Raw genomic sequence first — 229,116 nt, 5'->3', positions numbered from 1 at the left:
AGGTGAAGGTCGCGTCGCCGTAGACCAGGTGCTCGTAGATCTCGTCGGTGAGCACCCACAGGCCGTGCTCCAGCGCCCAGCGGCCGATCGCCTCGGCCTCGGCCTCGGTGTACACCGCGCCGGTCGGGTTGGACGGCGAGACGAACAGCACGACCTTGGTGTTCGCGGTGCGGGCGGCCTCCAGCTGCTCGACCGAGACCTTGTAGCCGGTGGTCTCGTCCGAGACGACCTCGACGGGGGTGCCGCCGGCCAGCTTCACGGCCTCCGGGTAGGTGGTCCAGTACGGGGCCGGGATGATCACCTCGTCGCCCGGGTCGAGGATCGCGGCGAAGGCGTTGTAGATCGCCTGCTTGCCGCCGTTGGTCACCAGCACCTGCGAGGCGTCCACCTGGTAGCCGGAGTCGCGCAGCGTCTTGGCGGCGATCGCGGCCTTCAGCTCCGGCAGGCCGCCGGCCGGGGTGTAGCGGTGGTTCGCCGGGTCCTGGCAGGCGGCGACTGCGGCGTCCACGATGTAGCCGGGGGTCGGGAAGTCGGGCTCGCCGGCGCCGAAGCCGATGACCGGGCGCCCGGCGGCCTTCAGGGCCTTGGCCTTGGCGTCGACGGCCAGCGTGGCGGACTCGGCGATGGCGCCGACCCGGGCGGAGACCCGGCGGGCGGCGGGGGAGACGTTCTCGGGGGTGGGTGCGCTCATGGGGTGAATGCTCCCAGACCGCACGGGCGGCGGGCATCGCGGTTCTCCGGTCTCCGTCAGACCGCTCCGGCGTCCGCCGCGCGCTCCCGGACGATCTCGGGCGGACGGTGATCGGAGCCGGAGGATCTCGGGCGGAGGGCGTCGAAAGTCGACGAATGTGGATCTCGGTGAATGAGGTTCGACCAATCGGCGAAGAACCCGTACACTCACTGCTCGATGGCTCCCGAAGTGCGGATCCTTCGACCGGGTACACCACACGGTCGGGCGGATGCGGTAGGTTGGGGGACACGCCGGAGCCGTGAGGCTCCGAAGGGCACTAGCTCAATTGGTAGAGCACCGGTCTCCAAAACCGGCGGTTGGGGGTTCGAGTCCCTCGTGCCCTGCTGCTCGATCCGTTCCAAGCCCGTTCGCTCCGAAGAGCGAGCGGGCTTGATGCGGAGAGGGCCCCACCCCACAGCTTTCGCCGGATCGCCCGTGCAGCAGGCACGGACCTCCGCAGGACCGGGATTCAGGTGAGGACGAGTGACGGAGACCACGGGCTCCACCGCAACGCCTGAGAGCGGCAACCCCGAGGGGGCCGAAGGCGCCGCGGACGAGACCACCAGCACCGAGGACGGCAAGAAGTCCCGGCGCGAGCGTCGGCGCGCCAACAAGGCGGCCGGTGGCGAGGGCGGCAAGAAGTCCGGCAAGCGGGCCAAGAAGGGCCTGTTCGCCCGGATCGCGATCTTCTACCGCCAGATCATCGCGGAACTCCGCAAGGTGGTCTGGCCCACCCGCAGTCAGCTGATCCAGTACACCACCGTCGTCGTGGTCTTCGTGATCGTGATGATGCTGGTGGTCGCCGGTCTCGACTGGGTCTTCGCGAAGGGTGCCTTCTGGATCTTCGGCTGACGCCCGATCCGGCAAAACCCCGCAGGGATCCCCGCAGGTCCCGCACCGAATACTCCACCCCGACCCGGGCCGAATCCTTCGGCCCGGGTCGAGCTGTCGGTGCGAAGGGCAACGGGCGACTACCGTTGAGTCGGTACTGTTGAGGTATCCGTTCCACAACCAGGAAAGAAGCAGCGACCGTGTCTGAGTCCCCCCTGAACGACGCCGACGAGACCGTCCGCGAGGCGGATGTCGCCGCCGAGCCGGACGCGGCCGAGGCTGCCGACGTCGAGTCTCTCGCCGAGATCGTGGACGAGGCGGACGCCGAGGAGGACGAGGTCGAGGCCGCCGACGAGCTGGAGGCGGGCGAGCCCGCCGAGGCCGCCGCCGTGCACGAGGTGGACGACGCCGAGGCCGAGGCGGAGGAGGTCTTCGACGAGGAGGCCGCCGCCGGCGCCGAGGACGCCGAGGACGCTGACGTCGAGGCCGCCGAGGCCGAGGCCGAGGCCGACCAGGCCGCCGAGCCGGCCGAGGAGGTCGAGAGCGACCCGGTCGCCGAGTTCCGCGAGCAGCTGCGCCGCGCCCCCGGCGAGTGGTACGTCATCCACACCTACGCCGGCTACGAGAACCGGGTGAAGCAGAACCTGGAGCAGCGCTCCGTCTCGCTGAACGTCGAGGACTACATCTTCGAGTCCCAGGTTCCGCAGGAGGAGGTCGTCCAGATCAAGAACGGCGACCGCAAGACCATCCGGCAGAACAAGCTCCCCGGCTACGTGCTGGTCCGGATGGACCTCACCCCGGAGTCCTGGGGCGTCGTGCGCAACACCCCCGGCGTCACCGGCTTCGTCGGCAACGCCTACGACCCGTACCCGCTGACCCTGGACGAGGTCGTCAAGATGCTCGCCCCCGACGTGGAGCGCGCCGCCGCCAAGGAGGCCGGCAAGGCCTCGCCGGTGCGCCCGGTCGAGGTGCAGGTGCTGGACTTCGAGGTCGGCGACTCGGTCACCGTCACCGACGGCCCGTTCGCGACCCTGCAGGCGACCATCAACGAGATCAACCCGGACTCGAAGAAGGTCAAGGGCCTGGTGGAGATCTTCGGCCGGGAGACCCCGGTCGAGCTCTCCTTCGACCAGATCCAGAAGAACTGACCCGAAGGTCTCCGGTGCCGGGGCGGGGCGAGAGCCTCCGCCCCGGCACCGTTTTGGTCCAGCGACACCTGACCGGTTAGCCTGGTCCGATGTGTGTCCTGGCGGCCGGGTTTCGCCCCGGGGCCGGGCACATCAGCAATCACCTCTCGGAAGGACCCGGAGAGACATGCCTCCCAAGAAGAAGAAGATCACGGGGCTTATCAAGCTCCAGATCAACGCCGGTGCGGCCAACCCGGCCCCCCCGGTCGGCCCCGCGCTCGGTCAGCACGGTGTCAACATCATGGAGTTCTGCAAGGCGTACAACGCGGCCACCGAGTCGCAGCGCGGCATGATCGTGCCGGTGGAGATCACGGTCTACGACGACCGCTCCTTCACCTTCGTCACGAAGACCCCGCCGGCCGCTCGCCTCATCCTGAAGGCCGCGGGCATCGACAAGGGCTCCAAGGAGCCGCACAAGACCAAGGTCGCCAAGCTGACCTCGGCCCAGGTGCGCGAGATCGCCACCACCAAGATGCCCGACCTGAACGCCAACGACCTGGACGCGGCGGAGAAGATCATCGCCGGCACCGCCCGGTCGATGGGCATCACCGTCGAGGGCTGACCAAGCCCCCGCACGTCCTTCCGTGGTAGGGCCCGCGCGGCCCGTTCCCACGAACTCCATTAACCACCAGGAGCAGCAGTGAAGCGCAGCAAGGCCCTCAAGGCCGCGGACGCCCAGGTCGACCGCGCCCGGATCTACGCCCCCCTGGAGGCGGTCCGCCTCGCCAAGGCGACCTCCACCACCAAGTTCGACGGCACCGTCGAGGTCGCCATGCGTCTGGGCGTCGACCCGCGCAAGGCCGACCAGATGGTCCGCAGCACCGTCATCCTCCCGCACGGCACCGGTAAGACCGCCCGGGTCCTGGTCTTCGCGAACGGTGAGCGTGCCGAGGCCGCGCGTGCCGCGGGTGCCGACATCGTCGGCTCGGACGAGCTGATCGACGAGGTCGCCAAGGGCCGTCTGGACTTCGACGCCGTCGTCGCCACCCCGGACCTCATGGGCAAGGTCGGCCGCCTGGGCCGCGTGCTCGGTCCCCGTGGCCTGATGCCGAACCCGAAGACCGGCACCGTCACCCCGGACGTCGCCAAGGCCGTCAACGACATCAAGGGCGGCAAGATCGAGTTCCGCGTCGACAAGCACTCGAACCTGCACCTGATCATCGGCAAGACCTCGTTCTCCGACGAGCAGCTGGTCGAGAACTACGCCGCCGCGCTCGACGAGGTCCTCCGGGCCAAGCCGTCCGCCGCCAAGGGCCGCTACATCAAGAAGATCGCCTTCTCCACCACGATCGGCCCCGGCATCCAGGTGGACCCGAACCGCACCCGCAACCTCCTCGTCGAGGAGGACCCGGCGGCGGTCTGACCCCGAGTCAGCCCCTCCGCGCGGTCATCGCGTCTCACCGGGCCCGCACCCCTTGGGGGTGCGGGCCCGGTGGCGTTCGGAAAGGGTTTGCGCAGCGTGCGGGGTGGTTCGGTAGAGTCCGGCCCGGACCGGGCTGAGAATCCGATGAGATGGGCCGGCCGCCGGGGCGGGGCGGTGCGCATGGCATCGTGAGGGGGACCGGACGGCGGCGAGGCGGGAAGCGGAGTGATGGCGATGGCGGCACCGGCGCGATGGGCCGCGGCCCTGCTGGCGGCCGTCCTGCTGGGCGGCGCGGCCACCGGCTGCACCGGCTCGGCGAAGACCCCCGACCGGACCGCCACCCCGGCCGGCCCGTCCCCGTCCACCGCGCAGCCCAGCCCGACCGACCGCTCCCCGCACGGGGTGATCCTCTCCGCCCAGCTGGCGCTGCACGACGCCCGGCGGGCCCAGTACACGGCGGTGCTGGCCGGCGAGACCGCCGGGGGCGCGCTGTTCTGGGCGCCCAAGACGGTGCTGAAGTACCAGGCCGCCCCGGACGGCCCGACGCTGATCGTCCTGGACACCTCGGCCTACCTGGGCGGCGACCGGGAGACCGGCGTGCGGCTGGGCGGCCCGCGCTGGCAGAAGTTCTCCAACGGCCGGATCCCGTACGGCGACCTGATCGACCGGCTCAGTCCGGTGGTCGCGGTCGCCGCCGCGGCGGCCGCCGAGGAGCCCCGGCTGATCGGCGAGGAGAAGCTGCTCGACACCACCGTCGAGCACTACCGGGCCACCGTCACCGCGGCCCGGTACGCGGCCGCGCAGACCCAGCTCGACCCGGCCAGGCGGGAGGCGCTGGAGAAGGCGCTGGGCGCCGGCGACGTGGTGCTCGACCTCTGGCTCGACGAGCACGACCAGCTGGTCCGGCTGCGCCGGGCCGCGGCCGAGGTGGACACCGTGGACTACACCGAGTTCGGCGGCTCCGCGATCTCCGTCCAGGCCCCGGCCGAGGCCGACAGCGCCCCCGGGTCCAGCCCGCCGGCGCTGCCCTGAACCGGATTTGGTCAAACCCGGCGGATCCGGTTAGGCTGGCCGAGCCAAAGACCGCTGGTTGTCGCCGCGCTCCCGAGAGGGTGGGCGGTACCGAAGGGTCCGCACTCGTGCGGGCCGCCCGCGCAGGTTGTGGAGCAGAGTGGAGATCTCCGGGCCGTTCACGGTCCGTCGAGGTCATTGCCAGCCCCGGTGCCTGCGCGCCGGGGCTCTCGAGTTTTCCGGGGTTCGCTTCCTGGGGTCCGCGGCGTTGGATGGTCGACTTCTCGAAGGTCGGCCCGACTTCGACATCACGGAAGGAGGCGTAAGCCTATGGCCAGGCCCGACAAGGCTGCCGACGTCGCCGAGATCACGGACAAGTTCCGTGCCTCCAGCGCCGCCGTTCTGACCGAGTACCGCGGTCTCACGGTGAAGCAGCTGAAGACGCTTCGTCGCTCGCTCGGCGGCAACGCCGATTACGCCGTGGTGAAGAACACGCTGACCAAGATCGCGGCCAACGAGGCCGGGATCTCCGAGCTGGACGACCTGTTCGCCGGTCCGACGGCTGTCGCCTTCGTCACCGGTGACCCGGTGGAGTCGGCGAAGGCTCTGCGTGACTTCGCCAAGGAGAACCCTGCTCTCATCATCAAGGGCGGTGTCCTTGACGGTAAGGCGCTGTCCGCCGATGAGATCAAGAAGCTCGCGGACCTCGAGTCCCGCGAGGTGCTGCTCGCCAAGCTGGCGGGCGCCCTGAAGGCCAAGCCCTCGCAGGCTGCCGCCGTCTTCCAGGCGCTCCCGTCCAAGCTCGTTCGCACCGTCGAGGCGCTGCGCGAGAAGGTCGAGCAGGGCGGTGCCGGTACTCCGGCTCCCGCCGAGGACGCGGAGTAACCACTCCCGTCCCAGCGGGCCCGTAAGCACGCCCGCCAACCCGTACATCCGGCACCTGCCGATTTAGTGGAAGGACGCCAATCATGGCGAAGCTCAGCACCGAGGACCTGCTCGAGCAGTTCGAGGGCATGACCCTGATCGAGCTCTCCGAGTTCGTCAAGGCCTTCGAGGAGAAGTTCGACGTCACCGCCGCCGCCCCGGTCGCCGTCGCCGCCGCCGGCGCCCCGGCTGCCGCCGAGGCCGTCGAGGAGCAGGACGAGTTCGACGTCATCCTCGATGGCGCCGGCGACAAGAAGATCCAGGTCATCAAGGAGGTGCGCGCCCTCACCTCCCTCGGCCTGAAGGAGGCCAAGGACCTCGTCGACACCGCCGGTGCGAAGGTTCTGGAGAAGGTCGCCAAGGACGTCGCCGAGAAGGCGAAGGCCCAGCTCGAGGGCGCTGGCGCCAAGGTCACCGTCAAGTGACTTGTCCCTCTCTCTGAGAGGTGCTCTTCCGGCCGGGCCGGCCACCCTTCGGGGTGGCCGGCCCGGCCTGCTTGCGTCCGGGGCGGCTCCCGGGCGCGCCCCCGGGGGACACGCCGGGCGTTGCTCCCGATGGCCCACGCCGGACTCGGCTCCTGTCGGTGCCCGGGGGTAGGGTGATCGCTGTCCGTCGGCCCCCGGGCGCAGGCAGCGTGTAACGCGGGGCGCGGTCCGGACGATGGGCAGTACGAGGTCCACACCCTGGTGCGGGCCTTGACGAACAGCACGCGGCGCGCGATTCTCAAGGCGCGTGCCCAAGCGGAACCGACTCCGATGCATATTCGGGGGCGGCACTGGGAAGGTTCCCGGTGACGCAGAAGTGGGTGCGACGGCCCGGCCGGTGAGGGATCACTGCCCGGGTTGTCGGTTGTACGGGAGGAGCGTCCGATTCGGTCTCCGAATCAGGGCTTGCTAGCAGTGTCGCCTTTGGCTACACTGTCCCTTTGCGCTGCCTGTTAGCTGCTCCGTGACTCGTCGCCCGGAGTGGTCCCTGTCCTGACCTGGGGTTTTCCGCCTCGGCCAAGGCCCGGCCGGTATGCGCGTAGTGAGCTCCGAGCCCTCGGAAGGACCCCCCTCTTGGCCGCGCCGCGCAACGCCTCGAACAATTCCGCATCCACCGCCCCGCTCCGCGTCTCGTTCGCGAAGATCAAGGAGCCCCTCGAGGTCCCGAACCTCCTGGCCCTGCAGACCGAGAGCTTTGACTGGCTGCTCGGGAACGCGGCCTGGAAGTCCCGGGTCGAGGCTGCCCTGGAGAGCGGTCAGGACGTCCCCACCAAGTCCGGTCTGGAGGAGATCTTCGAAGAGATCTCCCCGATCGAGGACTTCAGCGGGTCGATGTCCCTGACCTTCCGGGACCACCGTTTCGAGCCGCCGAAGAACTCCATCGACGAGTGCAAGGACCGCGACTTCACCTTCGCGGCCCCGCTCTTCGTCACCGCGGAGTTCACCAACAACGAGACCGGTGAGATCAAGTCCCAGACCGTGTTCATGGGCGACTTCCCGCTCATGACCAACAAGGGCACGTTCATCATCAACGGCACCGAGCGTGTCGTCGTGTCCCAGCTGGTGCGTTCTCCCGGCGTCTACTTCGACTCCACCCTGGACAAGGTCTCCGACAAGGACATCTTCTCCGCCAAGATCATCCCCTCCCGCGGTGCCTGGCTGGAGATGGAGATCGACAAGCGCGACATGGTCGGTGTCCGCATCGACCGCAAGCGCAAGCAGTCGGTCACCGTGCTCCTCAAGGCCCTCGGCTGGACCACCGAGATGATCCTGGAGGAGTTCGGCGAGTACGAGTCGATGCGCGCCACCCTGGAGAAGGACCACACCCAGGGCCAGGACGACGCGCTGCTCGACATCTACCGCAAGCTGCGCCCGGGCGAGCCGCCGACCCGCGAGGCCGCGCAGACGCTGTTGGAGAACCTGTACTTCAACCCGAAGCGCTACGACCTCGCCAAGGTCGGCCGGTACAAGGTGAACCGCAAGCTGGGCAACGCCGAGTCGCTCGACTCCGGCGTGCTCACCGAGCCGGACATCATCAACACCATCAAGTACCTGGTCAAGCTGCACGCCGGCGAGACCGAGTGGCGCGATGACGAGGGCCGCGACATCGTCATCGAGGTCGACGACATCGACCACTTCGGCAACCGCCGCCTGCGCAACGTCGGCGAGCTCATCCAGAACCAGGTCCGCACCGGCCTGGCCCGGATGGAGCGCGTCGTCCGCGAGCGGATGACCACCCAGGACGTCGAGGCGATCACGCCGCAGACCCTGATCAACATCCGGCCGGTCGTCGCCTCCATCAAGGAGTTCTTCGGCACCAGCCAGCTGTCGCAGTTCATGGACCAGACGAACCCGCTGTCGGGCCTGACCCACAAGCGCCGTCTGTCCGCGCTCGGCCCCGGTGGTCTGTCCCGCGAGCGGGCCGGCTTCGAGGTCCGTGACGTGCACCCCTCGCACTACGGCCGGATGTGTCCGATCGAGACCCCCGAAGGCCCGAACATCGGTCTGATCGGCTCGCTGGCCTCGTACGGCCGGGTCAACGCGTTCGGCTTCATCGAGACCCCGTACCGCAAGGTCGTCGACGGCGTGGTCACCGAGTCGGTGGACTACCTGACCGCCGACGAGGAGGACCGCTACGTCATCGCGCAGGCCAACGCCCCGCTCACCGCGGAGCTGACCTTCGCCGAGCCCCGCGTCCTGGTCCGCCGCCGCGGCGGCGAGATCGACTACATCCCCGGCACCGAGATCGACTACATGGACGTCTCGCCGCGCCAGATGGTGTCGGTCGCGACCGCCATGATCCCCTTCCTCGAGCACGACGACGCCAACCGCGCGCTGATGGGCTCGAACATGATGCGCCAGGCCGTCCCGCTGCTGCGCAGCGAGGCGCCGCTGGTCGGCACCGGCATGGAGTACCGCTGCGCCGTCGACGCCGCGGACGTCATCACCGCCGACAAGGCCGGCGTGGTGCAGGAGGTCTCGGCCGACTACGTCACCGTCGCCAACGACGACGGCACGTACAACACCTACCGGGCCGCCAAGTTCACCCGCTCCAACCAGGGCACCGCCTTCAACCAGAAGGTGCTCGTGGACGAGGGCCAGCGGGTCGAGGTCAACCAGGTGCTGGCCGACGGCCCGTGCACCGACGAGGGCGAGATGGCCCTCGGCAAGAACCTCCTCGTGGCGTTCATGTCGTGGGAGGGCCACAACTACGAGGACGCGATCATCCTGTCGCAGCGCCTCGTCCAGGACGACGTCCTCTCCTCGATCCACATCGAGGAGCACGAGGTCGACGCCCGTGACACCAAGCTGGGCCCCGAGGAGATCACCCGGGACATCCCGAACGTCTCCGAGGAGGTCCTCGCCGACCTCGACGAGCGCGGCATCATCCGGATCGGCGCCGACGTCGTCACCGGCGACATCCTGGTCGGCAAGGTCACCCCGAAGGGCGAGACCGAGCTGACCCCGGAGGAGCGCCTGCTCCGCGCGATCTTCGGCGAGAAGGCGCGCGAGGTCCGCGACACCTCGCTGAAGGTGCCGCACGGCGAGTCCGGCAAGGTCATCGGCGTCCGCGTCTTCGACCGCGAGGAGGGGGACGAGCTTCCCCCGGGCGTGAACCAGCTGGTCCGCGTCTACGTCGCGCAGAAGCGCAAGATCACCAACGGTGACAAGCTGGCCGGCCGCCACGGCAACAAGGGCGTCATCTCCAAGATCCTGCCGGTCGAGGACATGCCGTTCCTGGAGGACGGCACCCCGGTCGACATCATCCTGAACCCGCTGGGCGTCCCGTCCCGGATGAACCCGGGACAGGTCCTGGAGATCCACCTCGGCTGGCTCGCCATGCAGGGCTGGGACGTCTCCGGCCTCGCCGACGAGTGGGCCCAGCGCCTCCAGGCGATCGGCGCCGACACGGTCGAGGGCGGCACCAACCTCGCCACCCCGGTCTTCGACGGCGCCCGCGAGGACGAGATCACCGGCCTGCTGGACAACACCACCCTCACCCGTGACGGTGAGCGCCTGGTGAACTCCACCGGCAAGGCCCGGCTGTTCGACGGCCGCTCCGGCGAGCCGTTCCCGATGCCGGTCTCGGTCGGCTACATGTACATCCTCAAGCTGCACCACCTGGTCGACGACAAGCTGCACGCCCGTTCGACCGGCCCGTACTCGATGATCACCCAGCAGCCGCTCGGTGGTAAGGCGCAGTTCGGTGGTCAGCGCTTCGGTGAGATGGAGGTGTGGGCCCTCGAGGCGTACGGCGCGGCCTACGCGCTGCAGGAGCTGCTCACCATCAAGTCCGACGACGTCCTGGGCCGCGTGAAGGTCTACGAGGCGATCGTCAAGGGCGAGAACATCCCCGAGCCCGGCATTCCCGAGTCCTTCAAGGTCCTCATCAAGGAAATGCAGTCGCTCTGCCTCAACGTGGAGGTGCTGTCCTCGGACGGCCAGTCCATCGAGATGCGCGACAGCGACGAGGACGTGTTCCGCGCCGCCGAGGAGCTCGGCATTGACCTGTCCCGGCGCGAGCCGAGCAGCGTCGAAGAGGTCTGACGGAGGCCGGGCCGGCCCGGTGTGGAACACCGGGCCGGCCCAGCCCCCAGGCCCCCCTCAGACCAACAGACAGACTCTCGAATCACGAAAGAGGGCTTGACGACCAGTGCTTGACGTCAACTTCTTCGACGAGCTCCGCATCGGACTGGCCACCGCCGACGACATCCGCCAGTGGTCGCACGGCGAGGTGAAGAAGCCGGAGACCATCAACTACCGCACGCTGAAGCCGGAAAAGGACGGCCTCTTCTGCGAGAAGATCTTCGGTCCCACCCGGGACTGGGAGTGCTACTGCGGCAAGTACAAGCGCGTCCGCTTCAAGGGCATCATCTGTGAGCGCTGCGGCGTCGAGGTGACCCGCGCCAAGGTGCGCCGCGAGCGGATGGGCCACATCGAGCTGGCCGCCCCGGTCACCCACATCTGGTACTTCAAGGGTGTCCCGTCCCGCCTGGGCTACCTGCTGGACCTGGCGCCGAAGGACCTCGAGAAGGTCATCTACTTCGCCGCCTACATGATCACCTGGGTCGACGACGAGCGCCGCCAGCGCGACCTGCCGTCCCTGGAGGCGCACGTCTCGGTCGAGCGGCAGCAGATCGAGAACCGCCGCGACTCCGACCTGGAGGCCCGGGCCAAGAAGGCCGAGTCCGACCTGGCCGAGCTGGAGGCCGAGGGCGCCAAGGCCGACGTGCGCCGCAAGGTGCGCGAGGGCGCCGAGCGCGAGATGAAGCAGCTGCGCGACCGCACGCAGCGCGAGATCGACCGCCTCGACGAGGTCTGGAGCCGGTTCAAGAACCTCAAGGTCCAGGACCTGGAGGGCGACGAGCTGCTCTACCGCGAGCTGCGCGACCGCTTCGGCACCTACTTCTCCGGCTCGATGGGCGCCGCGGCCCTCAAGGACCGCCTGGAGTCCTTCGACCTGGGCGAGGAGGCCGAGCGCCTCCGCGAGATCATCCGCACCGGCAAGGGCCAGAAGAAGACCCGCGCGCTCAAGCGCCTCAAGGTCGTCTCCGCCTTCCTGCAGACCAGCAACAAGCCCAAGGGCATGGTGCTCGACTGCGTCCCGGTGATCCCGCCGGACCTGCGCCCGATGGTCCAGCTCGACGGTGGCCGCTTCGCCACCTCCGACCTGAACGACCTGTACCGCCGCGTCATCAACCGCAACAACCGCCTGAAGCGGCTTCTCGACCTCGGCGCGCCCGAGATCATCGTGAACAACGAGAAGCGCATGCTCCAGGAGGCCGTCGACGCGCTCTTCGACAACGGCCGCCGCGGCCGCCCGGTCACGGGCCCCGGCAACCGTCCGCTGAAGTCGCTGTCCGACATGCTCAAGGGCAAGCAGGGCCGCTTCCGCCAGAACCTGCTCGGCAAGCGCGTCGACTACTCGGCCCGTTCGGTCATCGTCGTCGGCCCGCAGCTCAAGCTGCACCAGTGCGGCCTGCCGAAGGCCATGGCGCTGGAGCTCTTCAAGCCGTTCGTGATGAAGCGCCTGGTCGACCTGAACCACGCGCAGAACATCAAGTCGGCCAAGCGCATGGTCGAGCGCGCCCGCCCCGTGGTGTGGGACGTCCTCGAAGAGGTCATCGCCGAGCACCCGGTGCTGCTGAACCGCGCGCCCACCCTGCACCGCCTCGGCATCCAGGCCTTCGAGCCGCAGCTGGTCGAGGGCAAGGCCATCCAGATCCACCCGCTCGTCTGCACCGCGTTCAACGCGGACTTCGACGGCGACCAGATGGCCGTCCACCTGCCGCTCTCCGCGGAGGCGCAGGCCGAGGCCCGCATCCTGATGCTGTCCTCGAACAACATCCTGAAGCCGGCCGACGGTCGCCCCGTCACCATGCCGACCCAGGACATGGTGCTGGGCCTGTTCTTCCTCACCTCGGACCGCGAGGAGGTCAAGGGCAAGGGCCGCTCCTTCTCCTCGACCGCCGAGGCGATCATGGCCTTCGACGCCCGCGAGCTGGACGTCCAGGCCACCATCGACCTGCGCCTGGCCGCCGGCACCGTCCCGCCCCGCGGCTGGACCCCGCCGGTGGACGAGGACGGGCAGCCGACCTGGCACGAGGGCGAGCCGTTCCGGATCACCACCACGCTGGGGCGCGCGCTCTTCAACGAGCTGCTGCCCGAGGACTACCCGTTCGTCGACTACGAGGTCGGCAAGAAGCAGCTCTCGGCGATCGTCAACGACCTCGCCGAGCGCTACCCGAAGGTCGTCGTCGCCGCGGCGCTCGACAACCTGAAGGCGGCCGGCTTCCACTGGTCGACCCGTTCGGGCGTCACCGTCTCGATCTCGGACGTCATCGTCCCGCCGAGCAAGCCCGCCATCCTGGAGGGCTACGAGGCGCAGGCGGAGAAGGTCCAGCGCCAGTACGAGCGCGGTCTGATCACCGACAACGAGCGCAAGTCCGAGCTCATCGGCATCTGGACCCGCGCGACCAACGAGGTCGCCGACGCGATGGCCGCGAACTTCCCGAAGACGAACCCCATCTTCATGATGGTCGACTCGGGCGCCCGCGGAAACATGATGCAGATGCGTCAGATCGCCGGTATGCGTGGCCTCGTGTCGAACGCGAAGAACGAGACCATCGCCCGTCCGATCAAGGCCTCGTTCCGTGAGGGCCTGTCCGTGCTGGAGTACTTCATCTCCACCCACGGTGCCCGCAAGGGTCTGGCCGACACCGCGCTGCGCACCGCCGACTCGGGTTACCTGACCCGTCGTCTGGTGGACGTCTCGCAGGACGTGATCATCCGCGAGGAGGACTGCGGCACCGAGCGCGGCCTCAAGCTGACGATCGGCTCGGTCGGCGCGGACGGCGTGCTGCGCAAGGCCGACGACGTCGAGACCAGCGTCTACGCCCGCATGCTCGCCGAGGACATCACCGTCGACGGCAAGCTGATCGCCACCGCCAACACCGACCTCGGCGACGTCCTGATGGACGAGCTGATCCGGCACGGCGTGAGCTCGGTCAAGGTCCGCTCGATCCTGACCTGCGAGTCCGCGGTCGGCACCTGTGCCTTCTGCTACGGCCGCTCGCTGGCCACCGGCAAGCTGGTCGACATCGGTGAGGCGGTCGGCATCATCGCCGCCCAGTCCATCGGTGAGCCCGGCACCCAGCTGACCATGCGCACCTTCCACACCGGTGGTGTGGCCGGTGACGACATCACCCAGGGTCTGCCGCGTGTCGTCGAGCTCTTCGAGGCCCGCACCCCCAAGGGTGTGGCCCCGATCTCGGAGGCGCAGGGCCGCGTCCGGATCGAGGACACCGAGAAGACCCGCAAGGTCGTCGTCACCCCCGACGACGGCTCGGACGAGATCGCCTACCCGGTCTCCAAGCGCGTCAAGCTGCTGGTCAGCGAGGGCGAGGCGGTCGAGGTCGGCCAGAAGCTGACCGTCGGCGCGACCAACCCGCACGACGTGCTGCGCATCATGGGCCAGCGGGCCGTCCAGATCCACCTGGTCGCCGAGGTCCAGAAGGTCTACAACTCGCAGGGCGTGTCGATCCACGACAAGCACATCGAGATCATCATCCGGCAGATGCTCCGCCGCGTGACGATCATCGAGTCGGGCGACGCCGAGCTGCTCCCGGGCGAGCTCGTCGAGCGCGGCCGCTTCGAGCAGGAGAACCGTCGCGTGGTCTCCGAGGGCGGCCACCCCGCCTCCGGCCGTCCGCAGCTGATGGGTATCACCAAGGCCTCGCTGGCCACCGAGTCCTGGCTGTCGGCCGCCTCCTTCCAGGAGACGACCCGGGTCCTCACCGACGCGGCGATCCACGCCAAGTCGGACCCGCTGCTGGGCCTCAAGGAGAACGTCATCCTCGGCAAGCTCATCCCGGCCGGTACGGGTCTGCCCCGCTACCGCAACATCCGGGTCGAGCCGACCGAGGAGGCCAAGGCCGCGATGTACTCGGCCGTCGGCTACGACGACTACGACCTGTCGCCGTTCGGCGCGGGCTCCGGTCAGGCCGTCCCGCTGGACGACTACGACTACGGCCCGTACACCGGCTGATCGGCCACCGGCTGTACCGCAGGGCGGCCACCCCACTCGGGGTGGCCGCCCTGCGGCGTTCCCACTAGGGGATCCCCCTGGGGGCGGAGGTGCCGGGACCACTCTCGGGAGGGAGGCGGGGAGCGGGCCCCGGAGGGGAGACTCGGGGGGTCGAAAGGGGGCCGCGGTGAAGCGGTGGGCGGGAGCGGTGGCCGTCGTCGGGCTGCTGGCGGTCGGGGCGGTCGGCTGCGGGCCGTGGGAGTCGGAGCAGCACCGGACGGTGTCGTACGAGGTGACCGGACCGGTCACCGAGCTGCGGGTGGACGGCGACACCGGGGGGATCCGGGTGACGGCCGGGGACGGGCCGGCCCAGGTGGTGGAGAAGCGCAGCTGGCGGGAGCGGGAGCCGCAGGCCGTGCACACGCTCGCGGACGGGGTGCTGCAGCTGACGTACTCCTGCTCGGACTGCGGGGTGGACTACCAGGTGCGGGTGCCGGCCGGGACGAAGCTGCGGCTGGTCACCGACACCGGGGACGTCCGGGTGCGGGACGTCACCGGGGACGTCGAGGTGAAGGTGGACACCGGCGGGATCGACGCGCAGGGGCTGGGCGGCGGGAGCGTCCGGCTGCGGTCCGGCACCGGCGACGTGTCGGCCGGCTTCACGGCCGCGCCCACCGCCGCCGAGGTGCGCTCCGACACGGGCAGCGTCGGGCTGACGGTGCCCGCCGGGCAGCCCTATGCGGTGGACGCGCACACCGACACCGGCGACTCCCGGGTGTCCGTCCCGACCCAGGCCGGCGCCGCCCGGACGCTGGTCGCGCGGACCGGCACCGGGAACGTCCGGGTCAGTACCGGTTGACCGCGGGCGGGCGGGCCTGCCGTGGCCGGCGGCGGTCGGCCGGCCGATCGCCAACTGTCGGCGCCAGGGCATAGGTTGGGCGTTGTCGGCAGGTGGCGAGGGCCCCGCCGGCACCCCCCCCGAACTCTGTGCCCGAAAGGGGCGTCGGCCATGTCTGCCACCGTTTCCGCGGACCCGCAGGTGACCTACCTGGAACTCTCCGAGGACGAGGGGAGTGCCCACAAGTTCTACGAAGTCACGGTCAAGGAAGCCGAGTTGACGATCCGCTACGGCCGGATCGGCGAACCGGGCACCACCAAGACCACGGTCTGCGCGAGTCCCGAGAAGGCCGCCGCGCAGGCGGCGAAGAAGATCGGCGAGAAGGTCCGCAAGGGCTACGCCCCGGCCGTCCGGGGCGTGCGCCAGCGCCGCTCGGTGACCCGCCGGCAGATCACCTCCACCCGCTCGACCGCCACCCAGGCGCCGCTGCTGTGGCGCTTCCGCTCCGGCTCGCCCGCGTTCGGCGTGTACGTCGGCGAGGAGCACGCCTGGGTCGGCAACGAGCAGGGCGACGTCTACACGCTGACCACCGACGGGCGGGTCACCGGCCGGTTCGGGCTGCCCGACGGCGTCAAGTGCATCGTCGCCGACGACTGGTGGATCTACGCGGGCTGCGACGACGGCAAGGTGTACGACCTCGGCGGCAAGGTGCCCCGGGTGGCGTACGAGATCGCCCAGGACGTCGACATCTACTGGCTGGACATCCACGACGGCGTGCTCGGCGTCGCCGACGAGCGCGGCGGCCTGACCACCGTCGACCACGAGGACGAGTTCCAGTGGCGGCGCAACGCCCAGGGCTCGTCCGGCTGGATGGTGCGCTGCGACGCCGAGTCGGTCTACCACGGCTGGTCGGCGGGCGTCGCCCGGTACGCCAAGCGCGGCGGCGACCAGCTCTGGCACACCCGGACCAAGGGCTCGGTGCTGTTCGGCTGGCAGGAGCGGGACGAGGTGTTCGCCGGCACCTCGCAGGGCTGGGTGCACCGGCTGCGCAAGGCCGACGGCTCGGAGGCCGCCGCGTACAAGTGCGACGCCGCGGTGTTCTCCTGCGCGGCCTCCCCCGACGGGGAGTTCGTGTTCGCCGGCGACAACCACTCGTCCGTCTACTGCTTCGCCGCCGACGGCACCCGGCTGTGGAAGCTCGGCACCGGCTGCGGCTCGGCGTACAGCATGCAGTACCGCGACGGGCGGCTCTACCTGGTCACCACCGACGGCTCGCTGGCCTGCCTGGACGCCTCGCAGGGCGCCGTGCTGGCCGCTGAGCAGGGCACCCTGCCGACCACCGCCGAGGTGAGCGGCGCGGGCGTCGAGCGGGTCGCCGCGGGCGCCGAGCTGGAGACGGTCAGCGTCGACGCGGCGGCGAGCGGCGGCGGCGTCGAGGTGGAGTGCGTCGCCGAGGGCGGCCGGCTGCGGGTGCGGGTGGTCACCCCCGGCTACGACGCGACGATGCGGGTGCAGTTCCCGAAGGACGTCCGGGTCGCCGGGGCGCGCTACCTGGTCGCCGAGGTGCGGCGCTCCGAGTCCGGCGGGTTCTACCGGGCCCGCGGCGAGATCAAGCGGCTGCTGTGACGCCCTGACCGTCGGGCAGGGGGCGCTCCCGGTCGGGGGCGCCCCCGCGCGCGTGCGGGAGGGGCCCGCGGCGGCCGACCGACGATGCGAGAGGATGCCCGGCATGGGGACGTGGGGGAGAACGGCGCGGGACGAGCCGGACCTGCGGGGGCGAGGCCGGGGCTGGGGCCGGTGGCGGCGGGCGGACGGGCTGCTGGCCTGGTGCCGGGCCCGGCCCTGGGCGCTCGACGGGCCGCTGGTGGCGCTCGCCGTCGGCGTCTCGCTCTGGGGCGTCCACGACGACCCGTACGACGCCGAACGGCAGTGGTGGGCCTACGCGCTGGCACTCGCCGGCTCGCTGCCGCTGTGCCTGCGCCGGCGCGCGCCCTGGCCGGTGCTGCTGGCCTGCGCGGTGCCCACCGCGCTGCTCTCGGTGGTCGCGCACTTCGCGATGCCGCAGATCCAGGTCGCGATGGCGGTCGCCGTCTACACCGTCGCCGACCGCGGCCGGGACTGGCAGCGCGCCGTGCTGCTGGCCAGCACGGTGCTCGGCAACGTGTTCGGCACCCGTTCCTTCGGCGGCATGCTGTTCAGCCTGGTGGTGTCCGTCGGCAGCTTCGCGCTCGGCTCGCTGGTGCGGGAGCTGCGGCGGCTGGCCGGCGTCGAGGCCGAGCGGGCCCGGCAGGCCGGGCTGCGGGCCGCCAGCGACGCCGCCCGCGCGGTCGCCGAGGAGCGGGCCCGGATCGCCCGCGAGATGCACGACATCCTGGCCCACGCGGTCTCCCTGATGGTGATCCAGGCCGAGGCCGGGCCGCTGGTGGTGCGCGGCGACCCGGACCGGGCGATCCGGGCGTTCGACGCGATCGCCGACTCCGGGCGCGACGCGATGGTCCAACTCCGGCGGGTGCTCGGCGTCCTGAAGGAACAGGGCGCCGCGCCCGCGCTCGCCCCGCAGCCCCGGCTGGCGGAACTCGCGGACGTGCTGCAGCGGGTGCGCGACTCCGGCATCGCCGTGGACGCCGAGATCGAGGAGGCCGGGCCCGCCGAGGTCCAGGCGGCGGCCTTCCGGATCGTCCAGGAGGCCCTCACCAACGTGGTCAAGCACGCCGGCGCCCGGCACGTCAGCGTCCGGGTCGCCGTCCGGGGCGGTGGGCCGGGAGCCGGGCCGGGCGGGGCGCGGCTCACCGTCGAGGTCGCCGACGACGGCACCGGACCGGCGCCCGTCCCGGTCGGCGCGGGCGTCGACGGGCGCTCCGGCGGGCGCGGCCTGCTCTCCATCCGGGAACGCGCGGCGGCCTGCGGCGGCAGCGCCGAGACCGGCCCGCGGACCGACCGGCCCGGCTACCGGGTGGCCGCCGTGCTGCCGCTCGGCGCCTGACCGCTCGGTGCCTGACCGCTCGACGCCCGACCGAACCGCGACCACAGCCGAATCCGCGAGAGGGGAAGAAGAGTTGACCATCCGAGTGGTGATCGCCGACGACCAGGAGCTGGTCCGGGCCGGCTTCGGCATGATCCTCGACGCCCAGCCCGACATCGAGGTCGTCGCCGAGGCGGGCGACGGGCGGCAGGCGGTCGACGCCGTCCGCGAGCACGCCCCGGACGTCCTGCTGCTGGACGTCCGGATGCCCGTCATGGACGGCCTGGAGGCCGCGCGCCGGGTCTGCGCCGAGCACCCCGCCTGCAAGGTGATCATGCTCACCACCTTCGACGTCGACGACTACGTCTTCGACGCGCTGTACGCCGGGGCCAGCGGCTTCCTGCTCAAGGACGTCCGCCGCGACGACCTCGTCCACGCCGTCCGGGTCGTCGACTCCGGCGAGGCGCTGCTCGCCCCGTCCGTCACCCGCCGGGTCATCGGCGAGGTCACCGCCCGCAAGGCGGCCGGCGCGGCGGCCGTGCCCCGGCCGCTCGGCCGGCTGCTGGAGTCGCTCACCGGGCGGGAGGCGGAGACGTTGAAGCTGGTCGCCCGCGGCATGTCCAACGCGGAGATCGCGGCCGAACTGGTGGTCAGCGAGCACACCGTCAAGACGCACGTCAGCAACCTGCTGCAGAAGCTGGGGCTGCGCGACCGGGTGCACGCGGTGGTGTTCGCGTACGAGGCGGGGGCGGTGACGGCGGGGGAGTGGCCGCAGCCCTGACCGGACCCCGACGGCACCCCCGACGGCACCCCCGACCCGGCCCTTACTCCCCGGGAGGGAGGCCCGGTTCTCACCGGCGCGGGGGAGGTGCGGCGCGCCCCGGCCCGACAGGGTGGAGGACGTCGGGAAGGCAACTCCCAGGAGGGGACGGGCAGATGGTGACGGGACGTCGGGCGCTGGGTTGGTCGGCGGGGCTGATGGCGGTGTACGGAGTGGTGCGGCTGCTGCCGGGCTCGCGCGGCGTGGGCGCCGGGTGGACGGTGGGGCACCTGGCGCTGGGCGCCGCGCTGGCGCTGCTGGCCGCGGGGCTGCGGGAGCTGTGGCGGCTGGGCGGCCGCCGCCCGGTGTGGGGGCGGGTCTGGCTGGCGGCGGGCTGGGCCGGCGCCGGGGCGGGGCTGGCGCAGACCGGCATCGACCTGTACGCGAACGCCGTCGCCGCGGACCGGGAGGCCCGCTCGGCGGTGTTCGACCGGGTGCAGGCGGTGCCCGGGGTGCTGCCGCTGGTGTACACGGTGGTGCCGCTGCTGCTGTACGTCGGCCTGCTCGGGCTGCTGACCCGGCTGGCGGTGCGCCGGGCGGTGCCGTGGTGGAGTCCGGTGCTGGTGCTGGCGGGCACGCTGGTGACGGGGGCGGCGCTGGACTACCTGGCGGTCGGCGCCGGGCTGTACCTGGCGGCCTTCCTGCCGGTGATAACCGGTGGCCGCGCGCGGCCGCGGGCCGTACCGTCCGGGGCATGACTGGGAAGCGGCCGCTGGTGGCGGTCTTGACGGGCGCGGGCATCTCCACGGACTCGGGAATCCCCGACTACCGCGGCCCGCGCGGACTCTGGCAGCGCGACCCGAGCGCGCAGGAGCTGGTGACCATCGGCCCCTACCTGGCCGACCCCGACGTCCGCCGCCGGGCCTGGCTGATGCGGCGGGACGCCGGCGCGATCGGCGCCGAGCCCAACGCGGGCCACCGGGCGCTCGCCGAACTGGAGCGCTCCGGCGTCCCGATGCGGGTGCTCACCCAGAACGTCGACGGGCTGCACCAGGCCGCCGGGCTCCCGGCGCGCAAGGTGATCGAACTGCACGGCACCGCCACCGAGGTGCAGTGCGCGGACTGCGCGGCGCCCGGCCCGATGGCGGCCGCCCTGGACCGGGTCGCCGCCGGCGAGGACGACCCGGACTGCGAGCACTGCGGCGGCGTGCTGCGCCCGCGCACCGTGATGTTCGGCGAGGGGCTCGACCCGTGGGTGCTGGAGCAGGCCGACGCGATCGCCAAGAACTGCCAGGTCTTCCTGGCCGTCGGCAGCTCGCTCCAGGTGCACCCCGCCGCGCTGCTGCCGCGCATCGCGCTGGAGCACGGCGCCCGGCTGATCGTCGTCAACGGCGAGCCCACGGCGTACGACGAGGCCGCGCACGAGGTGATCCGGACCCCGATCTCGCGGGCGCTCCCCGAGCTGGTGGCCCGCCTGGTCGACGGCGACCTCGCCGCGCGCTGACCCGCCGGGCCCCCTCGAACCCGCCGCCAGCCGGTTCGAGGGGGCCCGGCGGCCCGGCTCACTGCCAGGCGACCAGCCGCAGGACGCTCTTCTCGCTCGCCGACGGCGTGCTGGCGGGGATGTCCGCGACCTTGGCCGGCTGGGCGCCCGGCGTCGTCAGGTCGAGCCGGTAGAGCGAGCCGACGGTGCCCTGGAAGGACAGGAACGCGAGCGACTTGCGGTCCGGGGAGAGCACCACGTCGCGGTTCTTCCGGTCGGTCTCCGGCACCAGGGTGTCGACGCCGGCCACCTGCTCCAGATCGGGCGAGAACCTGACCCGCAGCAGCGACGTGGTGGTGAGGCAGAGCAGCGACGAGTCGTCGGACCACACCTGCGGGGCGCAGCGGTGCGGGGTGGCGGGGTCCTTGAAGGTGCTGTCCGGCAGCCGCACCTCGTGCGGGCTGTTCAGGTAGTCCAGGCCCTCCTTCACCTCCTCCGGGCGCCAGAGCAGCAGGGTGGTGCTGTAGCGAGAGCCGCTGACCGCGACGGTGCCGGACGGGTTGACCGCCGTCGCGTCGTCGCCCACGGTGGCGGGCAGGACCGTCCACGGGCGGTCCCCGGCGAGGACGAACGGCGACCGGCCGGCCGTCGCCCGCTTGACCGGGTCGGCCTCGGACTTCGCCGCGTCCAGCGTCACGACCTGCTTGTCGACGGTGCTGAACCACAGCGTCGAGGTGCCCGGTTGGAAGAGCGGGTGGGTGTCCTTCGGCGCCGAGGCGTACCCGCTGTCCTGCTTGCGCGGCAGCGGCCCGTCGGGGCCCTTGAACGCGGTGGCGACCGTGCCGGTGCCGCCCGGGCCCGGCACGGTGCCGGCCAGCAGGCTGAAGTCCCGGTTGAAGGACTGCCGCATGGTGTCGGTGGCCATGTCGTCGATGCCCGCGAGCACGGGGTCGGCGTTGCGGCAGACCCCGGCGGACTCGGCCTTGGACGGCAGCAGGAACACCCGGTGGTCGAGGTTGGCGCCGCCCTGCATCGCGTACGAGCCCACGGTGACGGTCTGCGTGTAATCGCCGTACCCGCCCTTGTCGTCCTTGCGCCGGTCGCACCAGACGACCACCGCCGCGTCGCCGGTCTTCAACCCCGCCCCGGACGCCTCCGGCGGCGCACCGTTCTGCGTCCCGCCCTGCGTCGCACCCTGCGCGCCGCCCGGGGTGCCGGACGCCTGGCCCGGCGCGGGCGAGCCGGCCAGGGTGTCGAGCGGCCCCGGCGAGGAACTGCACGCGGCGAGCGCCAGCGCGAGCGCGGCGACGGCGGCGACTCTCCGTCCGTGCACGGTGGTTGAAGACATGTCAGGCCCCCCTGAAAGACGATCGGAAACGGCCGCCGGAAGTGATCACCGGACGACCGCGACGAAGGTAGCAGTGGCCGTCCCCGTCGTGCGCGGGTTCTTCGGGTGCGGAACTGTGGCGCCCGCCACGGCGGCCCGGTCCTGCCCGGCCCGCCCGGCGCGACCCGGACGCGCGGCGAGCGGGGAGGGGCCGGCGCCGGAAACCACTTCTGCCCGGGCGCCCCGCTCGTCAGAATGGGAACCGACCGAGTCCTGTGGCGCACCGCCCCGCGAGGCCCCGGGCCGGCGCCGCCGCGCGAACCCGGCCGGCTGCCCCGCAGGTCGAGGTCCGAGAAGCCGGAAGAAGCTCCGGGGGACCGCCGAGGAGGGAGCGCGCGATGCGACGGGCGACAGGGGCGATGCTGGGGCTGGCGATCGGCGACGCGATCGGCAAGCGCACCGAGTTCCTCACCATGGCGGAGATCGGACTGCTCAGCCCCGACTGGCGGCAGCTCCCGCTCCCGAAGAAGGCCCAGGTCACCGACGACACCCAGATGACCCTGGCCCTCGCCCGCGCCCTGCGCGACGCCCTCGCCGACGGCCCGCTCGTCCCGCTGCGCCTCGAACTCCCTTTGCGCGCCGAGTTCGTGGACTGGTGGCGCTCGCCGGACAACAACCGAGCCCCCGGCATGACCTGCCTGCGCTCCTGCTTCCGGCTCTCCACCGGCGGGCCCTGGCAGGACGCCAGCGACATCGGCTCCAAGGGCTGCGGCGCCAACATGCGGGTCGCCCCGCTCGGCCTGGTCCGCGAGCTGACCGAACGCCAGGTGGCCGGCGCCGCCCAGCTGCAGTCCGGCCTCACCCACGGCCACCCCACCGCGCTCGCCGCCAGCGAGCTCACCGCCTTCACCGTCCGCTGGCTCGCCCAGGGCGTCGACCCCGCCGAACTCCCCGCCCGGCTGCGCGCCCACGCGCACGAACAGCGCACCCGCTACGACGAGTCCTGGCTCGGCGACCTCTCCTCCCGGGACCACTTCGGCTCCCCGGAGGAGTTCATCGCCCGCGGCTGGGACGAGAGCCTGCGCGCCCTCGACCGGCTCGACGCCGCCCTCGCCGCCGCCGACCCCGAGGCCGACCCGTGCGAACGCACCGGCGCCGGCTGGGTCGCCGAGGAAGCCTTCGCCAGTGCGCTGCTCTGCTTCCTGCTGATGCCCGACGACCCGGTCGCCGCGGTCCGCCGCGCGGCGGTCTCCTCCGGCGACTCCGACTCGCTCGCCTGCCTGGCCGGCGCCTTCGCCGGCGCCCACCGGGGCGCCGACGCCTGGCCCCGGGAGTGGACGGAGCGGATCGAGTACCGGAAGGAGCTGCTGGCCTTCGGGGCGCTCTGGGACTGACCCGGGCCCGGCGGCCGCCGGGCCCGGGTCAGTCGCGCTGGCGGAAGCGGGTGCGCCCGCCCGGGTCGGTCGGCGCGGGCGCGGAGGCCCGGCGCGGAGTCGGCGCGGGCGCGGGTTCGGGGGCGAGGACGGGCGCGGGCGCCGGGGCGGCGGGCAGCGGGGCGCCCGGCAGCGGGTAGCGGTCGGCCAGGGCGGCGCGGTCGCCGTGGGCGAAGGCGACCAGGTCGTCGGCGACCTGGAGGGTGGTCTCGCGGCCCTCGACCAGCGCGCACCAGTCGGCGGGCAGGCCCGCCAGGCCGTACAGCGCGCCGACCAGGTTGCCGCAGACCGCGCCGGTGGAGTCGCTGTCGCCGGAGTGGTTCACCGAGAGCACCAGGGCCGCGCGGGCGTCCGCCCCGGCCAGCGCCGCGTAGACGGCGACGGCCAGGCACTCCTCGGCGATCCAGCCGAGGCCGACCCGCTCGACGGCCTCCGCCGAGGCCGGCTCGGTCTCGGCGGTCCGGACCGCCCGGCGCAGCGCGTGCGCGGTCTCCAGCCCGGCCGGCTCCGCGTCGAGTCGGACGAGCACCGCGTCGAGGGCGGCGCGCAGCGGGGCGCCGGCGGTGACGCGGGCGATCAGTTCGGCGAAGGCACCGGCCGCCAGGTAGCCGGTGGGGTGGCCGTGGGTGAGCTGGGCGGCGACCGCCGCCTGCCGGAACGCCTCCGCCGGGGCGAGCCCGATCAGGCCGAACGGGGCCGAGCGCATCACCGTCCCGCAGCCCTTGGAGTGCGGGTTGACCGGGCCGTCCGCGCCGAACGCCGCGGCCGGCCGGTAGCTCTGCGCCACGCCGCTGGTGCACGCGTTGCCCGGGGCCCGCGAGGCGTACAGGAACGGGTGGCCGGACAGCCAGCCGTCCGGGTTCCGGACCGGCCCGGGCAGCCGCTGGGTGGCGAACCAGCGCCGGTAGGCGGCGTGCAGGTCCTCCGGGGTGCCGCCGCGCAGCAGGCCCTCCGCGGTGAACAGGGTCATCTGGGTGTCGTCGGTGACCTGCCCGCCGCGGCCGGCGTCCGCCAGGTCGGTCAGGCCGTCCGGCCCGTACTCGATCCGGATCCGGTCCAGGCGCTGGAACTCGATCGGCCAGCCCAGCGCGTCGCCCAGCGCCCCGCCGAGCAGCGCGCCCCGCACCCGGTCGGTGAGTCGTGCGAGATCCATCGGTCGTCCCCCTGTCTCCGGGGTGCCGCCGGGGCCGGTCAGCGCGCGATCCGCCCCGTGCCCCGGTGCAGGGAGGCGCGGTCGGCGGCGGCCCGGCCCTCGGCCCAGCCCTCGCCGTCGCTCACCCGCACCCGCTGCGACACCAGTTTGGGGAACATCTTGCCCACCGCGTCGTCGACGGCCTCCGCCCGGGCCGCCAGGACCGGCAGCAGGCCCCCGGCGGGGACGAGCGGCGCGCCCTCCCGACCCGGTCCGGCACCGGGGCCGGCCTCCTGGGCGGTGTCGTGCGCGCGGCCCGCCGCGGCGTCCTCGGTGGCCCGCTCGGTGGCCTCCGCCAGCCGCTCCCGGATCCGGGCCGCGTACGCCACCAGGAAGGACTGCCGGAACGCCTTGGTCCGGGCCGCGCCGTCCTTGTGCTTGCGGCTGCCCGCCCGGTGCATCGCCGCCGTCGCCTGCACCAGCAGCGAGGTGTAGAGCAGTTCGACCGCGTCCAGGTCGGCGTCGAAGCCGACCACCGTGCAGAACCCGAACTCCTTCGCCCACACCACCCGGCACCGGTTCGCCGCCGCGACCGCGTCCAGCAGCATCGTCTTGGGGCCCTCGTACGGGTTGTCCACGCCGATCCGGACCGCCGCCGGGTCGTCCGCCGACCGGCCGCCGCCCGCCGCGAGCAGCGCCTCGTCGATCGAGTGCCGGGCCATCAACTCCTGGGCCTTCGCGCTCAGCGCCTCCGCCTCGTCCGGGAACTCCGTCGACTCGGCCTTCGCCAGCAGCGCCCGGATCCGCCCCAGCATCCGCGGCTCGTCCGCGCGCGGGGCGCTCGCCCGCGGCGCCGCCGACGACCCGCCCGGCGCCGGACCCACCGGCTGCACCGGCGGCAGCAGCGACCAGGCCCGCAGCAGCTCCAGCGCCGCCGTGGCCAGCGCGAACCGGTCCAGCCGGTGCCGGGCCGCGAACTCCGGCAGGTACGCCTCGTCGGACGGCCACCAGGGGTGCGCGTCCAACTCCCGCAACTGCTCCAGCCAGCGCCGCTCCAGCGCCGCCGCCGGGTACCGCCGGCCCTCCGCCGCGATCAGGTCCACCGCCAGCGCGACCTGCACCGGAGCCAGCTCCCGCCGGGCCACCCGCACCAGGTCGGCCGGCTGCCACCCCGCCGCCCAGCACCGGCCCACCGCGCGCTCCGCCGCCCCCAGCAGCGCCCGGCTCACCGCCGGCCACCGCTCCGCGGACGCCGCCAGCAGCGACGCCGCCCCGTCCACCACGTACTCCAGCCCCCCGGCCGGCGCGCCCGCCACCCGGGCCACCGCCTCCGCCACCAGCTCGTCCACGGGCTGATCGGTGCTGGCCACGGCGCTTCCTGCTTCCTGCGGGGGACGGGGGAACGGGACGGGGGAGGGGACGCCCTCCATGATGCCGGAGCGCACCGGGAGCCCGGACCGGACCGGCTGCCGCGCTGCCGCGCGGGGCGGGGCGGGGCGGGGCGGCGCTCCGCGCGGGCTGCCGACGTCGGGTCCGCTGCCGGTGCGCCGGGCTCCCGGGGTGTCCCGTCCGCAGGCGTTCGCCGTTCCTGCGGGACGCCGTCGGCCGGGGTGTCGGCCTTGCGGGGGTGCCCCGTCCGGAAGGGCTGTCGTTCCGGACGGCGCGCGGCTACCGCTCGGTGACCTTGGCGAGGACCTCCGGCACCCGGCCGATCAGCCGGCCGGAGGCGATCCGGACGCCGAGCAGGGCCAGCGCCGTCCCGTACAGCACGCCGACCGGCAGCAGGGGCCAGGACGGGTGGTGGCCGAGGAGGAGGAAGGCGAGCAGTCCGCCGACCGGCAGGCAGAGCAGCGTGACGCCGACCAGCGAGCCGAAGGCGTTGAGCATCACCGCGCCGTTCTGCCCCGGGGCGGCGTTGCGCATCGGGTTGCCGTCGGCGGGCAGCGCGAACGGGGCGAGCACGCTGAGCAGCGAGCCGACGCCGAGCGAGGTGCCGAGGGCGGCCAGCGCCAGGCCGAGGGCGGGGGCCAGGTCGCCCCAGTCGCCGTTCAGGGCGGCGGCCGGCGGGCCGAACAGCAGCAGCACCGGCACGGCGTACAGCGCGACGGCCAGCACCCGGCCGCGCAGTTCGTCCCGGGCGTCCCGGCGGGTGGCGAGGGTGGCGCCGACCATCCAGAACCCGGAGCCGTCGCCGCCGAACAGGTTGCCGGACTGCAGGCCCAGCATCAGCCCGCCGATCGCCACCACGTACACCGAGCCCCAGCCCTGCACCGCCGACAGCACCGCGAACACCGCCGTCATGCCGATGCCGGTGAACACCGCCGCCTTCGCCCGCGGCTCGCGCCAGGCGTACCGCAGCTGCCGCTGGGCGACCGCGCCGACCCGGCCCGCGGGCAGCAGCCGCCACCAGCCCTCGGCCCGGGCGGTGGCGGCCGGCGAGGACTCCAGCAGCGTCGAGGAGTCGCCGCTGACCATCAGCTCCCGCAGGCCGCGCAGCCACCAGGCCAGCAGCCCGGCCAGCACCGCCGCGGTGAGCAGCAGCTGCCCGGCCGCGAGCAGGTACGCGCCCTCCCCGGCCGAGCGCACCGCGTCCAGCGCGGCGACCGGCGGGATCCACCGGACCACCGAGGCGTACGGGTGCAGCACCGACAGGTCGACGCCCGGCCGCGAACCGTTCAACGAGCTCTGCAGGCCCAGGTTGCCCGCCTGCGCCAGCAGCGCGAACAGCAGGCCGCCGAAGACCGCCAGGTCCTTGCCGCGCCGACTGGACAGCATCCGGGCGTTGGCCGCCCCGATCGCCCGGATCAGCGCGACCAGCACCAGCAGCACCAGCGGCACCGCGAGCACCGCCACCGCCGCCGAGGCCGCGCCCCGGCCGGCCGCCACCGCGCCGCCGGTCAGCAGCAGCGCGTTGGCCAGCGGGCCGGGCCCGATCAGCCCGCCCAGCAGACTTCCGCGCAGCAGCGCGGCCGGCCGCAGCGGCAGCATGGTCAGCCGGGTCGGGTCGGCGCTCTCGTCGCTGGCGAAGAAGAACAGCGGCATCGCCGCCCAGCACACCGTCAGCCCGGCCACCAGCACCGCGGCCGCGTCGGCCGCGCCCGCCCGGCCGTGCAGCGCGGCCAGCCCGAGCGCGCCGGACAGGCCGACCAGCAGCCCGGCGCACACCCCGACCACGTACCCGACGGCCATCCCCCGGCTGCGCCGCAGCCCGTTCCGGAGCAGCCGCAGCTTCAGCCCGACCAGCGCCCGGACGGCCGCCCGGTCGGCGGCGGCCCGGTCGGCGGCGGCCCGGGTGTCAGCAGCAGCGCTCACCGGTGGCCCCCGCCCAGCCAGTCGAGCGCCGGGCCGTCGTCCGCCCGGACGCCGACCAGTCCGAGGAACGCCTGGTGCAGCGAACTGCCGCCGCGCACCTCGGCGATCGGCCCGGCGGCGACCACCTGTCCGGCGTTCACCACGGCGACCCAGTCGCACAGCGACTCGACCAGCTCCATCACGTGGCTGGAGAACACCACGGTCGAGCCGGAGGCGGCGTACCGGGTCAGCACCGCGCGGATGGTCTGCGCGGAGACCGGGTCGACGCCCTCGAACGGCTCGTCCAGGAACAGCACGTCGGGGTTGTGCAGCAACGCGGCGGCCAGGCCGATCTTCTTGCGCATGCCGGTGGAGTAGTCGGCGACCAGCCTGTCGGCGGCGCCGGCCAGGTCCAGCACGGCCAGCAGCTCCTCGGCCCGCCGGTCGGTCTCGGCGCCGGGCAGGCCGCGCGACCGGCCGTTGAAGCGCAGCAGTTCGCGCCCGTTGAGCCGCTCGAACATCCGCAGGCCCTCCGGCAGGATGCCGATCCGGGCCTTCACCGCGACCGGGTCGCGCCAGACGTCCGCGCCGTGCACCAGCACCGTCCCGCGGTCCGGCCGGAGCAGTCCGGTGACCATCGACAGCGTGGTGGTCTTGCCGGCCCCGTTCGGCCCGACCAGGCCGATGAACGAGCCGGCGGGCAGGTCCAGGCTCAGTCCGGCGACGGCGGTCCGCGCGCCGAAGCGCTTCCACAGGTCGCGGATCGAGACGGCGGGCGGCGGGGTGGTCGCCTCCATGGCGGGGGGCCTCCAAGTCGACGGCGGTCGAGGGCGGTTCGTGAACGGACGGGGTGGTGCGGGCGGGGTTCGGGGGCGACCCGGTGATCGTTCTCCCCTCCCGCACATCCCCCGTTCGGCGGTGCGCCACGCATTCCCCGCCGCTCCCGGCAACTACCCGCCCCCGCCGTTCGTCCTGCATGCTGGGAGCACGCGCAGCACGGGGAAGGGGAGGTGGCCGCGGTGGCAGGTCAATGGGGGCCGCCGGCGCCGTACGGGCAGCAGCCCTGGCAGCCGGCGCCGACGCCGCAGTCCGCGATGCGGGCGGCCAACACCGACCGCGAGCGGACCATCGACGTGCTCAAGGCCGCGTACGTCGAGGGCCGGCTGACCGCCGCCGAGTACGAGCAGCGGATGGCGGCCGCGCACCAGGCCGCGACCTACGGGCAGTTGACCGCGCTGGTGGCGGACCTGCCGGCCGGTCCGATGGTGCAGCCGCTCGCCCCGCCGCCGCCGGCCGTCGTCGCGGTGCCGGTGATGCCGGCGGTGCCGCACACCTTCCTGCCGCCCTACCCGCCCCCGCCGCCCGCCGCCCCGCAGAACGGCCTGGCGGTGGCCTCGCTGACGCTCGGCTGCCTGACCATGGTCACCGTCGGCCTGACCGGGCTGCCCGCCGTGATCACCGGCCACCTGGCCCGGAAGCGGATCCGGGCCACCGGCGAGTCCGGCGACAGCCTGGCGGTGGTGGGTCTGGCGCTGGGCTGGTTCTCGGTGGCCGGCTGGGCGTTGATGATCCTGCTCATGGTGCTGGCGGCGGCCTCGGGGAGCTGACCCGGGGCCGGCGCGCCCCGCGCGGCGGCCCGATCCCTTGCCCCGCCGGGTGGCGTGCCCGCCCGGGCGCGCTCCATTTGTTTTGACCGCCGCCTGTGCGCTAGGTACGCTCTGACCTTGTGCCTGGGGTGTGCCCGGGTCCTTGTGCGTGCCAGCAGATCGGCCGCCGTAGCGGAGACTCCACCCGCTCGGTGTGTGCCGTAGCCGCAGCTCAGCTCATGGGATTCCGTGATTCTTTCCCCGAAGAAGGCCCAACACGCCCGACCGCGTGGGTCGGAGAGTGCGGGGCCACACCGCAGGTTAGTTCCACCGAGCCTTGGCACACAGAAAACGGAGAAACGGTGCCTACGATCCAGCAGCTGGTCCGAAAGGGCCGGCAGGACAAGGTCCAGAAGACCAAGACCCCCGCGCTCGAGGCCTCGCCTCAGCGCCGCGGTGTCTGCACGCGTGTGTACACGACCACCCCGAAGAAGCCGAACTCGGCTCTCCGCAAGGTCGCCCGTGTGCGCCTCACCAGCGGGATCGAGGTCACCGCTTACATTCCGGGCGAGGGCCACAACCTGCAGGAGCACTCCATCGTGCTCGTGCGTGGCGGTCGTGTGAAGGACCTGCCGGGTGTGCGTTACAAGATCATCCGCGGCGCTCTTGACACCCAGGCTGTCAAGAACCGCAAGCAGGCCCGCAGCCGCTACGGCGCCAAGAAGGAGAAGTAAGAATGCCTCGTAAGGGCCCCGCCCCGAAGCGCCCGGTCATCATCGACCCGGTCTACGGCTCCCCGCTGGTGACCTCGCTGGTCAACAAGATCCTGCTGCACGGCAAGCGCTCCACCGCCGAGCGGATCGTCTACGGCGCCCTTGAGGGCGTCCGCGAGAAGACCAGTGCCGACCCGGTGGTCGCGCTCAAGCGCGCCCTGGAGAACGTCAAGCCGACCCTCGAGGTGAAGTCCCGCCGCGTCGGTGGCGCCACCTACCAGGTGCCGGTCGAGGTCCGTCCGGGCCGCGCCAACACCCTGGCGCTGCGCTGGCTGGTCGGTTACTCCCGCGCCCGTCGCGAGAAGACCATGACCGAGCGCCTGCTCAACGAGATCCTCGACGCCAGCAACGGCCTGGGCGCTTCCGTGAAGCGTCGCGAGGACACCCACAAGATGGCCGAGTCGAACAAGGCCTTCGCGCACTACCGCTGGTAGTCCGAACCCCGTCACTAGACAGAGAGAGAACGAGCCACCATGGCTGCAACCTCCCTTGACCTCGCCAAGGTCCGCAACATCGGGATCATGGCGCACATCGACGCGGGCAAGACCACCACCACCGAGCGGATCCTGTTCTACACGGGTGTCTCGTACAAGATCGGTGAGGTCCACGACGGCGCTGCCACGATGGACTGGATGGAGCAGGAGCAGGAGCGCGGCATCACGATCACGTCGGCCGCGACGACCTGTCACTGGACCCTCGACGGTGTCGACAACACCATCAACATCATCGACACCCCGGGCCACGTCGACTTCACCGTCGAGGTGGAGCGCTCGCTGCGCGTCCTCGACGGTGGCGTGACGGTGTTCGACGGCGTCGCCGGTGTCGAGCCCCAGTCCGAGACCGTGTGGCGTCAGGCCGACCGCTACGGCGTCCCGCGCATCTGCTTCATCAACAAGCTGGACCGCACGGGCGCCAACTTCTTCTTCTGCGTGCAGACCATCGTGGACCGCCTCGGCGCCACCCCGCTGGTCATGCAGCTGCCGATCGGCGCCGAGGGTGACTTCACCGGTGTCGTCGACCTGGTGAAGATGAAGGCCCTGGTCTACTCGGCCGACGCGCCCAAGGGCGAGATGTACGACGTCGTCGACATCCCGGCCGACCTCGCCGAGCAGGCCGCGGAGTACCGCGAGGCCCTGATCGACACCGTGTCGAACGTCAGCGACGAGGTGATGGAGCTCGCCCTGGAGGGCGAGGACATCCCCGAGGAGCTGATCGTCGCCGCGATCCGCAAGGGCACGCTGAACTCGGACTTCACCCCGATCTTCTGCGGCTCGGCGTTCAAGAACAAGGGCGTCCAGCCCCTGCTCGACGCGGTGGTCAAGTACCTGCCGTCGCCCCTCGACATCGAGGGCATCGAGGGTACGAAGCCGAACAACCCCGACGAGAAGATCGTCCGCCAGGCCTCGGACGACGAGCCGCTCGCCGCGCTCGCGTTCAAGATCATGTCGGACCCGCACCTGGGCAAGCTCACCTTCGTCCGCGTGTACTCCGGCCGCCTGGAGTCCGGCACCTCGGTGCTGAACTCCGTCAAGGGCAAGAAGGAGCGCATCGGCAAGATCTACCGCATGCACGCGAACAAGCGTGAGGAGATCGACTCGGTGGGCGCCGGCGACATCATCGCCGTCATGGGCCTCAAGCAGACCACCACCGGTGAGACGCTGTCCGACGAGAAGCAGCCGGTCATCCTGGAGTCCATGGACTTCCCGGCCCCGGTCATCCGCGTCGCGATCGAGCCCAAGTCGAAGGGCGACCAGGAGAAGCTGGGCGTCGCGATCCAGCGGCTGGCCGAGGAGGACCCGTCCTTCCAGGTCAACACCGACGAGGAGACCGGCCAGACGATCATCGCCGGCATGGGCGAGCTGCACCTCGAGGTGCTGGTCGACCGCATGCGCCGCGAGTTCAAGGTCGAGGCCAACGTCGGCAAGCCGCAGGTCGCGTACCGCGAGACGATCCGCAAGGCCGTCGAGCGCATCGACTACACGCACAAGAAGCAGACCGGTGGCTCCGGCCAGTTCGCGAAGATCCAGATCGCGATCGAGCCGCTGGAGTCCGGCGAGGGCTACGAGTTCGTGAACAAGGTCACCGGTGGCCGCGTTCCGAAGGAGTACATCCCCTCGGTCGACGCCGGCTGCCAGGAGGCCATGGAGTTCGGCGTGCTCGCCGGCTACCCGCTCCAGGGCGTCCGCGTCAGCCTGCTCGACGGTGCGTCGCACGACGTCGACTCGTCCGAGCTGGCGTTCAAGATCGCCGGTTCCATGGCGTTCAAGGAAGGTGCCAAGAAGGCGTCGCCGGCTCTGCTGGAGCCGATGATGGCCGTCGAGGTCACCACCCCCGAGGACTACATGGGCGACGTGATCGGCGACATCAACTCCCGCCGTGGCCAGATCCGGGCCATGGAGGAGCGTCACGGTGCCCGCGTCGTCAAGGCGCTGGTGCCGCTCTCCGAGATGTTCGGCTACGTCGGTGACCTGCGCAGCAAGACCTCTGGTCGCGCGAGCTACTCGATGCAGTTCGACTCGTACGCCGAGGTTCCGCGGAACGTGGCGGACGACATCATCGCCAAGGCCAAGGGCGAGTGACGTCCCCGTAATCGGGACGAATCAGACCCTTTAGGCTAGAAGGAGGGCACCCGGGCGTTTGCCCGTCCGGGTACCACCCGGGAGCCCTCCGGGCACCCCCCACCCGCGGGACGGCAACGGGGCGCGACACCAGCGCCCCGTGCCAACAACCCGATCCAGACCAACTGACGTCGTACGGCGTACAGAACTGTCCTCAGGAGGACTGCAGTGGCGAAGGCGAAGTTCGAGCGGACGAAGCCCCACGTCAACATCGGCACCATCGGTCACATCGACCACGGTAAGACCACGCTGACCGCGGCGATCACCAAGGTGCTGCACGACGCGTACCCGGAGATCAACCCCTTCACGCCGTTCGACCAGATCGACAAGGCGCCGGAAGAGCGCCAGCGTGGCATCACCATCTCCATCGCGCACGTCGAGTACCAGACCGAGGCGCGTCACTACGCCCACGTCGACTGCCCGGGTCACGCGGACTACATCAAGAACATGATCACCGGTGCGGCCCAGATGGACGGTGCGATCCTCGTCGTCGCCGCCACCGACGGCCCGATGCCGCAGACCAAGGAGCACGTGCTCCTGGCCCGCCAGGTCGGCGTCCCCTACATCGTCGTGGCCCTGAACAAGTCCGACATGGTGGACGACGAGGAGATCCTGGAGCTCGTCGAGCTCGAGGTCCGTGAGCTCCTCTCCGAGTACGAGTTCCCGGGCGACGACCTGCCGGTCGTCCGCGTCTCGGCGCTGAAGGCGCTCGAGGGCGACAAGGAGTGGGGCGAGAAGCTCCTCGGCCTCATGGCCGCCGTCGACGAGGCCATCCCGACCCCGGCCCGCCTCACCGACCAGCCGTTCCTGATGCCGATCGAGGACGTCTTCACGATCACCGGTCGTGGCACCGTCGTCACCGGCCGCATCGAGCGCGGCATCCTCAAGGTCAACGAGACCGTCGACATCATCGGCATCAAGACCACCAAGACCACCACCACGGTCACCGGTATCGAGATGTTCCGCAAGCTGCTCGACGAGGGCCAGGCCGGTGAGAACGTCGGTCTGCTGCTCCGCGGCATCAAGCGCGAGGACGTCGAGCGCGGCCAGGTCATCATCAAGCCGGGTTCGGTCACGCCGCACACCGACTTCGAGGCCCAGGCCTACATCCTGTCGAAGGACGAGGGTGGCCGTCACACCCCGTTCTTCAACAACTACCGTCCGCAGTTCTACTTCCGCACCACCGACGTGACCGGCGTCGTGACCCTCCCCGAGGGCACCGAGATGGTCATGCCGGGCGACAACACCGCCATGACCGTCGCGCTGATCCAGCCCGTCGCCATGGAGGAGGGCCTCAAGTTCGCCATCCGTGAGGGTGGCCGTACCGTCGGCGCCGGCCAGGTCACCAAGATCGTCAAGTAATTCCTTGACGGCCTAGGGCCTGCCGACACCGGAGGCAGACGGAAGGGGCTCCCGGAACCGCGAGGTTCCGGGAGCCCCTTCCGGCGTTCCCGCACGGGCTGCCGGCTGCGCCCGGCCCGCCCTGGCGCGGCGGCGGCGGGGGCGGAGACGACGGATGCCCGGACCCCCGGGGCGGGGGCCCGGGCATCCGGGCGGGGGAGGGGTCAGGCCGTCCGCGGCGGCTGCTCCTCCGGGCGCCGGGTGTGCGCCCACACCCAGGCCAGCAGGAGGGCCGCGCCGGCCACCGCGGCGAGCAGCGCGGTGGCGGAGCCGACCACGGGGTGCCAGGAGCCGGTCAGGGGGTTCAGCGCCAGCCGGTTGGGCGGCGAGTTGGGCAGGTCCGCGCCGGTCGACCAGGTCAGCCCGCGCTGCCAGCGGATCATCGTGAAGCCGAGGACCACCAGCTGCAGCGGCAGCACGATCAGGGCGGTCAGCCGGGTGAGCTGGTTCCCGCGGGCCGGGTCCAGGACCCCCCGCTCGCCGAGCAGCCAGGCGGCCAGCACCGGGAGGGCGACCAGCAGCGGCAGGACGTAGCGGCCCTGGGTGGCGAAGCCGTAGGAGTTCACGCTGAGCGCGTCCGGGACGATGGCCACGGCCACCCCGCCGAGGGCGATCGCCGCCAGCCGCCAGCGGTCGGCCCAGCGGCCGAAGGCGAGGGCCGGCAGGACCAGGGCGCCGAGGGTCAGCTCCCACAGCACGTAGACGGTGCCCGGCATCTCGGTGTCGAGCCAGGACGGCTTGCCGATCATCTGGTTCAGGTACTCGGGCAGTCGGGCCACCGCCTCGAAGCGCAGCGCCTGGACCAAGGTCAGGTGGACCGGCTGGGCGACCGGGCTCAGTTCGGCCGCCCGCATGCCGACCGTCCACAGCGCGCCGGCGGCTGCGGCGAGCAGGGTGACGAGGGCGGCCACCCGCAGCCCGCGGGAGTTCCACAGGGCCCGCAGCCGGCCCCGGACCGGGGGGACGAACAGCACGCCGACCGCCGCCGCGGCCCACAGCGGGCCGAGGGAGCGCAGGGTGACCAGGGTGGCCCCGGCGAGTCCGACCTGCACCGCCCAGGCCCGGCCCGGCAGCTTCTCCGCACCCAGCGCGGCCGGGACCAGCGCGGTGAACAGCGCCAGCGAGGCGGCGATCTCCAGGCCGTTGGGGTTCAGCGCGGCCGACAGGTGCAGCACCATCGGGGTGGCCGCGACCAGCACGCCCGCCGCCATCAGCCGGTGCCTGGACCACCGCACGCAGGCGGTCGCCGCGGCGGCCAGGAACGCGGCCGACAGCGCGCAGGACACCAGCCGGGAGAGCAGCACGCCGCTCCACGACGGCCAGAGCGCGGCGGGCCCGCCGACCAGGACGTAGTACAGCGGGTTGTAGCGGCCCGCCCGGGTGCCGACCTCGACCAGGTGGTCGTCGCCGCCGGGCGCCTTCGCGCAGTCGGCGGACACCCCGGCGCGGAACGCCCAGCAGTTGTCCCGGACCAGGCCGGCCGGGACGTGCTGGAAGGCGCCCGTCCCGTTGGCGGCCGCCGTCGGCTCCGGGGCGATCTCCCCGCGGGCCGCGCCGACCGCCCGGACCAGGTGCTGGTACTCGTCCGGGCCCGCGTCGTACGGCGCGGCCAGGGCCCAGCCGGCGGCGAGCAGGAAGAAGCCGACGAAGGCGACCGGCCAGGTCAGCAGGGAGCGGCCGGAGGTCCGTCGGCGGCTGCGGGCGGAGAGCCGCGCCCGGCGCCCGGGAGCGGCGGTCCCGCCGGTGGGAGGGGATGCAAGGGTCACCCGAGGACGATAGCCGGACCAAAGCGGGGACCGACCATCAGGTAAGCGGTTCGTCCGTATAGCATGCGCGGGTGAGTCCTACCGAGTCCCTTACCGCCGAGCCCGCGCCGCTCCGGCTCGGTGCGTCCCAACGGGCGGCCGTCTTCCTCAAGCACAGCCTGCTGCGCTTCCTGCTGGCGGGAGGGCTGAGCACCGGCGTCGACATCGCCCTGCTCTACGTCCTGCACGGCACGCTGCACGTCCAGCTCACGGTGGCCACGCTGATCTCCGTCATCGTGTCCTTCGTCGTGAACTTCACGCTGAACCGGGTCTGGTCGTTCGGCAGCGTCCAGCCGGTGGGCAGCCAGATGGTCCGCTACCTGATCCTGGCCGGCTTCAACTGGGTCTCGACCGCCCTGCTGGTGAGCGGTCTCGCCGCGATCGGCGTGTTCTACCTGCTCGCCCGCCTGATCACCATCGCGGTGAACTCGGTGATCAACTACATCGCGTACAAGCACTGGGTCTTCAAGAGCGCCTGACCGCGCCCCGGCCCGAGCGGCCGCCCGGAACGCGGTCGCGTCCCGGGCGGCGCGGTCGAGGGCTCAGACCCCGCCGAGCGAGGCCGTGAACTCCAGGCAGGCCCGGTAGTCGGGCAGCAGGCCGGAGGCCAGCGCCTCGGCGAGCGTCGGGGCCTGCTCGTCCTTCGCGGAGAGCTGCGGGACCTCCACCGGCCACTCGATGCCGAGGTCCGGGTCCAGCGGGTGCACGCCGTGCTCGCCGGTCGGGTTGTAGGTCTCGGAGCAGACGTACGACAGCGTGGCGTCGTCGGTCAGCGCGCAGAAGCCGTGGCCCAGGCCCTCCGGCAGGTACACCGAGCGGCGGTCGGTCTCGTCCAGCCGGACGAACTCCCAGCGGCCGAACGCGGGGGAGCCGACCCGCAGGTCCACCACCACGTCCAGCACCGCGCCGCGCACGCAGCTGACGTACTTGGCCTGGCCGGGCGGGACGTCGGCGAAGTGCACGCCGCGCACCACATTCTTCGCGGACACCGACAGGTTGCCCTGGGCCAGCCGCAGCGGGTGGCCGACCACCTCCGACAGCTTGTCGAAGCGGTACCACTCCATGAACAGGCCACGGGGGTCGCCGTGCTGCTGCGGGGTCACCTCGAAGGCCCCCGGGATCGACAGTTCGCGGAACCTCACCGGCCGTCCTCCTCTTCCAGCAGGCCGACCAGGTACTGGCCGTAGCCGCTCTTCAGCAGCGGCTCGGCGAGCGCGCGCAGCTGCGCGGAATCGATCAGGCCGGCCCGCCAGCAGGCCTCCTCGATGCAGCCGATCTTGAAGCCCTGGCGCTCCTCTATCACCCGGACGAACTCCGACGCCTGCACCATCGACACGTGCGTGCCGGTGTCCAGCCAGGCGGTGCCCCGGTCGAGGATGGTGACGTGCAGCTCGCCGGCCGCCAGGTACGCCTCGTTGACCGCGGTGATCTCCAACTCGCCCCGGGCGCTGGGCTTCAGGCCGCGGGCGATCTCCACGACCTGGTTGTCGTAGAAGTAGAGGCCCGGCACCGCGTACCGGGACTTCGGCTGGGCCGGCTTCTCCTCGATGGAGATCGCCTGGCCGTCCGCACCGAACTCGACCACGCCGTACGCCGTCGGGTCGGCCACCGGGTAGGCGAACACCCGGCCGCCCTTGGCGTCGGTGTGCTCGGCGAGCCGGGTGCCCAGGCCGCTGCCGTGAAAGATGTTGTCGCCGAGGATCAGCGCCACCGGCTGGTCGCCGATGAAGTCCGCACCGAGCAGGAACGCCTGGGCGATGCCCTCGGGCTTCTCCTGGACGGCGTACTCCAGCCGCAGGCCGAACTGGGAGCCGTCGCCGAGCAGCCGCTCGAACTGGGGCCGGTCCTCCGGTGTCGTGATGATCAGGACCTCGCTGATCCCGGCCATCACCAGGGTCGACAGCGGGTAGTAGATCATCGGCTTGTCGAAGACGGGGAGCAGCTGCTTCGAAACTGCCCGGGTCAGCGGCCACAGGCGTGATCCGGTGCCGCCGGCCAAAAGGATTCCACGCATGGGTGCACCCTATGCGAAGCGGCCGGGGGGCCTCGGGCCCGCCGCCGGGCTCCCGCGGCGCGGACGCTAGACTTCGCCTCACTATGCGCATCCTCGTGACCGGCGGTGCCGGCTTCATCGGTTCTGAATTCGTCCGCCAGCAGCTCGGCGCGGACCCGACGGCCCAGATCACCGTCTTCGACAAGCTGACCTACTCGGGCGTCGAGGAGAACCTGGCCCCGGTCGCGTCCCTCCCGGGCTACCGGTTCGTCCAGGGCGACATCTGCGACCCCGAGGCCGTGGACCGGGTGATGGCCGGCCACGACGTGGTGGTCCACTTCGCCGCCGAGTCGCACGTCGACCGCTCGATCGCGGGCGCCGGCCCGTTCGTGCTGACCAACGTCGTCGGCACCCAGGTGCTGCTGGACGCGGCCCGCCAGCACGGCGTCGGCCGCTTCGTCCACGTCTCCACCGACGAGGTGTACGGCTCCATCGACGAGGGCTCCTGGACGGAGGAGTGGCCGCTGCGGCCGAACTCCCCGTACTCCGCCTCGAAGGCCGGCTCCGACCTGCTCGCGCTGGCGTACCACCGCACCCACGGCATGGACGTGGTGGTCACCCGCTGCTCCAACAACTACGGGCACTACCAGTTCCCGGAGAAGGTCATCCCGCTGTTCACCACCAACCTGATCGACGGGCTGAAGGTGCCGCTGTACGGCGAGGGCGGCAACATCCGCGACTGGCTGCACGTCTCCGACCACTGCCGGGGCATCGACCTGGTGATGCGCGGCGGCCGGGCCGGCGAGGTCTACAACATCGGCGGCGGCACCGAGGTCACCAACAAGGAGCTGACCGGCCTGCTGCTGGACGCGGCCGGCGCCGGCTGGGACATGGTCGAGCACGTCGAGGACCGCAAGGGCCACGACCTGCGCTACTCCCTGGACATCTCGAAGATCCGCACCGAGCTGGGCTACGAGCCGCAGGTCCGCTTCGAGGACGGCCTGGCCGCCACCATCGCCTGGTACCGCGACAACCGCGCCTGGTGGGAGCCGCTGAAGGCGAAGGCGGCGCTGGAGAAGTGACCGCCACCCCGGACAGCCCGACCGGCCGCTGGCTGGTCACCGGCGCGGCCGGCATGCTCGGCCGGGACGTGCTCCGCGTCCTGGCCGGCGCCGGCCTCGAGGCCACCGCGCTGACCCGCGCCGAACTGGACGTCACGGACCCGGACGCCGTCCTGGCCGCCGTCCGCGGCCACGACGTGGTGGTCAACTGCGCGGCCTGGACGAACGTCGACGGCGCGGAGACCGACGAGGCCGCCGCCACCGCCGTCAACGGCACCGGCGTGCGCCACCTGGCCGCCGCCTGCGCGGCGACCGGCGCCCGGCTGGTCCACGTGTCCACCGACTACGTGTTCCCCGGCGACGGCACCGAGCCCTACGCCGAGGACGCCCCGACCGCCCCGGTCAACGCCTACGGCCGCTCCAAGCTGGCCGGCGAGCTGGCCGTCCTGGAACTGCTGCCCGAGACCGGCCACGTGGTGCGCACCGCCTGGCTGTACGGCGCCGGCGGCAACAACTTCGTCGCGACCATGCTCCGCCTCGGCGCCCAGCGCGACACCCTCGACGTGGTCGACGACCAGCACGGCCAGCCCACCTGGACGTACGCGCTGGCCGAGCGGCTGGTCGCGCTGGGCCGCAACCGGCAGGCCCCCGCGGGCGTCTACCACGGCACGGCGAGCGGCCGCACCACCTGGTGCGGACTGGCCCGGGAGGCGTACCGCCTCGGCGGACTGGACCCCGAACGGATCCGGCCCACCACCTCGGCCGCCTTCGTCCGGCCCGCCGTCCGCCCCGCCTTCAGCGTGCTCGGCCACGCCCGCTGGGCCGAGGCCGGACTGGCACCGCTGCCCGACTGGCGGGAACAGCTCGCCCAGGCGCTCACCGACCCGGTCTTCACCGAACTCGCCGCAGCCGCGGGGAAGAACTCCAGATGAGAACTCTGCTCGGCAAACTCGCCTCCGCGCTGCCTCCGGGGACCCTCGCGGTCGCCGGGGGCACCGTCGTGCTCGGCGCCGCCTCGTACGTCCACCTCGGCGTGGCCGGCCACAGCCTCGACACCGAGGCGATGGCCAACGTCTCGGTGCTGTGGACCATCGTGATGTCGGTCGGCATCGGCGTGTTCTTCCCGATCGAGCAGGAACTGACCCGGATCGTCGCCGCCCGCGCGGTGCTCGGCCACGGCGCCGCCCCCGTGCTGCGCCGGGCCGCCGTGCTGACCGCGGCGATCCTCGGCACCGTGCTGGCGGTGCTGGCCGCCGCCGCGGGCCCGCTCGCGGACGGCCTCTTCCACGGCGACCGCTCCCTGGTGGCCGCGCTCGGCGGCGCCTTCGCCGGCATGGCGGTCTGCTACCTGACCCGCGGCGTGCTGGCCGGCCTCGGCCGCTTCGGCGCCTACGGCGTCCAGCTGGGCGTCGACGGCGGCCTGCGGATCGTGCTCGCCTTCGGCTGCGCCGCGTTCGGCCTGCACTCCGCGCTGGCGTTCAGCCTGGTGCTGGCCGTCGCCCCGGTGGCCGCGATGCTGGTCACCCTCCCGCCGCTGCTGCGCGCGGTCGGCCCCGGCGAGCGGATCGGCTGGCGCGAGCTGACCTCCGGCCTCGGCCTGCTGGTCTGCTCCACCCTGCTGTCGCAGGTGGTGGTGAACGCCGCGGTGATCAGCACCAAGCTGCTCGCCCCGACCGACAGCGTGCTGATCGCCGCCCTGCTGAACGCCCTGGTGCTGGCCCGCGTCCCGCTGTTCGTCTTCGGCTCGCTCCAGGCCTCGCTGCTCAACGGCCTCTCCGCGGCCCGCGCGGCCGGCGACCGGGCGGCGTTCTCGGCGATGCTGCGCAAGATCGCGGTGGTGGTCGGCGGTCTCGGCGTGCTCGGCGGCGTGCCGGCCACCCTGCTCGGCCCGTGGCTGATCCAGGTCCTGTTCGGCGCCCAGCCCAGGCTCGGCTGCCTGGACTTCCTGCTGCTCTCGGTCGGCACCGTGGCCTACATGTTCGCGATGGTGCTGGGCCAGGCCCTGATGGTGTTCGAACGGCACAACCTGCAACTGGCCTGCTGGGCGGCGGGCACCGCCGTGCTGGTCGGCGTCACGGCGGTGCCGGGCGACGTCGCCACCCGTGTGATCCTCGCCTACACGCTTGGATCGCTCGCCACTGTGCTCGGTATGCTGGCCGCGCTCAGGGCGAGTTTCCCGAGCGCACCGGAGCACCGCCCGTCATCGCCCTCCGCGGACCCGGGCCACCTGGTCGGCCACCCCACCACGGACTGAACATGACGAGCGACCCGCCCATACCGAACCACCAGGCCGCCCAGGCCCGACTACCCGACGCTGGAGCCACTGTGTCCGACTACGACGACGTCTGGCTGGTCATCCCGGCTTACAACGAGGGCCAAGTCATCGCCGAGGTGGTGGAGGCGGCCCGCAAGACGTTCCCCAACATCGTGGTGGTCGACGACGGCAGTTCGGACACCACCGGCGAGCACGTCGAGGGGACCGGCGCCCACCTGGTCCGGCACCCCGTCAACCTCGGCCAGGGCGCGGCCCTGCAGACCGGACTGCGCTACGCTCTCGCCCAGCCCGGTGCGGAGTACTTCGCGACCTTCGACGCGGACGGCCAGCACCAGACCAAGGACGTCGAGGTGATGGTGCAGCTGCTGCGCACCGGCCAGGCCGACGTCGTGCTGGGCTCGCGCTTCATCGAGCAGAACGGCCAGGTGCCGTGGATCAAGCGGGTGGTGCTGCGCACCGCCGCCGCGGTCAGCCCCACCGCCCGCAAGCTCAAGCTCACCGACGCGCACAACGGCCTGCGGGTGCTCAACCGCGAGGCCGCCAGGCGCCTGCGGATCACCATGAACGGCATGGCCCACGCCTCCGAGATCGTCAGCTTCCTCGCGGGCTCCGACCTGCAGGTCGCCGAGGTCCCGGTGGACGTGCTCTACACCGAATACTCCCGCGCCAAGGGCCAGTCCCTGATCAACGGCGTGAACATCCTCTTCGACATCTCGCTCCGGGAGCGTGGCCGGTAATGAAGTACTTCTGGATCCAGCTGATCCTCATCCTGGGCTCGCTGTCCCTGGCGCTGATGTTCATCCGTCGCTGGGACCGGGCCAACACCCGTGCCTGGAAGCGCATCGCCTTCTCGGTCTTCGTGGTCGTCAACATCTTCGCGGTGCTCCGCCCCGGCGACGTCACCTGGCTGGCCAAGCAGATGGGCGTCGGCCGCGGCACCGACCTGGTGCTGTACGTGATGGTGCTCGGGGTCGGCTTCCTCACCCTGAACACCTTCCTGCGCTTCCGCTCGCTGGAGAAGAAGATCACCGACCTGGCCCGCACGGTCGCGATCAACGAGGGCTCGCGCGCGAACGACGAGCGCCTCGTCTCCGACGAGGACCCCAAGTCGACCGGCTCCCTCAAGGTCTGAACCAGATGCCAGGTTTCGACTTCATGCTCCCCTACTACGGGGACGTCAAGCAGATGCAGGACGCGGTCCGCAGCGTGCTCGCGCAGACCGACCCGGACTTCCGGCTGGTCGTCATCGACGACGGCCGGGAGCCGGAGGTGCCGGGCTGGTTCGAGCAGCTCGGCGACCCCCGGGTGGAGTACCAGCGCAACGAGCAGAACCTCGGCATCACCAAGAACTTCCAGAAGTGCGTCCGGCTCTCCGAGGCGGACCACGTGGTGATCATGGGCTGCGACGACCTGCTGCACCCGCACTACCTGGAGACCGTCCGCGGTATCCTCGCCGAGCACCCCGGCGTCGGCATGGTGCAGCCCGGCGTCGAGGTGATCGACGGCCGCGGCCAGCCCGTCTCCAGCCTGGTCGACCAGACCAAGCGCCGGCTGTACGCGCCCAAGGTCGAGGGCCGGCGGCTGATGGGCGGCGAGGAGCTGGCCGCCAGCGTGCTGCGCGGCAACTGGCTGTACTTCCCGTCGATCACCTGGCGGGGGGACGTGCTGCGCACGGTCAACTTCCGCGACGAGTACTCGGTGATCCAGGACCTGGCGCTGGTCGTCGACCTGCTGGAACTGGGCGAGCAGATGGTGGTGGACAGCGGCACCACGGTGTTCCAGTACCGCCGGCACGCGGTCTCCGAGTCCTCGGTGCAGGCGTTCTCCGGCACCCGGTTCGCCGAGGCCGAGCGCTACTTCGCCGCCGTCGCGGCCCGGATGGACGCCCGCGGCTGGTCCCGGGCCGCCCGGGCCGCCCGCTTCCACAGCGCCTCCCGGCTGCACGCGCTGACCATGCTGCCCGGCGCCATAAAGCGGGGGCAGTCGGACGGCGTGCGGCGGCTGGCCCGGCACGCGCTCGCCCGCGGGGCCGGGATCTCCTGACGTCCGCGGGAGGACCCGCGAACACGCCTGAGGGGCGGGGACACGAACCGTGTCCCCGCCCCTCAGGCGTTGTCCGCGCCGCGGGCGCCCCGGGAGGAACCGGGGCGCCCGCGGGACTCACTTGACCAGGGCCATCCACGGCCGCAGCGGGTACGGGTTGGTGGTCCAGCAGCCCAGCTTCCCGGTGTCGACCGGCTTCTCGATCGGCGCGTGCAGGTCCCAGGCGCTCGGGGCGCACTTGCCGTTCGGGGCGTACGGCGAGCACTTGCCGTTGTCGTTCTGCTGGCTGTGGGAGTGCCAGGCCAGCTGGCCCGCGCTGCCCCGGTCCGGGTCCTCCGGCATGTACTTGGCGGCCGTCGAGGAGCCCGCCATCCCGTACAGCAGGCCCAGCGCGCACACGGCGGCGAGCACGAACCGGCGGCCCACCAGCCACTGTCCGGCGTGCGCCGGGGCGTCCTCCTCCCGCAGACCCGCCCGGCGGGCCCGGTAGCGCTCGGCCAGCAGGTAGGCGGCCACCCCGGTCAGCACCAGCAGGCAGTACAGCATCTGCGCGCTGGTGCGCGGGTAGAGCATGACCGCCTGGTCCCGCTCCATGTGGGAGGCGAACCAGTAGCGCATCAGCATCGCGCTCGCCGCGCAGGCCCCGGCCACCCACACCACCGCGTTGCGCGCGCCCACCGCCAGGGCGACGCCCAGGCCGAGCAGCAGCAGCAGGCTGAACAGCCCGACGCCGCCGAGCTCGCCGGGCAGCGGCCAGGTGCTCATGGCGTCCGAACCGGGGAGGTCGTCGCGCCACATCACGAAGTAGGTGGGCTCGGTGTAGGTGTCGAAGTAGCAGTAGCGGTCGACCGCGGTGCCGGCCGCGGTGAGCAGCTGGTACAGGTACGCCCCCGCGACCAGCAGGAAGCCGACCAGCGTCGTGCCCAGGGTGACCAGCGAGGTCACCAGGGCCCGGACCCCGTGGCCGCGCCAGGTCCGGAACAGCACCGCGGGCACCAGCAGGCAGACGCCCAGCGCGGACCAGACGAACCAGCCCGAGTACAGCAGGAACAGCAGGCCGGTCGTGACGCCCAGCGCGCCGCCGGCCAGCGCCGCCGTCCGCCGCGGCAGCAGGGCGGAGCGCTGCAGCAGCTGGAACAGCTTGGCCAGCAGCGGCACCAGCGCGACCAGCACGATGTTGGTGTACGGCTTGTACGGCTGCATCATCGGCAGCGCCGAGGTCACGCCGATGCCCAGCGCCCACAGCGGCGGGAGCACGGTGCGCCAGCACAGGTACGCCACCGGGCCCATCCCGGCGATGAAGACCAGCTCCAGGACCTTGAGCGCCAGGCCCATCCGGCCGTCGGTGACGGTCTGGGACACCAGCGCCATCAGGTGCGGGAACAGCGGCGGGTAGGCCGGGTCCAGCGGGCGGCCGTCCACGATGGCGGTGGCCCAGGCCTGCAGCGAGCCGGCGTCGCCGGAGGAGCCGTTCAGCGGCCAGTCCGAGCCGCGCAGCGCCAGCGCGATGCCGGCCGCGGTCAGGCCGGTGGCCAGGCCGGCCAGCGCCGCGCTGACCATCCGGACGGGCAGGGCCCGCCAGCGGCGCATCAGCGGTATGGCGACCAGCAGTACCGCGCCGATCAGCAGCAGGTAGTAGAACTGCAGGCCGGCCAGTCCGCTGACCGCGCCGACCCGGGTCATCGGGTTGAGCTCGACGTTGACGGACAGGCCCAGCATCAGCAGAGCCGCCGCCATCGAGACCAGGCCCTCCCCGAGGAGGCCGACCAGGGTGGTCCCGAGCTTGCCGTCGGAGCCGGCTGAGCCCAGGAGGCGCCGGTGCCGTGGCGGCGCGGGCGGAGCTGTGCTGATGGTCACGTCGTCGTCCTTCGTCACGGAGGGGCGGACCCCTGTCTTCCCGAGATTCTGCCAGGCCCCGAAGTCCGCTCGGACTGGACGGTTCGCCCCCGACGTTGGCCCGCCGGGGCCGGGCCGTGACACACTCCTCGCACCATCGCGGGACCAGCAGGCCGGCGCGCGTACCACACAACAGGGGAGTAACAGGGTGCAACCCGTCACCGAAGAGCTCGACGCCCCGCGGGGGAACGACCGCTCCGGCAGCGGCGAGCGGTCCGGGGCCCGGTTCGACCGGGTGCTGCTGGCGGCGCGGACCCGCGGCGCCGCGCTGGTGGCGCGCCCGCGCTTCTGGACGCTGGCGGTCCTGGTCGGCTACCTGCTGCAGGTCGGCTACCGGCTGGCGCTCTCGCTGCACCACTCCTACCCGACCATCCACGCGGACGAGGCCTCCTACCTGGTGATCGGCCGGGTGCTGGCCGGCCAGCCGGTGACCGAGATGCCGGTGGGCGTGGTCATCCCCGGCGGGTACCCGCTGCTGCTGGTCCCGGCCTTCCTGCTCGGCAAGGACCCGAGCAGCGTCTACCACCTGGTGATGGCCACCAACTCGGTGGTCAACGCGCTGGTCTTCCCGCTCGCCTACCTGGCGCTGCGGCGGCTCGCCATCGGCCGCCCGCTGGCCCTGGTCACCGCGATGACCGCGGCCTTCATGCCGCCGGTGGTGTACTACGCCGAGTACGCGATGTCCGAGGCGGTCTTCCCGGTCATCCTGCTGGCCTGGCTGATCTGCATGCACGGATGGCTCACCCCCGGCGGCAGCGCGCGCCGGCGGATGCTGTTCGCCGCGGGCATGGGCCTGAGCGCCGCCTACGCGATGGCGACGCACGACCGCGGCGGCGTGGTGGTCGCGCTGACCGGCCTGGTCCTGGTCGTGGTGCTGGCCTTCGGCTGGGTGCCGCGCGCCGCCGGCGCGGTGGGCCTGGGCGCGCTGGCCGTCGGGGTGCTCGCCGGCAAGCTGATGGCGGCCTGGCTGGAGTCCCAGTTCAAGGACAGCCCGGCCAGCTCGGTGGGCGGCCAGGTCTTCAAGAACCTGCTGAACGACCACCTGCTGAGCCGGACCGTCAAGCGGATGGTCGGCCAGTGGTGGTACTTCGCCATCTCCTCCTGGGGCTTCGCCGCCGTCGCGATCGTGGTGTGCTGCGCCGCGATCGTCAGCCGGCGCTTCGCGCTCGCCGACCGGGTGGTGTCGTTCTGCGCGGTCGCCCTGGTGGCGGGCATCTCGCTGGCCTCCGCGGCCGGCCTGCCGACCGACGACCGGATCGACAACTGGATCTACGCCCGCTACCTGGCCCCGCTGGTCCCGGTGTTCTTCGTGATCGGCGTCGCGGTGCTGTACCGGTCCCGGCTGCGCCAGGTGGCCGGCCTGTACCTGGCCGGCGCCCTGTTCACGGTGCTGACCTGCGCCTTCATCGTCCGGCTGGTCGGCAAGGCGCTCTACAAGCTGGCCATCATCCCGTGGGCGATGCCGGACTCGCTGCTGCTCGCCTCCGAGTGGTCCAAGCTGCACATGGTGCGCACCACCGCGGCCGCGCTGATAGTGCTGGGCTTCTTCGTCCTGCTGCGGATGGCCGGCGGCCGGCGCGTGGTGTGGGCGCTGACCAGCGCGCTGTGCGCGTTCGCGCTCTACGCGACCACCACGCTGGACGAGAACATCGTCGACAACTCCTTCACCTACAACGGCTACATGGCCACCGGCTTCACCAAGGACGCCGGCCTCAAGCCGGGCGACAACCTGGTGATGGAGTGGGACGTCGAGTGGGGCATCCGGATGGCCCAGACCTACGAGGTCTACCCCGGCCGGGTCTGGACCAGGAGCCTGAGCTACGGCGACCCGATCCCCGAGCAGGCCAACGTGGCGCTGGTGCCGGCGGCCGCGGACGGCGACCCGGCGAAGAGCTGGCCGAAGGCGCCGGCCGGCTGGAAGGTCGACAAGGTGAACAAGCTGCACGGCTGGGTGCTCTGGCGCAAGGGCTGACGGCCCGACCGTCCCGATCGGCCCCCCGACCGCGCGAGCGGCGGGGGGCCGATTGGCGTATCGGCTCCGACCTGTGGCAGGATGTCCGGGTTGCTCGGTTGAGTACCGATGCTGCGCGCCTCCCGCCGGGAGGACCGGAAGCGAGTCCCATGTACTCGTCGTTCCCGTGAATGGCCGTTCATGTGCCCACGTGCTGTGTGTGGGTGCAGTGGTGTGTAAGCGACACCGCGGCAGCTGCGGGGCGAAAGTACGGGAATCTTCCGGGAAGCGTGTGCGGGGTACCGGCCCGGCCCACCTCAGTTCCCCGTCAGTTCGAAACCGACGAGATCGTCTTCGCCGGTTTTTTGCAGGCGCGAGGGCGACACGCCCGAGCGCGGGGGTCGGAGGAGGGACCGTGCAGCGACGTACGACACAAAGGACTACGAAGTAGCCATGGCGGGACAGAAGATCCGCATCCGGCTCAAGGCCTACGACCACGAGGTCATCGACTCTTCGGCGAAGAAGATCGTCGAGACGGTGATCCGTACTGGTGCGCAGGTCGCGGGCCCGGTGCCGCTGCCCACTGAGAAGAACGTTTACTGCGTCATCCGCTCGCCGCACAAGTACAAGGACTCGCGCGAGCACTTCGAGATGCGCACTCACAAGCGTCTGATCGACATCCTCGACCCCACGCCGAAGACGGTTGACTCGCTGATGCGTCTCGACCTGCCGGCGGGCGTCGACATCGAGATCAAGCTCTGAGAGGCGCACCGAAGATGGCTAAGCAGATTAAGGGCATCCTGGGCGAGAAGCTCGGCATGACCCAGGTCTGGGACGAGAACAACCGGGTCGTCCCGGTGACCGTCGTCAAGGCTGGGCCCAATGTCGTGACCCAGGTCCACACCGCCGACAGCCCGGCCGGCTACGACGCCGTCCAGATCGGCTTCGGCGAGATCGACCCCCGCAAGGTGAACAAGCCCCTCCAGGGCCACTTCGCCAAGGCCGGTGTCACCCCCCGCCGCCACCTGGTCGAGCTCCGTACCGCGGACGCGTCCGAGTACACCCTGGGCCAGGAGATCACCGCCGAGCTGTTCGAGGCGGGTGTCAAGGTCGACGTGACCGGCACCTCCAAGGGCAAGGGCTTCGCCGGTGTCATGAAGCGTCACAACTTCAAGGGCCTCGGCGCCGGCCACGGCACCCAGCGCAAGCACCGCTCGCCCGGCTCCATCGGTGGCTGCGCCACCCCGGGCCGTGTGTTCAAGGGCATGCGCATGGCGGGTCGGATGGGTCACGAGCGCGTGACCACCCAGAACCTGACCGTGCACGCGGTCGACGCGGAGAAGGGTCTGCTGCTCATCAAGGGCGCGATCCCGGGTCCGAACGGCGGCCTCGTCCTCGTCCGCACCGCGGCGAAGGGGCTGTGAAGGATATGAGCACCATTGACATCCTGTCGCCGGCCGGCGACAAGGCCGGCAGCCTCGAGCTGCCCGCCGAGATCTTCGACGCCAAGGTCAGCGTCCCGCTGATGCACCAGGTCGTCGTGGCGCAGCTCGCCGCGGCTCGCCAGGGCACCCACAAGGTCAAGCGTCGTGGCGAGGTCCGCGGTGGCGGCAAGAAGCCGTACCGCCAGAAGGGCACCGGCCGCGCCCGCCAGGGCTCGACCCGCGCCCCGCAGTTCGCCGGTGGTGGCGTCGTGCACGGTCCCGTGCCGCGCGACTACTCGCAGCGGACCCCGAAGAAGATGATCGCCGCCGCCCTGCGCAGCGCGCTCACCGACCGGGCTCGTCACGAGCGCATTCACGTCGTCACCGGCGTGACCGCGACCGAGGCTCCGTCGACCAAGGCCGCCAAGGTCCTGTTCGGCAAGATCTCCGAGCGCAAGAACCTCCTCCTGGTGGTCGAGCGCGAGGACGAGCTGGGCATCCTGTCCGCTCGCAACCTGCCGAACGTGCACATCCTGGACGCCGGCCAGCTGAACACCTACGACGTGCTCGTCTCCGACGATGTGGTCTTCACCCAGGCCGCCTTCGAGCGTTTCGTGGCCGGTCCGGCCGCGTCCGCCAAGGCCGTTGCTGCTGAGGGCGAGCTCGAAGGGACTGCCGCCTGATGAGCGAGATCACCTCCAAGACGTTCACGGACCCTCGTGACGTCCTGATCAAGCCGGTCATCTCGGAGAAGAGCTACTCGCTCCTCGACGAGAACAAGTACACGTTCGTCGTGTCCCCCGGTGCCAACAAGACCCAGATCAAGCAGGCCGTCGAGGCGGTCTTCTCGGTCAAGGTCGAGGCCGTGAACACGCTGAACCGTCAGGGCAAGCGCAAGCGCTCCAAGACGGGCTTCGGCAAGCGCAAGGACACCAAGCGCGCGATCGTGACGCTGGCCGAGGGCAACCGCATCGACATCTTCGGTGGTCCGGTCGCCTGACCCTCGGGTCAGGGACTGCGATCGTCGTAAAGGACGAGGACAGAAATGGGTATCCGCAAGTACAAGCCGACTACGCCGGGCCGCCGCGGCTCCAGCGTGGCCGACTTCGTCGAAATCACGCGGTCCACGCCGGAGAAGTCGCTGGTTCGCCCCCTGCACAGCAAGGGCGGCCGTAACAACGCCGGTCGTGTCACCGCTCGCCACCAGGGTGGCGGCCACAAGCGCGCCTACCGCGTGATCGACTTCCGTCGTCACGACAAGGACGGCGTGCCGGCCAAGGTCGCTCACATCGAGTACGACCCGAACCGCACCGCGCGCATCGCGCTCCTGCACTACGCGGACGGCGAGAAGCGCTACATCATCGCCCCCCGCGGCATCGCGCAGGGTGACCGGGTCGAGAACGGCGCTGGCGCCGACATCAAGCCCGGCAACAACCTGCCGCTCCGCAACATCCCGGTCGGTACCACCATCCACGCGGTGGAGCTCCGTCCCGGCGGTGGCGCCAAGCTGGCCCGTTCCGCGGGTTCCGGCATTCAGCTGCTCGCCCGTGAGGGTCGCATGGCGCACCTGCGCATGCCCTCCGGTGAGATCCGCCTGGTGGACGCGCGCTGCCGCGCGACCGTCGGCGAGGTCGGCAACGCCGAGCAGTCGAACATCAACTGGGGCAAGGCCGGCCGTATGCGCTGGAAGGGCGTCCGCCCGACCGTGCGTGGTGTGGCCATGAACCCGATCGACCACCCGCACGGTGGTGGTGAGGGTAAGACCTCCGGTGGTCGCCACCCGGTCTCGCCGTGGGGCAAGCCCGAGGGCCGGACCCGTCGCCCGAACAAGGCGTCGGACTCCCTCATCGTGCGCCGCCGCAAGACCAACAAGAAGCGCTAGGAGCAGGTCAGATGCCGCGCAGTCTCAAGAAGGGCCCCTTCATCGACGACCACCTTCAGAAGAAGGTGGACGTGCAGAACGAGGCGGGCACGCAGAACGTCATCAAGACCTGGTCCCGTCGTTCCGTGATCTCCCCGGCCATGCTCGGCCACACGATCGCGGTTCACGATGGCCGCAAGCACGTCCCGGTGTTCGTCACCGAGTCGATGGTCGGCCACAAGCTCGGCGAGTTCGCTCCCACGCGCACCTTCAAGGGGCACGTGAAGGAAGACCGCAAGTCGAAGCGTCGCTAAGTATCTGATTAGCGGCTCCGCCTTAGAGCGATTCGCTCCGCGAGCTGTAGCGCCAGAACGACAAAGTGACTTACTCCATTAAGGGGACAACCATGGAAGCCAGGGCCCAGGCGCGGTACATCCGCGTCACGCCCATGAAGGCCCGCCGCGTGGTGGACCTCATCCGTGGCCTGCCGGCCACGGAGGCCCAGGCGGTCCTGCGTTTCGCTCCGCAGGCCGCCACCGTGCCGGTCGGCAAGGTGCTCAACAGCGCCATCGCCAACGCCGCGCACAACTACAACCACTCCAACGTGGACGACCTCTACATCTCCGAGGCGTACGTTGACGAGGGTCCGACCCTGAAGCGGTTCCGTCCGCGCGCCCAGGGCCGTGCCTACCGGATCCGCAAGCGGACCAGCCACATCACCGTGGTCGTCAGCAGCAAGGAAGGGACCCGGTAATGGGCCAGAAGGTTAACCCGCACGGGTTCCGCCTCGGCATCAGCACGGACTTCAAGTCCCGCTGGTACGCCGACAAGCTGTACAAGGACTACGTCAAGGAAGACGTCGCCATCCGGCGTCTCATGACGAAGGGCATGGAGCGCGCCGGCATCTCGAAGGTGGAGATCGAGCGCACCCGTGACCGCGTCCGCGTGGACATCCACACCGCCCGTCCGGGCATCGTGATCGGCCGCCGCGGCGCGGAGGCCGACAAGATCCGGGGCAACCTGGAGAAGCTGACCGGCAAGCAGGTCCAGCTGAACATCCTCGAGGTCAAGAACCCCGAGCTGGACGCCCAGCTCGTGGCTCAGGGCGTCGCGGAGCAGCTGTCCTCCCGCGTCTCCTTCCGTCGCGCCATGCGCAAGAGCATGCAGTCGACCATGAAGGCCGGCGCCAAGGGCATCAAGGTCCAGTGCTCCGGTCGTCTCGGCGGCGCCGAGATGAGCCGTTCGGAGTTCTACCGCGAGGGCCGTGTGCCGCTGCACACCCTGCGCGCGAACGTCGACTACGGCTTCTTCGAGGCCAAGACCACCTTCGGCCGCATCGGCGTGAAGGTCTGGATCTACAAGGGCGACGTCAAGAACATCGCCGAGGTGCGCGCTGAGAACGCCGCCGCCCGCTCCGGCAACCGCCCGGCCCGTCCCGAGGGCGGTCGTCCCGCCCGCGGTGGCGAGCGCGGTGGCCGTGGTGGCGAGCGCGGCGGTCGCGGCCGTCGTCCGGCCGCTGCCGAGGCCCAGGCCCCGGCTGCCGCCGAGGCTCCGGCCGCTGCCGAGAACACCGGAACGGAGGCCTGACCGACATGCTGATCCCCCGTCGGGTCAAGCACCGCAAGCAGCACCACCCGAAGCGCCGCGGCGCTTCGAAGGGTGGCACCGAGCTGGCGTTCGGCCAGTTCGGCATCCAGGCCGTCACCCCGGCCTACGTGACGAACCGTCAGATCGAGTCCGCTCGTATCGCGATCACCCGTCACATCCGTCGTGGCGGCAAGGTCTGGATCAACATCTACCCGGACCGTCCGCTGACGAAGAAGCCGGCCGAGACCCGCATGGGTTCCGGTAAGGGTTCGCCGGAGTGGTGGATCGCGAACGTGCACCCGGGTCGGGTCATGTTCGAACTGTCGTACCCGAACGAGAAGATTGCTCGCGAGGCGCTCACCCGTGCCGCGCACAAGCTTCCGATGAAGTGCCGGATCGTTCGGCGCGAGGACGGTGAGAGCTGATGTCGGCCGCTACCAAGGCTGCTGAGCTTCGCGAACTGGACAACGAGGGTCTCGTTGCCAAGCTCCGTGAGGCCAAGGAGGAGCTGTTCAACCTCCGCTTCCAGGCGGCGACCGGGCAGCTCGACAACCACGGACGGCTCCGGCTGGTCCGTAAGGACATCGCGCGGATCTACACCCTGATGCGCGAGCGCGAGCTGGGCATCGAGACGGTGGAGAACGCCTGATGACTGAGAACACCAACGAGACGCGCGGTTTCCGCAAGACCCGTGAGGGTCTCGTCGTCAGCGACAAGATGGACAAGACCGTCGTCGTCGCCGTCGAGGACCGCGTCAAGCACGCGCTGTACGGCAAGGTCATCCGCCGTACCAACAAGCTGAAGGCGCACGACGAGCAGAACGCGTGCGGTGTCGGCGACCGTGTCCTCCTGATGGAGACCCGGCCGCTGTCCGCGACGAAGCGCTGGCGCGTCGTCGAGATCCTCGAGAAGGCCAAGTAACAAGGTTGTTCGCGGTACGGCCGTATGTGCACCAGGCCCCCAGGGGCGCGGGTGTGAGCAGCGGCCGGCCCGTCAACACTTGTTGACGATCAGGAGAAAGCTGTGATCCAGCAGGAGTCGCGACTGCGCGTCGCCGACAACACGGGTGCCAAGGAGATTCTCTGCATCCGTGTTCTCGGTGGCTCCGGTCGCCGCTACGCCGGTATCGGTGACGTCATCGTCGCCACCGTCAAGGACGCGATCCCCGGCGGTTCGGTGAAGAAGGGCGACGTCGTCAAGTGCGTCGTCGTTCGCACCGTCAAGGAGCGCCGCCGTCCGGACGGCTCGTACATCCGCTTCGACGAGAACGCGGCCGTCGTTCTCAAGAACGCCGATGGCGACCCCCGCGGTACCCGCATCTTCGGCCCGGTGGGCCGCGAGCTGCGCGACAAGAAGTTCATGAAGATCATCTCGCTGGCGCCGGAGGTGCTCTAACCCATGGCGAACAGCATGAAGATCAAGAAGGGTGACCTGGTCCAGGTCATCACCGGCAAGGACAAGGGCAAGCAGGGCAAGGTCATCCAGGCCCTCCCCGCCGAGAACAAGGTCCTGGTCGAGGGTGTCAACCGGGTCAAGAAGCACACCAAGCCGGGCCCCGGCACCCAGGGTGGCATCGTGACCGTCGAGGCCCCGGTGCACATCTCCAACGTCCAGCTGGTCGTGGAGAAGGACGGCAAGAAGGTCGTCACCCGGGTCGGTTACCGCTTTGACGACCAGGGCAACAAGATCCGCGTTGCCAAGCGGACCGGTGAGGACATCTGATGTCTGAGACGACTGTTGAGAAGGTGACCCCCCGCCTCAAGGAGAAGTACCTCTCCGAGGTCAAGGGTCAGCTGCACGAGGACTTCTCGTACGAGAACGTCATGCTGATCCCCGGCCTGGTCAAGGTCGTGGTCAACATGGGTGTCGGCGAGGCCGCCCGTGACAGCAAGCTGATCGAGGGTGCCATCAAGGACCTGACCGCGATCACCGGTCAGAAGCCGGCCGTCACCAAGGCCCGCAAGTCCATCGCGCAGTTCAAGCTGCGCGAGGGCCAGCCGATCGGCGCCCACGTCACCCTCCGCGGTGACCGCATGTGGGAGTTCGTGGACCGTCTGGTGTCGCTGGCGCTGCCGCGTATCCGTGACTTCCGCGGCCTCTCGCCCAAGCAGTTCGACGGCCGTGGAAACTACACCTTCGGTCTGACCGAGCAGGTCATGTTCCACGAGATCGACCAGGACAAGGTCGACCGTCAGCGCGGTATGGACATCACCGTCGTGACCACCGCTCAGACCGACGATGAGGGCCGGGCGCTGCTGCGCGCTCTGGGCTTCCCTTTCAAGGAGGCGTGAGCCATGGCGAAGAAGGCCCTGATCGCTAAGTCCGAGCGCAAGCCGAAGTTCGGCGTCCGGGCGTACACCCGGTGCCAGCGCTGCGGCCGTCCGCACTCGGTGTACCGCAAGTTCGGCCTGTGCCGTGTGTGCCTCCGTGAGATGGCCCACCGCGGCGAGCTGCCGGGCGTGACCAAGAGCTCCTGGTAGTCCCTACCAGCTGTTCTGACATCAGCGAGCAGTTGCCCGACCTCGACGCTTTTGGGTTCCCGCGAGGGATCCCGTAAGGTGTTGGGGTCGGGCCCCTGCTGCGGCGTCCCCTCCGGGCGACCCGCGGCCTTCCTGTGAGGGCCCGCGCACATTCAGTCTTACTACGTCGTAGGTCCCCTGCGCTTGTGCCCCTTTCGCACTCCACCGAGTGCGCGGAGGGGGACCTGGTGCGGAGAAACCACGGCGGGAGAGGCCTGAGGCCACCATGACCATGACCGACCCCATCGCAGACATGCTCACGCGTCTGCGTAACGCGAACTCGGCGTACCACGACTCCGTGGCGATGCCGGCCAGCAAGATCAAGGCGCACGTCGCCGAGATCCTGCAGCAGGAGGGGTACATCTCCTCCTACAAGGTTGAGGAGCCCACCGAGAACGAGGTCGGCAAGAAGCTGACCATCGAGCTCAAGTTCGGCCCCAACCGCGAGCGTTCCATCGCCGGCATCAAGCGCATCAGCAAGCCGGGTCTGCGTGTGTACGCAAAGTCCACCAACCTGCCGAAGGTTCTCGGCGGCCTGGGCGTGGCGATCATCTCCACGTCCTCCGGCCTCCTGACCGACAAGCAGGCCGCCAAGAAGGGCGTAGGCGGAGAAGTTCTCGCCTACGTCTGGTAATTCGGGAAACGGAGGTACAGCAATGTCGCGCATTGGACGGCTGCCCATCCAGGTTCCCGCTGGTGTGGACGTCACCATCGACGGCCAGACGGTCTCGGTGAAGGGCCCCAAGGGCTCGCTCACCCACGTCGTCGCCGCGCCGATCGAGATCGGCAAGGACGAGGACGGCACTCTGGTCGTCACTCGCCCGAACGACGAGCGTCAGTCGAAGGCCCTGCACGGCCTGTCGCGCACGCTGGTGGCGAACATGATCACCGGCGTGACCGCGGGCTACCGCAAGTCGCTGGAGATCAGCGGCGTCGGCTACCGAGTCACGGCGAAGGGCTCCGACATGGAGTTCGCGCTGGGCTACAGCCACCCGATCCTGGTCACCGCGCCGGAGGGGATCTCCTTCGTCGTCGAGACGCCCACCAAGTTCCACGTGGACGGCACCGACAAGCAGAAGGTCGGCGAGATCGCCGCCAAGATCCGCAAGCTGCGCAAGCCCGACCCGTACAAGGCCAAGGGCGTCAAGTACGCGGGCGAGGTCATCCGCCGCAAGGTCGGAAAGAGTGGTAAGTAAGCGATGAGCGTCTCTGTCAAGATCGGCAAGGGCAACGCCTACAAGAACGCCGCCCGCAAGCGCCGTGCCATTCGCGTTCGCAAGCGCGTCGTCGGCACCGAGGTGCGTCCGCGCCTCGTCGTGACGCGTTCGAACCGCCACATGGTCGCCCAGGTCATCGACGACGCCAAGGGTCACACCCTGGCGTCGGCGTCCACCCTCGACGTGTCCATCAAGGGCACCGAGGGCGACAAGACCGAGCTGGCCAAGAAGGTCGGAAGCCTGGTCGCCGAGCGCGCCAAGGCCGCCGGCGTCGAGTCGGTCGTCTTCGACCGCGCGGGCAACCGGTACGCCGGCCGCATCGCCGCCCTGGCGGACGCGGCCCGCGAGTCCGGGCTCGACTTCTAAGCCGCTCGTCGACTCTGTCGGCGGACGTAAACGAGAGAGGTAATTCCAATGGCTGGACCCCAGCGCCGCGGTAGCGGCGCCGGCGGCGGCACCGGTGGCGAGCGGCGCGACCGTAAGCGTGACGACCGGGGCGGCGCCCCCGTCGCCGAGAAGACCGCTTACGTCGAGCGCGTGGTCGCGATCAACCGTGTCGCCAAGGTTGTCAAGGGTGGTCGTCGCTTCAGCTTCACCGCGCTGGTCGTGGTGGGCGACGGTGACGGCACCGTGGGTGTCGGTTACGGCAAGGCGAAGGAGGTTCCGGCCGCCATCGCCAAGGGCGTTGAGGAGGCCAAGAAGAACTTCTTCAAGGTCCCCCGTATCCAGGGCACCATCCCGCACCCCATCCAGGGCGAGAAGGCCGCCGGCGTCGTGCTGCTGAAGCCGGCGTCCCCCGGTACCGGTGTTATCGCCGGTGGCCCGGTGCGTGCCGTCCTGGAGTGCGCCGGCGTTCACGACATCCTGTCGAAGTCGCTCGGCTCGGACAACGCGATCAACATCGTGCACGCCACCGTGGCCGCTCTGAAGGGCCTCGTGCGCCCCGAGGAGATCGCCGCCCGTCGTGGCCTGCCCCTGGAGGACGTGGCCCCGGCCGCGCTGCTCCGGGCCCGTGCGGCTGGGGTGAGCGCCTGATGGCTCGCCTGAAGGTCACCCAGACCAAGTCGTACATCGGTAGCAAGCAGAACCACCGTGACACCCTGCGCTCGCTCGGCCTCAAGCGGCTGAACGACACCGTGGTGAAGGAGGACCGCCCGGAGATCCGCGGCATGGTCCACACCGTTCGCCACCTGGTCACGGTCGAGGAGGTGGACTGATCATGTCGGACTCGCCGATCAAGCTCCACAACCTGAAGCCCGCCCCGGGTGCCAAGAAGGACAAGATCCGCGTTGGTCGCGGTGAGGGCTCCAAGGGTAAGACTGCAGGTCGTGGCACCAAGGGCACCAAGGCCCGCTACCAGGTTCCGCAGCGCTTCGAGGGTGGCCAGATGCCCCTCCACATGCGCCTGCCGAAGCTGAAGGGCTTCAAGAACCCGGCCCACAAGCAGTTCCAGGTCGTGAACCTGGACAAGCTGGCCGAGCTCTACCCGAACGGTGGCGAGGTCACCGTGGCCGGTCTGGTCGAGAAGGGCGCCGTTCGCAAGAACGAGCTCGTCAAGGTCCTCGGCCAGGGCGACATCGCGGTGGCGCTGCAGGTGACGGTCGACGCCGTCTCCGGCTCGGCCACCGAGAAGATCACCGCGGCCGGCGGTTCGGTCACCGAACTGCTCTGACGCGCGCGACACCGGGGCCCCGGTCCTCCCGAACGGGAGGGCCGGGGCCTTCGCCGTGCCCGCGCGCCGCTGTCGTGCCCGCGCCGTGTCCGCCCCCGCGCGCCGCTGTCGTGCCCGCGCCCGTGCTGTGTCCGGGAGCACACCGGGAGCCGGTGTGCCGGGCCTGGACGGACGACTAGGATGGGCGGCCGTTGCCCGGGGTCCGCCCGGCTCGTCCGATGGAGCTGTGACCGTGCTGGGTGCTGTCGTTCCCGGGGCACCCCTGCGCGAGCGGGTTGCGGCGCCCGGCTCGTCCGTGGACGCACCGTCCGGTTCCGGCCCGTTGGGGCCGGACTGGGAACGGCACCCGGACAGCCCCGAGACCGCCTACACCCGGCCCGCGCTGACCCCGCTGGACGGCCGCGAGGCCAACCACCGGGCGGTCACCGCGCTGCTGGACGCCGCCGGCGTCGAACACTTCACCGTGCCGGGCATCGACGACCGCAGCTCCGCGGTCGGCGTCCCGGAGCACCGCCGGGCCGCCGCGCTGGCCGCCCTCGCCACCGGGGCCGCGGCCTCCGGCGCCCGGATCACCGCCGTCCGCCCCGGCCGGCCCGCCGAGCGCCCCCGCCCCGCCGACCCGGTCGACCGGGACCGGCTGGCCGACACCCCGGTGCTCCAGCTGTCCTGGCCGCTGCTCGACCCGACCGGCGCCCTGGCGCTCGGGCACGAGTACGGCTGCGCGGTCGAGTTCTGGACGGCCGACGGCCCCTGGCTGCGCGCCCCCCGGCCCAACCGGATCACCGGGCGGATAGCCGCCGACGGCCCGCCGGTCGAGCTGCCCGCCCACCTGTTCACCCGGCTGCTGTCCCCGCACGGCACCGACCCGGTCAACCGCCGGCCGGTGCGCAGCCGCGCCGAGTTCGACCGCACCGGCATCGACGCGATCACCTTCCCGGTGGACCTCGTCTACACCTGGGTGGACGGCACCGACCCGGCCTGGCGGCGGCGCAAGGCCGAGACCTCCGGCGCGGTCTACCACGCCGAGTCCGCGAGCGACGCCCGCTTCCTCAGCCGGGACGAACTCCGTTACTCGCTGCGGTCGTTGCGGCTGAACGCGCCCTGGGTGCGGAACGTGTACGTGGTCACCGACGACCAGCGCCCGGCCTGGCTGGACGAGAGCGCGCCGGGCCTGCGGATCGTCCCGCACCGGGAGATCTTCGCCGACCCGGCCGACCTGCCGACCTTCAACTCGCACGCCATCGAGTCCCAGCTGCACCGGATCGACGGCCTCGCCGAGCACTTCCTGTACCTCAACGACGACATGTTCGTCGGCCGCCCGCTCAGCCCGCACGCCTTCTTCACCCCGACCGGGATCGCCAAGCACTTCCCCTCCGCGGCGCGCATCCCGCTCGGCCCGGTCACCCCCGAGGACACCCCGGTCGACGCGGCCTGCAAGAACAACCGGGCCCTGCTCCAGGAGTGCTTCGGCCGGGTCAACTCCCAGCCGATGGACCACATCCCGTACGCCCTGCTGCGCAGCGTGCTGGCCGAGATGGCGGAGCGCTTCCCGACCGAGTGGGCCCGCACCGCGGGCAGCCGGTTCCGCGCGATGACCGACCTCTCGGTGACCTCCTCGCTGCACCACTACTACGCGCTGTTCACCGGCCGGTCGGTGCCGAGTTCGCTCCAGTACGGCTACGTCCAGCTCGCCCACCCCGAACTCGCCCAGCGGCTGGCCCGGATGCTCGCCCGGCGCGACCGGGACGCGATCTGCGTCAACGACGCGTTCTCCGCGCCGGAGGACATGGCGGCCCAGAACGCGGTCCTCGGGCCCTGGCTGGAGGCGTACTTCCCGACCCGCAGCCGCTACGAGCGGGAGCCGGCGTGAGCGGCGGCCGGCGGACGGACGGGGGGCCCGCGCAGGGGCGCGGGCCCGAGCACAGGGAGAGCAGGGATGGCAGCGGACGCCACGCACGTCGTCGGTAACACCTACCGGGCGCTGGTCCCGGCCGGGATCCGCCGACGGGTCAGCACCCAGCTGTCGAAGGACGCGCGCACCAGGATCAAGCGCCAACTGGCGGTCGCCGCGGCCCCCGCGGACCGCTACCGGACCGAGCGGATCCACCGCCGGCTGCAGCGCACCGCGGCCGGCGCCGACGGGGTCCGCCGGCTGCCCGGCGGCCGGCTCGCCCAGGTCCACGAGGAGCTGACCCCGCTCGAAGTGCTGCGCCACAACCTGGAGTTGACCGCCCGCACGCTGGACGCGGCGGGCGTCGACTGGTTCGCGGTGCCCGCCGTCAACGACCGGCACGCCGCGCTGGCGGTCGCCGCCCGCGACCGGGTCCGGGTGTACCGGGCGCTGGCCGCGGCGTTCCGCGAGGCGCCCGGCACCGTCGAGCAGGTGCTGCCCGCGCCCCGCAACGCCAAGCCCCACTACGGGGCGGACGTCCGGTTCGGGCGGCTCGACGGCGCCAAGGTGATCCGGGTCGGCTGGCTGCGCTCCGACCCCAGCGGCGGACTGGTCATCGGCACCAGCGTCGCCGTCGAGATCGAGTTCTGGACCAGGCGCGGCAACCGGCTCACCGGCCCCCGGCACAACCGGGTGATGCGCACCCTGCCCGCCGACGCCCCGCTCACCACCGCCCCGCTGGGCGTCTTCACCCAGTACGCGGGCGGCCCCGACGACGGCCTGCGGCTGCGCACCCGCGCCGAGTTCACCGTCCGCCGCGCCGACGAGACCGACTTCGACATCGACGCGGTCTGCCTCGACGCGCCCGGCGACGACCCCGAACTGCTCCGCGCCACCCTGCGCTCGCTGCACCAGTACGCGCCCTGGCTGCGCCGGATCCACCTGCTCACCACCCGGCAGGCCCCCGACTGGCTCGCCGACCACCCCGCGCTGCGGGTCCACCTGGCCGAGCTGCCGCCCGGCCGGCAGCCCGAGGACGTCCGGGCCGGACTGCACCTGCTGCCCGGACTGGCCGAGCACTTCGTGCTGTTCCCGGCCGGGGCGATGCTCGGCCAGCGCGCCAAACCGCACCTCTTCTTCACCCCGTTCGGCTACCTGCGGACCTTCGCCGCCGACGCCGACGGCAGCGAGTCCCCGGACGAGCCCTGGCGGACCGTCCTGGAGGCCGAGTTCGGCCGCACCGTGGCCGGCACCGCCCGCCCGGGCCCGCACGCCCGGCTGCGCTCGCTGTGCGCGACGCTCGCCGACCGCCTCCCGCCCGGCGCGCCCCGCACCCGCGCGGAGCGCTCCGGCCTGGCCGCCGACCCGCACGACTGCCTGCACCAGTACTGGGCGTACGCCGAGGGCCGCGGCCTGCCCGGCTCGGCCCGGCTGGTCGCGCTGCGCGCCGACGCGCCGTTCGCCGCCGCCCGGCTGTCCCGGATGCTGGCCCGGCGGGACGCCGCGCTGCTCCAGTTCGGCGGCCTGGCCGACCCCGAGACCCCCGCCGACGCCGCCGAGGCGGTCCGCGAACTGCTGCGCACCTACTTCCCGGTGCGCTCCCCCTACGAGCGGGCCGACCGGTCCGCCGCCGGGGCCGACCTGCCCCCCGGGGCGGAAAGGGGCCGGGCGTGAACGCGCAGAACCCCGAGGGGTCGCGGCTGGTCGGGGTGTACCGCAACGCGCTGCCCCCGCAGGCCCGCAGCCTGCTGGCCAACTCGATCCCGGCCGGCGTCCGCAGCCGGGTCAAGCGGGCCGTCGCCGAGGTGCCCAACCCGCGGAGCCTGGTCGCCGCCCGCGGCCGGCGGCTGCTGCGCGGCTGGCCGGAGCTGGCCGGTACCGACGCCGACGGCGTCCCGCGCGCCACCGTGTTCGGCAACCTGGTGGTGCTGGTCCACCGCCGCCCGCGCCCGGTCGACCTGCGCGAGCACGTGCTGCGGATGGTCACCACCGCGCTGGCCGACGCCGGGGTGCGGCACTTCGCCCTGCGCGGCCCGTCCGACCTGCGCACCTGCGTGGCCGTCCCGGACGGCGAGCGGGCCGCCGCCGAACGCGCGCTGCGCGCCCTGGGCACCCGCACCCCCTGTTACGCCGCCGCCACCGACCGGGCCGGCGAACTCGCCGGCGAGCTGCGCGAGATGTCCGAGGAGGCCACCTGGAGACGGCTGCGCGGCACCCGCACCCTCCGGGTCGCCCAGCTGTGGACCGACCCGGGCGCGAAACTGCTGATGGGCTTCACCTACGGCTGCGAGGTGGAGTTCTGGAGCGCCGCGACCGGCGTCCTCACCGCCCCCCGGCCCAACCGCTCCGCGGTCACGCTGCCCGAGCACGGCCGGGAGAGCGACGTCCCGCTGGGCCGGCTGGGCCAGTTCACCGACCCGTACCTGCCCACCCCCGCCACCGTCCGGACCCGGCCCGAGCTCACCGTCCGCCGCCCCGAGGACGTCGACTTCCCGATCGACGTGGTCTACACCTGGGTGGACGGCGCCGACCCCGGCTGGCAGCGCCGGCGCGCCGCCGCGGCCGGCGCGGGGGCCTACCACCGGCAGTCCGCGAACGCCGCCCGCTACCTCAACCGCGACGAACTGCGCTACTCGCTGCGCTCGCTGCACCTGTACGCCCCGTGGGTGCGCCGGGTCCACCTGGTCACCGACGGCCAGCGCCCCGGCTGGCTGACCGACGCCCACCCGCGGCTGCGGGTGGTCGACCACCGGGAGATCTTCGTCGACCCGGCCGACCTGCCGACCTTCAACTCGCACGCCATCGAGTCCCAGCTGCACCGGATCGACGGCCTCGCCGAGCACTTCCTGTACTTCAACGACGACATGTTCCTCGGCCGGCCCGCGCTCCCGCAGCAGTTCTTCCTGGCCAACGGCACCACCCGGTTCTTCCCCTCCGACGCGCTGATCCCGCCCGGGCCGCCGACCCCGGCCGACGCCCCGGTCAACGCGGCCGGCAAGAACAACCGGGAACTGGTCAGGAGCCGCTTCGGCACCGTGATCACCCAGAAGATGCTGCACGTCCCGTACCCGCTGCGGCGCAGCGTGCTGGCCGAGCTCGCCGCCGAGTTCGCCCCGCAGGTGCGGGCGACCGCCGCCAACCGCTTCCGCGGCCTCGGCGACGTCGCGGTGCCGTCCTCGCTGTACCACTACTTCGCCTACCACACCGGGCGCGCCACCCCCGGCGAACTCGCCTACACCTACCTGGACCTGGGGCTGCCCAACGTGGAGCGCCGGCTGGGCATCCTGCTGGCCGGGCGGGACCGCGACGCGTTCTGCCTGAACGACACCGTCACCGAGCCGGACGCCGCCCACGACCGGGCCGTGCGGAACTTCCTGGAGGCGTACTTCCCCGTGCCCAGCCCGTTCGAGAAGCCCGGAGCCGTCTCGTGAGGATCGCCTTCCTCATCAACAACGTCTACGGGATCGGCGGCACCAACCGCACCGTGATCAACCTCGCCCAGGGGCTCTCCTCCCGGCACCGGGTGGAGATCGTCTCGGTGTTCCGCCGCCAGGAGACCACCCGGTTCGAGATCCCGCCCGGCGTCGCGCTGACCCCGCTGGTCGACCTGCGCGGCGGCGGCTCCGGCGCCGACCGCGGCCACCCGCTGCTGGCCGAGCCGACCGGGGAGGTGCCGCCGCAGGAGGAGTTCCACGCCCAGTACAGCCGGCTCTCCGACCAGCGGATCCGCGAGTACCTGGAGCGCACCGACGCGGACGTGGTGGTCGGCACCCGCTCCAGCCTGAACCTGTTCGTCGCCCGGTACGGCCGCGAGGACTGCGTCCGGGTCGCCCAGGAGCACATGACGCACCTGGACATCCCGGTCGAGGTGCGCGCCGAGATGGCCCGCGCCTACCCCCGGCTCGACCTGGTCACCACCGTCACCGAGGCCGACGCCCTGACCTTCCGGACCACCACCCCGGTCCCCGGCGTGCCCGTGCTGTGCGTGCCCAACAGCGTCCCCGAACCGCCCGTCCGGCCCGCCGACCCGGCCTCCCGGCTGGTCGTCGGGGCCGGCCGGCTCGACCCGGTCAAGCGCTACGACCTGCTGATCCGCGCCTTCGACCGGCTGCGCGACGAGTTCCCCGACTGGCGGCTGCGGATCTACGGCCAGGGCACCGAACGCGCCGCCCTGCGCGCCCTGATCAGCGACCTGCGGGCCACCGAGCGGATCCTGCTGATGGGCAGCGCCGCCCCGCTCGACCCCGAGTGGGCGAAGGGCTCGATCGCCGCGGTCACCTCCGAGCGCGAGTCCTTCGGCATGACCGTGGTCGAGGCGATGCGCTGCGGCCTGCCGGTCGTCGCCACCGACTGCCCGGTCGGCCCGCGCGAGATCATCCGGGACGGCGAGGACGGCCTGCTCGTCCCCACCGGCGACGTCGACGGCATCACGGCCGGCCTGCGCACCCTGATGGCCGACCCCGCGCTGCGCGCCCGGATGGCCGCCGCCGCCCTGGACGGCTCCCGCCGCTACGACCCCGGGCGGATCGCCGAACGCTACGCCGGGCTGTTCCGGGAGGCCGCCGCCCGCCGCGGCCTGCGCCCCGCCGGAGCCGGAGCCGGAGCCGACGCCGGTGCCGTCCCCGCCGACCCCGGCGCCGGGGCGCACCCCCCGGCCGACGGCCAGCTGGCCCGCGGCACCGTCCGGGCGATGGGCTGGGTCCGCCGCTTCTGGACCCCCGGCACCGTCGGCAAGGGCGGTCTGGCCCTGGTCGCCGCCGCGGCCGGCGCCGCCGTCCGGGTCACCGCGGCCACCGCCCACCTCGACCTCACCGACCCCGACCCGCTGCTCGCCGTCGACCTGCCCGCCGACCAGGCCGACGGCCTGCGGCTGCTGCTGCGCGAGGTCGGCGACCTGCGCAGCACCCGGCTGGTCGACCTGCCCGCCGCCCCGGTCGCGGACCCGCCGCCCGGCAAGGTCCGGCTGGCCGTCCGGCTCGGCCCCGAGCTGCGCGCCGCCCTGTACGAGGGCCGCTGGACCGTCGTCCTGGAGACCGCCTCCGGCGTCCGCTCCCGGGTCACCGCCGGCCTGCGCGAGACCCGGCGGCTGGTCGCCGACCGCGAGCGCTTCCTCGCCGACCCCGGCTCGCTGCCCGCCGTCGACTGGCTGACCCCGTACGTCACCAAGGAGGGCCACCTGGCCCTGCGCTCCTGGCGGCGGACCCGGCACGCCGAGTGCACGGCCGTGCTGGTCGGCGCCGACGGGCGGCTGGGCATCGAGGGCGCGGTGGTCGGCCCGGTGGCGCTGGCCGACCGGCCCCGGCTGCGGCTGCGCCGCCGGGGCGCGACCGGCACCGTGCTGGAGTTCGCCGGCCGCGCCACCGGCCGCCGGTTCCGGTTCGAGCTGTCCGCCGAGGACCTCGCGCTGGCCCGGCTCAACCGCTGGGAGGACTGGGACGCCTGGCTGCTGCCCGCCCCCGCCGGACCGGACCCCGACCGGACCGCCGCCGACGCCGCCCGCACCCTCGACGTCGACACCGGCCTGCGGGCCGGCCTGGACAACCAGACCGCGCTGGTCGACCTCGACGCCGACCCGGACGGCCCGGCCGCCCCTGGAGCCGTGGCCGCCCCCGCCCCCGCCGCCCCCGCCGCGGACCCGGCCGCGCCCCTGCGGCTCGCCCGGATCCTGGACGACTTCACCGACGCCAAACCGATCCTGGAGTACCCGGCGGCGTCCCTGGTCGACGGCGGCGTCCCCGGCTACGCCCTGGTGCTGCCCGCCGCCCGGATCGACGTCCGCCCGTACTGCACCGGCAAGGGCGAACTCTCCTTCCAGGTGGTCGAACGGGACTGACCGGCCGCGCTCACAGCGCCCGCCACTCGCCGAACGCCCCGGCCGCCGCGTCGTAGCCGGCCACCCGCGGGTGGCCGTCCGCGCCCAGCACCGCCGCCACCGGCCCGCCCCCCGGCCCCGTCACCAGCGCGGCCGAGCGCAGCACCGCCAGGTCGGTCGGGCGCGCCCAGGGCACCCGCACCCCGGCCGCGTTCCGGACCAGCGCGTACGGCGACAGGTCGGTGCCGAGCCGGGCCAGCAGCGCGTCGGTGGCGTCGTGGCCGACCCAGACCGCCGCGACCGGGCCGATCCCGTCCGCGCCGCCGACGTCCTCCGACTCCTGCGGCCACGGACCGGTCGGCCCGGAGCGGCGCTGCACCCGGACCGCGGCGGTCTTCGCCTCCCGGTACACCAGCAGCGGGCTGCCCTGCCCGTCCTCCAGCGCGGTCACCCGCCCGCTGGCGACCAGCCCGGTCGGCACCGCGGTGTTCCGGCCGAACGGGCCGCCGGGCGACTGCTGGGTCCAGGACCGGGTGGAGTGCTTGTCCGGCACGAAGACCCGGACCAGCCCGTCCCGCCCGGTGTACGCGGACGGCCCGTCCTGCACCGCGGTGCCGCCGAGCGGGGCCCACTCGCCCCAGCCGCCGTCCGCGCCGCGCACCCGCAGGCTCAGGCCCTGCGAGAAGTCGCGCACCAGCACGTGCAGCCGCCCCTCGCCGTCCACCGCGGCCGCGGGCACGCCGAGTTCGCGCTGCTCCTGCCGCCTGCCGGCGTCCGGGTTGCCGACCGACTCCCACGGCCCGAACGACTCGGCGCCGCGCTCCCGGACGGCGTGCACCACGTCCAGGGTCGCGCCGCCGCCGCTGCCGTCCTCGGTGCGCCGCAGCCCGACCAGGTGCAGCCGCCCGTCCGGGCCGCACAGCGCGCTGACCACGGGCAGCATCCAGCCCTCGCCGCGCCCCTGGTCGACCGGCTCGCCGCCGGTCCAGTCCCCGCGCCCGGCGGTCCGCTCCCGCCAGCCCACCACCCGGCCGGCCAGCACCGCGAACGCCGCCAGCCGCCCGTCGGCGTCCCGGACCAGCCAGTCGGTGGTCGGCTCGTGCCGCAGCTTGGTGCTGTAGATGTGGGTCGAGCGCAGCGGGTCCGGGCCCAACTGGTAGTCGCCGCAGTCGTGTCCGGGGCAGGGCCGGCCGTCGGCGCCCGCGTAGGTCAGCACCGACTCGGCCTTGCCGGCCACGTCCGGGCCGGACAGGTCGTAGGGCCAGAACCGGTTCGCGTAGCCGCGGTAGTGGTCGACGGCGGGCGCGTCGCCGGTGGCGTCCCGGTGGCGGGCGACCGCGCGCAGCGCGAACTGGGAGACCGCGGTGTGGTCCCGGTGGTCCGAGGACTCGATGCCGGGCAGCCCCGGGTCGTGCTCCGGGTCCGGGTCGAGGGTGCGCACCACGTGCGGGCGGTGCCGGCCGAGCAGGTCGACGAGGGCCTCGACGACCTGCTCGCGGCCGACCGACTGGACGTCCTTCACCGGCGAACCCGGCACCGGCAGGGTGTCCATCGCCGCCACCGCGCCCGACCACAGCTCCAGCACGCCTCGGTAGGGTTGCTCCTGCTTGCGGATGTTCAGGAAGTAGAGGTGCAGCCCGGGCCGTTCGGCCAGGGTGCAGTGCTCGGCGGTCAGCCCGCCGCCCAGCGCGACCGCCTCCAGCGTCCAGGCCGCGTCCGCCGAACCGGTCGCCATCCGGGCGTACGCCGCCCGGTGCCCGTTGTGCCGGGCCGCGCTGTACTTCGCGTAGTCGGCGGGAACCGCGGACCGGCCCGGGTCGTCCGTGTCGACGTTGACGCCGTCGCCCTCGGCGGCGGTCACCACCACGGTCGCCAGCCGGCAGCCGCGGGCGATCGCCTGCTGCAGGCCGGGGTTGACGAAGTACAGGTCGTCGTCCGGGTGCGCCACTATCTGCAGGAAGGACAGCCGGGACGCGTCCTGGAACGGCCCGGTCTCCCGGACCGGGGCCGGAACCGCCGACGGCCCGGGCCGCTCGTCGCGGTGGGTCAGTGCCCAGCCCGCCCACTCCAGCGCGCCCACCGACCCGAGGCCGACGATCGAGGCCGTGAGGAGCTTGCGGCGGGTGGTGGTGAGGCGGAGAAAATCCATGGGACGGAATCTTAGGCAGTCACCCCGGAGAGGGTGACGGGGCGAGGGAGTTGACGGGCCATGAACGAGCCGCGGAACGCCGAGCGGACCCCCTTGCGCGGACGGCTGCGCCGGATCCTCGCCCCCCGCCCGGCCGCCGACGCCGCCGCCCCGGCGGCCCCCACCGCCGCCCCGGCCTCCGCCGCCGCCCCGGCCGGCGAGCGCCGCCGGCCCGACCCGGGCTCGGTGCTCCAGGTCGTCGCGCACCCCGACGACGACCTGTACTTCGTCAACCCGGACACCGCCCGCTCGATCGCCGCCGGGGCCGAACTGCTCACCGTGGTGCTGACCGCCGCCGAGGGCGACGGCCGCAACCTCGACACCGGCTACTGGGCGCGCGACAAGGCCCCGCAGGACCACGCCCGGTACAGCGCGGCCCGGCACAACGGCCTGCGCCGGGCCTACGCGCGGATGGCGGCCGGGTCGGCGGACGCGCCCTGGCACCGGGAGGCGGTGCGGCTCCCCGGCGGCCTGACCGTCGAGGTCGACACCCTGCTGGCCGCCCAGCACGTGCGGCTGTGCTTCGTGCAGACCGCCCACCAGGTCACCGACGACCGGCGCACCCCCCGCGGCCTGCGCCAGCTCTGGCTCGGCGAGGTGGAGCGGGCCCGCACCCTGCCGGTGGCCGGCTCCCCGGTGCGGGAGGCCCAGGAGTTCGACCGCGAGCAGCTGATCGAGGCCCTGGCCGGGCTGATGGAGGACGCCGCGCCCACCGTGGTGCGCACCCTCGACCCGGACCCGGAGCACGACGGCGGCAAGTCCGAGTACGCCTACTCCGACCACCACGAGCACACCGTCACCGCCGAGTTCACCCTCGCCGCCGTCCGCCGCCACGCCGAGCGCACCGGCGCCGCCCCGGCCGTCGACCACTACCGCGGCTACGCCAACCGCTACTGGGCGTTCAACCTGAGCCGGGCCGTCGCCGCCGACAAGGCCGACCTGCTGCACACCTACGCCGGCGCCGACGGCGTCCCCGACCCCGACGGCGACCTCGGCGACCTCCAGCTCGGCACCAACCCGTACCGCTCCACCCACCTGCTCTCCACCGCGCACCGCTACGCCCCCGGCACCGGCCGGCTGCTGCGCCGCGCCGACGGCACCCTGCTGGTCTGGGCGGTGCTGGCCGGCCGGGCCGAGGTGTGGGAGCAGCACCCGGACGGCGAGGGCTGGTCCGGCCCCCGGCGGCTGGACGGCGACTGGCTGGCCCCGGTGCTGGCCGCCGCGGCCGGCCCGGACGGCTCCGCCCACCTGGTCGGGCTGCGCCGCCGCGGGCTGCCGGCCGGCCCGGAGGTCGACCTGGTGCACGCCTGCTCGCCGGCCCCCGGCGAGCCCTTCGGGCCGTGGACCCCGCTCGGCAACCCGGACGCCGACCGCCCCGACCCCCGCACCCGCCGCGAACCCGGGGTGCCCGCCGCCGCGGTGGACGGCCGCGGCGCGCTGCACGTCTTCGTCCGCGACTACGCGCAGGGCCTCTCGCACCGGACGGCCGGCGCGGGCGGCTGGGAGTCGCTCGGCGGCGACTTCCTGCAGGACTCCCCGGTGGCGCTGACCACCGCCAGCGGCCGGGTCGAGGTGTACGCCCCGGGCAAGCAGACGGTGCGCCGCTGGTACCAGAAGCGGCCGGGCGCCGGGTTCACCCGGGACTTCTCGCTCACCACCATGCACCCGGCCAGCGGCGGGATCACCGCCGTCGAGGGCGAGCCCGACCGGATCACCCTCTACCTGCGGCAGCCGGGCACCGCGCAGGTGATGGCCTACCGGCAGCACCCGCGCGGGGGCGGCTGGCCGGAGCGGCCGGCCGGGCTGGGCGGCCGCGGCGGCACCGGCCCGGTCGCCGCGCTCCCGGTGCCGGGCCGCGGCGCGGGCGACGTGCTGCTGGCGCACCGCGACGACACCGGCGGCCTGTCGGTGTCGCTGCCGCCGGGGGAGGGGCGGCCGGGCCGGCCGGCCCCGGTGTGGTCCCGGCTCGGCGGCGAGCTGCTGCAGGCGCCGTCCGCGGCGGTCGACCGGCACGGCCGCCGGGTGCTCGCGGTGCTCGGCCCGGACGCCCGGATCCACCTGGCGCGGCAGCGGGACGCGGCCCCGGACGCCCCGTTCGGGCCCTGGCGGACGCTCTGAGCGCCGCCGGGTCCGCCGCGGCGCCCCCCGAGTACCGGTGAAAACGGGGCAAGCCGTACCCCGTGAGTGGGGGAGGCGCAGTGCACGCTTCTGCGGAGAGGCTGCTCACTGTTAGAGTCCGTGGAGTTCGCTACCCCCCTTATCAGGACCGACCCTTCCGCCGACGACGCGCGGGAGGCGCAGGAGGCACCGTGCTCAGTGCGTTCGCGCGGGCGTTCCAGACGCCCGACCTGCGCAAGAAGCTGCTGTTCACGCTGGGCATCATGGTGCTGTTCCGGCTGGGCGCCCACGTTCCCATGCCCGGGATCAACTTCCAGGCCGTTCACGCGTGCGTCAACGGCCAGAAGGAAGGACTCTTCGGGCTGGTCAACCTGTTCAGCGGCAACGCGCTGCTGCAGCTGACGATCTTCGCGCTCGGCATCATGCCGTACATCACGGCCAGCATCATCCTGCAGCTCCTTACCGTGGTCATCCCGCGGCTCGAGGCCCTGAAGAAGGAGGGGCAGTCCGGTCAGGCGAAGATCACGCAGTACACCCGCTACCTGACCATCGCCCTCGCCGTTCTGCAGGGAACCGGCATCCTGGCGACCGCTTCCAGCGGCGCCCTGTTCTCGGGCTGCCCCGAGGGCGGCAACATCGTGCCCGACCAGTCGATCTTCCGGATCGCCACCATGGTCATCATCATGACCGCGGGCACCACCGTGATCATGTGGCTCGGTGAGCTCATCACCGACCGCGGCATCGGCAACGGCATGTCCATCCTGATCTTCACCTCCATCGCGGCCGGCTTCCCCGGCTCGATGTGGGCGATCAAGGAGTCCGGCAAGCTGCTCGACGGCTGGGGCGAGTTCGCCTCCGTCATCGCGGTCGGCATCATCGTGGTCTGCCTGGTCATCTTCGTCGAGCAGGCCCAGCGCCGGATCCCGGTGCAGTACGCGAAGCGGATGGTCGGCCGGCGCTCCTTCGGCGGCACCTCGACCTACATCCCGCTGAAGGTCAACCAGGCCGGTGTCATCCCGGTCATCTTCGCCTCGTCGCTGCTGTACATCCCCGCGCTGGTGGTCCAGTTGACCAACTCGCAGGCGGACTGGGCGATCTGGATCAAGAACCACTTCGTCAAGGGCGACCACCCGGTCTACATGGCGACGTACTTCGTGCTGATCGTCTTCTTCGCCTTCTTCTACGTCGCGATCTCCTTCAACCCCGAAGAAGTCGCCGACAACATGAAGAAGTATGGTGGGTTCATCCCGGGCATCCGGGCCGGCCGGCCGACGGCCGAGTACCTGAACTACGTGCTCACCCGCATCACGTGGCCGGGTTCCCTCTACCTGGGCCTCATCGCGTTGATCCCGATGGTCGCCCTGGTCGCCTTCGGACAGCAGACCAACTTCCCGTTCGGCGGCACCTCCGTGCTCATCGTCGTCGGCGTCGGACTCGAAACTGTGAAGCAGATCGAGAGCCAACTCCAGCAGCGCAATTACGAAGGGTTCCTCCGCTGATGCGAATCGTCCTCGTCGGACCCCCCGGGGCCGGGAAGGGTACTCAGGCGCACGTTCTGGCCAAGACCCTGTCCATTCCCCACATCTCCACCGGTGACCTGTTCCGCGCCAACATCAGCCAGGGCACCCCGCTGGGTGTCGAGGCGAAGTCCTACATGGACGCCGGGCGCCTGGTGCCCGACGAGGTCACCATCGGGATGGCCAAGGACCGCATGCTCCAGCCGGACGCCGCCAACGGCTTCCTGCTGGACGGCTTCCCGCGCAACCTGGGCCAGGCCGAGGCGCTCGACGCCATCCTGGCCGAGAACGGCATCGCGCTGGACGGCGTGCTGGACCTGGAAGTCCCCGAGGACGAGGTCGTCAAGCGGATCGCCGGCCGCCGGCTGTGCCGCAACGACGGCGCCCACGTGTTCCACGTGGTGTACAACCCGCCGAAGACCGAGGGCGTCTGCGACGAGTGCGGCGGCGAGCTGTACCAGCGCTCGGACGACACCGAGGAGGCCGTGCGGGTCCGGTTGGAGGAGTACCACTCCAAGACCGAGCCGATCATCGGCTACTACCAGCAGCAGGGCCTGCTGGTCACCATCTCCGCCCTCGGCAAGGTGGACGAGGTGACCGAGCGCGCGGTCGCCGCCCTGGAGAAGAACAAGAACGCCTGACGCCACGACGCGTCGTGAGACGGCCGGGTCGCCCCGCAGCGGGCGACCCGGCCGTCTCGTGCGTCGTACGGTGGAGGGCAGTCCCGAAGTCAGAACGTGGAAGGCGTTGACCAGATGGTGGAGATCAAGACCCCCGAGCAGATCGCGAAGATGCGGGCGGCCGGGCTGGTCGTCGCCGAGGCGCTGAAGGCCGCCCGCGAGGCGGTCGCCCCGGGGGTGACCACCGGGGAGCTGAACGACGTCGCCGACGCGGTCATCGCCAAGCACGGCGCCACCTCGAACTTCCGCGCCGACCACGGCGGCCTGTGGTTCCCGGGCGTGATCTGCGCCTCGGTGAACGAGGAGGTCGTGCACGGCATCCCCGGCGAGCGGGTGCTGAAGGCCGGCGACCTGATCTCGATCGACTGCGGCGCGATCCTGGACGGCTGGCACGGCGACGCGGCGATCACCGTGGCGGTCGGCGAGACCGCCGCCGAGAACGTGATGCTGTCGCGGGTCACCGAGGGCTCGATGTGGGCCGGCATCGCCCAGATGAAGAAGGGCAACCGGCTGGTCGACGTCTCCCGGGCGATCGAGGGCTTCATCCGGCGCCAGCCGCTGCCCCCGAAGGGCAAGTGGGGCATCACCGAGGGCTACGGCGGCCACGGCATCGGCACCGCGATGCACATGGAGCCGCACGTGCTGAACTACGTGGCGGGCCGCGGCAAGGGCATGAAGCTCGTCCCCGGCACCGTGCTGGCGATCGAGCCGATGGTCTCGCTCGGCACCCCGCACACCGAGGTGCTGGCCGACGACTGGACGGTCGTCACCACCGACGGCACCTGGGCCTCGCACTGGGAGCACTCGGTCGCGATCACCGAGCAGGGCCCGCTGGTGCTGACCGCCTTCGACGGCGGCCGGGCCGAGCTGGCCAAGCTGGGCGTCACCGCGGCGCCGGACCCGCTGGGCTGACCGGGCGGGAGTGAGTCGCTTCTCTCAGCGGAGCCCGGGGGTTTGGACCTCCGGGCTCCTTGTCCTATTTTCATCAGCGGACACCTGCAGCTACCCAGGGGAGAGACAGTGCTCAAGGGCTTCCGCGACTTCATGATGCGCGGCAACGTCATCGACATGGCCGTCGGTGTGGTCATCGGTGCCGCGTTCACCGGCGTGGTCACCGGCTTCGTCAGCGCCTTCCTGACCCCGGTGCTCGGCGTGGTGGTCGGCGCGGCCGGCGACTTCAGCGCCTACAAGTTCCACGCCGCGGGCGTCATCTTCCCGTACGGCCAGTTCCTGAACGTGCTGATCGCGTTCGTGCTGACCGCCGCGGTGCTGTACTTCTGCGTGGTGCTGCCGGTCTCCAAGGCCACCGCGCGGTACCTGCCGAAGAAGCCGGCCACGCCGAAGCGCCCCTGCCCCGAGTGCCTGACCGAGATCCCGGAGGCGGCCCGCCGCTGCTCGGCGTGCACCGCCGTGGTGGAGCCGCTGGTGCCGGTCCAGATCGCCGCGAAGCGCTGATTTCGCTCCGGCACGGTGCTTGGTTTACGATGGTGCGTCGGCTCTCTCGTAGCGTGTTTCGGCACGCCCTCAGCCCAATGGACACTGTCCGGGCCGAGGTGAAGCCTGGTTCGCACGAGCGTTCCGCATACGGTAGCCGGACCCGAAGGGTGGATCTCGCAGTTCATGGCTAAGAAGCAAGGCGCCATTGAGATCGAGGGCACCGTGATCGAGTCTCTTCCGAACGCGATGTTCAAGGTCGAGCTGCAGAACGGTCACAAGGTCCTCGCGCACATCAGCGGCAAGATGCGCATGCACTACATCCGCATCCTCCCGGATGACCGGGTCGTGGTGGAGCTCAGCCCCTACGACCTGACCCGCGGCCGGATCGTCTACCGCTACAAGTAACAACCGCCAGATCTAGACCCCGGAGAACCTGAGTCATGAAGGTCAAGCCGAGCGTCAAGAAGATCTGCGACAAGTGCAAGGTGATCCGCCGTCACGGCCGGGTCATGGTGATCTGCGACAACCTGCGCCACAAGCAGCGCCAGGGCTGATCACCCCCGCATTTCTCGTAGGACCTTCGCGCGACGCGCACCACGTCATAAGCGGGCCGCCCGATCCGTCCGGAAGGACGGACTGCCACCCCCGGTCAGAGGCCGGGGCTCCCTGTCGAGAGACAGCGAGTAGGCGGCACGTCAGACCTCTGAGAAGAACCACAGGAGCCTTGAATGGCACGCCTTTCCGGCGTTGATCTCCCCCGCGAGAAGCGGATCGAGATCGCCCTCACCTACGTCTACGGCATCGGCAAGACCCGCGCGCAGCTGGCGCTCGCCGAGACCGGCGTGAGCGGTGACATCCGCGTCCGCGACATCAGCGAGGACGACCTCGTCAAGCTGCAGAAGTTCGTCGACGCGAACTTCGAGGTCGAGGGTGACCTCCGCCGCCAGGTCGCCGCCGACATCCGCCGCAAGGTCGAGATCGGCTGCTACGAGGGCCTGCGCCACCGTCGCGGTCTGCCCGTCCGCGGCCAGCGCACCCACACCAACGCGCGTACCCGCAAGGGCCCGCGTCGCGCGATCGCCGGCAAGAAGAAGCCGGGCAAGAAGTAGTCCGTCCCGTCACCGGACATCCCTCCGGCCCGCGGGTCAGCGGACCGACCACCTCAGTAGGAGAACAGACTTATGCCCCCCAAGGGTCGTCAGGCTGCCGGCGCGAAGAAGATCCGCCGCAAGGAGAAGAAGAACGTCGCTCACGGGCACGCCCACATCAAGAGCACGTTCAACAACACCATCGTTTCGATCACCGACCCCTCGGGCAACGTGATCTCCTGGGCCTCGGCCGGCCACGTCGGTTTCAAGGGCTCGCGCAAGTCCACCCCGTTCGCCGCGCAGATGGCCGCCGAGGCCGCTGCCCGTCGCGCGCAGGAGCACGGCATGCGCAAGGTCGACGTCTTCGTCAAGGGTCCGGGCTCCGGCCGTGAGACCGCGATCCGCTCGCTCCAGGCCACCGGCCTGGAGGTCGGCTCGATCCAGGACGTCACCCCCACCCCGCACAACGGCTGCCGTCCGCCGAAGCGCCGCCGCGTCTGACGCGACGCCTGGGGTCACCAGGCGGGTGGTGTTTTAAACCTCGTACGGGGTCCTGTTTCGTGCAGGACCCCGTACGCTTGAGTTCTATCGGCATCAAATAGTGGGTGCCGGAGACAACTGGAGGATCCAGAACATGCTGATCGCTCAGCGTCCTTCGCTGACCGAAGAGGTCGTCGACGAGTTCCGCTCGCGGTTCGTGATCGAGCCGCTGGAGCCGGGCTTCGGCTACACCCTCGGCAACTCGCTCCGCCGCACGCTCCTCTCCTCGATCCCGGGCGCCGCTGTCACCAGCATCCGGGTCGACGGCGTCCTGCACGAGTTCACCACCGTGCCGGGCGTCAAGGAGGACGTCACCGACCTCATCCTGAACATCAAGCAGCTGGTCGTCTCCTCGGAGCACGACGAGCCGGTCGTGATGTACCTGCGCAAGCAGGGTCCGGGTGTGGTCACCGCCGCCGACATCGCGCCCCCGGCCGGTGTCGAGGTGCACAACCCCGAGCTGGTCCTGGCCACGCTGAACGGCAAGGGCAAGCTGGAGATGGAGCTGACCGTCGAGCGCGGTCGCGGCTACGTCTCCGCCGTGCAGAACAAGGCCTCGGGCCAGGAGATCGGCCGGATCCCGGTCGACTCCATCTACAGCCCGGTGCTCAAGGTCACCTACAAGGTCGAGGCGACCCGTGTCGAGCAGCGCACCGACTTCGACAAGCTGATCGTCGACGTCGAGACCAAGCCGGCCATGCGTCCGCGCGACGCGATGGCGTCGGCGGGCAAGACCCTGGTCGAGCTGTTCGGCCTGGCCCGCGAGCTGAACGTCGACGCCGAGGGCATCGACATGGGCCCGTCCCCGACGGACGCCGCCCTGGCCGCGGACCTGGCGCTGCCGATCGAGGAGCTGGAACTCACCGTCCGCTCCTACAACTGCCTCAAGCGCGAGGGCATCCACACCGTGGGTGAGCTCGTCGCCCGCTCGGAGGCCGACCTGCTCGACATCCGCAACTTCGGTGCGAAGTCGATCGACGAGGTCAAGGCGAAGCTGGCCGGCATGGGCCTGGCCCTCAAGGACAGCCCGCCCGGGTTCGACCCGACCGCCGCCGCCGACGCCTTCGGCGCCGACGACCTGGACGACCAGGGCTACGCGGAGACCGAGCAGTACTGAGTTTCGACACCCGGGGCGGTCCTCGCCGGACCGCCCCGGGTGGCGTGAGAAGTCGTGCGGACGCGGTGTCCGCACGCCCGCCGCGGTACCTGGTACGGCCGTAGGCGGAGATTCGAGGAGCTGAACATGCCCCGTCCCACCAAGGGTGCCCGTCTCGGCGGCGGCCCGTCCCACGAGCCGCTGCTGCTGGCCGGCCTGGCCCGCGAGCTGTTCCAGTACGGCCGCATCACCACCACCGAGGCCAAGGCCCGTCGCCTGCGCCCGCTGGCGGAGAAGCTGATCACCAAGGCGAAGAAGGGCGACATCCACAACCGTCGCCTGGTGCGCAAGACCATCACCGACGTGTCGGTCCTGCACACCCTCTTCACCGAGATCGCCCCGCGGTTCGAGAACCGCCCCGGCGGCTACACCCGCATCACCAAGATCGGCGGCCGTCGCGGCGACAACGCGCCCATGGCCGTGATCGAGCTGGTCGAGGGCGAGATCGCCACCAAGGCGACCGTCGCCGAGGCCGAGGCCGCCACCAAGCGCTCCGTCAAGGAGGCCGAGACCAAGGCCGCCGAGACCAAGGCCGCCGAGGCCGCCGAGACCAAGGCCGCCGAGGCCGAGGAGACCAAGGCCGACGAGGCCGCCGAGACCACCGAGGCCTGAGTACTCAGGTAGGTCTCCGACCGGGCCCGTTCTCCCGTCCACCGGGGGAGCGGGCCCGTTCGCATCCCAGCAGTGAGACAGGGGAGTTGGAGTGGTGAACGACTGCGCGGAGCTGCCGCCGGTGAAGGACGGCCCGGCGGACGGGCACACCCGGATCAGGCTGGACCTCGCCTACCACGGCGCGGAGTTCTCCGGTTGGGCCCGGCAGCGCGAACGGCGCACCGTGCAGGGCGAGTTGGAGGACGCGCTGCGGATCGTGCTGCGCAGCGAGGAGAACTTCCCGCTGACCGTGGCGGGCCGCACCGACGCCGGGGTGCACGCCCGCGGTCAGGTCGCGCACGTCGACCTGCCGGACGCGCTCTGGGCCCAGCACGGGGAGAAGCTGCTGCGCCGGCTCGCCGGGCGGCTGCCCGCCGACGTCCGGGTGTACCGGGTGGCCGAGGCGCCGCACGGCTTCGACGCCCGGTTCGCGGCGATCTGGCGGCGCTACGCGTACCGGGTCGCCGACCACCCGGGCGGGGTCGACCCGCTGCTGCGCGGCCACGTGCTCTGGCACGACCGGCCGCTGGACCTGGAGAAGATGAACGAGGCGGCCCGGCTGCTGGTCGGCGAGCACGACTTCGCCGCGTACTGCAAGAAGCGGGAGGGCGCGACCACCATCCGCACCCTGCTGGAGCTGCACTGGGAGCGGGTGCCGATCGACCCGTACGCGGCCCAGGAGGGTTCGCTCGCGGTGGCCACCGTGCGGGCGGACGCGTTCTGCCACAACATGGTGCGCGCGCTGGTCGGGGCGATGCTGCTGGTCGGCGACGGGCACCGGCCGGTGGAGTTCCCGGGGAAGGTGCTGGCGGGCGGGGTGCGCGACTCCGCGGTCAACGTGATCCGGCCGCACGGGCTGACCCTGGAGGAGGTCGGCTACCCGGCCGACGAGCAGCTCGCCGAGCGCAACCGGATCTCCCGCCGGCTGCGGACGCTGCCGGCGCCGACGCCCGCCGGCTGACCGGGCCCGGGCCGGCCGGTGAGCCCGGCCGGCCCGCCGGGCTCACCGGCTCGGGGAGGCCGACGCGCGGGCGCTCGCCGAGGCGCCGGCGCTCGCCGACGCGCCGGGGCTCGCCGAGGCCCCGCCCTGCTGCAGCGTGGACAGCGCCTGCTGGCCGCGGGCGAGCAGGATGGCCTGGGCGTAGTCGGAGATGTCGCGGGCGGCCTGCGAGGCGCTGGTGTCGCCGCTCGGGACCGGGGCGTTGCCGAGCGGCCCGGCCACCGTCAGGTAGAGGTAGCGCCCGTACACCGCCTGGTTGGTGACGCAGGTCACGTTCTGGCAGAACGGCTGCTTGGTGGCGGTCAGCGAGAGCACGCTGCCCGCCCCGGCGTCCCGGGCCCGGCCGGCGGCGGCCTTGTCCGGCAGGTCGGCGATGGCGACGGTGATGCCGAGGGTGCCGTCGGTGTAGGTGGCCCGGTGGATGTGCAGGCACTTGTTGGTCACCAGGATCTGCCCGATGTCCGGGGTGACCGCTTCCTCGCAGTGGTTGAGCTTGGTGTTGCTGGTCACCGACCTGGTGTAGGTCCGGCCGTTGACGGTGATCTGGTCCTGCGGGAACAGCGCGGCGGCGTTGATCGGCGCGGTGTCGTACTTGGTGTCGCTGAGCACGTCGACGGCGGTGCTCGGCAGCGTCTCGGACGGCGAGGGCGCGGCGGTCGGGGTCGGGTCGGCGACCGGCTTGTCGCCCTTGCCGGAGAGCAGCACGGTGGTGGTGACGATGCCGCCGACCACCAGCAGCGCGAGGACGCCGGCGCCGATCGACCAGAGCCGCTTGCGGCGGCGCCGGGCGCTCTCGTTGTCCTCGGCGAGCGCCTGCCAGTCCGGCCCGCTCGGCCCGTTCGGACCGCCCTGCGCGGGCGGCGCCTGGAGCGGCCCGGGGTAGCCGTAGCCGTCCTGCGGCGGGTAGCCGTAGCCGGCCGGCCCCTGCTGCTGGTACTGCTGCTGCGGGTACGCGTACGGCGCCGGCTGCGGCTGCCCGGCGGCGTAGGGCTGCTGCTGGTACGGCACAGCGCCCTGCTGCGGGGGCTGCGGGGACTGCGGGAACTGCGGCGCAGCGGGCTGCTGCGGCGGCTGTTCGCCGGACTCGGGGAGGTTCGCCGACCCATCGCTCATAGGCGCGAATAATAGGGCATCGGGGTGGTCCGGCCGGAGGGGATGGGCGGGATGGCCGGGTAATCGGGTTGGGAGCCGGGCGGATCGCTTGGCACAATCCCTGGGCATGGGACATGTCGAGATCTCGCACCTTGAGTACTACCTGCCGGACGGGCGGGTGTTGTTCGACGACGCGTCCTTCCGGGTCGGCGAGGGCGCCGCGGTGGCCCTGGTCGGCGCGAACGGCGCCGGCAAGACCACGCTGCTGCGGATGATCGCGGGCGACACCCAGCCGCACGGCGGCTCGGTGACCGTCAGCGGCGGCCTCGGGGTGATGCGCCAGTTCGTCGGCACCACCGGCCGGGAGAGCACCGAGGAGGCCCCGGGCGCGCTGCCCGCCGACGCCTCGGTGCGCGACCTGCTGGTCTCGGTCGCCCCCCGGCGGATCGCCGACGCGGCCCGCGCGGTGGACGCCGCGGAGCTCGCGATGATCGCCCAGGACGACGAGAAGTCGCAGATGGCCTACGCCCAGGCGCTCTCCGACTGGTCGGACGCCGGCGGCTACGAGTACGAGGCCGACTGGGACGTCTGCACGGTGGCGGCCCTCGGCGTCCCGTTCGAGCGGGCCCAGTGGCGCGGCCTGAACACGCTCTCCGGCGGCGAGCAGAAGCGGCTGGTGCTGGAGGCGCTGCTGCGCGGCCCCGACGAGGTGCTGCTGCTCGACGAGCCGGACAACTACCTGGACGTCCCGGGCAAGCGCTGGCTGGAGGAGGCGATCCGGGCCACCAACAAGACCGTGCTGTACATCTCGCACGACCGCGAGCTGCTCTCCCGCACCGCCGAGAAGATCATCGCCGTGGAGTCCGGCGCGACCGGCTCCAGCGTCTGGGTGCACGGCGGCGGCTTCGACACCTTCCACGAGGCCCGCAAGGCCCGCTTCGAGCGCTTCGAGGAGCTGCGCCGGCGCTGGGACGAGGAGCACGCCAAGCTGAAGAAGCTGGTGGTGACGCTCCGCCAGGCCGCCGCGGTCAGCCACGAGATGGCCTCCCGGTACGCCGCCGCGCAGACCAGGCTGAAGAAGTTCGAGGACGCCGGCCCGCCCGAGGCGCCGCCGCGCGAGCAGTCCATCACCATGCGGCTGAAGGGCGGCCGCACCGGCGTGCGGGCCTTCACCATGAAGGGCCTGGAGCTCTCCGGCCTGATGAAGCCCTTCGACCTGGAGGTCTTCTACGGCGAGCGGGTCGCCGTGCTGGGCTCCAACGGCTCCGGCAAGTCGCACTTCCTGCGGCTGCTGGCCGGCGACGCGGCGGTGCGGCACGGCGGCGAGTGGAAGCTCGGCGCCCGGGTGGTCCCCGGCCACTTCCGGCAGACCCACGCCCACCCCGAGCTGCTCGGCCGCACCGTCCGCTCGATCGTCGAGGAGGAGCACGCGCTCTCCCGCGGCGCGGCGATGTCCGCGCTGCGCCGCTACGAGCTGGACCGGCAGGAGGAGCAGAAGTTCGAGTCGCTCTCCGGCGGCCAGCAGGCCCGGCTGATGATCCTCAAGCTGGAGCTGTCCGGCTCCACCGCGCTGCTGCTCGACGAGCCCACCGACAACCTGGACCTGGAGAGCGCCGAGGCGCTCCAGCAGGGCCTGGAGGCGTTCGACGGCACCGTGCTGTGCGTCACCCACGACCGCTGGTTCGCCCGCAGCTTCGACCGCTTCCTGGTGTTCGGCTCGGACGGCCGGGTGTACGAGGCCCCGGAGCCGGTCTGGGACGAGACCCGGGTCGTCCGCGACCGCTGATCCGAAACCCGTCGCGCCGGGCCGGTTTGGATTCCACCCCACCGGCCCGGTAAGGTTGGCCGCTGTTGTGCGTATTGGCTCGCTCTATCTCACGTGAGAGGTCGGTACGCCGGAGACGACAGGCCGAACTCCAGCGGCTGCCCGAATTGCGTCCGGGCGGATCGGCTGGAGGCCCCGGGCCTTGGTGCTCCTGTCAGGACCCACTCACTGAAAAGCGAAGGCTACGACCGTGCGTACGTACAGCCCCAAGCCCGGCGACGTCCAGCGTCAGTGGCACGTCATCGACGCGACCGACGTCGTGCTCGGCCGCCTGGCCTCCCAGGCCGCCAACCTCCTGCGGGGCAAGCACAAGGCGATCTACGCGCCGCACGTTGACACTGGTGACTTCGTCATCATCATCAACGCCGACAAGGTGCACCTCTCGGGCAACAAGAAGACCCAGAAGCTGGCCTACCGCCACAGCGGCTTCCCGGGCGGTCTCCGCTCGGTCCGCTACGACGACCTGCTCGCGAACAACCCGGAGAAGGCCGTCGAGAAGGCCATCAAGGGCATGGTTCCGAAGAACAGCCTGGGCCGTCAGATGCTCTCGAAGCTGAAGGTCTACTCGGGCGACCAGCACCCGCACGCTGCGCAGCAGCCGGTGCCGTTCGAGATCACCCAGGTCGCGCAGTAATTCCGGCCACCCACACCCCAACTGACGTAGAAGAGCTGAGGAACACCGTGGCCGAGACTGCCATCGAGAGCACCCTCGAGGTCGAATTCGACGACGAGAACGTCGACGAGTACACCACCGAGACCGAGTACACCACCGAGTCGCTGGCCGGCCGCTTCGGCGAGGCCGTCCCCGGCGCCGGCCTCGGCCGCCGCAAGGAGGCGATCGCCCGCGTGCGCATCGTCCCCGGCACCGGCCAGTGGAAGATCAACGGTCGCACCCTGGAGAACTACTTCCCCAACAAGGTGCACCAGCAGACCGTGAACGAGCCCTTCAAGCTCCTGGAGCTGGACGGCCGTTACGACGTCATCGCCCGCATCGCCGGCGGCGGCGTCTCCGGTCAGGCCTACGCGCTGCGCCTCGGCGTGGCCCGTGCGCTGAACGAGGCGGACGTGGACAACAACCGCGCCGCGCTCAAGAAGGCCGGCTTCCTGACCCGCGACTCGCGCGCCGTCGAGCGCAAGAAGGCCGGTCTCAAGAAGGCCCGCAAGGCCCCGCAGTACAGCAAGCGCTAATCGCACCCTTCATGCGATCCTCGCCCCGGAGCACTCCTGTGCTCCGGGGCGTTGTGCCTCCCGGGCCGGTGCGGAGTCCGGGCGGCGCTACCACACCAGCCCCGCACCAGCGGCGCGACAGGACGGGACGAACGCGAACATGACACGACTCTTCGGTACGGACGGCGTACGCGGGGTGGCCAACGAGAGCCTGACCGCGGAGCTGGCCCTGGGCCTGTCGGTGGCCGCCGCCCACGTGCTGGGCGACGCCGGCGCCTTCGAGGGCCACCGCCCGGTGGCCGTGGTCGGCCGGGACCCGCGGGCGTCCGGAGAGTTCCTGGAGGCCGCCGTGATCGCCGGCCTGGCCTCGGCCGGCGTGGACGTGCTCCGGGTCGGCGTGCTGCCGACCCCCGCCGTCGCCTACCTGACCGGCGCGCTCGGCGCGGACTTCGGCGTGATGCTCTCCGCCAGCCACAACGCGATGCCCGACAACGGCATCAAGTTCCTCGCCCGCGGCGGCCACAAGCTGGACGACGCGCTGGAGGACGCCATCGAGGCGCACTACCGCCGCTACGGCGCCGGCGACGAGAGCTGGAACCGCCCCACCGGCGCGGCGGTCGGCCGGGTCCGCCAGTACAACGAGGGCTTCGACCGGTACGTGGCCCACCTGGTCGCGGTGCTGCCGAACCGGCTCGACGGCGTCAAGGTCGTCATCGACGGCGCCCACGGCGCGGCCGCCCGGGTCGCCCCCGAGGCCTTCGCCCGGGCCGGCGCCGAGGTGGTCTACACCCTGGGCACCGAGCCGACCGGCCTGAACATCAACGACGGCGTCGGCTCCACCCACCTGGACAAGCTGTGCGCCGCGATGAAGGAGCACAAGGCCGACCTCGGCATCGCCCTGGACGGCGACGCCGACCGCTGCCTGGCCGCCGACGCGGACGGCAACGAGGTCGACGGCGACCAGATCATCGCGATCCTCGCGGTCGCCATGAAGGAGGCCGGCACGCTGCGCCGCAACACCGCGGTCGCCACCGTGATGTCCAACCTGGGCTTCAAGCTGGCGATGGAGCGCGAGGGCGTCGGCCTGGTGCAGACCGCGGTCGGCGACCGGTACGTGCTGGAGGAGATGAAGCACCACGGCTACGCGCTCGGCGGCGAGCAGTCCGGCCACGTGATCCTGCTGGACCACGCCACCACCGGCGACGGCACCCTGACCGGCCTGATGCTGGGCGCCCGGCTGGCCGCCACCAAGCAGCCGCTGGCCGACCTGGCCGCCGTGATGACCCGGCTCCCGCAGGTCATGATCAACGTCAAGGGCGTGGACAAGAACCGGGTCGAGTCCTGCGTCGAGCTGCAGCTCGCCGTCACCGAGGCCGAGGCCGAGCTCGGCGGCACCGGCCGGGTCCTGCTGCGCAAGTCCGGCACCGAGCCGCTGGTGCGGGTGATGGTCGAGGCGGTCGGCCACGCGCAGGCGCAGGACGTCTGCCAGCGGCTCGCCGACGCCGTCCGGCTGCACCTGGGCTGAGCCCGGCTCCGGGCCGGGGGCGGCGCGCCGCCCCCGGCCCGCGCGGTCAGAGCTTGCGCAGCAGCGCCCGGCGGACCTTGTGGTCCGCCCCCTTCTGCAGGACCAGGGTGGCCCGGCCCCGGGTGGGCAGCACGTTCTCCAGCAGGTTCGGCCTGTTGATGGTCCGCCAGACCTGGCGGCCGTAGTCCATCGCCTCCTCCTCCGGCACCTCGGTGAAGCGCCGGAAGTACGAGTTCGGGTCCTGGAACGCCGTCTGCCGCAGCTTGCGGAAGCGGTCCAGGTACCACGCCTCGATGTCGTCGGTGCGGGCGTCCACGTAGATCGAGAAGTCGAAGTAGTCGGCGACCGCCATCCGGGTCCGCCCGTCCGTCCCCGGCAGGGCGGGCTGGAGCACGTTCAGGCCCTCGACGATCAGGATGTCCGGGCGCTCCACCACCAGCCGCTCGCCCGGCACGATGTCGTAGACCAGGTGCGAGTAGACCGGCGCGGTGACCCGCTCCTTGCCCGCCTTCACGTCGGCGACGAAGCGCATCAGCGCCCGCCGGTCGTACGACTCCGGGAACCCCTTGCGGGCCATCAGGCCGCGCCGGCGCAGCTCCGCGTTGGGCAGCAGGAAGCCGTCGGTGGTGACCAGCTCCACCCGCGGGTGCTCGGGCCAGCGGGCCAGCAGCGCCTGCAGCAGCCGGGCGGTGGTCGACTTGCCGACCGCGACCGAGCCGGCCACGCCGATGATGAACGGGGTGCGCACCCGCTCGGTGTCCGGCGTGTCGAGGAACGAGCCGACCGCGCCGCGCAGCTCGTGGGTGGCGTGGACGTACAGGTTGAGCAGCCGGGACAGCGGCAGGTAGACGTCCCGGACCTCGTCGAGGTCCAGCGCCGTGCCGAGTCCGCGCAGGCGCTCGACCTCGTCGGCGGTGAGCGGCAGCGGGGTGCGCTCGCGCAGCGCGCTCCACTCGGCGCGGTCCAGATCCACGTACGGGGAGGGAGTGGGCGCGGGCGGCGCACCCTTCGTACAGAGTTCGGTCAGCACGGTGTCCATTGTGGGCCGTCCCCGGGCCGCCGGGTGTTGTGGTGTCGGTCACCCGGTGTGCTCACCCGACGTACCGAGGGCCGAACAACCGCACTTATGCTGGCGCACATGTGCGGAATTGTTGGATATACGGGCCCTCAGGAGGCCCTCGACGTAGTGATCGCGGGTCTGCGGAGGCTGGAGTACCGAGGGTACGACTCGGCCGGCGTCGCGGTGCAGACCGAGGGGGCGGCCGGGCAGTGGCTGCTCTCCACCGACAAGCGGGCCGGAAAGCTCGTCAACCTCGAGAAGTCGCTGGCCGAAACCCCTCTCCCGGCCGGCACCACGGGCATCGGACACACCCGGTGGGCCACCCACGGCGGTCCCACCGACGCCAACGCCCACCCCCACCTCGACGACCACCGCAAGGTCGCGGTCGTCCACAACGGCATCATCGAGAACTTCGCGCGGCTGCGCGCCGACCTCGCCGACCGGGGCCACACCCTCCGCTCCGAGACCGACACCGAGGTCGTCGCCCACCTGCTCGCCGAGGCGTACGACGGCGACCTGGCCGAGGCCATGCGCGCGGTCTGCCGCCAGCTCGACGGCGCCTTCACCCTCGTCGCGGTGCACGCCGACGCCCCGGGCACGGTGGTCGGCGCCCGCCGCAACTCGCCGCTGGTGGTCGGCGTCGGCGACGGCGAGAACTTCCTCGCCTCGGACGTCGCCGCGTTCATCGCGCACACCCGCGAGGCCATCGAGCTCGGCCAGGACCAGGTCGTCGAGCTGCGCCCCGAGGGCGTCACGGTGACCAACTTCGACGGCACTCCCGCCGAGGTCCGCGAGTACCACGTCGACTGGGACGCCTCCGCCGCCGAGAAGGGCGGCTACGACTACTTCATGCTCAAGGAGATCGCCGAGCAGCCGAAGGCCGTCGCCGACACCCTCCTCGGCCGGATCGGCACCGACGGCCGGCTCACCCTCGACGAGCTGCGCATCCCCGACCAGGTGCTGCGCGAGGTCGACAAGGTGGTGATCGTCGCCTGCGGCACCGCGTTCCACGCCGGCATGATCGCCAAGTACGCGATCGAGCACTGGACCCGGATCCCCTGCGAGGTCGAGGTCGCCAGCGAGTTCCGCTACCGCGACCCGATCATGGACGACCGCACCCTGGTCATCGCCATCTCGCAGTCCGGCGAGACCATGGACACCCTGATGGCGCTGCGGCACGCCCGCGAGCAGGGCGCCAAGGTGCTGGCGATCTGCAACACCAACGGCTCGACCATCCCGCGCGAGTCCGACGCCGTCCTCTACACGCACGCCGGACCGGAGGTCGCGGTCGCCTCCACCAAGGCGTTCCTCACCCAGCTGGTCGCCTGCTACCTGGTCGCCCTCTACCTCGGCCAGGTCCGCGGCACCAAGTGGGGCGACGAGATCTCCTCGGTCATCCGCGAGCTCGGCGACGCCCCCCGCCAGGTCGAGCAGGTGCTCGGCACCATGGAGCCGGTCCGCGCGCTGGCCCGCTCGCTGGCCGACGCCCGCTCGGTGCTCTTCCTCGGCCGGCACGTCGGCTTCCCGGTCGCCATGGAGGGCGCGCTCAAGCTCAAGGAGCTCGCCTACATGCACGCCGAGGGCTTCGCCGCCGGCGAGCTCAAGCACGGCCCGATCGCCCTGATCGAGGAGGGCCTGCCGGTCGTCGTGGTGGTGCCCTCGCCGCGCGGCCGCTCGATCCTGCACGACAAGATCGTCTCCAACATCCAGGAGATCCGGGCCCGCGGCGCCCGGACCATCGTGATCGCCGAGGAGGGCGACGAGGCCGTCGTCCCCTACGCCGACCACCTGATCCGGATCCCGGTCACCCCGACCCTGCTCCAGCCCCTGGTCTCCACCGTCCCGCTCCAGGTCTTCGCCTGCGAGCTGGCCACCGCCAAGGGCCACGAGGTCGACCAGCCGCGCAACCTGGCCAAGTCCGTCACGGTCGAGTAGCCCGCGTATCCTCCCTGCCCGGGGGTGGACGGCCACCCCCGGGCGCGGACGAAGGAGCGGGACGTGATCATCGGGGTCGGCATCGACGTGGCGGACATCGGACGGTTCGGGCGGTCCCTGGAACGCACCCCCGGGCTCGCCGAACGGCTCTTCACCCCCACCGAGCTCACCCTCCCCTCCGGCCAGCGCCGCGGCACCGCCTCGCTCGCCGCCCGGTTCGCCGCCAAGGAGGCCGTCGCCAAGGCCCTCGGCGCCCCGCCCGGCCTGCGCTGGGAGGACGCCGAGGTCCGCGTCGAGGACTCCGGCCGCCCCGTCCTGCACGTCACCGGCACCGTCGAGGCCCGCGCCGCCGCGCTCGGCGTCACCTCCTGGCACGTCTCCCTCAGCCACGACGCGGGCGTCGCCTCGGCCGTGGTCATCGCCGAGGGGTAGCCGCCCCCGCCGGAGCCCGCCGGTACGGTCGTCCCGCCGGGGTTCCGACCGCGACCGCCGGCCCGCCCGCAGTTCCCCCCCGCCGCAGAGGAGAACCCGCCATGCGCCACGCCCACACCGCCGAGCAGGTCCGGGCCGCCGAGGCCGCGCTGATCGCCCGGCTGCCGGAGGGGACGCTGATGGGGCGGGCCGCCGCCGGCCTGGCGGCGGTCTGCGCGGGGCTGCTGCCCCGGGTGTACGGCAGCCGGGTGCTGGTGCTGGCCGGCTCCGGGGACAACGGCGGGGACGCGCTCCTCGCCGCCGCCCGGCTCGCCCGCCGCGGCGCCCGCGCCGAGGCGCTGCTGCTCGACCCGGCCCGGGCGCACGCCGCCGGCCTGGCCGCGCTGCTCGCGGCCGGCGGCCGGACCACCGCCGACCCGGACGCCTTCACCCGCGCCGACCTGGTGCTGGACGGCATCGTCGGCCTCGGCGGCCGCGGCCCGCTGCGCCCCGCCGCCGCCCCGTTCGCCACCCTGCCGCGCCGCGGCCCGGTGGTCGCGGTGGACGTCCCGTCCGGCGTGGACCCCGACACCGGCGAGGTCGCCGGGCCCGCGCTGCGCGCCGACGCCACGGTCTGCTTCGGCACCCACAAGCCCGGCCTGCTGATCGACCCCGGCGCCCGGTACGCGGGCACCCTCCACCTGGTCGGCATCGGCCTCGACCTGCCGCCCGCCCCGGTCGAGGCGCTCCAGCGGGCCGACGCGGCCGCGCTGCTGCCCGTCCCCGGCGCGGAGAGCGACAAGTACCGGCGCGGGGTGGTCGGCGTCGCCGCCGGGTCCGCCCGCTACCCGGGCGCGGCCGTGCTGGCCGTCGCCGGGGCGCTGTACGGCGGCGCCGGGGCGGTGCGCTACACCGGGCACGCCGCGGCCGAGGTGGTCCGGCGGCACCCCGAGGCGCTGGTCACCGAGGACGGCCCGGCCCGCGCCGGACGCGTCCAGGCCTGGGTGGTCGGCCCCGGCGGCGGCGCGGACGCCGAACGCGCCCTGCGCGAGGCGCTGGACACCGGCGTGCCCGTGCTGGCCGACGCCGACGCCCTCACCGAACTCGCCCGCCTCGGCCCGGCCGCGACGGCCGGCCGCCCGGCGCCCGTCCTGCTCACCCCGCACGCCGGGGAGGCCGCCCGGCTGCTCGCCGGCCTCGGCGAGGACGCCGACGCCGAGCAGGTCGCCGCCCGGCGGCTGTGGGCGGCCCGGCGGCTCGCCGCGGGCTACGGCGCGACCGTGCTGCTCAAGGGCTCCACGACGGTCGTCGCCGACCCGGACGGCCGGGCCCGGGTCAACACCACCGGCACCGGCTGGCTCGGCACCGCCGGCAGCGGCGACGTCCTGGCCGGCCTGGCCGGCTCCCTGCTCGCCACCGGCCGCACCCCGCTGGACGCCGGCTCCGCCGCCGCCCACCTGCACGGCCTGGCCGGCCGCGAGGCCGCCGGCCGCGGCGGCCCGATCACGGCGCTGGACGTCGCCGCCGGGCTGCACGGGGCCTGGGCGGGGCTCCGGGCCCCGGACGGGGACCGCTGAGACCGCCGGGGCCGGGGCGGGGAACCGGAACGGCGCCCGCCGCGTGGAAGGTGCCGGAGGCGGTCGGCCGGGTGATCTCGCGCGCGGTCGGCCGTGCCCCTGATGGGGGGACCGGCCGCTGTCTGGGAGACTGATACGCGATGACGACTGCGAACACCACCGGGACGCCCGCCCTGGCCCAGGGGGCCCGCGCCGAGGCCACCGTCGACCTGGCCGCGCTGCGCGACAACCTGGCGGCGCTGCGTGCCCGTACCAGCGGGGCCGAGTTGATGGCCGTGGTCAAGGCCGACGCCTACGGGCACGGCGCGCTGCGCTGCGCCCGCGAGGCGGTCGCCGCCGGGGCCGGCTGGCTCGGCACGGCGACCCCGGAGGAGGCGCTGGCGCTGCGCGCGGCGGGCATCGGCCCGGAGCAGGCCCGGATCCTGTGCTGGCTGTGGACGCCGGGCGGCCCGTGGGCGCGGGCGCTGCGCGAGTCGGTGGACATCTCGATCAGCGGCCAGTGGGCGCTGGACGAGCTGCTCGCCGCGGTCCGCGAGACCGGCGTCCCGGCCCGGGTGCACCTGAAGGCCGACACCGGCCTGGGCCGCAACGGCTGCCAGCCGCACGACTGGCCGGACCTGGTGGAGAACGCCGTCAAGGCGCAGGCGGCCGGCCTGCTGCGGGTGGTCGGCGTCTGGTCGCACTTCGCGGCCGCCGACGAGCCCGGCCACCCCTCGATCCAGGCCCAGCTCGACTCGTTCGCGCAGGCGCTGGCGTTCGCCGAGCGGACCGGTGTCGACCCCGAGGTGCGGCACCTGGCGAACTCCCCGGCGACGCTGCTGCTGCCGCAGTCGCACTACGACCTGGTCCGGCCCGGCCTGGCGATGTACGGCCTGTCGCCCGTCCCGGACGTCGGCGCGCCCGCCGACTTCGGGCTCCGGCCGGTGATGTCGCTGGCGGCCCGGCTGGCGCTGGTCAAGCGGGTCCCCGGCGGCCACGGCATCTCGTACGGGCACCACTACACGACCTCCGGGCCGACCACGCTCGGCCTGGTGCCGCTCGGCTACGCGGACGGCGTGCCGCGGCACGCCAGCAACACCGGCCCGGTGCAGATCGGGTCGAGCTGGTACCGGGTGGCCGGCCGGGTCGCGATGGACCAGTTCGTCGTCGACCTCGGCGGCGACCTGCCGGACGTCGGCGAGGAGGTGCTGCTGTTCGGCTCCGGCGAGCGCGGCGAGCCCACCGCCGAGGACTGGGCGCGGGCCTGCGGCACCATCGCCTACGAGATCATCACCCGGATCGGGGGACGGGTCCCGCGGCGCTACGTCGGCGGATCCCGGGGGTGACCGGTGGCTGACGAGTCCTCCTCCGGCGGGGTGTCCCGGGCCGGGCTGATCGGCATCTCGCTGGGCGTGCTGGCCGCCGGGGCCGCGGCCGGCGTCGCGATCGAGCGGCTGACCGTCGGCCGGGCGATGCGCAAGCGGGCCCGCGCCGAACTGGACGCCGCGGCCGGCTTCGGCTCGCTGCGCGGCACCGCGCGGACGGTGCCCGCCGCCGACGGCACCGAGCTGTACGTCGAGGTCGACGAGCCGGACGGGGACGCGCCCGGCCCCACCGTGGTGTTCTGCCACGGCTACTGCCTCAACCAGGACAGCTGGCACTTCCAGCGGGCCGCGCTGCGCGGCGCGCTGCGCACCGTCTTCTGGGACCAGCGCAGCCACGGCCGCTCCGAGCGCTCCCGCGCGTACCTGGCCGGCGAGGGCGCCTCGATCGACCTGCTCGGCGCCGACCTCGAAGCGGTGCTGGACGCGGTCGTCCCGGACGGCCCGGTCGTGCTGGTCGGGCACTCGATGGGCGGGATGACCGTGATGGCGCTCGCCGACCGGCGCCCCGACCTGTTCGGCCCGGACGGCCGGGTGGCGGGCGTCGCCCTGGTCGGCACCCTGGCGGGCGGCTGGGACGCGGTGCCGCTGGGCCTGCCCGCGGTCGGCGCCAAGGTGGTCAAGCGGGTCGCGCCCGGGGTGATGAGGGCGCTCGGCCGCCAGGTCGACCTGGTCGAGGCGACCCGGCGCTGGGGCTCCGACCTGGCCGCCGTGTTCTACCGGCGGTTCTCGTTCGGCAGCGCGGACGTCGACCCGTCGGTCGCCCGGTTCGCCGAGCAGCTGCTCGACGCCACCCCGATCGACGTGGTCGCCGAGTTCTACCCGGCCTTCTCCGCGCACGACAAGCTGGCCGCGCTGCCCGCCCTGGACGGCCTGCCGGTGCTCGTGCTGGCCGGCACCAAGGACCTGCTGACCCCGCCCGAGTACTCCGAGGCGATCGCCGCCGCGCTCCCCGGCGCCCGGCTGGTGCTGGTCGAGGGCGCCGGCCACCTGGTCATGCTGGAGCGCCCCGGCACCGTCGACCGCGAGCTCGCCGCGCTGCTGGAGCGCGCCGCCGGGCACGCCGGGACGGGCCCGCTGCCCGAGGCGGTCCGGGCGCTGGCGGAGGGCTGAACCGGGGTGTGGCACCTTAGGGGTGGCCGCAACGATCGGAGAAGGACGCCATGGGTACGCAGACCACGCTGACCGTCGAGACCGCGGAGCGGATGACCGGCCTGGGCCGGCGGCTCGCCGCCCTGCTCCGCCCCGGCGACCTGGTGCTGCTGTCGGGGGAGCTGGGCGCGGGCAAGACCACGCTGACCCGCGGCCTCGGCGAGGGCCTGGGCGTGCGCGGCGCGGTCACCTCGCCGACCTTCGTGATCGCCCGGGTGCACCCCTCGCTGACCGGCGGCCCCGCGCTGGTGCACGTCGACGCGTACCGGCTGGGCGGCGGCCTGGACGAGATGGAGGACCTCGACCTGGACGTGTCGCTGCCCGAGTCGGTGGTCGTCGTCGAGTGGGGCGAGGGCAAGGTCGAGGAGCTCTCCGAGAACCGGCTGGAGATCCGGATCGAGCGGACCCTCGGCGGCGAGGCGGTCGACGCGCTGGACGAGGCGGCCGACGGGCGGCGGGTCGTCCTCACCGGGCTGGGCGGCCGCTGGGACGGCGCGGACCTCACCGGTTTGGGTGAGAACTGACCCGGGTTTCCGACACCGTGTCGGGAAACGGTTGCGGCGCACCGCGCGGGCGTGATGGGATGGCGCCAGCAGGTTAGGTATGCCTAACTAGGGAGGCGCCCGATGCCGAGCACACCCCCCGCGGACACCCCGGGCCGTCCGGAACCGACGCCCGCGCCCGTCCCCGCCCCGGAGCGGCCCGCCGCAGCCGCCGAGCCCGCCGCAGCCGCCGAGCCCGTCGCGGCCCCCGCGCCCGTGCCGATGCGCGCCCTGCTGGCGTCCTGCCGGGCCGCCGAGGCCGTCTCCACCCCGCCGGAGCGTCGCGCCGCGTAGCGCCGCGCCGCCGGGCCGGGCGCGCCCGGCCCGGCCTGGCCCGGGTCAGGCGACCACGACCACCCGGGTGCCGTTCGGCGCGAAGTCCCACAGCGACTGGCCGTCCGCCCGGGAGGCCCGGATGCCGCCGGTCTTCGTCTTCGGGTCCACCGACGGGGCCGGCGCCTTCTCGTCGACCAGCGCGCTGAACCCGAAGACCGTGCCGGACTGCTGGGCGAACCGCACCACGTGCTCGATCTGCCGCCCGTCGGTGCCGTTGCCCGCGGCCGTCCGGCTGGCCACGCTGTAGGTGCCGACCGGCGGCAGCGTGTTGCCCGGCACCACCTTGAACGAGGCCACCACCGGGTTCGGCTTCTTCGGGTCGACCAGCCAGACCTGCTGCTGCTGGAGCGAGTACACCACCCGCAGGCCCGCGCCGGACTCGGCGGGCAGCGGCGGCGCGGGCGGCCTGCCGCTCTCCGAGGCGGACGCCGACGGGGCCGCGCTCGACGCGGACGGCACGGCCGCGACCGCGCGCGAGGACGCGCCGTTCGCCTGGAAGGCCAGCAGCCCGATCACCGCCATGGCGCCCAGGGTCAGCCCGCCGACCACCACACCAGGACCAAGCTTCGCCACGTCCGCTCCTCAACGCTCCGCGCCGGCACCGCCTCAACCTCAGCGAAGCCCATCGTGCCAGGTGCGGCCCGCCGTTCCGGCCTCTTCCGATCGTGTGTTCCCGGCCGGAGCCCGGCCCGGGCCCGGCCGCCGCGGGCGCGGTGCGGGGCCCGGGGGCGGACCCTCTAACCTTGAACCCGTGCTCCTCCTCGCCTTCGACACCGCCACCCCCGCCGTCACCGCCGCCGTCCACGACGGCACGTCGGTGCTCGCCGAGTCCTACGAGGTCGACGCCCGGCGGCACGGCGAACTGCTGCTGCCCACCATCGCGGCCGTGCTGCGCGCCGCCGGGGCGGACAAGCGCGACCTGACCGGCCTCGCGGTCGGCGTCGGCCCCGGCCCGTACACCGGCCTGCGGGTCGGCCTGGTCACCGCCGCCGCGCTCGGCGACGCCCTCGGCCTGCCCGTGCACGGCGTCTGCACCCTCGACGCGATCGCCCACCAGGCCCGCGCCGAGGGACTGACCGGGGCCTTCACCGCGGCCACCGACGCCCGCCGCAAGGAGGTCTACTGGGCCTCGTACGACGCCGCCGGCGCCCGGGTGAGCGGCCCCGCCGTGGACCGCCCGGCCGAGATCGAGCCCGGCGACCGGACGGTCGGCGCGGGCGCCCTGCTGTACGGCCTGCCGGCCGCCAGCGGCCCCGAGCACGTCTCGGCGGGCGCGCTGGCCGACTTCGCGGTCCGCGAGCTGGCCGCCGGCCGCGCCCTGCTGCCGAACGCCCCGCTGTACCTGCGGCGGCCGGACGCCCAGGTCCCGGCCGGCTACAAGCCGGTGCTCCCGGCATGACGCCCGCGGGGGCCGGAACGGCCGGCCGGCGTGGCTAGGTACGCGCTGCGCCCGATGCGCTGGTGGGACATCGAGCCGGTGATGGTGCTGGAGCACCGGCTGTTCCCCGAGGACGCCTGGTCGCGCGGGATGTACTGGTCGGAGCTGGCCGAGGCGTTCCCGGGCGGCAGCCGGCACTACGTGGTGGCGGTCGACCCGGACGGGACGGTCGTCGGCTACGCGGGCCTGATGGCGGTCGGCCCGGACGGCGACGTGCAGACCATCGCGGTCGACGCCGACCACCAGGGCGCGGGCCTCGGCGCGCTGCTGCTGGCGGAGCTGACGGCGGAGTCGGTCCGCCGGGGCTGCGCCGAACTGCTGCTGGAGGTGCGGGTGGACAACCTGCGCGCGCAGCGGCTGTACGAGCGGTTCGGGTTCGAGCCGGTCGGGGTCCGGCGGGGCTACTACCAGCCCGCCAACGTGGACGCGCTGGTGATGCGGCTGGACCACCTGGCGGCCGACGAGACCGCCGCAACTGACGCAAGTGACGCAAGCGATCTGAAGGATCATCACCATGGCTGACGAACCCCTCGTCCTCGGCATCGAGACCTCCTGCGACGAGACCGGCGTCGGCATCGTCCGCGGCACCACGCTGCTGGCCGACGCGGTCGCGTCCAGCGTCAACGACCACGCCCGGTACGGCGGCGTCGTCCCGGAGATCGCCAGCCGGGCGCACCTGGAGGCGATGGTCCCGACCATCCAGCGGGCGCTGGACACCGCCGGGATCAAGGCGGCCGACCTGGACGGCATCGCGGTCACCGCGGGCCCCGGCCTGGCGGGCGCGCTGCTGGTCGGCGTGAGCGCCGCCAAGGCGTACGCGTGGGCGCTGGACAAGCCGCTGTACGGGGTGAACCACCTGGCCTCGCACATCTGCGTCGACCAGCTGGAGCACGGCCGGCTGCCGGAGCCGACGATGGCGCTGCTGGTCTCCGGCGGGCACTCCTCGCTGCTGCTCAGCAGCGACATCACCGCCGACGTGCGGCCGCTGGGCGCGACCATCGACGACGCGGCGGGCGAGGCGTTCGACAAGGTGGCGCGGGTGCTCGGCCTGGGCTTCCCCGGCGGCCCGGTGGTGGACCGGATGGCCCGGGAGGGCGACGGGAAGGCGATCGCCTTCCCGCGCGGCCTGAACAACGCCGGGGACCCGGCGTACGACTTCTCGTTCTCCGGCCTGAAGACCGCCGTGGCGCGCTGGGTGGAGGCCAGGCGGCGGGCCGGCGAGCCGGTGCCGGTGGCGGACGTCGCGGCGTCCTTCCAGGAGGCGGTCACCGACGTGCTGACCCGCAAGGCGGTGCGGGCCTGCAAGGACAACGGCGTCGACCACCTGATGATCGGCGGCGGCGTGGCGGCCAACTCGCGGCTGCGCGAGATGGCCCAGCAGCGCTGCGACCGGGCGGGCATCGTGCTGCGGGTGCCGCGGCCGGGCCTGTGCACCGACAACGGCGCGATGGTCGCGGCGCTCGGCGCCGAGATGGTCTGGCGCGACCGCGCCCCGTCCTCCCTCGACCTGTCCGCGGACTCCTCGCTGCCGGTCACCGAGACCCACGTCCCGGGCGACGGGCACGGGCACGTCCACGCGCACGCGCACGAGGCGCTGAAGTGACCCTGGCGGCGATGTGGGAGGCCCGGGCGGCCGACGGCCGGGGCGCCGAACTGCACGCCTGGGCGCGGGAGTCCGCGCTGCCCGCGGTGCGCGGCGCGGCCGGCCTGGAACGCGTCGAGCTGTTCACCGCGCCCGGCGAGCGGGTGCTGCTGATCGCGCTCTGGGCCGGCGAGCCCGGGCCGGTCCCGGACCCGCCCGCGGGCCTGCTGGCCCGCCCGGTGCACCGCTGGACCTTCACCCGCACCGATGTCGGGTAGGCAACCGGCCGGCAGGTAGCGTGCGTCCTGGAACATCGACACACATGTAGAGGCAATCGGGGGCACCGGTGGGCGTGCGGGGACGGATCGGGTACGGGGCGGGCGCGCTCGCGGTGCTGCTGGCGGCGAGCGGCTGCGGCTCCGGGGGGCCGGCGGACCGGCCGCCGGTGTCCGCCGCGCCGCTCACCGGCTCCGCGCCGGCCGCCGCCCCGTCCGGCGGCGGCAGCAGCGCGAGCGCGAGCGCGCCCGCCCAGGACACCGTGCCCGCGGCCGCCTGGGCGAAGTGGGGCCTCAAGCCGCTGCCCAAGGCGCCCGCGCCGCCCGCCGACCGGCCGATCAAGCTGGCGAAGACCGGGACGGTGCCGGTGTTCAGCGAGGTCCCGACCGCCGACAAGGTCGTGTTCATCACCATCGACGACGGCGCCGAGAAGGACCCCGAGTTCGTCCGGATGCTCACCGACCTCAAGGTGCCGATCACGATGTTCCTGACCAAGGACGTGATCAAGGCCGACTACGGCTACTTCAAGCCGCTGCAGGCGCTCGGCAACAGCATCCAGAACCACACCGTCAGCCACCCGCAGATGAGCAGGATCCCCGCCGCCCAGCAGAAGGCGCAGGTCTGCGACGACCAGGCCGCCCTCACCGAGCAGTACGGCACCGCGCCGTACCTGTTCCGCCCGCCCTTCGGCGACGGCGCCAACACCCCGGCGCTGAACACCGCCGTCCAGGAGTGCGGGCCGCGCGCCGTGGTGCTGTGGCGGGAGTCCATGCAGATCCACGACATGCAGTACCAGGCCGCCGACAAGAAGCTCCGCAACGGCGACATCATCCTCGCCCACTTCCGCGGCCCGTCCGAGCTCAAGGGCGAGAAGATGACCGAGATGTTCGGCGAACTGCTCAACCGGATCCAGGAGCAGGGCTTCGCGGTCGCCCGCCTCGACGACTACATCGCCAGGCCGGCCGGCTGACCCAGCATCATCAGCGGGCCGGCCGCGGTGCGGGCCACGATCACCGTCACCGCGTTCGGCCCGGCCGGCTTCAGCTGCCGCCGCAGCTCCTCCGGGACGACCGAGGACACCCCGCGCTTCTTGATCACCACGGTGCCGATCCGGCGCTCCTTCACCAGCGCCTTCAACCGCTTCACCTGGAACGGCAGCACGTCGGTCAGCTCGTACGCCTGCGCGTACGGCGTCGGCCGCAGCACGTCCGAGGTGACGTACGCGATCATCGGGTCGATCAGCCGCCCGTCCACCGCCGTCACCACCTCGGCCACCATCCGGCCCCGGATCACCGCGCCGTCCGGCTCGTACAGGTAGCGCCCCACCGGGCCCACCGGCGGGGCGGGCAGCGCGCCGCCGGAGAGCGAGTGCGGGCCCGGCAGCAGCGTCGCCCGGTACGGCTCGGCGGCGGCCGTGCCGAACCACAGCACCGCCTCCTTCACCTCGCCCCGGTCCGACACCCACTCCGCCTCGGCGCCCTCCGGCACCAGCTCGTGCGGGATGCCGGGCGCCACCTTCAGCGCGCCGAACCGGGCGCCGCGGGCCGCCTCCACCGCCCAGGACAGCGGCGGCGAGTACGCCTCCGGGTCGAACACCCGGCCCTGCGAGGTGCGCCGGGCCGGGTCGGTGAACACCGCGTCGAAACCGGCGGTGTCGACGTCCGCGACGTCCGCCCGGCGGACCTCCACCAGCTTCGCCACGCCCAGCGCCGCCGCGTTCGCCCGGGCCACCTCGCAGGTCAGCTCGTCCCGGTCGACCGCCAGCACCGCGATCCCGGCCCGGGCCAGCGCGATCGCGTCGCCGCCGATCCCGCAGCACAGGTCGGCCAGCCGCCGCACCCCCAGCGCCGCGAACCGGCCCGCCCGCCACTCGGCCACCGAGCGCCGGGTCGCCTGCTCCACCCCGTCCCGGGTGAAGTACATCGAGGCGGCGTCCGCCCCGAACTTCGCCTCCGCCCGCTGCCGCAGCCGGGCCTGCTCGAACGCCGCCCGGACCAGCTCCGCCGGGTGCTCCCGCCGCAGCCTGGTCGCCAGCGCCAGCTCCCCGGCCGCCGTGAACCCCCGCAACTCGGCCAGCAGCGCCTGCCCCTGCTCGGTCAGCAGCGCCCGGAACGACTCGATCTCCACCCGGCCATTGTCCCCGCTCGGGGCCGGGGTCAGTGCCGCACCAGCGTCAGCAGCGCCACCAGCACCAGCAGGCCGGGCCCGGCCGACAGCACCGCCGGCGCGATCCGGAACCCCCGGCGGACCGCCGCCCGCACCCCCAGCACGATCGCCCCCGCCCACAGCGCCAGCAGCAGCAGGCCCACCACCAGCATCCCCACCCCGGCGCCCGCCCGGCCGTCCGGGCCGCCGATCGTCGGGTCGTCCGCCACCGCGAAGCCCATCATCACGGCCATGAACAGGTACGGGAAGGCGATCAGCAGCGGCAGCTCCAGCGCCAGCATCCACAGCGCGTGCAGCGCGTCCCGGCCGGCCGGGCGTCGGTTCCTCGTCATGTCCCCAGGCTGGCAGGGGAGTTGGCGCGCCGCCTGAGCCTTGGTACTCAACCCGCGCGGGGCCGTGCTCAGCGGCCGAGGAAGAGCGGGGCCAGCGACCCGGCCGCCGCCAGGGCGGCGGCCGGCCACAGCGCGGCCAGCGTGATCCACATCCGCCGGACGGCGGCCACCCCGGTGCCGACGCTCAGCACCAGCACGCAGCCCAGCAGCACCGCGCCGGTCAGCCAGAGCGTCCGGTCCAGGTGCTCGACCGGGTGGTCGGCATCGACCAGCATCCCGAAGAAGGACACCAGCACCAGGCGCGGCGCGAACCAGGCGGGCGGCAGCAGCAGCGCCAGCATCCACGCGAGGTGCGCCAGTTGGCGGGGGGCCGGGGGCGGGTTCTTCGTCATGCCCGGAATCCTGGCCGGTCCGGGCGCGCGCCGCCTGAGTACGGGGGCTCATCCCCGGGCCGTCCGGCGGCTCGTCCGGGGGCGTGCGGCGGCTGTCGGGCGCGAATCCGACACGGCGGCGTTGGCACTCTGGTTGACTGAGTGCTAACGGCGTTCTAAGGTCGTTTCTGGCACTCCCCCCAGGGAGAGTGCTAACGCGATGAAACGTGTCCGACCCCCGCGACGGCGGGCCCGGGAAATCGCCACCTACCTGATAGACAACCCCGTAATCTCCGAAGGGGAGCTCGGACGTGACCACCAGCAGCAAGGTTGCCATCAAGCCGCTCGAGGACCGCATCGTGGTCCAGCCGCTCGACGCCGAGACCACCACCGCCTCCGGCCTGGTGATCCCGGACACCGCCAAGGAGAAGCCTCAGGAGGGCGTCGTCCTGGCCGTCGGACCGGGCCGCTTCGAGGACGGCCAGCGTCTGCCGCTCGACGTCGCCGTCGGTGACATCGTCCTGTACTCGAAGTACGGCGGCACCGAGGTGAAGTACCAGGGCGAGGAGTACCTCGTCCTCTCGGCCCGCGACGTCCTCGCGATCATCGAGAAGTAAGACGTCCGCGCAGTAAGACGTCCCAGCCCGCCCCGGATCCGTGTCGCACCGACAGGGGCCCGGGGCGCGGTTGTTGCTCCACGTACGCAGACCCAACCCTGAGGAAACGGGACCATGGCGAAGACCCTGCAGTTCGACGAGGACGCCCGCCGCTCGCTGGAGCGCGGTGTCAACAAGCTGGCCGACACCGTCAAGGTGACCATCGGCCCCAAGGGCCGCAACGTCGTCATCGACAAGAAGTTCGGCGCCCCGACCATCACCAACGACGGTGTGACCATCGCCCGCGAGGTCGAGCTCGACGACCCGTACGAGAACCTCGGCGCGCAGCTGGTCAAGGAGGTCGCCACCAAGACCAACGACGTCGCGGGCGACGGCACCACCACCGCCACCGTGCTGGCCCAGGCCCTGGTCAACGAGGGCCTGCGCAACGTCGCCGCGGGCGCCGGCCCGGCCGCCCTGAAGAAGGGCATCGACAAGGCCGTCGCCGCCGTCTCCGAGCACCTGCTCTCGGTGGCCCGCGAGATCGAGGGCAAGGACGACATCGCCGCCGTCGCCTCCCTCTCCGCCCAGGACGCCCAGGTCGGCGAGCTGATCGCCGAGGCGATCGACAAGGTCGGCAAGGACGGTGTGATCACCGTCGAGGAGTCCAACACCTTCGGCGTCGAGCTCGAGTTCACCGAGGGCATGCAGTTCGACAAGGGCTACCTGTCGCCGTACTTCGTCACCGACGCGGAGCGCCAGGAAGCCGTCCTGGAGGACCCGTACGTCCTGATCACCCAGGGCAAGATCTCCTCCATCCAGGAGCTCCTGCCGCTGCTGGAGAAGGTCCTGCAGGCCGGCGCCTCCCGCCCGCTGCTGATCATCGCCGAGGACGTCGACGGCGAGGCCCTCTCCACCCTGGTGGTCAACAAGATCCGCGGCACCTTCAACGCGGTCGCGGTCAAGGCCCCCGGCTTCGGCGACCGCCGCAAGGCGATCCTCGGCGACATCGCCACCCTCACCGGCGGCCAGGTCGTCTCCGAGGAGATCGGCCTCAAGCTCGACCAGGTCGGCCTGGACGTGCTCGGCACCGCCCGCCGGATCACCGTCACCAAGGACGAGACCATCGTCGTCGACGGTGCCGGCGACTCCGCCGAGGTCGCCGGCCGCGTGGCCCAGATCAAGGCCGAGATCGCCAACACCGACTCCGACTGGGACCGCGAGAAGCTCCAGGAGCGCCTCGCCAAGCTGGCCGGCGGCGTCTGCGTGATCAAGGTCGGCGCGGCCACCGAGGTCGAGCTCAAGGAGCGCAAGCACCGCCTGGAGGACGCCATCTCGGCGACCCGCGCCGCGGTCGAGGAGGGCATCGTCGCCGGCGGCGGCGCCTCGCTCGTCCACGCCGCGAAGGTCCTGGAGGGCGGCCTCGGCCTCTCCGGCGACGAGGCGACCGGTGTCGCCGTCGTCCGCAAGGCGCTCGCCGAGCCGCTGCGCTGGATCGCCCAGAACGCCGGCCTGGAGGGCTACGTCATCACCTCCAAGGTCGCCGAGCTGGAGGCCGGCCAGGGCTACAACGCCGCCACCGGCGAGTACGGCGACCTGGTCAAGGCCGGCGTCATCGACCCGGTCAAGGTCACCCGCTCCGCGCTGGAGAACGCCGCCTCGATCGCCTCCCTGCTGCTCACCACCGAGACCCTCGTGGTGGAGAAGAAGGAAGAGGAAGAGGCCGCGGGCCACGGCCACTCGCACGGCGGCCACGGCCACAGCCACTGAAGCGCTAGCCGCTAGCCGCTAGCCGGCGAAGGCGAGAGCAGGGGCGCGGGGAACCCGCGCGGCCGGCCCCGCACCTCCGTGGTGCGGGGCCGGACCGCCGGGACCTCGCGCCCTTTCGCGTGCGCGGGGCGTCCGGCGGGTTCCGTACAGTTGACGGCGTGATCGAAGCCCGCCACCTCCGCGTCCTGCACGCCGTCGCCCGGACCGGGTCGTTCTCCGCCGCGGCGCGCGAACTGGGGTGCACCCAGCCCGCGGTGAGCCAGCAGATGAAGGCGCTGGAGAAGGCGGTCGACACCCCGCTGGTGGTCCGCTCCGGGCGGGAGACGCGGCTCAGCGAGGCCGGGCGGGTCCTGCTGCGGCACGCGGACGGGATCCTCGCCGGGCTGTCGGCCGCCGAGGAGGAGGTCGCGGCGATCGCCGGGCTGCGGGCCGGGCGGGTGCGGCTGGTCTCGTTCCCGACGGCCAGCTCGACGCTGGTGCCGCGCTCGGTGGCGCAGGTGCGGGCGGCGCACCCGGGGGTGCGGATCTCGCTGGTGGAGGCGGAGCCGACCCAGGCGCTGGCGATGCTGCGCGGCGGCGAGTGCGAGGTCGCGCTGGCGTTCCGCTACCCGGACTCGCAGGGCGGGCTGAGCCTGCCCTCCCCGCACGCGACGCTGCGCGAGGCGCGGGCCGAGGCCGCGCTGGAGGCGGCGGCGACGGCGGCCGCGAACGACTGGTCGGAACTGGTGGTGCGCCCGCTGCTGGACGACCCGCTGGTGGGCCTGGTCCCGGCCGGGCACCCGCTCGCGGGCCGCGGCGAGGACGCCCCGGTGGACCTCGCGGAGCTGGCGGGGGAGCAGTGGATCGCCGGCTGCCCGCAGTGCCGGGGCCACCTGGTGGAGCTGTGCGCCGACGCGGGCTTCGCGCCGGCGATCGAGTTCGCGACCGACGACTACCCGGCGGTGGTCGGCCTGGTCGGCGCGGGCCTGGGGGTCGCGGTGCTGCCGGGGCTGGCGCTGGAGTCGGTGCGGCACCCGGGTGCGGCGGCGGTGCCGGTGCGGGTGGCCTCGGGGGAGCCGGCCCGGCGCGAGGTGGTGGCGCTGACCCTGCCGGACCTCGCGGAGGTTCCGGCGGTGGCGCTGATGCTGGACCAGCTCGCGGCGTCGGCCGCCACCCGCTGACCGCGGGGCGCGGCGCCGGCCGGGGACGGGCGGGCGACGCGGCCGGGAGGCCGGAGGCGCGGGCCGCTGCGGCGGGACGGCCGCGGCGGGGGCGAACGGGTGAGCGGGTGAACGGACGGGACGGACGGGACGGACCGGGCGGACGGGGGAGTCAGCGCCGGATGGTCTGCGGCATCGCCAGCGGGACCTCGGCCAGCCGGTTGCGGGAGCGGCCGAGCAGCTCCTCGCGTTCGTCCTCGGTCATGCCGCCCCAGACCCCGTAGGGCTCGCGGACGGCCAGGGCGTGGGTCGCGCACTGGGCGCGGACCGGGCAGCGCATGCAGACCTCTTTGGCGCTCGTCTCGCGGGAGGTCCGGGCCGCGCCGCGCTCGCCCTCGGGGTGGAAGAACAGCGAGCTGTCGACACCGCGGCAGGCGGCGGAGAGCTGCCAGTCCCAGAGGTCTGCGTTGGGGCCGGGGAGGCGGGAGAAATCTGCCATGGCTCATTCCCTTCATGGCTCGTGGCCCGGCGGGCCCGCCGCGGTCACTGCGGCGAGGCTGCACGGAGCCGGTACGGACACCTGGAAATATGACTTACGCCGACTACACGGACAAGTCACCCACATAGCGACGAATCAGTCAATGACCTGACAGAAGCTATAAAAACGGACAAAAGGGGCAAGAGGTTTGAATCAGAAGGCTCCATCGATCGGGTGTCCGGCCGGGCGCGGAGCGTCCCCGGAGGGCGCGCACGGCGCGGGCACCGCGCGCGAGCTGCACAAAAGTGCGGCGCGTGCACCGCGAGGTGGCCCGGTGGTGATGGGTCGGCCACGTACAGTGGTGGAGATGGACGTGAAGCCGTAACTCATTCGAGTGACGGTCGTTGGATGTACGGAGGCGGTCAGCGGGCAGGGCTTCGGGAACGGTCGCGCAGCGAGGCGATCGGGACGGGTCCGCGCCGGGCCGTGTCGGAGAGGTTCGTACCAGCCAGGAGGCTCAACGTGACGCGGATCAGCTGCGGAGGACGACGGCCATGACATCCGTACTCGTCTGCGACGATTCCCCGCTCGCCCGGGAGGCGCTTCGGCGCGCGGTGGCGACCGTGCCCGGCGTGGACCGGGTGACCACTGCGACGAACGGTGAGGAGGTCCTCCGCCGCTGGGTGGCCGACCGTTCCGATCTCGTTCTGATGGACGTCCGGATGCCCGGCCTCGGCGGGGTGGAGACGGTTCGCCGGCTGCTGTCGGCCGACCCGGGCGCCCGGATCATCATGCTCACCGTCGCCGAGGACCTGGACGGCGTGGCCCTCGCGGTCGCCGCCGGGGCCCGCGGCTACCTGCACAAGGACGCCTCGCGCGCCGAGCTGCGGGCCACCGTCACCCAGGCGCTGGCCGACCCGACCTGGCGCCTGGCGCCGCGCCGGCTCCGCAGCCCGGACATGGGCGCCGCGCCGACCCTGACGGCCCGTGAGATCCAGGTGCTGGAGGGGATGAGCCACGGCCGTTCCAACGCCGAGATCGGCCGCGAGCTGTTCCTGTCCGAGGACACGGTGAAGACGCACGCCAGGCGCCTGTTCAAGAAGTTGGGCGCCTCGGACCGCGCGCACGCGGTGGCGCTGGGCTTCCGTTGGGGCCTGGTCCGCTGAGCGGACGCGAGAACTGCGCTCGCTCGGACGTGTGACGTTGTGGTCCCGAGGCTGCACCATGGAGTAGTGGAGCACCTCGGGGACCAGCGGACAGGCAGGGGAGGCGGCACGGTGCACGCGGCGACGGATAACGTTCCGATGCACAAGTCCGGACGCGGTGCCGCGTTTTCCGGCCCGACCAGGCACCATGGACCGATGCGTGACGACGAGGAGGCCGCCGGGCCCGACCCGGTGCAGCCCGCCCCCGAGGGTGCGGCTGCCGATCCGTCGTCGGCACCGGACGCCCGGGCGACCGGCCCGGACGGCCCGCCGGGGGCGCCGGTCCGCCCGCCCGTGCTCGGCACCGGCACGTCGCCTGAGGTGGCCGAGCTGGTCGCGGCGGCGGTCCGCGGCGACGGTCCGGCGATCGAGGCGCTGCTCGGCTACGTGCTGCCGCTGGCGCTGCGGTACTGCCGCGGCCGGCTGGTGCGGCTGCCCGGCGGGGCCCGGCACCACGTGGACGACGTGGCGCAGGAGGTCTGCGTCGCGGTGCTCTGCGCGCTGCCCCGCTACCGGGACACCGGCCGCCCGTTCGAGGCCTTCGTGTACGGCATCGCCGCGCACAAGATCGCCGACCTGCAGCGGGCCGCGATGCGCGGGCCCGGTTCGACGGTGATCCCGCCGGACGACCTGCCGGAGACGCCGGACGACTCGCTGGGCCCCGAGGAGCGGGCGCTGCTCTCCAGCGACGCCGAGTGGATCAAGGAACTGCTGTCCTACCTGCCGGCCCGGCAGCGCGAGCTGGTGCTGCTGCGGGTCGCCGACGGGCTGTCGGCGGAGGAGACCGGCGAGGTGCTCGGGATGTCGCCGGGCGCGGTCCGGGTCGCCCAGCACCGGGCGCTGTCGCGGCTGCGGGCGCTCGCGGAGGAGACCGGCTGAGCGCTGGTCGGGCGCGTCCGCTCTCCGCGCACCGCCGTCCGCCGGCGTTCGCGCTGTTGGACGCGCGTGGACCGGCGCGGAAGAAGCGCGCGCGGCCGGGTGTTGTCAAGAGGGCGCGACGACCTACCCCGCGTCACCAGTACCATGGGGTATCGGCGCCTGGTCGGGTCGCCAAAGTTTCTCCGGTGCGCGCGGGGTTCCCTTGGAGGTTCCTCCAGAGCACCGGGCGTCTTGGCGGCCGATGACAGCCGGGCGCCCGTGCGCAGAACGACGGCCCGCCACGGAAGGTTCCCCATGTCTTACAACGCCGCCGGCGTACCCGAGAAGTTCGCGATGCTCGGACTCACGTACGACGACGTCCTGCTGCTGCCCGGGGCTTCCGAGGTGCTGCCCAACCAGGTCGACACCTCCTCGCGGATCTCCCGGAACGTGCGGGTCAACATCCCGCTGCTGTCGGCCGCGATGGACAAGGTCACCGAGTCGCGGATGGCGATCGCGATGGCCCGCCAGGGCGGCGTCGGCGTCCTGCACCGCAACCTCTCGATCGAGGACCAGGTCAACCAGGTCGACCTGGTGAAGCGCTCCGAGTCCGGCATGGTCACCGACCCGATCACGGTCGGCCCGGAGGCGACGCTGGCCGAGGCCGACGCGCTGTGCGCCCGGTTCCGGATCTCCGGCGTGCCGGTGGCGACCCCCGAGGGCAAGCTGCTGGGCATCGTCACCAACCGCGACATGGCCTTCGAGACCGACCGCAGCCGCAAGGTCGGCGACATCATGACCCCGATGCCGCTGATCACCGGCAAGGTCGGCATCTCCGGCGAGGACGCGGTCGCGCTGCTCCGCCGCCACAAGATCGAGAAGCTGCCGCTGGTCGACGACGAGGGCCGGATCAAGGGCCTGATCACCGTCAAGGACTTCGTCAAGGCGGAGAAGTACCCGAACGCCGCCAAGGACTCCGAGGGCCGGCTGCTGGTGGGTGCCGCCGTCGGCGCCTCCGCCGAGGCCTTCGACCGCGCCCAGGCGCTGGTCGGCGCGGGCGTGGACTTCCTGGTCGTCGACACCTCGCACGGGCACTCGCACAACGCGCTGTCCTGGATCTCCAAGATCAAGGCCGCCGTGCCGGTCGACGTGGTCGGCGGCAACGTCGCCACCCGGGACGGCGCCCGGGCGCTGCTGGACGCGGGCGTGGACGGTGTGAAGGTCGGCGTCGGCCCCGGCTCGATCTGCACCACCCGGGTGGTCGCCGGCGTCGGCGTCCCGCAGGTCACCGCGATCTACGAGGCCGCCCAGGCCTGCCAGGACGCGGGCGTCCCGATCATCGGCGACGGCGGCCTGCAGTACTCCGGCGACATCGGCAAGGCGCTGTGCGCCGGCGCCGACACCGTGATGCTCGGCTCGCTGCTGGCCGGCTGCGAGGAGTCGCCCGGCGAGCTGCTGTTCATCAACGGCAAGCAGTTCAAGTCGTACCGCGGCATGGGCTCGCTGGGCGCCATGCAGACCCGCGGCCAGGCGAAGTCCTTCTCCAAGGACCGCTACTTCCAGGCCGAGGTCTCCTCGGACGAGAAGCTGATCGCCGAGGGCATCGAGGGCCAGGTGCCCTACCGCGGCCCGCTCTCCGCCGTGCTGTTCCAGCTGGTCGGCGGCCTGCGCCAGACCATGGGCTACGTGGGCGCGGCCAGCATCGAGGAGATGCAGACCAAGGGCCGGTTCGTCCGGATCACCTCGGCGGGCCTCAAGGAGAGCCACCCGCACGACATCCAGATGACCGTCGAGGCGCCGAACTACAACGCGCGCTGACCCCGTCCCGCCCCGTTCCACCCGGATCCGTCCGGACCGCGAGCGATCGCCGTCCGGGCGGATTTCCGCTGTCCCGAGCCGGTCGTCCGCGCCCCTGTCGGGGCTGGTGGGGCGAGTGCGGGATACTTGGGGGCGCGGCCGGGGGGACCCGGTCGGGAGATGGAAAGCAGCAGAAGGGCTCGAAGTGACTGAGATCGAGATCGGGCGAGGCAAGCGCGGCCGCCGGGCGTACTCCTTCGACGACATCGCCGTCGTCCCCAGCCGCCGTACGCGTGACCCGAAGGAGGTCTCGATCGCGTGGCAGATCGACGCCTACCGGTTCGAACTGCCGTTCCTGGCGGCGCCGATGGACAGCGTGGTGTCGCCGCAGCAGGCGATCGCGATCGGGCAGCTGGGCGGCCTGGGCGTGCTGAACCTGGAGGGCCTGTGGACGCGGTACGAGGACCCGCGCCCGCTGCTGGAGGAGATCGCCGCGATCCCCGACGAGGCGGCCGCCACCCGGCGCCTGCAGGAGGTCTACGCGGAGCCGATCAAGGCCGAGCTGATCAAGGAGCGGATCAAGGAGGTCCGTGACTCCGGCGTCGTGACCGCCGCGGCGCTCTCGCCGCAGCGCACCGCCGAGTTCTCCAAGGCCGTGGTGGACGCCGGCGTCGACGTGTTCGTCATCCGCGGCACCACCGTCTCGGCGGAGCACGTCTCCGGCGCGGCCGAGCCGCTCAACCTCAAGCAGTTCATCTACGAGCTCGACGTCCCGGTGATCGTCGGCGGCTGCGCGACCTACACCGCCGCGCTGCACCTGATGCGGACCGGCGCGGCCGGCGTGCTGGTCGGCTTCGGCGGCGGCGCCGCGCACACCACCCGGGGCGTGCTGGGCATCCAGGTCCCGATGGCGACCGCCGTCGCGGACGTCGCGGCCGCCCGCCGCGACTACATGGACGAGTCCGGCGGCCGGTACGTGCACGTCATCGCGGACGGCGGCGTCGGCTACAGCGGCGACATCCCGAAGGCCGTCGCCTGCGGCGCGGACGCGGTGATGATCGGCGCCGCGCTGGCCCGCGCCACCGACGCGCCCGGCCAGGGCTACCACTGGGGCATGGAGGCCGTCCACGAGGAGCTGCCGCGCGGCAAGCGGGTCCACCTGGGCACCGTCGGCACCACCGAGCAGATCCTGGCCGGCCCGTCGCACACCCCCGACGGCACGATGAACCTGTTCGGCGCGCTGCGCCGGGCGATGGCCACCACCGGCTACACCGAGCTCAAGGAGTTCCAGCGGGTCGAGGTCACGGTCAACCCCGGCCGGTGACGCCCCGCTGAACCCCCGTCAGCGCCCCACAGGGCCCCCGCCGCGACCGGCGGGGGCCCTGCGCCGTCCGTCCACCCGGGCGTCACCGCCCGGTCGGCCGGGGGACGGGCGGCCGGAGCGGGCCCGGGCGGGGATGAGATGATGGGCGCTCCGGCGCGCGACCGCCGCCCCCGGCGGTCCGACACGCCGTCAGGTCACGGCCGGGAGCGCCCGCCGAGGCCCGCGACACATGGGGAGAGCGCACCGATGACGCAGCCGCAGGAACCCTCCGGACGCCTGCTGGCGGACCGCTACCGGCTCGGCGAGGTGCTCGGGCGCGGCGGCATGGGCACCGTCTGGCGGGCCGAGGACGAACTGCTGGGCCGGATCGTCGCGGTCAAGGAACTCCGGATGACCGGCACCGTCGACGAGATCGAGCGGCACCGGCTGGTCGCCCGCACCCGGCGCGAGGCCAAGGCCGCCGCCCGGATCCGGCACACCGCGGCCGTCACCGTCTACGACGTCGTCGAGGAGGACGACCGGCCGTGGATCGTGATGGAGCTGGTGGCCGGCCGCTCGCTGTCCGACGTGGTCGGCGAGGACGGCCCGCTCACCCCCCGGCGGGCCGCCGCCGTCGCGCTCGACCTGCTCGGCGTGCTCGGCGCCGCGCACCGCCAGGGCGTGCTGCACCGGGACGTCAAACCGTCCAACGTGCTGATCGGCGAGGACGGGCGGACCGTGCTCACCGACTTCGGCATCGCCAGCGTCGAGGGCGACACCGCCATCACCTCCACCGGCATGCTGGTCGGCGCCCCCTCCTACATCGCCCCCGAACGCGCCCGCGGCAGGCTCCCCGGGCCGCCGTCCGACCTGTGGTCGCTGGGCGGCACGCTGTACGCGATGGTCGAGGGCGTCCCGCCGTACGACCGCGGCGACGCGCTGGCCACCCTCACCGCCGTGATGACCGAACCGCTGCCGGTGCCGCGCAACGCCGGACCGCTGCGCCCCGTCATCGAGGGCCTGCTGGAGAAGGACCCCGACCGGCGGATGGACGCCGACACGGCCCGCCCGCTGCTCGAACTGATCGCCGCCGGGAAGCCGCTGCCCGAGGACGAGACGCTCACCGTGCCGGCGCCGCCGCCGGTGCCCGCCCCGGGGCCGGCCGCGGCGGCGACCGTCGAGACGCCGCCCGCCGAGCGGCCCGCCGGGCGGGACCGGCGGCGCGGAGCGCTGGTCGGCGGGGCGGTGCTCGCCGTGCTGGCGCTGGTCGCCGCGCTGGTGGTGTTCTGGCCGGAGGGGAAGGAGCCGGACGGCGGCGGCTCGGCCGACGCGGCGCTCTCCGGGCCGGCCGACCCCACCGGCGCACCGCTCTCCGCCCCGGCCTCGGCCCCGGCGTCGGCGTCCGCGACCCCTGGCGAGTCGGCCGCGCCGTCGCCGGCGCTCTCACCCGGGCAGACCCCGCCCGGCTACACCGTCTACAAGGACCCGTCCGGGTTCAGCATCACGCTGCCCGACTGGCTGGCCAACCAGGGACAGGACTACCGCGCCACCAGCCGCCGCTTCGAGGGCCGCGGCCTGCGCCTGGTCATCGACTGGCAGTCGCCCGCCGGCGACAGCGCGCTGAAGGACTGGCAGGAGTCCGACCGCAACGCCAAGATGACCAACTACCGCAAGGTCAGGGTCGAGTCCGTCGCCTACCGGGACTGGGCCAACGCCGCCGACTGGGAGTGGACCTACACCGGCAAGACCGGCACCCTGCTGCACTCGCTCAACCGCGGGTTCGTCACCGGCGGCGGCACGTACGGGTACGCGATCTACTGGACCATGCCCGAGGAGTCCTGGTCGGCGGCGGACGGCTCGCTGGCCCGGCGGATCTCCTTCGAGAGCTTCCAGCCCGCGCCGTAGCCGGGCGGGCGGGCCGCAACGCCCCACGCCGGGGCGGGAAAGCGCGTACCGGGCGGTGGCGGGGGCGGCCGGGGGCCGTACGCTGGCGGGACTACGGCGTGAGGAACAGGCATGCGAGCGGCCCCGGGGCAGGTGGTGGCCGGGCGGTACCGGGTGACGGACCGTCCGGACGATGAGGCCGGTGTTCCGGCGGTGGACGTCCACGGCGGGGCGCGGGTGCGGCTGTTCGGGCTCGAACTGCCCGAACTGCTGGTGCCGGGCCACCCGTCGGGCGAGCCCGCGCCCTCGTACGCGCCGCGGCTGACCGCGCGGGTCGCGCAGGTCGCGGCGGCCGCCGGGACGCACCCGCGGCTGCTGCGCGGGCTGGCGGCCGGGCCGGAGGGCGAGGTGCTGTGGGTCGCCGAGGAGGCGGTGCCCGGCGTGCCGCTGGAACTGCTGGCGGCCGCGGGCCCGCTCCCGCCGTACCGGGTCGCGGAGATCGGCGCGGACCTGGCGGCCGCGCTGCGCTCGGTGCACGAGGACGGCCTGACGCACGGGAACCTGACCCTGCGCACGGTGCTGGTGTGCGAGGACGGCGCCGCGATGCTCGGCGGGCTGCTGCTGGGCGCCGCCGAGGAGGAGCTGTGCGCGGCGCTGGGCGGCGAGGTGCCGCGCCGGGTGTACGAGACCCGGGCGCTGATGCTCGGTCCGCTCGCCGAGCGCTGGGCGATCGACGCGGGCGCCCCCGCGGACACCTGGGCGCTGGGGGTGCTGCTGTACCGGCTGCTGACCGGCCACGGCCCCTACCCGGAGACCGACCTGCCGACGCTGCTGGCGGCCGTCCGGGACGGGCACCACCACCCGGCGGACGGCTGCGGGCCGCTGCGGCCGCTGGTCGAACGGCTGCTGCGGCCGGGCGCCGCGGCCCGGCCCGACGCGGCCGCCGTGCAGCGGGAGTTGCGCGTGCTGCTGGCCTCCGCCCCCGAGCCGGGGCTGGCCGGTCCGGCCGAGCCGCCGCTGCCGGTGGCCCGGCCCGCGGCCGGCCCGCTGGTGCCCCGGCAGCGCGGCCGCCGGGCCGCCCGGGCGGCGGCGGGTGCGGTGGCGGACCGTCAGGGGCCGGACCGTCAGGGCGCGCAGCGCCCGCCGCGGATACCGCCGCGCCTGCTCGGGCCGCTGCTGCTCGGCGGCGTGCTGCTGCTGTTGGTCGCCGGGCTCGCCGGGATCGTCGCGGTCGCGGGCTGAGGGGCGCGGGCCGGGGCGCGGGGCGCGGAAGGCGGGCGGAGAGTCGCGGGCCGGGCGCGGACGGTCACCGCGCGATTCGTTCTCCGGGGCGTGATTCCCGGTGGGCGCCGGGCAGCCTAGGCTTGCCTCCTGAACCGTCGGTGCGAGCAGGCACACGGTCTGCCAGGACCCCGTCCGACCGGCGGTGGGGGAAGTGAGGGGGGACGGTCATGGGCGCACAGGACCAGTCGACCGGCCGTCTGCTGGCCGGGCGGTACGCGCTCGGCGAGCGCCTGGGGCGCGGCGGGATGGGGACCGTCTGGCGCGCCAGGGACGAGATGCTGGACCGGGAGGTCGCCGTCAAGGAACTGACGGTCAGCCACCTCTCGGAGGAGGACCTGGAGATCCTGCAGTCCCGGATGAAGCGCGAGGCCCGGGCCGCCGCCCGGATCAAGCACCCGGGCGTGATCACCATCCACGACGTGCTGGAGCAGGACGGCCGGCCGTGGATCGTGATGGAGCTGGTGGACGGCCGCGCGCTGTCCGACGTCATCAGCCAGGACGGCACCCTGACGCCCCGGGAGGCGGCCGACGTCGGCCTCCAGGTGCTCGCCGCCCTGCACCGCGGCCACCAGCTGGGGGTGCTGCACCGCGACGTCAAGCCCGCCAACGTGCTGCTGGAGCACGGCACCGGGCGGGTCGTGCTGCTCGACTTCGGCATCGCCAAGTTCGAGGGCGCGATGGACATCACCCGCCCGGGCGACCTGGTCGGCTCGCCCGACTACCTGGCCCCGGAGCGGGCCCAGGGCCAGCGGCCCGGGCCGGCCTCCGACCTGTGGGCGCTGGGCGCGACGCTGTTCCACGCGGTCGAGGGCGAGTCGCCGTTCCGCCGCGACAACCCGCTCAGCACGCTCACCGCGGTCGTCGACGAGCCGCTGCCGACCCCCGCCCGGGCCGCCGGGCTCGGGCCGGTGCTGGCCGCGCTGATGGCCAAGGACCCGGCCGAGCGGCCCGGCGCCGACGAGGCGGGCCGGATGCTGCGCGAGGTCGCCGACGGGCACACCGTCAGCATCCGCGTCCCCGAGCAGGCGGGCGCGTCCCGGCTGCCCACCCAGCTCGTCCCGGTGGTCGACCGGACCACCGAGCCGGCGGCCCCCGCCGAGCCGGCCGCCGAGACCGCGACCGCCGCGCCCGTCGCCGCCGCACCCCCGGTCGCGCCCCCGGCCGGGCCGCCGGCCCCGGCGGGCTCCGGGCGGCGGCGCGGCCGGCCGGTGCTGTGGGCGGTGGTCGGCGTGCTGCTGCTCGCCGCGGCGGGCGGCGGCGCCGCGTACTACCTGAACGACCGGCACGTGAACGTGACGGTCACCCGCGGCCCGTCGCCGACCGCCGGTACCGACAACCCGCTGCCCTCGGACAGCCCGCTGCCCAGCGGCGCGCCCGCGCCCGCCGGGTACGCCTGGCAGGACGACCCGGCCGGGTTCCGCTTCCTGCTGCCGACCGCCGGCACCTGGACCCGCACCGAGAAGAGCGGCCAGATCTACTACTCGCCCGACGGCCTGGAGCACTTCCTGCAGTTCGCGGTCACCGTCGGCCAGCCGCTCGCGCCGCAGGAGCACCTGCTGCAGATGGAGGCCTCGCTCAGCCGGAGCCTCAAGGACTTCCAGACCACCAGCCTGTCCGCCGCCAAGATCCGCGGGCAGGAGGGCGCGGTCTGGGAGTTCAGCTTCGGCGCGAAGGACGCCCGCCGGCACGCCAAGGAGGTCGAGTTCCGGCGCCCGGACGGCACCGCGTTCATGGTGTACGTGTCCGGGCCGGAGAAGGACTGGCTGGAGAGCCTGCGGCAGTTCACCGTCGTGCTGAACAACTTCCAACCCGCCATCTGACCACGGCGCGGCGCGCGCCGCCTTTTGTGTTACCGACGGGTACACAAGTCGGGGTTCAGGGCCTAGGCTGCCCGCATGACGGAGAGCACGAGCCAGGTCCGGAGCAACCCCGCGGCGAAGGGGGCGGCGCGCGGCGTCGCCTCGGCGGTACCGGCGGCGCTGGTCGCCCGGCTGGCCAAGGGCGTCACCGCGTCCGGCGGCGCGACCGCCGAGACGATCGCGCCGCTGACCGGCGAGCCGCTGGCCACCCTCCCGCTGTCCTCGGAGGAGGACGTCCAGCGGGCCTTCGACCAGGCCCGCCGCGCCCAGCCGGCCTGGGCCGCGCTCCCGGTGCGGCACCGGGCGGGCGTCCTGCTGCGCTTCCACGACCTGCTGCTCAAGCGGCAGGACGAGGTGCTCGACCTGATCCAGGCCGAGACCGGCAAGGCCCGGCTGCACGCCTTCGAGGAGGTGATGGCCGTCGCCTCGGCGGCCCGGCACTACGGCCGCGCCGCCCGCTCCTACCTGCGCGACCGCCGCCGCGGCGGCGCCGTGCCCGGCCTGACCAGCGCCGTCGAGGCCCGCCGGCCCAAGGGCGTGGTCGGCCAGATCTCGCCCTGGAACTACCCGCTGGAGCTCTCCGTCGGCGACGCGCTGCCCGCCCTGGTGGCCGGCAACGCCGTCGTCAACAAGCCGGACACCCAGACCGCGCTCACCGCGCTGTGGGCCCGGGAGCTGTTCGTCGAGGCCGGACTGCCCCCGCAGGCCTGGCAGATCGTCCTCGGCGACGGCCCGGTGGTCGGCCCGCAGATCGTCGAGCGCGCCGACTACGTCGCCTTCACCGGCTCCACCCGCACCGGCCGGGACGTCGCCCGCCGGGCCGCCGAACGGCTGGTCGGCGCCTCGCTCGAACTCGGCGGCAAGAACGCCATGCTGGTCCTCGCCGACGCCGACCTCGACCGGGCCGCCGCCGGCGCCGTCCGGGCCTGCTTCTCCTCGGCCGGCCAGCTCTGCATCTCCGTCGAGCGGCTCTACGTGCACCGCTCGGTCGCCGACGACTTCCTCGCCCGGTTCGCCGAGAAGACCGCCGCGCTGCGCCTCGGCGGCGGCCTCGCCTACGGCGCCGACATGGGCTCGCTGGTCTCCGCCCGCCAGCTGGAGACCGTCACCCGGCACGTCGAGCAGGCCGTCAAGGCCGGCGCCACCGTGCTGGCCGGCGGCCGGGCCCGCCCCGACCTGGGCCCGCTCTTCCACGAGCCCACCATCCTGGACGGCGTCACCCCCGAGATGGCGGTCTGCGCCGAGGAGACCTTCGGCCCGGTCGTCTCCGTCTACCGCTTCGACACCGAGGACGAGGCCGTCGCCGCCGCCAACGACACCCCGTACGGCCTGAACTCCTCGGTCTGGACGAAGGACACCGCCCGCGGCCGCAAGGTCGCCGCCCGGCTGCGCACCGGCACCGTCAACGTCAACGAGGCGTACGCCGCCGCCTACGGCTCGGTCGCCTCGCCGATGGGCGGCATGGGCGACTCCGGCCTCGGCCGGCGGCACGGCGCCGAGGGCATCCTGCGCTACACCGAGGCGCAGACCATCGCCGTCCAGCGGCTGCTGCCGATCGGCCCGTCGATGGGCCTGGACGACCGGAAGTTCGCCGAGCTCTTCACCACCGGCCTGAAGGCGATGAAGGCGTTCCGGCTGAAGTAGCCAACCCAGAGGGGGCAGCAGTGTCGTACGACTACGACGTCGTGGTGGTCGGTTCGGGCTTCGGCGGCTCGGTCGCGGCCCTGCGGCTCACCGAGAAGGGCTACCGGGTCGCCGTCCTGGAGGCCGGGCGCAGGTTCCGCCGCGAGGAACTGCCCAGCACCTCCTGGAACCTGCGCGACTACCTGTGGGCACCCGCCCTCGGCCGCTACGGCATCCAGCGCATCCACCTGCTGCGCAACGTGCTGATCCTGGCCGGGGCGGGCGTCGGCGGCGGCTCGCTGAACTACGCCAACACCCTGTACGTCCCGCCGAAGGCGTTCTTCGAGGACCGGCAGTGGCGGCACATCACCGACTGGCAGGCCGAGCTCGACCCGTTCTACGACCAGGCCCGGCGGATGCTCGGCGTCCGGCTCAACCCCACGATGACGCCCTCCGACGTGCACCTGAAGGCCGCCGCCGAGGCGATGGGCTGCGGCGACACCTTCCACCTGGCGCCGGTCGGGGTGTTCTTCGGCGACGGGCGGGACGGCACCGGCGAGGCCAAGGCCGCGCCCGGCGGCGAGGTCGACGACCCGTACTTCGGCGGCGCCGGGCCGAAGCGCCGGGCCTGCACCGAGTGCGGCGAGTGCATGACCGGCTGCCGGCACGGCGCCAAGAACACCCTCACCGAGAACTACCTGTACCTGGCCGAGCGGGCCGGCGCCGAGATCCGGCCGATGACCACCGTCGCCCGGCTGCGCCCGCACGGCGACGGCTACGCCGTCGACACGCTGCCCACCGACGCCCGCACCCGGCGGGCCCGGAAGGCCGGGGCGCGCACGATCACCGCCGAACGGGTGGTCGTCGCGGCCGGCACCTACGGCACCCAGACGCTGCTGCACCGGATGCGCGCGGGCGGCCAGCTGCCCCGGATCTCCGCCCGGCTCGGCCACCTCACCCGCACCAACTCGGAGGCGCTGGTCGGCGCGCAGACCTCCACCCGGCGCTACGGCGAACGCCCCGACTTCACCCGCGGCGTCGCCATCACCTCCTCCGTGCACCCCGACGCGAACACCCACATCGAGCCGGTCCGCTACGGGCGGGGCTCCAACGCGATGGGCGCGCTCTCCATCCAGCAGGTGCCCGGCGCCGGGCGCGGACCGCGCTGGCTGCGCTACCTCGGCACCGCCGCCCGGCACCCGTGGACCTTCGTCCAGTCGATGAACCAGCACCGCTGGTCCGAGAAGACCATCATCGGCCTGGTCATGCAGTCCCTCGACAACTCGCTGACCGTCTCGCTGAAGAACGGCAAGCTCACCTCCCGGCAGGGCCACGGCGCGCCCAACCCCAGCTGGATCCCGGCCGCCGAGGAGGGCGCCCGGGCGCTCGCCGCCTCCATCAACGGCTTCCCCGGCTCCACCGCCGGCGAGATCTTCGACATCCCGCTCACCGCGCACTTCCTCGGCGGCTGCCCGATCGGCGACAGCGCCGAGACCGGCGTCGTCGACCCCTACCACCGGCTGTACGGGCACCCGGGGATCAGCGTCGTCGACGGCTCCGCGGTCTCCGCCAACCTGGGCGTCAACCCCTCGCTGACGATCACCGCCCAGGCCGAGCGCGCCATGTCCATGTGGCCCAACCGCGGCGAGGCCGACCCGCGCCCCGAACCGGGCGCCGGCTACCGCCCGGTGCCGCCCGTCGCACCGCGCCAACCCGCCGTCCCCGCAGGGGCGTTCGGCGCGCTGCGACTGCCGCTGCTGCCCGTCCCCAAGGTGCCGGGACGGGCCCCCGAAGGCGATTGACATTCCTTTACCCCCGGTGGGATAAACGGGCCCTCGAACACGAACCACCCGGGGGGAACCGACCATGCCCATCTGCCCGTCCTGCGGGGCGGCCTCGCCCGACCCCGCGGCGACCTGCGCCAACTGCGGCCGGCCGGTCGCCGCGCCCGCCATCGGCGACGTGATCGAGGACGCCGGATCGGCCGCGGCCGGCCCCTCCCCGTGGGGCGCGGGCCGGATCCACCACACCCGGGAGACGCCGCTGCTCTCCCGCGGCTGGCTCACCGCCGGCCGGGTGCTGATCGCGCCGACCGCGCTGCTGGTGCTGGCCGCCGCGATCGGCTCGGGCACGAGCGACGGCGGCGACAGCACCGGGCCGTTCGCCACCGCCTGGTCGACCGAGGGCTTCCAGACCTGGCTGGCCCTCGTCCTCACCGGGCTCGGCGCCCCGCTGCGGATGGTCATCACCTCGCCCGGCGGCAAGGCGGCGACCATCTCCGGCGACAGCCACCTGATCATGTACGCGGTCTCGCTGGGCTGGCTGCTGACCCTCTGGACCGGCCTGCACCTGGTCGCCCGCGGCCGCCGCCGCGCCGCGCTCGCCGAACCGGCCCCGGCCGCCGCCGGCCTCCAGGCGCTGCGCACCGGCGCGCTGTCCGCCGCCGTCGCGCTGCTGCTGGGCTGGCTGGCCGGCCACGACACCGACCTCGGCTCGAAGAGCAGCGCGCTGAAGGTCGAGATCGGCCCCGAACTGCTGCCGCTGACGCTCACCGCCGGCCTGGCCGCGGCCGCCGTGGTGCTGGCCGTGGACGGCGCCGCCGCGCTGCGCGCCGAGGCCGCCCGGCGCGGCTGGCTGGGCAGCCTGCTGCTCGCCTGGCAGCACGCCTCCCGGGTGCTGCTCGGCCTGCTGGCGCTGCTCACCGCCGTCGCGCTGGTGGTGCAGCTCTCCGGCGACCGGACCTTCCCGCACAGCGACACGCTGGGCCTGGCCGTCAACAACGGCCTGCTGATCCACGGCGTCGGCAGCGGCGCGTCCCTGCTGACGGCCGGCGTCTTCGGCTTCGGCCACGAGTCGATGTCGCTGTTCGACCTGGGCGGCCACGGCGACGGCTGGTGGTGCGCGGCGCTGCTCCCGCTGGCCGCCGCGCTGGCGCTCGGCTGGTCCGCGCACCGGGGCCGGCTGGCCCCGCGCGACCGGGCCGTGCTGGCCGGCCTGTACGCGGCGCTCACCGCCGTGCTGCTGCTCGGCACCTCGATGTGGGCCACCCAGAGCCGGAGCGGCGCCGGGGCCGGCGGCCTCTCGCTGCAGAGCCGGGACACCCTCGGCTGGTCGGTGGTCTCGGTGCTGGTCGCCGCCGCCGTCTGGGCGCTGTTCGGCGCGCTGGTGGTGCCCGCCGTGCTGGACGCGGTGCGCGGCACCCCCGTCCCGCCGCACGCCCCGGCACCGCTGCCCGCCCCGGCCGCCCCGCCCGCCGTCCCGCCGCTGCCCGCCGCGCCGCCGCCGCTGCCCGCCGCCGCGCCGGCGCTGCCTGTCCTGCCGGGACAGACGGTGACCGACACCCTCGCGCACGGGTCGGTCGAGCTGGTGCCGGAGGAGCCGCCGGCCCCCGCCGTCGCGCTCGACAAGGACGGCGACCCGCACGCCGCGTACCGGCGCCCCGTCGAGGGCTGAACGGGCCCTGGCCGGGCCCTGTCCCGGCCCTGCCCCGGGCCCGGACAGGGCAAAGGGCCCCGCGGGGGAACGGGGCCCTTTGTCGCAGCACACGGCGTCAGGGCCGCGCCGGTGCTGGTGTGACGGCGCCGGGGGAGGAGCGCCGTCGCGGAGGAGTGGTTCGACGGCACGCGCCGGGGCCGGATGGGCCTCACGGAGCGTGAGAGGCGGGCCGTTCGCGTCAACGGTCGGCCCTCGGCCGGAGCTGTACGGTGAACCCCTGCCTTCCCAGCATCGTCCTGGACGAGGGCCTTGCCGTGCAACCGATTCGACGTAAATGAGGGGAAGGCTGGAACCGGCCACGGCGCCCGGGGGCACCGGGCGGGGCCGCCCTGAACGGTGACTTTCCGTGATAATCGCTTGCGGGACGTGCTGAGGCGCGCCCGGCCGCGGGCCGGGAGCGTGCTCGGGGGGCGTACCGGGGCGTACGCCGGAGCGGCGGCTGACTGAGGTGTGGCGGCCGGCACCGGTACCGGCCGCCACACCCCGGGTCCGCCCGGTCGCGGACGGGTTCGCTGTCCCCTGCTGACCCGACCGCCACACCGGGGCGCGGTCCCACGGCGGGCCCGTGCCCGCCACGCGCACCGGTGGACCGGAGATGATCCACGCGTGGTTCCGCCGCGCGGTGCCGCCAGCGCCTGGAGGGCGCCGGTGTCCCGTGCGGTCTCCCGGTGCAACGATTCGCCGGGCCGCGCGGTCACGGGCGGCGGCGCGGGCAGTCGGGTGAAACGCTCCCGGTAGACTCGGGGGTGACACCCCCCTCGTACCGCCGCCGGAAGGCCGTCTGTGTCCGCTGATACACCCGCTCAGTCCGTACCCGAGAACGACACCGTCCTGGTCGTCGACTTCGGTGCCCAGTACGCCCAGCTCATCGCCCGCCGGGTGCGTGAGGCGCGGGTCTACAGCGAGATCGTGCCCAGCTCCATGCCGGTCGCCGAGATGCTCGCCAAGAACCCCAAGGCGATCATCCTCTCCGGCGGTCCGTCGTCGGTCTACGAGGAGGGCGCCCCGCAGCTCGACCGCGCCCTCTTCGAGGCGGGCGTGCCGGTCTTCGGCATGTGCTACGGCTTCCAGCTGATGGCCAAGACCCTCGGCGGCACGGTCGACAACAGCGGCGCCCGCGAGTACGGCCGGACCCCGCTGACCGTGACCCGCTCCGGCTCCACCCTGTTCGAGGGCACCCCGGACAAGCACTCGGTGTGGATGTCGCACGGCGACGCCTGCTCGGCCGCGCCCGAGGGCTTCACCGTCACCGCCTCCACCGACGTGGTGCCGGTCGCCGCCTTCGAGAACGACGACCTCAAGCTGTACGGCGTGCAGTACCACCCCGAGGTGATGCACTCCGAGCACGGCCAGCAGGTGCTGGAGCACTTCCTGTACCGCGGCGCCGGCATCGCGCCCGACTGGACCACCAGCAACGTGGTCGAGGAGCAGGTCGCGCTGATCCGCGAGCAGGTCGGCGACAAGCGCGCCATCTGCGGCCTGTCCGGCGGCGTGGACTCCGCGGTCGCCGCCGCCCTGGTGCAGCGCGCCATCGGCGACCGGCTGACCTGCGTGTACGTCGACCACGGCCTGATGCGCAAGGGCGAGACCGAGCAGGTCGAGAAGGACTTCGTCGCGGCCACCGGCGTCAAGCTGGTCGTGGTCGACGCCGAGGAGCGGTTCCTGACCGCGCTGAAGGGCGTCTCCGACCCCGAGCAGAAGCGCAAGATCATCGGCCGCGAGTTCATCCGGGTCTTCGAGCAGGCCCAGGCCGACATCATCGCCGACGAGGGCCCGGCCGTGGAGTTCCTCGTCCAGGGCACCCTGTACCCGGACGTGGTGGAGTCCGGCGGCGGCACCGGCACCGCCAACATCAAGTCGCACCACAACGTCGGCGGCCTCCCCGAGGACCTGGAGTTCCAGCTCGTCGAGCCGCTGCGCAAGCTGTTCAAGGACGAGGTCCGGATGGTCGGCCAGGAGCTCGGCCTGCCCGCCGAGATCGTCCAGCGCCAGCCGTTCCCCGGCCCCGGCCTGGGCATCCGGATCGTCGGCGAGGTCACCAAGGAGCGGCTGGACCTGCTCCGCGACGCCGACGCGATCGCCCGCGAGGAGCTCACCCTGGCCGGCCTGGACGCCGAGATCTGGCAGTGCCCGGTCGTCCTGCTGGCCGACGTCCGCTCGGTCGGCGTGCAGGGCGACGGCCGCACCTACGGCCACCCGATCGTGCTGCGCCCGGTCTCCTCCGAGGACGCGATGACCGCCGACTGGTCGCGCCTGCCCTACGAGGTGCTGGCGAAGATCTCCACCCGGATCACCAACGAGGTCAAGGACGTGAACCGGGTCGTCCTGGACGTCACCTCCAAGCCGCCGGGCACCATCGAGTGGGAGTGATCCCACCGGCAACCGTGTGACCGCGCCGCCGCTCCCCGCGCCAGGGGAGTGGCGGCGCGGCCGTGCGCGAGCGGCACCGGGCACAATCGGACCCGATCCTGCCGGCGAACGGCAGGCGGCGAGGGAGAGGGCGACGGCGATGGCGACGGGGACCGGCAGCACGACCGGCGGCGGGACGGACGGGACGGGCGGGGGGACGGGCGGCGGAACGGGCCGCCGGATCGGCGCGTGGAAGGCGCTGGGCTCGCGCTTCGCGCTGCTGCCGCTGCGGCTGTTCCTCGGCGTGACCTTCGTCTACGCCGCCTTCGACAAGCTCTCCGACGCGCACTACCTGGCCGGCGCCGGCGACGCCGCCTCGTTCTACTCCCAGACCCGGGCCGCCAAGGCCACCAGCCCGCTCGGCTGGGCGCTCGGCCCGGCCCTCGACGCGCCGACCTTCTTCGGCCTGCTGATCGCCTTCGGCGAGCTCGCCGTCGGCCTCGGCACCCTGTTCGGCCTGTGGGGCCGGGTCGCCGCGCTCGGCGGCGCGCTGCTCTCCGCCTCGCTCTGGCTGACCGTGAGCTTCCACACCACCCCGTACTACCTGGGCAACGACCTGGCCTACCTGATGGCCTGGACGCCGCTGCTGCTGGCCGGCACCCCCTACCTGTCGGTCGACGGCTACCTCGCCGCCCGGGCCGCCCGCGACCGGGCCCGCGGCCTCGCCGAGGACGCGGTCCGCCGCCGCGCGCTGCTCGACGGCGGCATCGCGGCCGTCGCGCTCGGCGGCGCCGGCCTGCTCTCCGGCTCGCTCACCGCCAGCTTCGGCCGGGACGACACCGCGCCCGCCACCGCCACCGGCGGCGGCGCCACCAGCCCCGTCCCGCAGCCCGGCCCCTCGGTGCCCGCCGCGCAGGTCCCGGTCGGCGGCTCCGCCACGGTCAAGGACCCGGCCAACGGCGACGCCGTCTTCATCGTCCAGCCCGCCGCCGGGCAGTACGCGGGCCTCTCCTCGGTCTGCACCCACTCCGGCTGCGCGGTCAACCCGCCCAAGGACGGCAAGCTCTACTGCCCCTGCCACGGCTCCGAGTTCGACGCCGCGACCGGCGCCGTGATCACCGGCCCGGCGGTGAAGCCGCTGCCGAAGTACGGCGTCACCAGGAACGGCGACCAGCTGGAGCTCGGCCCGCAGCAGAAGGCCTGACGCCCGAGGGGCACCCGCCGGGCCGGTGCGGCCGGGCGGGTGCCCCTCGGAGGTCGGACCGTCAGCCGGTGGCCGTGGCGGTGATGCCCTTGGCGCCGCCGGCGCCGCCGGGGACCTCGACCCAGTCGGTCCAGGTGCCGGTGGTGTAGTCGGCGTCACGGGTGTAGACCGCGCCGTCGTTGGCGACCGCGTAGTAGTGGGCGGTGCTGCCGGTGGTGGTGCTGGCCAGGGACTTGAGGTTGGCGCTGTCCAGCTTGGTCCAGGTCGACCAGGTGCCGGTGGTGTAGTTGGCGTCGTTGTTGTACATCGCGCCGTCCGAGCCGATGATTTCCAGGTGGACGGTGTTGCCGGTCGCGGTGGCGGTGAGGCCCTTGGCACCGCCGGCCCCGCCGGGGACCTCGGCCCAGTTGCTCCAGGTGCCGGTGGTGTAGTTGGCGTCGCGGGTGTAGACGTGGCCGTCGGTGGCCACCGCGTAGTAGTGCGAGGTGTTCCCGGTGGTGGCACTGGCCAGGTGGGTGAGGTTGGCGCTGTCCATCTTGGTCCAGCTGCCCCAGGTGCCGGTGGTGTAGTTGGCGTCGTTGTTGTACATCGCGCCGTCCGAGCCGATGATTTCCAGGTGGACGGTGTTGCCGGTCGCGGTGGCGGTGAGGCCCTTGGCGCCGCTCGCACCGCCCGGGACGGGGGCCCAGTCGCTCCAGGTGCCGGCCGCGTAGTCGGCGTCCCGGGTGTAGAGCCCGCCGTCGGCGGCCACCGCGTAGTAGTGCGAGGTGTTCCCGGTGGAGGCGCTGGCCAGGTACGTCAGGCTCGCGCTGTCCATCTGCGACCACACGCTCCAGGTGCCGGTGGTGTAGTTGGCGTCGTTGTTGTACATCGCGCCGTCCGAGCCGATGATCTCCACGTGCGCGGTGCCCGCCGCCGTGGTCGACGGGGTGTCGTCGACGATCTTGTTGTAGCGGTAGGCCTTGTAGTCGCCGTTGGGGTGCGAGTCGAAGGTCGCGGCGTTGATCGAGATGCCGGTGCGGTGCTTCACCGGGGTCGAGCCGAACGAGTAGTAGGAGAAGGTGGTGTGCGCGGCGTCGTCCCACTTCTCGAACAGGATCACGTGGTCGTAGAAGCTGTTCAGGATGTCGCCCGCCTTGAGCTGGCTGCGCGGGATCTCGGTGGCGTAGCCGGGCAGGCCCTGGGTGCTGGGGCTGGCGCCGAGGTGCCAGGCCATCGAGACGTAGCCGGAGCAGTCGGTGCGGTAGGCGCGGCCGGAGGAGTCCGGGTAGGTGGCGCCCTGGTTGTAGGCGATGGTCTTGCCGTACCAGTACTGGGCGCGCTGGATCACCTCGCCGCGGGTGATCTGGCCGTCGACCGAGGAGGCGGCCTGCGCGGTGGTCGCGGTGGCGACCGTGACGGCGGTGGTGGCGATCGCGCCGGAGAGGGCGATGGCGGCGGCCAGGGCGGTGCGCAGGGCCTTGGAGGTACGGACGGCGGACATGGCGGAACTCCTCGTGGCAGAAGGGAAGTCGAAGGGCCGTGCCGGAGGTCCGGGACGCGGCTGTCGGGCGGCCCCGGCGCGCTGCGGCCGCCCGCGGGGGCGGGGGCGCGGCGCCGCCGGGTGCGGCCGGCGACAGGCGGGGCCGGTGGCAGGCGTGGGTGGTGACAGGAAGGCAGGTGGACGGGCGGTCGGGCGGGGCCGGGCGGTCGGGCGGGGCGCCGGGTCAGGCGCTCGCGCCGCCGGGGACCTCGGCCCAGTTGCTCCAGGTGCCGGTGGTGTAGTTGGCGTCGCGGGTGTAGACGTGGCCGTCGGCGGCCACCGCGAAGACGTGGTTGACGTTGCCGATCGCCACGCTGGCCAGGGACTTGAGGTTGGCGCTGTCCATCTTGGTCCAGGTCGACCAGGTGCCGGTGGTGTAGTTGGCGTCGTTGTTGTACATCGCGCCGTCGGAGCCGATGATCTCCAGGTGCGCGGTGGTGCCGGTCGCGGTGGCGGTGATGCCCTTGGCGCCGCTCGCGCCGCCGGGGACCTCGGCCCAGCCGGTCCAGGTGCCGGCGCCGTAGTCGGCGTCGCGGCTGTAGACGCGGCCGTCCTCGCTGACCGCGAAGACGTGGCTGACGTTGCCGATCGCCACGCCGGCCAGGGACTTGAGGTTCGCGCCGTCCATCCTGGTCCAGACGCCCCAGGTGCCGGTGGTGTAGTTGGCGTCGTTGGTGTACATCGCGCCGTCGGAGCCGATGATCTCCAGGTGCACGGTGTTCCCGGTCGCGGTCGCCATCACGGCCTTCGCCCCGCCCGCGCCGCCGGGGACCTCGGCCCAGTCGCTCCAGGTGCCGGTGGTGTAGTTGGCGTCGCGGGTGTAGACGCGGCCGTCGTTGGCCACCGCGAAGACGTGGCTGACGCCCCCGATCGCGGCCGCGCTGACGGACTTGAGGTTGGCGTTGTCCAGCTTGGTCCAGGTCGACCAGGCACCGGTGGTGTAGTTGCCGTCGTTGGTGTACATCGCGCCGTCGGAGCCGATGATCTCCAGGTGCACGGTGGTGTCGGTGGCCGAGGCCGCCACCCCGCCGCTGCCGGTGCCCGAGGAGGCCGGCGGCGTCGGCGGCGCCGACGGGTACGGGTTGGTGTGGTCGCCGACCAGCGGACCGCCGCACTGCGGCCAGGCGCCGGCGCCCTGCGGGCCGTTCAGGACCTTCTCGGCGATCAGGATCTGCTGCTGCTTGGTGGCCTGGTGCGGGTACGCGGCGTACTGGGTGCCGCCGTACGCCCGCCAGGTCGGCAGGTCGAACTGGAGCCCGCCGTACAGGCCGTTGTTGGTGTTGATGCTCCAGTTCCCGCTGCTCTCGCACTGGGCGACCCGGTCCCAGTTCGCCACCGAGGCGGCCGACGCGTCCACGGTGGCCAGGACGCAGGACGAGGCGGTGAGCCCGGCGGTCAGGGCGAACGTTCCGAGGAGCCTGGTGCGGCGGGAAGAAGGCATGGCGGTATCCCCTTGCGGCGGGTTCGGGAAGGACGACGGGAGCGGCGGCGCACCGCTCGCACGGGAGCGGCCTGACGAGGGGCCAGCAGGCCCCTGCCGGGCGCCCCGTGGGGGAGCCCGGTTCCGGCGGGCCGCCCGGTCTCCCTGGCGGCGGTCACCAGCTTCGTCCGTTCCGGGGCGGCCCGGAAGGGCATCCGGCTGTCGTGAACCGGACCGTCCGACACCGGACAGCGGGCCCGCCCGGACACGCGAAAGGGGCGGGGCCACCGGCCCCGCCCCCGCCCCGCGCGGACTCCTAGTCGTCCAGGCGGTGCCCGTCGTCCCGGGCGCCGCCCCGGCCGCGCCGGGAGGCCGCCACCAGGGCGCCGGCCAGGCCGCCCGCGCCGAGCACGATGAAGGTCAGCGGCAGCACGAAGCGGCTGTTCACCTCGCGGTCGTTCAGCGAGGCCACCAGGTACAGCACCGCCAGCGCGCTGAACAGCCCGCCCGCGACCAACGCGTAGACGTCGAACCGATGCTTCCTCATCACCGCACCACCTCGATGTTCCCGGCGCCCACCGTCACCGTCAGTTCCAGTGCCCCCTTGGACGGCCGGCCGTCCGGGACCTCGATCACCACGTCCTCGTTCACGAACGGCCCGCTGAACCGCTGGCCGTCCGGCAGCCGGACCTCGCCCGCGCCGTCGCGCAGCTTCAGCCGCAGCTCCACCCCGGACGGCACGGTCACCCGGGCGTCGCCCGCGGCGACCCGCAGCGAGGTGCCGGCCGTGCCGCCGCCCGGGTCCACCGCCGACAGGTCGAGGTTCGCCTCGCCGAAGCCGAGCGTGTACCGCTCCCGCAGGTCGGACGCGGCGGCCACCGTCCAGGTCCGGTCGCCGGTGCTGTCCGCGACCGTCGCCGAGGTGCCGGCCGACACCGCCAGGGCCGCCGTCACCAGCAGCGACAGGAAGGTCAGCCCGCGGGTGCGCCCCCAGCGGGCGCTGACCAGCATCGCCAGGCCCAGCGGCAGCAGCGCCACCGCCAGCACCGTCGACCAGCGCTGCTCCCCGTGGCCGGCCGCCGCCACCGCCCAGGCCGAGCCCAGCGCGACCAGCACCGCCGACGCGCCCAGCACCGAGCTGCCGCGCTCCGCCCTCCGGCGGGCCTTCCACTCGCGGTGCCGCTCCATGCTCGCCCGGTGCCGCTCCATCGCCTCGCGCTGCGCCTGCTGGCGCTCCCCGGCCTTGGCCCGGTAGTCCGCCATCCGGCGCTCCATCCGGTCCTGGTAGGTCTCCTCGCGCGGCTCCTTGCGCAGCGGGTCGCCCTCCGGCAGGTCGGCGCGCTGCCACCACGGCTGCGCGGGCGCCCCCGGCGGCACCGGGCCGGCCCCGCCGTACGGGTCGCGCTCCGGGTGCCGCGGGTCCCACAGGTAGCCGGACGGGCCGACCGGCGGGGTGTCCGCGGGCCGCTGCCCGGCACCGTCGACACCGGTGCCGTCGGGACGGGCGGCACCGGCACCGGGACGGGCGGCGGAACCGCCCGCCGCCTGCTCGCCGTGCCAGGCCGCCATCCGCTCGTGCAGCTCCGCGCTGCGGCTCTTCCAACTGCCGCGCAGGTCGCGGCCGACCGTCTCGCTCCAGGTCTTCCAGTCCGCGAACGGGCCGCCCTCCTCCAGCCGGTCCCGCGGGCCGGGCGGCGGGGGCGGCGGCGGGTCGCCGCCGTCGAAGCGGCGCCGCCGCTCCGGGTCGTAGCGCAGCGCCAGGAACACCAGCGCGGCCAGCAGCAGCAGCGGGAACAGCTGCCCGCCGTCGCCCATCGAGGAGAAGAACACCCCGGTGCCGATCACGGTCAGCAGCACCGCGCCGATCGACTGGCCGTCCACCCGGCCGGTCAGCACCCGCTGCAGCTCGGTGCGGCCGCCCTCGCCGTCCGCCGCCTCCCGCGGCACCACCAGCCAGGCCAGCCCGTACAGGAACAGCCCGAGCCCGCCGGTCAGGCCGAGCACCGCGATCACCACCCGGAACACCACCGGGTCGATGTCCAGGTAGCGGCCCAGGCCGCCGCACACGCCCGCCACCACCCGGTGCCGGGAGGAGCGGGTGAGCGCCGGGCGGCCCTCGGCGGGGGCGGCCGGCGGTTCCACCGGGATCTGGTCGTCCGTCATGCCCACCATCCTTCCGGGCCGCCCGGCCCCGCCCAACCGTCCGGGGCCCGGGAGCGACCCTGAACTGTCCCTGAGCCTTCCTAGGGGCGGGACCCTGATGCGCCGCCGCGCCGGCACCTGCCACCATCGGTGCCGTGGCCGCTCCCGAGACCAGAACCACCGAACCCGCCCCGACCGAGGCGCCGGCCGGCGCGCCGCCCTACCGGCGGCTCTACCGCAGCCCGCACGGCCGGATCCTCGGCGGCGTCTGCCAGGGCCTGGCCACCCACCTCGGCGTGCCCGTCACCTGGGTGCGGCTGGCGTTCACCGTGCTGTTCTTCTCGCAGGGCATCGGCAGCCTGCTGTACGCCGCGTTCTGGGTCGTGGTGCCGCTCGGCATCAACCAGGCCGCCCCCGGTGCCGACCGCCCGGCCCGCCGCCACGCCGAGGCCGGCCCCGGCCGGTTCGGCCGGCTGCGCGAACTGCTGGAGCGCACCTTCCACGGCGACGACGGCGCCCCCGACACCGACGCCGCCGCCGTCCCGGGTGGTGTCGGTGTCGGGGGCCGCGGCCGGGCCGGCAGCATGGGCCAGCTGTTCGCGCTGATCGCGCTGGTCATCGGCGTGATGGCGCTGCTGTCCGCGCTCGGCATCCAGACCGCCAAGCCGTACGTGTGGCCGCTGCTCGCGGTCGGCATCGGCGTCGCGCTGGTCTGGCGGCAGGCCGACGACTCGCGCTGGCAGAGCTGGTTCGGCCTGGAGCCGGGCAGCCGCAAGGGCGCCTACCTGCGGGTGCTGGCCGGCGTGCTGCTGGTCGTGGCGGGCATCATCGGCTACTTCGTCACCCAGGGCGTCGGCTCGCCGCTCGCGCTGGTCGTCGAGTCCTCGCTGGCCGTGGTGGCCGGCGTGCTGGTCCTCGGCGGCCCGTCGATGCTGCGGATGTGGCAGGACCTCGGCGCCGAGCGCACCGCCCGGATCCGCGCCCAGGAACGCGCCGAGATCGCCGCGCACGTCCACGACTCGGTGCTGCACACCCTCACCCTGATCCAGCGCCGGGCCGAGGACCCCAAGGAGGTGCTCCGCCTCGCCCGCGCCCAGGAACGCGAACTGCGGCTGTGGCTCTACCGCCCCGAGGCCGCCGCCGAGGACGCCCCCGACACCCTCGCCGAGCACCTGCGGGCGATCGTCGCCGAGGTCGAGGACCGGCACGGCGTCCACCTCGAACTGGTCTGCGTCGGCGACTGCCCGATGGACGAGAAGATCGCCTCGCAGATGAAGGCGGCCAGGGAAGCCATGGTGAACGCCGCCAAGTACGGTGGCGGTGGACCGGTCCAGGTCTACGCGGAGGTGGAGGGGAGGACGGTGTCGGTGTTCGTCCGCGACCACGGCCCCGGCTTCGACCCCGACGACCTCCCCGAGGACCGCATGGGCGTACGCGAATCGATCATCGGCCGGATGCGGCGCAACGGCGGCACCGCGCGGGTGCGGCCCGCGCCGGACGGCGGGACCGAGGTCGAGCTGGAGATGGAGAGGGCGGCAGATGACTGACGCAGCGTCAGAGGCGGCACCCGGCAGGCGGGCCCGGGTCGTGCTGGTCGACGACCACCGGATGTTCCGCACCGGCGTGCGCGCCGAGATCGGGCGCACCGACGAGACCGGCATCGACGTGGTCGGCGAGGCCGACGACGTCGAATCCGCGGTCCGGGTGGTCGCCGAGACCAAGCCCGACGTGGTGCTCCTCGACGTCCACCTGCCCGGCGGCGGCGGCGTCGAAGTGCTGCGCCGCTCGGCCGGCGCCGACGGCGTGCGCTTCCTCGCGCTCTCCGTCTCGGACGCCGCCGAGGACGTCATCGGCGTGATCCGCGGCGGCGCCCGCGGCTACGTCACCAAGACCATCACCGGCACCGACCTGGTCAAGGCGATCTTCCGGATCGCCGACGGCGACGCGGTCTTCTCCCCCCGACTCGCCGGCTTCGTCCTCGACGCCTTCGCCGCCACCGACACCCCGCCCGTCGACGAGGACCTCGACCGGCTCACCCAGCGCGAGCGCGAGGTGCTGCGGCTGATCGCCCGCGGCTACGCCTACAAGGAGATCGCCAAGCAACTGTTCATCTCGGTCAAGACGGTCGAGAGCCACGTCTCGGCGGTGCTGCGCAAGCTCCAGCTCTCCAACCGGCACGAGCTGACCCGGTGGGCGACGGCGCGGCGGCTGGTCTGAGAGCCTCGGGGCCGGCGGGCCCGGTGGGTCCGGTGGGTCCGGGGGTGGGGGGCGTCGAGAGCCGCGTCTCGGCGGTGCTGCGCAAGCTCCAGCTCTCCAACCGGCACGAGCTGACCTGGTGGGCGACGGCGCGGCGGCTGGTCTGAGAGCCTCGGGGCCGGCGGGCCGGTAGGTCCGGGGGCGGCGGGTCCGGGGGTTGGGGCGGCGGGGGTCGGCGGGGAGGGTTCCGTCGGTTCGGGGTGCGGTTCTCGGCCCGAAGCAGCACGGGCTTTCCGGTGGGCTCCGGCGTGCAGCAGCTTGAGCCCGCCGTTCCCCGGGCCCCTGAATGGGGCCTCGCAGTGGCTTGAGCTCGTCGTTCGCCGGGCCCCTGGATGGGGCCTCGCAGTGGCTGGGGTTCGCCGTTCCCCGGCTGTGCCGTGGGGGAGGGGTTGGTCCGGTCGGGTGAATGGGCGGCGTGGCGTGCCGTCCGGGTGGGTGATGGGTGGTTTCGATGGGGGCGTGCTGCCTACGCGAACGCGCCGTCTTCCGGCCCGGCTTCTCGGCCGCGCCGGATGACCGTCGGTGCGGAGAGCGGTCCGGCCTCCCGTGAGGGTGCCGGGCCGGAGCCGGGGGCCGGGGCGCGGCGGGGGCGGCTGCGGGCGGCGGGGGCGCTGGCGTACCGGGTGGTGTGGCTGTGGCCCGCGCTGCTGACGCTGCTGTACTGCCTGCGCGGGATCGGGCGGCCGCTGCTCTGGGACGACGAGCTGGCGAGCTGGAACGCGGCGGCCCGCGCGCCGGGGCGGATCTTCCAGCTGCTGGCGAACCTGGACGCCGTCACCGGCGCCTACTACCTGCTGATCCACTACTGGTCCGAGGCGTTCGGGCACGCGCCGGGCGTGCTGCGGACGCCCTCCGCGCTGGCGATGGCCGGCGCCGCCGCCCTGGTCGCGCTGATCGGCCGCCGGCTGTTCGGCCCGGTCGCGGGTCTGGTCGCCGGGCTGCTGTTCGCGCTCGTCCCGGCGGTCTCCCGGTACGGGCAGGAGGTCCGCGGCTACGCGTTCGCGGTGCTGTTCGCCGCGCTCGCGACGCTGCTCCTGCTGCGCGCGCTGGACCGGCCCACCGGGGGGCGCTGGGCGGCGTACGGGGCGGCGCTGTTCGCCACCGGGCTGTTCCACGTGCTGGCGCTGGTGCTGCTGGCCCCGCACGCGGCGGTGGCCGGGTGGCGCTGGTGGACCGGCCGGGCGCGCGGCGTGCTGGTCGGCTACCCGCTGGCCGCGGCCGGCGCGCTGCTGCCGCTGGTGCCGCTGATCGTGCTCGGGCAGCGGCAGGTGGCCCGGCAGCTCGGCTGGCTGGCCCGGCCCGACCTGCCGTACGTCGCCGAGACGATGTGGCGGGGCCTGTACGGCTCGGCCTGGGTCAGCTTGTTGGTGGCGGCGTTCGCCGCGCTGCCGCTGGCCTGGCCGGCCGGGCGGCGGCCGGCCGGCGAGATCGGGCTGGTCGCGGTCCTGCCGGTGCCGCTGCTGTGGTGCGCCTCGCAGGGCGGCACCTCGTACTTCCTGGACCGCTACCTGCTCTTCACGCTGCCCGCCTGGGCGGTGCTGGCCGGGGCCGGGCTGGCCGCGCTGCGGCCCCGGTGGCTCGCGGCGGCGGGCCTGGCGGCGGTGCTGCTGCTCGGCGTGCAGGACCAGCGCGACATCCGCCAGCGCTACTCGCACACCCGGTGGGACGGCGCGGCCGCGGCCGCGCTGATCGCCGACGGCTACCGGCCGGGTGACGGCGTCGCGCCGCTGCGGTACGGGCGGGCGGTCTTCGCCGACGTCCCCACCGCGCTCGACGTCTACCTGCCCGAGCGGGTCCGGCTCGACGACGTCTTCGTCACCGAGTCCGCCGCCGACCGCGGCGACCTCTACCCGCTGCTGACCGACGACCCGGCCGCCGCCCTCGTCGGCGTCCCGCGGGTCTGGGTGGTCACCCCCGGCACCGGCGACCCGTACGCGGGCTTCGACCCGGCCGAGGCCGCCGCTCTCCGGGCGGCCTTCCCGAAGGCCGCCGTCACCCGGCTCAAGGGCGTCACCGTCACCCTGCTGGAGCGCTGACCGTGGCCCGCGTCCTGACCGGGCCGGGCCCCGAGCCCGCCGCCGCGCCCGGCCGCCGCCGCGCCCTCCGCCCGCCGCGCCGGGCCGCCCGCGCCGCGCTGCTCGGCTACGCGGCCGTCCGCGCGCTCGGCGTGCTGGTGGTCGTCCTGTGGGGCGCGCACCGCGACCCCGGCGGGCTGCGCCGGCTCGGCGGCATGTGGGACGCCTACTGGTACCGGCAGATCGCCCTGCACGGCTACGCGGGCACCGCGCCCGTCCCCGGCCCGTACGGCGCCTACGAGCCGTACGCGTTCTTCCCCGGCTACCCGCTGCCGGTGCGCCTGCTCGCGCTGCTGCTGCCGGTCGGCGCCGCGGCCCTCGCGGTGGCCTGGGCGGCGTCGCTGGCCGCGGCGTGGGGGATCTTCGCGGTCGCCGCCCGGCTGTACGGGGACCGGGTCGGGGTGCTGGCGGCCGTGCTGTGGGGCGTCCTGCCGTACGCCGTGGTGGAGAGCGCCGCCTACTCGGAGGCGCTGTTCACCGCCTTCGCGGCCTGGGCGGTGCACGCCGCGCTGCGCCGCCGCTGGGTCTGGGCCGGGGTGCTGACCGGCTGCGCCGGGCTGACCCGGCCGACCGGACCGGCCCTCGCGCTGGCCGTCTGCGCGGCCGCGCTGCTCGACCTGCTCCGGCACCGGAACCCGCGGGCCCTGGCCGGGGCGCTGCTCGCCCCGCTCGGCTCGGTCGGCTTCATCGCCTGGGTCGGCCGGCGCAAGGGCCGCTGGGACGGCTACTTCCGGGTCCAGGACGCCTGGCAGTCGCACTTCGACTTCGGCCGTTCCACGCTGGAGTCCTTCCGCCGGCTGCTGACCGTCGCCCAGCCGGTCTGGCTGGTCGACGCGGTCGCCGCCGCGACCCTGCTCGCCGCGGTGGTGCTGCTGGTGCTGTCGGCGGTCCAGCGCCAGCCGCCGGTGCTGCTGCTCTACAGCGCCGCGATGCTGGCGCTGGCCCTCGGCGACGCCGCCTACTTCAACTCCCGCTCCCGCTTCCTGCTGCCCGCCTTCGGCCTGCTGCTGCCGGTCGCCGCCGGCCTGGCCCGGGCCCGCGGCGCCGCGGTGCCCGCCGTGCTGCTCGGCGCGGCCGCGCTGGTCTCGGCGGCGTACGGCGGCTACGTCGCCTTCGTCTACCCCGACGCCCCGTAGCGGCCGCCCCGGGGTTCGCGGACGGGCCCGCGATGTCGGCGGCGGGCCATAGACTCGAAGGGCCATGAGTAGCCTCTTCGATGACCTCCCGCTCCCCGGCTTCGAGCGCCCCGCCGTCGGGTCGAGCCCCCGCCCCGCAGACCGGCAGTGGTCGGAGGAGGAGGCGCCGCCCCCGCCGGACGAGCCGTACGACGAGCCGTACGACGAGCCGTACGACGCCCCGTACGACGGCGCCCCGTACGACGGCGGGCACGGCGAGGAGGAGATCCCCGACGGGCTGTTCGCCACCGACCACGCCGCCGAGGCCGAGCGCGACGCCTGGCACCGCAACGGCGCGGCCCGCACCGTCGTCGACCCGGCGCAGCTGCTGGAGGGCATGAACGACCCGCAGCGCGAGGCCGTGCTGCACGCCGGCTCGCCGCTGCTGATCGTGGCCGGCGCCGGCTCCGGCAAGACCCGGGTGCTCACCCACCGGATCGCCCACCTGCTGGCCGCGCGCGGCGTGCAGCCCGGCGAGATCCTGGCGATCACCTTCACCAACAAGGCCGCCGGCGAGATGCGCGAGCGCGTCGAGGCGCTGGTCGGCCCGCGCGCCAAGGCGATGTGGGTCTCCACCTTCCACAGCGCGTGCGTGCGGATCCTGCGCCGCGAGGCCAAGCAGCTGGGCATGAACTCCAGCTTCTCGATCTACGACTCGGCCGACTCGCAGCGCCTGATGGCCCTGGTCTGCCGCGACCTGGACCTCGACCCCAAGCAGTTCCCGCCGAAGTCCTTCACCTCGAAGATCAGCAACCTGAAGAACGAGCTGATCGACGAGGAGACCTACGCCGACCAGGCGAGCAACCCGACCGAGAAGAAGCTCGCCGAGGCGTACTTCCTCTACCAGCGGCGGCTGCGCGAGGCCAACGCGCTCGACTTCGACGACATCATCATGGCCACCGTCAACCTGCTGCAGGCGTTCCCGGCCGTCGCCGAGCACTACCGGCGCCGGTTCCGGCACATCCTGGTCGACGAGTACCAGGACACCAACCACGCCCAGTACACGCTGGTCCGCGAGCTCTCCGGCGGCTCCGCCGGGCAGGCCCCCCGGATGACCGCCGACGGCGAGTACGTCAACCCCGCCGAGGCGCAGCTCGCCCAGCTGCCGCCCGCCGAGCTGTGCGTGGTCGGCGACGCCGACCAGTCGATCTACGCCTTCCGCGGCGCGACGATCCGCAACATCCTCCAGTTCGAGGAGGACTACCCGAACGCGACGACGATCCTGCTGGAGCAGAACTACCGCTCCACCCAGACCATCCTCACCGCCGCGAACTCGGTCATCGAACGCAACACCAACCGCCGCAAGAAGAACCTCTGGACCGCCGGCGACCAGGGCGAGCAGGTCGTCGGCTACGTCGCCGACGACGAGCACGGCGAGGCCCAGTTCATCGCCGAGGAGATCGACCGCCTCACCGACGGCGGCCACGCCCGGCCCGGCGACGTCGCGATCTTCTACCGCACCAACGCGCAGTCCCGGGTCTTCGAGGAGGTGTTCATCCGGGTCGGCCTGCCCTACAAGGTCGTCGGCGGCGTCCGCTTCTACGAGCGCAAGGAGGTCAAGGACGTCCTGGCCTACCTGCGGGTGCTCTCCAACCCGGAGGACACCGTCCCGCTGCGCCGGATCCTGAACGTCCCCAAGCGCGGCATCGGCGAACGCGCCGAGGCGATGATCGACGCCCTCGCCTCCCGCGAGCGGATCTCCTTCGCCGCCGCGCTGCGCCGGGTCGACGAGGCGTACGGGATGGCCGCGCGCTCCGCCAACGCCGTGAAGAAGTTCAACGAGCTGCTGGCCGGGCTGCGCCAGGTCGTCGAGTCCGGCGCCGGGCCGGCCGCCGTGCTGGAGGCCGTCCTGGAGGAGACCGGCTACCTCGCCGAACTGCAGTCCTCCACCGACCCGCAGGACGAGACCCGGGTGGAGAACCTCCAGGAGCTCGCCTCGGTCGCCCTCGAGTACGAGAAGGACCCCGGCGAGCGCCCCGAGGGCGACGAGGGGCCGCCGGTCGGCTCGCTCGCCGACTTCCTGGAGCGGGTCGCGCTGGTCGCCGACTCCGACCAGATCCCGGACGACGAGGACGGCAGCGGTGTCATCACGATGATGACCCTGCACACCGCCAAGGGCCTGGAGTTCCCGGTCGTCTTCCTCACCGGCATGGAGGACGGGATCTTCCCGCACATGCGGGCCCTCGACAAGGTCAAGGAGCTGGAGGAGGAGCGCCGGCTCGCCTACGTCGGCCTCACCCGCGCCCGGCAGCGCCTCTACCTGACCCGCTCGGTGCTGCGCAGCGCCTGGGGGCAGCCCTCCTACAACCCGGCCTCGCGCTTCCTGGAGGAGATCCCCGAGAAGCTGATCGAGTGGAAGCGGACCGGCGCCGCGGCGGTGCCGGTCTCCCGCGGCTACTCGTCCTCGTTCTCGTCCGCCGGGTCGGGCTCGGGCTCCGCGCGGAACTCCGGGTACTCGGCGGCGGCCTCGCCGAAGGCCGGCTGGGGCAAGTCCGCGCGGACGGTCACCGACCGGGAGGTCGTCGCGCTTGCCGTCGGCGACCGGGTCAGCCACGACAGCTTCGGCCTCGGCACCGTCGTCGCCACCCAGGGCGTCGGCGACAAGGCCCGCGCCACCGTCGACTTCGGCTCCGCCGGGCGCAAGGAGCTGCTGCTGCGCTACGCCCCCGTCGAGAAGCTCTGACGGCGGCCCGCGCGTTGTGATTTTGCCCTCTCTCGACAGTCGGGGAGGGTGGCGGCCCCGCCGGGCGGCTACCCTCCCCTCAGATCTGTTAAAAGTGGTTAACACCGCAGCCCGCGACCAGGTCGGCCGGGTGGTGGACAACGTGGTCCAGGAGGCAGTCATGGTGGTGTCGGGGCCGATCCGAGTCGTGGTCGCCAAGCCCGGGCTCGACGGGCACGACCGGGGCGCCAAGGTCATCGCGCGGGCCCTGCGCGACGCCGGCATGGAGGTCATCTACACCGGCCTCCACCAGACCCCCGAGCAGATCGTCGACACGGCGATCCAGGAGGACGCGGACGGCATCGGCCTGTCCATCCTCTCGGGCGCGCACATGACCCTCTGCGCCAAGGTCATCGAACTCCTCAAGGAGCGCGACGCCGCCGACATCAAGGTCTTCTGCGGCGGGATCATCCCGGACGCGGACATCACCGAGCTGAAGGCCCTCGGCGTCGCCGACATCTTCACGCCGGGGACGTCCACCCAGGACGTGGTGAGCTGGGTCGAGAGCAACCTGCGCACCGCCAGCTGAGGCGCGCCGCCGGGGGCCCGGCGGGAGCGGAACCGTCCGCCCCCGCCGGGCCCCCGCGCGTCCGCTCAGGCCAGCTCGGCGAGCATCGCCTGGCGGAAGCGGAGCGTTCCGGCGAGCCGGGTGAAGGTGTCGGACCAGGCGGTGTCCGGCGAGGTGTCGGCGGCCAGCGCCTCGACGGCGGGGGCGGTCTCGGGGGCGAGGGCGCGCTCGGTCATGCCGAGGACGCCGCTGTGGCTCCACGGGTAGGAGCCGAGCTCGGCGGCGCGCTTGAGCGCGGCGACGACGGCGGTGGAGAGCGGCGGCGTCCAGGGCGTGGCGCAGGCGCCGAGCAGTTGGAAGGCGTCGCCGAGGCCGTGGGTCTGGACGAACGCGGCCGTCCAGGCGGCCCGTTCGGCGGGCGGCAGGACGGCCAGCAGCTTGGCCGGGGCGCCCGGGGTGCGGGTCTCGCGCCCCGGCCGGGGCGGGGCGCCGAGCAGGGCGCGGGCCCAGGCGGCGTCCTGCTGGCGGACGGCGGCGCGGGCCCAGCCCTCGCGCAGGTCCTCGGCCCACTCGGCGCCGTCGCCGTCCGGCGAGTCGACCGTGGGCAGGGCGAGCAGCCGCTCGGGGGTCAGGCCGGTGTCGGCGGTCCACAGCGCGAGCGGGGCCGCGGCCACCACCTCGCCGAACCACCAGGCCCGCTCGCCGCGCCCGGTGGGCGACTTGGGCGGTATGCCGTCGCGCTGCATGGCGGCGTCGCAGGCGGTCGGCGGGGTGACGCGCAGCCGGTCGCCGTCGGGGCGGACGGCGGCGCGGGCGCGGGCCGCCATCCGGGCGGCGAGGGCGGAGCCGGGCAGGGTGGAGAGGAGTTCGGCGGCGGTGGCCCGGACGTTCTTGGAGCGGTCGGAGAGCGCCGCCTCCAGGAAGTCCTCGTCCGCCGGGGAGAGCCCGTCCTGCAGCGAGTCGAGGAACAGCACCCGGTCCTCGGCCCGCTCGGTGCTCCAGGTGGAGGCGAGCAGCGCCAGGCCGGCCGCCGGGTCGGTCCGCCGGAGCCGGCCCAGGTGGGTCACGCGCTCCGCGAACAGGCCCTCCTGCCAAAGGAGTTCACCGGGCTGGTCGAGCAGTTCGCGGTCGTCCGCGGTGCGCGTGACGTACTTCCAGTCCGGGTTGTGCGCGGCCAGCCAGCGGCCGAGCGGGCCGGCCAGCGCGACCGCGTCGGCCCGCAGCTCGGAGCGGGCCCGGGCGGTGTCCAGCAGCGCCGGGACGAGGGCGGGCGGCAGCCGGTAGCCCCGGCCGCGGGCGGTGGCCAGCCACTGCGGGAGCAGCTCGGCCAGGTTCGCGGTGCTGCCCTGGCCGCCGCGGGTGCCGAGCAGGACGGCCAGCCGGCGGGCCGCGTTCTCGGGCAGCGCGGGGCGCGGGTCGGCCGGGGCGGGCGCGGGCGCCTCGACGGCCGGGGCGGGCAGCGCGCCCGCCCGGCGGCGGACGGTGGCGACGGCGGCCAGGTCGAGCAGCGCGGCGGCCGGATCGGTGCGGTCCAGGCCGGCCGCCAGCGGGCCGTCCGGCTCGGGCAGCGGGCGGCGGTCGGTGCCGAGCAGGGCGGCGCCCTGCAGGTCGGCCCAGCCGTCGGCGGGGGCGAGCGCGGGCGCGGTCATGCCCGGTCTCCGTTCGGCCGGTGGGCGGCGGTGCGGTGGCGGCGGCCCCAGCCGCTGGCCAGGGCGGCCCGGCGGGCGGCGTGGTGCAGGGTGATGCGGCGGACGGCGGCGCGCGGCCGGATGCGGGTCATGGTGTTTCCTCCGGTTGACGGCGTGTCAGGGGCGCCGGGGAGCGTCCTGGACCGTCGGATGGTGCGGGCGGTGCGGGCAGGGAGCGGGCGGCGCCCCCGGGGCGTCAACGAGGACGGCCCGGCGGGCGGTGTGCGGCCGGACGCGGGGCGGGACGGCCACCGGGTTGACGCGGCGGGCCGGTGGGTCGGTGGGTCGGCGGATTCGGCTGGTCAGGCGGGCTGGTGGTCAGGCGGGCTGACGGGCTGGTGGGCGGGCTGACGGGTCGGCGGGTCAGCCGAGCGCGACGGCCCGGTGGTCGGCGTCCCAGGCGGTGACGGGGGCGAAGCCGCGGTGGCCGCACTCGCCGAACAGGGTGACGGGGTGGCCGGCCGAGACCGCGGCGAGCCGCCACAGGGCCGGCTCGGGCAGCGCGCCGCGGCGCACCGGGAGGGTGTGGGTGCCGTCGGTGAGCTGCCAGCCGTCCGGCGTGCGGACCGGGACGACGTCGGCCAGCACGGTCGGCCAGCCGTCCAGCCACGGGTCCTCGGCGACGGCGGCGCCGTACTCGGCCAGCGCCCCGGCGGGCGTCAGGCCGGCCGGCGCGACGGCCGGGGCGGGCTCCGGGGCGCCGTAGCGGGTGCCCAGGACGGCCCGCAGCGGGCGGGCGCCCGGGTGGTAGGCCAGGTCGGCCTCCAGCAGGCGGCCGGTGGGCAGCGCGAGGTCGGGGGCCTGGCCGGGGCGGCCGAAGGCGAGCAGCAGGGCGTGCCGTCCGGTCTTCGCGCCGCGCAGCCAGACCCGGCGGGTGGTCAGCCGGTCGTCCGCGGTGTCCCGGCTGCCCAGGACGTGCCAGCGGTCCCGGACGGTCGGGCCGGCCAGCAGCTCGGCGGTGTCGGTGGTGAAGCCGACCCGGGTGCGGACGGTCGCCGCGAGGGCCTCGGGCAGGGTGTCGATCCGGCCGTAGGCGCCGGCCAGCAGGTGCAGCATCGCGTACTCCTCCAGCAGTTCGTCCTGCGGGGCCTCGGCCAGCGTCCGGACCCGGGCGGCCAGGCCGGGGGCCTGGGCGTCGACCATGCGGGCGGCGACCTCCTCCCAGGCGCCGTCCGGCGCCGGGTCGGCCAGGCCGCGGCGCACGCCGTCGGCCAGCCGCAGCCGCAGCTCGCGGGCGCCGCCCGCGACCCGGGCGGCGCGCTTCGCGGCCCGCTTCCGGGCCGCCTCCGGATCGGCCTCGGCGGCCCGCGCCCGCTGCTTGGCGGCCTGGTCGGCGGCGCTCCGGCTCCGGCCGTCCAGCCACTCGCCGACCCAGTCCGGCGGGGTGGCGCCGGCGGCGACCGCCTCCGGGCCGGAGGCCCACAGCAGGAGCAGCCCGAGGGCGTGCTTGCACGGGAACTTCCGGCTCGGGCAACTGCACTTGTACGCGGGCGTCCCGAGCTCCACCGCCGTCCGGTACGGGGTGGAGCCGCTGCCCTTGCACAGGCCCCACAGCGCGCCCCGCCCGGTGCCGGTCGCCGACCAGGGGGCCGGGCCGGAGAGCTTGCCCGCAGCCTTCAGGGAAGCCGGATCGGGCGCCAGCGAAAGGACGTGTTCGGTGCTCCAGCGTTCCTCCATGGCCACGACGCTAGGAGGCGGCACTGACAGTCGGCGGACCGTCGGGCCGGGCCGCCCCGGCGGCCGGCTGACGCCGGGTCGGTTGTCAGTGGCGGGCGGCAGAGTGGAGGTCGTACGGGGCGAACGGGAGTGCGTCCTCCCAGGTCAGTGCCCGTGCCACCACTTCTTCGCGCCTCCGTGCGCGGCGTTCTGACGTCCCGTGAGATCGGAGCAGTCGATGACCACCGAGACGACCACCGAGACGGCCGGCGAGAAGGTCGGCGAGACGGCCGGCGAGGTCCTGCGGCAGCACGCCGAGGACGCGTTCGCCGAGGAGCTGGCCGCCCTCGCCCGGCACGACGACCGGGCCAGGCCGGAGCGCTGGCGGCTGTCGCCGTGGGCGGTCGCCACCTACCTGCTGGGCGGCGAGCTCGCCGACGGCACGGTGATCACGCCGAAGTACATCGGGCCGCGCCGGGTGATCGAGGTGGCCGTCACGACGCTGGCCACCGACCGGGCGCTGCTGCTGCTCGGCGTGCCCGGCACCGCCAAGACCTGGGTCTCCGAGCACCTCGCGGCGGCGATCTCCGGCGACTCCACGCTCCTCGTCCAGGGCACCGCCGGCACCCCCGAGGAGGCCGTCCGCTACGGCTGGAACTACGCCCAGCTGCTCGCCCACGGCCCCAGCGAGGACGCGCTGGTGCCGTCCCCGCTGATGCGCGCGATGCGGGACGGCCGGATCGCCCGGGTCGAGGAGCTCACCCGCATCCCGGCCGACGTCCAGGACAGCCTGATCACCATCCTGTCCGAGAAGACCCTGCCGGTGCCCGAGCTGGGCTCCGAGGTGCAGGCGGTCCGCGGCTTCAACGTGATCGCCACCGCGAACGACCGCGACCGCGGCGTCAACGAGCTGTCCTCCGCGCTGCGCCGCCGCTTCAACACCGTGGTGCTGCCGCTGCCCGCCACCCTGGAGGAGGAGGTCGAGATCGTCACCCGCCGGGTCGGCCAGCTCGGCCGCTCCCTCGACCTGCCCGAACTGCCCGGCGGCGCCGAGGAGATCCGCCGCGTGGTGACGGTCTTCCGCGAGCTGCGCGGCGGCCTGACCGCCGACGGGCGGACGAAGGTGAAGACCCCCAGCGGCACGCTCTCCACTGCCGAGGCGATCTCCGTGGTCACCAACGGCCTCGCCCTCGCCGCCCACTTCGGCGACGGCGTGCTGCGCGCGGGCGACGTCGCGGACGGCATCGTCGGCGCCGTGGTCCGCGACCCGGTCGCCGACCGGCAGGTGTGGCGCGAGTACGTGGAGGGCGTGGTCCGCGACCGCGAGGGCTGGAAGGACTTCTACCGGGCCGCCCGGGAGGTCTCCGCGTGAGCGCCGAGACCTCGGGAACCGCCGGGGCGGGGGCCGCCGGGGTGACGCTGCTCGGGGTGCGCCACCACGGCCCCGGCTCGGCCCGCGCGGTCGCCGCCGCGCTGGCCGCGCTGCGCCCCGACGCGGTGCTGATCGAGGGCCCGCCGGAGGCCGACGCGCTGGTCGCGGCCGCCGCCGGGAAGGACATGGTGCCGCCGGTCGCGCTGCTCGCCCACGTCACCGACGACCCGGCCCGGGCCGCGTTCTGGCCGTTCGCCGAGTTCTCGCCCGAGTGGGTCGCGCTGCGCCACGCGCTGGACGCCCAGGTGCCCGTCCGGTTCATCGACCTGCCCGCCGCGCAGAGCCTCGCGCTCGGCCCGCGCGGCGAGGGCGCGGCCGACCAGGACGGCGCGGACGGTTCGGACGGCTCGGACGGCGACCCGATCGTTACCGGGGACGGCGACACGTCCGGGGCTGACGGCGCATCAGAGGGGGAGGGGGAGCGGGCGGGGTCCGGAGTGCCGGGGGGCACTTCCGGGCCCGTCCCGGTCGTCCCGGTCGACCCGATCGCCGAACTCGCCGCCGCCGCCGGGCACACCGACCCGGAGACCTGGTGGGAGGACGTGATCGAGCACCGCGCCCCCGGCGGCGACCCGCTGGCCCCGTTCGCCGCGCTCGCCGAGGCGATGGCCGCCCTGCGCGAGCACCACCCGGCCGAGCGGCGCGACCTGGTCCGCGAGGCGGCGATGCGCCAGCAGCTGCGGGCCGCCCGCCGGGCCGGGTACCGGCGGATCGCCGTGGTCTGCGGCGCCTGGCACGTTCCCGCGCTCGCCGCGATGCCGACCGTCGCGCACGACCGGGCGCTGCTCGCCGACCTGCCCAGGAAGCTCAGGACCGAGCTGACCTGGGTGCCGTGGACGCACCGCCGGCTCTCCCAGCACACCGGCTACGGCGCGGGCATCGACTCGCCCGGCTGGTACCACCACCTGTTCACCGCCCCCGGGCAGCCGCTCGCCCGCTGGATGACCCGGGTCGCCGAGCTGCTCCGCGCCGAGGACCACCCGGTCTCCTCCGCGCACGTCATCGAGGCGGTCCGGCTCGCCGAGACCCTCGCCGCGGTGCGCGGCCGCCCGCTGCCCGGCCTCACCGAGACCCTGGATGCGGTGCGCGCCGTGATGTGCGACGGCTCGGACGTCGCGCTCGCGCTGGTCCGCGAACGGCTGGTGGTCGGCGACGCGCTCGGCGAGGTCCCCGACACGGTGCCCGCCGTGCCGCTCCAGCGCGACCTGGCCCGGCTGCAGCGCACCCTGCGGCTCAAGCCGGAGGCCGCGCCCCGCGACCTCGTCCTCGACCTGCGCAAGGAGCTCGACGTCGAGCGCTCCCGGCTGCTGTACCGGCTGCGGCTGCTCGGCCTGCACTGGGGCCGCCCGTCCCGGGACGGCGTCAACTCCACCGGCACCTTCCGGGAGACCTGGCAGCTGAACTGGGAGCCCGAGTTCTCGGTCCGGCTGGTCGAGGCCGGCCAGTGGGGCACCACGGTGCGCTCCGCCGCCACCGGCAAGGCGGTCGCCGACGCCCGGGAGGCCGAGCTCACCGGGCTGACCGCGCTCGCCGAGCAGTGCCTGCTCGCCGACCTGCCCGACGCGCTGCCCGAGGTGATGCGGCTGCTCGTCGACCGCGCCGCGCTCGACACCGACGCCGGGCACCTCGCCGCCGCGCTCCCCGCGCTGGTCCGCACGCTGCGCTACGGCGACGTCCGGGCCACCGACACCAGCGCGCTCACCGCCGTCGCGCACGGCCTCGCCGAACGGCTGAGCGTCGCCCTGCCCGCCGCCTGCACCGGCCTCGACGCGGACGGCGCGGCCGCCCGCCGGGCCGAGCTCGACGCCGTCCACCAGTCGGTCGCCCTGCTCGGCGGCGACACCGCCGAGCGCTGGGCCGGCACGCTGGCCGCGCTCGCCGCCCGCGAACCGCACGGCGGCCCCGCCACCGGCGTCCCCGGGCTGCTGCGCGGCCGCGCGGTGCGGCTGCTGCTGGACGACGGCCGGCTCGACGCCGAGGAGGCCGGGCGGCGGCTCGGGCTGGTGCTCTCCACCGCCTCCGAGCCGGCCGACGCCGGCGGCTGGGTCGAGGGCTTCGTCTCCGGCGGCGGCGCGCTGCTGCTGCACGACCCGACGCTGCTCGGCCTGCTCGACGACTGGCTGTGCGGGGTCCCCCCGGCGGCCTTCACCGACCTGCTGCCGGTGCTGCGCCGCACCTTCTCCTCGCTGGAGACCGGCGTCCGCCACACCATCGGCTCCCGGGTCGCGGCCGGCCCGCTCGGCGCCCCCGGGGCGGCCGCCGCCCCGGCCGCCCCGCTGGACGGGGAGCGCGCCGACGCGACCACCGGGGTGCTGGCGCTGCTGCTGGGGGTGCGGATCCCGCAGTCGAGGATCCCCCGCCAGCCGGACCGCCGGGCCACGGCCTGAGCCGCCCCTCTTCGCTAGGAGTCACACACATGACGGTTCGACAGGACGACGAGCGGATGCGCCGCTGGCGGCTGGTGCTCGGCGCCGACGGGGACGGCACCGGGGTGCGGCTGACCGGGCGGGACGCCGCGATGGACGGCGCGCTCGGGGCGCTGTACCGGGAGGACGGCAAGCGCTCGGCGGGGCTGGGCGGGTCGGCGCCGAAGGTGGCGCGCTGGCTGGGGGACATCCGGGAGTACTTCCCGACCAGCGTGGTCCGGCTGATGCAGCAGGACGCGATCTCCCGGCTCGGCCTGGACCGGCTGCTGCTGGAGCCGGAGATGCTGGCCGCCGTCGAGCCGGACGTCCACCTGGTCGGCACGCTGCTGTCGCTGAAGCACGCGCTGCCGGAGACCACCCGGGAGACCGCCCGGATGGTGGTCGGCAAGGTGGTCGCCGAGCTGGAGCGCCGGCTCGCCGACCGGACCCGCTCGACGGTCGGCGGCGCGCTGGACCGCAGCGCCCGGGTGAACCGCCCCCGGCACCGGGACATCGACTGGGACCGCACCATCCGGGCCAACCTGTCGAGGTACCTGCCGGAGTACCGCACGGTCGTCCCGGAGCGGCTGGTCGGCTACGCGCGGGCGCAGCGGGCGGTGAAGAAGGACGTGATCCTGTGCATCGACCAGTCCGGGTCGATGGCGCCGTCGGTGGTGCACTCGGCGGTGTTCGGCGCGGTGCTGGCGTCGATGCCGAGCCTGGACACCCGGCTGGTGGTGTTCGACACCTCGGTGGTCGACCTGACCGAGCAGCTGACCGACCCGGTGGACGTGCTGTTCGCGACCCAGCTGGGCGGCGGCACCGACATCAACCGGGCGCTGGCGTACTGCCAGTCGAGGATCAGCCGGCCGTCCGAGACGGTCGTGGTGCTGATCAGCGACCTCTACGAGGGCGGGATCCGGCACGAGATGCTGAAGCGGGTCGCCGCGATGAAGGCCGCGGGGGTGCAGTTCATCGCGCTGCTGGCGCTGTCCGACGAGGGCGCCCCGGCCTACGACCACGAGCACGCGCGGGCGCTGGCCGAGCTGGGCGCCCCGGCGTTCGCCTGCACGCCGGACGCGTTCCCGGACATCATGGCGGCGGCGATCGAGAAGCGTCCGCTGCCGGTGCCCGAGCCGCGCTGAGCGGGCCGGGCCGGGGAGTCAAGAGCGACCGGCACCACCCGTACGGATGAACCGGAGGCGTCGCCCGCGTCGGCGCGCCCCCGCTGGTGAGGGGGCCCGCGGCCGGGGCGGGGCGGGCCCGTTGTGACGGTTCTCACGAAGGTCGACCCGGCCCCGGGCGAAATACGCCCGTCGTGCGGAGATAACCTGCCATGCGGACGTGACGCGCGTGTTGATTGACGATGCGCCCGGCAACTGCGTGGGCCGCAAGGCCGTACATCTGCGTACCCGCTCAGTGTCGACGACCCGCAGCGAAGATCCTGCCGTGGCACGCTCGTAGAGACACATTCCGCGACCACGAACAAGGACAAACACGTGGACCTGTTCGAGTACCAGGCGAGGGACCTCTTCGCCAAGCACGGTGTACCCGTGCTTGACGGCGATGTCATCGAGACCGCCGCAGACGCTGCCGCCATCGCGGAGCGCTTCGGCGGCCGAGCCGTCGTCAAGGCTCAGGTGAAGGTGGGCGGCCGAGGCAAGGCCGGTGGCGTGAAGCTCGCGTCCGACCCGCAGGACGTCGTGGCCAAGGCCGAGGCGATCCTCGGCATGGACATCAAGGGCCACACCGTCCACAAGGTCATGCTGGCCCAGACCGCGGACATCCAGGAGGAGTACTACGTCTCCTTCCTGCTCGACCGCACCAACCGCACCTTCCTGGCGATGGCCAGCGTCGAGGGCGGCGTGGAGATCGAGGTCGTGGCCGAGGAGAACCCGGACGCGCTCGCCAAGATCCCGGTCGACGCCAACGAGGGCGTGACCGCGGAGAAGGCCGCCGAGATCGTGGCCGCCGCGAAGTTCCCGGCCGAGATCGCCGACCAGGTCGCCGACGTCCTGCAGAAGCTCTGGGTCGTCTTCGTCAAGGAGGACGCCCTCCTGGTCGAGGTCAACCCGCTGATCAAGTCCGGCGACGGCAAGATCATCGCGCTCGACGGCAAGGTCTCCCTGGACGAGAACGCCGAGTTCCGCCAGCCCGACCACGAGGCCCTCGAGGACAAGGCCGCCGCCAACCCGCTGGAGGCGGCGGCGAAGGCCAAGGGCCTGAACTACGTCAAGCTCGACGGCCAGGTCGGCATCATCGGCAACGGCGCGGGCCTCGTCATGAGCACCCTGGACGTCGTCGCGTACGCCGGTGAGAACCACGGCGGCGTGAAGCCGGCCAACTTCCTCGACATCGGCGGCGGCGCGTCCGCCGAGGTGATGGCGAACGGCCTGGAGATCATCCTGGGCGACACCGACGTCAAGTCGGTCTTCGTCAACGTCTTCGGCGGCATCACCGCCTGTGACGCGGTCGCCAACGGCATCGTGCAGGCCCTCGCGCTCCTGGAGGGCAAGGGCGAGGCCGTCACCAAGCCGCTGGTCGTCCGCCTGGACGGCAACAACGCGGAGCTCGGTCGCCAGATCCTGACCGACGCCAACCACCCGCTGGTCGAGCAGGTGGACACCATGGACGGCGCCGCTGACCGCGCCGCCGAGCTGGCCAACAAGTAAGGAAGGGGACTTAACACCATGGCTATCTTCCTTACCAAGGACAGCAAGGTCATCGTCCAGGGCATGACCGGCTCCGAGGGCATGAAGCACACCCGCCGCATGCTCGCCTCCGGCACCCAGATCGTCGGCGGTGTGAACCCGCGCAAGGCCGGCACCACCGTGGACGTGGACGGCACCGAGGTTCCGGTGTTCGGCACCGTGGCCGAGGCGATCGAGAAGACCGGTGCCGACGTCACCGTCATCTTCGTCCCGCCGGCGTTCACCAAGTCGGCCGTGGTCGAGGCGATCGACGCCGAGATCCCGCTCGCCGTGGTCATCACCGAGGGCGTGCCGGTGCACGACACCGCCGCGTTCTGGGCCCACGCCGGCGCCAAGGGCAACAAGACCCGCATCATCGGCCCGAACTGCCCCGGCCTGATCAGCCCCGGACAGTCCAACGCGGGCATCATCCCGGCCAACATCACCGGCCCGGGCAAGATCGGTCTGGTGTCGAAGTCCGGCACCCTGACCTACCAGCTCATGTACGAGCTCCGTGACCTCGGCTTCTCCTCCGCGGTGGGCATCGGTGGCGACCCCGTCATCGGCACCACCCACATCGACGCCCTCAAGGCGTTCCAGGAGGACCCGGAGACCGAGCTGATCGTCATGATCGGCGAGATCGGCGGCGACGCCGAGGAGCGGGCCGCGGCCTACATCGCCGAGCACGTCACCAAGCCGGTCGTCGGCTACGTCGCGGGCTTCACCGCGCCCGAGGGCAAGACCATGGGCCACGCCGGCGCCATCGTCTCCGGTTCCTCCGGCACCGCCCAGGCGAAGAAGGAGGCCCTGGAGGCCGCCGGCGTCAAGGTCGGCAAGACGCCGTCCGAGACCGCCCGCCTGGCCCGCGAGCTGATCGCCGCCGCCGCGCAGTAGTCAGCCGCGGCGGCCGACCCCGGTGGTCGGCCGCGGCAGGACGACACCGAGGCGCCGCACACCGTCCCCGAACCGGGGGGTGTGCGGCGCCTCGGCGCTTCTCCGGGCCGCTCCGCTTCGACGTGCGGACGGTCAGGGCGCGGACGGTCAGGGCGCGGACGGCGGGGCGCAGAGCTCCGCCGGGCCGCACGGGGCGGCCATCGGCGGCGGCAGCGGACGGCGCTCGGCGGCCGCCGGGGCGAACGGCGAGCGGCGGGCCGCGAACAGGTCGGCGCGCGACCGGCCCGCCGCGGACCCCTCCGGCGGGGGCGGCAGCTGCCCGGGCGGGCCGACCAGCCGGGCCGGGACGCCGGGCGTCGGACCGCACCACGGCGTCCGCAGCCCCGGGGCGCCGTCCGGGGCGGCCGGGCCCGCGCTGCCCGAACCCGCCGCCGTGCACGCCGTCGCCCGCACCGGCGCCGGACGCACCAGCTCCGACGGGCCCACCCCCAGCAGGGTGGTCACCACCGCCGCGCCCACCGCGACGGTCAGCGCCGCCGCCCCGCCCGTCACCAGCCCGGTGTGCAGCCGGCTGTCCGCGACCAGCCGCGCGGCCGACGGCAGCCGGGGCCCCGGGCAGCCGTGCACCGCCGCCCGGTGCAGCAGCGCCGCCAGCCGCTCCGCGAACTCCGGGTCCTCCGGGTCCTCGCCGACCAGCGCCGGCACCTCCCGGGCCAGCGCCGCCCGCGCCGAACGCACCCGGCGCTCCGCCGCCGCCGTGCTCGACTCCACCTCCACCGCGACCAGCTCCACCGGCAGGCCCAGCGTGTCGTGCAGCACCAGCGCCCGCCGCCGCGGCCGCGACAGCCGCAGCAGCGCCTTCACCAGCGCCCGGTCACGCTGCGTCAGCTTCTGCGGCGGCTCCGGCGGCTCGGGCGCCCCCGCCGCGTCCACCGCGATCCGCCGCCGCGGCCGGCGCAGCAGGTGCGTCCGCCGCGGACCGCCCCGGTGCCACGGCGACAGCGCCAGGTCGAACGCCTCCCTGCGCACCCACCCCTCCGGATCCGGCTCCGCCGCCACCTCCGCCCACCGGCGGCCGGCCGCGCCCAGCGCCAGGTGCACGCAGTGCGCGGCGCGGTGGCGGTGGCCGGTCAGCAGGAACACCTGCTGGACCAGGCGGGTGTGGACCAGCGCGGCGAACTCCTCGAACGAGGCCGGGACGGGGGCGTAGTCGGGTTCGGGCTCGCCGGTCGGGTCGCCGTCGACGCGGTCGCCGTCGGCCGGGGTTTCGGGGGCCGGGGGTTCGGGGGCCGGCGCCGCCGCCGGGGGGAGCGGCGGGCCGACGAACTCGGCGGGCTCGGCCTCGGGCGCGGCGGGCTCGGCGGGCTCGGCGGCGGGCGCGGGCTGGACGGCCGGGGCCGCCGCCGGGGCGAGGGCGGTGACCAGGGCGACGGCTTCCTCGCGGTCGCGGACGCCGAGCTTGCGGATCGCCCGGTTGAGGTGGTTGCGGGCGGTGCCGGGGGCGACGCCCAGGTGGCGGGCCATGGCGCGCAGGTCGTCGCCGGCGGCCAGTCGGGCCAGCGCCTCGGCCTCGCGCGGGGCGAGGCGGCGCAGCAGGAGTTCGGCGTCCTCGCGTGCCCGGGGTGAGGTTCCGGTGGTCGGCTCGGGCTCGGCGGTCGAAGGCGTGGTCACCGATCTCCTCCGTGGCGGGTCCGTCCCGGAAAAAGGCACATGTACTGATAATCCGGGACACGGCGAAGGTGTGCGCGTTGACACCTCTCAACGGGTGGTGTTGGCAGCATGAGGGCCATGACGCAGCTGATGGGCCGTCCGATCCTGGGCCTGCCGAGCGACTTGGAAAGCCGCTCCACCCTCACCGACCTGCTCACCGGCGTCCGCACCGCGCTGCTCACCCTGTCCGTGGTCGCCGCCCCGGTGTTCGGCCTCTGGGTGCTGGCCCCGTACGGCGACGACACGGCCGGGGACGCGGCCCGGGCCGTGTGCGGGCTCTGGCTGCTGGGCCACGGCGGGCCGCTCGTCCGGGGGCCGGGGGCCGCGCCGGTGACCGTCGCGCCGCTGCTGCTCACCGTTGTCACCGCCGTGCTGCTCTCCCGGGCCGGCCGCCGCCAGGCCCGGCGCGCCAGGGGGCGCGGATGGCTGCGCTGGCGCTCCCCGCTCGCCGTGTACGCCGGCTACCTGCTGGTCGCGGCCGTCGCCGTCGCCCAGTGCGCCGACCCGCAGGCCCTGCTGCGCTCCCGCGCGCTGCCCGACCTGGCGGCCGTCGCCCTGCTGGCCGGCGGCGCGCTCGGCCACGGCCTGTGGGCCGGACTCGGCCGCCCGCTCGCCCTGCCCCGACTGCCGCTGCCCCCCGCGCTCTGGCCGGACGGCGCCGGACCGGCCGTCGGACGGGCCCTGGCCGGCTGGCTGCTCGCCCTGACGGCCGGCGGCGGGGTGGTGCTCGCCACCGCCGTGCTGCTCGGCTCCGCCGGGCAGCACGCGCAGCGGCTCGGCGGCGGCACCGCCGACTGGCTCGGCATGCTGCTGGCCTGCCTGGCGGTGCTGCCCAACGCGCTGGTCTGGTCGGCCGGCTACGCCCTCGGCGTCGGCTTCGCGGTCGGCACCGACGGCCACGCCGGACCGTTCGGCACCCGGACCGGCGCCCTCCCCGACTTCCCGCTGCTGGCCCTGCTGCCCGCCGACCGGGGCCCCGACTGGCACCTGCTCGCCGGCGCCGCCCCGGTGGCCGCCGCGGCCGCCGCCGCCCTGCTGCTCGGCCGCGCCGCGACCCGCTGGACCCCCGCCCAGACCGCGGCCGCCGCCATCGCGACCGCCCTCGCCGCCATCCCGCCCGCCCTGCTCGCCGGGTACCTCGCCGGCGGCGCGCTCGGCCCCGGCCGGATGTCCGAACTCGGCCCGGTCGGCTGGCAGTTCGCCCTCGCCCAGACCGGCTGGCTGCTCGCCCTCGCCCTCCCCGGCGCGCTGCTGCACCGCTGGTGGCTCGGCCGCGACGGCGGCCCCGGCGCGGGCCCGGTGCTCCGTGCCCGGCTGGGGGCGTACCGGCTGGTGTGCCGGCTGGCCGCGTAGCCGTACGGGGAGCGGCGGGGGAGCGGCGGGGGAGCGGGCCGGGGCCGTCGCGCGGCTACGCGTCCGCGCGGCGCAGGGTGCGCAGGCCCGCCAGGACGGCCGCCGCCGTCCAGGCGGCCATCAGCAGCAGGCCGGTGGTGTGGCCGTAGGGGGTGCCCGGGGTGTCGGCGAGGCGCAGGGCGTACCGGCCGGCCCGGTCGGGGAGGAACCGGGCGGCCTCGCGCAGGCCGGGCACGGCGGCGAGGGCGGTGGTGCCGAGGAAGACGGCGGGGGAGAGCAGGCCGAGGGCGGCCGTCTGGCTGCGCAGGACGGTGGTGAGCGCCAGGCACAGGACGAGCAGCAGCGGGTGGTAGAGCACCTCCGCGGCGAGGGCCCGCGCGCTGCCCGGCGCGGACAGCCGGAGGCCCACCGTCGCGGCGGTCGCGGCGAGCTGCCCGCCGACGGTGGCCAGCCCGACCGCCAGTCCCAGGCCGGTGCCGAGGAGCAGCTTGGCGCGGTAGAAGCGCAGCCGGTCCGGGACGGCGGCGAGCGAGGTGGCGAGCGTCCCGGCGGCGTACTCCTGGCCGATCAGCAGGATGCCCAGGCAGGCGACCGCGACCTGGCCGAAGTTCAGCCCGTAGGAGAGGCCCTCCATCGGGTCGCCGGTCAGCGAGGTGTCGGTGCGGCCGTACGCGGCTTGGACGGCGGCGGTGATCCCGGCGCTGAGCAGGACCGCGAGCGGCGGGGCCGCCCACAGCGGGCGCAGCGTGGCGAACTTGGCCCACTCGGCGCGCAGCGGGTGCGTGGTGGCGCTCACGCCGGCACCGCCCGGTAGTCGACGGTGTCGGCGGTCATCCGCATGAAGGTCTCCGCGAGGGTGTCGTGGGTGACGGACAGTTCGACGAGCACCACGCGGTGCTCGGCGGCCAGCGCGCCCAGCCGGCCGGGGTCGGCGTCCGGGACGTCGAACGCGCCGTCGCCGGCGGGCACCGCGTCCGGGTGGGCGGTGGCGAGCAGCGCGGCCAGCGCGGCCGGGTCGACGGCCCGGACCCGGACCCGGCGGCGGCCGTGCCGGGCCAGGAACGCGTCGGTGGAGGAGTCGGCGAGCAGCCGGCCCCGGCCGATCACCACCAGGCGGTCGGCGGTGACGGCCATCTCCGCCATCAGGTGCGAGGAGACCAGCACCGCCCGGCCCTCGCCCGCGAGCCGGCGCAGCAACTCCCGGATCCACCGGATGCCCTCCGGGTCCAGGCCGTTCACCGGCTCGTCCAGCAGCAGCGCGGCCGGGTCGCCGAGCAGCGCCGCCGCGATGCCCAGGCGCTGGCGCATGCCCAGCGAGAAGGTCCGGATCCGGCGGCCGGCGACCTCGGCGAGGCCGACCCCGGCCAGCACCTCGCCGACCCGGCGGGCCGGCAGCGCGTGCGAGGCGGCGATCCACCGCAGGTGCCCGGCCGCGGTCCGGCCCGGGTGCGGCGCCTGGGCGTCCAGCAGCGCGCCGACCCGGCACAGCGGACGCTCCAGCGCGGCGTACGGCCGCCCGTCCACCAGCGCCGCGCCGGACGTCGGCCGGTCCAAGCCCAGCACCATCCGCAGCGTCGTCGACTTGCCCGACCCGTTCGGCCCCAGGAACCCGGTCACCCGCCCCGGCTCGACCCGGAACGTCAGGCCGTCCACGACCGTCCGCCCGCCGTACGCCTTGGTCAGGTCGCGGACCTCGATCACGGGAACTCCCCTCTGCCGGTTGCCTGTTCCGAGTCAACCGCCGGCCCGGGAGCGGCCGGATCCCGCGCAGGGGTGGTTCCCCTCCCTCCTGAGAGGGAGCGGCCGAGCGCCGCCCTGACAAGGCGGAGGTCGGCGGTTCGAAAGCCCCGGCCGCCCTGACCACCGCCTCCGCCGGCCCTGGCGCCCCGGCCGCTCCCGCCGCTCCGCGAGGCTTAGCGGAAGGTGTCGAGGTGCTCCGTGAGGAAGGGCTCCAGTCCGCGCGGGGCGCGGCCGAGCAGGCGGGTGACGGTGTCGGTGGGGTGTTCGGGGCGGGTGAGGGCGAGGTGCTGGATCTCGGCGACGTGGGCCGCCAGCCAGTCCGGCAGGCCGCGGTCGGTGGTCAGGTGGGAGCGCAGTTGGGCGGGGGTCAGGTCCAGGTGGCGGACCGGGGTGCCGCGCAGGCGGCCGAGCAGGTCGGCGAGCCGGTCGAAGGACCAGGTCTCGGCGCCGGTCAGGGTGTGGGTGCCGCCGGCCAGTTCGGGCCGGGTGAGGACGGCGGCGGCCACGTCGCCGATGTCCCGGCAGTCGACGTAGTTGCACGGGGCGTGGCCCATCGCGCTCGTGATCAGCCCGGCGCGGGCGACGCCCGGCCCGAGCGGCAGCAGGTTCTGCATGAACGCGTAGGGGCGCAGCACGGTGGCGGTGACGCCGGCCGCGCGCAGCCGGGTCTCGACGGTGTGGTGGCCGCGGGCGATCGCGACCGGGGAGTCCGGTTCGGCGGCGGGGGAGGAGATCTTGACGATGTGGTCGATGCCGCTGTCCAGGGCGGCGGCGACGGCCCGCAGTTCGAACTCGACCTGCCGGGGGCCGTTCTCCATGGTGAGGAAGAGCTGGCGGCCGCCGCGGAACGCGGCGCGCAGCGATTCCGGGTCGGCCGCGTCGGCGGCGCGGACCTCGACCAGCGGGTCGGCCGCCGGGCCGAGGCGGGCGCGCAGCCGGTGCGGTTCGCGGCTGAGCGCCCGGCAGGGCACCGCGCCGCCGGTCAGGCTGCGTACCAGTGCGCCGCCGGTCGAGCCGGTGGCTCCCATCACGATGATCATCGCTTTCCCTTCGAGGGGTGGGTGGTGAACCGGCCGCGCCAGCGCCAGCCGACGATCGCGGCGGCGAGCGCCGCGGACAGCGGCAGGTCGAGCGGGAGCCGGTCGAGCCAGGGCCCGCCGGGGAGTCCGGTCCAGTCGGGCAGCCAGCGCCGGGCCGCGCAGCCGAGGGCGAGGGCCGGGGCGGCGGCGAGCGCGGCGCCGGCCAGCGAGAGCAGGGCCCGGCGGCCGGGCCGGGTCGGGCGGCGCCGGCCGGAGAGCTGGAGCCAGCCGCCGGCCAGCAGCGCGACCACGGCCGAGGTGCCGGCGATCGAGGTGCCGGCGGCCCGTAGCAGTTCGGTGTTCCCGCCGATGAGCGCGCCGGCGCCCGCGGTCAGCGCCGGGGCGGCGTAGGCCGTCGCGGCCTCCCGCCAGAGCGCGAACGGCGGTGGGCCGTCGGCGGGTTGGGCTCGGTGTCGGTCGTCCTTGGTCATGCGGTTCCTCCCCGAGGCAGTAATTAGCTGCCTAACCATATGGGCGATGAAAAGCCCCGCCGATCGGCGGGGCCGCATGGGGCGGTGCGGGGTGCCCGCTATTCGGCGGTCAGCTCCCCGATGCCGCGCGCGATCCGCTCCAGCAGCTCCAGGAACGTCCCGCGCTCGGCCTCGGTGAGGCCGCCGACCACCGCCTCCAGGCGCCGGAAGTGCTCGGGCGCCATCTCTCGCAGGCGCTGCGCGCCGCGCGCCGTCAGCACCACGACGCTGGCCCGGCCGTCCTCCCGGGAGGGGCGGCGGGCCACCAGGCCGTCCCGCTCCAGTCCGTCCACCAGGCCGGTCACCGTGGCCCGCGAGACGCCGAGCCCGGCGGCCAGCTGCGACGGCGACTTCTCGCCGCCGCAGTCCTCCAGGTCGGCGAGCAGCCGGTAGCGGCCGGTGGAGAGGCCGAACCGGCCGAAGTGCGCCTCGGCCGCCTGCCCGAGCCGGGCCCCGGCGGCCATCAGCCGGACCATCACCAGGACCGACTGCGGGTCGGCGGTCAGCCCGTAGTGCCGGATCTGGCGGGCGGCCTGGTCCAGCGTCGGCTGGGCGGACGTGTGGTCGGGGTCCTGGCTCATGGAAGTAATATGGCGGCTAATCATCTGGCCCGTCAAGCCCACCGAGTCCGGCGGGCCAGCCGGACGGCCCCACCGGGCGGCCCCGCGGCGGGGCAGGATGGCCGGATGCCCGCACTCCTCGCCCCGCTGCTGCGCCCCGTCACGTACACCCGCTGGCTGCACCTGATGGTCGGGTTGGTGTTCGCCGGGGTGCTGCTGCTGGTGTACCCGGGGACGGAGGGGGTGCCGACCGGGCGGGTGGTGCTGGGGGCGGTCGGACTGGACGTGCCGCTGCTCTGCCTGGTGGCGCTGGTGCCCGGGGTGCGGCGCGGGGAGGGGGTGCAGGCGCGGCTGCTGCTCGGGCCCGCCCGGGAGGAGGAGATCGGGGTCGCGCCGTCGGCGGGCTGGGCCGACCGGGGGCGGACGGCGTGCTGGCTGGTCGCCCGGGTCGCCCTGAGTGTGCTGCTCGGTGCGGCGACGGTGGCGGTCGTCCGGGCGGCGGCGGACCTGCCGCTGCTCGCGCCGCCGGCCGCCTTCGCCCTGCTCTGGCTGGTGGTGTGGGCCGGGCGGCTCCAACTCGCCCTGGCGGTACGGCTGCTGGGGCCGTCCGGGGTGGAGCGGCTGGCCGCCGCCGAGGCCCGGGCCGAGCGGCTGCTGGAGCGCAACCGGCTGGCCCGCGAACTGCACGACTCGATCGGGCACGCGCTGACGGTCACCGTCGTGCAGGCGGGCGCGGCCCGCGAGATCCCCGACCAGGCTTTCCGGGAAGGGGCGTTGGCGGCGATCGAGACCACCGGGCGGCGCGCCCTCGACGACCTGGAGCGGATGCTGGTGCTGCTGCGCGAGACCCCGGACGCCGCCGCCACCGAACGGCCCGGACTGGACCGCGCCGCCGAGATCCTCGCCGCCGCGACCGCCGCCGGCAGCCCCGTCGACGCCCGACTCGACGTCCGGGCGGCCGAGTTGCCCGGCGTGCTGTCCCGCGAGGCGTACCGGATCCTCCAGGAGGGCGTCACCAACGCGCTGCGGCACGCGCCCGGCGCCCCGATCCGGATCCGGGCCGCGCTCGACGCCGGAACGCTGGAACTCGAATGCCGCAACGCCCGTACCGGCGGCGGGAGTTCACGCAGAGGCGGCGGCAAGGGGCTGCGCGGCGTGCGCGAACGGGCCGTGCTGCTCGGCGGCGACTGCGCGGCCGGACCGGACGGGCCGGACTGGCTGCTGCGGGTGCGGCTGCCGCTACGGTTGGGCCGGTGACGGTGATCAAGGTGCTGCTGGTCGACGACGAGGAACTGATCCGCTGCGGCCTGCGCCGTCCTCGACGCCCAACCGGACGTCCAGGTCGTCGGCGAGGCCGCCGACGGCGCCGAGGCGCTCGCCCTGGCCCGCTCGCTGCGCCCGGACGTGGTGCTGATGGACGTCCGGATGCCCGGCCTGGACGGCCTGGCCGCGACCCGGGCGATCCTGCGCGGCACCGACCGGCCCCCGAAGATCCTGGTGGTCACCACCTTCGAGGCCGACGACTACGTGTACGAGGCGCTGCGCGCGGGCGCCGACGGCTTCCTGCTCAAGCGCTCCCGCCCCGCCGAGGTCGTCCAGGCCGTCCGGCTGGCCGCCACCGGCGAGACGCTGCTCTTCCCGGCCGCGATCCGCCGCCTCGCCGCCGCCCGGGCCGGGCACGCCGCCGACGGCGGCGCCGTCGCCCGGGCCGGCCTGACCGGCCGGGAGGGAGAGGTGCTGCGGCTGATGGCCCGCGGCCTGTCCAACGCCGAGATCGGCGCCCAACTGCACCTCGGCGTCCAGACCGTGAAGACCCACGTCAGCGCCGTCCTCGGCAAACTCGGCGCCCGGGACCGCACCCAGGCGGTGATCGCCGCCTACGAGTCGGGCTTCGTCACCCCGGCCGAACCGGACTGACCGCCGCCCGGGCCGGACTGGCCGCCGCCCGTCGGATCCGCGCACAGCAGGCGGTCCCCGAGCAGGTGGTCGCAGTGGCCCTGCTTGATCGCGTGGCGGAGGTCCGCCCACTCGTCGGGGTTCACGAACAGCACCTTCCGGGGGTCCGTCGCCCGCGCGATGGCCACCCCGTGGCGGGAACTCGCCAGCACCACCCCGTCCGGGTCGTCGCCGACCGCGTGCCAGTCCAGCCCCGGCAGGCCGTGCGGGTAGTACTCGACCGGCGTCACGCCCCCACCTCCGCCCACAGCCGCTCCCAGCGCCCCGTCCTGCTGTGCCCGAACCGGTCGCCCGTCCGCAGCACCCCGAGCACCGCCGCCGCCACCGCCTCGTCCGGGAGCCCCGTCACCCGGGCGGTGACCCGGAACGCCCCGCCCCCGACCTGCTCGACCACCGGCTCCCGCCCGGTCAGCCGGTGCAGCGCCCCGCCGATCCGCGCCGCCCGCTCGGCCGGACTCCCATCCGGCGGCCCGTCCTCCGGCGTCAACACCCTTGCTCCCCCTCCGAGTTCGCTTCCACTCGCGCCAACCCGTCCCGGCGGACCTCCGTTTCGGTACCGCCGCCGACCGGGCGCACCCACAGCAGACCGCCCCACTCACCCATGAAGCGGACGACCTCCCCGGACTCCCGGTCCAGCACCAACTCGCCGACGCCGGAAGGCAGGTACGGCCCATCCCGTTCGCTCACCGTGTGCTCCGATCTTTCTCCGTTGCGTCACCAGCATCGGCATCGCTGGCTACGATCGGAAGCGTTTCTAATCAACACTTGATTGAGTTGAATAGGCGGGAACGCGCGTGCGGATCAACCGACTTGACCCCTCGTCATCCCCACTCGCGGCCTTCGGCTGGCAACTCCGCGAGCGGCGCCGACGCGAACGCCTCACCCAGGAGCAACTCGGCCACCGGGCCGGCTACACCGGCGCGTACGTCTCCCTGATCGAGAACGGCAAGCGCCGCCCCCCGGTCGAGTTCGTCCGGGACGTCGACCGCGCGCTCGGCGCGGCGGGCGCGCTGGAGGGCGCGTGGTGGATGCTGGGCCACACCGCGTTCTACGAGGGGTTCCCGGAGTACGTCGGCCTGGAGGCGACAGCCCGCCGAATTCGGGTGTGGGAGATCGGGATTTCCCCGGGAATCGCCCAGACGGAAGAGTTCGCGCGAGCGGTTCACGGCAGCTATGTGGAGCGTGGGGCCGTGACCGTAGAGCAGGCCGCCGAACGAGTCGGAGTGCTGCTCGGCCGGCAGGCGCCCTTGAGTCTGCCGAATCCGCCGGAACTGCACATGGTGCTGGACGAGAGCTGCATCCGTACGGTGATCGGATCCCCCGAGGTGGCGGCCCGGCAACTTGCCTGGCTGGCCGAGCTGTCCGCGCGACCCAACGTCATCCTCCAGGTCATGCCCTTCGCCGGTGGAGCGAGGCGTCCGTACCGGCAGCCGGTTTATCTCCTGACGATGGCTGACGGATCGTTGGTGGGATACACCGAGACGCATCAACGAGGTTATGTCGAACGCGAAAGCGAAATCGTGGCGGGCTGGGTGGACGACTATCATCGACTGCAGGCTGAAGCACTCCCCCCGGCTGACTCGCTCGTGCTGATCAGCAAGGTTCGGAAGGATCTATGCAACATGCTTCCTGTTGACCTGCCCAAGGCCAGTTGGTTCAAGTCCAGTTACTCCGACAGCGGCGGCGCGTGCGTCGAGATCAGCACCGCCTTCGCGGAGTCCGCCGGCGTGGTGCTGGTGCGTGACAGCAAGGACCCCGAGGGCGCGTACCTGACGGTGCCGGTCTCCGCGTGGAGCGCTTTCGCCGGCGCGGTCTGAGCGAGTGGGTGGCGCCCCCGGCCGGTTCTCGTGGTCGGGGGCGTTGCCGTGACTGCGGGTTACCGCTTGTCGTCGGCGGACATCAGGTCGCTGAGCCAGGCCGGGGCGTCGTGGTCCTGGGCGCAGCTGTGGCTGCCTTCCTGGGTGACGGCGTTGTCGAGGCAGCTGAGGTAGTCGCGGTAGGCGATCTGGACGGTGAAGGCGCTGACCGAGATGACCAGGGCGAGGCCGCCGGTGATCAGGGCGCCGAGGGCGGCGGGGACCTGGGGGCGGACCGGGCGCGGGGTGAAGGGGTCGGTGACGGGCTCGGCGGGGGTGCGCAGGACGGTGACGGCGTACCAGACGGCAAGCAGCGCCAGCGGGAACGCCAGCCAGTAGAGGGTGAAGAGCGCCGTGATCAGGGCGGCGAAGCCGGAGTAGAGGGCGTTGCGGGCCGCGCGGTGGGACGGGTCGGCCGGGTCGAGTTTCGGGGCGGGCTGGGGGCCGCGCTGCGGCTGGGGGTGGTCCTCGTCGGTCCGGCCGTCCGGTCGCCGCTGGTCGGGGTGCGGGGTGCGGGGCTGCCAGGGCTGGTCGGGTGCGCCGGGCGGAGGGGGCGCGAAGGGGTTGCGTTCGCCGCTGTCCTCGCCGCTGCTCATGGTGTCGGCCGTTTCTGCTCGTCGGGTGGCCCGCCCGGTGTGGGGGAGAGATGGGCGGTCGGTCAATGATCCCCCAGGCGGTTCCCGGGTGTGCGGCACCCTGCCAAGGTCGGGTCGGGGCGGTCGGGAGATCCCCGTCTCAACTACGCGCGTAGCGTTGCCGTCCGGTTACGGGTGGCCTCCCACCAGCCGTTATCGTGGTGACGGTCGGCAGCTTCCCACGGTTCCCCGGGCACCCGCAGCGCCGCGGCCCCCGGCGGTCCCGCCGCCGGCTCCCGACCCGCCACCGCCCGTAGTGGCCCCACCGTGGGGTGGACGTACCAGCGGGCGACACCCGACGTACGGAGAATCGCGCCGTGGCTGCCGCTGACGCCCAAGTGTTCCCGCCCCGTACCCCCGGACCGGCCCGGCTGGTGGTCCTGGTCTCCGGCTCCGGCACCAACCTCCAGGCGCTGATCGACGCCGCCGCCGACCCCGCCTACGGTGCGGAGATCGTCGCGGTGGGCGCCGACCGGACCGGCATCGCGGGCATCGAGCGGGCCGAGAAGGCCGGGATCCCGGTGTTCGTCGAGCGGGTCGGGGACCACGCCGACCGGGCCGGCTGGGACGCCGCGCTGACCGCCGCCGTCGCCGCCCACCGGCCCGACCTGGTGGTCACCGCCGGGTTCATGAAGATCCTCGGCCCCGGGTTCGTCGGCGCCTTCGCCGGCCGCACCGTCAACACCCACCCCGCGCTGCTGCCCGCCTTCCCGGGGGCGCACGGCGTCCCCGACGCGCTGGCGTACGGGGTGAAGGTCACCGGCTGCACCGTGCACCTGGTGGACGCCGGGGTCGACACCGGGCCGATCATCGCCCAGGGCGTGGTGGAGGTCGAGGACGCCGACCACGCCGACGGGGGCGAGGCGCTGCACGAGCGCATCAAGACTGTCGAGCGCAAGCTGCTCGTCGAGGTCGTGGGCCGGCTGGCCCGCGAAGGACACCGCATCGAGGACCGAAAGGTATGGATTCCGGCATGAGCGCCGCTTCCTCCGCCCACAAGCCCGTCTCCGAGAACGTGCGCCCGATCCGGCGCGCGCTGATCAGCGTCTACGACAAGACCGGGCTGGAGGAGCTGGCCCAGGGCCTGCACGCCGCCGGGGTCGCCATCGTCTCCACCGGCTCCACCGCCGGGAAGATCGCCGCCGCGGGCGTCCCGGTCACCGAGGTCTCCGAGCTGACCGGCTTCCCCGAGTGCCTGGACGGCCGGGTCAAGACCCTGCACCCGCGCGTGCACGCCGGCGTGCTGGCCGACCTGCGGCTGGAGTCGCACCGCGAGCAGCTCGCCGAGCTGGGCGTCGAGCCGTTCGACCTGGTCGTGGTGAACCTGTACCCGTTCACCGCCACCGTGGCCTCCGGCGCCACCCCGGACGAGTGCGTCGAGCAGATCGACATCGGCGGCCCGTCCATGGTCCGCGCCGCCGCGAAGAACCACCCCTCGGTGGCCGTCGTGGTCGACCCGGCCCGCTACGCGGACGTGCTGACCGCCGTCCGGGGCGGCGGCTTCGACCTGCTGACCCGCAAGCGCCTCGCGGCCGCCGCGTTCGCGCACACCGCCGCGTACGACGTCGCGGTGGCGAGCTGGTTCGAGGAGTCGGGCTACACCGAGTCCGAGGCCGCGTTCCCGTCCTTCCTGGGCTCCACCTGGGAGCTCGGCAACGTCCTGCGCTACGGCGAGAACCCGCACCAGCAGGCCGCGCTCTACACCGACGGGACCGGTGGCCTGGCGGGCGCCGAGCAGCTCCAGGGCAAGGAGATGTCCTACAACAACTACGTGGACACCGACGCGGCCCGCCGCGCCGCGTACGACCACGCGGGCCCGGCCGTCGCCATCATCAAGCACGCCAACCCGTGCGGCATCGGCACCGGCGCGGACGTCGCCGAGGCGCACCGCAAGGCCCACGCCTGCGACCCGGTCTCCGCGTACGGCGGCGTGATCGCCGTCAACCGCCCGGTCACCGTCGAGCTGGCCGAGCAGATCGCCCCGATCTTCACCGAGGTCGTCGTCGCCCCCGGCTACGAGGACGGCGCCCTCGCGGTGCTGGCCAAGAAGAAGAACCTGCGGGTGCTGCGCGCCCCCGAGACCCCCGCCGACGCGCTGGAGTCCCGCCGGATCTCCGGCGGCCTGCTGCTCCAGCAGGTCGACCGGGTCGACGCGGCCGGCGACGACCCGGCCACCTGGACGCTGGCCACCGGCGAGGCGCTGTCCGCCGACGAGCTGGCCGAGCTGTCCTTCGCCTGGCGGGCCTGCCGGGCCGTCAAGTCCAACGCGATCCTGCTCGCCAAGGACGGCGCCTCGGTCGGCGTCGGCATGGGCCAGGTCAACCGGGTCGACTCCTGCAAGCTCGCCGTCGAGCGGGCCGGCGAGCGCGCGGTCGGCTCCTACGCCGCCTCCGACGCGTTCTTCCCGTTCGCCGACGGCCTGGAGATCCTGCTCGCCGCGGGCGTCAAGGCCGTGGTGCAGCCCGGCGGTTCGATCCGCGACGAGGAGGTCGTGGCGGCCGCCGAGAAGGCCGGCGTCACCATGTACCTCACCGGGGCCCGGCACTTCTTCCACTGAGCCCGCGCCGACCCCGCGCGCTCGCGCCGAGGGCCCCGCACTCCCGACCGGGAGTGCGGGGCCCTCGGGCGTCCGGCGGGCGCCGGCACTAGCGCTTGATCACCACCGTGCCGGCCGCCCGGTCGTGCCAGCCCTGCTGCTTGCCGGAGTTGTCGAACACCGGCGACAGGTAGACCAGCGCCGCGCCGATGTAGCAGACCAGCACGCCCGCGATCGGGATGATGAAGCGGACGAAGGCGCCGCCCAGGCCCGGGTTCTGGCCGTCGCGCTCGCGGACCACCCGCAGGCCCAGCGCCAGCTTGCCGACGGTGCCGCCCGCCAGCGAGACCATCAGCCACTCGTAGACCAGCATGAACACGAAGCCGGCCAGGGTCATCACGCCGATCGCGATCAGCGCGTTGGTGTTCGTGTCGTCGGTGCACGCCGAGTAGTCCGCGAAGCTGTTCGTCTTGCAGCTCTCCGGCTCCTTCAGCAGGCCGACCGCGCCGGCCAGGCCCGCCACCATCGCCAGGGTCAGGAACACCGAGAGGACCACGCCGTCCAGCAGCCGGGCCAGGAAGCGCTGGCCCATGCCGGCGACCCGCACCGGGCCGAGGTGCGCCAGGGTCAGGTAGCCGTTGGCGACCTGCGGCACGCCCGGCATCTGCGGGTAGCCGTACCCGACCTGCGGCGGCACCTGCGGCTGCGGGTAGCCGTACCCGTAGTCGGCCGGCGGCGGCGGGGCCTGCTGCGGGTAGCCGTACCCGGCCGGCGGCGGGGCCTGCTGCGGGTAGCCGTACCCGGGCGGCGGGGGTTGCTGGCCGTACGGGTTGTTCGGGTCGGGCGGGTAGCTCATCGGTGCCTCCGGCAGGAAGGAGCGTGAACGGGACGGACAGGGACGGGCGAGCGGTGACGCCGATCGCGGGGCAGAGTAGCGGACCATCCCGAACGGCCGCCGGTCAACCGCCGCCGCGCCGCCACCGCGCGGCCACCGCGCCACCGCCACCGCCGCCGCCCGCCGCCGCCCCGCCGCCCCGCCGTCCGGCAGGCGGTCCGGCGGCACGGCCGCCCCCGGGATCCGGGAGAATGGACCCATGACTGCCCAGATTCTCGATGGCAAGGCCACCGCGGCCGCGATCAAGTCCGAACTCGCCGTCCGCGTGGCGGCCCTCAAGGAGCGGGGCATCGTCCCCGGCCTCGGCACCGTCCTGGTCGGCGACGACCCGGGCAGCCGGTGGTACGTCAACGGCAAGCACCGGGACTGCGCGGAGATCGGCATCGCCTCGATCCAGCGCGAGCTGCCCGCGACCGCCACCCAGGAGGACGTCGAGAACGTCGTCCGCGAGCTCAACGCCGACCCGTCCTGCACCGGTTACATCGTCCAACTGCCGCTCCCCAAGGGCCTGGACCAGAACCGCGTGCTCGAACTCATGGACCCGGACAAGGACGCCGACGGCCTGCACCCGACCTCGCTCGGCCGGCTCGTCCTCGGCATCGACGGCCCGCTGCCCTGCACCCCGCTCGGCATCGTCGAGCTGCTCCGCCGGCACGGCGTCGCGCTGGACGGCGCCGAGGTCGTCGTGGTCGGCCGCGGCATCACCGTCGGCCGCTCGATCGGCCTGCTGCTCACCCGCCGCAGCGAGAACGCCACCGTCACGCTCTGCCACACCGGCACCCGGGACCTCGCCGCGCACCTGAAGAACGCCGACGTCATCGTCGCCGCCGCGGGTGTCCCGCACCTGGTCAAGCCCGAGGACGTCAAGCCCGGCGCCGCGATCCTCGACGTCGGCGTCTCCCGCAGCGAGGGCAAGATCGTCGGCGACGTGCACCCCGGTGCCGCCGAGGTGGCCGGCTGGATCTCCCCCAACCCCGGCGGCGTCGGCCCGATGACCCGCGCGATGCTCCTCAACAACATCGTCGAGGCGGCCGAGCGCCGCGCCGGCCTCTGAGAGCGGTGCCCGCCGTCATGCGGCGCGGCCGCCGCCGTCCCCCCGCCACCACCCAGGGCACCCTGCCCCCCGAGGGGTCCGCCGCCGCGCTCGGCCGCCGGCACACCCTCGCGCTGCGCCAGTGGCCGATCACGCTGGTCCTGGTCGTCGCGGCGGCCGGCCTGCTCGCCACCTGGGCCGGCAGCTTCCGCCTCGGCCTGATCGCGGTCGGCGCGGCGCTGCTGCTCGGCGCGCTGCTCCGGCTCGGCCTGCCGGACGTCGGCCTGCTGGCGGTCCGCAGCCGGTTCACCGACGTCACCCTGATGTTCCTGCTGGGCGGCGCGATCGTGCTGCTCACGCTGGTCGCCCAGCCCGACCCGTGGCTGCGGGTGCCGGCGCTGGAGAACATCGGCCGGCTGATCGGGCACCCGATGCGCTGACCCGCGCCGGGGGGAGCCGCGCGGGCCCGGGGGCCCGTCCGGCTCCCCCCGGGCTGTCGCGAGCCCCGGTCGGTGGGGCCGGGCGCCTTGCGATAGCCTTGCCCAGGTCTCTCGATATCGAGAGATCATCCTCGGCTCCAGCGCGCCGGTGTGCCTGGGGCACCTGGCGATCGCAGGAGAAGGCTGAAATGACTCGCACCCCCGTCAACGTCACCGTCACCGGAGCCGCCGGCCAGATCGGCTACGCGCTGCTCTTCCGCATCGCCTCCGGTCACCTGCTGGGTGCGGACGTCCCGGTGAACCTGCGCCTGCTGGAGATCCCGCAGGGCCTCAAGGCGGCCGAGGGCGTCGCCATGGAGCTCGACGACTGCGCGTTCCCGCTGCTGCGCGACATCACCATCACCGACCAGGCGAACGTCGCGTTCGACGGCGCCAACGTCGCGCTGCTGGTCGGCGCCCGTCCGCGCACCGCGGGCATGGAGCGCGGCGACCTGCTCTCCGCCAACGGCGGCATCTTCGGCCCGCAGGGCAAGGCGATCAACGCCAACGCCGCGGACGACATCAAGGTCCTGGTGGTCGGCAACCCGGCCAACACCAACGCCCTGATCGCCCAGCGCAACGCCCCGGACGTGCCGGCCGAGCGCTTCACCGCGATGACCCGCCTGGACCACAACCGCGCCGTCGCCCAGCTCGCGAAGAAGGCCGGCGTCACCGTCGAGGACGTCAAGAAGGTCACCATCTGGGGCAACCACTCGGCCACCCAGTACCCCGACCTGTTCCACGCCGAGATCTCCGGCAAGGCCGCCTTCGACGCCGTCGGCGGCGACCAGGAGTGGGTCGAGAACTTCTTCATCCCGAAGGTCGCCAAGCGCGGCGCCGAGATCATCGAGGTCCGCGGCGCCTCCTCGGCCGCCTCGGCCGCGAACGCCGCCATCGACCACGTGTACACCTGGGTCAACGGCACCCCGGCGGGCGACTGGACCTCGATGGGCATCGTCTCCGACGGCTCGTACGGCGTGCCCGAGGGCCTGATCTCGTCCTTCCCGGTCACCACCAAGGACGGCAAGTTCGAGATCGTCCAGGGCCTGGACCTCTCCGAGTTCGACCGCAAGCGGATCGACGCCTCGGTCGGCGAGCTCGCCGAGGAGCGCGACGCGGTGCAGGAGCTCGGCCTCATCTGAGCCCCTCCGCACAGCGGCCGAACGGCCGGGCACCCACCGGGTGCCCGGCCGTTCCCCTGCGGGTGGCCGCCGCCCTCCGGGTGCCGGCCGCCCTACACTCGGGCCGTGAGCGAAACCCTTCAGGACGCCGCGCTCGTCCTGGTGTTCATCGTGCTGGGCGGGCTGTTCAACGTCGCGGAGATCGCGCTGATCTCGCTGCGCGAGGGGCAGATCCGCACCCTGGAGTCGGCGGGGTCGCGGCGGGCCGCGCGCGCCGCGCACCTGGCGGCGGACCCGAACCGGTTCCTGGCCGCGGTGCAGGTCGGGGTGACCTGCATGGGCTTCCTGTCGGCGGCGTTCGGCGCCGACACGCTGGCGGGCAAGCTGGCGCCGGTGTTCGTCCGGGCGGGCCTGTCCGAGGGCGTCGCGGACGCGGTCGCGCTGGTCGGCCTGACCCTGGTGATCTCGTACGCCTCGCTGGTGCTGGGCGAGTTGACCCCCAAGCGGATCGGCCTGCAGCGGGCCGAGTCGATCGCGGTGCTGGCCGCGCCGGTGGTCGACGTGATGTCGGTGGTGCTGCGGCCGGTGATCTGGCTGCTGGGCCACTCCACCAACCTGATGGTCCGGCTGCTGGGCGGCGACCCGGCCGCCGGACGCGGCGTGATGAGCCCCGAGGAGCTGCGCGGCCTGGTCGCCGCCAGCACCGAACTCGGCTCGGACGAACGCGAGTTGATCAACGAGGTGTTCGCGGCCGGCGAGCGCCAGCTGCGCGAGGTGATGGTCCCGCGGACCGAGGTGACCTTCCTCGACGGCGACCGCCCGGTCGCCGAGGTCCGGCACGAGACCGACTCCGCCCCGCACTCCCGCTACCCGGTGGTGGAGGGCTCGTACGACGCGGTGACCGGCTTCGTCCACGTCCGCGACCTGTACGGGGCGAGCGGCGAACGGGTCGTCCGGGTGCGGGAGCTGGCCCGCCCGGTGAAGCTGCTGCCGGCCACCAAGCGGGTGCTGGAGGCGATGAGCGAGATGCGCCGGGAGGGCCACCACCTGGCGATCGTGGTCGACGAGTACGGCGGCACCGCGGGCATCGTCACCCTGGAGGACCTGGTCGAGGAGGTGATCGGCGAGATCCGCGACGAGTACGACGCCCAGGACACCACCGCCACCCGCCGGCTGGCCGGCGGCGGCGTCGAGCTCGACGGCATGCTCAACCTCGCCGACTTCGCCGAGGAGACCGGCCTGGCCCTCCCCGAGGGCCCGTACGAGACGGTCGCCGGGTACGTGGTCCGCGAACTGGGCCGGCTGCCCGGCAAGGGCGACCAGGTGGTCACCGCCGACGGCACCCGGCTGACCGTCGCCCGGCTCGACGGGCGGCGGATCGAACGGCTGCGGGTGAGCACCGTCACACCGGCCGACCCGGTCGGCCGAGAGGTTTCCTGACCGGCCGGGAGAACTGGAACAATGGCCCCATGGTCAACGCAGCGGTCACCGGTCCCGTGAAGGGCCGCCCCCGGGTGCTCTCCGGCATCCAGCCCACCTCGGGCTCCTTCCACCTGGGCAACTACCTCGGCGCGGTGCGCCAGTGGGTCGACCTGCAGGAGGCCAACGACGCCTTCTACATGGTCGTCGACCTGCACGCGATCACCGTCGAGCAGGACCCGGCGGTGCTGCGGCAGAACACCCGGATCTCGGCCGCCCAGCTGCTCGGCGCGGGCCTCGACCCGGAGCGCTGCACCCTGTTCGTGCAGTCCCAGGTGCCCGAGCACGCCCAGCTCGCCTGGGTGATGAACTGCCTCACCGGCTTCGGCGAGGCCGCCCGGATGACCCAGTTCAAGGACAAGTCGGCCAAGCAGGGCAGCGACCGCACCACGGTCGGCCTGTTCACCTACCCGGTGCTGATGGTCGCCGACGTGCTGCTCTACCAGGCCGACGCGGTGCCGGTCGGCGAGGACCAGCGCCAGCACCTGGAGCTCACCCGGGACCTCGCGGACCGCTTCAACACCCGCTACGGGCAGACCTTCACCGTCCCCGAGCCGTACATCCTCAAGGCCACCGCCAAGATCCAGGACCTCCAGGACCCGGCCGCGAAGATGAGCAAGTCCGCGGCCACCGACAAGGGCCTGGTCAACCTGCTCGACCCGGCGAAGACCAGCGCCAAGAAGTTCAAGAGCGCGGTCACCGACACCGACACCGTCGTCAGCTACGACGAGGCGGCCAAGCCCGGCGTCTCCAACCTGCTGCGGATCCACTCCGCGCTCAGCGGCCGGTCGGTCGACGAGCTGGTCGCGCACTTCGAGGGCAAGATGTACGGCGCCCTGAAGACCGAGCTGGCCGACCTGTTCACCGAGTGGGTCACCCCGTTCCAGGCCCGCACCCAGCAGTACCTGGACGACCCGGCCGAACTCGACCGGGTCCTCGCGCTGGGCGCCGAGAAGGCCCGCGCGGTGGCCGCCGAGACCCTCGCCGAGGTCTACGACCGGGTCGGCTTCCTGGCGCCCAAGCGCTGATGCCGACGGCTGCCGCCACCGAGGGTGACGGCCTCGACGAGGCCGTCACCATCGGCGTGTCCATACACGTCCCGGAGCCGTACGGCAGCCTGGTGCAGGACGCCCGGGCCGGACACGGCGACCCGCAGGCCAGGTCGATACCGACCCACGTCACGCTGCTCCCGCCGACCGAGACCCGGACCGGCTTCCTGCCCGTGGTGGAGCGCCACCTGCGGGCGGTGGCCGCCGCCCAGCGCCCGTTCCGGATGCTGCTGCAGGGCAGCGGCACCTTCCGGCCGGTCTCCCCGGTGGTGTTCATCCGGGTCGAGGAGGGCGCCCAGGAGTGCCGGGTGCTGGAGGCCGAGGTCCGTTCCGGCCCGCTCGCCCGCGAACTGGCCTTCCCCTACCACCCGCACGTCACCGTCGCGCACGGCGTGCCCGAACCGGCCCTGGACGCCGCCTACGAGGCGGCCCGGGGCTTCCGGGCGGTCTTCGAGGTCGCCGAGTTCGTCCTCTCCCGGTTCGGCGCGGACGCGGTCTGGCGGCCCTGCTCGGCCTTCCGCTTCGGCGCGGGCTGACCCTTCCGCCGGCTGACCCCTCCCGCCGGCGGGCGCCGCCGCGGGCGGCGGCAGCCCCGCCGGGGAGCCGCCCCGGCCGGCCTCAGCCGCCCCCGGCCCCGAGGGCGAGCAGCCGGTCCGCGACCCGGGCGGCGGCGCCGCCGTCGTCCAGCGGGCAGAACCGCTCGCGGAAGACCCGGCGGGCCTCCCGGTACCGCGCCGGGTCGAGGTCCCGTAGCGCCGCCACCAGCCCGGCCGAGGTGCGCGCCAGCGGGCCGGGCGCCAGCGCCTCGAAGTCGAAGGTGAAGCCGCGCAGCACGTCCCGGTAGTGCTCCAGGTCGTAGGCGAAGAACACCATCGGCCGGCCGGTCACCGCGAAGTCGAACATCACCGACGAGTAGTCGGTGACCAGCACGTCGGCGACCAGCAGCAGGTCCTGCACGTCCGGGTGGTCCGCCACGTCGCGGACGAAGTCGTCGTCCGGCAGCACCCCGCCGACGTGCACGTGCGGACGCAGCAGCAGCACGTGGTCGCGGCCCAGCGCGGCCCGGGCGGCGGCCAGGTCGATCCGCAGGTCGAAGGCGTGCCGGCCGCCCGCCCCCGGCCGGTCGTCGCGCCAGGTCGGGGCGTACAGCACCACCCGGCGGCCGGGCGGCAGCCGCAGCCGGCGGCGGATCGCGGCCGCCTCGGCCGGGTCGGGCCGGGCCAGCCGGTCGGTCCGCGGGTAGCCGGCCTCCAGCACCTCGCCCCGGTAGCGGAACGCCGCCCGCAGCTCCGGGGTGGCGAACGGGCTCGGCGACAGCAGCAGGCTCCACTGCCGCACCTCGCGCTCCAGCCGCTCCAGGTAGCCGTCGGCGGACGCCCAGCCCGGCGGCATCCGGTGCGCGATCCGCTTCAACGGGGTGCCGTGCCACAGCTGCGCCACCACCTGGCCCTCGCGGCGGCGCAGGAACTCCGGGAAGTGCGTGTTGCCGACCAGGTAGCGGCAGGTCGCCAGCGCCTCGTACCACTCCGGGCTCCACTGGCGCACCGCGCGGGCGCCCGCCGGGGGCCGCTCCTGGCCGTCCTCGACCACCCACAGGTGCTCAAGACCACCCCGGCGGGCCAGCTCGGCGTGCACGGCGCGCGGGTTGCAGGCGTAGCCGCGGCCGCCGAACACGTCGTACAGCACCGCGTCGCGCAGCGGGCGGCGCCGGGCGGCCGGGTAGGACTCGGCGCGCAGCAGGTGCTGGCGGTGGGCGCTGCGCTCGACCGCGGAGAGCACCGGCAGGCTGTCCACGATCAGCGTGTCGTGCCAGCGCCGCTGCAGCAGGAAGGACTTGTCGCCGACCCGCGCCCGGGCCGGCAGCAGCGGCAGCACCGCCGGGTGCAGCCGCACCGGCACCCCGGGTGCCCCGGCCGGGCCGACCGGGCGCAGCAGGGCCTCCCAGACGCCCTTCCCGAGCGGCCGGGGCACCCCGTCCGGCCCGGCCGGGGCGAGCGGCAGCCGGACGCCGAACCGCCCGCCCGCCGCCGGGCGCACCGGAGCCCGGCGCTCGCGGCCGTCACCGGCGTGCCGCAGCACCAACTCCAGCGGTCCCGCGTCCGCCGCCCCCGGGTACTCCCCGGCCAGCTCGAAGCACTGCTCGCCGGGAACGACCAGGTCGACCCGGGGCTCGGCCGGCTGGACGCAGAACTGCAGCCGGTCGTCGGCGAGTTGCTTGGCGTACAGCACCGGCCCGGCACCCGGCGGCGCCGAGGGCGGGGCCGTCCCGTCCGGTAACGCCCGGTCCGGCGCCGGGAGTTCGCGCCGCGGTGCCGGGAGCCGGCGCGGCGGCGACGGCGACAGCGGCGGCGACAGCGGCAGTTGGGCGGTTCCCCGGAGCGGTGCGCGCAGCAGCAGCGGGGCGGGGCCGGCGGGCAGGGCCAGGGCGGCGTCCCAGTGGCCGGGGGAGGGGCGCGGGACGGTGCCGACCAGGGCGGTGAACTCGTCGCCCCGCCAGTGCGCCTGGGTCTGGATCAGCTCGCCGGTGTCGCGGTGGCGCAGCAGCAGCGGCCCGCCGCCGGGGCCGGTCGCGGTGCCGCGCAGTTCGAACCCGTCGGGGCGGGCCCGGCAGGAGGTGACGCGGACGGCGGGCCGGCGGGCCGTCAGGTGCAGGGTGCCGTCCAGGGTGTGCGGCGCCAGGTGCAGGCCGTCCGCGCTCCAGCCGGCCGGCGGGTACTCGCCGCTGCCGCACCAGTGCGCGGCGAGCGGCGCGCGGGCCAGCAGCCGTCCGGCGGTGACGGCGGCCTCGACCCGCCAGACGGTGCCGTCCGGGCCGGGGCCGGGGCGGAGGGCGGCGGGGTCGAGCCGGGCGGTGAAGCCGGTCCAGTCGAGTGCGTGCGCGCTCTGCCCGCTGTCGTCGGTGGCCTCCGGCAGGTAGCGGGGGACGGTGCGCAGCCGGACGGCGGTGCGCCGGGAGCCGTCGAGCGGCCGCAGTTCCAGGACGACCCGGGTGCGGCCGGGCCGGTCCCCGGGCATTCCGGCCATCCGGCCCTCGCCGTGCAGGACCAGGGCGCCGCCGTCCCAGGCGGCCTCGCGCAGGGCGGCGAGGGCGGCGGGGGGTTCGGCGGGCCGGGCGCTGCCAGGGGGGGTGCGGTGCCGTGCCAGAGGGGGCATCTGCGATATCCCAGCGCAGTTTCCCGGGAAATGTCAATTCCCTCCGCTTTCGGGAAGCGGAGGGAATTGACGTTATTTAATCATATGGAGTGATGTGAATTCCGGATGCTGCGGCGGTTACTCGCCCGCGGCCAGCATCGCGTCCACGACCCGCGCCGACGCCTGGCCGTCGTCCAGGTCCCCGTACGCCTCGCGGAACGCCGCGTACTTGTCGGCGTACTCCGCGGTGACCGCGGCCAGGTCGCCCAGCGCCGCGACCACCTCGGCCGAGGTGCGCAGCAGCGGGCCGGGCGCCTGCGCCTCGAAGTCGAAGCTGAAGCCGCGCAGGTTGTCCCGGTAGTGCTCCAGGTCGTACGCGAAGAGCAGCACCGGCCGGCCGGTGTTCATGAAGTCGAACAGCGCGGCCGAGTAGTCGGTCACCAGCACGTCCGCGACCAGCAGCAGCTCCGCCATGTCGGGGTAGGTGCTGACGTCCCACACGTAGCCGTCGCCGGCCTCGGCGATCTGCCCGCGCACCACCTCGTGGGCGCGCACCAGCAGCACCTGGTCGTCGCCCAGCGCGGCCCGGGCCGCCGCCAGGTCGAGCTGCAGGTTCAGCTGGTAGCCGCCGTCGGGCAGCCGGCGGTCCTCCCGGAAGGTCGGCGCGTACAGCACCACCTTCTTGCCCTCGGGCAGCCCGAGCTGCTCGCGGACCCGCTCGGCGGTCTTCTGCCGGTCGGCGGCGAACAGCAGGTCGTTGCGCGGGGTGCCGCTCTCCAGCACCTCGCCCTTGAAGTCGAAGGCGCGCCGCAGCACCGGCACCGACCAGCTGTTGCCGGCCACCAGCAGGCTCCACTGCGGCACCTCCTCCTTGAGGTGCTCCAGGTACCCGGAGTCGGTGAACCAGACCTTCTCGAAGTCGGTCCCGATCCGCTTCAGCGGCACGCCCTGCCAGGTCTGCACGACGACCTGGCCCGGCCGGCGGCGGAAGTACGTGGGCAGGTGGGTGGAGGTGACGACGTACTTCGCGGTGGCCAGCGCCTTGAACCACTCGGGGGAGCGGTGCCGGAGGGCCTCGGCGCTCCGCGGCAGCTCGGCCTGCAGGTCGACGGAGGTCCACAGGTGGCGCAGCGGCAGGCCGCGGCGGACCAGCTCCTCGTGCACCGCCCGCGGCGAGTCGCTGTACACGCCGCCGTCGGCGGCCCACCAGTCCTCCCGGACGGTGTGGTACAGCACGGTGTCGGTCAGCGGCGCCGACCGCTCCTCGGCGTAGGCCAGCCGCAGCTGCCGCTGCCGGTAGCCGCTGCGCTCCTCCGGCTCCAGCGCGTCGTGCGACTCCATCGACAGCAGGTCGAAGCCGCGCCGCTCCAGGCCGATCCGCTTGCCGCGGGTCCGCAGCTCCAGCGGCAGCGTGTCGAAGGTCGCGGCGGCCAGCTCGGCGCTCGGCCAGACGCTGTCGGGCGCGGCGTCCGCCGGGCGGAACAGCACCGTCCAGCTGCCCTTGTGCAGCGGCACCCGGCCGGCGAAGGACGCGGTCGGCACGGCGGGCAGCACGACCCGGAACCGGCCGTCGGCGATCTCCACCGGGTAGGCGTGCTCCTCCTGGCGCTTGTGGTGCCGGGCGACCAGCTCGTAGCGGTGGGTGCCGGGCAGCGGGAAGGAGCCGCTGAGCACGAAGCCCTCGCCGTCGGCGGCCGGGCCGACCTCCTCGATCACCGGCTGCAGCACCTGGTCGCACAGCTGCAGGTAGCCGGACGGGGACGGCTTGGCGTACAGCGAGCGCGCCCCGCCCTCCACCGCCAGGTGCAGCTCCACCGGGGCGGCCCGGTCGTCCAGCACCAGCGGCAGCACCTCGCCGCCGGCCAGCTTGATCCCGAGGTCCCAGCGGTCCCGGGTGCGCTCCTCGGCGGTCGGGTCCAGGACCGCCCAGGCCTCCCGGACGGCGGTCAGGTCGGCGATCCGGAAGCGCACCGTGAACGGCAGGTCGCGGCCGACCGGGGTGCCCAGCTCCAGCTCGGCGAACAGGTCGCGGTCCGACTCGACGTGCAGCAGCCGCAGCTCGGCCCCGGCCAGGTCGGCGCCGGAGCGGACCAGGCCGCGCAGCTCCACCCGGCCGTCCCCGAGCGCGGTCGTCGAGACCGCGCGGGCCCGCACCCGCTCCACCCGCAGCAGCAGGTGGCCGTCGCGCGACCAGGGCACGATCCGGACGTCGTCCTCGACCCAGTGCGACGGCGGGTACTGGTTGTGGTCGTGCCAGCCGACCGACACCCGGCCCTTGTAGACGCCGCCCTTGCCGGCGCCCGCCACCAGCACCCGCCAGGAGCCCTCCTTCCAGGCCCCGCGGTGCTTGAGCCGCTGCGGGTCGATGGACGCGGCGAAGCCCGCCCAGTCGCAGCTGTACAGGTCGTGCGGGGAGCTGGCGGTGGCCTCCGGGCTGTACCGCGCCTTGGTCTGCACGGCCACCACCCGGCGGCCCTTGGCCTCGCGCAGGACCAGCGCCTTGACCATGTCGTGCTTGTTCTCGGCCCCCAGGTGCTCGGGGAAGGCGTGGCCGGTCAGCTGGAGCTTCCCGTCCTCCCACTGGGCGTCGTACAGCCGCGAGCGCATCACCAGCGCGTTCTTCAGCCGCAGCACGTCCGCCGGGACGCTCTTGCGGCCGCCGCGCAGGAACGGGTAGTCCGCGTACGGGCGGAGCAGGCCGCGGGCCGGGGCCGCGCCGTTGCTGTCCTGCTCGAAGCGGAGCTGCTCGATCAGCTCCTCCAGCCGGCCCTGCAGGGTCAGGTGGTACTTCAGCCGCAGCGGCGCGCGCAGCTTGCGGACCTGCTCGGGCCCGATGGCGCGCAGCAGCCGGCCGGCCGACTCCAGGTAGGCCGCGTTGTACTCCGGGTCGCCCGCCAGCACCGACCCGAAGAACATCGGGATCTCCTCGACGAGGTTGTTCTCGTCGTAGGTGCGCAGGTACTTGCGGTACTTCGGGTCGCTCTGCGCCGACAGCCAGTCCCGGACCAGCTCCATCGACTTGACCCGGTCGATGACGCCCTTCGGGTTGGTCTTCATCTGGGTGATCGACATCTCGCCGACCTCCCGCTCGCGCCAGTGGTAGATCGGCTCGGCGAGCACGTCGACCCGGCGGGCCAGGAAGTGGTGCGGCACGCTGACCGGCGCGTCCTCGTACAGGATGCCCTCGGGGTACAGCACGCCCGCCTCGTCGAAGAACGAGCGGCGGTAGACCTTGTTCCAGGCGGTCCGGTCGGTGATCAGCGCCGGGATCTCGGTGATGTGGGTGCGCAGCCGGGTCGCCGCGAACGGCTTGCGGTGGCCGCCGGACTGGTAGTGCCCGACCGCGCGGAAGCGCAGCACGTTGCCGGAGCAGAAGTCCGAGCCGGTCTCGTCCAGGGTGCCGATCATCAGCTCGTACGCGGACGGCGGCATGGTGTCGTCGCTGTCCACGAAGGCCAGGAACTCGGAGCCCGCGTCGATGTGCCGGTAGCCCGTGTTGCGCGCCGCGCCGAGGCCCTTGTTGACCTGCTGCACCAGCCGGAACCGGGAGTCCTTCGCGGCGTACGCGCGGGCGATCTCGGCGCTGGAGTCCTTGGAACCGTCGTCGACCATGACGCACTCGAAGTCGGCGAAGGTCTGCGCGGCGATGGAGTCCAGGCACTCCTCGAGGTAGCGCTCGACGTTGTAGATCGGAACGACGACGGAGAGACGGGGGGCCATCGGTAGCGCAGAGCCTTTCATCGGGGAGTGCGACCGGCGGGCCCGTGGATACCTGCGTGCGAGAGCGGACCTCCACCGGCCGCGATCCTACCTCTCCGCGCTTGCTAGTCTGCGCCAGGCCAGGCCAGGTCGGGAGAGTGAAGAGATGCCGCGGTTCAGTGTGGTCGTGCCCGTGCACGCCGTCGAGGAGTACCTGCCCGAGTGCCTGGAGTCGGTCCTCTCGCAGTCCTTCGGCGATTTCGAACTGATCGCCGTCGACGACCGCTCCCCCGACGGCTGCGGCGCCCTGCTGGACGCCGCCGCCGCCCGCGACCCCCGGGTCGCCGTCCGGCACCTCCCGGAGAACGTCGGCCTCGGCCCGGCCCGCAACGCCGGCGCCGCCCTCGCCACCGGCGACTACCTGCTCTTCCTGGACAGCGACGACACCCTCACCCCCGGCCTGCTCGCCGCCGTCGACGCCCGGCTGCGCGCCACCGACGACCCCGACCTGCTGGTCTTCGACTACGCCCGCAGCTACTGGGACGGCCGGGTGGCCCGCTCCGCCTCCGCCCCCGTCTTCACCCGGCCCGGCCCCGAGGTGTTCGCCCTGGACGACCGCCGCGACCTGCTCGACCTGCTGCAGGTCGCCTGGAACAAGGTCTACCGCCGCGAGTTCACCGAGCGCGTCGGCCTGTCCTTCCCGCCCGGCTACTACGAGGACACCCCCTACACCTACCCGGCGCTGCTCGCCGCCGAGCGGATCACCCTGCTCGACGCCGTCGGCGTCCACTACCGGCAGCGCCGCGAGGGCGGCAACATCCTCGCCACCGCCTCCCGCAAGCACTTCGACGTCTTCGCCCAGTACGACCGGGTCTTCGCCTTCCTCGACACCCGGCTCGACCTCGACCGCTGGCGGCCGGTGATCTACCGGATGATGCTCGGCCACCTCGCCACCGTGGTCTCCAAGCCCGGCCGGGTCCCGGCCGCCGACCGCCGCGAGTTCTTCCGGCGGGCCGGCGAGCACTGCGCCCGGCACCGCCCCGACGGCTACCGGCCCGCCCCCGGCCGCGAGGGCCTGCGCGGCGAACTGCTCGGCCGCGGCAGCTACCTCGGCTTCCAGAGCCTGCGCGCCCTCGCCCGGGCCCGCCGCGCCGTCCGCCGCTGACCCGCCGCGCCGCGGCCGACCCCTGACGCGGCGTCACCCGTACGCGTCGCTCCGCGCGCCCCGGGCCGGACAGCGGTATACAGCCAAGGGTGGACTTCCTCACCAAGCTGCCCGTGATCGGCCCGCTCGCCGCCCGCCTGCTGCGCAGCCGCCCCTACCTGGTGTACCTGCTGTTCGACGCCGTCCAGGGCAACCGGCTGGCCGGGGCGGTCACCTTCTTCGGCTTCCTGGCGCTGTTCCCGCTGCTCACGGTGGCCCTGGCGATCGCGCTCGCCACCCTCTCCGACTCCCGGGTGCACCAGCTCCAGGACAAGGTCACCGAACAGCTGCCCGGCCTCGCCGACTCGCTCGACCTGAACGCCATGGTCGCCAACGCCGGCACCGTCGGCCTGGTCTCCGGCCTGCTGCTGCTGGTCTCCGGCCTCGGCTGGGTGGACACCATGCGCGGCGCGGTGCGCACCGTGTGGCGGCTGCCCGCCGAGGGCGGCAACGTCCTGCTGGTCAAGCTCCGCGACTGCCTGGTGCTGCTCGGCCTGGGCCTGGTCTGCCTGGCCTCGCTGGCCGGCTCCGCGCTCGCCACCACCCTCGCCCACCGGCTCGCCGACGGCCTCGGCCTGGACGGCGGGGCCGCCCGCTGGCTGCTCTCCGGGCTCGGCTTCCTGATCGCGGTCGGCGCCGACCTGCTGCTGTTCGCCTACCTGCTCGGCCCGTTCCCGCAGATCGCCGGCCAGTCCCGCCGCGCCCTGCTGGAGGGCGCGCTGATCGGCGCGGTCGGCTTCGAACTGCTGAAGCTGCTGCTCTCCTCGTACCTCGGCTCGGTGGCCGGCCGCAGCCTGTACGGGGCGTTCGGCGTGCCGGTGGCGCTGCTGCTGTGGATCGACTTCGTCGCCCGGCTGCTCATGTACTGCGCCGCCTGGACCGCGCTCGCCGACCCGGAGGAGGCCCGGCGGCGCGCCGTCCGGCAGGCCGAGGCGGCGCTCGAAGCCGCCGGGCCGCAATCCGCGCCACCGACTGTCCGGCATCCGGACCAGTGACTATGATCCCGGTCACATCCGTTCGGCATCCACCGACCGCACGCCGCCGCGCTCCCCCCGCCCCGGCCAGCTCCCCAGGAGACCGTGTGCCAGTCTCGGACACCATCGCCGCTCCCCCCGCCCCGCCCGTCCCCGCCACCCCCGACGACGTGCCCGGCTGGTTCTTCCGCGCCGACCAGGCGGCCTTCGCCCACCTCCTGCACCGGCAGACCGCCGCCGGCACCGCCGGCGACCTGCTGGAGATGGGCGCCTACCTGGGCCGCTCGGCGATCCTGCTCGGCAGCCACCTGCAACCCGGCGAGACCTTCACCGTCTGCGACCTGTTCGACCTCGACGCGCCGGACGACGACAACTCCGCCGAGATGACCATGTCCTACCGCGAGACCCTCACCCGGCGCGCCTTCGAGGCCAACTACCGGGCCTTCCACCCCGAACTGCCGGTCATCGTCCAGGCCCCCACCTCGGTGCTCGCCGACGGCCGGATCCCGGCCGGCAGCTGCCGCTTCGTCCACATCGACGCCTCCCACCTGTACGAGCACGTGGCCGGCGACATCCTGGTCGCCCGCGACGCGCTCGCCGAGAACGGCCTCGTCGCCCTCGACGACTACCGGGCCCCGCACACCCCCGGCGTGGCCGCCGCCGTCTGGGAGGCCGTCTTCACCCTCGGCCTGCGGCCGGTGCTGCTCACCCCGGAGAAGTTCTACGGCACCTGGGGCGATCCCGACGCCGTCCGCGCCGACCTGCTCGACCGGGACTGGCGCGCCGAGGGCTACCGGCTCGACGAGGAGCACCTCGCCGAACAGGTCTGCCACCGCCTCGCCTGGGACGAACCCGCCGCCCGGGCCCGCCGGGCCGCCCCGCCGCGCTCGCTCCCGCGCCGGATCGCCCTCGACCTGCTCCCCCCGGTCGCCACCCGCGCGGTCCGCCGCGCCCTGCGCGCCGCCCGCCGCCCCTGACCGCCCCCCGCCGGGCGGCCCGGAGCCGGCGTCAGCCCCGGCCCGCCCGGCGGCGCAGCGCCCGCAGCCGCAGCAGTCCCGCCGCCGCGACCGCCGCGCACAGCCCCACCGCCGACCAGGTCGCCGGACCGGGGCCGGACGCCGCCGCGTGCGCCGCCCGCCCCACCGCCGGCCGGGCCGGCCCGGCCGGCGGGCTCGGCGGGTCCGCCACCGGCCGGGCCGCCGCCGGGCCCTCCGCCGGGGCCTGCGCGCCGCCGTCCTCGGCCAGCTCCCCGACCGGGGCGGCCTTCCCGGCCGCCGCGAAGCCCCAGTCCAGCAGCGCCGCCGCCTCGTCGTACACCTTCGCGCCGTCCGCCGGGTGCATCACCGTCACCAGCAGCGTCCGCCCGTCCCGCTCGGCCGCGCCGGTGTAGGTCGCGCCCGCGTTGGTGGTGTAGCCGTTCTTCACCCCGATCAGCCCCGGGTACTTGCCCAGCAGCCGGTCGGTGTTGGCGATCCCGAAGCTGCCGCGCTGCCCGGTCTTCTTGTCCACCGCCCCCGGGAACTGCGCCCACCGGGTCGCGCAGTACCCCCGGAACTCCGGATCGCGCAGGCCCGCCCGGGCGAACAGCGTCAGGTCGTACGCCGAGGTGACCTGCCCGTCCATGTCGTAGCCGTCCGGGCTGACCACGTGGGTGTCCCGGGCCCGCAGCCGGTCGGCGCGGGCCTGCATGTCGGCGACGGTCTTCGCGACCCCGCCGTTCATGTTCGCCAGCACGTGCACCGCGTCGTTGCCGGAGGACAGGAACACCCCGCGCCACAGGTCCTCGACCTTGTAGTCGAGGTCCTCCTTGATGCCGACCAGGCTGCTGCCCGCGCCCATCCCCTGCAGCTCCGACCAGGTCACCCGGTGCACGTCGGAGGCCGGGAACCGGGGCAGCACGGTGACCGCGAACAGCATCTTCAGGGTCGACGCGGGCGGCAGCTCGGCGTGCGCGTTGAACGCCGCCAGCACCTGCCCGCTGCCCGCGTCCGCGACCACCCAGGACCGCCCGGTCAGCTCCTTCGGCAGCGCCGGCGCCCCCGCTGCCACCTGCACCCCCGCCGCGCCCAACCGCTCCCCGCCCACCACCGCGTCCGCCCGCGCGGCGGACGGGAGCGACAGCACGAGCAGCGCGGCAGCGGACGAACCGTGGAGAATCCGGCGGATTATCAGCATTCCGGGAAACTAACCCGCCCCCCGCCCCCGCCCCCGGCGGCGGCGCCGCCCGCGCCACGAACGAGTACCGCCCACTGCTCCGATCGGCGGGCCGCGCATACTGGACGGGCACCCCGTCTGCCGCGAAGGACCCCGCCATGAAGCTCAGCCGCCCGGTCTCCTGGTTCCTCACCGCCTTCGGCGTCTGGTCCCTCTTCGTCTGGACGACCTTCGCCAAGAACCTCTGGAAGGACTCCGGCGGCCAGGCGTTCGTCAACGGCGACCACTCCCAGCCCACCGCCTTCTTCTGGGTGCACCTGCTGCTCACCGTCACCTCCCTGCTGCTCGGCCTCGCCATCGGCTGGATCGGCGTCCGCGGCCTGCGCGCGTCGCGCCGCGCGGCGGCCCCCGCCGCCGACCGGGGCTGACCTGGCGGCGCGTCAATTCGCTTGCGCACCAGCGGGGACCAGGAGAAGGATGCGCCGCCGGGCGGGTGGTTCCACCCGCCCGCACGCCGTCTCCCTGGGGGGTCCCTTGTCCCGCTCCGTCCCGCCGCGGCTGCTCGCCGCGTGCGCCGCGGCAGCCCTCGCCGCCGGCCTGTTCGCGGCGCCCGCCGCGCAGGCCGAACCCGGCCCGGCCGTCACCGCCCCGACCGTCCTGCCCGGCACCTACCTGGACGGCGGCCCCACCGACGGCTGCACCGCCACCGGCACGCCCGGCTGGGTCGGCGCCGGCCACCCCGGCCCCGAGCTGTCCGCGCGCACCACCGCGCCCGCCGCCCGCTTCAAGGTCTGGGACGGCACCGGCGCGAAGGTCCTCGACACCACCGCCGACACCGACGCGCTCGGCGGCGTCCGGACCGCCCTGACCGGCCTGCCCGACGGCGCCGGCTACACCTGGCAGGTCTGGCCGCAGGACCGGCCGGGCTCCGGAGCGCCCACCGAGACCTGCCGCTTCGGCATCGACACCGCCGCGCCCACCGGACTCGCCGTCCGCTCCGACGACTTCCCGGCCCAGGGCGGCACCGCGTACGCGACCGACACCGGCGTGTTCGCCTTCTCCGCCACCGACACCGGCTCCGGCGTGGCCTGCTTCCGCTACGTCCTCGACGGGACGCTCGGCGTCGGCGCCGACTGCGCCCCCCGCCAGGGCGTCGCCGCGGCCGGGGCCGACGGCACCGCGAGCGTCGCCCTCCGGCCCGGTTCCTGGGGCAGCCACGAGCTGCGGGTCGAGGCCGTCGACCACGCGGGCCGGGTCAGCCAGACCGTCCACTACTCCTTCTACGCGCGGTCGAACCCCAACCCGCCGAAGGCCCTCGGCGACGTCGACAACGACGGCGTCCCCGACATCCTGCTGCCCGACTCCCACGGCAACCTGCTGGTGATCAGCGGCGCCTCCGCCACCGCCACCCCCACCACCGTCGTCCCGGCCATCTGGGCCCCGATCGGCGGCAGCTGGACGGGCCTCCAGGTCCTCCACAAGGGCTGGAGCCTCGCCGGCAGCCCCGCCGACACCGTCTACGTCCACGACCTCGGCGGCAGCTACCTCTACCAGTACCTCAACCAGGGCCGGCTGCCCCTGGGCGTCCAGTCGCCGCAGCTGGTCAGCCACCCGAGCGGCTGCGTCGACACCGCCTTCAACCCGGTGGACTGCCTGTCCGACCTGTCGTCCGGCTTCGCCGACGCGCGGCAGCTGGTCGCCTTCGGCCCGACCGACCCGGCCGTCCCGAACGGCATCACCCTGCTGGACGTCGAGCAGGGCGACCTGTGGCTGCAGAACGACCCCTCCTGGTTCGGCGCCACCAGCACCCGCCTCACCACCGGCGGCGCCTGGAACGGCTACGACCTGGTCGCCCCCGGCCCCGACGCGGCCGGCGACCTCGCGCTGTGGTCCCGCGAGCAGTCCACCGGCGTCCTGCGGGCCCACGCCGTCCCGAAGCTCGCCGACGGGAGCTACGACTTCTCCGGCCTCGCCGACCCGGCCGCCGGCACCGTCCTGGGCACCTTCCCGGCCGCCGACTACCCGGTCCTCGGCAGCTCCGGCGACCTCGACGGCGACGGACGGCCCGACCTGTACGCCGTCACCGCCGACCGGCACCTGATCGCCTACCACGGCGCCACCGCCCCGCAGGACCGCGGCCCGCTGGCCTGAGCCGCCGCAGTGCCCGAACCCCCCCGGCCGGCCCGCCGGGGGCGGGTTCGCGCCGTTCCGGGGCCGGGCGGCGGCCCCGCGGGCCCGGCCGTTCCGGCGCCGCCCGCGCGGGCCCCCTTCAAGTGGCTGATTCCCGCTGCTAGCCTGCCCCGCACCGACTGTGGGGGAGGGCTTCGCCGTGAGCACCAGTACCACCCTTGAGGAGGCCCGCCCCGGGTGGGCGCGGCGGCAGGAGCGGGAGCGGCGGCACCGGCGGGCCAAGTCGCGGCTGCGGCTGCCGTTCGCGGTGGCGGCGGGGTGCTGGGCGGCGCTGCTGCTCTGGTGGGCGGCGGCGTACCCGGCGTTCACCGGGGACGCCCCGGACGGGTCCGCGCCGCTGTACGCCGCCGCCGTGCGGCTCGTCCACCCGGGGCCCGCCACCCTGCTGCAGACCGCCGCGGCCGCCTTCGCGCTCGGGTACCTGGTCGCCGCGCTGGCCCGCTACGGGGTGCGCGGACGGCACGCCGGGCCGGTCGCGGTCGGGCTGGCCGGGCTGCCGCCGACCGCGAGCCTGGTGGTGTCGGCCACTCCCGACGCGGTCGTCGCGCTCGCCGCGCTGCTGCTCACCGGGGCCGGCCTGCGGCTGCTGGCCCGGCGGGCCGAGGGCACGCTGCGGCAGGGCGGCCCGGCCCAGCGGCTGGATCTCGCCGTACTGTTCTCGGCCGTCTGCGCCCTCGCGCTGACCGGCACCCGGGGGGCCGGGACCGCGCTGGCGGCCGTCGCCGTGCTGCTGGCCTTCCTGCCCCGGGCCCGGCTGCGCCTCGCGCTGCCGACCGCGCTCGCGCTGGCCGTGCCGCTCGCCCTCGGCCTGCTCGGCCACCCGGCCGCGCCCGCGGGCGACCTGCGCCCGCTGCGGGCGGCGGACCTCGCGGTGGCCGGCCGGTCGGCCGCCGCCCCGGCGAACCCCGCGCTGGACGCCGTCGCCCCGGCGCCGGTCTGGGCGGCGGCGGGCGCCGACTGCTCGGCGTCCGCCGCCCTCACCGACCGCTGGAACGCCCCCGCCGCCGACCGGGCCGAGGGCGAACTCGCGACCGCCTGGCGGCAGTTGCTCCGCGACCACCCGGACGCCGTGCTGGACGCCCGGCTCTGCCGAGCCCGGATCGCCTGGGGCGTGTGGGCCGGTGGCGACGGCCCGCACGCCGCCACCGGGGTGCCCGGCCCGGCGGCCGGCTCCCGCGGCCTGTGGCACCCGCTGCACGCCGCCGCGACCTGGAGCCACACCCTGCTGCGCGCCCCGCAGCTCGACTGGCTGCTGTGGCGCGGCGCGCTCTGGGCCTACCTGGGCCTGGCCGCCGCCGTGCTGTACGCCTGGCGGCACCGGCTGGCCGCCCTCGTCCCGGTGGCCGGCGCGGCCGTCCTCGGCACCCAGCTGGCCCTCACCGCCTCCGCCGCCGACCAGGACTACCGCCGGATGGCCGCCGCCCTGCTGGCCGGCCCGCTGCTGCTCACCCTCGCCACCGTCCGCACCCGCCGGGCCGACTGAACCGCCCGGCGACCGCCCCGCGACCGCCCCGAACGCCGAGGGGCCCGCCCGGAGCGAACTCCGGACGGGCCCCTCGAACGGGTCGGACTAGAAGCGACGCGTGACGAGCGCGCGCTTCACCTCCTGGATCGCCTTGGTGACCTCGATGCCGCGCGGGCAGGCCTCCGAGCAGTTGAAGGTGGTGCGGCAGCGCCACACGCCCTCACGGTCGTTGAGGATCTCCAGGCGCTGCTCGCCGCCCTCGTCGCGCGAGTCGAAGATGAAGCGGTGCGCGTTGACGATCGCCGCCGGGCCGAAGTACTGGCCGTCGTTCCAGAACACCGGGCACGAGGAGGTGCACGCGGCGCACAGGATGCACTTGGTGGTGTCGTCGAAGCGCTCGCGGTCGGACTGCGACTGCAGCCGCTCGCGGGTCGGCTCGTTCCCGTTGGTGATCAGGAACGGCATGACGTCCTTGTACGCCTGGAAGAACGGGTCCATGTCGACGATCAGGTCCTTGAGGACCGCGAGGCCCTTGATGGCCTCGACCGTGATCGGCTTCTCCGGGTTGACGTCCTTGATCAGGGTCTTGCACGCCAGCCGGTTGCGCCCGTTGATCCGCATGGCGTCCGAACCGCAGATGCCGTGCGCGCAGGAGCGGCGGTACGTGAGCGTGCCGTCCTGCTCCCACTTGATCTTGTTGAGCGCGTCCAGGACGCGCTCCTTCGGGTCCATCAGGAGCTGGTAGTCCACCCACACCGGGTCCGGGTGCTCCTCCGGGTTGAACCGGCGGATCCGGAAGGTGACGCTGATCAGCTGGGTGCTGCCCGCCTCGACCGCGTCCAGCGCGGCCGAGTGCGTCTCGACGGTCGGAGTGGACATCAGTACTTACGCTCCATCGGCTGGTAGCGGGTCTGCACGACCGGCTTGTAGTCGAGGCGGATCGAGGTGGAGCCGTCCTCGGCCACCTCGCGGTACGCCATGGTGTGCTGCATGAACTTCACGTCGTCGCGGGTCGGGAAGTCCTCGCGGTAGTGACCGCCGCGGGACTCCTCGCGGGCCAGCGCCGAGACGACCAGCACCTCGGCCAGGTCGAGCAGGTTGCCCAGCTCGACGGCCTCCAGCAGGTCGGTGTTGTAGCGCGAGCCCTTGTCCGCGATCGAGACGTTCTTGAAGCGCTCCTTGAGCGCCGCCACGTCCTCGACCGCCTGCTGCAGGGTCTTGCCGGTGCGGTAGACGGACACGTTGGTGTCCATCGACTCCTGCAGCTCCTGGCGGATCTTGGCGACCGACTCGGTGCCGGTGGAGTTCCGCAGGCCCTCCACCAGCGCCTCGACCAGCGCGCCCGGGTTCTCCGGCAGCGGCACGAAGTCGTGCTTGTCGGAGTACGCGGCGGCGGCGATGCCCGCCCGGCGGCCGAACACGTTGATGTCCAGCAGCGAGTTGGTGCCCAGCCGGTTGGCGCCGTGCACCGACACGCACGCGACCTCGCCCGCGGCGTACAGGCCGGGGACCACGTCGGTGTTGTTGCGCAGCACCTCGCCCTCGACGTTGGTCGGGATGCCGCCCATCGCGTAGTGCGCGGTGGGCTGGATCGGGATCGGGTCCGTGTAGGGCTCGATGCCGAGGTAGGTGCGCGCGAACTCGGTGATGTCCGGCAGCTTGGCGTCCAGCTGCTCCGGCGGCAGGTGGGTCAGGTCCAGGTAGACGTGGTCGCCGTCGGGGCCGCAGCCGCGGCCGGCCCGGATCTCCGAGTAGATCGCGCGGGAGCACACGTCACGGGACGCGAGGTCCTTCATGACGGGGGCGTAGCGCTCCATGAAGCGCTCGCCGTCCTTGTTGCGCAGGATGCCGCCCTCGCCGCGGGCGCCCTCGGTGAGCAGGATGCCCATCCGCCAGATGCCCGTCGGGTGGAACTGGAAGAACTCCATGTCCTCCAGCGGCAGGCCCCGGCGCAGCGCCACGGCCTGGCCGTCACCGGTCAGGGTGTGCGCGTTCGAGGTGACCTTGAACATCTTGCCGGTGCCGCCGGAGGCGAACACCACGGCCTTGGCCTGGAAGACGTGGATCTCGCCGGTGGCCAGCTCGTAGGCCACCACGCCGGCCGTCTTGCCCTCGTTGATCAGCAGGTCGAGGACGTAGAACTCGTTGAAGAACTCGACGCCGTGCTTGACGCAGTTCTGGAACAGCGTCTGCAGGATCATGTGGCCGGTGCGGTCCGCGGCGTAGCAGGACCGGCGGACCGGGGCCTCGCCGTGGTTGCGCGAGTGGCCGCCGAAGCGGCGCTGGTCGATCCGGCCCTGGTCGGTGCGGGAGAAGGGGAGACCCATCTTCTCCAGGTCGAGGACCGCGTCGATGGCCTCCTTGCACATGATCTCGGCGGCGTCCTGGTCGACCAGGTAGTCGCCGCCCTTGACCGTGTCGAAGGTGTGCCACTCCCAGTTGTCCTCCTCGACGTTGGCGAGCGCGGCACACATGCCGCCCTGCGCCGCGCCGGTGTGGGACCGGGTCGGGTAGAGCTTGGTCAGCACCGCGGTGCGGCTGCGCTGCGTCGACTCGATCGCCGCGCGCATGCCCGCGCCGCCGGCGCCGACGATGACGGTGTCGTACTGGTGAATCTGCATGGGGGTCAGTCGCCTCTGGTGGCTCGTCTAGATGTTCGGGTCGAAGGTGAAGATCACCAGGGTGCCGAGGACGACCGTGAAGACGGTCGCGACACCGAGGAGACCCTTGAGCCACAGACGAGTGGCGTCCTTCTCCGCGTAGTCGTTGATGACGGTGCGCATGCCGTTGGAGCCGTGCAGCATCGCCAGCCACAGCATCAGCAGGTCCCAGAACTGCCAGAACGGGGACGCCCAGCGGCCCGCCACGAAGGCGAAGCTCACCTTGGAGACGCCGCCGTCCAGCATCAGGTTGATCAGCAGGTGGCCGAGGACCAGCACCACCAGGACGACACCCGACAGGCGCATGAACAGCCAGGCGAGCATCTCGAAGTTGGTGCGGGTGCGGCGCGGGGTCTTCCTGGTGCGGGCCCGGGCGGGCTCCACCACGAAGGCGTCGGCCGGGTTGCCGGTGCCCAGGCCCTTGGCGGTGTGCGCCTGCAGGGAGGGAACCACCAGGTCGTTGGTGTCAGTGGACACGCGGATCAGCCCCCGAACCAGGTGCGAAGGGTGTGCTCGAGGACGGGGTAGAAGGAGCCGGCCATCAGGACGACCCAGACGCCCACGACGGTCCACAGCATCTGCTTCTGGTACTTCGGGCCCTTGGCCCAGAAGTCCACCGCCACGACCCGCAGGCCGTTCAGCGCGTGGAACAGGATGGCGGCCACCAGGCCGTACTCCATCAGGTTCACCAGCGGGATCTTGTACGTGGCGATCACCGAGTCGTACGCCTCGGGCGACACCCGCACCAGGGCGGTGTCAAGGACATGTGCGAACAGGAAGAAGAAGATCAGGACGCCGGTGACTCGGTGAGCCACCCAGCTCCACATGCCTTCCCGGCCGCGGTACAGCGTTCCAGCCGGCACGGAAAACCCTCCGGAAGCGGTTCGGGGGCTCGGCCGGCTTCGGTGTCGGTCAGCCCGGCCGGATACGGTCCACCGGCCGCGAGCATCCTATCGACGCGCCGTCGGCAACCGCCCGCGGGGGCCCCTGGTGTGATCAATCAGGCACGCACGGCCTAATCGGAACGGGAACCGCACGGGAGTTGTGACGCAGAGTCATCACCCGACTGCGCTACGGTACGCCTCCCCGCCGCCCAGCAGAGAGGCCCGCGCCGTGCGCCCGCTGCCCGCCCGCACCCCCGCCGCGCCGAACGCCCCCACCGCCCCCGCCGTCCCCGGCGCGTTCGCCGCCCTCGCCGCGCTCGTGCTGGCGGCCGGCTGCGCCGCCCCGGCCGGGCCGTCCGCCGACGGCGCGGCCACCGCGACCGGCGCCGCGAGCGCGTCCGCCGCGCCCGAGTACGACGCCGCCGCGGTGCGCGCGCTGGCCGTCACCGAGGCCGACCTCGCGCCCGGCTGGCGGGTCACCCTGATGCAGCCCGGCCAGAACGACATCTCCAGCCCGCCGCAGACCGCCGACATCCCGGCCTGCCAGCCGGTGCTGGACGCGCTCACCCCGTCCAAGGGCTCGGCCGGGCCGCTGGCCGAGGCCGACCTCGACGTCGCCCGGGACGGCGACGGCGGCGCCTCGCTCTACACCGCGGTGCTGGCCTTCCGGCCCGGCCGGGCCGCCGCCGTCCAGCGCGGCCTCGACCAGGTCCTCGACCACTGCCGGGCCTTCGCCTCCACCGCCGGGCACCACCTGCTCACCCGGCTCGACACGCCCACCCCCGGAGGAGCCGACGCCGCCACCGCCTTCACCCTCACGAATGAAACCGGCGGCGCCACGATCGTCCAGCGCGCCCTGGTCGCCCGCGCCGGGGACGTCATCGCGGTCTTCACCACCCTCGACGCGACCGGCCGGGCCGCCCCGGAGCCGGACCGGGCGGTGGTGGCGGCGCAGCTCGCGAAGATCGGCCGGAAATGACGGAGGGCCCCCGAGGGGGCCCTCCGCGGCGGCGTGCCTCAGCCCTTCACGGCCACCAGGTGCTCCAGGCGGCTGAGCGCGATGCGGCGCAACTCCTCGGCGGAGATCAGGCGTTCCTCGTCCGGGTCGTTGGCGAGGCGGGTCCGGAGCGAGGTGAGGACGGCGTCCAGCATCTCCTCCGGGTCGACGCCGTCGAGGCAGACCACGAAGACGTGCCCGAAGCGGGCCTCGTACGCGGCGTGGGCGGCGCGCAGCGCGGTGTGCGCCGCCTGGCTGCCCGGGGCGCGCATGCCGAGCAGCGGCTGGGGCATCCAGCTCTCGTCGGCGAGCGCCTCGGCGAGGTCCGCCGGGCGGAGGTCGTAGCTGGCCTCGCTGGCGGCGGCGAGCAGGGACTCTATGTCGGGGTACGGGCGGTGGGCGGTGAGGCGGAGGGCCCAGCGGTGGCTGCCGCAGCAGGCGAGCAGCGCCTCCTCCACCGCGCCGGAGTCGGCTTCGTTGAAACGGTGAAGCCCGAGCAGGGACGGCTCCGTCCGCACGTCTAGACGCTGCGGCGGGATGTCGCTGGCCAGCGGATCCTCCTTGTGAGGGCGGAAGGCGGAGTGCTCCAGAGACGGGTGGCGGACCGAGGGAGGAGGGAGGGTGCGGAAATGCCGCCGCACGGGCTGACACAGCTCGGCGGGGCAGCGCCTCCACGGTAGTTGAGGGCTCATCAATTGGGGAGGCAGCGGGCCGATTTCACTCGAACGAGCTATCAAGTTGTGACCCGCCGCCCTTTCCGTTCACACGGAGCGGATCAACTGACCCGGTGCACCTTGTGGTTGGCGGCCTGGGCGCGCGGCCGGACCACCAGCAGATCGATGTTGACGTGGGCGGGCCTGGTCACCGCCCAGGAGACGGTGTCGGCGATGTCCTCCGAGGTGAGCGGCTCGGCGACGCCCGCGTAGACCGCGTCCGCCTTGGCCTGGTCGCCGCGGAAGCGGGTCAGCGCGAAGCCCTCCGACCGCACCATGCCGGGGGCGATCTCGATCACCCGGATCGGCTCGGCCACCAGTTCGAGGCGCAGGGTCTGGGCCAGCGAGTGGACGGCGTGCTTGGCCGCCACGTACCCGCCGCCGCCCTCGTACGCGGCCAGCGCCGCCGTGGAGGACATGATCAGCACGGTGCCCTCGCCGGCCGCCCGCAGGGCCGGCAGCAGCGCCTGGGTCAGGTGCAGCACGCCCAGCACGTTCACCTCGTACATGGCCCGCCAGTCCGCCGGGTCGCCGTGCTCGACGCTCTCCGCGCCGAGCGCGCCGCCCGCGTTGTTCACCAGCACGTCGACCCGGCCGACGCCGGCGGCGAAGGCGTCCACCGCGGCCCGGTCGGTGACGTCCAGGGTGTGCGCCCGGCCGCCGATCTCCTTCGCCAGCTCCTCGATCCGCTCGGCGCGGCGGGCGGTCAGCACCACCTCGAAGCCGTCCGCGGCCAGCCGGCGGGCGGTCGCCGCCCCGATGCCGCTGCTCGCCCCGGTGACCACGGCCACCTTCTGCTCGGTCATGTCGTGCACTCCTCGTCTGTCCGATCGGTGGACCGATCATCCCAAGGAGCGGCCGCCCCCTGCTGTGAGCAAGGTCCCAGCCGTGGCATCTGTCTGCGGTTCGGAGGGCACGACTACATTGCGTATCCATCGCCAGTCATGAGTGAACGTTCACACACACCGCGGAGGACCCCCATGGCAGCCGAGCCCCGCCGCACCGAGTCGGGCCTGCCGATCGAGCCGGTGTACGGCCCCGAGGCCCTGGCCGGCTTCGACCCCGGGACCCGCCTCGGCCCGCCCGGGCAGTACCCGTTCACCCGCGGCGTCTACCCGACCATGTACACCGGCAAGCCCTGGACGATGCGCCAGTACGCGGGCTTCGGCACCGCCGCCGAGTCCAACGCCCGCTACAAGCAGCTGATCGCCAACGGCACCATGGGCCTCTCGGTCGCCTTCGACCTGCCGACCCAGATGGGCTACGACTCGGACGCGCCGATCTCGCACGGCGAGGTCGGCAAGGTCGGCGTCGCGATCGACAGCGTCGAGGACATGAGCGTGCTGTTCGGCGGCATCCCGCTCGGCGAGGTCTCCACCTCGATGACCATCAACGCGCCCGGCTCGCTGCTGCTGCTGCTCTACCAGCTGGTCGGCGAGGCCCAGGGCGTGCCGTCCGGCCGGCTGACCGGCACCATCCAGAACGACGTGCTCAAGGAGTACATCGCCCGCGGCACGTACATCTTCCCGCCCAAGCCCTCGCTGCGGCTGATCGCCGACATCTTCCAGTACTGCCGGGCCGAGATCCCCCGCTGGAACACCATCTCCATCTCCGGCTACCACATGGCCGAGGCCGGGGCGAACCCCGCGCAGGAGATCGCCTTCACGCTCGCCAACGGCGTCGAGTACGTCCGCACCGCGATCGCCGCCGGCATGGACGTCGACGACTTCGCGCCCCGGCTCTCCTTCTTCTTCGTCTCCCGCACCACGCTGCTCGAGGAGGTCGCCAAGTTCCGCGCCGCGCGCCGGATCTGGGCCCGCCTGATGAAGGAGCAGTTCGGCGCCAAGAACCCCAAGTCGCAGATGCTGCGCTTCCACACCCAGACCGCCGGCGTCCAACTCACCGCCCAGCAGCCCGAGGTCAACCTGGTCCGGGTCTCCGTGCAGGCGCTCGCCGCCGTCCTGGGCGGGACGCAGTCGCTGCACACCAACTCCTTCGACGAGGCGATCGCGCTCCCCACCGAGAAGTCCGCCCGGCTCGCGCTGCGCACCCAGCAGGTGCTCGCCTACGAGACCGACGTCACCGCCACCGTCGACCCGTTCGCCGGCTCGTACGTGGTCGAGGCGATGACCGACGAGCTGGAGGCGTCCATCCTGGAGCTGATGGCCAAGGTCGAGGACCTGGGCGGCGCCGTCGCCGCGATCGAACAGGGCTACCAGAAGGGCGAGATCGAGCGCACCGCCTACCGGATCCAGCAGGAGCAGGACTCCGGCGAGCGCACCGTGGTCGGCGTCAACCGCTTCCAGCTCGACGCGGAGGAGCCCTACGAGCCGCTCCGGGTCGACCCGGCGATCGAGGCCCAGCAGGCCGAGCGCCTCAAGCGGCTGCGCGCCGACCGGGACTCCTCGGCGGTCGACCGGGCGCTCGGCGCCCTGTGCAAGGCCGCGGAGGGCAGCGACAACGTGCTCTACCCGATGAAGGAGGCGCTCGCCGCCCGGGCCACCGTCGGCGAGGTCAGCGACGCGCTCCGCGGCGTGTGGGGGACGTACGTGCCGGTCGACCGCTTCTGAGCCCCGGCGCGGCGGCGGGGAACGCCGGAGGGCTGCCGGGGGAGTCCCCCGGCAGCCCTCCGGCGTCCGTCCGACCGGCTGCTACTTCTTCAGCTCGAAGGACTTGAAGAAGCCCTTGCCCGGGGAGCCCAGGCCGGTGGCCGTGTCGTAGCCGCGCGAGGCGGAGAGGCCGAAGTCGGCGCCGATCTTGTAGAGGCGGACCCGGAGCGAGCCGTTCACCAGGCCGAGGTCGACCACGTTGCCGCGCTTGGAGCGGTTGGCGTCGTCGTCGACGTCGTTGAACGCCTTGCCGCCGGCCCGGTCGTAGAGCGCCGGGTTGGCGAAGCCGAGGGCGCGGCCGCCGCGGGCCTGGATGGCGTCGGCGAACATCGCGGCGGTCTCCGGCGCGGAGACCGAGGTGCCGCCGTAGCCGCCCTCGCTGTAGGTGCCGCCGTTGGTGAAGCCGACCAGGGTGGCGGCGACCAGGTCACCGCTCATCGCGATGTCCGGGGTGGCGCGCAGCGGGGTCGCCGACTGGGTGCCGTCGGCCGCGGTCCTGGAGATCCGGTCCGGCACGACGCCCTGCTGGTACCAGGGCTGGGCGAAGTCCTTGGAGACACCGCCGCCGCCGCCGAAGTAGAAGGCGCCGGGGAACGGGCTCCAGGACTTCCGGTCGGCCGAGAGCACCGAGCGCAGGTCGCCCATCGACACCTCGCCGCCGTACTTGCCGGCCTTGTCGCCGAGCTGCAGCGCGGTGCCGCCGACCGAGGTGACCCACGGGGAGGCGGACGGCCAGTCGGCCTGCGCCTGGTTGGTGTCGGCCTGGCAGTTGACGCCGGTGGCGGCCGCGCCCGGCGAGCTGTCGCCGCAGTCGCCGGACGAGAAGGTGAAGCCGATGCCGGTCACCGCGCCGAGCTGGAAGACCTGGTTGTCGGCGGCGACCACGGCGGGGTCGATGTCCCCGCCGGTGCCGTGCATGATCTCGCCCCAGGAGTTGGAGACCACGTCGGCCAGGTGCTCGTCGACGACCTTGGCCATCGCGTCGTACAGGTCCTCGTCGTAGCAGGAGTTGCCGCCGACGTAGACGACCTGGGCGTCGGGCGCGAGGCCGTGCACCATCTCGACGTCGAGCGCCTCCTCGCCGGCCCAGCCCTCGGGACCGCCGCACTCGGCCTGGTGGGTCCACTTGTCCGGGGTGACGTACTCGGTGTACTGGCCCGGCTTGAACGGCTGGTCGCCGTGCAGCGCCGCGTAGTGGTTCGCGTCCTGCTCCATGGTGGACAGGCCGTACGCGTCGATGACCGCGACCCGGGCGCCCTTGCCGCTGACCTTGGCGTCGGTGACGCCGTACGCCTTGCGCAGCTGGGACGGGACGTACGAGCAGGGGGCGAAGGGCTCGTTCTTCTCGTAGCCGACCGGGGCGCCCTTGGCGGTCTTGGAGCCGTAGCCGTCCTCGGAGCAGGTCGGCACCTCCGGCAGGGTGGCCGGGGCCTTCTTGTCCGGGGCGGCGAGCCGGGAGGCGGCGGCGCCGCGCTGCTCGGCGGCGCGCACCGAGGTGGCGTCCGAGGAGTTCTTGTGGATCGCGTCGGCCAGGCCGGAGACGGCCAGCACCGCGTCGGCCACGGCCGCCGGGACCTTGGCGTCGGCGGTCGGCGCCCGGTGGGTGCCGTCCGCGGTGCGGTAGTCGTGGAAGCCGGTGCCGAAGGCCCGGGCCAGCGCGCCGGTCGAGCCGGAGACCTGCACGTAGTGGCTGGTGCTCGCGGAGACGGTCAGGCCCGCGCCGGTCACCCAGTCGGTGACGGCCTTGACCTGCTGGGGGGTGGCGCCGAACCGCGCCCGCACCTGGTCCGCGCCCAGGTACTGGCCGTAGGAGGCCGAGTTCGGGTCGGAGACCGCCCTGGCGAGCGCGGCCAGCCCGCTGGCGTCGCGGCCGGCCAGGTAGATCCGGGCGGAGGCCGGGGCGGACGCGTCGGTGGCGCCGGCGTCGGCCTGCGGGGTGGCCCAGGCGGGGTGGGTGCCGGGCAGGGCCCGGGCGGTGTCGCCGGCCGGGGTGGCGGCGGAGGCCGGAGCGGCCGCGCCCAGGGTGGTGAGGATCAGTGCGGCGGCGACGGTGGCCGGAGCGATGCTGCCGGCGAGCCGGTTGCGCGATATGGGCACGTCGGTCCCCCCTTCTCGGTTCGATGGAGCGTCAGCTGCCCCTCGTGAGGGCGTGACGAGGCGCGCCGCGGGCGGAAGGCCCCCACCGCGGCACCGGAGTTGACTGTGCGGAAGCTGTCTATTCGGACTGATGTACGCCGCTCAAGAGCAGGCCCGAAAGCTTTACCCCGGCATGACCGGATCGGGGGGAAGCGTTTGATCGCCGGGCCCGGGGCCCGGCCCGGGGCGGCCGCCGTGTCCGATCCCCGGGGCAGGTCGTTGCACAGGGCGGGGACCCCGGAACGAAGGGCGGGCTGAAACGAAGTGTCCTACCCATCCCAGCGGCCGCTATGCACCCATCCGGTGCCGAGTTCTCCGGAACCCGGGCCAAAATCCTTCCGGAGTCATAGGCTTGCCAAGGTGAACGCTCCCCAGTCGGCAGCCGCCGCCACCGTCACCGCCGCCCGTCCCGCCGCCGACCTGCGCGCCCGAGTCGCGTCGTACCAGGACGAGTTGATCGAACTGCGGCGTGACCTCCACCGGCACCCCGAGCTCGGCCGCCAGGAGTTCCGGACCACCCGGCTGCTGCGCGAGCGGCTGGTCGCGGCCGGCCTCGAACCCCGGGTGCTGCCCGGCGGCACCGGCCTGCTGGTGGACCTGGTGCCGCCCGGCACCGCGCCCGGCACCCCGCTGCTCGCCTTCCGCGCCGACATCGACGCGCTGCCGGTCGACGACGCCAAGCAGGACGTCCCGTACCGCTCCACGCTGCCCGGCCGGGCGCACGCCTGCGGCCACGACGTGCACACCGCGGTGGTGCTCGGCACCGGGCTGGTGCTGGCCCAGGCGATGGAGGCGGGGGAGCTGGCCCGGCCGGTGCGGCTGATCTTCCAGCCGGCCGAGGAGATGATGCCCGGCGGCGCGCTGGACGTGATCGCGGCCGGCGGGATGGAGGGCGTCGGGCGGATCTTCGCCGTGCACTGCGACCCGAAGGTGCCGGTCGGCCGGATCGCGCTGAAGACCGGGGCGATCACCTCGGCCTGCGACAAGGTCCGGATCGCGGTCGACGGCCCCGGCGGCCACACCGCCCGCCCGCACCTGACCACCGACCTGGTCAGCGTCGTCGCCAAGCTGGCCGCCGAGCTGCCCGCCGGGCTCTCCCGCCTGATGGACCCGCGCTGGGGCGTCTCGCTGGTCTGGGGCCGGATCGCGGCCGGCTCCGCGCCGAACGTGATCCCGCTGCACGCCGAGCTGGAGGGCACCGTCCGCTGCCTCGACCTGGCCGGCTGGCGGGAGGCGCCCGAGGTGCTGGAGGACCTGGTCGCCCACCTCGCCGAGACCTACCGCGCCAAGTGGACCCTCGACTACCACCGGGGCGTCCCGCCGGTGGTCAACGAGGCCGCCTCGATCGACCAGTTGGAGACCGCGATGAACGCCCGGTTCGCCGAGGGCCGCGGCCCGGTGGTCGAACCCACCGAGCAGAGCCTCGGCGGCGAGGACTTCTCCTGGTACCTGGAGCACGCCCCCGGTGCGCTGGCCCGGCTGGGCGTCCGCGGCCCGCACGAGAAGGGCGCGCGCGACCTGCACCAGGGCGACTTCGACGCGGACGAGCGGGCGATCGCGGTCGGCGTCGAGCTGTTCGCCGCGCTGGCGCTGGAGCACGCCCGGATCTGAACCGGCGCGACCGTCGAGGGCCCTCCCCCCGGGGAGGGCCCTTCGCATGTCCGGCGCGGCATCTTCTCGGGGCCCCGGCGGAGGCGTACCGTGGTGGCCCGATACCAGCCGGTAATGAACACGGGGTTGCTCCCGTGTGGTGCTATGTCCGTATTTGCCCGGGCGTACGACCACATTTTGATAACAACCCGGATGCCTCCGCAGGCCGTAACACAACCGTGTTCTACGCGCGTTACGGTGGCGCTCGACCACGCCAATCGGGTGTGTGAGAAGGAGAAACTCCCTTGCGCCGTTCACTCAAGCTCGCCGCGGTCGTGCTCTCGGGTTCCCTGGGCATGGCTTCGCTCGCCGCCTGCGGCGCAAAGAGCACCGACAACAACTCCGCCTCGGCCGGCGCCGGCGGCTCGTCGTTCAAGGTCGGCATGGCCTACGACATCGGCGGCCGCGGCGACCAGTCCTTCAACGACTCCGCCGCGCGTGGTCTGGACCAGGCCAAGAGCGAGCTGGGCGCGACCATCAACGAGGCCGAGGCCAAGTCCGGCGAGTCCGAGGGCGACAAGGAGCAGCGCCTGAAGTCGCTGGTCACCAGCGGCTTCAACCCGATCATCGCGGTCGGCTTCGTCTACCAGGACGCGGTCAACAAGGTCGCCGCCGAGAACCCGAACGTCAAGTTCGCGATCATCGACTCCTCCTCCGCCGACCAGCCGAAGAACGTCACCTCGCTGACCTTCTCCGAGGAGCAGGGCTCCTACCTGGCGGGCGTGGCCGCGGCCAACAAGTCCAAGAGCAAGCACGTCGGCTTCATCGGCGGCGTGCAGTCCGAGCTGATCAAGAAGTTCGAGGCCGGCTACACCGCGGGCGCCAAGTCCGTCGACTCGAACATCCAGGTCGAGGTCACCTACCTGACCACCCCGCCGGACTTCACCGGCTTCGCCGACCCCGGCAAGGGCAAGCAGGCCGCGCAGGGCCAGCTCGACAAGGGCGCGGACGTCATCTACTCGGCGGCCGGCTCCTCCGGCACCGGCGCGATCGAGGCCGTCGCCTCCAACCAGGCCGGCGACAAGTGGGCCATCGGCGTCGACTCCGACCAGGCCAAGCAGCCGGCCCTGGAGAAGTACAAGGCCCGCATCCTCACCTCGATGGTGAAGAACGTGGACAAGGCCGTCTTCACCTACATCAAGTCGGCGAAGGACAACAGCGTCCAGGGCGGCGTGCAGAACTTCGACCTGAAGGCGGGCGGCGTCTCGCTGGCCACCACCGGCGGCAACATCGACGACATCAAGGCGAAGATCGACGCCGCCACCCAGCAGATCACCAGCGGCCAGACCACCATCCCGACCGCCCCGTAAGGCTGTTCCGCACCCCCGCGGCCGCCGCCCCGCCGGGCGGCGGCTCCGGGACCGGATCGCACGACGGCAGGGGCCCGGACGGACGCGCCCGCACGCGCGCCCGTCCGGGCCCCTGCCGGTTGCGCACCCCCGCACCCCCGCACCCTCCGCACCCCCCGCGGTCCACACCGCCGCACCGCGCCCGGCCCGCGCGGCCCGGCCCCCGGGTTTCCCCCTGAGCCCTCAGCGCGACGAAGCGCCCGACGACCAGCAGGAGATCGCCATCACCCCCTCCGACACCGCCCCCACGGGCGGCACCCCCAGCGCGGGGACGGCGACACCTGCCGTCGAACTGCGCGGCATCACCAAGCGCTTCCCCGGTGTGGTGGCCAACCACGACATCGACATCACCGTGCGGCGGGGCACCGTGCACGCGCTGATGGGGGAGAACGGCGCGGGCAAGTCCACCCTGATGAAGATCCTCTACGGCATGCAGAAGCCGGACGAGGGCACCATCGCCGTCGACGGCGAGCAGGTGGAGTTCTCCACCCCGGCGGACGCCATCGCGCGCGGCATCGGCATGGTCCACCAGCACTTCATGCTGGCCGACAACTTCACCGTCTGGGAGAACATCGTCCTGGGCGGCGAGAGCCTGTACGGCATCGGCGCCAGGGCGAAGGCGCGGATCCGCGAGCTCTCCGACCAGTACGGCCTCGGCGTGAAGCCGGACGCGCTGGTCGAGGACCTGGGCGTGGCCGACCGGCAGCGGGTCGAGATCCTCAAGGTGCTGTACCGCGGCGCCCGGATCCTGATCCTCGACGAGCCGACCGCCGTCCTCGTCCCGCAGGAGGTCGACGCGCTGTTCGACAACCTGCGCGAGCTCAAGACCGAGGGCGTCACCGTCATCTTCATCTCGCACAAGCTGCACGAGGTGCTCTCGGTCGCCGACGCGATCAGCGTGATCCGCCGCGGCACCACGGTCGGCGACGCCGACCCGCGCCGGGTCACCGCCCGGCAGCTGGCGGAGCTGATGGTCGGCGCCGAACTGCCCTCCCCGGAGAGCCGCGAGTCGACCGTCACCGACACCGAGATGCTCGCGGTCGAGGGCCTGCGGATCGCCAAGCCGGACGCCGAGGGCGTCGAGCGGGTCGTCCTGGACGACGTGTCGCTGCGGATCCGCAAGGGCGAGATCCTCGGCATCGCCGGCGTCGAGGGCAACGGCCAGGCCGAACTGGTCGAGGCCATCATGGGCATGCTCCCGCTGGACGCCGGCACCGTCACGCTGGACGGCGCCGACCTGACCGGCACCCTGACCCGGGCCCGCCGGGAGGCCGGCATCGGCTACATCCCGGAGGACCGGCACCGGCACGGCCTGCTGCTGGAAGCCCCGCTGTGGGAGAACCGGATCCTCGGCCACGTCACCGAGCGGCCCAACTCCAAGGGCCTGCTGCTCGACCCGGCCGGCGCCCGCGCCGACACCCAGCGGATCGTCGAGGAGTACGACGTCCGCACCCCCGGCATCGAGGTCACCGCGGCCTCGCTGTCCGGCGGCAACCAGCAGAAGCTGATCATCGGCCGGGAGATGAGCCACTCCCCGAAGCTGCTGATCGCCGCCCACCCCACCCGCGGCGTGGACGTCGGCGCGCAGGCCCAGATCTGGGAGCAGATCCGCTCCGCCCAGCGCGAGGGCCTCGCGGTGCTGCTGATCTCCGCCGACCTGGACGAGCTGATCGGCCTGTCCGACACCATCCGGGTGATCTACCGCGGCCGGCTGGTCGCCGACGCCGACCCGGCCACCGTCACCGCCGAGGACCTGGGCAGCGCCATGACCGGCGCCGCCACCGGCCACATCGAGTCCGACCCGGAGGCCGTCGCCGAGGCGCAGGCCCTCGCCGCCGAGGGCACCGAGGCCGAGACCGTCGCCCCGGCCGGCGGCGCGCCGTCCGACGCGCCGTCCGATGCCCCGTCCACCGACACCGCCGACGACGCGCAGGCGGGGGAGTAGCCACATGACCAGTCCCAACCCCCCGGCCCCGGCCCCGGCCAAGCGGTCGCTGCGCGAGCGCGTCGACCTGGAGCGGATCGGGCTCGCCCTGGCCGCCCCCGTGCTGGCGGTGCTGCTGTCGCTGATCATCGCCGGCGGCCTGCTGGCGGCCTCCGGCCGCGACCCGTTCGACGCCTTCTCGATCATGTGGAGCTACGGCACCGCGTCCGACGGCCAGGTCGCCGTGCTGAACAAGGCCACCGTGTACTACCTGGCCGCGGCCGCCGCCGCGTTCGGGTTCCGGATGAACCTGTTCAACATCGGCATCGAGGGCCAGTACAAGCTGGCCATGATGTTCGCCGCGTTCGTCGGCACCCAGGTCGACCTGCCGGCCTTCCTGCAGATCCCGCTGCTGCTGGTCGTCGCGATGTGCGTCGGCGGCCTGTGGGCCTCGATCGCCGGCCTGCTGAAGGTCTACCGGGGCGTCAGCGAGGTCATCTCGACCATCATGCTGAACGCCATCGCCACCGCCGTGATCGGCGTGCTGCTGGTGCCCGGCGTCTTCGCGCCGAAGACCAGCGGCACCACCAACTCGATCCAGACCGGCAAGATCTCCGAGTCCAGCCGGTTCTTCTCGATCGAGACCCAGGGCGGCACCCTGTGGGGCTTCATCGTGATCGCGGTGCTGGTCGGCGTGGTCTTCCAGTTCACCCTGAACCGCACCCGGTTCGGCTTCGACCTGCGCGCCACCGGCCGCTCGGAGAGCGCCGCCGGCGCCTCCGGCGTCAACGTCAAGCGCATGGTGATCACCTCGATCGTGGTCTCCGGCGCGCTGGCCGGCCTGGTCGGCCTGCCCGAACTCATGCAGAACACCCCGTACTTCGGGCAGAACGTGCAGACCGGCCTCGGCTTCATCGGCATCTCGGTGGCGCTGCTCGGCCGCAACACCCCGATCGGCATCGCGTTCTCCGCGCTGCTGTTCGCCTTCCTGGACGCCTCCGGCGCCCAGCTGCCCACCCGGGGCGACTACCCGTCCGAGATCATCCCGGTGATCCAGGGCACCATCGTCATCTGTGTCGTCGTGGCCTACGAGCTGGTGCGCCGCTACGGCCTCAAGCGCCAGCAGCAGAAGGTCGGCGCCGAGCTCGCCGCGCAGGCTGCCGCGGCCGCCCAGAAGGAGGTCGCGGCATGAGCACCGCAGTCGCCGGCAAGCCCAAGACGCCGGCCGCCCCCGCGAAGCGGACCAAGCTCACCTGGCCGGTGGTGCTGCTGCTGATCGCGCTCGCCCTGGTGCTGTTCGCCGCGGTCGGCGCCGCCACCGGCAACCACGGCCTGACCTCCTCCGGCCAGATCGGCGCCGCGCTGGCCTCCGCCGTCCCGATCGCGATGGCCGGCCTCGGCGGCCTGTGGTCCGAGCGCGCGGGCGTCGTCAACATCGGCCTCGAAGGCATGATGGTGGCCGGCACCTTCTGCGGCGCCTGGGGCGGCTTCCTGGTCAACCCCTGGGTCGGCCTGCTGGCCGGCATGGCGGGCGGCGCGCTCGGCGGCCTGCTGCACGCGCTGGTCACCGTCACCTTCGGCGTCGACCACATCGTCTCCGGCGTCGGCATCAACCTGCTGATCCCCGGCATCTGCGCGTACGTCAACCGGATCTACTACAAGGACTACGTGGCCGACGGCGCCGGCGCCAACCAGTCGCCGCCCGCCGACTCGCTGCCGACCTTCACCGTCCCCGGCCTGTCCGACTGGCTCGGCGACATCGAGAAGCACCACTGGTTCCTGGTCTCCGACGTGGCCGGCGTCGTCCGCGGCCTGGTCACCGACCTGTCGGTGGTCACCCTGATCGCCGCCGCGTTCCTGGTCGCCAGCTACTTCCTGCTCTGGCGCACCGTGTTCGGCCTGCGGCTGCGCTCCTGCGGCGAGAACCCGACCGCCGCCGAGTCGCTGGGCGTCAACGTCTACACGTACAAGTACCTCGCGGTGGTCTCCTCCGGCGCCTTCGCGGGCCTCGGCGGCGCCTACCTCTCGCTGGTCGCCGCGCACTTCTACCGGGACGGCCAGACCCAGGGCCGCGGCTTCATCGGCCTGGCCGCGATGATCTTCGGCAACTGGATGCCGGGCGGCCTGGCCGCCGGCGCGGGCCTGTTCGGCTTCACCGACAGCCTCCAGCTGCGCGACGCCGACTCGGTGCACGTGCTGCTGCTGGTGGTCGCCATCGCGATGGCGCTGCTCGCCGTCTGGCAGTTCTACCGCCGCAAGCTCACCGCCGGCCTGATCAGCACCGTCGTCGCGGGCGGCGTCGCCACCTGGTACGCCTGCACCGACGAGGTGCAGCGCCCGCTGATCGTCGCCACCCCGTACGTGATCACCCTGGTGGTGCTCGCGCTCGCCTCGCAGCGGCTGCGGATGCCGAAGGCCGACGGCCAGGTCTACCGCAAGGGGCAGGCCAAGTGACGGCGGTCGCGCCCGGCGACATCGACTGGGCGGCGCTGCGGGAGGCTGCCCGGGAGGCGATGCGGCACGCGTACGCCCCCTACAGCAAGTACCCGGTCGGGGCCGCCGCGCTGGTCGAGGACGGCCGCACGGTGGTCGGCTGCAACGTGGAGAACGCCTCGTACGGCCTCGGCCTGTGCGCCGAGTGCGGGCTGGTCTCCGCGCTGCACGCCTCCGGCGGCGGCCGGCTGGTCGCCTTCGCCTGCGTGGACGGCGCCGGCGAGCCGCTGATGCCGTGCGGGCGCTGCCGCCAGCTGCTGTACGAGCACGGCGGGCCCGGGCTGCTGGTCGAACTGCCCTCCGGGGTACGGCCGATGAGCGAGGTGCTGCCGGACGCGTTCGGGCCGGAGCGGTTGTAGCCCTTTCTTGTGTGACGCGCGTAGAGTGTCGCGGGAGGACATCCCGCGGCACTCTGCGCATTCCACCCCCCTTCCGGACCTTCTGGAGCACCTGCATGGACGCCATCTCCGTCATCCGGGCCAAGCGCGACCGGGGCGAACTGACCGACCCCCAGATCGACTGGGTCATCGACGCCTACACCCGCGGCGAGGTCGCCGACGAGCAGATGTCCGCCCTCGCGATGGCGATCCTGCTCAACGGCATGACCCCCCGGGAGATCAGCCGCTGGACCGACGCGATGATCCGCTCCGGCGAACGGATGGACTTCACCGCGCTCGGCGTCCCCACCGCCGACAAGCACTCCACCGGCGGCGTCGGCGACAAGATCACCCTCCCGCTCGCCCCGCTGGTCGCCGCCTGCGGCGCCGCCGTCCCGCAGCTCTCCGGCCGCGGCCTCGGCCACACCGGCGGCACCCTCGACAAGCTGGAGTCCATCCCCGGCTGGCGGGCCCTGCTCTCCAACGAGGAGATGCTCGACGTGCTGCGCGGCTGCGGCGCCGTCATCTGCGCCGCCGGCGACGGGCTCGCCCCCGCCGACAAGAAGCTCTACGCCCTCCGGGACGTCACCGGCACCGTCGAGGCGATCCCGCTGATCGCCTCCTCGATCATGTCCAAGAAGATCGCCGAAGGCACCGGCGCCCTCGTCCTCGACGTCAAGGTCGGCTCCGGCGCCTTCATGAAGAACCTCGACGACGCCCGCGAACTCGCCCGCACCATGGTCGGGTTGGGCCGCTCCGCCGGTGTCGCCACGGTCGCCCTGCTCACCGACATGTCCACCCCGCTCGGACTCACCGCCGGCAACGCGCTCGAAGTCCGCGAATCCGTCGAGGTACTGGCCGGCGGCGGCCCCGCCGACGTCGTCGAACTCACCCTCGCCCTCGCCCGCGAAATGCTCACCGCCGCCGGCGTCCGCGGCAAGGACCCCGCCGACGCGCTCCGCGACGGCTCCGCCATGGACCACTGGCGCCGCATGATCACCGCCCAGGGCGGCGACCCCGACGCCCCCCTCCCGGTCGCCCGCGAACGGCACGTCGTCCCCGCCCCCGCCACCGGCGTCCTCACCGCCCTCGACGCCTACGCCGTCGGCGTCACCGCCTGGCGCCTCGGCGCCGGCCGCGCCCGCAAGGAGGACCCCGTCCAGGCCGGCGCCGGCGTCGAACTCCACGCCAAGCCCGGCGACCACGTCACCGCCGGCCAGCCCCTGCTCACCCTGCACACCGACACCCCCGAACGCCTCCCCTACGCCCTGGAGGCCCTCACCGGCGCCGTCACCGTCGCCCCGGCCGGCACGGCGTTCACCCCGGCGCCGATCGTGCTGGACCGGATCGGATAGCCGTACGACTCCGTGCCTGCGGCGCGGCGGTACTACGCTGCGCCGCAGGCACGGGAACCGGTACCTCGTCGAGATCGAGCCCGAGATCAGGGGCTGGCTCTCAGCGCTGCCGACCAGGCTGTACGCCAAGGCGGAGGAAGCCGTCGACCTCCTGGCCGAGCGTCCGACGACACTCGGCGAGCCCTACTCCCGACACCTCGGCGGCCCGCTGCGGGAGCTGCGGTTCGGCCTGGCGGGGGAGGCCACGAGAATCACCTACTGGCTCGCGCCGGAGCGGCGGATCGTCCTGTGGACGGTGTTCTCCAAGACCAGGATGCGGGAGACCGCAGAAGTCACTCGGGTGTTGGGGGCGCAGAAGACCTGCCAGGCGGAGCATCCGCCGGCGCACGAGGAGTTCAGCCGCGCGATCACGAAGGGCGACATCCGATGAACCACTCCCAGTGGAAGACCGCCCGCACCCGGGCCCTGCTCGGTGAGGCCGAGCAGGAGGACGCCGAGGTGACCGCGCTGCGGCTGGAGATCCGGTACGCGATGGCGCTCGGGCAGGCGGTGTACGACCGCCGGACCGTGCTCGGGCTCTCGACGGGCGAACTGGCCGGGCGGGCGAACCTCACGGAGGCCCGGATCGAGGCCATCGAGGACGGGGACACCGTTCCCACGCTTCCGCTGCTGCACCGGCTGGCCACCGCGCTGGAGTCCCAGCTCGACATCCACCTGGCGTCCGGCCGGGCCGCCACCGTCCGCTTCGAGCCCTCGGCGGCTTAACCGCCGTAGGTGCGCAGGACGCCGGTGTCGAGGGTCCAGGGGCCGACGGTGATCACGTCGCCGAAGGCGAAGTCGGTGCGGCGGGTGTAGTTCGGTTCGGAGTGGATGACGCCGGTGCCCAGGCGGGGGTCGACCAGGAGGTAGAGCGGGATGCCCATGGCGGCGTAGTCGGCGACCTTGGCGTGATAATCGGTCTCGGAGTTGGATTTCGAGACGATCTCGACGACGAGCAGAATCTCGTGGGGCAGGAACGCCGGAGCCTCGTCGTCCAGCGCCGCCTCCGGGAAGACCATGAGGTCGGGGTTGCGGAGGCACCCGTGGACGGGGTCGACCAAGTCGGCGCCACCGTGGGCGATGTAGCCGGGGTGGGTCTGCGGAAGCTGCCCGTTGAGCTGCTGAGCGATGCGGATCACCGCGAGTTCGTGTCGCTTCACCGGCGACATCGTCATCACGACCGTGCCGTTCGCGATCTCGATCTTCCCTATCCCCGGAGTCTGCGGCAGCTGGTCGGCGATCTCACGGAGCTTGGCGAACACGGCGGGGTCGAGGCTCATGTCTGAAGTGTAGTGACGCCTCGCGCGCGGTGGGTGGCGTAGAGGGTGACGCCGGCCGCGCCGGCCACCGCGGTGAGGGCGACGGTGGCGGTGCCCGGCCAGCCGGTGGAGTGGTAGGCGTCGGCGCCCAGGGTGCCGCCGAGGCTGTTGCCCAGGTAGTAGGCGATCAGGTAGAGGGCGGAGGCCTGGGCGCGGCCGGTGGTGGCGGTGCGGCCGACCGAGGAGGAGGCGGTGGCGTGGCCGGCGAAGAAGCCGGCGGTGATCAGGACCAGGCCGAGGACCGTGCAGGCCAGCGAGTCCGCGAGGGAGAGCAGCAGGCCGGCCGCGGTGGTGGAGATCGCCAGGTAGAGGGTGCCGCGGCGGCCCCAGCGGGCGGTCAGCCGGCCCGCCGAGGCGGAGGAGGCGGTGCCGACCAGGTAGACCACGAAGACCGACGCGGCGATCGACTGCGGGAGGTGGAAGGGCGCGGCCGTGAGCCGGTAGCCGACGGTGGTGTAGACGGCGCCGAAGACGGCCATGAAGAGCATCCCGAGCGCGTACAGCCGCAGCAGCAGCGGGTCGCGCAGGTGCCCCGAGACGGTCGCGGCCAGCGCCCGCGCGTCGACCGGCGCCCGGCGGAAGTGCCGGGCGCGCGGGACGAGGGCGCGGAAGGCCAGGGCGGCGAGCAGCGCCAGGCCGGCCGAGACCGCGAGGCCCCAGCGCCAGCCCCACGCGGCGCCGGCCCAGCCCGAGACCAGCCGGCCGCCCATCCCGCCGATCGAGTTCCCGGCCACGTACAGGCCCATCGCGGAGGCCAGCGCCGCCGGGTGCACCTCCTCGGCGAGGTAGGCCATCGCGGTCGCGGGCAGCCCCGCGAGCGCCGCGCCCTGCACGGCGCGCAGCACCACCAGGGTGGTGAGGTCCGGGGCGAACGGCAGGACCAGCGCGAGCAGCGCGGCGGCGAGGGTGGACGCGGTCATCACCGCGGTGCGCCCGTAGCGGTCGGACAGGGCGCTGGCCGGGAGCAGCGCGAGCGCGAGCCCGAGGGTGGCGGCGGACGCCGTCCAGCTGGCCTGGCCGGGCGTCAGGCCGAGGTCGGCGGAGAGCAGCGGCAGCAGGCCCTGGGTCGAGTACAGCAGGACGAAGGTGGCCACTCCGGCCGCGAACAGGGCGAGGTTGGCGCGGCGGAAGTCCCGGCTGCCCGGGCGCAGGCGCAGGTCGGCGGGAGTGCGGACGGGGGCGGGCGCGGACGCCTCGGTACTGGCGGGCTGCATGGCGTCGACGCTAGGACCGGGGCGGCTGATGCGTCCAATGCATCAATGCGGGATCATTCATGCCGTGACGCATGAGAGCAGCTCCGGGCCCGTCCGCCTCGCCGAACTCGGCCCGGACGCCGATGTGACGGTGCTCGCACCGCAGTTGGCCGAGTTCGCGGCCGTCGCCCGGCTGGAGCACGTCACCCAGGCCGCCCAGCTGCTCGGCAGGCCGCAGCCCACCCTCTCGCGCGCCGTCGCCCGGCTGGAGGCCGAGCTCGGCGTCGACCTGCTCGCCCGCCAGGGCCGCGCCGTCCGGCTCACCCGGGCCGGCCGGATCCTGCTGGACGCCGTCGAACGCGCTCTGGCCGAGGTCGAGCGCGGCGTCGAGGCCGCCCGGGCCGAGGCCGACCCGGCGGCCGGCCGGGTCGCCTTCGGCTTCCTGCACACCATGGGCACCGACGCGGTGCCCGCGCTGCTGCGCGGTTTCCGGACCGGACACCCCCGGGTGCGGTTCCAGCTCGTCCAGGACCACGTCTCCGCGATGCTGGAGCGCCTGCGGGCCGGCGAGCTCGACCTCTGCCTGGTCTCCCCGATCCCCGACGCGCCCGACCTCGTCTCGCGCCCGCTCGACGAGCAGCGGCTCTACCTCACCGTCCCCGCCGAGCACCGCCTCGCGGGCCGCCGCCGGATCCGGCTCGCCGAGGTCGCCGAGGACAGCTGGGTGACCGTCGAGGAGGGGTACGGGCTGCGCCACATCATGGAGGGCTTCTGCGCCGAGGCCGGGTTCACCCCGCGGATCGCCTTCGAGGGCGAGGAGGTCGAGACCCTGCGCGGCCTGGTCGCCGCCGGCCTCGGCGTCTCCCTCCTCCCGCCGGCGCTGGTCCCCCGCCCCGGCGTCGTCGAACTGGAGGTCACCGCCCCCCGCACCCGCCGCGCGATCGGCCTGGCCTGGCTCGCGAACCGGCCGCTCACGCCGCCGGCGGCGGCCTTCCGCGACTTCGTGCTCTCGCGGCGGGGGAGCATCCTGGCGCACGACTAGGCAGCCTTCGGGGGCGGGGTCCGCTGCGCGGGGAGAGCGGGAGGGAGGCGGCGTGGCGGTAGGCGTTCTACGCGCGTAGGTATATGCTCCGGCAATGGAGAAGCAGATCGCCGCCTTCGCGGGTGCCACGGGCCCGCGCGTCCCCACGTCCGAGCAGATCGCCCGCGCGCCGAAGGTGCTGCTGCACGACCACCTGGACGGCGGGCTGCGGCCGGAGACGGTCGTCGAACTGGCCGCCGACTGCGGCTACGCGGGGCTGCCGACCGCCGACCCGAAGGAGCTCGGGGAGTGGTTCCGGGCGGCCGCCGACTCCGGCTCGCTGGAGCGGTACCTGGAGACCTTCGCGCACACCTGCGCGGTGATGCAGACCCGGGCCGCGCTCGTGCGGGTCGCGGCGGACTGCGCCGAGGACCTGGCCGCCGACGGGGTGGTGTACGCCGAGGTGCGGTACGCGCCGGAGCAGCACCTGGAGGCCGGGCTGAGCCTGGACGAGGTGGTCGAGGCGGTCAACGAGGGCTTCCGGCTCGGCGAGGCGAACGCCCGGGTGCGCGGCCGCCGGATCCGGGTCGGGACGCTGCTGACCGCGATGCGGCACGCCGCCCGCTCGCAGGAGATCGCCGAACTGGCCAACCGCCACCGCGACCGCGGCGTGGTCGGCTTCGACATCGCCGGCGCCGAGGCGGGCCACCCGCCGACCCGGCACCAGGCCGCGTTCGACTACCTCAAGGGCGAGAACAACCACTTCACCATCCACGCGGGCGAGGCGTTCGGCCTGCCGTCGATCTGGGAGGCGCTGCAGTGCTGCGGCGCGGACCGGCTCGGCCACGGCGTGCGGATCGTGGACGACATCACGGTCGGCGAGGACGGCGCGGTGGGGCTCGGCCGGCTGGCCGCCTACGTCCGGGACAAGCGGGTCCCGCTGGAGATGTGCCCCACCTCCAACCTGCAGACCGGCGCGGCCGCCTCGTACGCCGAGCACCCGATCGGGCTGCTGGCCCGGCTGAAGTTCCGGGTCACCGTCAACACCGACAACCGGCTGATGAGCGGCACCTCGATGAGCCGCGAGTTCGCGCACCTGGTGGACGCCTTCGGGTACACCCTGGCGGACCTGGAGTGGTTCACCGTCAACGCGATGAAGTCGGCGTTCCTGCCGTTCGACGAGCGGCTGGCGATGATCAGCGACGTGATCAAGCCCGGGTACGCCGAGCTGAAGGCGGAGTGGCTGTTCGGCCCGCGCGGCTGAACGGGCGGGCCGGGCCGAGGGCTGATCGGATGAGCGGTGCGGCGTCCGGGGCGATGGTCGGACTTATCACTCTCCGGAGTGGCCGGATTTTGAACGGCCCGGGGGCGGCTCACTACGGTGGGCCGGTCACTGCTGACTCGGTGTGACGGCGACGTCCCCCAACCCCCTGGGCGTCCGCCGGCGCACCGGCCCGACCAGGACTGAGGACGCACACATGAAGCAGGCCACTCTCAAGGCCGCCGGCACCGCCGCGCTCGGCGTCGCCTTCGCCGCCGTCGCCGCCGGCTCGGCCGCCGCGGCGCCGGTCGCCCCCGGCGGCCTCGGACTGCCGACCAGCGCGCTCACCAACCCCGGGGTGACCGGCGCGGCCACCGGCGCGGTGAGCAAGCTCCCCGGCGGCGACCAGCTCGGCACCGTGACCGGCACGCTCAACCCGACCGCCGGCGCCCCGGCCGCCGCCCCCGCCCCGGCCCCGGCCGGGGAGCAGGCCCCGCCGGTCGCCGAGCAGGTCGGCCCGGGCGGCGTGGACGGCCCGCAGGGCGCCCCGGCGCCCGCCGCGGCCAACCGGGTCGGCGGCCTGGACTCCGTTCCCGGCGGCCAGGGCCTCTCCAAGACCCCGGTCGGCGGCGTGGTCGGCACCCTGAGCAGCCTCTCCCCGACCGGCGGCGGCGCCCCCGGCCTGCCCAGCCTCCCGGGCCTGGGCGGCTGACGGCCGACCGGCCGCCGTACGACGCAGGGCCGTCCCGCGATCCGCGGGGCGGCCCTCCGCCGTGTCCGGCCTCGGCCGTGGAGGCCCGGCCGGTCGGGCAGCGCGCGGCCACTGCCTGACCTCGGGCGGCTCGTCCGCGCCGATCCGCTCCAGCGCCCGGGCGAACTCCCGGCGCTCGGCGGCGTCCATCCCGTCCGGGTCGGCGGCGACGCCTTCCAGGGTGCTCGGCGCGCTGCCCGGTTCCAGCCCGTCCGGGGGGAGGCGGCGTCGGCCGGGGTGGCGTGGGCGGGGTGCGGTCCGGCGCGGGTGGTCCGGGCGGGGCTCACGGCTCCTGGGGGAGCAGCAGCCACAGCGCGAGGTAGATCAGGAACTGCGGGCCGGGCAGCAGGCAGGACACCAGGAAGATCACCCGGACCGTCCACGGGGTGAGCCCGAAGCGCCGGGCGATGCCGGCGCAGACGCCGGCGATGACGCGGTGGTGGCGGGGGCGGGCGAGGCTGCTCATCGTCTCCTCCGAGGAGTGCGTCCCGGGCGGTCCGTCCGTCCGGGGTGATGGTTCCATCCTGCCGCCGTGACCTGGGCTTTCGCGTCCGCCGTGATGGCGATCCCGGCCCCGGGCGGCTACCCGTCCAGGGGGATGCCGGGATCAGGGTCGGCTCCGGGGGCACCCCGAGGTTGGCGGGTCGCCGGCGGGGCATCGGTCAAGGAAACGTAAAAGAGCGGTAAGGAAGTCGGAGGTGCCGCCGGAGGCGTCAGCGGCGGCTGGGAGACTCGCGCCATCGATCTCATAAGAGATTCATAAGAACAAGGACAGATTCTGATGCGTGCGAACCGGCTGCTGGCCGTCACCGTGCTCTCCGTTCTCGGTGTCACCGGCCTGACGGCCTGCGGCTCCGACAGCGGCAAGAAGGGCGACTCCGCTCCCGCCGCCTCCGCCCCCGCCTCGGCCGCCGCTTCCGGTGGCGCCGCCGCCGCCCCCGCCCCCGCCGCCGCGGGCGCGCCCGGCGGGCTGGAGAAGCTGACCGTGCCGGAGATCCTCAAGAAGTCGCAGGCCGCCGGCGCCAAGCTGAAGAGCGTCAAGGTGGACTTCACCGTCTCCTCCGCGGACGGCGACCTGAGCGCCGTCCTGGCCGCCGACGGCTCGGGCAACTGCGCCGGCACCGTCACGGCCAAGGGCAAGGGCAAGGCCGACCTGCTGCGCACCGGCGGCAAGGTGTGGGTCAAGCCGGACACCGAGTTCCTCAAGGTCCTGGTCCCGGCGGGCGGCGCCGCCGTCACCGCGGCCGGCGGCAAGTGGATCGCCGCCGGCGACAGCGCCGAGGTCGCCGAGTACGCCGCCTACTGCGACCTGGGCCTGCAGATCCAGAAGCACGTCGGCCTGACCGACGAGGGCGCCCCGGACGACAAGGGCACCCTGAAGGGCAGCAAGAAGGTCGCCGGCCTCGACGCGGTGATCATCAACATGAGCTCCGACGGCACCAGCACCGACGCCGCCATCGCCAACCAGGGCGAGCCCTACCTGCTCTCGCTGGAGAGCAAGGAGAACGGCACCATGAAGTTCTCCGACTTCGACAAGCCGGTGCAGGCCGCCGCCCCGGCGGGCGCCATCGACCTGAAGACGCTGCTCGGCCACTGACCCGGCCGCGCCGCCCCCGCCACCGCCCGTCCGGAAGCGTCTCCGGGCGGGCGGTGGCGCGTCCGCGACCGGACCGGATCGCACCGGACCGGGGTGAGCGGCGGGGCACGGAGGGTACGGGCGCTCAGCCGCGCGGTGCGGCCGTCGAGCCGAGCACCGACAGCGCGGCGGACGGGACGGGGCGCGGGCGGGTCCGGCCCCGGTCGTCCGCGTCCTCGAACGGCGTCACCGGATCCGGTGTCACCTGATCCGGCGTCACCGCGGGCCCGGCGGCCGGCCCGGCGGCCGCGGCCGCCCGGCGCCGCTCCAGGGCGCGCAGCGGCGGCACCAGCAGCAGGTGGGCCAGCGCCGCGCCCGCCGTGCCGAGCAGCACGTCGTCCACGTCCAGCACGTGGCCCGGCGCCACGCCCTCCAGGATCTCCAGCGCGGTGCCCAGCAGGGCGGCCGCGCCGGTCGCCCGCAGGAAGGACGGCAGCCAGGCCCGGGCCGGCGAACCCACCGCCAGCGGCAGCAGCACCCCGAGCGGGGCGAGCGGCAGCATCCCGGAGGCGAGCCGGTGGACGGCGGCCCGGGCGTCGAGCGCGAACGCCTCGCGCACCGAGGAGAGCGGGTCGAGGTTCGGCGGGGCGGTCCAGGCCGCCGCCGCCGGTCGCAGGCTCAGCCAGCCCAGCACCAGCACCAGCACGCCCAGCAGCACCCGGGCCGCGACCCGGAACCGGTACGGCACCGCCCGCCCGCGGCGCGGCCGGTCGGCGCTCCCGGGGTCGACGGGTGTGGTGGGTGCGGTGGTGTGCACACCCCGGAGGACGCGGCCCCCGCCGGGAGCGGTTCCCGGGGCGCGGGTTTCTCAGGGGCAGTGGCTGGGCGACGGGGCGACGAAGGCGCCGCCGGTCGCCGTGACGGCCGGGGTCGGGGACGCGGACGCCGACGCGGCGGAGCCGGACGCGGCGGCGGCCGGCTTGCCGGTGGCCGCCGACCTGGTGGGGGTCGGGGCGGCCTGCGGGGTGGGCGGGTCGGTGGGCTCGGGGGCCATCGGCACCTGGAGCTCGTTCGGGCAGGCGGTGCGGCTGGCCGGGGCGCCCGCGTCGACGGGGACCTCGGTGGCGCGGATGCCGCAGCCGGTCAGCAGGGCGGGGGCGAGCAGCGCGCCGGCCAGCAGGGCGAGGGTGCGGCGGGCGGTCATCGGGCGTCCTCCGGCTCGGGGGCGGGCGGCTGGGTGAGCGGCAGGGTGAGGGTGAAGACCGCGCCGACCCCGTCCGGGTTGTTCGCGGCGGTGATGTCGCCGCCGTGGATCCGGGCGTTGGCCTCGGCGATGGACAGGCCAAGGCCGCTGCCCTCGGACCGGGCCCGGCCCTTGTCGGCCTTGTAGAAGCGGTCGAAGACGTGCGGGAGGACGTCCTCCGGGATGCCGGGGCCGCCGTCGGAGACCGAGACGACCACGGTGTGCGCCTCGTCGTCCTGGCGGACCCGCACCCGGACCGGGGAGCCGCCGTGCTTGAGCGCGTTGCCGATCAGGTTGGCGAAGACCACGTCGAGGCGGCGCGGGTCGACGACGGCCAGGATGCCGCGCGGGGCGTCCAGGTCGACCGCGTCGTACCAGGCCCGGCCGTCGATGCAGGACATGATCAGGTCGGCCATGTCGACCTCGTCGGCGACCAGCTTGGCGGTGCCCGCGTCGAACCGGGTCACCTCCATCAGGTTCTCCACCAGGTCGGACAGCCGCCGGGTCTCGGAGACCACGATCCGCACGGCCGGCTCGATCATCGGGTCGAGCGCGTCGGCCTCGTCCTCCAGGATGTCGGTGACGGCGGTCATCGCGGTCAGCGGGGTGCGCAGCTCGTGCGACATGTCGGCGACGAACCGGCGGGACTGCGCCTCGCGCGCGCTCAGTTCGGCGACCTGGTCCGAGAGCGACTCCGCGGTGCGGTTGAACGTCCGTGCCAGGTCGGCGAGTTCGTCGTTGCCCTCGACGTCGAGCCGGGTGTCCAGCTTGCCCTCGCCGAGCCGCCGGGCGGCGTCCCCGAGCCGGCGCACCGGCCGCAGCACGGTCGCCGAGGCGGCCTGGGCGAGCAGCGCCGAGCCGACCAGGGCGAGCAGGGTGGCGATCGCCAGCGACCAGCCGAGGGTGTTCAGGTCGGCCCGCTCGTTCTGCAGCGACTTGAACATGTAGGCGGTCGGCCCGCCCGGCACGATCCGCGTCCCGCCGACCACGTACGGCCCGGCCAGGTTCACCCGCTGCCAGTACAGGTGGTACTCGTACGGGTTGCCGGGCCCGGTCTCGCGCGGCTTGTTCACCGCGGCGGCCAGCGCCGCCGGTATCTGGCGCTGGCCGAACGCGATCGGGTCGGAGGACGCGGTGCAGCCCGGCACCGAGTCGTCGACCACCACCACGTCGTAGGCCAGCCCGGAGCTGGCCACCTGGGCGGCCAGCGCGTGCAGGTCCTGGCAGTTCGGCTTCAGCGGCAGCACCGTGACGTTCCGGGTCAGCGAGTCCCGGAAGTCGTTCAGCGCCGAGTTCTGGGCGCGCTTGAGCACCGCGTCGCGGTTCAGCCAGTAGGCGATGCCGGACGCGGAGACGGCGGTGACCAGGGCCACCGCGGCGAACACCGCGATCAGCCGGACCCGCAGCGAACTGAGCCGCCGCCAGGACGCCGAACGGGTCCGGCGCGGCGCACTCTGATGGTCGGTCAAGAAGGACTCACAGTCGGGGAGGGGCGGTTCAGACGGGCGGGTCGAGACGGTAGCCGACACCCCGGACGGTGCGGATCAGCGTCGGCGCGGACGGCACGTCCTCGACCTTCGCCCGCAGCCGCTGCACGCAGGCGTCCACCAGCCGGGAGTCGCCCAGGTAGTCGTGCTCCCAGACCAGCCGCAGCAGCTGCTGCCGGGAGAGCGCCTGCCCCGGGCGGCGGCTGAGCTCCAGCAGCAGCCGCAGCTCGGTCGGGGTCAGCTGCAGGTCCTGGCCGTCCTTGGTGACGGTCATCGCCGAGCGGTCGATCACCAGGCCGCCGTACGCGGAGGAGTCCGAGTTCTCCCGTTCGCCGCGGCGCAGCACCGCGCGGATCCGGGCGTCCAGCACGCGCGGCTGGACCGGTTTCACCACGTAGTCGTCGGCGCCGGACTCCAGGCCGACCACCACGTCGATGTCGTCGGAGCGGGCGGTCAGCAGGATGATCGGCAACTGGTCGGTGCGGCGGATCCGCCGGCAGACCTCGAAGCCGTCGATGCCGGGCAGCATCACGTCCAGCACGATCAGGTCCGGGCGCTGCTCCTTGAACAGGCGCAGACCGTCCTCGCCGGACGCGGCGGCGGCCACCCGGTGACCCTGGCGGGTGAGGGCGAGTTCGAGGCCGGTGCGAATGGCGTCGTCGTCCTCGATCAGAAGCAGGAAAGACACGGGGGTCATTGTGTCCCACCCGGCCACCGGAAGCACCCACCCGGGTGACCTCCGGGGGAGCGGGAACCGGAGGGCACCGGTCCGGCGTCCGCAACCGAGGAGCACCCGAATGCCCCGCGGCGGCCGGTCCTGTGACAGCCCTGTGACAGTCGACGGACACCGCCATGACGCGCGGACGGCAGGATTTTCCCTGTCGCCGCGAGGGAGACGGGCCACCACCCGGGACCCCGGCGGCGACGAACCGCTCGTACCGACCATGGGGGTGCCCGATGACCGCAACGCTGACGACCCGAAACGCCGGGCCGCGTTCCGCCGTCCTCGGCACCAGCCGGGCCAGGTACGAGGAGGAGAACGCCGGCAACGTGCTCGTACGGGGGTGCGCGCACAACGCCGGAACCCGCCGCCCGGTCGTGGGGACCAGGAGCGGGGACACCACCCACGGCCGGTCGGGGAACCAGGCCGCGGGACGGACGCTGCGGGTCGCCCCGCAGACGTTCCGGGGGGAGCAGGCCGAACAGGGAGGCGCACAGGGGGAGCACCCGGCCGCCGCGACGGACGAGGCGCGCGACATCGCCGAGTTCACCGCGTACGTGCGCGAGCGCCGCGCCTCCCTGTACGCCACCGCCTACCACCTCACCGGCGACCGCTACGAGGCCGAGGACCTGCTGCAGAGCGCCCTCTTCTCCACCTACCGCGCCTGGGGCCGGATCACCGACAAGGCCGCCGTCGGCGGGTACCTCCGCCGCACCATGACCAACCTGCACATCTCCGCCTGGCGCCGCCGCAAGGTCAACGAGTACCCGACCGAGGAACTCCCCGAGCAGGCCGGCGACACCGACGCGATGGGCGGCACCGAACTGCGCGCCGTGCTCTGGCAGGCGCTCGCCAAGCTGCCCGAGAACCAGCGCACCATGCTCGTGCTGCGCTACTACGAGGGCCGCACCGACCCGGAGATCGCCGACATCCTCGGCATCAGCGTCGGCACCGTGAAGAGCTCCATCTGGCGCGCGCTGCGCCGGATGCGCGAGGACGAGCAGCTCAACCGCTCCGGCGACACCGTGCACGCCTTCGGCGAGCTGGTCGCCTGACCGGCGGGCAACAGGCTCCCGTCGGGGGACGGGGAAACGGGGGGAAGGGCGCGGGACACGGCGGCCGGCTCGGGGGAGGCGGCCGCGGGGGGAAGTCCCGCACCCGTGACGAAGACGGGCGGGACCCCGGTGCGGGGGAAAGGCACCGGGGTCCCGCCCGTTCGTCGTGCGGCCGGGCCCGTCGCGCCGGTCGTGCGGCCGGGCCCGTCGCGCCGGTCGTGCCCGTCGTGCGGCCGGGCCGGGCCCGCCGCCGTGACAATGGCCGGATGGACCAGCCACCCGCCTCCGGCCCCGACCCCGCGGCCGACCCCGCCGACGGCCCCGACCCCGCGGAGAGCCCGCAGGCCCGCGCCAACCGGCGGCTGGTCGAGATGCTGCAGGAACTGCGGGTGCTGCAGACCGGCGTGCAGATCGTCTTCGCCTTCCTGCTCGGCGTCGCCTTCACCCCGGGGTTCGCCGGACTCGGCGCCGGCGAACAGGACCTGTACGTCGCGGTGCTCCTGCTCACGGTGCTCGCCGCCGCCGTGCTGGCCACCCCGGTCGCGCTGCACCGGGCGCTGCTGCACCACCCCGAGCGGCCGCGGATCCTCCGGGTCTCGGCCCGGATCGCCCAGATCGGCCTGGTGCTGCTGGCCGCCGCGCTGTCCGGCGCGGTGCTGCTGGTGCTGACCGTGGTGCTGGGCGCCGCGGTGGCGCTGCCGCTCACCGGGGCCGTCGCGCTGGCCTTCACCGGCCTGTGGTTCGTCCTGCCGTGGGCGGTGCGCCGCAGCCTGCCCGCGCCCCCGGAGTGAGCGGTCAGACCAGCTCGGCGGGCAGTTGGCGGGCCACCGCGGCGATCCGCCGCCCCGCCTCCACGCCGGAGCAGGCGTACGAGCCCAGCTCGACCTGGCGGGCGACGATGCCGCGTTCGGCCCGCATCAGCCGCACCCCCCGGCGGACCAGGTACGGCACCGACTTGCGGCCCTCCCGGACGTCCCGCCGGAAGCGCCGCCAGGCCGTCGTGGACGGCTTGTTGCGCAGGCACAGCGCGTCCCCCAGCAGGCCCTCCGCCTGGCAGCGGCGGACCAGCTCGGCGGCGAAGATCCCCTCCGCGACGAAGCCCGCGGCGCCGTCCAGCAGCAGCAGCCGACTGCCCGAGCGCCCGTTGTCCGGGATCGAGTACACCGGCACCTCGGCCCAGCCCTCGAAGGCCAGCGCCCGGATCGCCGCCAGCGCCTGCTCCGCGTGCCAGGAGAGCGGCGAGTCCCAGTCCGGGCCGCCCCCGTCGGGCAGCTGCGGCAGCGTCGGGTCGTCGCCGTCCTTGTAGAAGTCGTCGAGCTGGAGCACCGGGAGCCCGCTGTGCTCGGCCAGCGAGGACTTCCCCGACCCCGAGGGGCCCGACAGCAGGATGACGCGGGATATCGGGCGGCGGTTCAGCGGGGTGTCACTCACGGGGAACCAGTCTGAGGCATGGGAGGGGCGGCCCGGAACCCGCCGGTCGACCCGTTCACCGGGAGTGAGGGAGCGTGCGGGGGCGCGTGACCGGCGGACATGGGGACGGGCCCGCACCAGGGGGGGGAGAAGTGCGGGCCCGTCGCGGCCGCCCGGGCCCCGGGGGGGGGTAGGGCACTGAGGACGGCCGGTCTGTGGGGTCGGGCGGGCGGGCTAGGTGCCCATCGGGTGCCAGACCGTCTTGGTCTCCAGGAAGGAGAGGAGCCGTCCGGTGCCGGGCGCGGCCGTCCAGTCCACCGCGGACGGGTCGGCGGCCGGTCGGACCACCCGCTTCAATGTATCGGCCGCGGCGGCTTCCAGGGCCGCCGCCGCGCCGGGCCCCTCGGGGTCGATCGCCCCGGCCAGGTCCAGCGCGTTGACGTCCTGGTGCGAGGCCAGGGTCGGGGCGAGGTCCGCGGTGCGGCCGGAGAGCAGGTTCACCACGCCGCCCGGCACGTCCGAGGTGGCCAGCACCTCGCCCAGCGCGAGGGCGGGCAGCGGGGCCTGCTCGGCGGCCGCGACCACCACGGTGTTGCCGGTCGCGATCGCCGGGGCGACCACCGACACCAGGCCCAGCAGCGAGAAGCCGTGGCCGGCCCGCGGCGCCAGGACGCCGACCACGCCGGTCGGCTCCGGGACGGACAGGTTGAAGAACGGCCCGGCCACCGGGTTGGCACCGCCCGCGACCTGCGCGACCTTGTCGGTCCAGCCCGCGTACCAGACCCAGCGGTCGATCGCCGCGTCCACCAGCGCCGCCGCCTTCTTCGCGCCCACGCCCTCGGCCGCCGCGACCTCGGCCGCGAACTGCTCCCGGCGGCCCTCCAGCATCTCGGCGACCCGGTACAGCACCTGGCCGCGGTTGTACGCGGTGGTGCCCGCCCAGCCCTTGACCGCCGCGCGGGCCGCCAGCACGGCGTCCCGGGCGTCCTTGCGGGTGCCCAGCGGGGCGTTCGCCAGCCACTGGCCCTTCGTGTCGGTCACCTCGTACACCCGCCCGCTCTCCGAGCGCGGGAACTTCCCGCCGACGTACAGCTTGTAGGTCTTGAAGATCGCGATTCGCGCTGCGGTCTCAGACATCGAGGGCCTCGACATTCAGGTAGGGCTCCAGACCGTGGCGGCCGCCCTCGCGGCCGTAACCGGACTCCTTGTACCCGCCGAACGGCGAGGTCGGGTCGAACTTGTTGAAGGTGTTCGCCCACACCACGCCCGCCCGGAGCCGGTTCGCCATCCACAGGATGCGCGAGCCCTTCTCCGTCCAGATGCCCGCGGACAGGCCGTACGGGGTGTTGTTGGCCTTCTCCACCGCCTCGGCGGGGGTGCGGAAGGTCAGCACCGACAGCACCGGGCCGAAGACCTCCTCGCGGGCGATCCGGTGCGCCTGCGAGACGCCGGTGAACAGGGTCGGGCGGAACCAGTAGCCGGCGCCCGGGAGTTCGCACTCCGGGGCCCAGCGCTCGGCGCCCTCCCGCTCGCCGGCCTCCGCCAGCTCGGTGATCCGGGCCAGCTGGGCGGCCGAGTTGATCGCGCCGATGTCGGTGTTCTTGTCCAGCGGGTCGCCGACCCGCAGGGTGCCCATCCGGCGCTTGAGCGCGTCCAGCAGCTCGTCCTGGACCGACTCCTGCACCAGCAGGCGGCTGCCCGCGCAGCAGACGTGGCCCTGGTTGAAGAAGATGCCGTCGACGATGCCCTCGACCGCCTGGTCCAGCGGCGCGTCGTCGAACACGATGTTGGCGGCCTTGCCGCCCAGCTCCAGGCTCAGCTTCTTGCGGCTGCCGGCCAGCTGCCGGGCGATCGCCCGGCCGACCGGGGTGGAGCCGGTGAACGCGACCTTGTTCACGTCCGGGTGCGCGGTCAGCGCGGCGCCGGTGCGGCCGTCGCCGGTGACGATGTTCAGCACGCCCGTCGGCAGGCCCGCCTGGCGGCAGATCTCGGCGAAGCGCAGCGCGGTCAGCGGCGTCGTCTCGGCGGGCTTCAGCACCACCGTGTTGCCGGTGGCCAGCGCCGGGGCGACCTTCCAGGCCAGCATCAGCAGCGGGAAGTTCCACGGGATGACCTGCGCGGCCACGCCCAGCGGGCGCGGGTTCGGCCCGAACCCGGCGAAGTCCAGCTTGTCGGCCCAGCCCGCGTAGTAGAAGAAGTGCGCGGCGACCAGCGGCAGGTCGACGTCGCGGGTCTCCCGGATCGGCTTGCCGTTGTCGATCGACTCCAGCACGGCCAGCTCGCGGCTGCGCTCCTGGACGATCCGGGCGATCCGGAACAGGTACTTGGCGCGCTCGGAGCCCGGCAGCGCCGACCAGTCGGCGAACGCCGCGCGGGCGGCCTTCACCGCGCGGTCGACGTCCTCCTCGGTGCCCTGGGCGAACTCGGCGAGCACCTGCCCGGTCGCCGGGTTGACGGTCTTCAGCGCCTCCGAGCCGGACGAGTCGACGAACTCGCCGCCGACGAAGTGGCCGTAGCTCGTGGCGATCTCGCCCGCGGCGGCGGGGGACTCGGGCGCCGGGGCGTACGCGAACAGGCCGCCCTTGCGGAGGGGCTGCTCGGTCTCGGTCTTCTTGGTCTTGGCCATCGTCCTCAGTCCACCGTCACGTAGTCGGGACCGGAGTACCGTCCGGTGCTCAGCTTCTGGCGCTGCATCAGCAGGTCGTTCAGCAGGCTGGAGGCGCCGAACCGGAACCAGTGCGGGCTGAGCCAGTCGTCGCCCAGCGTCTCGTTCACCATCACCAGGTACTTCATCGCGTCCTTGGTGGTGCGGATGCCGCCGGCCGGCTTCACGCCGACCTGGGTGCCGGTCGCCGCGCGGAAGTCCCGCACCGCCTCCAGCATCAGCAGCGTCACCGGCGGGGTCGCGTTCACCGCGACCTTGCCGGTGGAGGTCTTGATGAAGTCCGCGCCGGCGATCATCGCCAGCCAGGACGCCCGGCGGACGTTGTCGTACGTCTGCAGCTCGCCGGTCTCGAAGATCACCTTGAGGTGGGCGGCCGTCCCGTCCGGACGCGCGCAGGCCGCCTTGACGGCCCGGATCTCCTCGAAGACCTCCAGGTAGCGGCCGGAGAGGAAGGCGCCCCGGTCGATCACCATGTCGATCTCGTCGGCGCCCGCCGCGACCGCCTCCGCGGTGTCCGCCAGCTTGACCGGCAGGCCGGCCCGGCCGGACGGGAAGGCGGTGGCCACCGAGGCGACCTGGACCGCGCTGCCGCGCAGCGCCTCCTTCGCGGTGGCGACCATGTCCGGGTACACGCAGATCGCCGCGACCCGCGGGGCGGTCCGGTCGGACGGGTCCGGGCCCAGGCCCTTCGCGCACAGCGAGCGGACCTTGCCGACCGTGTCCGCGCCCTCCAGCGTGGTCAGGTCGATCATCGAGATGGCGAGGTCGATGGCGAGGGCCTTGGCGGTCGTCTTGATCGACCGGGTGCCGAGGGTCGCGGCCCGCGACTCCAGGCCGACCTGATCGACCCCGGGCAGGCCGTGCAGGAAGCGGCGCAGGGTGGCCTCGGACGCCGCGACGTCCGAGAGGCCGCCGCCCGCGGCGCCGGGGGCGTTGGCTGCAAGAGTGGACATAGTCACCAGAGCAGCATATCTACGCGCGTAGGAAGCCGGTAGGGCGGGGCGGTTTCGAATCCCGACCGAAGCCTGACCGAAATCCGCCCGCACCCCGCCCGCACCCCGCCCGCACCCCGGCGTCCTGCCCGGCGTCCTGCCCGGTGGGCCCGCCGCCCCGCCCGGCTACCCGGGGAACGGCGCGCGCGCCACCATGACCGCCGACCTCTGCTCGGGGTCCTGGGCCATGGAGTCCCACACCCGGCCCAGCACCACCACCGCCTCGTACCGGGCCGGCTCCGCCCACACCTGTGACCAGCGCACCGACGGGCAGAGCGCGTCGCGGGTGCCCAGCGGCACGGTCAGCGGCACGTCCGGGACCAGCGAGTACTGGTGGTCGCTCCCGGTGCCGAGCTGCTCGCCGTGCTCGCCGTGCTCGCCGTGGTCGCCGGGCTGCCGCAGCAGCGGGCCTCCGCCCACCACCACGCCGTCCCGCAGGTACAGCACCTCCAGGCTCTCGGGACCCTGGCCGTTCATATTGAGCCCCCGATCCGCGGTGAACCGGGCCTCCAGCACCGGGGCGGAGCCGCTGTCGGTCTTGCGGACCGAGGACACCGAGAAGGTGATCCCGCTGAAGGTCGCACTGCCCGCCTCCAGGGGCAGCCGGTCACCGCAGGCGTACGGGCCCTGCAGCGATCCGACGGGGGCGGAGGCCGCGGGCCGGGCCGGGTCCTCGGTGCCGGTCCACCGGACCGTGCCCAGGACGGCCGCGGCCGACAGCGCCAGGGCCGCGCCGCCGGTCAGCGCCCGCCGGTGGCGGCGACCGCGGCGGACCCGGCGCACCAGCAGCCCGGTGTCCAGCTCGGGAGGGTCGGCCAGGTCGGCGGCCTCCGGCAGTCGTGCGTGGAGCTCCTCGGGATTCATGCGGCATCGCCTTCCTGGAGCGCCTGTCGGTCGGTCCCCAGCGCCGTGCCCAGGCGCGTCAGCGCGTCGCTGAGGTGTCGCTTCACGGTGCCCTCGCGGCAGCCCAGCCGGTCGGCCACCGCCGCGACCGGCAGGTCCTCGTAGTACCGCAGCACCACGCAGGCCCGTTGGGTCGGCGAGAGCACGTCCAACGCGGTGAGCAGCCGCAGCCGGTCGGCGACCAGCTCGCCGTGGTCGGCGTGGTCGCCGTCCGCCCGGGGCCCCGGCACCTTCGGCAGCAGCAGGGCGAAGCGCTGCCGCCGCCGGTGCTGGTCGAGGAAGCGGTTGAGCATCGTCCGGCGGACGTACCCCTCCAGTCGCCCGAGGTCCCAGGACAGGTGCGGTCGGGCGAAGACCCGTACCAGCGCCTCCTGCACCAGGTCGGCCGCCTCCGCGCGGTCGCCGGTCAGCAGGAAGCCGTACCGGTTCAACTCCCTGCCGCGTGCCGAGACCAGCTCGGTGAGCAGGTTCGCCCAGTCCGCCACTCCGTCCCCTCCTTCGTCGTTCTCCGCCCGGTAACACGAACCGCCCGCGGTTTTCGTTGGGGGCGGGGTCCGGCGGCTCGGCGACAATGTGGGGATGAGCGGAGCGAAGGCGCGGGGGCGGCGGCCCGGGGGCGGGGACACCCGGGGGGCGGTGCTGGCGGCGGCGCGGGCGGAGTTCGCGGCGCGGGGGTACGAGAGGGCGAGCATGCGGGCGATCGCCCGGGGGGCGGGGGTGGACGCGGCGCTGCTGCACCACTACTTCGGCACGAAGGACCGGCTGTTCATGGCGGCGCTGGAGTTCCCGCTGGATCCGCGGGCGGTGGCGGAGAACGTGTTCGCGGGGGACCCGGCGACGATCGGGGAGCGGGTCGCGGGGTTCGTGGTGGGGCTGTGGGAGCAGCCGGAGGTCCGGGAGCGGTTGCTGGCCCTGGTGCGGACGGCGGCGACCAGCGAGGAGGTCGCGGGGGCGATGCGCGGCTTCATGGTGGCCGAACTGGTGGGCCGGGTGGCGGCGCGACTGGAGGTCGCGCAGCCGGAGTTGCGGGTGGAGCTGGCGATGTCGCAGGTCGTCGGGCTGGCGATGGCCCGGTACGTGATCGGGGTGGAGCCGCTCGCGTCGGCACCCCCGGAGGTGCTGGTCCCGTTGCTGGGACGGACCCTCCAGGGGTGCCTGACGGACTGAGCGGACCGACCGGGGGTCAGGCCCGTTCGCCGCCGAAGCGCTCGGTCCAGGCGGCCAGGTCCTCGTCGGTGATCTTGGCGAACAGCACCGGCGGGACGGTGAAGCCGGTGCCGGCCGGGACGAGCGCCAGGGCGCGGGCCTCGTCGGCGGACACCCAGGTGCGGGTGTCGTCGGCGAGCGCGAAGGAGTCGCGGATGGTGCGGGCCGCGGTCGGGATGAACGGCTCGGAGAGCACCGCGTAGAGGTGGATCAGGTTGATCGCGGTGCGCAGGGTGCGGGCCGCGGCCTCCGGGTCGGTCTTGATCTCGGTCCACGGCGCGGTGACGTCGAGGTAGGAGTTGCCCGCCGACCACAGGGCGCGCAGCGCCTGCGCGGCCTTGCGGAAGTTGAGCGCGTCCAGCTGGGCCTCGTACTCGGCGAGGAGCTCGGCGATCTGCTCGCCGAGGGCGGTCTCGGCGTCGCCGTTCGGCGCGCCGGCCGGGACCTCGTCGCCGAAGCGCTTGCGGCTGAAGGACAGCACCCGGTTGACGAAGTTGCCGAGGGTGTCGGCGAGGTCCTTGTTGACGGTCGCCGCGAACAGGTCCCAGGTGAAGCTGGAGTCGTCGGACTCCGGGGCGTTCGCCATCAGGTAGTAGCGCCAGTAGTCGGCCGGTAGCAGTTCGAGCGCGACGTCGGTGAAGATGCCGAGCTTCTGGCTGGTGGAGAACTTCCCGCCGTAGTACGTCAGCCAGTTGAACGCCTTGACGTAGTCGACCTTCTTCCACGGCTGCCGCGAGCCGAGCAGCGTCGCCGGGAACATCACCGTGTGGAACGGGACGTTGTCCTTCGCCATGAACTCGGTGTACCGGACGGTGTCGTCCGCCTCGTACCACCACGAGCGCCAGTCGCCGCCGGTCGCGTCCGCCCACTCCCTGGTCGCGCCGATGTACTCGATCGGGGCGTCGAACCAGACGTAGAACACCTTGCCCTCGGCGGCCAGCTCCGGCCAGGTGTCGGCCGGCACCGGGACGCCCCACTCCAGGTCGCGGGTGATCGCGCGGTCCTGGAGGCCCTCGGTCAGCCACTTGCGGGCGATCGAGGAGGCCAGCACGGGCCAGTCGTCGCCGTGCGCGGCGATCCACGCCTCGACCTCGTCGGTCAGCTTCGACTGGAGCAGGAAGAGGTGCTTGGTCTCGCGGACCTCCAGCTCCGCGCTGCCGCTGATCGCGGAGCGCGGCTCCAGCAGGTCGGTCGGGTCGAGGACCCGGGTGCAGTTCTCGCACTGGTCGCCGCGCGCCTTGTCGTAGCCGCAGAACGGGCAGGTGCCGACGATGTAGCGGTCCGGCAGGAAGCGGCCGTCGGCCACCGAGTAGACCTGGCGGATCGCCCGCTCCTCGATGAAGCCGTTGGCCTGCAGCTCGCGGGCGATCTCCTGGGTGATCTCGCGGTTCTGCGGCGAGGAGGAGCGGCCGAAGTGGTCGAAGGACAGCCGGAAGCCGTCGTAGATCGCCTTCTGCTGGTCGTGCGCCCGGGCGCAGAACTCCGCCACCGGCAGCCCGGCCTCCTGGGCGGCCAGCTCGGCGGGCGTGCCGTGCTCGTCGGTCGCGCAGATGTACAGCACCTCGTGGCCGCGCTGGCGCAGGTACCGGGCGTAGACGTCCGCCGGGAGCATCGACCCGACCATGTTGCCCAGGTGCTTGATCCCGTTGATGTAGGGAAGCGCGCTGGTGATCAACTGCCGAGTCATCCTGGGATGCTCCCTGCTTCTCCGGCGGGCACGCCGACGCGCCCGCGGGTGGGTGTCGAAGGCGCGGAACGGGGCGCTGCGCCTGCCGTCCGGCCGCCGCCAATCGTACCCAACCGGGGTGTTGGGGCCGCACCGGTCATCGGCGGGCTGTCAAGCGGTGCGGCCCGGCCGGACCCTTGACGGGCGGTCGGGGGCGGCAGGAAACTCATCGCATGATGAATTCCTTGGCGGGGCCGGCCGGCGGCCCCGCGATCAGCATCGACGCACTGGTGGTGCGGCGCGGCGGCAGCACCGTGCTGCCCGGGCTGGACCTGGAGGTCGAACGCGGCAGCGTGACCGGCCTGCTCGGACCGAGCGGCTGCGGGAAGACCACCCTGCTGCGCAGCGTCGTCGGCGTGCAGCGCACCACCGCCGGCACCGTCACCGTGCTCGGCCTCCCGGCCGGCGCGCCCGGACTCCGGAACCGGGTCGGCTACGTCACCCAGGCCCCGTCCGTCTACGGCGACCTCACCGTCGCCGAGAACCTCGACCACTTCGCGGCGATCCTCGGCGCCCCGCCCGGCGACCCCGCCCGGGTCACCGCCCAGGTCGGGCTCGACGCCCACCGGCGCACCCCGGTCGCCCGGCTCTCCGGCGGCCAGCGCGCCCGGGTCTCACTCGCCGCCGCCCTGCTCGGCCACCCCGAACTCCTCGTCCTGGACGAACCCACCGTCGGCCTCGACCCCGTCCTGCGCCAGGAGCTCTGGCGGCTGTTCCGCGAACTCGCCGCCGCCGGCACCACCCTGCTGGTCTCCAGCCACGTCATGGACGAGGCCACCCGCTGCGACCGGCTGCTGCTGATGCGCGACGGCCGGCTGCTCGCCCACGACACCCCCGCCGCGCTGCTCGCCGCGACCGGCGCCGCCGACGTCGAGACCGCCTTCCTCACCCTCGTCCGGACCGCCCCGGACGCTCCCCCGGGGGCCGCGGGCACCGTCGCACCGGAGGACGCCCCGTGAACGCCGCCGCCCGCCGCACCCTCGCCACCGCCCGCCGGGTCCTGACCCAGCTGCGGCACGACCCGCGCACGGTGGCCATGCTGCTGCTCGTGCCGTGCCTGCTGCTCGTCCTGCTCAGGTACATGTACGACGGGCAGCCCGGCACCTTCGACCGGATCGGCCCCGAACTGCTCGGCGTCTTCCCGCTGCTGGTGATGTTCCTGGTCACCTCGGTCGCGATGCTCCGCGAACGCACCAGCGGCACCCTGGAACGCCTGCTCACCATGCCGCTCGGCAGGCTCGACCTGCTGCTCGGCTACGCGCTCGCGTTCGGCGCCGTCGCCCTCGTCCAGGCCGCGCTCGCCGCCGCCCTCACCACCGGCCCGCTCGGTCTGCACGTCGCCGGGCCGGCCTGGGCGCTGTTCGCCGTCGCCGTCGCCGACGGGCTGCTCGGCATGGCGCTCGGCCTGCTGGTCTCCGCGTTCGCCGCCACCGAGTTCCAGGCCGTCCAGTTCCTGCCCGCCGTGCTGCTGCCGCAACTGCTGCTCTGCGGCCTGTTCGTCCCCCGGGAACGGATGGCGCCCGTGCTGCACTGGGCCTCCGACGTCCTGCCGCTCTCCTACGCCGTCGACGCGATGGGCCGGATCACCACCGAGACCGGCGTCGGCGGACGCGTCCTGGCCGACCTCGCCGTGGTCGCCGCCAGCGCGCTCGCCGCACTCGCCCTCGGCGCCGCGACCCTGCGGCGGCGCACCCCCTGACCACCTCGTACGGTGCGGACGGGACGGCCACTTCGTGACCGTCCCGTGTTCGAGTCAGCGCCCGGGACGGCCGGGCGCTGGGGCAGAATCGACGACATGACCGAATCCGACCGGACACCCCACCAGGGTGTCGCCGCCGACGAGCCCGTGTACGCCGACCGCGTCTACCGCTCCGTCCCCAGCGTCGTCGCGGGCGCCATGATGCTCGCGGTCGCCGCCTGGCTGATCATCGACGCCGTCGTGTCCGGCACCGGAGCCACCCCGTGGGTCGCCCTCGCCGCCGCGCCCGTCTTCGTCTTCCCGGTGATCGCCTACACCCTGCGGCCCGTGGTGCGCGCCAACGACCAGCGGCTCGTCGTCCGCAACCCGCTGCGCACCATCGTCGCGCCCTGGGGCAAGGTCGAGACCCTCAAGGCCGGGTACTCGGTCGAACTCTTCGCCGACGGACGCAAGTTCCAGGTCTGGGCGATCCCGGTCTCGATCCGCCAGCGCAAGAAGGCCACCCGCCGCGCCAACCGCGCCACCGCCGAGGGCGACCCCGTCCTCCGGCGCGGCACCCGCACCCCCCGCACCCCCCGCGCCGACCAGCTCGACCCCAACCGCGCCTGGTCCGACGCCGTCGTCAGCACCCTCCAGGACCAGGCCGAACGCAACGCCGGCAAGGCTTCGGCGAGCGGCGACCTGCAGACCACCTGGTGCTGGTGGATCATCGCCCCGACCCTCGCCGGACTGCTCGCGCTGGTGTCGGTGATCGCCGCGACCTGAGCGCCGCTACCTGAGCGCCGCGGTGGCCGCGCGGCGGGCCCCCCGTGCTTCGGCGGCCCCCCGTGCTTCGGCGGGCTCATGGCAGCAGCAGGAGCCGGCCGCGCAGGCCGCCCGACGCCAGGCGGCGGTGCGCCTCGGCGGCGGCGTCGAGCGGGAGCGTGCCGGCCACCCGGGGGGTGAGGCCGGCGGCGGCCAGCGCGGCCAGCCGGGGGCCGTCGGCGCGGATCCAGACCCGGGCCACCCGGGTGCCGCGCAGCGGGGGCGGCCCGCCGCCGAGGACGGCGACCAGGCTGCCGCCGCCGCGCACCGCGTCCAGCGCGAGCGGGCCGAGCGAGGCGGCGTCCACCGCGCCGTCCACCCCGCCGGGAACCGCCTCGCGGACGGCCGCGGCCAGCTCCGCCGACCGCGGCACGAAGACCTCGGCGCCCAGCTCCCGCACCAGCGCCCCGTCACCGTCGCCCGCCGCCGCGACCACCCGCAGCCCCGCCCGGACCGCCAACTGGACGGCGAAACCGCCCACCGCCCCGGCCGCGCCGGTGACCAGCAGCGTCGCACCCGGGCGGAGCGCCGCCAGGTCCAGCGCCTGGGCGGCGGTCAGCGCGCCGAGCGGCAGCCCCGCCGCCGCGACCGGGTCCAGGCCGTCGGGCAGCGGGGCGACCGCGTCCGCGTCCAGCACCACCTGCTCGGCCTGCGCCTTCAGCGGGAGGGTCAGCCGGTCGGACAGGCCGAGAACGGGCTGGCCGCGCCGGAAGCCGGTGACGCCGGGGCCGAGCGCGTCGACGGTGCCCGACACGTCCCAGCCGAGGCCGGTCACCGGGAGCGCGGGCAGCAGCCCGGCGGCGGCCAGCGCGCCGGACCTGGTCTGCAGGTCGACGGGGTTGACGGCGGCGGCGGTCACCCGTACCCGCACCTGGCCGGGTCCGGGGACGGGCAGCGGCAGGTCGGCGAGCTCCAGCACCTCGGGGCCGCCGAAGGAACGGACGATCAGGGCTCTCATGACGGCGACGCTAGGCGTTGCTACTCTCCGGCGGGAAGCAGGCACCTTCGGGTGCGTACCGCACCGGAGGGTGACCGCGATGCCGACCCGTACCGCCGACCAGCAGCGCACCCAGGAGCGCGCCCGCTACGACGCCTACCTCGCCGAGTGCCCCGCCCGGCAACTGCTGGACCGGATCAGCGACAAGTGGGTCAGCCTGCTGCTCAACGCCCTCGCGGACGGCCCGCAGCGCTACAGCGAACTGCACCGGACGGTGGCCGGGGTCAGCCAGAAGATGCTCACCCAGACCCTCCGGACGCTGGAGCGCGACGGCCTGCTGACCCGCACCGTCACCGCGGCGGTGCCGGTCCGGGTCGACTACGCGCTCACCCCGCTGGGCCGCTCGCTGCTCCCGGTCGTCGCCGCCGTCAAGGACTGGGCGGAGACCCACATCGAGGAGGTGCACGCCGCCCGGCGCGCCTACGACGCCTGAGCCGGGGTGGCCTGGCGGGCCTACGCGGGCCGGCCCGCCAGCGCCACCACGTACTTGCCCTCGCCGCGCCCGGCCGCCAGCAGGTCGTGGGCGGCGGGGACGTCGGCGAGGCCGGGCAGCACGGTCACCGGGGCGTCCAGCGAGCCGGCGGCCAGCAGGTCGAGGACGCGGCGGACCGCGTCGGCGACCCGCGCGGGGGCCTGGGCGAGCAGGCCGCCGTGGCTGAAGCCGGTGAGGGTGGCGTTGGCGGCGAGCAGCCGGGGCAGCGGCGGCAGCGGGTCCGGGGTGCCGCCGCCCGCGTTGCCGAACAGGACGATCCGGCCGCCCGGCGCCAGCAGGTCGAGGTCGAGGTCGAGCGCGGCGGTGCCGAGCGGGTCGAGGACGAGGTCGACGCCGCGCCCGCCGTTCGCCGCCCTCAGCTGCTCCCGGACGTCCCCGCCGCGGGCGTGCACCGCGTGGTAGCCCTGCCGCCGGGCGGCCTCGGCCTTCTCGGGCCGCCCCACCGTGCCGAGTAGGCGCCCGCCGCCCAGCAGCGGCAGCAGCCGGGCCACCGCGGTGCCGACGCCGCCGCTCGCCGAGTGCACCAGCACGCTCTCGCCCGCGGTGAACCGCCCCGCGTCGGTGAGCAGCAGCAGCGCGGTCGCCAGGCCCAGCGGCGCGGCGGCGGCCGCCGCCAGCGGGACGCCGTCCGGCACCGGGACGGTCAGCGCGGCGTCCGCGACGGCCGTCTCGGCCAGGCCGCCGCCCGCGACGGCGGCCACCACCTGCGTGCCGACGGCGAGGCCGGTGACGCCCGCGCCGAGGGCGCGCACGGTGCCCGCCACCTCCTTGCCCGGGCGGTACGGCCAGGTGGCGGCGTAGCCGTCGCCGCGGCGGGCCATCACGTCGACGAAGTTCAGCCCGGCGTACGCGACGTCGATCGCGACCTGCCCCGGGCCGGGCCGCGGCGGTTCGACGTCGAGGACGCGGCTGTGCTCGGCGCCGCCGGCTTCGGTCATCACGAGTGCGCGCACGGTGGTCCCCCTGGAGCGTCGGAAGCTACGATGTTCTACGAACGTCGAAATTAGTACCACGCATCTTCGATGAATGTCGAACATCCCAGGAAGAGCCCCCCGTGCCCCGAGCCAGCCGCCGCCGCGAGGCGCCGCAGTACCCCGACACCGCCGACCTCGATCTGCTGGACGTCCTGCACGCGTTCTCCGGCCCCACCCGGATGACCATCGTGCTCACCCTCGGCGCCGAACCCGAGCGCGCCTGCGGCACCTTCCCGGTGGACGTCGCGCCCTCCACCCTCAGCCACCACTTCAAGGTGCTCCGCCAGGCCGGCCTGATCCGCCACCGCGAGGAGGGCAACCGCCGGCTGACCACGCTGCGCGCGGCCGACCTGGAGCAGCGCTTCCCGGGACTGCTGGGCGTCGTGACGGCGGCGTACCGGGGCGAAGGGGGCGAGAGGGTCGAGGCGGGGACAGGTGGGGGTGAAGCGCTCCAGGAGTGAGCAGTCCCGCTGTAGCGGGACAAGTCAGGCGGTCGGCGCATATGTGCCGACCGCTTTCTGATGCCTGGTCAGTTCGGCCAATACTCCCGGGCGCTACCTCATCTGACTGGTCGTCAAAAGCTGACGGAGCGTCTCGAACGGCTGCTTCCGCCGGATTTCCGTAAGTCTCTTGATCTGTCTGCGAATTCACTGTTCATGCAGGTCAGTAGCGTATGGCTGGGTCGGTAAATCTGTTGAAGAAGGAGCCGCGAAGCATTCATTGACGAATATTCGGGGCAATATCGGGCATCTCGTTTCCAGGGCTTGACCCCCTCTTCATGGAGGCTGCATTGTTCCCGTTCGAATGCCTGCTCATCGGGGGCGGGCAGCTCGGAGGGAGACCGCGCGCGCCATGTCCGATACGACCTCACCGAGACGCCGCCCAGGGTGTGTCGGGACCGACCGGAGGGGCGTGCTCGGCCGCGCGACGGTGGCCGCGGCCACGGCGCTCGTGCTCACCGCGCTCTCCTCCCCGGCGGCCTGGGCCGCCGACCCGACGCCCGCGCCGGCGTCCACCGCGAGCGCGGACGGCGCGCAGCCGCAGGCCGAGAGCGAGCAGACCAAGGCGATCCGCTCGGCGCTCCAGCGGGCGAAGGAGACCGGCAAGCAGGTCCGGATCGACTCGATGACCAACGAGACGACCGAGGTCTTCGCCAACCCCGACGGCCGGACGCTGTCCTCCGAGGCCAACGCCCAGGACGTCCGGACCAAGCGCAACGGCACCTGGCAGGACCTCGACGCGAGCCTGCGCGCCAACGCCGACGGCACCGTCACCCCGGCACTGACCGGCTCCGACCTGGTGCTCTCCGGTGGCGGCAACGGCCCGCTGGCGAAGATCACCACGGCCGACGGCACCTCGATGGCGATCAGCGCCCCGTTCCCGCTGCCGAAGCCGACCCTGGACGGCGCGACCGCGACCTACGCCTCCGTGCTGCCCGACGTGGACCTGCGGGTGACGGCCCGTCCGGACGGCGGCTGGCGCGACGTGATCGTGGTCAGGACCGCGCGGGCCGCCGCCGACCCCCGGCTCAAGAGCCTGCGCTTCGCGCTGAAGACCACCGGCGTGAAGGCCGGCACCGACGAGGCGGGCAACGTCTCGTTCAAGGACGCGCAGGGCAAGACGCGCTTCCACGCGCCGACCCCGTTCCAGTGGGACTCCACCCCCGTCCCCGCACCGGCCCCCGTGGTCAAGTCCGGTGGTGCCCAGGCCAAGTCGCTGTTCGCCGCGCCCGGCGCCGCCGAGACGCAGGCCGCGGCCGAGTCCTCGAACGCCGAACGGCCCGGCGCCGCCGCCGCGGTCTCCGAGATCGGGATCACCGCCAGCGACACCGAACTGGTGCTCACCCCGGACCCGGCCACCTTCGGCCAGGGCACCGGCCCCTGGTACCTCGACCCCGAGACCAGCGTCGACAAGGGCGCCACGGTCAACGCGCAGGTCCAGGAGAACCACCCCGACACCGCCAACGTCAACACCCTCAGCTCGCTGGGCGTCGGCTACTGCGGCTACTCGGACTGCACCGGCTACGGCCGCTACCGCGCGTACTACCAGATCCCCAGCCCCGACGGCCTGTTCGAGGGCGGCGGCCACGGCACCGCGACCGTCAACCGCGCCACCCTGTCCACCACCGTCGTCGACGCCTCCTCCCCGGGCACCAAGTCGACGCTGAACGTGTACAGCGCCCCGGCCTTCCAGGGCACCACCACCTGGAACAACCAGCCCTGCGGCACCAACGGCAAGATGACCGGCTGCACCTGGGCGTCCAACGCCGACGTCACCGGCACCGGCACCGGCACCATCAGCTGGGACGTCACCTGGTGGATGCAGAAGATCGTCAACGAGAAGATCCCCAACTGGACGATCGGCATCTCGGCCGAGAACGAGACCGACAAGCTGCTGCGCCACCACATCGGCTCCAACGCGCACATCAGCACCGTCTACGACATCACGCCGACCATCTGGTACCCGCGGACCTCCCCCAAGCCGGGCTTCACCAACGACCCGACCTTCGGCACCCAGGCCAACGACTGCCAGACCCCGGGCGGCAGCGCCTGGTACAACCCGGGCTGGGTCGGCGCCAACCAGTACGTCTACCTGAACGCCAGCGCCTGGTCGCCGATCGGCGCCGGCACCACCGTCAACTTCCACATCTGGGACGACAACAACAGCACCTGGCACGCCTACCCCAGCAGCTCCGGGGCGGGCAGCTACGGCAGCGCCACGGCCTCCGTCGACCGGCTGACCGACGGCCACCAGTACGGCTGGCTGGCGAACGTCACGGACGGCTCGCTGACCTCGGGTGACACCCCCTGGTGCTACTTCCGGGTCGACAAGACCCCGCCGCAGGTGGGCATCTCCTCCGCCGACTTCCCGGCCAGCGGCACCGTCGGCGCCGTCCCGAAGAAGAAGGCCGGCCAGGACGGCACCTTCACCCTCACCGCCAGCGACCCGGCGCCCGCGTCCGGCCTGAACGCCTCCGGCGTGGCCTGCGTGCGCTGGAGCACCGACCCGACCGCCGTCACCGGCTGGTCCTGCGACGCCACCGGCACGGCCAACAAGGACGGCGTGGTGAAGACCCGCGACCCCGCCGACGCCACGCGCGTCACCGGCACCATCACCTTCCGGCCGCCCCGCTGGGGCACCAACACCCTGTACGTGCAGGCGATGGACGTGGCCGGCAACTACAGCCAGCCGCTGCCCTACACCTTCTACGCCCCCTGGGACGCCAGCAGCGCCGCCGGCGCCCCCGGCGACCTCGACGGCGACGGCCGCGGCGACGTCCTCGTCCCGGATGACCTCGGCAACCTGCGGGTGATCGGCCTCGACAGCGACATGACCGCCATCCAGGGCGCCCCCGTCGGCCTCGCGCCCGGCGGCACCTCCTGGAAGAGCAACCCGGCCACCGGCCTGACCGTCCGCACCACCCACCTCGGCGCGCTGCGCCAGCCGCCCACCCCGGTGGACGACACCGTGGTGTGGACCAACGCGGTCTCCGGCACCACGTCGCTGGCCTCCAACCTGTACCTGTACCAGAACAACGGCGACGGCACCTTCAAGGCGCCGGTGCTCCTCGCCAAGCCGGACTACCCCGACTTCGTCGGCGCGAACGGCACCGTCTCCCAGACGGAACCGGCCAACTGGACCTACGACTGGAGCAAGCTGACCCAGGTGGTCGCGCTCGGCCGCACCGGCGCTCCCGCCAGCAACGGCGAGAGCAAGGTCCCGCAGGACCAGACCGCGCTGCTCACCGTCGAGAACGGCAACCTCTGGCTCTACCGCACCCTGTTCACCAACGACGTGTCGGCTCCGGTCGTCAAGGTCTCGGCCGCGAACTGGGACAACTACGAGCTGATCAACCCCGGCAACGCCTCCGGCACCGCCCAGTCCACCGTGTGGACCCGGGACAAGACCGACGGCACCATCCGGGCCTACGACATCAAGCTCGACGCCGCCGGCCGCCTGGACTTCGGCAACCTGGTCGACCCGACCAGCAAGGCCCGCACCGTCGGCACCCAGAAGTTCACCGCCTCCGCCTACCCGCAGATCGGCTCCAGCGGCGACGCCACCAAGGACGGCCTGCCCGACCTCTGGGCCCTGGACACCACCAACCGCCTCAAGGTGTGGCCCGGCACCGCCGCCACCGGCACCACCGTGGTCAACGGCTTCGCCACCACCCCGTACGACCAGGGCGACAGCCGCCGCACGGTCGCCCGGCTGAAGCTCACCAACCCCGGCGGCTCCATCGTCACCGACGTCTACGGCAAGAGCCCGATGACGGCCGGCAGCGGGGTCACCTTCCCGGCCGACACGGTCAACGGCAGGAGCACCACCGTCGCGCACTTCGGCGGCGGTACCGGCGCGGCCGGTGCCACCTCGGTGATCTCCTACGGGGTCGGCCAGACCCAGCAGGTCAAGGTCGACACCTCGAAGTCCTTCACCGTCAGCGTCTGGGCCAAGCCGACCGGTGTGAGCGGTTCGGTGCTGTCCACCAAGGGCGCCACCTCCAGCGGGTTCATCCTCTGGCCGGACAAGGACGGTACCTGGCGC

General features: G+C 73.6%; 210 protein-coding genes, 1 tRNA gene and 1 pseudogene (2 of these 212 only partly in view). 151 read left to right on the top strand and 61 right to left on the bottom strand.

Features of this window, described 5'->3' with window-relative positions; all coding sequences use genetic code 11:
• Positions 1-691: the 5' portion of a pyridoxal phosphate-dependent aminotransferase gene (locus tag KSE_RS15840; protein WP_014136326.1), read on the bottom strand. The gene continues 548 nt to the left of window position 1, outside the view; the window shows 691 of its 1,239 coding nt (coding positions 1-691); its start codon is at positions 689-691; the stop codon falls past the left edge of the window.
• Between the two features lie 310 nt (positions 692-1,001).
• Between KSE_RS15840 and KSE_RS15835 the strand changes: the two genes are divergently transcribed.
• The 16 genes from KSE_RS15835 (at position 1,002) to KSE_RS15760 (ending at position 20,621) form a co-directional block, all read left to right on the top strand.
• Positions 1,002-1,074 (top strand) — tRNA-Trp (locus KSE_RS15835).
• A 139-nt stretch (positions 1,075-1,213) separates the two neighbouring features.
• Complete coding sequence (secE, locus tag KSE_RS15830) at positions 1,214-1,582, top strand: preprotein translocase subunit SecE (protein ID WP_014136325.1); 369 nt, start codon at positions 1,214-1,216, stop codon at positions 1,580-1,582.
• Between the two features lie 179 nt (positions 1,583-1,761).
• Positions 1,762-2,709 (top strand): transcription termination/antitermination protein NusG, encoded by a 948-nt coding sequence (gene nusG, locus KSE_RS15825; protein WP_014136324.1) that lies wholly within the window; start codon positions 1,762-1,764, stop codon positions 2,707-2,709.
• Between the two features lie 166 nt (positions 2,710-2,875).
• The gene (gene rplK / locus KSE_RS15820; protein ID WP_014136323.1) at positions 2,876-3,310 is read left to right on the top strand and encodes a 50S ribosomal protein L11; all 435 of its coding nucleotides are present in this window, start codon (positions 2,876-2,878) and stop codon (positions 3,308-3,310) included.
• Positions 3,311-3,388: 78 nt separating this feature from the next.
• Positions 3,389-4,111, top strand: coding sequence for a 50S ribosomal protein L1 (gene rplA / locus KSE_RS15815; RefSeq protein ID WP_014136322.1), 723 nt, complete (start codon positions 3,389-3,391; stop codon positions 4,109-4,111).
• 234 nt (positions 4,112-4,345) lie between these two features.
• Positions 4,346-5,143 (top strand): hypothetical protein, encoded by a 798-nt coding sequence (locus tag KSE_RS15810; RefSeq protein ID WP_148283103.1) that lies wholly within the window; start codon positions 4,346-4,348, stop codon positions 5,141-5,143.
• A gap of 309 nt (positions 5,144-5,452) precedes the next feature.
• On the top strand, positions 5,453-6,007 hold the full coding sequence (rplJ, locus tag KSE_RS15805; protein ID WP_014136320.1) for a 50S ribosomal protein L10: 555 nt from the start codon (positions 5,453-5,455) through the stop codon (positions 6,005-6,007).
• 80 nt (positions 6,008-6,087) lie between these two features.
• On the top strand, positions 6,088-6,471 hold the full coding sequence (gene rplL, locus KSE_RS15800; protein ID WP_197540758.1) for a 50S ribosomal protein L7/L12: 384 nt from the start codon (positions 6,088-6,090) through the stop codon (positions 6,469-6,471).
• A 633-nt stretch (positions 6,472-7,104) separates the two neighbouring features.
• The gene (gene rpoB / locus KSE_RS15795; RefSeq protein WP_014136318.1) at positions 7,105-10,578 is read left to right on the top strand and encodes a DNA-directed RNA polymerase subunit beta; all 3,474 of its coding nucleotides are present in this window, start codon (positions 7,105-7,107) and stop codon (positions 10,576-10,578) included.
• Positions 10,579-10,684: 106 nt separating this feature from the next.
• Positions 10,685-14,578 (top strand): DNA-directed RNA polymerase subunit beta', encoded by a 3,894-nt coding sequence (locus tag KSE_RS15790; RefSeq protein ID WP_014136317.1) that lies wholly within the window; start codon positions 10,685-10,687, stop codon positions 14,576-14,578.
• A 166-nt stretch (positions 14,579-14,744) separates the two neighbouring features.
• Entirely contained in the window at positions 14,745-15,416 is a 672-nt protein-coding gene (locus KSE_RS15785; RefSeq protein ID WP_106973183.1) for a DUF4097 family beta strand repeat-containing protein, read from the top strand.
• A 150-nt stretch (positions 15,417-15,566) separates the two neighbouring features.
• Entirely contained in the window at positions 15,567-17,021 is a 1,455-nt protein-coding gene (locus tag KSE_RS15780; protein WP_033257972.1) for a WGR domain-containing protein, read from the top strand.
• Positions 17,022-17,124: 103 nt separating this feature from the next.
• The gene (locus KSE_RS15775) at positions 17,125-18,378 is read left to right on the top strand and encodes a sensor histidine kinase (protein ID WP_051055241.1); all 1,254 of its coding nucleotides are present in this window, start codon (positions 17,125-17,127) and stop codon (positions 18,376-18,378) included.
• A gap of 73 nt (positions 18,379-18,451) precedes the next feature.
• Positions 18,452-19,138, top strand: coding sequence for a response regulator transcription factor (locus KSE_RS15770; protein WP_033257971.1), 687 nt, complete (start codon positions 18,452-18,454; stop codon positions 19,136-19,138).
• A 155-nt stretch (positions 19,139-19,293) separates the two neighbouring features.
• On the top strand, positions 19,294-19,875 hold the full coding sequence (locus KSE_RS15765) for a hypothetical protein (protein WP_063747395.1): 582 nt from the start codon (positions 19,294-19,296) through the stop codon (positions 19,873-19,875).
• Positions 19,872-20,621, top strand: a complete 750-nt coding sequence (locus tag KSE_RS15760; protein ID WP_033257970.1) for an SIR2 family NAD-dependent protein deacylase — start codon at positions 19,872-19,874, stop codon at positions 20,619-20,621. Before KSE_RS15765 ends, KSE_RS15760 begins: the two co-directional genes overlap by 4 nt.
• A gap of 58 nt (positions 20,622-20,679) precedes the next feature.
• Here the strand turns inward: KSE_RS15760 and KSE_RS15755 are convergent, their stop codons facing one another.
• Positions 20,680-21,948: a hypothetical protein gene (locus tag KSE_RS15755; protein WP_148283102.1), complete on the bottom strand. Its 1,269-nt coding sequence runs from the start codon at positions 21,946-21,948 to the stop codon at positions 20,680-20,682.
• A gap of 377 nt (positions 21,949-22,325) precedes the next feature.
• Here KSE_RS15755 and KSE_RS15750 point away from each other — a divergent pair, with 377 nt between their 5' ends.
• Entirely contained in the window at positions 22,326-23,321 is a 996-nt protein-coding gene (locus KSE_RS15750) for an ADP-ribosylglycohydrolase family protein (RefSeq protein WP_033257969.1), read from the top strand.
• 28 nt (positions 23,322-23,349) lie between these two features.
• Here KSE_RS15750 and KSE_RS15745 read toward each other — a convergent pair whose 3' ends face one another.
• From KSE_RS15745 to KSE_RS15730, 4 genes are all read right to left on the bottom strand, one after another.
• Positions 23,350-24,513, bottom strand: a complete 1,164-nt coding sequence (locus KSE_RS15745; RefSeq protein ID WP_014136308.1) for an ADP-ribosylglycohydrolase family protein — start codon at positions 24,511-24,513, stop codon at positions 23,350-23,352.
• 38 nt (positions 24,514-24,551) lie between these two features.
• Entirely contained in the window at positions 24,552-25,862 is a 1,311-nt protein-coding gene (locus KSE_RS15740; RefSeq protein ID WP_014136307.1) for a DUF2786 domain-containing protein, read from the bottom strand.
• Positions 25,863-26,160: 298 nt separating this feature from the next.
• Positions 26,161-27,804: a hypothetical protein gene (locus KSE_RS15735; protein WP_014136306.1), complete on the bottom strand. Its 1,644-nt coding sequence runs from the start codon at positions 27,802-27,804 to the stop codon at positions 26,161-26,163.
• Positions 27,801-28,580 (bottom strand): ABC transporter ATP-binding protein, encoded by a 780-nt coding sequence (locus tag KSE_RS15730; protein WP_014136305.1) that lies wholly within the window; start codon positions 28,578-28,580, stop codon positions 27,801-27,803. The genes KSE_RS15735 and KSE_RS15730 overlap by 4 nt, the downstream gene beginning before the upstream one ends.
• Positions 28,581-28,802: 222 nt before the next feature.
• On the opposite strand from KSE_RS15730, the gene KSE_RS15725 reads away from it, so the two are divergent.
• The 5 genes from KSE_RS15725 to tuf all read left to right on the top strand — a co-directional run bounded on the left by KSE_RS15725 (position 28,803) and on the right by tuf (position 34,122).
• Positions 28,803-29,390 carry a DUF1707 and DUF4190 domain-containing protein gene (locus KSE_RS15725; RefSeq protein WP_231873175.1) on the top strand — a complete coding sequence of 196 codons (588 nt, stop codon included), beginning with the start codon at positions 28,803-28,805 and terminating at the stop codon, positions 29,388-29,390.
• 341 nt (positions 29,391-29,731) lie between these two features.
• On the top strand, positions 29,732-30,103 hold the full coding sequence (gene rpsL, locus KSE_RS15720) for a 30S ribosomal protein S12 (RefSeq protein WP_014136303.1): 372 nt from the start codon (positions 29,732-29,734) through the stop codon (positions 30,101-30,103).
• A gap of 2 nt (positions 30,104-30,105) precedes the next feature.
• Positions 30,106-30,576, top strand: a complete 471-nt coding sequence (rpsG, locus tag KSE_RS15715; RefSeq protein ID WP_014136302.1) for a 30S ribosomal protein S7 — start codon at positions 30,106-30,108, stop codon at positions 30,574-30,576.
• Between the two features lie 39 nt (positions 30,577-30,615).
• Positions 30,616-32,721, top strand: a complete 2,106-nt coding sequence (fusA, locus tag KSE_RS15710) for an elongation factor G (RefSeq protein WP_014136301.1) — start codon at positions 30,616-30,618, stop codon at positions 32,719-32,721.
• A 207-nt stretch (positions 32,722-32,928) separates the two neighbouring features.
• Positions 32,929-34,122: an elongation factor Tu gene (gene tuf / locus KSE_RS15705; protein ID WP_014136300.1), complete on the top strand. Its 1,194-nt coding sequence runs from the start codon at positions 32,929-32,931 to the stop codon at positions 34,120-34,122.
• A gap of 203 nt (positions 34,123-34,325) precedes the next feature.
• On the opposite strand, the gene KSE_RS15700 is transcribed toward tuf, so the two are convergent.
• Positions 34,326-35,927 carry a DUF2142 domain-containing protein gene (locus KSE_RS15700; protein ID WP_014136299.1) on the bottom strand — a complete coding sequence of 534 codons (1,602 nt, stop codon included), beginning with the start codon at positions 35,925-35,927 and terminating at the stop codon, positions 34,326-34,328.
• Between the two features lie 71 nt (positions 35,928-35,998).
• Between KSE_RS15700 and KSE_RS15695 the strand changes: the two genes are divergently transcribed.
• The gene (locus KSE_RS15695; protein ID WP_014136298.1) at positions 35,999-36,445 is read left to right on the top strand and encodes a GtrA family protein; all 447 of its coding nucleotides are present in this window, start codon (positions 35,999-36,001) and stop codon (positions 36,443-36,445) included.
• Positions 36,446-36,508: 63 nt separating this feature from the next.
• Here the strand turns inward: KSE_RS15695 and rfbC are convergent, their stop codons facing one another.
• Together rfbC and rfbA are read right to left on the bottom strand one after the other, a co-directional pair.
• Complete coding sequence (gene rfbC / locus KSE_RS15690; protein ID WP_014136297.1) at positions 36,509-37,108, bottom strand: dTDP-4-dehydrorhamnose 3,5-epimerase; 600 nt, start codon at positions 37,106-37,108, stop codon at positions 36,509-36,511.
• A complete protein-coding gene (rfbA, locus tag KSE_RS15685; protein ID WP_014136296.1) occupies positions 37,105-37,980 on the bottom strand; it encodes a glucose-1-phosphate thymidylyltransferase RfbA in 876 nt (291 codons plus the stop codon). Before rfbA ends, rfbC begins: the two co-directional genes overlap by 4 nt.
• Positions 37,981-38,063: 83 nt before the next feature.
• On the opposite strand from rfbA, the gene rfbB reads away from it, so the two are divergent.
• From rfbB to KSE_RS15655, 6 genes are all read left to right on the top strand, one after another.
• The gene (gene rfbB, locus KSE_RS15680; RefSeq protein WP_014136295.1) at positions 38,064-39,041 is read left to right on the top strand and encodes a dTDP-glucose 4,6-dehydratase; all 978 of its coding nucleotides are present in this window, start codon (positions 38,064-38,066) and stop codon (positions 39,039-39,041) included.
• 53 nt (positions 39,042-39,094) lie between these two features.
• On the top strand, positions 39,095-39,952 hold the full coding sequence (gene rfbD, locus KSE_RS15675; RefSeq protein WP_033257987.1) for a dTDP-4-dehydrorhamnose reductase: 858 nt from the start codon (positions 39,095-39,097) through the stop codon (positions 39,950-39,952).
• Positions 39,949-41,274 (top strand): polysaccharide biosynthesis protein, encoded by a 1,326-nt coding sequence (locus tag KSE_RS15670; protein WP_014136293.1) that lies wholly within the window; start codon positions 39,949-39,951, stop codon positions 41,272-41,274. The genes rfbD and KSE_RS15670 overlap by 4 nt, the downstream gene beginning before the upstream one ends.
• Positions 41,275-41,345: 71 nt before the next feature.
• Complete coding sequence (locus tag KSE_RS15665; protein ID WP_014136292.1) at positions 41,346-42,032, top strand: glycosyltransferase family 2 protein; 687 nt, start codon at positions 41,346-41,348, stop codon at positions 42,030-42,032.
• Entirely contained in the window at positions 42,032-42,427 is a 396-nt protein-coding gene (locus tag KSE_RS15660; RefSeq protein WP_014136291.1) for a DUF2304 domain-containing protein, read from the top strand. Before KSE_RS15665 ends, KSE_RS15660 begins: the two co-directional genes overlap by 1 nt.
• Before the next feature lie 5 nt (positions 42,428-42,432).
• Positions 42,433-43,338: a glycosyltransferase family 2 protein gene (locus KSE_RS15655; RefSeq protein ID WP_014136290.1), complete on the top strand. Its 906-nt coding sequence runs from the start codon at positions 42,433-42,435 to the stop codon at positions 43,336-43,338.
• Positions 43,339-43,455: 117 nt separating this feature from the next.
• Here KSE_RS15655 and KSE_RS15650 read toward each other — a convergent pair whose 3' ends face one another.
• The gene (locus KSE_RS15650) at positions 43,456-45,195 is read right to left on the bottom strand and encodes a hypothetical protein (protein WP_148283101.1); all 1,740 of its coding nucleotides are present in this window, start codon (positions 45,193-45,195) and stop codon (positions 43,456-43,458) included.
• A 187-nt stretch (positions 45,196-45,382) separates the two neighbouring features.
• On the opposite strand from KSE_RS15650, the gene KSE_RS15645 reads away from it, so the two are divergent.
• The 26 genes from KSE_RS15645 to KSE_RS45845 all read left to right on the top strand — a co-directional run bounded on the left by KSE_RS15645 (position 45,383) and on the right by KSE_RS45845 (position 65,189).
• Positions 45,383-47,206, top strand: coding sequence for a hypothetical protein (locus KSE_RS15645; protein WP_014136288.1), 1,824 nt, complete (start codon positions 45,383-45,385; stop codon positions 47,204-47,206).
• 432 nt (positions 47,207-47,638) lie between these two features.
• Positions 47,639-47,947 (top strand): 30S ribosomal protein S10, encoded by a 309-nt coding sequence (rpsJ, locus tag KSE_RS15640; RefSeq protein WP_012785157.1) that lies wholly within the window; start codon positions 47,639-47,641, stop codon positions 47,945-47,947.
• Between the two features lie 14 nt (positions 47,948-47,961).
• Positions 47,962-48,609 (top strand): 50S ribosomal protein L3, encoded by a 648-nt coding sequence (gene rplC / locus KSE_RS15635; RefSeq protein WP_014136287.1) that lies wholly within the window; start codon positions 47,962-47,964, stop codon positions 48,607-48,609.
• Positions 48,610-48,614: 5 nt separating this feature from the next.
• On the top strand, positions 48,615-49,292 hold the full coding sequence (gene rplD / locus KSE_RS15630) for a 50S ribosomal protein L4 (protein WP_014136286.1): 678 nt from the start codon (positions 48,615-48,617) through the stop codon (positions 49,290-49,292).
• The gene (gene rplW, locus KSE_RS15625) at positions 49,292-49,609 is read left to right on the top strand and encodes a 50S ribosomal protein L23 (protein ID WP_014136285.1); all 318 of its coding nucleotides are present in this window, start codon (positions 49,292-49,294) and stop codon (positions 49,607-49,609) included. The genes rplD and rplW overlap by 1 nt, the downstream gene beginning before the upstream one ends.
• 45 nt (positions 49,610-49,654) lie before the next feature.
• Positions 49,655-50,491: a 50S ribosomal protein L2 gene (gene rplB, locus KSE_RS15620; RefSeq protein WP_014136284.1), complete on the top strand. Its 837-nt coding sequence runs from the start codon at positions 49,655-49,657 to the stop codon at positions 50,489-50,491.
• Positions 50,492-50,502: 11 nt separating this feature from the next.
• Complete coding sequence (gene rpsS / locus KSE_RS15615; protein WP_014136283.1) at positions 50,503-50,784, top strand: 30S ribosomal protein S19; 282 nt, start codon at positions 50,503-50,505, stop codon at positions 50,782-50,784.
• Between the two features lie 92 nt (positions 50,785-50,876).
• Complete coding sequence (gene rplV / locus KSE_RS15610; protein WP_014136282.1) at positions 50,877-51,224, top strand: 50S ribosomal protein L22; 348 nt, start codon at positions 50,877-50,879, stop codon at positions 51,222-51,224.
• Positions 51,224-52,057, top strand: a complete 834-nt coding sequence (rpsC, locus tag KSE_RS15605) for a 30S ribosomal protein S3 (protein WP_014136281.1) — start codon at positions 51,224-51,226, stop codon at positions 52,055-52,057. The genes rplV and rpsC overlap by 1 nt, the downstream gene beginning before the upstream one ends.
• Before the next feature lie 5 nt (positions 52,058-52,062).
• Entirely contained in the window at positions 52,063-52,482 is a 420-nt protein-coding gene (gene rplP, locus KSE_RS15600) for a 50S ribosomal protein L16 (protein ID WP_014136280.1), read from the top strand.
• Entirely contained in the window at positions 52,482-52,706 is a 225-nt protein-coding gene (gene rpmC, locus KSE_RS15595; protein WP_014136279.1) for a 50S ribosomal protein L29, read from the top strand. Before rplP ends, rpmC begins: the two co-directional genes overlap by 1 nt.
• On the top strand, positions 52,706-52,978 hold the full coding sequence (gene rpsQ / locus KSE_RS15590) for a 30S ribosomal protein S17 (protein WP_014136278.1): 273 nt from the start codon (positions 52,706-52,708) through the stop codon (positions 52,976-52,978). The genes rpmC and rpsQ overlap by 1 nt, the downstream gene beginning before the upstream one ends.
• Positions 52,979-53,080: 102 nt before the next feature.
• On the top strand, positions 53,081-53,452 hold the full coding sequence (gene rplN / locus KSE_RS15585; RefSeq protein ID WP_014136277.1) for a 50S ribosomal protein L14: 372 nt from the start codon (positions 53,081-53,083) through the stop codon (positions 53,450-53,452).
• A 15-nt stretch (positions 53,453-53,467) separates the two neighbouring features.
• The gene (gene rplX / locus KSE_RS15580) at positions 53,468-53,779 is read left to right on the top strand and encodes a 50S ribosomal protein L24 (RefSeq protein ID WP_033257984.1); all 312 of its coding nucleotides are present in this window, start codon (positions 53,468-53,470) and stop codon (positions 53,777-53,779) included.
• Entirely contained in the window at positions 53,779-54,348 is a 570-nt protein-coding gene (gene rplE / locus KSE_RS15575) for a 50S ribosomal protein L5 (protein ID WP_014136275.1), read from the top strand. The genes rplX and rplE overlap by 1 nt, the downstream gene beginning before the upstream one ends.
• A gap of 3 nt (positions 54,349-54,351) precedes the next feature.
• Complete coding sequence (locus KSE_RS15570; protein ID WP_008747480.1) at positions 54,352-54,537, top strand: type Z 30S ribosomal protein S14; 186 nt, start codon at positions 54,352-54,354, stop codon at positions 54,535-54,537.
• 265 nt (positions 54,538-54,802) lie between these two features.
• Complete coding sequence (gene rpsH, locus KSE_RS15565) at positions 54,803-55,210, top strand: 30S ribosomal protein S8 (RefSeq protein WP_014136274.1); 408 nt, start codon at positions 54,803-54,805, stop codon at positions 55,208-55,210.
• A gap of 22 nt (positions 55,211-55,232) precedes the next feature.
• Positions 55,233-55,772, top strand: a complete 540-nt coding sequence (gene rplF / locus KSE_RS15560) for a 50S ribosomal protein L6 (RefSeq protein WP_014136273.1) — start codon at positions 55,233-55,235, stop codon at positions 55,770-55,772.
• A 3-nt stretch (positions 55,773-55,775) separates the two neighbouring features.
• Positions 55,776-56,159 carry a 50S ribosomal protein L18 gene (rplR, locus tag KSE_RS15555; RefSeq protein ID WP_014136272.1) on the top strand — a complete coding sequence of 128 codons (384 nt, stop codon included), beginning with the start codon at positions 55,776-55,778 and terminating at the stop codon, positions 56,157-56,159.
• A gap of 48 nt (positions 56,160-56,207) precedes the next feature.
• Positions 56,208-56,828 carry a 30S ribosomal protein S5 gene (gene rpsE, locus KSE_RS15550; protein ID WP_014136271.1) on the top strand — a complete coding sequence of 207 codons (621 nt, stop codon included), beginning with the start codon at positions 56,208-56,210 and terminating at the stop codon, positions 56,826-56,828.
• A complete protein-coding gene (gene rpmD / locus KSE_RS15545) occupies positions 56,828-57,010 on the top strand; it encodes a 50S ribosomal protein L30 (protein WP_014136270.1) in 183 nt (60 codons plus the stop codon). The genes rpsE and rpmD overlap by 1 nt, the downstream gene beginning before the upstream one ends.
• Positions 57,011-57,012: 2 nt before the next feature.
• Entirely contained in the window at positions 57,013-57,465 is a 453-nt protein-coding gene (gene rplO / locus KSE_RS15540) for a 50S ribosomal protein L15 (protein ID WP_014136269.1), read from the top strand.
• 295 nt (positions 57,466-57,760) lie between these two features.
• On the top strand, positions 57,761-59,335 hold the full coding sequence (locus KSE_RS15535) for a stealth conserved region 3 domain-containing protein (RefSeq protein WP_231873174.1): 1,575 nt from the start codon (positions 57,761-57,763) through the stop codon (positions 59,333-59,335).
• Positions 59,336-59,401: 66 nt separating this feature from the next.
• A complete protein-coding gene (locus KSE_RS38480; RefSeq protein WP_014136267.1) occupies positions 59,402-61,030 on the top strand; it encodes a putative polysaccharide biosynthesis protein in 1,629 nt (542 codons plus the stop codon).
• Complete coding sequence (locus KSE_RS15525; protein ID WP_014136266.1) at positions 61,027-62,787, top strand: stealth family protein; 1,761 nt, start codon at positions 61,027-61,029, stop codon at positions 62,785-62,787. The genes KSE_RS38480 and KSE_RS15525 overlap by 4 nt, the downstream gene beginning before the upstream one ends.
• Positions 62,784-65,189, top strand: coding sequence for a glycosyltransferase family 4 protein (locus KSE_RS45845; RefSeq protein WP_014136265.1), 2,406 nt, complete (start codon positions 62,784-62,786; stop codon positions 65,187-65,189). Before KSE_RS15525 ends, KSE_RS45845 begins: the two co-directional genes overlap by 4 nt.
• Positions 65,190-65,199: 10 nt before the next feature.
• Here KSE_RS45845 and KSE_RS15515 read toward each other — a convergent pair whose 3' ends face one another.
• Positions 65,200-67,317 (bottom strand): PIG-L family deacetylase, encoded by a 2,118-nt coding sequence (locus tag KSE_RS15515; RefSeq protein ID WP_014136264.1) that lies wholly within the window; start codon positions 67,315-67,317, stop codon positions 65,200-65,202.
• Positions 67,318-67,377: 60 nt separating this feature from the next.
• Between KSE_RS15515 and KSE_RS15510 the strand changes: the two genes are divergently transcribed.
• From KSE_RS15510 to truA, 12 genes are all read left to right on the top strand, one after another.
• Entirely contained in the window at positions 67,378-69,474 is a 2,097-nt protein-coding gene (locus KSE_RS15510; protein WP_014136263.1) for a PIG-L family deacetylase, read from the top strand.
• A 191-nt stretch (positions 69,475-69,665) separates the two neighbouring features.
• The gene (secY, locus tag KSE_RS15505; RefSeq protein WP_014136262.1) at positions 69,666-70,973 is read left to right on the top strand and encodes a preprotein translocase subunit SecY; all 1,308 of its coding nucleotides are present in this window, start codon (positions 69,666-69,668) and stop codon (positions 70,971-70,973) included.
• A complete protein-coding gene (locus KSE_RS15500; RefSeq protein WP_014136261.1) occupies positions 70,973-71,632 on the top strand; it encodes an adenylate kinase in 660 nt (219 codons plus the stop codon). The genes secY and KSE_RS15500 overlap by 1 nt, the downstream gene beginning before the upstream one ends.
• Before the next feature lie 114 nt (positions 71,633-71,746).
• The gene (map, locus tag KSE_RS15495) at positions 71,747-72,583 is read left to right on the top strand and encodes a type I methionyl aminopeptidase (protein ID WP_014136260.1); all 837 of its coding nucleotides are present in this window, start codon (positions 71,747-71,749) and stop codon (positions 72,581-72,583) included.
• Positions 72,584-72,691: 108 nt separating this feature from the next.
• Entirely contained in the window at positions 72,692-73,126 is a 435-nt protein-coding gene (gene mscL, locus KSE_RS15490) for a large conductance mechanosensitive channel protein MscL (RefSeq protein ID WP_014136259.1), read from the top strand.
• Between the two features lie 165 nt (positions 73,127-73,291).
• Positions 73,292-73,513: a translation initiation factor IF-1 gene (gene infA / locus KSE_RS15485; protein WP_003956442.1), complete on the top strand. Its 222-nt coding sequence runs from the start codon at positions 73,292-73,294 to the stop codon at positions 73,511-73,513.
• A gap of 35 nt (positions 73,514-73,548) precedes the next feature.
• Positions 73,549-73,662 carry a 50S ribosomal protein L36 gene (gene rpmJ, locus KSE_RS15480; RefSeq protein WP_003956441.1) on the top strand — a complete coding sequence of 38 codons (114 nt, stop codon included), beginning with the start codon at positions 73,549-73,551 and terminating at the stop codon, positions 73,660-73,662.
• Positions 73,663-73,836: 174 nt separating this feature from the next.
• Positions 73,837-74,217 (top strand): 30S ribosomal protein S13, encoded by a 381-nt coding sequence (gene rpsM / locus KSE_RS15475; RefSeq protein WP_014136258.1) that lies wholly within the window; start codon positions 73,837-73,839, stop codon positions 74,215-74,217.
• 72 nt (positions 74,218-74,289) lie between these two features.
• A complete protein-coding gene (rpsK, locus tag KSE_RS15470; RefSeq protein ID WP_014136257.1) occupies positions 74,290-74,697 on the top strand; it encodes a 30S ribosomal protein S11 in 408 nt (135 codons plus the stop codon).
• 133 nt (positions 74,698-74,830) lie between these two features.
• On the top strand, positions 74,831-75,853 hold the full coding sequence (locus KSE_RS15465) for a DNA-directed RNA polymerase subunit alpha (protein ID WP_014136256.1): 1,023 nt from the start codon (positions 74,831-74,833) through the stop codon (positions 75,851-75,853).
• Between the two features lie 126 nt (positions 75,854-75,979).
• Positions 75,980-76,504, top strand: coding sequence for a 50S ribosomal protein L17 (gene rplQ / locus KSE_RS15460; protein WP_014136255.1), 525 nt, complete (start codon positions 75,980-75,982; stop codon positions 76,502-76,504).
• 121 nt (positions 76,505-76,625) lie between these two features.
• The gene (gene truA, locus KSE_RS15455) at positions 76,626-77,504 is read left to right on the top strand and encodes a tRNA pseudouridine(38-40) synthase TruA (protein WP_033257980.1); all 879 of its coding nucleotides are present in this window, start codon (positions 76,626-76,628) and stop codon (positions 77,502-77,504) included.
• A 42-nt stretch (positions 77,505-77,546) separates the two neighbouring features.
• On the opposite strand, the gene KSE_RS38475 is transcribed toward truA, so the two are convergent.
• On the bottom strand, positions 77,547-78,656 hold the full coding sequence (locus tag KSE_RS38475; RefSeq protein ID WP_051055239.1) for a hypothetical protein: 1,110 nt from the start codon (positions 78,654-78,656) through the stop codon (positions 77,547-77,549).
• Positions 78,657-78,762: 106 nt separating this feature from the next.
• Between KSE_RS38475 and KSE_RS15445 the strand changes: the two genes are divergently transcribed.
• From KSE_RS15445 to glmM, 4 genes are all read left to right on the top strand, one after another.
• Positions 78,763-80,421, top strand: a complete 1,659-nt coding sequence (locus KSE_RS15445) for an ABC-F family ATP-binding cassette domain-containing protein (RefSeq protein ID WP_014136252.1) — start codon at positions 78,763-78,765, stop codon at positions 80,419-80,421.
• Between the two features lie 229 nt (positions 80,422-80,650).
• Complete coding sequence (gene rplM / locus KSE_RS15440) at positions 80,651-81,094, top strand: 50S ribosomal protein L13 (protein WP_014136251.1); 444 nt, start codon at positions 80,651-80,653, stop codon at positions 81,092-81,094.
• Positions 81,095-81,141: 47 nt separating this feature from the next.
• On the top strand, positions 81,142-81,648 hold the full coding sequence (gene rpsI / locus KSE_RS15435; protein ID WP_014136250.1) for a 30S ribosomal protein S9: 507 nt from the start codon (positions 81,142-81,144) through the stop codon (positions 81,646-81,648).
• Between the two features lie 139 nt (positions 81,649-81,787).
• Positions 81,788-83,152, top strand: a complete 1,365-nt coding sequence (gene glmM / locus KSE_RS15430; RefSeq protein ID WP_033257968.1) for a phosphoglucosamine mutase — start codon at positions 81,788-81,790, stop codon at positions 83,150-83,152.
• Positions 83,153-83,198: 46 nt separating this feature from the next.
• Here the strand turns inward: glmM and coaA are convergent, their stop codons facing one another.
• Positions 83,199-84,191, bottom strand: a complete 993-nt coding sequence (gene coaA / locus KSE_RS15425) for a type I pantothenate kinase (RefSeq protein ID WP_014136248.1) — start codon at positions 84,189-84,191, stop codon at positions 83,199-83,201.
• A 99-nt stretch (positions 84,192-84,290) separates the two neighbouring features.
• Between coaA and glmS the strand changes: the two genes are divergently transcribed.
• The 7 genes from glmS (at position 84,291) to KSE_RS15390 (ending at position 91,484) form a co-directional block, all read left to right on the top strand.
• The gene (gene glmS, locus KSE_RS15420; protein WP_033257978.1) at positions 84,291-86,147 is read left to right on the top strand and encodes a glutamine--fructose-6-phosphate transaminase (isomerizing); all 1,857 of its coding nucleotides are present in this window, start codon (positions 84,291-84,293) and stop codon (positions 86,145-86,147) included.
• Between the two features lie 63 nt (positions 86,148-86,210).
• Positions 86,211-86,579, top strand: a complete 369-nt coding sequence (locus KSE_RS15415; RefSeq protein ID WP_033257967.1) for a holo-ACP synthase — start codon at positions 86,211-86,213, stop codon at positions 86,577-86,579.
• Positions 86,580-86,680: 101 nt separating this feature from the next.
• Positions 86,681-88,135: a bifunctional ADP-dependent NAD(P)H-hydrate dehydratase/NAD(P)H-hydrate epimerase gene (locus KSE_RS15410; RefSeq protein ID WP_014136245.1), complete on the top strand. Its 1,455-nt coding sequence runs from the start codon at positions 86,681-86,683 to the stop codon at positions 88,133-88,135.
• Positions 88,136-88,275: 140 nt separating this feature from the next.
• Entirely contained in the window at positions 88,276-89,460 is a 1,185-nt protein-coding gene (gene alr / locus KSE_RS15405) for an alanine racemase (protein WP_014136244.1), read from the top strand.
• Between the two features lie 3 nt (positions 89,461-89,463).
• Positions 89,464-90,609 (top strand): alpha/beta fold hydrolase, encoded by a 1,146-nt coding sequence (locus KSE_RS15400; protein ID WP_051055237.1) that lies wholly within the window; start codon positions 89,464-89,466, stop codon positions 90,607-90,609.
• Positions 90,610-90,659: 50 nt separating this feature from the next.
• The gene (gene tsaE / locus KSE_RS15395; RefSeq protein ID WP_014136242.1) at positions 90,660-91,172 is read left to right on the top strand and encodes a tRNA (adenosine(37)-N6)-threonylcarbamoyltransferase complex ATPase subunit type 1 TsaE; all 513 of its coding nucleotides are present in this window, start codon (positions 90,660-90,662) and stop codon (positions 91,170-91,172) included.
• Between the two features lie 102 nt (positions 91,173-91,274).
• Entirely contained in the window at positions 91,275-91,484 is a 210-nt protein-coding gene (locus KSE_RS15390) for a hypothetical protein (RefSeq protein ID WP_033257966.1), read from the top strand.
• 45 nt (positions 91,485-91,529) lie between these two features.
• On the opposite strand, the gene KSE_RS15385 is transcribed toward KSE_RS15390, so the two are convergent.
• The gene (locus KSE_RS15385) at positions 91,530-92,099 is read right to left on the bottom strand and encodes a L,D-transpeptidase (RefSeq protein WP_033257965.1); all 570 of its coding nucleotides are present in this window, start codon (positions 92,097-92,099) and stop codon (positions 91,530-91,532) included.
• Between the two features lie 178 nt (positions 92,100-92,277).
• Here KSE_RS15385 and tsaB point away from each other — a divergent pair, with 178 nt between their 5' ends.
• The 5 genes from tsaB (at position 92,278) to KSE_RS15360 (ending at position 95,792) form a co-directional block, all read left to right on the top strand.
• A complete protein-coding gene (gene tsaB, locus KSE_RS15380; RefSeq protein WP_014136240.1) occupies positions 92,278-92,925 on the top strand; it encodes a tRNA (adenosine(37)-N6)-threonylcarbamoyltransferase complex dimerization subunit type 1 TsaB in 648 nt (215 codons plus the stop codon).
• Between the two features lie 54 nt (positions 92,926-92,979).
• Positions 92,980-93,486 (top strand): ribosomal protein S18-alanine N-acetyltransferase, encoded by a 507-nt coding sequence (rimI, locus tag KSE_RS15375; RefSeq protein ID WP_014136239.1) that lies wholly within the window; start codon positions 92,980-92,982, stop codon positions 93,484-93,486.
• On the top strand, positions 93,479-94,567 hold the full coding sequence (tsaD, locus tag KSE_RS15370) for a tRNA (adenosine(37)-N6)-threonylcarbamoyltransferase complex transferase subunit TsaD (protein WP_014136238.1): 1,089 nt from the start codon (positions 93,479-93,481) through the stop codon (positions 94,565-94,567). The genes rimI and tsaD overlap by 8 nt, the downstream gene beginning before the upstream one ends.
• Positions 94,564-94,824 (top strand): hypothetical protein, encoded by a 261-nt coding sequence (locus KSE_RS15365; protein WP_014136237.1) that lies wholly within the window; start codon positions 94,564-94,566, stop codon positions 94,822-94,824. The genes tsaD and KSE_RS15365 overlap by 4 nt, the downstream gene beginning before the upstream one ends.
• A gap of 68 nt (positions 94,825-94,892) precedes the next feature.
• Complete coding sequence (locus KSE_RS15360; protein ID WP_014136236.1) at positions 94,893-95,792, top strand: polysaccharide deacetylase family protein; 900 nt, start codon at positions 94,893-94,895, stop codon at positions 95,790-95,792.
• Here the strand turns inward: KSE_RS15360 and KSE_RS15355 are convergent.
• The 3 genes from KSE_RS15355 to KSE_RS15345 form a co-directional block, all read right to left on the bottom strand.
• Complete coding sequence (locus tag KSE_RS15355; protein ID WP_014136235.1) at positions 95,768-96,949, bottom strand: class I SAM-dependent methyltransferase; 1,182 nt, start codon at positions 96,947-96,949, stop codon at positions 95,768-95,770. The genes KSE_RS15360 and KSE_RS15355 overlap by 25 nt on opposite strands.
• Positions 96,950-96,978: 29 nt before the next feature.
• The gene (locus tag KSE_RS15350; RefSeq protein ID WP_014136234.1) at positions 96,979-97,320 is read right to left on the bottom strand and encodes a hypothetical protein; all 342 of its coding nucleotides are present in this window, start codon (positions 97,318-97,320) and stop codon (positions 96,979-96,981) included.
• Positions 97,321-97,388: 68 nt separating this feature from the next.
• A complete protein-coding gene (locus tag KSE_RS15345; protein ID WP_014136233.1) occupies positions 97,389-97,712 on the bottom strand; it encodes a hypothetical protein in 324 nt (107 codons plus the stop codon).
• Between the two features lie 290 nt (positions 97,713-98,002).
• Here KSE_RS15345 and groES point away from each other — a divergent pair, with 290 nt between their 5' ends.
• The 3 genes from groES (at position 98,003) to KSE_RS15330 (ending at position 101,217) form a co-directional block, all read left to right on the top strand.
• The gene (gene groES, locus KSE_RS15340; protein ID WP_014136232.1) at positions 98,003-98,308 is read left to right on the top strand and encodes a co-chaperone GroES; all 306 of its coding nucleotides are present in this window, start codon (positions 98,003-98,005) and stop codon (positions 98,306-98,308) included.
• 114 nt (positions 98,309-98,422) lie between these two features.
• On the top strand, positions 98,423-100,057 hold the full coding sequence (groL, locus tag KSE_RS15335) for a chaperonin GroEL (protein WP_014136231.1): 1,635 nt from the start codon (positions 98,423-98,425) through the stop codon (positions 100,055-100,057).
• 158 nt (positions 100,058-100,215) lie between these two features.
• A complete protein-coding gene (locus tag KSE_RS15330) occupies positions 100,216-101,217 on the top strand; it encodes a LysR family transcriptional regulator (RefSeq protein ID WP_014136230.1) in 1,002 nt (333 codons plus the stop codon).
• 151 nt (positions 101,218-101,368) lie between these two features.
• On the opposite strand, the gene KSE_RS15325 is transcribed toward KSE_RS15330, so the two are convergent.
• Complete coding sequence (locus tag KSE_RS15325; RefSeq protein ID WP_014136229.1) at positions 101,369-101,695, bottom strand: WhiB family transcriptional regulator; 327 nt, start codon at positions 101,693-101,695, stop codon at positions 101,369-101,371.
• Between the two features lie 533 nt (positions 101,696-102,228).
• On the opposite strand from KSE_RS15325, the gene KSE_RS15320 reads away from it, so the two are divergent.
• From KSE_RS15320 to KSE_RS46235, 12 genes are all read left to right on the top strand, one after another.
• Positions 102,229-102,840, top strand: coding sequence for a response regulator transcription factor (locus tag KSE_RS15320; RefSeq protein ID WP_014136228.1), 612 nt, complete (start codon positions 102,229-102,231; stop codon positions 102,838-102,840).
• A 195-nt stretch (positions 102,841-103,035) separates the two neighbouring features.
• On the top strand, positions 103,036-103,758 hold the full coding sequence (shbA, locus tag KSE_RS15315; RefSeq protein WP_014136227.1) for an RNA polymerase sigma factor ShbA: 723 nt from the start codon (positions 103,036-103,038) through the stop codon (positions 103,756-103,758).
• Between the two features lie 294 nt (positions 103,759-104,052).
• Positions 104,053-105,555: an IMP dehydrogenase gene (guaB, locus tag KSE_RS15310; protein ID WP_014136226.1), complete on the top strand. Its 1,503-nt coding sequence runs from the start codon at positions 104,053-104,055 to the stop codon at positions 105,553-105,555.
• A 184-nt stretch (positions 105,556-105,739) separates the two neighbouring features.
• Positions 105,740-106,858 carry a GuaB3 family IMP dehydrogenase-related protein gene (locus KSE_RS15305; RefSeq protein WP_014136225.1) on the top strand — a complete coding sequence of 373 codons (1,119 nt, stop codon included), beginning with the start codon at positions 105,740-105,742 and terminating at the stop codon, positions 106,856-106,858.
• 246 nt (positions 106,859-107,104) lie between these two features.
• Complete coding sequence (locus KSE_RS15300; RefSeq protein ID WP_014136224.1) at positions 107,105-108,742, top strand: serine/threonine-protein kinase; 1,638 nt, start codon at positions 107,105-107,107, stop codon at positions 108,740-108,742.
• A gap of 111 nt (positions 108,743-108,853) precedes the next feature.
• The gene (locus KSE_RS38470; RefSeq protein WP_051055235.1) at positions 108,854-109,963 is read left to right on the top strand and encodes a protein kinase; all 1,110 of its coding nucleotides are present in this window, start codon (positions 108,854-108,856) and stop codon (positions 109,961-109,963) included.
• Positions 109,964-110,172: 209 nt separating this feature from the next.
• Complete coding sequence (locus KSE_RS15290; protein WP_014136222.1) at positions 110,173-111,825, top strand: serine/threonine-protein kinase; 1,653 nt, start codon at positions 110,173-110,175, stop codon at positions 111,823-111,825.
• 75 nt (positions 111,826-111,900) lie between these two features.
• Complete coding sequence (locus KSE_RS15285) at positions 111,901-113,508, top strand: succinic semialdehyde dehydrogenase (protein ID WP_014136221.1); 1,608 nt, start codon at positions 111,901-111,903, stop codon at positions 113,506-113,508.
• A gap of 20 nt (positions 113,509-113,528) precedes the next feature.
• The gene (locus KSE_RS15280) at positions 113,529-115,289 is read left to right on the top strand and encodes a GMC oxidoreductase (RefSeq protein WP_014136220.1); all 1,761 of its coding nucleotides are present in this window, start codon (positions 113,529-113,531) and stop codon (positions 115,287-115,289) included.
• 64 nt (positions 115,290-115,353) lie between these two features.
• The gene (locus KSE_RS15275) at positions 115,354-116,940 is read left to right on the top strand and encodes a zinc ribbon domain-containing protein (protein WP_014136219.1); all 1,587 of its coding nucleotides are present in this window, start codon (positions 115,354-115,356) and stop codon (positions 116,938-116,940) included.
• An 825-nt stretch (positions 116,941-117,765) separates the two neighbouring features.
• Positions 117,766-119,352, top strand: a complete 1,587-nt coding sequence (guaA, locus tag KSE_RS15270) for a glutamine-hydrolyzing GMP synthase (protein WP_014136218.1) — start codon at positions 117,766-117,768, stop codon at positions 119,350-119,352.
• 139 nt (positions 119,353-119,491) lie between these two features.
• Positions 119,492-120,535: a Rieske 2Fe-2S domain-containing protein gene (locus tag KSE_RS46235; RefSeq protein ID WP_014136217.1), complete on the top strand. Its 1,044-nt coding sequence runs from the start codon at positions 119,492-119,494 to the stop codon at positions 120,533-120,535.
• Positions 120,536-120,596: 61 nt separating this feature from the next.
• Here the strand turns inward: KSE_RS46235 and KSE_RS38465 are convergent, their stop codons facing one another.
• The 4 genes from KSE_RS38465 to KSE_RS45835 all read right to left on the bottom strand — a co-directional run bounded on the left by KSE_RS38465 (position 120,597) and on the right by KSE_RS45835 (position 125,640).
• On the bottom strand, positions 120,597-122,018 hold the full coding sequence (locus KSE_RS38465; RefSeq protein ID WP_014136216.1) for a hypothetical protein: 1,422 nt from the start codon (positions 122,016-122,018) through the stop codon (positions 120,597-120,599).
• A gap of 223 nt (positions 122,019-122,241) precedes the next feature.
• The gene (locus KSE_RS45840; RefSeq protein ID WP_014136215.1) at positions 122,242-123,498 is read right to left on the bottom strand and encodes a transglycosylase family protein; all 1,257 of its coding nucleotides are present in this window, start codon (positions 123,496-123,498) and stop codon (positions 122,242-122,244) included.
• A 295-nt stretch (positions 123,499-123,793) separates the two neighbouring features.
• A complete protein-coding gene (locus KSE_RS15250; RefSeq protein ID WP_033258502.1) occupies positions 123,794-124,024 on the bottom strand; it encodes a hypothetical protein in 231 nt (76 codons plus the stop codon).
• Entirely contained in the window at positions 124,024-125,640 is a 1,617-nt protein-coding gene (locus tag KSE_RS45835) for a PspC domain-containing protein (RefSeq protein WP_014136213.1), read from the bottom strand. The genes KSE_RS15250 and KSE_RS45835 overlap by 1 nt, the downstream gene beginning before the upstream one ends.
• A 134-nt stretch (positions 125,641-125,774) precedes the next feature.
• On the opposite strand from KSE_RS45835, the gene KSE_RS15240 reads away from it, so the two are divergent.
• The 6 genes from KSE_RS15240 (at position 125,775) to KSE_RS15215 (ending at position 134,376) form a co-directional block, all read left to right on the top strand.
• The gene (locus tag KSE_RS15240; protein ID WP_014136212.1) at positions 125,775-127,166 is read left to right on the top strand and encodes an ATP-binding protein; all 1,392 of its coding nucleotides are present in this window, start codon (positions 125,775-125,777) and stop codon (positions 127,164-127,166) included.
• A complete protein-coding gene (locus KSE_RS15235) occupies positions 127,159-127,836 on the top strand; it encodes a LuxR C-terminal-related transcriptional regulator (protein WP_014136211.1) in 678 nt (225 codons plus the stop codon). Before KSE_RS15240 ends, KSE_RS15235 begins: the two co-directional genes overlap by 8 nt.
• A 551-nt stretch (positions 127,837-128,387) precedes the next feature.
• Positions 128,388-129,911, top strand: a complete 1,524-nt coding sequence (locus KSE_RS15230) for a glycosyltransferase family 39 protein (protein ID WP_158413056.1) — start codon at positions 128,388-128,390, stop codon at positions 129,909-129,911.
• Between the two features lie 2 nt (positions 129,912-129,913).
• Complete coding sequence (locus tag KSE_RS15225) at positions 129,914-131,086, top strand: glycosyltransferase family 39 protein (RefSeq protein WP_014136208.1); 1,173 nt, start codon at positions 129,914-129,916, stop codon at positions 131,084-131,086.
• A 64-nt stretch (positions 131,087-131,150) separates the two neighbouring features.
• The gene (gene pcrA / locus KSE_RS15220; protein WP_014136207.1) at positions 131,151-133,808 is read left to right on the top strand and encodes a DNA helicase PcrA; all 2,658 of its coding nucleotides are present in this window, start codon (positions 131,151-131,153) and stop codon (positions 133,806-133,808) included.
• Positions 133,809-133,968: 160 nt separating this feature from the next.
• Positions 133,969-134,376 (top strand): cobalamin B12-binding domain-containing protein, encoded by a 408-nt coding sequence (locus tag KSE_RS15215; RefSeq protein WP_014136206.1) that lies wholly within the window; start codon positions 133,969-133,971, stop codon positions 134,374-134,376.
• A 65-nt stretch (positions 134,377-134,441) separates the two neighbouring features.
• Here KSE_RS15215 and KSE_RS15210 read toward each other — a convergent pair whose 3' ends face one another.
• From KSE_RS15210 to KSE_RS15205, 3 genes are all read right to left on the bottom strand, one after another.
• Positions 134,442-136,004, bottom strand: coding sequence for a DUF5691 domain-containing protein (locus KSE_RS15210; protein WP_014136205.1), 1,563 nt, complete (start codon positions 136,002-136,004; stop codon positions 134,442-134,444).
• Positions 136,001-136,135, bottom strand: a complete 135-nt coding sequence (locus KSE_RS45830; protein WP_255518954.1) for a hypothetical protein — start codon at positions 136,133-136,135, stop codon at positions 136,001-136,003. Before KSE_RS45830 ends, KSE_RS15210 begins: the two co-directional genes overlap by 4 nt.
• 271 nt (positions 136,136-136,406) lie before the next feature.
• Complete coding sequence (locus KSE_RS15205) at positions 136,407-137,720, bottom strand: SWIM zinc finger family protein (protein ID WP_014136203.1); 1,314 nt, start codon at positions 137,718-137,720, stop codon at positions 136,407-136,409.
• Between the two features lie 217 nt (positions 137,721-137,937).
• Between KSE_RS15205 and KSE_RS15200 the strand changes: the two genes are divergently transcribed.
• The 5 genes from KSE_RS15200 to sucD all read left to right on the top strand — a co-directional run bounded on the left by KSE_RS15200 (position 137,938) and on the right by sucD (position 145,120).
• On the top strand, positions 137,938-139,071 hold the full coding sequence (locus KSE_RS15200) for an ATP-binding protein (RefSeq protein ID WP_014136202.1): 1,134 nt from the start codon (positions 137,938-137,940) through the stop codon (positions 139,069-139,071).
• Positions 139,068-141,518 carry a DUF5682 family protein gene (locus KSE_RS15195; RefSeq protein ID WP_014136201.1) on the top strand — a complete coding sequence of 817 codons (2,451 nt, stop codon included), beginning with the start codon at positions 139,068-139,070 and terminating at the stop codon, positions 141,516-141,518. Before KSE_RS15200 ends, KSE_RS15195 begins: the two co-directional genes overlap by 4 nt.
• A 29-nt stretch (positions 141,519-141,547) precedes the next feature.
• The gene (locus KSE_RS15190; protein WP_014136200.1) at positions 141,548-142,681 is read left to right on the top strand and encodes a VWA domain-containing protein; all 1,134 of its coding nucleotides are present in this window, start codon (positions 141,548-141,550) and stop codon (positions 142,679-142,681) included.
• 354 nt (positions 142,682-143,035) lie between these two features.
• On the top strand, positions 143,036-144,208 hold the full coding sequence (gene sucC, locus KSE_RS15185; protein WP_014136199.1) for an ADP-forming succinate--CoA ligase subunit beta: 1,173 nt from the start codon (positions 143,036-143,038) through the stop codon (positions 144,206-144,208).
• A gap of 18 nt (positions 144,209-144,226) precedes the next feature.
• Positions 144,227-145,120, top strand: coding sequence for a succinate--CoA ligase subunit alpha (gene sucD, locus KSE_RS15180; protein ID WP_014136198.1), 894 nt, complete (start codon positions 144,227-144,229; stop codon positions 145,118-145,120).
• A 147-nt stretch (positions 145,121-145,267) separates the two neighbouring features.
• Here the strand turns inward: sucD and KSE_RS38450 are convergent, their stop codons facing one another.
• A complete protein-coding gene (locus tag KSE_RS38450) occupies positions 145,268-146,791 on the bottom strand; it encodes a LuxR C-terminal-related transcriptional regulator (protein ID WP_014136197.1) in 1,524 nt (507 codons plus the stop codon).
• 117 nt (positions 146,792-146,908) lie between these two features.
• On the opposite strand from KSE_RS38450, the gene KSE_RS38445 reads away from it, so the two are divergent.
• A complete protein-coding gene (locus KSE_RS38445) occupies positions 146,909-148,183 on the top strand; it encodes a cell division protein PerM (protein ID WP_014136196.1) in 1,275 nt (424 codons plus the stop codon).
• A 55-nt stretch (positions 148,184-148,238) separates the two neighbouring features.
• Here KSE_RS38445 and KSE_RS15165 read toward each other — a convergent pair whose 3' ends face one another.
• The 5 genes from KSE_RS15165 to KSE_RS15145 form a co-directional block, all read right to left on the bottom strand.
• Complete coding sequence (locus KSE_RS15165; protein WP_014136195.1) at positions 148,239-148,979, bottom strand: ABC transporter permease; 741 nt, start codon at positions 148,977-148,979, stop codon at positions 148,239-148,241.
• Positions 148,976-149,884, bottom strand: a complete 909-nt coding sequence (locus tag KSE_RS15160) for an ABC transporter ATP-binding protein (protein WP_014136194.1) — start codon at positions 149,882-149,884, stop codon at positions 148,976-148,978. The genes KSE_RS15165 and KSE_RS15160 overlap by 4 nt, the downstream gene beginning before the upstream one ends.
• Before the next feature lie 212 nt (positions 149,885-150,096).
• Positions 150,097-150,963 carry an NmrA family NAD(P)-binding protein gene (locus KSE_RS15155; RefSeq protein ID WP_014136193.1) on the bottom strand — a complete coding sequence of 289 codons (867 nt, stop codon included), beginning with the start codon at positions 150,961-150,963 and terminating at the stop codon, positions 150,097-150,099.
• Entirely contained in the window at positions 150,960-151,433 is a 474-nt protein-coding gene (locus tag KSE_RS15150; RefSeq protein WP_014136192.1) for a hypothetical protein, read from the bottom strand. Before KSE_RS15150 ends, KSE_RS15155 begins: the two co-directional genes overlap by 4 nt.
• A gap of 98 nt (positions 151,434-151,531) precedes the next feature.
• Positions 151,532-152,053, bottom strand: coding sequence for a MarR family winged helix-turn-helix transcriptional regulator (locus KSE_RS15145; protein WP_014136191.1), 522 nt, complete (start codon positions 152,051-152,053; stop codon positions 151,532-151,534).
• Between the two features lie 105 nt (positions 152,054-152,158).
• On the opposite strand from KSE_RS15145, the gene KSE_RS15140 reads away from it, so the two are divergent.
• Entirely contained in the window at positions 152,159-153,289 is a 1,131-nt protein-coding gene (locus KSE_RS15140) for a sensor histidine kinase (RefSeq protein WP_014136190.1), read from the top strand.
• Between the two features lie 2 nt (positions 153,290-153,291).
• Positions 153,292-153,949, top strand: a pseudogene (locus tag KSE_RS15135) (response regulator transcription factor).
• Here the strand turns inward: KSE_RS15135 and KSE_RS15130 are convergent.
• Both KSE_RS15130 and KSE_RS42820 read right to left on the bottom strand, forming a co-directional pair.
• On the bottom strand, positions 153,910-154,218 hold the full coding sequence (locus KSE_RS15130; protein ID WP_014136188.1) for a hypothetical protein: 309 nt from the start codon (positions 154,216-154,218) through the stop codon (positions 153,910-153,912). The pseudogene KSE_RS15135 and the gene KSE_RS15130 sit on opposite strands and share 40 nt — an antisense overlap.
• Positions 154,215-154,478 (bottom strand): hypothetical protein, encoded by a 264-nt coding sequence (locus tag KSE_RS42820; protein WP_014136187.1) that lies wholly within the window; start codon positions 154,476-154,478, stop codon positions 154,215-154,217. Before KSE_RS42820 ends, KSE_RS15130 begins: the two co-directional genes overlap by 4 nt.
• A 304-nt stretch (positions 154,479-154,782) precedes the next feature.
• On the opposite strand from KSE_RS42820, the gene KSE_RS15115 reads away from it, so the two are divergent.
• A complete protein-coding gene (locus tag KSE_RS15115) occupies positions 154,783-155,805 on the top strand; it encodes a Scr1 family TA system antitoxin-like transcriptional regulator (protein WP_014136185.1) in 1,023 nt (340 codons plus the stop codon).
• A 59-nt stretch (positions 155,806-155,864) separates the two neighbouring features.
• Here KSE_RS15115 and KSE_RS15110 read toward each other — a convergent pair whose 3' ends face one another.
• Positions 155,865-156,440, bottom strand: a complete 576-nt coding sequence (locus tag KSE_RS15110; protein ID WP_014136184.1) for a hypothetical protein — start codon at positions 156,438-156,440, stop codon at positions 155,865-155,867.
• A gap of 356 nt (positions 156,441-156,796) precedes the next feature.
• On the opposite strand from KSE_RS15110, the gene purN reads away from it, so the two are divergent.
• A complete protein-coding gene (gene purN, locus KSE_RS15105; RefSeq protein WP_231873173.1) occupies positions 156,797-157,456 on the top strand; it encodes a phosphoribosylglycinamide formyltransferase in 660 nt (219 codons plus the stop codon).
• Complete coding sequence (gene purH / locus KSE_RS15100; RefSeq protein ID WP_014136182.1) at positions 157,453-159,036, top strand: bifunctional phosphoribosylaminoimidazolecarboxamide formyltransferase/IMP cyclohydrolase; 1,584 nt, start codon at positions 157,453-157,455, stop codon at positions 159,034-159,036. Before purN ends, purH begins: the two co-directional genes overlap by 4 nt.
• Before the next feature lie 88 nt (positions 159,037-159,124).
• On the opposite strand, the gene KSE_RS15095 is transcribed toward purH, so the two are convergent.
• Entirely contained in the window at positions 159,125-159,871 is a 747-nt protein-coding gene (locus KSE_RS15095) for an RDD family protein (protein ID WP_014136181.1), read from the bottom strand.
• Positions 159,872-160,109: 238 nt separating this feature from the next.
• Between KSE_RS15095 and KSE_RS15090 the strand changes: the two genes are divergently transcribed.
• The 6 genes from KSE_RS15090 (at position 160,110) to KSE_RS15065 (ending at position 165,607) form a co-directional block, all read left to right on the top strand.
• A complete protein-coding gene (locus tag KSE_RS15090) occupies positions 160,110-160,964 on the top strand; it encodes a bifunctional methylenetetrahydrofolate dehydrogenase/methenyltetrahydrofolate cyclohydrolase (RefSeq protein ID WP_014136180.1) in 855 nt (284 codons plus the stop codon).
• A 5-nt stretch (positions 160,965-160,969) separates the two neighbouring features.
• Entirely contained in the window at positions 160,970-161,383 is a 414-nt protein-coding gene (locus KSE_RS15085) for a DUF3017 domain-containing protein (RefSeq protein WP_231873172.1), read from the top strand.
• A gap of 188 nt (positions 161,384-161,571) precedes the next feature.
• Positions 161,572-162,564, top strand: a complete 993-nt coding sequence (locus KSE_RS15080; protein ID WP_014136178.1) for a malate dehydrogenase — start codon at positions 161,572-161,574, stop codon at positions 162,562-162,564.
• Between the two features lie 105 nt (positions 162,565-162,669).
• Entirely contained in the window at positions 162,670-163,983 is a 1,314-nt protein-coding gene (locus tag KSE_RS15075; RefSeq protein ID WP_014136177.1) for a hemolysin family protein, read from the top strand.
• Positions 163,984-164,012: 29 nt separating this feature from the next.
• Positions 164,013-165,050, top strand: coding sequence for a tryptophan--tRNA ligase (gene trpS, locus KSE_RS15070; protein WP_014136176.1), 1,038 nt, complete (start codon positions 164,013-164,015; stop codon positions 165,048-165,050).
• Positions 165,050-165,607, top strand: coding sequence for a 2'-5' RNA ligase family protein (locus KSE_RS15065; protein WP_014136175.1), 558 nt, complete (start codon positions 165,050-165,052; stop codon positions 165,605-165,607). The genes trpS and KSE_RS15065 overlap by 1 nt, the downstream gene beginning before the upstream one ends.
• Before the next feature lie 82 nt (positions 165,608-165,689).
• On the opposite strand, the gene KSE_RS15060 is transcribed toward KSE_RS15065, so the two are convergent.
• Positions 165,690-168,224 (bottom strand): CDP-glycerol glycerophosphotransferase family protein, encoded by a 2,535-nt coding sequence (locus tag KSE_RS15060; protein ID WP_014136174.1) that lies wholly within the window; start codon positions 168,222-168,224, stop codon positions 165,690-165,692.
• A 117-nt stretch (positions 168,225-168,341) separates the two neighbouring features.
• Positions 168,342-171,923, bottom strand: a complete 3,582-nt coding sequence (locus KSE_RS15055; RefSeq protein WP_014136173.1) for a bifunctional glycosyltransferase/CDP-glycerol:glycerophosphate glycerophosphotransferase — start codon at positions 171,921-171,923, stop codon at positions 168,342-168,344.
• 145 nt (positions 171,924-172,068) lie between these two features.
• On the opposite strand from KSE_RS15055, the gene KSE_RS15050 reads away from it, so the two are divergent.
• The 3 genes from KSE_RS15050 (at position 172,069) to KSE_RS15040 (ending at position 175,057) form a co-directional block, all read left to right on the top strand.
• Positions 172,069-173,067: a glycosyltransferase family 2 protein gene (locus KSE_RS15050; protein ID WP_051055230.1), complete on the top strand. Its 999-nt coding sequence runs from the start codon at positions 172,069-172,071 to the stop codon at positions 173,065-173,067.
• Positions 173,068-173,156: 89 nt separating this feature from the next.
• Positions 173,157-174,101 carry a YihY/virulence factor BrkB family protein gene (locus tag KSE_RS15045; protein ID WP_014136171.1) on the top strand — a complete coding sequence of 315 codons (945 nt, stop codon included), beginning with the start codon at positions 173,157-173,159 and terminating at the stop codon, positions 174,099-174,101.
• 86 nt (positions 174,102-174,187) lie between these two features.
• A complete protein-coding gene (locus KSE_RS15040; protein ID WP_014136170.1) occupies positions 174,188-175,057 on the top strand; it encodes a class I SAM-dependent methyltransferase in 870 nt (289 codons plus the stop codon).
• Between the two features lie 31 nt (positions 175,058-175,088).
• Here the strand turns inward: KSE_RS15040 and KSE_RS15035 are convergent, their stop codons facing one another.
• Positions 175,089-176,255, bottom strand: a complete 1,167-nt coding sequence (locus tag KSE_RS15035) for a D-alanyl-D-alanine carboxypeptidase family protein (RefSeq protein WP_063747420.1) — start codon at positions 176,253-176,255, stop codon at positions 175,089-175,091.
• Between the two features lie 137 nt (positions 176,256-176,392).
• Between KSE_RS15035 and KSE_RS15030 the strand changes: the two genes are divergently transcribed.
• The 3 genes from KSE_RS15030 (at position 176,393) to KSE_RS15020 (ending at position 179,907) form a co-directional block, all read left to right on the top strand.
• Entirely contained in the window at positions 176,393-176,662 is a 270-nt protein-coding gene (locus KSE_RS15030) for an SCO4848 family membrane protein (RefSeq protein WP_014136168.1), read from the top strand.
• Positions 176,663-176,768: 106 nt separating this feature from the next.
• A complete protein-coding gene (locus tag KSE_RS15025; RefSeq protein ID WP_014136167.1) occupies positions 176,769-178,385 on the top strand; it encodes a hypothetical protein in 1,617 nt (538 codons plus the stop codon).
• 178 nt (positions 178,386-178,563) lie between these two features.
• Positions 178,564-179,907, top strand: coding sequence for a hypothetical protein (locus KSE_RS15020; RefSeq protein WP_014136166.1), 1,344 nt, complete (start codon positions 178,564-178,566; stop codon positions 179,905-179,907).
• Positions 179,908-179,994: 87 nt separating this feature from the next.
• Here the strand turns inward: KSE_RS15020 and KSE_RS15015 are convergent, their stop codons facing one another.
• The 4 genes from KSE_RS15015 to sdhC are packed head-to-tail and all read right to left on the bottom strand — an operon-like array spanning position 179,995 to position 183,412.
• A complete protein-coding gene (locus KSE_RS15015) occupies positions 179,995-180,768 on the bottom strand; it encodes a succinate dehydrogenase iron-sulfur subunit (protein WP_014136165.1) in 774 nt (257 codons plus the stop codon).
• A complete protein-coding gene (sdhA, locus tag KSE_RS15010; RefSeq protein ID WP_014136164.1) occupies positions 180,768-182,510 on the bottom strand; it encodes a succinate dehydrogenase flavoprotein subunit in 1,743 nt (580 codons plus the stop codon). The genes KSE_RS15015 and sdhA overlap by 1 nt, the downstream gene beginning before the upstream one ends.
• A gap of 27 nt (positions 182,511-182,537) precedes the next feature.
• On the bottom strand, positions 182,538-182,990 hold the full coding sequence (gene sdhD / locus KSE_RS15005) for a succinate dehydrogenase, hydrophobic membrane anchor protein (RefSeq protein WP_202523833.1): 453 nt from the start codon (positions 182,988-182,990) through the stop codon (positions 182,538-182,540).
• Positions 182,991-183,031: 41 nt separating this feature from the next.
• On the bottom strand, positions 183,032-183,412 hold the full coding sequence (sdhC, locus tag KSE_RS15000; protein WP_033253218.1) for a succinate dehydrogenase, cytochrome b556 subunit: 381 nt from the start codon (positions 183,410-183,412) through the stop codon (positions 183,032-183,034).
• A gap of 250 nt (positions 183,413-183,662) precedes the next feature.
• On the opposite strand from sdhC, the gene KSE_RS14995 reads away from it, so the two are divergent.
• Positions 183,663-184,412, top strand: a complete 750-nt coding sequence (locus KSE_RS14995) for a hypothetical protein (protein ID WP_014136161.1) — start codon at positions 183,663-183,665, stop codon at positions 184,410-184,412.
• A 38-nt stretch (positions 184,413-184,450) separates the two neighbouring features.
• Here the strand turns inward: KSE_RS14995 and KSE_RS14990 are convergent, their stop codons facing one another.
• Together KSE_RS14990 and KSE_RS14985 are read right to left on the bottom strand one after the other, a co-directional pair.
• Positions 184,451-184,948, bottom strand: coding sequence for a 2-oxo-4-hydroxy-4-carboxy-5-ureidoimidazoline decarboxylase (locus KSE_RS14990; RefSeq protein ID WP_014136160.1), 498 nt, complete (start codon positions 184,946-184,948; stop codon positions 184,451-184,453).
• 257 nt (positions 184,949-185,205) lie between these two features.
• Complete coding sequence (locus KSE_RS14985) at positions 185,206-185,949, bottom strand: SDR family oxidoreductase (RefSeq protein WP_033258499.1); 744 nt, start codon at positions 185,947-185,949, stop codon at positions 185,206-185,208.
• A gap of 174 nt (positions 185,950-186,123) precedes the next feature.
• Here KSE_RS14985 and KSE_RS14980 point away from each other — a divergent pair, with 174 nt between their 5' ends.
• Positions 186,124-187,713 carry an acyl-CoA mutase large subunit family protein gene (locus KSE_RS14980; protein WP_014136158.1) on the top strand — a complete coding sequence of 530 codons (1,590 nt, stop codon included), beginning with the start codon at positions 186,124-186,126 and terminating at the stop codon, positions 187,711-187,713.
• 81 nt (positions 187,714-187,794) lie between these two features.
• Here the strand turns inward: KSE_RS14980 and KSE_RS14975 are convergent, their stop codons facing one another.
• Positions 187,795-189,849 carry a S53 family peptidase gene (locus tag KSE_RS14975; RefSeq protein ID WP_014136157.1) on the bottom strand — a complete coding sequence of 685 codons (2,055 nt, stop codon included), beginning with the start codon at positions 189,847-189,849 and terminating at the stop codon, positions 187,795-187,797.
• A 399-nt stretch (positions 189,850-190,248) separates the two neighbouring features.
• Here KSE_RS14975 and KSE_RS14970 point away from each other — a divergent pair, with 399 nt between their 5' ends.
• The 9 genes from KSE_RS14970 to KSE_RS14930 all read left to right on the top strand — a co-directional run bounded on the left by KSE_RS14970 (position 190,249) and on the right by KSE_RS14930 (position 199,801).
• Positions 190,249-191,499: an amidohydrolase gene (locus KSE_RS14970; RefSeq protein WP_014136156.1), complete on the top strand. Its 1,251-nt coding sequence runs from the start codon at positions 190,249-190,251 to the stop codon at positions 191,497-191,499.
• A 284-nt stretch (positions 191,500-191,783) separates the two neighbouring features.
• Entirely contained in the window at positions 191,784-192,848 is a 1,065-nt protein-coding gene (locus tag KSE_RS14965; RefSeq protein ID WP_014136155.1) for a BMP family lipoprotein, read from the top strand.
• A 364-nt stretch (positions 192,849-193,212) separates the two neighbouring features.
• A complete protein-coding gene (locus tag KSE_RS14960; protein ID WP_231873171.1) occupies positions 193,213-194,832 on the top strand; it encodes an ABC transporter ATP-binding protein in 1,620 nt (539 codons plus the stop codon).
• A gap of 4 nt (positions 194,833-194,836) precedes the next feature.
• Positions 194,837-196,003 (top strand): ABC transporter permease, encoded by a 1,167-nt coding sequence (locus tag KSE_RS14955; RefSeq protein ID WP_014136153.1) that lies wholly within the window; start codon positions 194,837-194,839, stop codon positions 196,001-196,003.
• Positions 196,000-197,265, top strand: a complete 1,266-nt coding sequence (locus KSE_RS44705; protein ID WP_014136152.1) for an ABC transporter permease — start codon at positions 196,000-196,002, stop codon at positions 197,263-197,265. Before KSE_RS14955 ends, KSE_RS44705 begins: the two co-directional genes overlap by 4 nt.
• Positions 197,262-197,663, top strand: a complete 402-nt coding sequence (locus KSE_RS44700; protein ID WP_014136151.1) for a cytidine deaminase — start codon at positions 197,262-197,264, stop codon at positions 197,661-197,663. Before KSE_RS44705 ends, KSE_RS44700 begins: the two co-directional genes overlap by 4 nt.
• Before the next feature lie 95 nt (positions 197,664-197,758).
• A complete protein-coding gene (locus tag KSE_RS14940) occupies positions 197,759-199,036 on the top strand; it encodes a thymidine phosphorylase (protein WP_014136150.1) in 1,278 nt (425 codons plus the stop codon).
• 16 nt (positions 199,037-199,052) lie between these two features.
• Entirely contained in the window at positions 199,053-199,466 is a 414-nt protein-coding gene (locus KSE_RS14935) for a type II toxin-antitoxin system RelE/ParE family toxin (RefSeq protein WP_331457848.1), read from the top strand.
• A complete protein-coding gene (locus KSE_RS14930; RefSeq protein WP_014136149.1) occupies positions 199,463-199,801 on the top strand; it encodes a helix-turn-helix domain-containing protein in 339 nt (112 codons plus the stop codon). Before KSE_RS14935 ends, KSE_RS14930 begins: the two co-directional genes overlap by 4 nt.
• Here KSE_RS14930 and KSE_RS14925 read toward each other — a convergent pair.
• A complete protein-coding gene (locus tag KSE_RS14925; RefSeq protein ID WP_014136148.1) occupies positions 199,798-200,355 on the bottom strand; it encodes a Uma2 family endonuclease in 558 nt (185 codons plus the stop codon). The two genes, KSE_RS14930 and KSE_RS14925, sit on opposite strands and share 4 nt — an antisense overlap.
• A complete protein-coding gene (locus tag KSE_RS14920) occupies positions 200,352-201,608 on the bottom strand; it encodes an MFS transporter (RefSeq protein WP_014136147.1) in 1,257 nt (418 codons plus the stop codon). The genes KSE_RS14925 and KSE_RS14920 overlap by 4 nt, the downstream gene beginning before the upstream one ends.
• Before the next feature lie 64 nt (positions 201,609-201,672).
• Between KSE_RS14920 and KSE_RS14915 the strand changes: the two genes are divergently transcribed.
• From KSE_RS14915 to KSE_RS38440, 3 genes are all read left to right on the top strand, one after another.
• A complete protein-coding gene (locus KSE_RS14915) occupies positions 201,673-202,629 on the top strand; it encodes a LysR family transcriptional regulator (protein ID WP_014136146.1) in 957 nt (318 codons plus the stop codon).
• A gap of 94 nt (positions 202,630-202,723) precedes the next feature.
• Positions 202,724-203,872 carry an adenosine deaminase gene (locus KSE_RS14910; RefSeq protein ID WP_014136145.1) on the top strand — a complete coding sequence of 383 codons (1,149 nt, stop codon included), beginning with the start codon at positions 202,724-202,726 and terminating at the stop codon, positions 203,870-203,872.
• Positions 203,873-204,086: 214 nt separating this feature from the next.
• Positions 204,087-204,581 carry a hypothetical protein gene (locus KSE_RS38440; protein ID WP_014136144.1) on the top strand — a complete coding sequence of 165 codons (495 nt, stop codon included), beginning with the start codon at positions 204,087-204,089 and terminating at the stop codon, positions 204,579-204,581.
• Between the two features lie 322 nt (positions 204,582-204,903).
• On the opposite strand, the gene KSE_RS14895 is transcribed toward KSE_RS38440, so the two are convergent.
• Complete coding sequence (locus KSE_RS14895) at positions 204,904-205,086, bottom strand: PspC domain-containing protein (RefSeq protein WP_014136143.1); 183 nt, start codon at positions 205,084-205,086, stop codon at positions 204,904-204,906.
• Positions 205,087-205,401: 315 nt separating this feature from the next.
• On the opposite strand from KSE_RS14895, the gene KSE_RS14890 reads away from it, so the two are divergent.
• Positions 205,402-206,217, top strand: coding sequence for a hypothetical protein (locus KSE_RS14890; RefSeq protein ID WP_014136142.1), 816 nt, complete (start codon positions 205,402-205,404; stop codon positions 206,215-206,217).
• A gap of 124 nt (positions 206,218-206,341) precedes the next feature.
• Here the strand turns inward: KSE_RS14890 and KSE_RS38435 are convergent, their stop codons facing one another.
• Genes KSE_RS38435 through KSE_RS14870 form a run of 4 tightly spaced genes read right to left on the bottom strand, consistent with a single transcriptional unit; the run spans position 206,342 to position 209,623 of the window.
• On the bottom strand, positions 206,342-207,013 hold the full coding sequence (locus tag KSE_RS38435; RefSeq protein ID WP_014136141.1) for a VanZ family protein: 672 nt from the start codon (positions 207,011-207,013) through the stop codon (positions 206,342-206,344).
• Between the two features lie 51 nt (positions 207,014-207,064).
• Positions 207,065-207,400: a hypothetical protein gene (locus tag KSE_RS14880; protein WP_014136140.1), complete on the bottom strand. Its 336-nt coding sequence runs from the start codon at positions 207,398-207,400 to the stop codon at positions 207,065-207,067.
• On the bottom strand, positions 207,397-208,908 hold the full coding sequence (locus KSE_RS14875; RefSeq protein WP_014136139.1) for a sensor histidine kinase: 1,512 nt from the start codon (positions 208,906-208,908) through the stop codon (positions 207,397-207,399). The genes KSE_RS14880 and KSE_RS14875 overlap by 4 nt, the downstream gene beginning before the upstream one ends.
• Positions 208,909-208,936: 28 nt before the next feature.
• A complete protein-coding gene (locus tag KSE_RS14870) occupies positions 208,937-209,623 on the bottom strand; it encodes a response regulator transcription factor (protein WP_014136138.1) in 687 nt (228 codons plus the stop codon).
• 260 nt (positions 209,624-209,883) lie between these two features.
• On the opposite strand from KSE_RS14870, the gene KSE_RS38430 reads away from it, so the two are divergent.
• Both KSE_RS38430 and KSE_RS14860 read left to right on the top strand, forming a co-directional pair.
• Positions 209,884-210,702, top strand: a complete 819-nt coding sequence (locus tag KSE_RS38430) for a SigE family RNA polymerase sigma factor (RefSeq protein ID WP_014136137.1) — start codon at positions 209,884-209,886, stop codon at positions 210,700-210,702.
• A gap of 266 nt (positions 210,703-210,968) precedes the next feature.
• On the top strand, positions 210,969-211,493 hold the full coding sequence (locus KSE_RS14860; RefSeq protein ID WP_014136136.1) for a DUF6328 family protein: 525 nt from the start codon (positions 210,969-210,971) through the stop codon (positions 211,491-211,493).
• Between the two features lie 4 nt (positions 211,494-211,497).
• Here KSE_RS14860 and KSE_RS14855 read toward each other — a convergent pair whose 3' ends face one another.
• The 6 genes from KSE_RS14855 to KSE_RS14830 form a co-directional block, all read right to left on the bottom strand.
• Positions 211,498-212,133 carry an immunoglobulin domain-containing family protein gene (locus tag KSE_RS14855; RefSeq protein WP_014136135.1) on the bottom strand — a complete coding sequence of 212 codons (636 nt, stop codon included), beginning with the start codon at positions 212,131-212,133 and terminating at the stop codon, positions 211,498-211,500.
• A gap of 213 nt (positions 212,134-212,346) precedes the next feature.
• Positions 212,347-213,249, bottom strand: a complete 903-nt coding sequence (locus KSE_RS14850; protein WP_014136134.1) for an aldehyde dehydrogenase family protein — start codon at positions 213,247-213,249, stop codon at positions 212,347-212,349.
• The gene (locus tag KSE_RS14845; protein ID WP_014136133.1) at positions 213,242-214,738 is read right to left on the bottom strand and encodes an aldehyde dehydrogenase family protein; all 1,497 of its coding nucleotides are present in this window, start codon (positions 214,736-214,738) and stop codon (positions 213,242-213,244) included. The genes KSE_RS14850 and KSE_RS14845 overlap by 8 nt, the downstream gene beginning before the upstream one ends.
• A 5-nt stretch (positions 214,739-214,743) precedes the next feature.
• Positions 214,744-215,730, bottom strand: a complete 987-nt coding sequence (gene deoC / locus KSE_RS14840) for a deoxyribose-phosphate aldolase (RefSeq protein WP_014136132.1) — start codon at positions 215,728-215,730, stop codon at positions 214,744-214,746.
• 165 nt (positions 215,731-215,895) lie between these two features.
• Entirely contained in the window at positions 215,896-216,633 is a 738-nt protein-coding gene (locus KSE_RS14835) for a hypothetical protein (protein ID WP_014136131.1), read from the bottom strand.
• Entirely contained in the window at positions 216,630-217,157 is a 528-nt protein-coding gene (locus KSE_RS14830; RefSeq protein ID WP_014136130.1) for an RNA polymerase sigma factor, read from the bottom strand. The genes KSE_RS14835 and KSE_RS14830 overlap by 4 nt, the downstream gene beginning before the upstream one ends.
• A 94-nt stretch (positions 217,158-217,251) precedes the next feature.
• Between KSE_RS14830 and KSE_RS14825 the strand changes: the two genes are divergently transcribed.
• The gene (locus KSE_RS14825) at positions 217,252-217,839 is read left to right on the top strand and encodes a TetR/AcrR family transcriptional regulator (RefSeq protein WP_033258494.1); all 588 of its coding nucleotides are present in this window, start codon (positions 217,252-217,254) and stop codon (positions 217,837-217,839) included.
• 16 nt (positions 217,840-217,855) lie between these two features.
• Here KSE_RS14825 and metG read toward each other — a convergent pair whose 3' ends face one another.
• The gene (gene metG, locus KSE_RS14820; RefSeq protein ID WP_014136128.1) at positions 217,856-219,565 is read right to left on the bottom strand and encodes a methionine--tRNA ligase; all 1,710 of its coding nucleotides are present in this window, start codon (positions 219,563-219,565) and stop codon (positions 217,856-217,858) included.
• Positions 219,566-219,777: 212 nt separating this feature from the next.
• Here metG and KSE_RS14815 point away from each other — a divergent pair, with 212 nt between their 5' ends.
• The 3 genes from KSE_RS14815 (at position 219,778) to KSE_RS14805 (ending at position 222,068) form a co-directional block, all read left to right on the top strand.
• Positions 219,778-220,563, top strand: a complete 786-nt coding sequence (locus KSE_RS14815) for an ABC transporter ATP-binding protein (protein ID WP_033258493.1) — start codon at positions 219,778-219,780, stop codon at positions 220,561-220,563.
• Complete coding sequence (locus tag KSE_RS14810) at positions 220,560-221,303, top strand: ABC transporter permease (RefSeq protein ID WP_014136126.1); 744 nt, start codon at positions 220,560-220,562, stop codon at positions 221,301-221,303. Before KSE_RS14815 ends, KSE_RS14810 begins: the two co-directional genes overlap by 4 nt.
• 96 nt (positions 221,304-221,399) lie before the next feature.
• Positions 221,400-222,068 (top strand): PH domain-containing protein, encoded by a 669-nt coding sequence (locus tag KSE_RS14805; protein ID WP_014136125.1) that lies wholly within the window; start codon positions 221,400-221,402, stop codon positions 222,066-222,068.
• 76 nt (positions 222,069-222,144) lie between these two features.
• On the opposite strand, the gene KSE_RS14800 is transcribed toward KSE_RS14805, so the two are convergent.
• The gene (locus KSE_RS14800) at positions 222,145-223,065 is read right to left on the bottom strand and encodes an NADP-dependent oxidoreductase (protein WP_014136124.1); all 921 of its coding nucleotides are present in this window, start codon (positions 223,063-223,065) and stop codon (positions 222,145-222,147) included.
• A 79-nt stretch (positions 223,066-223,144) separates the two neighbouring features.
• Between KSE_RS14800 and KSE_RS14795 the strand changes: the two genes are divergently transcribed.
• Positions 223,145-223,537, top strand: a complete 393-nt coding sequence (locus tag KSE_RS14795) for a winged helix-turn-helix transcriptional regulator (protein ID WP_033258492.1) — start codon at positions 223,145-223,147, stop codon at positions 223,535-223,537.
• A gap of 20 nt (positions 223,538-223,557) precedes the next feature.
• On the opposite strand, the gene KSE_RS14790 is transcribed toward KSE_RS14795, so the two are convergent.
• Positions 223,558-224,550, bottom strand: a complete 993-nt coding sequence (locus KSE_RS14790; protein WP_014136122.1) for a quinone oxidoreductase family protein — start codon at positions 224,548-224,550, stop codon at positions 223,558-223,560.
• A 101-nt stretch (positions 224,551-224,651) separates the two neighbouring features.
• On the opposite strand from KSE_RS14790, the gene KSE_RS14785 reads away from it, so the two are divergent.
• Together KSE_RS14785 and KSE_RS45825 are read left to right on the top strand one after the other, a co-directional pair.
• Complete coding sequence (locus KSE_RS14785; RefSeq protein WP_014136121.1) at positions 224,652-225,032, top strand: ArsR/SmtB family transcription factor; 381 nt, start codon at positions 224,652-224,654, stop codon at positions 225,030-225,032.
• A 451-nt stretch (positions 225,033-225,483) separates the two neighbouring features.
• A protein-coding gene (locus KSE_RS45825) for a ricin-type beta-trefoil lectin domain protein (protein WP_014136120.1) crosses the window boundary here: on the top strand, positions 225,484-229,116 show its 5' portion. Its footprint extends 714 nt past the window's final position; the window shows 3,633 of its 4,347 coding nt (coding positions 1-3,633); the start codon lies at positions 225,484-225,486; its stop codon lies beyond the right edge, outside the window.

This window comes from Kitasatospora setae KM-6054 (genome assembly GCF_000269985.1).
GTDB classification, from domain to species: domain Bacteria; phylum Actinomycetota; class Actinomycetes; order Streptomycetales; family Streptomycetaceae; genus Kitasatospora; species Kitasatospora setae.
The sequence above is the reverse complement of the archived record's forward strand: the minus strand, read 5'-3'. Positions and strand labels throughout refer to the sequence as shown.

Bases quoted from the DNA above. Each gene is read 5' to 3' on its own strand.
- rplK (WP_014136323.1), top strand. From the start codon at position 2,876: ATGCCTCCCAAGAAGAAGAAGATCACGGGGCTTATCAAGCTCCAGATC.
- KSE_RS15810 (WP_148283103.1), top strand. From the start codon at position 4,346: ATGGCGGCACCGGCGCGATGGGCCGCGGCCCTGCTGGCGGCCGTCCTG.
- rplJ (WP_014136320.1), top strand. From the start codon at position 5,453: ATGGCCAGGCCCGACAAGGCTGCCGACGTCGCCGAGATCACGGACAAG.
- KSE_RS15780 (WP_033257972.1), top strand. From the start codon at position 15,567: ATGTCTGCCACCGTTTCCGCGGACCCGCAGGTGACCTACCTGGAACTC.
- KSE_RS15775 (WP_051055241.1), top strand. From the start codon at position 17,125: ATGGGGACGTGGGGGAGAACGGCGCGGGACGAGCCGGACCTGCGGGGG.
- KSE_RS15765 (WP_063747395.1), top strand. From the start codon at position 19,294: ATGGTGACGGGACGTCGGGCGCTGGGTTGGTCGGCGGGGCTGATGGCG.
- KSE_RS15760 (WP_033257970.1), top strand. From the start codon at position 19,872: ATGACTGGGAAGCGGCCGCTGGTGGCGGTCTTGACGGGCGCGGGCATC.
- KSE_RS15755 (WP_148283102.1), bottom strand. From the start codon at position 21,948: ATGTCTTCAACCACCGTGCACGGACGGAGAGTCGCCGCCGTCGCCGCG.
- KSE_RS15750 (WP_033257969.1), top strand. From the start codon at position 22,326: ATGCGACGGGCGACAGGGGCGATGCTGGGGCTGGCGATCGGCGACGCG.
- KSE_RS15745 (WP_014136308.1), bottom strand. From the start codon at position 24,513: ATGGATCTCGCACGACTCACCGACCGGGTGCGGGGCGCGCTGCTCGGC.
- KSE_RS15730 (WP_014136305.1), bottom strand. From the start codon at position 28,580: ATGGAGGCGACCACCCCGCCGCCCGCCGTCTCGATCCGCGACCTGTGG.
- rpsG (WP_014136302.1), top strand. From the start codon at position 30,106: ATGCCTCGTAAGGGCCCCGCCCCGAAGCGCCCGGTCATCATCGACCCG.
- fusA (WP_014136301.1), top strand. From the start codon at position 30,616: ATGGCTGCAACCTCCCTTGACCTCGCCAAGGTCCGCAACATCGGGATC.
- rfbA (WP_014136296.1), bottom strand. From the start codon at position 37,980: ATGCGTGGAATCCTTTTGGCCGGCGGCACCGGATCACGCCTGTGGCCG.
- rfbB (WP_014136295.1), top strand. From the start codon at position 38,064: ATGCGCATCCTCGTGACCGGCGGTGCCGGCTTCATCGGTTCTGAATTC.
- rfbD (WP_033257987.1), top strand. From the start codon at position 39,095: ATGCTCGGCCGGGACGTGCTCCGCGTCCTGGCCGGCGCCGGCCTCGAG.
- KSE_RS15670 (WP_014136293.1), top strand. From the start codon at position 39,949: ATGAGAACTCTGCTCGGCAAACTCGCCTCCGCGCTGCCTCCGGGGACC.
- KSE_RS15660 (WP_014136291.1), top strand. From the start codon at position 42,032: ATGAAGTACTTCTGGATCCAGCTGATCCTCATCCTGGGCTCGCTGTCC.
- KSE_RS15655 (WP_014136290.1), top strand. From the start codon at position 42,433: ATGCCAGGTTTCGACTTCATGCTCCCCTACTACGGGGACGTCAAGCAG.
- rpsJ (WP_012785157.1), top strand. From the start codon at position 47,639: ATGGCGGGACAGAAGATCCGCATCCGGCTCAAGGCCTACGACCACGAG.
- rplC (WP_014136287.1), top strand. From the start codon at position 47,962: ATGGCTAAGCAGATTAAGGGCATCCTGGGCGAGAAGCTCGGCATGACC.
- rplD (WP_014136286.1), top strand. From the start codon at position 48,615: ATGAGCACCATTGACATCCTGTCGCCGGCCGGCGACAAGGCCGGCAGC.
- rplW (WP_014136285.1), top strand. From the start codon at position 49,292: ATGAGCGAGATCACCTCCAAGACGTTCACGGACCCTCGTGACGTCCTG.
- rplB (WP_014136284.1), top strand. From the start codon at position 49,655: ATGGGTATCCGCAAGTACAAGCCGACTACGCCGGGCCGCCGCGGCTCC.
- rpsS (WP_014136283.1), top strand. From the start codon at position 50,503: ATGCCGCGCAGTCTCAAGAAGGGCCCCTTCATCGACGACCACCTTCAG.
- rplV (WP_014136282.1), top strand. From the start codon at position 50,877: ATGGAAGCCAGGGCCCAGGCGCGGTACATCCGCGTCACGCCCATGAAG.
- rpsC (WP_014136281.1), top strand. From the start codon at position 51,224: ATGGGCCAGAAGGTTAACCCGCACGGGTTCCGCCTCGGCATCAGCACG.
- rplP (WP_014136280.1), top strand. From the start codon at position 52,063: ATGCTGATCCCCCGTCGGGTCAAGCACCGCAAGCAGCACCACCCGAAG.
- rpmC (WP_014136279.1), top strand. From the start codon at position 52,482: ATGTCGGCCGCTACCAAGGCTGCTGAGCTTCGCGAACTGGACAACGAG.
- rpsQ (WP_014136278.1), top strand. From the start codon at position 52,706: ATGACTGAGAACACCAACGAGACGCGCGGTTTCCGCAAGACCCGTGAG.
- rplX (WP_033257984.1), top strand. From the start codon at position 53,468: ATGAAGATCAAGAAGGGTGACCTGGTCCAGGTCATCACCGGCAAGGAC.
- rplE (WP_014136275.1), top strand. From the start codon at position 53,779: ATGTCTGAGACGACTGTTGAGAAGGTGACCCCCCGCCTCAAGGAGAAG.
- KSE_RS15570 (WP_008747480.1), top strand. From the start codon at position 54,352: ATGGCGAAGAAGGCCCTGATCGCTAAGTCCGAGCGCAAGCCGAAGTTC.
- rpsH (WP_014136274.1), top strand. From the start codon at position 54,803: ATGACCATGACCGACCCCATCGCAGACATGCTCACGCGTCTGCGTAAC.
- rplF (WP_014136273.1), top strand. From the start codon at position 55,233: ATGTCGCGCATTGGACGGCTGCCCATCCAGGTTCCCGCTGGTGTGGAC.
- rplR (WP_014136272.1), top strand. From the start codon at position 55,776: ATGAGCGTCTCTGTCAAGATCGGCAAGGGCAACGCCTACAAGAACGCC.
- rpsE (WP_014136271.1), top strand. From the start codon at position 56,208: ATGGCTGGACCCCAGCGCCGCGGTAGCGGCGCCGGCGGCGGCACCGGT.
- rpmD (WP_014136270.1), top strand. From the start codon at position 56,828: ATGGCTCGCCTGAAGGTCACCCAGACCAAGTCGTACATCGGTAGCAAG.
- rplO (WP_014136269.1), top strand. From the start codon at position 57,013: ATGTCGGACTCGCCGATCAAGCTCCACAACCTGAAGCCCGCCCCGGGT.
- KSE_RS38480 (WP_014136267.1), top strand. From the start codon at position 59,402: ATGGCAGCGGACGCCACGCACGTCGTCGGTAACACCTACCGGGCGCTG.
- KSE_RS15515 (WP_014136264.1), bottom strand. From the start codon at position 67,317: ATGGATTTTCTCCGCCTCACCACCACCCGCCGCAAGCTCCTCACGGCC.
- KSE_RS15510 (WP_014136263.1), top strand. From the start codon at position 67,378: ATGAACGAGCCGCGGAACGCCGAGCGGACCCCCTTGCGCGGACGGCTG.
- KSE_RS15500 (WP_014136261.1), top strand. From the start codon at position 70,973: ATGCGAATCGTCCTCGTCGGACCCCCCGGGGCCGGGAAGGGTACTCAG.
- map (WP_014136260.1), top strand. From the start codon at position 71,747: ATGGTGGAGATCAAGACCCCCGAGCAGATCGCGAAGATGCGGGCGGCC.
- infA (WP_003956442.1), top strand. From the start codon at position 73,292: ATGGCTAAGAAGCAAGGCGCCATTGAGATCGAGGGCACCGTGATCGAG.
- rpmJ (WP_003956441.1), top strand. From the start codon at position 73,549: ATGAAGGTCAAGCCGAGCGTCAAGAAGATCTGCGACAAGTGCAAGGTG.
- rpsM (WP_014136258.1), top strand. From the start codon at position 73,837: ATGGCACGCCTTTCCGGCGTTGATCTCCCCCGCGAGAAGCGGATCGAG.
- rpsK (WP_014136257.1), top strand. From the start codon at position 74,290: ATGCCCCCCAAGGGTCGTCAGGCTGCCGGCGCGAAGAAGATCCGCCGC.
- KSE_RS15465 (WP_014136256.1), top strand. From the start codon at position 74,831: ATGCTGATCGCTCAGCGTCCTTCGCTGACCGAAGAGGTCGTCGACGAG.
- rplQ (WP_014136255.1), top strand. From the start codon at position 75,980: ATGCCCCGTCCCACCAAGGGTGCCCGTCTCGGCGGCGGCCCGTCCCAC.
- KSE_RS38475 (WP_051055239.1), bottom strand. From the start codon at position 78,656: ATGAGCGATGGGTCGGCGAACCTCCCCGAGTCCGGCGAACAGCCGCCG.
- KSE_RS15445 (WP_014136252.1), top strand. From the start codon at position 78,763: ATGGGACATGTCGAGATCTCGCACCTTGAGTACTACCTGCCGGACGGG.
- glmM (WP_033257968.1), top strand. From the start codon at position 81,788: ATGACACGACTCTTCGGTACGGACGGCGTACGCGGGGTGGCCAACGAG.
- coaA (WP_014136248.1), bottom strand. From the start codon at position 84,191: ATGGACACCGTGCTGACCGAACTCTGTACGAAGGGTGCGCCGCCCGCG.
- glmS (WP_033257978.1), top strand. From the start codon at position 84,291: ATGTGCGGAATTGTTGGATATACGGGCCCTCAGGAGGCCCTCGACGTA.
- KSE_RS15410 (WP_014136245.1), top strand. From the start codon at position 86,681: ATGCGCCACGCCCACACCGCCGAGCAGGTCCGGGCCGCCGAGGCCGCG.
- alr (WP_014136244.1), top strand. From the start codon at position 88,276: ATGACGACTGCGAACACCACCGGGACGCCCGCCCTGGCCCAGGGGGCC.
- tsaE (WP_014136242.1), top strand. From the start codon at position 90,660: ATGGGTACGCAGACCACGCTGACCGTCGAGACCGCGGAGCGGATGACC.
- KSE_RS15390 (WP_033257966.1), top strand. From the start codon at position 91,275: ATGCCGAGCACACCCCCCGCGGACACCCCGGGCCGTCCGGAACCGACG.
- rimI (WP_014136239.1), top strand. From the start codon at position 92,980: ATGCGCTGGTGGGACATCGAGCCGGTGATGGTGCTGGAGCACCGGCTG.
- tsaD (WP_014136238.1), top strand. From the start codon at position 93,479: ATGGCTGACGAACCCCTCGTCCTCGGCATCGAGACCTCCTGCGACGAG.
- KSE_RS15350 (WP_014136234.1), bottom strand. From the start codon at position 97,320: ATGACGAGGAACCGACGCCCGGCCGGCCGGGACGCGCTGCACGCGCTG.
- KSE_RS15345 (WP_014136233.1), bottom strand. From the start codon at position 97,712: ATGACGAAGAACCCGCCCCCGGCCCCCCGCCAACTGGCGCACCTCGCG.
- groL (WP_014136231.1), top strand. From the start codon at position 98,423: ATGGCGAAGACCCTGCAGTTCGACGAGGACGCCCGCCGCTCGCTGGAG.
- KSE_RS15325 (WP_014136229.1), bottom strand. From the start codon at position 101,695: ATGGCAGATTTCTCCCGCCTCCCCGGCCCCAACGCAGACCTCTGGGAC.
- KSE_RS15320 (WP_014136228.1), top strand. From the start codon at position 102,229: ATGACATCCGTACTCGTCTGCGACGATTCCCCGCTCGCCCGGGAGGCG.
- shbA (WP_014136227.1), top strand. From the start codon at position 103,036: ATGCGTGACGACGAGGAGGCCGCCGGGCCCGACCCGGTGCAGCCCGCC.
- guaB (WP_014136226.1), top strand. From the start codon at position 104,053: ATGTCTTACAACGCCGCCGGCGTACCCGAGAAGTTCGCGATGCTCGGA.
- KSE_RS15300 (WP_014136224.1), top strand. From the start codon at position 107,105: ATGACGCAGCCGCAGGAACCCTCCGGACGCCTGCTGGCGGACCGCTAC.
- KSE_RS38470 (WP_051055235.1), top strand. From the start codon at position 108,854: ATGCGAGCGGCCCCGGGGCAGGTGGTGGCCGGGCGGTACCGGGTGACG.
- KSE_RS15290 (WP_014136222.1), top strand. From the start codon at position 110,173: ATGGGCGCACAGGACCAGTCGACCGGCCGTCTGCTGGCCGGGCGGTAC.
- KSE_RS15285 (WP_014136221.1), top strand. From the start codon at position 111,901: ATGACGGAGAGCACGAGCCAGGTCCGGAGCAACCCCGCGGCGAAGGGG.
- KSE_RS15275 (WP_014136219.1), top strand. From the start codon at position 115,354: ATGCCCATCTGCCCGTCCTGCGGGGCGGCCTCGCCCGACCCCGCGGCG.
- KSE_RS46235 (WP_014136217.1), top strand. From the start codon at position 119,492: ATGGCGACGGGGACCGGCAGCACGACCGGCGGCGGGACGGACGGGACG.
- KSE_RS38465 (WP_014136216.1), bottom strand. From the start codon at position 122,018: ATGTCCGCCGTCCGTACCTCCAAGGCCCTGCGCACCGCCCTGGCCGCC.
- KSE_RS45840 (WP_014136215.1), bottom strand. From the start codon at position 123,498: ATGCCTTCTTCCCGCCGCACCAGGCTCCTCGGAACGTTCGCCCTGACC.
- KSE_RS15250 (WP_033258502.1), bottom strand. From the start codon at position 124,024: ATGAGGAAGCATCGGTTCGACGTCTACGCGTTGGTCGCGGGCGGGCTG.
- KSE_RS45835 (WP_014136213.1), bottom strand. From the start codon at position 125,640: ATGACGGACGACCAGATCCCGGTGGAACCGCCGGCCGCCCCCGCCGAG.
- KSE_RS15235 (WP_014136211.1), top strand. From the start codon at position 127,159: ATGACTGACGCAGCGTCAGAGGCGGCACCCGGCAGGCGGGCCCGGGTC.
- KSE_RS15230 (WP_158413056.1), top strand. From the start codon at position 128,388: ATGACCGTCGGTGCGGAGAGCGGTCCGGCCTCCCGTGAGGGTGCCGGG.
- pcrA (WP_014136207.1), top strand. From the start codon at position 131,151: ATGAGTAGCCTCTTCGATGACCTCCCGCTCCCCGGCTTCGAGCGCCCC.
- KSE_RS15215 (WP_014136206.1), top strand. From the start codon at position 133,969: ATGGTGGTGTCGGGGCCGATCCGAGTCGTGGTCGCCAAGCCCGGGCTC.
- KSE_RS15210 (WP_014136205.1), bottom strand. From the start codon at position 136,004: ATGACCGCGCCCGCGCTCGCCCCCGCCGACGGCTGGGCCGACCTGCAG.
- KSE_RS45830 (WP_255518954.1), bottom strand. From the start codon at position 136,135: ATGACCCGCATCCGGCCGCGCGCCGCCGTCCGCCGCATCACCCTGCAC.
- KSE_RS15205 (WP_014136203.1), bottom strand. From the start codon at position 137,720: ATGGAGGAACGCTGGAGCACCGAACACGTCCTTTCGCTGGCGCCCGAT.
- KSE_RS15200 (WP_014136202.1), top strand. From the start codon at position 137,938: ATGACCACCGAGACGACCACCGAGACGGCCGGCGAGAAGGTCGGCGAG.
- KSE_RS15190 (WP_014136200.1), top strand. From the start codon at position 141,548: ATGACGGTTCGACAGGACGACGAGCGGATGCGCCGCTGGCGGCTGGTG.
- sucD (WP_014136198.1), top strand. From the start codon at position 144,227: ATGGCTATCTTCCTTACCAAGGACAGCAAGGTCATCGTCCAGGGCATG.
- KSE_RS38445 (WP_014136196.1), top strand. From the start codon at position 146,909: ATGACGCAGCTGATGGGCCGTCCGATCCTGGGCCTGCCGAGCGACTTG.
- KSE_RS15155 (WP_014136193.1), bottom strand. From the start codon at position 150,963: ATGATCATCGTGATGGGAGCCACCGGCTCGACCGGCGGCGCACTGGTA.
- KSE_RS15150 (WP_014136192.1), bottom strand. From the start codon at position 151,433: ATGACCAAGGACGACCGACACCGAGCCCAACCCGCCGACGGCCCACCG.
- KSE_RS15145 (WP_014136191.1), bottom strand. From the start codon at position 152,053: ATGAGCCAGGACCCCGACCACACGTCCGCCCAGCCGACGCTGGACCAG.
- KSE_RS15140 (WP_014136190.1), top strand. From the start codon at position 152,159: ATGCCCGCACTCCTCGCCCCGCTGCTGCGCCCCGTCACGTACACCCGC.
- KSE_RS15110 (WP_014136184.1), bottom strand. From the start codon at position 156,440: ATGAGCAGCGGCGAGGACAGCGGCGAACGCAACCCCTTCGCGCCCCCT.
- purH (WP_014136182.1), top strand. From the start codon at position 157,453: ATGAGCGCCGCTTCCTCCGCCCACAAGCCCGTCTCCGAGAACGTGCGC.
- KSE_RS15095 (WP_014136181.1), bottom strand. From the start codon at position 159,871: ATGAGCTACCCGCCCGACCCGAACAACCCGTACGGCCAGCAACCCCCG.
- KSE_RS15090 (WP_014136180.1), top strand. From the start codon at position 160,110: ATGACTGCCCAGATTCTCGATGGCAAGGCCACCGCGGCCGCGATCAAG.
- KSE_RS15080 (WP_014136178.1), top strand. From the start codon at position 161,572: ATGACTCGCACCCCCGTCAACGTCACCGTCACCGGAGCCGCCGGCCAG.
- trpS (WP_014136176.1), top strand. From the start codon at position 164,013: ATGGTCAACGCAGCGGTCACCGGTCCCGTGAAGGGCCGCCCCCGGGTG.
- KSE_RS15065 (WP_014136175.1), top strand. From the start codon at position 165,050: ATGCCGACGGCTGCCGCCACCGAGGGTGACGGCCTCGACGAGGCCGTC.
- KSE_RS15060 (WP_014136174.1), bottom strand. From the start codon at position 168,224: ATGCCCCCTCTGGCACGGCACCGCACCCCCCCTGGCAGCGCCCGGCCC.
- KSE_RS15055 (WP_014136173.1), bottom strand. From the start codon at position 171,923: ATGGCCCCCCGTCTCTCCGTCGTCGTTCCGATCTACAACGTCGAGCGC.
- KSE_RS15050 (WP_051055230.1), top strand. From the start codon at position 172,069: ATGCCGCGGTTCAGTGTGGTCGTGCCCGTGCACGCCGTCGAGGAGTAC.
- KSE_RS15035 (WP_063747420.1), bottom strand. From the start codon at position 176,255: ATGCTGATAATCCGCCGGATTCTCCACGGTTCGTCCGCTGCCGCGCTG.
- KSE_RS15030 (WP_014136168.1), top strand. From the start codon at position 176,393: ATGAAGCTCAGCCGCCCGGTCTCCTGGTTCCTCACCGCCTTCGGCGTC.
- KSE_RS15015 (WP_014136165.1), bottom strand. From the start codon at position 180,768: ATGTCCACTCCGACCGTCGAGACGCACTCGGCCGCGCTGGACGCGGTC.
- sdhA (WP_014136164.1), bottom strand. From the start codon at position 182,510: ATGCAGATTCACCAGTACGACACCGTCATCGTCGGCGCCGGCGGCGCG.
- KSE_RS14985 (WP_033258499.1), bottom strand. From the start codon at position 185,949: ATGACCGAGCAGAAGGTGGCCGTGGTCACCGGGGCGAGCAGCGGCATC.
- KSE_RS14980 (WP_014136158.1), top strand. From the start codon at position 186,124: ATGGCAGCCGAGCCCCGCCGCACCGAGTCGGGCCTGCCGATCGAGCCG.
- KSE_RS14955 (WP_014136153.1), top strand. From the start codon at position 194,837: ATGACCAGTCCCAACCCCCCGGCCCCGGCCCCGGCCAAGCGGTCGCTG.
- KSE_RS44705 (WP_014136152.1), top strand. From the start codon at position 196,000: ATGAGCACCGCAGTCGCCGGCAAGCCCAAGACGCCGGCCGCCCCCGCG.
- KSE_RS14940 (WP_014136150.1), top strand. From the start codon at position 197,759: ATGGACGCCATCTCCGTCATCCGGGCCAAGCGCGACCGGGGCGAACTG.
- KSE_RS14930 (WP_014136149.1), top strand. From the start codon at position 199,463: ATGAACCACTCCCAGTGGAAGACCGCCCGCACCCGGGCCCTGCTCGGT.
- KSE_RS14925 (WP_014136148.1), bottom strand. From the start codon at position 200,355: ATGAGCCTCGACCCCGCCGTGTTCGCCAAGCTCCGTGAGATCGCCGAC.
- KSE_RS14920 (WP_014136147.1), bottom strand. From the start codon at position 201,608: ATGCAGCCCGCCAGTACCGAGGCGTCCGCGCCCGCCCCCGTCCGCACT.
- KSE_RS14910 (WP_014136145.1), top strand. From the start codon at position 202,724: ATGGAGAAGCAGATCGCCGCCTTCGCGGGTGCCACGGGCCCGCGCGTC.
- KSE_RS38440 (WP_014136144.1), top strand. From the start codon at position 204,087: ATGAAGCAGGCCACTCTCAAGGCCGCCGGCACCGCCGCGCTCGGCGTC.
- KSE_RS14895 (WP_014136143.1), bottom strand. From the start codon at position 205,086: ATGAGCAGCCTCGCCCGCCCCCGCCACCACCGCGTCATCGCCGGCGTC.
- KSE_RS14890 (WP_014136142.1), top strand. From the start codon at position 205,402: ATGCGTGCGAACCGGCTGCTGGCCGTCACCGTGCTCTCCGTTCTCGGT.
- KSE_RS14880 (WP_014136140.1), bottom strand. From the start codon at position 207,400: ATGACCGCCCGCCGCACCCTCGCCCTGCTGGCCGGCGCGCTGCTCGCC.
- KSE_RS14870 (WP_014136138.1), bottom strand. From the start codon at position 209,623: ATGACCCCCGTGTCTTTCCTGCTTCTGATCGAGGACGACGACGCCATT.
- KSE_RS38430 (WP_014136137.1), top strand. From the start codon at position 209,884: ATGACCGCAACGCTGACGACCCGAAACGCCGGGCCGCGTTCCGCCGTC.
- KSE_RS14860 (WP_014136136.1), top strand. From the start codon at position 210,969: ATGGACCAGCCACCCGCCTCCGGCCCCGACCCCGCGGCCGACCCCGCC.
- KSE_RS14850 (WP_014136134.1), bottom strand. From the start codon at position 213,249: ATGTCTGAGACCGCAGCGCGAATCGCGATCTTCAAGACCTACAAGCTG.
- KSE_RS14845 (WP_014136133.1), bottom strand. From the start codon at position 214,738: ATGGCCAAGACCAAGAAGACCGAGACCGAGCAGCCCCTCCGCAAGGGC.
- deoC (WP_014136132.1), bottom strand. From the start codon at position 215,730: ATGTCCACTCTTGCAGCCAACGCCCCCGGCGCCGCGGGCGGCGGCCTC.
- KSE_RS14835 (WP_014136131.1), bottom strand. From the start codon at position 216,633: ATGAATCCCGAGGAGCTCCACGCACGACTGCCGGAGGCCGCCGACCTG.
- KSE_RS14825 (WP_033258494.1), top strand. From the start codon at position 217,252: ATGAGCGGAGCGAAGGCGCGGGGGCGGCGGCCCGGGGGCGGGGACACC.
- metG (WP_014136128.1), bottom strand. From the start codon at position 219,565: ATGACTCGGCAGTTGATCACCAGCGCGCTTCCCTACATCAACGGGATC.
- KSE_RS14815 (WP_033258493.1), top strand. From the start codon at position 219,778: ATGATGAATTCCTTGGCGGGGCCGGCCGGCGGCCCCGCGATCAGCATC.
- KSE_RS14805 (WP_014136125.1), top strand. From the start codon at position 221,400: ATGACCGAATCCGACCGGACACCCCACCAGGGTGTCGCCGCCGACGAG.
- KSE_RS14800 (WP_014136124.1), bottom strand. From the start codon at position 223,065: ATGAGAGCCCTGATCGTCCGTTCCTTCGGCGGCCCCGAGGTGCTGGAG.
- KSE_RS14795 (WP_033258492.1), top strand. From the start codon at position 223,145: ATGCCGACCCGTACCGCCGACCAGCAGCGCACCCAGGAGCGCGCCCGC.